Raw genomic sequence first — 226173 nt, forward strand, 5'->3', positions numbered from 1 at the left:
GCTGATTGCGCGTCTGGAGCAATTCACCTTGCCTGACCCGGAGGCCGATCTGGCGCGGATCTCGCGCCCGGTTCTGCTGATTTGGGGGGAGCGGGATGTCATGGTGCCGGTCGATCACGGCGAACGCATGCTGGCCGTTATCCCCGACGCTGAATTGATCCGGTTTACTGATCTAGGGCATGTCCCACATGAAGAGGCTCCGGCCGACACGGTGGATGATCTCCTCGTCTTCATGGACGAGTGATCACAGCGGATACCCGCGGCAGTCCCTCTCCTGCCGTGTGATGACCCTCTCTCGTCGACCGGGAGAGGGTTGTTTTTGAGAGGGTTATGAGCGTGTTTTGGGGGTCGCCCGGGTGTTGGGGCCCGACTGGGCTTTGGCGGAGGACTGGGCCCTGGCGGTCGACTCGGCTTGGCGACGGGCTTTTTCCGCGCGTTCGGCCTTGAGATCGGCGAGGTCTTGCGGATCTAGGTCGATATCACGGATGACAAAACTGCCCAGCAGGCCGCTTTCCTCGCCCGCCTTGGACAGGAGCTGTCCCAGCGCATGATGGCGCGCCGTGCGGGCATTCAGGCGCGCGGTGTAGACCGCACCACGACTGCGCTGTTCACGATCAACCCAACCTTTGCGGTCCATATGACGCAGGCAGGCCAGGATATCGGCATGTGACCAGGCGCGCTCACGCATATCGGCAGCGAGGTCGCTCCGCAGATCGGCGACAGAGGCCTGTCCTCTGGCCCATAACCGCGAGAGGATCATGTCTTCGAGTTCCTTGGCCGCATCCGTCATCAATTTGACCCGTTCTGTTACGCTTTCTTTTACTCTGTGAAACGGTCTGCAAGAGACGCGCCGATCAGGAGATAGGCGAGCTGAGCATAGTTTGGCCCGTTCAGATGAAGTAATCAAATATGAGCAGCCTCGTTTTGTCTCGATTGATCTTACGAGGTGTTAGTGTTTTCGCGATAAGGTGATCCGGTTATTGGGGATAGCCAAGGGTCATGTTCGCTACGCTTTCGCGATTGCAATATCTGTTCGCTGCCGCCGCAATTATTGCGTTTTCGGCCGCCTTGTCCGTGTTTGCGGGCTGGCGGATCGGGGATGAGCTTGAGGCGTTCTATATCGAGCAGCTGGACGCCCATATCGAGACCCGAGCGGATCACGAACGGCATTTGTTCGACGAAGCCCAGCGTTATGTGACCCGTTCAGAAACCCTTTTTCTACAGCGGTTGAGCGCGATGGATGACGACAAGGTCGAGGCCGAGTTTGATCGTTTCTTCCCGCTCCGGGAGGACGGGACCCGCCGCAGCGTGGATGCTCTGTTTGACGGTTTAAGTCTGGGCAGCGGCGATGCGGTCCGCGGTCTGGCGGCCTTTATGGGCAATGGCGCCGACATGGATGTGGATCGCAAGCGCCAGTTCCTGACGGCCTTCCACGTCGTACGATCGGTGGGCGAGGCCTATCAGGGTCGGTTCGACAGTCTCTACTTCTTCAATCGTGATCGTCAGGTGGTGATTTTCGATCCGAACCGCGATGATGAGCTGATGTTCTATCGCCACGACGCGCCGGCCGATTTCGATCTTCGTGGGGATGATGATGCGCGTCTGTTTTCGTCCGAAACCAATCCGGACGGGCGGATGCTGTGTTCGCCCCTGTCGCGCTACCTGTCCGATGATGTGGAGGGCGCCGGGGATCGGGCCATGACATCCTGCCGGGTGCCCGTTCACGTCGATGGCGAGCTGGTGGGCGGATTTGGCACATCGATCCGGATGGACGGCCATTTCCGGCACTCTATGGCGGATACGCTGCCGCATGGCGTCAATCTGGTGATGGACCTGCACGGCGATGTGCTTGTTCGTGGAAGAAGCCGCACCTCAACAGACACAAACCTGCCTGGAGATACGCTGTCCACGCTTCTGGCCAGCCGTAGGGGTAATGAGGGTGTGATCGCCGTGCCGGGTCATGATCTGTTGATGGGCTATGTCTTTATCACGGGGCCGGACTGGTATTTTGTATCCCTCGTGGACACGCGTCACGTGTCGGGCCATGCCACCAGCATTGCCTGTCTGATCTTCCTAATGTCGACGCTTGTCGGCCTGATTTTCCTTCTGACCCCGCCGGTCGTGCGCTGGATTCGCGAACACGGCGAACACCTTGCCGAGCTCGACGGTCCCGACCGCCCGCACGCGCCGTCCGCATCCCGTCCGGTGGAACGCCCGACACGGTAATCTGCGCTGGCTTTCCGGTCCGTTTGGCCGTAACAGGGCCGCGCTGACCTTTGCCAGGATTATTGAAATGAGCGCTTCCACTGCCCGCCTTCGCAATATTGCTATTGTCGCCCACGTCGACCATGGCAAGACAACCCTTGTGGATCAGCTGCTTAAGCAGTCCGGCACGCTGGGAGACCGGTTCGAGGCGCCCGAGCGGGTGATGGACTCCAACGACATCGAAAAAGAGCGCGGCATTACAATTCTCGCCAAAAACACGGCCGTGCGCTGGAATGACTGGCGGATCAATATTGTCGATACCCCGGGCCACGCCGATTTCGGGGGCGAGGTGGAGCGCGTCCTGTCGATGGTCGACGGTGTATTGCTGCTCGTCGATGCGGTCGATGGCCCGATGCCCCAAACGTCATTCGTGACCCGTAAAGCGCTCGAACGGGGCCTGAAACCGATTGTGGTGATCAATAAGGCGGATCGTCCCAGCGCCCGCCCGGACTGGGTGGTCGACCAGACGTTCGACCTGTTCGACCGTCTCGGCGCAAACGAAGAACAGCTCGACTTTCCAGTGGTTTATGCCTCCGCCTTGCAGGGTTGGGCGTCGAATGAAGCCGGTGAGGTGGGTGAGGATCTCGAACCCCTGTTCGAGGCGATCACGAAATACACGCCCGAGCCGGATGTCGATGTGGATGGACCGCTCCAGATCCAGGTCTCGGCTCTGGATTATTCCAGCTATACCGGTGTTATCGGCATTGGCCGTGTCGCCCGCGGCCAGATCACGCCCAACCAGGCCGTCACTGTGGCCAAGGCGGATGGCACGACCAAGAATGGCCGTGTTCTGCAGATTTTCGGCTTCCACGGTCTTGAGCGTGTCGAGGTTAATGAGGCCCAGGCTGGCGATATCATCACCTTCACCGGTATTGAGGATCTCAAAATCTCCGACACCGTGTGTGATCCCGCCACGGTCGAGGGCCTGCCGCTCTTGAGCGTGGATGAGCCCACCCTCTCCATGACATTCCAGGTGAATGACAGCCCGTTTGCCGGCCGCGAGGGCAAGTTTGTCACCAGCCGCAATATCAAGGACCGCCTCGATCGCGAGCTGATCCACAATGTGGCGCTCAAGGTCGAGCAGCAGGATGATCCCGACAAGTTCACCGTGTCCGGACGCGGCGAACTTCACCTCTCCATCCTGATCGAGAACATGCGCCGCGAAGGCTATGAGCTTGCCGTGGGCCGTCCGCGCGTGGTGCTCAAGGAGATCGATGGCGTGCTCAGCGAGCCCTATGAGAGCCTCACCATTGATCTGGAAGAGCAACACCAGGGCGGCGTGATGGAAAAGCTCGGCCAGCGCAAGGCCGAGATGAAAAACATGGTGCCCGATGGTCATGGCCGTGTGCGCCTCGACTTCATCATCCCCACCCGTGGTCTGATCGGTTTCCGGTCGGAATTCCTGACCCTCACCTCGGGTACGGGCCTGATGTTCCACACCTTTGACCACTATGCGCCCAAGAGCGACGGCATTATCGGCCAGCGTCACAATGGCGCCATGGTGTCGATGGTGGATGGAAAGGTGCTCGGTTTTGCCCTGTTCAACCTGCAGGAGCGCGGCAAGCTCTTCCTGGGTCACGCCGTGGATGTCTATGAGGGCATGATCATCGGCGTCAACGCCCGCGAGGAAGACATGATCGTCAACCCGACCAAGGGCAAGAAGCTGACCAATATGCGCGCTTCGGGCACGGATGAGAACATCGTCCTGACCCCGCCGATCAAGGTGACGCTGGAATACGCCCTGGAATTCATCGATGATGACGAGCTGGTCGAGGTGACACCGGAATCGATCCGCATCCGCAAAATCTTCCTCAAGGAACACGAGCGCAAGAAAGAAAAGCGCTCTGCCGGCGCTTAAGACCGGGCGAGCCGTGCCCGGTTTGCGAGGCGGGTTATCCCGCCTCTATCCCTCACCCGATCGGTGGGGATAAGGCGTTCGCCCGACGTCCGGCGCCGGGCAGGCGTCGTAACGCGGACGGGAGCAACGTGTGTTGAGCGTTCGAAGCCCGTCTGAAACCGCTCTGAAATCTGTCTGGAATCGACTCAAATCGCACCGGATTCGCACCGGTTTCGCATCAAAACACACAGTGCGAGGGCCGATACACGCTGCGCGGTCTCGGTGCGGGCTTTCGCGACAGCAGATATCCCGCGTACCAGCGGCCCGTATCCCCGGGGACACGTTTTCGAGCGCTCATCTTGTCCGCATCGGGGTGGGCGCATGTGATGGACGGCGGTTTCAAGTCCTACCGTCCACTCATCGTCGGCCATACGCCTCTCCGCTCCACACCCCTCCCCTCGACACGTCGCGTTGCGGGCTTTACCCCTTGAGGGTCAAGCGGGCCGGTTACGAGTCCGCGCATCACGGTCTGACATGCGAGGCGAGATGACCATCGCGGCGGACCATCAATGAGGGGAGGTCGATCTCATGGATAATCTGTTTTCAATCAAAGGGCGCACGGCGCTGATCACCGGCGGGTCGCGCGGCATTGGCGAGATGATCGCCGAGGGTTTTGTGAAGGCCGGCGCGAAAGTCTATATCACCGCGCGCAAGGCGCCCGATTGCCTGGCCACGGCCGAGCGCCTGTCGGAATATGGCACCTGTATCGCGCTGCCCGGCGATGCGTCGGGGGCGGATGGTGCCAAGACGCTCGCGGCGGAGTATCTCAAACACGAGGACGGGCTGGACATTCTGGTCAATAATGCCGGTGCGGCCTGGGAAGCGCCGTTTGCGGAATTTCCCGAGGCGGGCTGGGACAAGGTCATGGACCTGAACGTCAAAACGCCCTTCTTTTTGACACAGGCCCTGTTCGAGGCGTTGAAATCGCGCGGCACGGCCGAAAAACCGTCCAAGGTGATCAATATCGGGTCGATTGACGGGCTCTCGATCAACATGATCCAGGCCTATTCCTATTCGGCGTCCAAGGCGGGCATTCTTCATCTGACCAAGCGCATGGCGCTGGAACTGGCCCAGCACAATATCATCGTCTCGGCGATCGCGCCGGGGGCTTTCCCATCGAAGATGAACCGTGTCGCGGCCGATCACGCCGATCTGGTCGCCCAGCATGTGCCCTCGGGCCGTGTGGGCGAGGCGTCGGACATGGCCGGTGCCGCGATCTTCCTGGCCTCCAAGGCCGGGGATTATGTGGTCGGCTCGACCCTGGCGGTCGATGGCGGTGTCACCCATGCGCGCGGCGGGGGTGGCGGTATCAGCTGACCTGTCATGTGATCTGGAAAAAAACCGCCCGGCCGAAAACCCGATGGACTGGGCGGGTCCAGAGGATCGGATCAGCGCAGGCGCTTGCCCAGCAGGTCGAAGGCGGTCTGGCTCTCCTCCATGACCTGGCTGAGGCCCATGAAACCGTGGACGACACCTTCAAAACAATACAGCCGGGCCTCATTGCCGTGCGCCTGAAGGCGTCGTACCAGATCGGCGCCTTCATCGCGCAGCGGATCATATCCCGCCGTGATCACGGTCGTGGGCGGCAGATCCGCCAGGCGCGGAGAGAGCAGGGGCGAGACATCCTCCAGATCTGCCTGGGCTGGGTCGGAGAGGTAATTGCCCGCCGCCCAGGCGATATCGGCGCGTGAGAGGAAATAGGTCCCGTCTCCCAAAAGGGCCCGGGAGGTGTGTTCGCTCTGATCCTCGATGACCAGGACGGGATAGAACAGGGCGAGATGGGACAGGCGCACGGTGCGGGCCATGCGCAGGGCCAGTGCGGTGGCCAGCGTGCCGCCCGCACTGTCACCGGCCAGGGCAATCGCGCCACACTCGGGATCCAGGCTGCGTGCCCGGTCTATGGCCCAGTGCAAGGCGGACAGGCCGGCATTGAGGGCAATCGGATAGCGGTGTTCCGGCGAGAGCGGATAATCGACACTGGCGATGATATGTCCGGTCGCGGCGCACAGGCGGCGGGCAAAGCCGTCATAGGCGGTCACATTGCCCAGCGTCCAGCCGCCGCCATGGAAGAAGATCATCACTCCATGTGCCGGGGTTAGCGGTGTGTAACAGCGCAGGCGAGCTGCGATCCCGTCCACGTCCGGTCCGGCATGGTCGCTGATTTCGGCCACCTCAGGGCCCGGCTGATCAACCGCGAGCATCAGCGTGTCCAGGGCCTGTCGTGCCGCATCAAGCGGTAGATCCCGGATGGGCGGTGCATTGGGATCTGCACTGTCGAGAAAGGCCTTGGCGCCCCGTGACAGGGATCGCCGGCGTGCGTCTTGCACGCCGACCGGCCGGGTGGTGTAGGGTCTGAACCACATGGGACGAGCCTAGCGACGCAGGACCAGGCGGATATCCGCCGTGCGCGGCGCGCCGTAATAGGCCAGCTGATAGCCTGGGAAATCAGACAGGTCGAAGCCCTGGGTGACATAGGCCTCGTCGAACAGATTACGCACGCCGGCGCGCACCTCCCAGGATCCGTCCTCGGCCCCCAATGCGGCGAAGGCATTGACCAGCGCATAACCGTCCTGGGCCAGGACCTCCGAGCTCGACACGGTGGGATAGGTTTTCGAGCGCCAGGCGGCATCGGCATGCAGGGTGGCGAACCAGTCCTCGCCCACCGCCCACTCATATGTGCCGGCCAGTCCGCCGCTCCATTCAGGCGCATTGACCAGCTCGCGGTCGTCGGAAATGTCGACCCCGCCCGGGCCGATATAGTCCTCGTAAAACGCGTCCATATAGCCGACATGGCCATTGATCCGGAGCCCGGGCGCGGCCTGCCAGACAAATTCGGCTTCCAGACCCTGGATCACTGCCTCACCGGCATTGGTGAACTGGGCCTCGAACGCGCCGGTCGTTGGATTGGCTGTGAAGCTGGAGAGTTGCAGATCGGTATAGTCATTGCGGAACAGGGCGGCATTGAACGTCAGCCGACCGTCCGCGAGGGTTGATTTCAGACCGGCCTCATAGGACCAGACAAATTCGGGATCATAAGGCTCGGCATCAAATGGTGTGTTGGAGCGTCCATCAAATCCGCCACTCTTGAAGCCGCGCGAGGCCAGGGCATAGACCATCATCGTGTCGGAGACGGTGTAGTCGATCCCGATGCGCGGGGTCCAGGCGCTGAAATCGTCCGATGTCTCAATATCGGTGGCGACAATCCCCGCTCCGGCCTGGAACGGAGGGGGGTTGGGCGTGCCCGGAGCGTAGAGTTCCTGGAGACGCACAAAGGACTTGTCTTCATAGGTGTAGCGCAGTCCGCCATTGAGCCGCAGACGGTCGCTCAGTGCATAACTGGCGTCGAAATAGGCCGCCCAGGCCTCGGTCTCCTGATCATTGGTAGAGGCGCTTTGAAGCGGGAAGGGCAGGAAGGCGCCACCGCCCAAAGGCAGGGCGATGGACTGGCCGGCCAGTCCGTTGAAGGTTTCGTCCGTGTCCTGGAAATAATAAACACCGCCGGTCGCCTGGAGTGCGCCTCCGTCATCATATTCTGCCCGGATTTCCTGGCTGAATTGTTCGGCGTCCTGACGGACAAAGATCTCGAAAATCTCCATCTCGGTTCCGTCGAGGTCGAGATTGGAATCATAGCTCATCCGGCGCAGGGCGGTGATGGTGGTCAGGCTGATGGCCTCATTGAGTTGCCAGCGCATGCGGCCCGTCACCCCCCAGCTGGTCAGATCATCGCGATCATTGAAGCTGGCCCGGATCTGGTAGGGATCAGATTGGGGGGCGAACTGGACAAGATCGCCGCTGACCGGATCGAACCCGGCAACTTGTGTGGCGCGGGCCGGGGTGCGCGAGCGATCGGGTTGATCGGTCGCCGCATCCACAGTCAGTTCGAATTCCAGCTCGTCGGACGGGGTCAGAAGGAAGCCGACACGTCCTGCGATCCTGTCGACATCGCCATCCGTGCTGCCGTCGACCTCATTGGTCGCATACCCGTCCCGGCTGGAATAGAAGAGCGCGGCCTTGCCGGCCAGGACATCTTCGGTCAGATCACCGGAAATCCGTGCGCGGGCAAAGACATGGTCATAGTCTCCAAACCCGGCTTCCAGCTGCACGCCGGGATTATCCCCAGGCCGGGTGGAGATGAAACGCACCGCACCGCCGATGGTATTGCGTCCATACAGCGTACCCTGCGGTCCGCGCAGCACCTCGACCCGCTCAACATCAAACACATCGAGAACCGCGCCCTGGGTCCGGGCCAGATAGACGTCATCGAGATAGACACCCACGCCCGGTTCCGCGAAGGCCAGGGAATCGACCTGCCCGATCCCTCGGATATAGATCACGGCATTTTCGGCATCCCCCGTGTGCAGCGTCAGATTGGGGACCGCATTTTGCAGACTGGTGATGTCACTGGCCTGCAGGGCTTCGAGCTCGCTTTCGCCAAAGGCCGAGACGGACAGGGGGACATCCTGGAGGCTTTCCTCGCGGCGGCGGGCCGTGACGGTGATGACATCATTGATCCGGTCTGGCTGGGCCTGGCTGCCCAAGTCCTGGTTGCCCGAGTCCTGGCTGTCTGTGCGCGGGCTGTCTGTTGTCTGGGCCTGGGCGGTGGCGGTCAGGCTGCCCAGCAATAATGCGGTGCCCAGAGCGCGTACGGAAATGGTCTGGCTCAATCGTGTGAGCGACATGGTAACTCTCCCCTGAATGGACCGGTCTTTGCCGGGTCCTTGTCTTGTTGGGCGAGTGTTGTGGCGCAGGCCGGATCAACTCAATCGGAGAAATAGCGGAAAGAATGCCCGCAATATTTGCGCTTGTTTAGGACGGGTCCTGCGAGTTCGGGCCAAAATGCGCCCGGGCTATCACCAATGTTCGCTCGAAATGCCCTCGCAGCAGGGTTTCGAGTTTGTTGGAGGGCACAAGAACGGTGGACCGCTTGTCGTCTTCTGACTTCGATTTGACCAGAAACCCATCGCCGACCGCCCGGTTGATCCGTTCTTCGCGTGTGCGATTGGACCCGGTTTTCATAACCTGGCAAGCGCTGGAGATGGTCATCGGGCTGCCCCGCCAATGCGCACGCAGGCAAGCCACGAACAGATACCAGAATTCCTGGGTGAAATAATGGGGCTGCCCGGCAAACGTCTCGTCCCAGTCGCGGGCATAGACTTCGAGAAATTCTGTCCAGTCGGCCAGAACTGTGTCGTGCGTGTGGGCTTCTGGCGAGGCAGAAGCATGGCTCCCCGATTCATCAGTCATGCGACCGAGATAACCAGCCGTGCCGCCGCCTGACAAGCGTTCGGCTGATACGCAGAGCCGGATGCACGCGCGATGGACCATCGCCATACCCCCCTATCCCCCGTTTGTGAAACCCGCTTACACTCAGCCCCGGAAGAGACTGAACACAAAGAGGGGAGCGCCATGGCGCAATCATATTGGGGTCGCTTGATCCTGGCCGCGGGCATGGGCGTCGTCATGACGGCCTGTGCACCACACACACCGGACACGACAGACGACAGCATCAACCCGGACACAGCCGGGCCGACTGACACAGCGGTTGCCGGACCGGATGTGAGTGCATTCCTGCAAGGTCGCTCGCTCGACGAGGAAGCGAGCCGTTTCACGGTCATGGTCGGTGGAACCGAGATCGGCGCGCTTGAGGTCGAGCGGAGTGAGACCGGGTATGTCGTCGATTTCGAGTTTCGCAATAATGGCCGCGGCCCGACCCTGGACGAGACCATCGAGCTGGGAGAGGCCGGCCGTCCGGTCGCCTGGCGCATTACAGGCAACACCACGTTTGGCAATCCGGTCGATGAGCGTTTTGAATACATCGATGATGAGGCCCGCTGGACCGACACGACCGGTTCGCATGAGGCCGCGATTACCGATCCAGCCTTCTACGTGCCCCAGGAAGGCAGCCCTTACATGATGGCGGTGTTGGCGCGTGCGTTGATGCAGACCGATGATCTGATGCTGCCAGCCATTCCCAACGGCGAGGTGCGCATCGAAGCCCTTGAACGTGTCAGCGTGGGCGAAGGGGAGACCGCCCGCGAGGTAACCGCCTGGGCTCTGTCGGGGCTGTCACTCAACCCGTCCTATTTTCTCATGGATGGCCAGGCCTTTTTTGGCGTGATTTCTCCCGGGTTTGCCATCCTTGAAGCCGGGTATGAAGCCGATGATGAACGCCTTCGGGGCCTCGCTGCGGATTATGCGGCCAATCGCTATAACGAGATTTTCGGCCGGGTGAGTCATGATTACGGCAGGCCGGTCCGGATCTCGAATGTGCATGTGTTCGATCCGTCCATCGAAGCCCGTACTGACCGGGTCTCCGTACGGGTCGAGGGCAATCGGATTGCGGCCATCGAGGCGGCTGATGCGCGCCGGTCGGGCGAGGTGGTCATCGACGGGGCCGGTGGCACGCTGGTTCCGGGGCTTTACGATATGCACGGGCATATGGGCGAGCAGGCCGCCTTCCTGAATATCGCTGCGGGCATTACCGGCGTGCGCGATATGGGCAATAATAATGAGGTGCTGGGTGCCCTGGTCGCGCGTATCGAGGCGGGTGAAATGGCCGGTCCGCGGGTGTATCGCTCGGGCTTTATCGAAGGGCGCAGCCCCTATTCCTCCAATAACGGCATTCTGGTCGAGACTGAGGAGGAGGCTGTCGCTGCGGTTCACACCTATGCGGATGCCGGCGAGTTCCACCAGATCAAAATCTACAACTCGATGAATGGCGAGTGGGTGCCGGCCATGGTCGATGCCGCCCGGGAGCGCGGATTGCGGGTCACAGGTCACGTTCCGGCCTTTTCAAACGCCAATCAGATGATTGCAGCCGGGTATGACGAGATGACCCACATCAACCAGGTCATGCTGGGCTGGGTTCTCGAACCGGAGGAAGATACGCGCACGCTTCTGCGCCTGACCGCTTTGCGCCGACTGCCGCCGCTGGATCTGGACAGCGCGCCGGTCCAGGACACGCTGTCTGCGATGGTCGAACGAGGCGTGGCTATTGACCCGACTCTGGCGATCCACGAGGCGCTTTTGCTCTCGCGCAATGGACAACTGGCACCGGGTGCGGCGGACTTCATCGAGCACATGCCCGTCAGTTCACAGCGTCAGGCCATGTCGGCCTGGGCCAATATCGAAACACCAGAGGATGATGCCAATTATCGCGGAGCCTTCGACCAGGTGGTCGAGACTGTCCAGCGCATGCATGAGGCGGGGATTTTCATCGTCCCGGGGACCGATTTGGGCGGCAGTTTCTATCATCATCGCGAGCTGGAATTGTATCAGCAGATCGGGATGAGCCCGTCCGAAATTCTCGCCTGGGGCAGCCAGGGCATGGCGGATTATCTGGGTGTCGGGGATGAACTCGGTTCGATCGAGGCGGGCAAGCTGGCCGATTTCTTCCTGGTGCCCGGTGATCCAACGGCGGACTTCAAGGACGTCAAGACGATTGCCATGGTGATGGCGGATGGCCGGGTCTATTACCCCGCCGAAATCTATCCCGAGTTCGGCATTCGTCCGTTCACCGACGCTCCCGCTGTGAGCCTGCCACAGAACTGATCGCAGCCTGCACTGTGATAACTTTTGGCCGATTGGCAAATCGGCCAGACGGCAGCGGGGAAACGCGCTTGGATACCGGTCTTGCCCTGACGGAAAGACCGGTTTCATCCCGACCTTCTTGGCCTCGGTCCACGGAGGGAAATCGATCAGGTCAGGCAGGACTCTCAATCCCTCGCGTCCCGCCCTCAAGCGGGGCGCGAGACCTCGGGATGAGGAGCGGGGGCGTCCGAGTTGTTCCGGGCGTGTGCGCCTGTGACCGCCAGGGTGGTCGCGATGAGGGTTGCGATGAGCTCGTCGAGATCCTCTTCATTTACCGCGACATACTTCAGTTGGGTTCCGGCCACCACAATGTAGTGCGCCAGTTGATCCACACGCTGACCGTGATCGGCCAGGGCGCTTTGGTAGGGTTCGAGTATCTCGATCAGCGCATTGCGCTTTTCAATCTGCACCTGCAGGAGCGCGGCGCGGCCCGCCTCGTTATGCCCGCTGATCAGATCCCTGGCATCGGTCGCGGTCTGCAGCAGGGCAAAGGCTTTTCGAACCCCGGTGTCGAAATAGGCGTCCAACATGTCATCAAGGCGAGTTTGGTGTGCCCAGGCCTTGCGGGTGTCTTCGAGTGAACGGGCACCCATGTGCAGCAGTGTCGCGGTGAGGATTTCGTCCTTTGATCGGTAGTGCGCGTATAGCGTCGGGCGGGAGACGCCCGCTTCCTGGGCAATGTCCGACATCGTGGTTTTGCGCAATCCATAACGCACAAAACAGGTGGTGGCCGCCTCGACCAGCCGGGTTTGTGACGGTGACAATGATATCAACTTGACACTCCGAATAAATTTGTAAACATTACGTTTGTCCAATTTATGTAAAACAGTAAGCCTCTTTGCGGAGTCGGTCAAACCCCCTCGCGACAGGCTCAGAAGACAGAACAGGCCCAGGAGGCAGATATGAACGCAGCAGCAGAAGACGCCCTGATCCAGCAACTCGCTGAAGGCGTGAGTCATTCCTTCCGAACACCGGTCCTGCGCCGCCCCAGTGACTATGGCATGGATTATGAAGACATTTTTTTTCCGGCTATGGACGGCGTCATGTTGGATGGTTGGTTCATCCCGGCGCCAGGAAGCCGGAAACTGGTGATTTGCAATCACTTCATTGGAGCCAATCGCTATGGCTATCCCGGTCACCTGGAACCCTGGGATCAGGCGGGTGGGTTTGAGGTCAACTTCGTCGAGATCTACAAACACCTTCATGAGGCTGGCTATAATGTGCTGGCCTATGATCTGCGAGGACATGGATTGAGTGCCAATGGCGCGGGAACGATCTGCGGTGTTGGCTCGATTGAATGGCGCGACGTGATTGGCTCGGTCCGATATGCCCGCCAGCGAGCGGACTGGGCCGGGATGGAGATCGCTTTGCACAGCCTCTGCATGGGGTGTAATGCCACGTTTAAAGCCATGGCGCTCCACCCTGAAGAGTTTGGCGAAATCGCCTGTATGATTGCGGTGCAACCCCTGTCAGCTCCGCCCTTCCTTCAGGCGGCCTTGACCGATCACGGTGTGGAGAATGCTGAAGCCCGGTTTGATGCGGCCTATTCCCGGATTACCGGCTTTCGCGCGTCCGATCAGAGCGCCGTTCGGGATGCACCGCACGTGCCGTGTCCGGTCATGCTGGTACAGGTGAAAGATGACGTGACGACCAAGGCCTATGACGCTGAGAACATCGTGGCTGCGTTTCCAAACCCGGCTAAAAAACTGCTCTGGATCGAAGGGACATCCGTCCGCTATGAAGGATATCGCTATTTTGCGCGCCAACCGGAAAAGATGATCGATTGGTATCATCGTCATCTCGGTCAGTGAGGACATAATCATGATGACAAGCCTGCTTGGTGTATTGCCGCTGTTCGCCGGTGCCGGAATGATGCCAGCCGATGCGGATCATGCCGAGGTGATCACGGCGTGCACCCAGACAGTCTATGACTACGCCTGGTATCTGGATCATCCCGGTGACGACCTCGCGGTTACGGCCGCAGCGTTTGCGGACCTGTTCACAGAAGATGGTGTGGCCGTTCTCGCCAATGCCCGGCTCGTGGAAGAGACCCATGAGGGGCATGCAGCTATCGAGGCGCGCTATCTCCAGGGCCGGGATCGCCTGCGCTTCTTTCATGTCATGAGCAATGTCCGCATCCAGCCGCTCAGCGCCACCCAGGCAAGCGGGACAAGCTATGTCACGGTCTATATCCATCCCATCGGCGGATCGATGGAGGAGGACGGCGCTGTTCGCGTGCTCGCGGAGTATCGCGATCATTATGTCATGGAGGAGGGGCAGTGCCTGCTCACACACCGCCGCTCCGTCGTGCGCATGATCGACCGCGACGGGGTTATCTCCCCGCCGCAGGACGAATAATCCTCACTGGGTGGCCATCTGGTCGAACCAGTCGCGATACATGGGGGCGATGGCGTCGGAGTAATAGAGAAACTCCGGCACATCGCGCCTCAGCGCCGTGTTGTGATCTGCAAAGGCGACAAACAGTGCTGTGTCGTGGGTCGGAGCCCCATAGCTGGCGCGCATGGCGGCCAGATGCGTGGCCTCCTCTTCGGCCTCTGTCAGCACCCAGACAAAGGCGAGGGCTCCGTCCGCGAAGACAAATTCAGCCTCCCGCAGGCGTCCGGCATGATGAAAACCGGTGCAATTCACCTGTTCATGGCGCGACTGGGCGATAGGGAGTTCGGCCGGGTCCAGAACCACCAGATCATGGCGTTCACACAGCGTTTCTAACACGGGGTTCAGCTCGGTCTCGCTCTGACCAAAAACAAGACGCGGGTCCAGTGCGAGCGGATCCTGTGCAAGCGGGTTCGGGGTCACGAGAGCGGCGGCGGCAAACAGGGCGAGGTTCAGCATGGCAATCTCCTGGCATGAGTGGGAAGGAGCCTGACATGTGCGCGGCATCGGGCCGTCCTGTCGTCCCGGATCTGGTGTGAATGAGTCTCTAAACAGGATCCGGGACGGATTGACCGGATTTGAAACACGCAAAACCCTCACTGGGCGTCAGGCCTGTCAGCTCGCGATAGATGCGATTGAAGGCCGACTTGGAATTGAAGCCGCAGCTATAGGCCAGATCGATGACCGTGCGGGAGTGGTGGGCCGGATCTGCCATCAGGGCGTGCAGCGCCCGGATCCGGTAAAGATGGATGAAGCGCGAAAAGCTCATCGATCCTGACAGATTAATGGCGCGCGAGACATCGCGGACACTGATCCCGGTCGCCTCGGCGATATCGGCGAGGGAGAGACGGGGTTCGCGCCAGGCCTGTGTGCTTTCGATGTGGGTGCGGATGCGCTCAAACATCGGATCAGGGCGTTGCTGTGTTGTCGTGGCAGGAGGTGGTGCCGGCCGCAGGACGAGATCCGGCAGGGCACCGGACTGGCGAGTATGGGCGCGTGCGGCCAGGGTCATGCCGGTTAACAGGGCGATGACGCCGATAATCACGGCGGAGAGCGCGAGATCATCGGGCAGGGCGGATTGGCTGAGCCCGCTCAACTCCCGCAGAATGTCTAGCATGGCCAGTCCGGCAAACCCCGCCAGCGCGGTATGCACCCAGTTCAGATTGATGCTATCGCTGTCCGCCCGCCAGTCCTGGCGGTGACTGCGATGGCGCATCAGATCGCGCAGGGCGAGCCCGGTATAGATCACCAGGCTGGGCAGTCCGAAGATATAGGGAATGGGCGGCTCGGGTTGCCAGAGCGCAATGATCAGGGCCGGTATCGCATGCACGCTGTCGATCCAGCGGATCCGGCGATCACTGTACACCAGCCCGCGCACGAACAGGTAAAGGGCCGGGCCGTAAACCAGTCCGAAGGCGCTGGAGATATCCCAGGCCGGACCAATCCATCCCTGGCTCACGCCCAGATTGACCAGCATGTGGGCACTGAAGGTGGCGCAGAAGACCGTCAGGCCGGCGAGCACGGATTGGCGACACAGGATGAGCGCCAGCGCGCCGGCATGGTAGGCGGCCAGCAATTGGGTGAGATCGAGCGCGGAGACCATCATGATGATGTCTTTATGGGCCAAGTTCCCGTGCGGCGGAAGAATCAGAGCGGGAGTTCGCCGCCGCGAATGACATTGATCACCATCAGCACGATGCCGATCTGTACACCCAGTCCGAAGGTTGTCGCGGCGGCGGCAAAACCGGCAACAAACGCCAGTAGGACCGCCCGAATTGGCAGCATCAGCAGGGCTCGTGCTCTTTCCGCACCGGACCAGCGCGGGCGCGTGAGCTGTTCGATCAAATCATTGAAACCGCCCCGCCAGAGCGACACCGTGACCAGCAACCACAACGCACCCCAGAAAAAGGGCGCAAACTGCAGCACCACGTCCATTCCGGGCACGGCAAGCAAATCCAGACCATCCATTGGGAAAACCCCGTCACAACACACCGCAACCTAACTCTTTTTTGCGACGACTGCATCATTCGCGATGGAAATTGGCGAGATCTCCGTTAGATCACTCCGTACAGGAGTTTTTGGGGTTTTCGAGTATGCTGCAATCTATCCGTTTGTGGATCATTCTTGCTGTTCTGGCAGGCGGATCCGTTGGGGCCTGGTGGCTATGGGGTCGGTCCGCCGACGGGGCGGTCGGAATTCAGATCGAGAGCACGCAGGCCGCGTCGGGCGATGTGCGCCGCATCGTGGCAGCCTCCGGCGCCGTGCGGGCCCTGGTGACGGTGGAGGTCGGATCCCAGGTGTCCGGGCAGATTGCCGAGCTCAGTGTCGACTTCAACGATGCCGTCGAGGTGGGCCAATTGATCGCGCGCATCAATCCCGAGACGTTCGAGACCCGGGTGACCGAAGCGCGCGCGAGCCGCGATGTGGCCGCCGCGAACCTGGCTTTGCAGCAGGCCAGTGCCGATCGTGTGCGGGCCAATCTTCGTGCCGCCCAACTCGACCTGGATCGGGTGCGCACCCTGCATGAACGCGGGAATGCGTCACAGGCCGCTCTGGACAATGCCGAGGCCAGTTTTGATGCGCAAAGCGCGGATCTTGCCGTGGCCCAGGCCCAGATCGCCAATGCCCGTGCCTCACTGACCCAGCGTGTGGCGACGCTTGATGGTGCGCTGATTGATCTGGAGCGAACGGAAATCCGCTCTCCCATCAATGGCGTTGTGGTCGATCGGGCTGTGGATGCCGGTCAGACCGTCGCCGCCAGCCTGTCTGCGCCGACCCTGTTCACCATCGCCCAGGACCTCAGCGAGATCCAGATTGATGCCCAGATTGATGAGGCGGATATCGGCCAGATCAGCCGCGGACAGAGCGTGACCTTCACAGTTGATGCTTATCCGGGACTGGAGATGGAGGGCGTTGTCGAGCAGATCCGTCTGGCGCCGACCACGCTGCAGAATATCGTCACCTATACGGTGGTCGTCTCGGCCAGCAATCCGGGCCAGCGGCTGCTGCCGGGCATGACGGCCAATATGGACATTATCACGGGCGAACGCACCGACGTCCTGACTGTTCCCAATTCCGCGCTTCGTTTCCGTCCGTCTCCGGCCTTGGCTTCCCGCACGGTCGCACTGGACAATGAGGCTGGCCAGGGTCGCGCTGGCGGCGGTCGTCCGGGGGGCGGGTCCGGCATGCTCGATCGTATGCTGGCCGGTCTCGATGTGACAGCGGAACAGCGCGAGGAGATCGGGACAGGCATGCGCCGGATCTTCGGGCGTTTGCAGGGGGCAGGCGGGCCTCCGGACCGCGAGGCCATTGGCCGTGAGATTGAAAGCCTGATGCAGGGTATCCTGACCCCTGAACAGATGCAGGCCTATCGCGAACAACGTCGTCTGGCGCGGGAAACCCGCATGGTGACCGTCTGGGTCGAACGCGAGGACGGCCAGCTGGAGGAGCGTCGCGTCCGTGTCGGAATTGGCGACAGCTCCATCACCGAAGTGGTGGGCGGTCAGCTGGAGGCGGGCGAGCGTGTGGTCACGCGGGCCCGGGAAGTGCGCTCATGAGTGCGCTGATCCAGGCTCGCGATCTGGTCAAGACCTATCATATGGGGGACAGCACGGTGCATGCCCTGGATGGTGTCTCGCTGGACATTGAGCGCGGGGATTATGTCGCCGTGATGGGCACGTCCGGTTCGGGCAAGTCCACCTTCATGAACCTTCTCGGCGCACTGGATCGCCCGACATCGGGTACCTTGCAGGTGGGGGAGGCCGACCTCCTGCAGCTTAAGGGCGATGCGGTCGCCAAATTCCGCAATGAGATGATCGGATTTGTGTTCCAGCAGTTCAATCTACTGCCGCGGACCAGTGCCGTAGACAATGCCGCCCTGCCGCTTGTCTATGCCGGTGTCGCCGGTCCCGAACGCCGCCGACGGGCGAAGGCCCGGCTGGATCAGGTGGGGCTGGGGGATCGCTCCGGTCACCATCCGACACAATTATCGGGCGGGCAGCAACAGCGTGTGGCGATCGCGCGTGCCCTGGTCAATGACCCGGTTATCCTGCTGGCTGACGAACCGACGGGCGCGCTCGACAGCCGGACAACCGAGGAAATTCTCGCCATTTTTGATGATCTGAACGCTGCCGGGATCACCATCATCCTGGTCACACACGAGGATGATGTGGCCGCACGGGCGCGCCGTCAGCTGGTGTTTCGCGATGGCAAGGTGGTGGAGGACCGATCATGACTCTGTGGGCATCCATTCAACTGGCTCTGACCGCGCTGCGGGTCAATGCCATGCGCTCCAGCCTGGCCATTCTTGGCGTGATCATCGGCGTGGCCTCCGTCATCGTTCTGGTCTCGATCTCGGAAGGCACAAAACGCGCTGTGGAACAGCAGATCGCCAGCCTGGGTTCCAATCTCCTGATCATTCGTCCGGGCTCGTCCATGTTTGGCGGTCGTCGTGGCGGCGCAGGCACAGCGACCCCGATGACGGAGGCCGATGCAGCCGCGATACGTGACGAGATTGCGGGCATTGCTGGTGTCTCGGGCGAGGTCAGCCTGACCGCGACCCTGGTTTTTGGGGGCACCAATTGGTCGACCCGCGTGCACGGGGTGGAAGGCGCCTATTTTGGTGTGAGGGACTGGGTGATCGATGAAGGCCAGGCCTTCGCCCAGGCTGACAGCACGTCCGGCGCGCGTTATGCGGTGGTCGGTCAGACCATTGTCAACGAGATGTTTGATGGTGCCAGCCCGGTGGGCCAAGTGCTGCGTATCAACGGGACCTCGTTTGAGGTGATCGGAACGGTCGAGCCGAAGGGACAAAGTTCCTGGGGGTCGGACCAGGATGACATTGTGTTTGTTCCGCTGCGCACGGCCCGTTCACGTCTGGGTGCGTTTGGCCAGGTCCCGGTCCGCGACCCGGTCGCAACCATTTATGCGGAAGTGTCGGCAGGTGAGGATACCGGCCGGGTGATCGCCGACATCCAGGATTTGCTGCGGGTCCGTCGGGACATCCAACCCGGTGCCCAGGATGATTTCAATGTGGGTGACCTTGCCGAATTTATCCGGGCGCGAAACCAGACGGAAAGCCAGCTGGGGCTTTTGCTGGCGGTGGGTGCCGGGATTGTGCTCCTGGTGGGCGGTATCGGCATTATGAACATCATGCTGGTCTCGGTGACCGAGCGCACACGGGAGATCGGCCTGCGGCTCGCGGTCGGGGCTCGAAAACGCGATATCCGCAATCAGTTCCTCGTGGAGTCGATCGTGCTGTGTACGTCGGGCGGTCTGATCGGACTGGGGCTGGGGTATGCGGGCACATTGATCTATGCCCGGCTCGGTGAGCTGGACATTGCTGTGAGCCCGGTGATTGTCGGGATTGCGATCGGAGCCTCGGTGTTTGTCGGGGTGTTTTTCGGCTTTTACCCGGCTCACAAGGCCAGTCAGCTCGATCCGATCGAAGCCTTGCGCTTTGAGTAACTAGTCTGACCGAGCGGCGGTTGGCAGGGTGAAGGAGAAGACCGAGCCTTCACCCGGCTGGCTCTCGACCCAGACCCGGCCGCCATGTCGCTCGACCGCCTGCTGTACAATGGCCAGGCCAATGCCCGTGCCCTGGTACACATCGCGCGTGTGCAGGCGCTGGAAAGGGGCGAAGATCTTCTCGGCAAACCGCGGATCTATGCCGATGCCATTGTCCTGGATGTGGATCACCCAATGCAGGTCTTCGCGCTCCGCGGATACAAGGATTTCAGGGGCTGCTTCGCTGCGATACTTCACGGCATTGCCGATAAGGTTTTGCAGGATCTGCCCGATGAGGACCCGATCTCCCTGAAGGGCGGGAAGCGTGCTGCGTCTGACACGGGCACCGGCTTCATGGATCGCGGCGTCCAGCCGACTAGTACACTCCTTGACCAGCTCGTCCAGATCGACCTCTTCCAGCCGCAAGGGCTGGCTGGCCATGCGTGAATAGGTCAGCAGGTCATCAATCAGCTTTTGCATGCGCTGCGCGGCATCGACCAGAAAGTCCAGACTGCGCAGACCTTCCGGGTCCAGCACGTCCTCATACCGGCGACGGACCAGGCTGGAGAAGGCGGATATCTTGCGCAGGGGTTCCTGCAAGTCATGCGAGGCGACGGTTGCGAACCGGTCCAGTTCACGATTGGTCCGTTCCAGCTGATCATAGGCCATGCGCAGGGCACTCACATCGGTCATCACGATGAAACACTGGCGGGTCTGGCCGGACTCATCCTGTTCGGTCAGGGCCGACTGGATCACATCGATGCGCTCGCCTGTCTTGCGGACATATCGCAGGGGGGTGTTGATTTGGGTCTCACCCTTGATCATGCGCGGAAAGACCAGCTGCTCAGCCCGTTCGCGGGAATCGGGGCACAGGAAGTCTATGGCAGGGCGCCCGATGACGGCTTCCCGGTCGTACTCCATGTGCCGCAGCCAGAAGTCTGAGACCTCGGTGATCTCACCCGCCGGATTGATGGTGTAGAGCATGGCCGGCGTCGCGCGATAGATAATCTCGAACCGTCGTTTTTCGTCGTCCAGGGCGGAGGATAACTGTTTCCAGTCGGAAATGTCCTGGATGAGACCGGCCGATTGTATCGCCTGGCCCTGGGCATCGCGTTCGGTGATGCGTCCGATCAATCGATACCAGGTCCAGCCGCCGGATGCGGATCTGAGGCGACAGGTCAATTCATGACTGGCATCGCTCTGGGACATGTCCGCCGTGAACGGACGACTATCACGAAGAGCCTCGCTGCGGTCATCAGGATGGAGCTGGTCAGGCCAGTGGCTTAGCGAGGTCACGAACTCCCCGTCCTGGCCTGACAGGCTGCGAGCCGCATCGCCGTAGACACAGACCTTGCCCGTGGCCAGATCTATGCGCCAGTTGGACATGGAGGACGCCTTCAAGGCCTCCTTGAGTTCGCGTTCGCGATCAATCAGCGCCCGGCGTGTGGTTTCGGTCTCGGTGACATCGGCGACCACACCGGACAGGCGAATGGCCGAGCCCTGCCGATCAAAATCGGATATGCGGCCGCGAAATTGCAGCCAGCGCCAGGTTTCATCCACCCGCTGAGCCCGACAGGTGATGTCCAGGTCCTGGTCGGAATCCGCCTTGAGCGCATCAATCGTCGCCATGAAGCCGGGCTGATATTCCGGTGCCAGACATTCCATCAGGCGGGTCAGGCTCATCGTGGCATCGGGCGCCTCAATGCCGAGAAATTCATTGATAAATCCTCGGACCGAGCCCAGGCCCGAGCGCAGATCAAAGCTGAATGCGCCTTCCCCCGCCGAGCTGAGGGCAGAACGCAGCTGCACCTCACTGGCTTCCAGTCGCGATTTCATCTGCAGGCGTTGTGTGACATCGCGGATGATGCACAGGAAGTGTGTGACCTCGCCCGTATCATCGGTCACCGGGACACCGACGGTCTCGCCGTTGAAGACGCGTCCACCCTTGGTGCGATAGTGGACAATATAGGGTTCAGGCTGGGCGGGCGCATCGGGGTTGAAGCGGCGTTTGCCCTGCATTTCGAAGTCGCGGGGGTCGGCGTAGAGAATCTGACCGCGCTTGTCCTGGAGATCGCCCAGAGACCAGCCAAACAGGCTCTCGGCGGCCGGATTGACCTGAACAATCCGTCGCTCCAGATCAACCACAATGATCGAGTCCGGCGATGCGGAAAACAGCGACCGGAAGTTATTCTCCAGATTCACGTGAGCCCCCTGCAAGCGCACCACTCGTCATGATTCTGGGGGTTGAGGCAATATCACCGCCCCGATCGGTACCGGTGAGACCGGTGCTGGTCAAAAACCGGGCAATAGCTATTCTCTTCTCTCGGACATCGGGTAAGGGAGTGGCGCGTGGAGCGTACAGAACACGACGGGGCGGCTGAGACCCCCATTCTGCAGGTCGAAAACCTGAATGTGCGCTTCGATACGCCTGACGGTGAGGTTCACGCCGTTAAAGGTGTGTCGCTGGACATTAAGGCTGGCGAATGCCTGGCGGTTGTGGGTGAATCAGGCTCTGGCAAAAGCCAGACCTTCCTGTCGGCGATGGGGCTGCTCGCATCAAATGGCAAGGCGGAAGGGTCGATCAAGTATCGCGGGGAAGAGATCCTCGGACTGCCCATCCGCAAGCTCAATACCGTGCGCGGCAAGCAGATGACGATGATCTTCCAGGATCCGCTCACCTCGCTGACACCGCATATGAAGGTCGGTGCGCAGCTGGGCGAGGTCCTGTCAAAACATCTCGGACTGAAGGGCGAGGCAGCTCAGCAACACATGCTGGAATGGCTCGAGCGCGTGAGAATTCCCGAGGCGCGGCGTCGGCTGGATCAGTTTCCCCATGAGTTGTCCGGGGGCATGCGCCAACGTGTGATGATTGCCATGGCGATGCAGTGCCAGCCGGATTTGCTGATCTGTGATGAGCCGACCACGGCGCTGGATGTCACCGTCCAGGCCCAGGTTCTCGATATCATGGACGAGCTGAAGCACGAGACCGGTGCGGCTCTGGCGCTGATTACCCACGATATGGGTGTCGTTGCTCGGATGGCGGATCGTGTGCAGGTGATGCGGTACGGCGTGTATGTCGAAGAAGGGGATGTGGAACAGATCTTCGCCGACCCGCAGGACGATTATACGCGCATGCTGCTCGATGCCATGCCACGTCTGGATCAGCCGGACCGCCCCGGCCGTACCGGCCTGGTGCCGGTTCAAAAGCCGGACGCAGAGCCGCTCCTGGCCGTGGATGACCTGAAAGTTCATTTCCCGATCAAGGTGTCGGGCGGTTTCTTCCCGGACTTCAAAATCTTGCGCGCGGTCGACGGGGTTAGTTTCGACCTCAAACCCGGCGAGACTGTCGGTGTGGTGGGCGAATCGGGCTGTGGCAAGTCCACGCTCGCGCGGGCCGTGCTCAAACTGGTTCCGGCCCATCACGGTACGATCAGCTGGATCGGGCGTGACCTCCTGGGGTTGAAGGATAAAGCGATGCGCGATCTGCGTCAGGATCTCCAGATTGTCTTCCAGGACCCACTGGCCTCGCTGAACCCGCGCATGACCATTGGTGCCTCGATTGCTGAACCCCTGAACACGCATGCACCCCGCCTCAATTCGGCGGAGCGCCAGGAGAAGGTTCGCGAGATCATGGCCAAGGTGGGGCTCGACCCGGCCATGATCAATCGTTACCCGCATGAATTGTCCGGTGGTCAGAACCAGCGTGTCGGGATTGCGCGCGCCATGATCCTTGGCCCCAAGCTGGTGATCTGCGACGAGGCGGTCTCCGCACTGGATGTGTCGATCCAGGCCCAGATCGTGGATCTCCTGCTCGAGCTCCAGGGCGAGCTGGATCTGTCGATGATCTTCATCTCCCACGACCTCTCAGTCGTGCGCGAGATCTCCCACCGGGTGATGGTGCTCTATCTGGGGCGTGTGGTGGAGATGGCCGATCGCGAACAAATTTATACGGACGCGCGTCATCCCTACACGCAGGCGCTGATCTCGGCCGTGCCGGTCCCCGATCCAAAAGTGGAAAAGACCCGCGAACGGATCAAGCTCGAAGGCGATCTGCCGTCTCCGATGGATACACGGGCGCAATTGCGCTTCTTGAAATCCAGGTTGATCGACGATCCGGATGCAGAACAGTATCGTCCGAAATTAATCGAAGTGAGCCCGGGGCACTGGGTTGCAGAGCATGATCCGGTGGCCGAACCCGCCTCTTGATCGACTTCTGACAGGGCGATTGCCGCATTTTCATTCGACAGGCCTCGATCAGGCGTTAGGTTGCGATCGGGGAAGCTGTCTGTAATCCAAGAGGATTGATGTGTCTCACGCCGTCATGAACGCGTTTCGTATGGCCGTCGTTACGGCTGGTCTGGCCTGTCTGGCGGCCTGCGGTTCCCAGCCGGAACCCACGCCGGTCCAGACTGATCCCGTCGTGACCGTCGACCCGGTCTGGCCGCACGATGTGAGCGATCTCGAACCTGATCCAGCTGTACATTATGGCCAGCTGGAGAACGGTATGCGTTATGCCATCCTGGCCAATGATACCCCGCCTAACGTCGCATCCGTCCGTCTGGTCTTCAATATCGGTTCGCTGGCAGAAAGCGAGGAACAGCGCGGCCTGGCCCATTTCATCGAGCATATGGCGTTCAACGGATCGCAGAATGTGCCCGAAGGCGAGATGGTTGCCTTGCTGGAACGCTATGGCCTGCAATTCGGTCCCGACACGAATGCGTTCACGGGGTACGACACGGTGGGGTATCAGCTCGATCTGCCCGAAGCCGATGATGATACGCTGGACACCGCCCTGTTCCTGATGCGCGAGACCGCTGATGGTCTGCTTCTGGATGCGGATGCCATAGATCGCGAACGCAATGTGATCCTGTCCGAAGAGCGTGTCCGCAACACGCCGATCCGGCGCTGGAATAATGCGCTGACGCGTTTTCGCATGCCCGGAACCCTCATCCCTGATCGCGACCCGATTGGCCTGGTCGAAGTGGTTGAAACCGCGCAGCGCGACGCGTTTCTCGACTATTACGAAAACTATTACGTGCCGCAGCGTGCCATGCTGGTGGTGACAGGGTCGATCGACCCCGAGGCAGTCGAGGCGCGTATCGAGGAGAAGTTCGCTGACTGGAACGGCCCTGAAACGCTGCGTCCCGATCCGGATCTGGGCACGTTGACCCTGGGACGTCCCTTCTCGTCGGGTTTCTTCTATGACCCCGAAATCTTCACGATCTTGACGGTTGATGCCGTGCGCCCCTATGAGGCCCGCCCCGATAACGCCGCGACCCGGCTTGAAACAGCCTATTCAGAACTGGGAGATGTCATTCTCTCTCGCCGGTTCGATACGATCATGAGTTCGGGCACGTCACCGCTTCTGCAGGCGCAGGTCTCCACGACGGATGATTACGAGCTGGCCGAACGCTCAACGGTCTTGCTGGTCTCCACACCCGACCGGTGGCAAGAAGCGCTGGAACTGGCCGAGCAGGAAGTTCGCCGAGCCCTGATCCATGGTTTCACCCAGGCTGAACTTGATGAGCAATTGGCCAATCTGAGAACCGGGATGCGCAATGCCGCCGAACGGTCTGGCACGCGTACGACAGACGGTCTGGCCGATGCGATCTGGTCCGCCTGGCGCGGGGATCGGGTGTTTACCCATCCCGAGGCGATGCTGGAGCGTTTTCTGATCAATGAAGATCGCATCACCGTGGACGCGGTCAATGCCTCTTTCCGCGCGCGCTGGGATAATGTGGAACCGCTGATCTTTCTGTCCAATTCGCAGGAGGTTGAGGATGCGCAAAGCCAGATCCGGGATGTCTGGGTGCAGTCCTATTCCCAGTCTGTGGAGCCGCCGGAAGACTTCTCCAGCGTGGAATTTGCCTATCAGGAGTTCGGAGAGCCCGCTGAGGTCGTGACCCGTACCGAGATCGAGGATCTCGACTATGTCCAGTTCGAGCTCGATAATGGTGTGCGCGTGAACTTTAAACAGACCGATTTCCGGGATGAACAGGTTCGCGTTCGTGTCGATTTTGGACGCGGCAAGCTCGAACCGTCTGTGCGTCCGTATGTGGATGAGCTGGCCGGCGCAATCTTCACGGCGTCAGGCCTGGAAGCTCACAGCGCTGATGAATTGTCCAGCGTGCTGGCGGGCCAGCAGGTGGGTGTCGATTTCTCGGTCGGGGCCGATAACTTCTCCCTGTCCGGGATCACCACACCGACGGATCTGGATTCACAGCTCAACCTGATCACCGCCTATTTCACCCATCCGGGCTGGCGGCCGGAAGGCTTTAGCCAGTTTGCGTCCATCGCTCCGGAGATTCGCCGGAACCTCTATGGGTCTCCGGGCGGGGTGATCCAGGCTGAGGTGTCGCGTCTGCTGCGTTCTGGTGATATGCGTTATGGCTTCCCGAGCGCCGAACAGATCGAGGCCATCTCACTGGACGAGATCATCGCTTATCTCACTCCCGTCCTGGCTGAAGCGCCTATCGAAGTGACCATTTTGGGCGATGTCGATGAGGCGACGGCCCTGGCGGCCGTCCAGCGGACCCTGGGGGCTTTGCCCAAGCGCTCTACTGCGTGGCCGATGTATGAGTCGCGCCGACAGGTGAGTTTCCCCGCCCCGGCTGCAGAGCCGGTCGAGCTCTACCACAATGGTGTCGATTATCAGGGCATGGCCAATATTTACTGGCCGACACGCGATGCGTTCGACACGCGGGAGGCGCGTGAGATCGCGCTCTTGCGGGCCGTGTTTGACCTTAAACTCACGCAGCGACTGCGAGAACAGGAAGGGTTCACCTATTCCGCCGCCGTTGATGACACGCTGTCCTATGTCTTCCCGGATTATGGATATCTGTGGGTCGGCGTGGATGTGCAGATCAATAATCTGGATGCCGCCTATCAGGCCGTTGAAGACGTGGCAGCCGAGATCGTGGCCGGTCAGATCAGCGAAGATGAATTCTTGCGGGCCCGTCGCCCCATCCTGGAAGGCATTGAAGAGCGGTTTGAGAGCAATGGCTGGTGGCTAGCCTGGCTGGCACGGTCCCAGGCACAGCCGCAGCGGCTCGATATTGTGCGTACGCTGGTCGAGGATTACCAGGCGATCGAGATCGCTGATCTGGTTGAGGCCGCCGAAACCTATCTCGATCCTGACAGGGCCTGGCGTGTGAGCATTGTGCCGCGCCCCGAGGATGGGTAGATGGTGTTTCACCAAGGAGTCTTTTGATGTCACCCCGTTATTTTGCCCTGACGGCCGTTCTGGCCAGCGTGGCGGCCTGTGCGCCGGCCAGCGAGACAGAGACCGAAACACCGGCCCTTGACGCCGAACAGCCGGAGACGGAAACCATGTCTGATGATCAGGCCCGGCTTGAAGCCGAAAACACCCAGATGCGCCAGTATATCCAGGCGGCTGAACAGCACATCGTCCAGCAGGCGCAGGCGCTTGAGCGGGCCAATGGCCTGATTGCGGATATCGCGCGTCGCTGTGATGTCGCGGATGATCTCACGGTTCCCGCTGGCGAGTTTCCGGACGAGCATTCTCTCGATACTTTCCGGGCTGCGTCCGAGGTCTATCTCGACGTCATGCGGACGCAAGCCTGCGTCTTTGAATTGCCGTCCGGCCTGTTGTTCCGCATTCGCCAGTCCAGCGACGGCGAGAGCCCGGTGTCTGGCGAGAATGTCACCGTGCATTATCGTGGCACCCTGCCTCAGGGCGGTGAGTTCGACAGTTCCTACAGCCGGGGTGCACCTGCCACCTTCCCGTCTGATCGCCTGATCGCCGGTTGGGTCGAAGCCCTGCCGCTGATGCGGGTCGGTGAGCGTTGGGAACTCTTCATTGCCTCCGATCTGGCTTATGGTGATCGCGGTGCGGGTGCCGATATCCGGGGCGGCCAGGCTCTTAATTTCGAGCTGGAACTGATCGCTCTGCCGGATCGTCCGGCGGCTGACACCTCCGAAGACAGCGAGAGCGCTGAATAAAGCGGACGGACCTTGCCGGGCGGCCTAGCGCGACAGACGCAGATTTGTCAGGTCGCCCGCAATCATCTCGAACGCATCCCGCAAGGCCTGATTGGACGGGCTGTCGAAATACAGCGAGGGATGGCTCGCACAGCTTTCCATCAGGCGCCGTGTCGATGATGAATTCACCTGGAAGGTGATCGCATAGACACGAATGCCCAATTCCTTGGCCTCGTCACAGGCCGCTTCCAGACGGTCATTCAAACGATTGCGCAGGGTCGAAGAGCTGGATGTGGTGGTGCCCAACCGCCCGAAGCGCGAGAAACCGTAAGCGCCATAATCTGAACGCAGGCTGGTCGAGCGTCCGGACATGACATTATCGCCATCGGTTAGGATGACCATCGCCTTGATGAAATCATCATCGGCCCAGGAGACGCCTTCAGTGAAGGGCTGTCCGGGTGAGATCACACGAATGCCCCAGCCGACACCTTGCGGGATATTGGTGGTGCCACTCGCTCCCATACGATTGATGGCGTTTAACACTGTGCGCTCATTATTGGTCAGCGCCGTGATCGGTGTGGTCGTGCAGCGCATATTGGGACCGTAATCAGCGCGGACCCGGGCGTTGCGATACTTGCTCAGCCGCCGCAGGCGCGTGGACCAACTGCCACTCGTCCCGTCACGCAGATAGTCATTGCGGTAATCGCGGTCATTATCCGGCTCGTCCGGTGCAAAATACGGCACAAACAAAGAGGACGGATTGCCGTTACTGGGGGGTGTATCATTGATGTCCATGGGAATGGACCGGGACTCGACGCAGCCTTCCCATTCCTCATTGCGCATGTCGTCGAACAGATCCCAGTGATTGGCACCTGTATTGCCCGACCAGTCGGCGTGTTGCGGGCTGCGCGCATCAGGGTCCATCCACCACACACGCTCGAATTGGGTGCCGACATTCACGGTGGCGGCGAAGGGTACGAGGCCGATCTTGACGGCGTCAGGATCCTCGGCCGCATCGAACAGGATTTCCGTCAGCAGTGTGGCCGCGCCACGCAGGGCGGAAATGCGTGATCCGCCCATGGAGCCGGTATTATCGAGCACCATGACCAGTTCCAGGTTCTGGCGCGCACGCACGACTTCGCTCTCCCAGTCGACCGTAATGTATTCAATGCCGATCAGGCCGAGGATCGATGTGCCGACCTTGGCTTCCGCGGTGACGGTGATCGTGTCCGTCTCGTCGTCCACATCCACATTGAGGTTCTGGATGACGCCGATTTCGCGCGAGGGATAATTGGCTTCGATGAAGTCGTTGGCGATCGTCAGAGCTTCGCTGTTGGAAACATCGGCGCGTGTGCCGACAGCCAGGGCGGCGGCGTCGAGCGCCTGGGCGAGGCGTGTGCGGGCATTCATCGCCTGGTTGAAGTCTATGGCTCCGCCGCCCAGCACCGTGATCGGCACCAGGGCGAGCGAGAAAATCATCGCAACATTACCGCGTGTATTGCGGGCGAACTGTCCCAGGCGGGCCAGCCAGGTCGAAATAGCCATATCGTGTCCTCTTGGACACCGACATTTACGCGCACAGGTTTAAAACCCCGTTAGGGAAGGCAGTTAATGAAAGTTTGTCGCGCTTTTTATCTATCGCGACAGGCGCAGATTGGTCAGATCGCCCGCGATCATCTGAAAGGCATCGCGCAAGGCGCTGTTGGAAGGACTGTCGAAATACAAGGAGGGATGGCTGGCACAATCCTGCATCAGGGCCCGGGTCGAGGAGGACGAGACCTGGAAGGTGATGGCATAGACCCGGATGTCCATCTCGTGTGCCAGTGCGCAGGCGGCTTCGAGGCGGTCATTCAGCTCATTGCGCAGGGTCCACGAGCTGGAAGAGGTTGTTCCCAGTCGTCCGTCCCGGGAAAACCCGTAAGCGCTATAGTCTGACCGGAGCTCGGTGGAACGACCGGACATGACATTATCGCCATCGGTCAGGATCACCATCGCCTTGAGGATCTCCTCATCATCCCAGGCCGTGCCTTGTGTGAACGGTTCCTCCGGTGAGATCACGCGGATCCCCCAGCCCACGCCTTGCGGAATATTGGTCGTGCCACTTGCACCCATGCGGTTGATCGCATTGACGATCGTCGCCTCGGAATTGGTCAGTGGCGTAATGGGTGTGGTGGTGCAGCGCATATTGGGGCCGTAATCATCCCACACCTGCCCGTCCTCATACTTGTCGAGGTTTTGCAGCCGGGTATTCGTGCTGCCGGACGTACCGTCATTGATATAGTTATTGCGATAATCCCAGTCATTATCGGGTTCATCGGGCGCGAAATACGGGATGAAGAGCGTTGAGGGGGCGCCATTGCTGGGCGGTGTGTCATCGATATCCATGGGTATCGCGCGGGCTTCCACACATCCTTCCCAAGTCTCGTACCGCATCGCGTCGAACAGGTCCCAGTGATTGGCGTTTGCGGCTCCTGACCACTCGGCGTGCAGCGGATTGGCTCCGTTCGGATCCAGCCACCAGGCGCGCTCATATCCCGGACCGACATTCACCGTGGCCGCGAAGGGGACCAGGCCGATATGTATCGCGTCGGGATCCTCAGCCGCGTCGAACAGGATTTCGGTGAGCAGATTGGCGGCGTCACGCAGAGCGGAGATCTTGGAGCCGCCCATGGAGCCGGTATTGTCGAGCACCATCACCAGTTCCAGATTCTGGCGTGCGCGAACAACTTCGCTTTCCCAGTCCACCGTCAGAGAATCGATCCCGACAAGTCCCAGAATGGCGGTATCGACCTTTGCGGTCGCATTAACCGTGACGGTGTCATTGATCGTGTCGAGGTCCACGCTCAGGCTCTGAAGCTGTCCGATTTCCCATTCGGGATAGTTTGCCGCCAAAAAGTCCTGCGCAATGGTTGTGGCGTCACCCCGTCCGATATCGGGATAGGTGCCGATGGCCAGGGCGGCCGCATCAATCGCCTGGGCGAGGCGCGTGCGCGCATTCATGGCCTGGTTGAAATCGATGGCGCCTCCCGCCAGAACGGTGAGAGGCAGAAGGGCGAGAGCAAAGATCATCGCCACATTGCCGCGCGTGTGGCGGGCAAAACGTAGGGGCAGACCCAGACATGTGGAGCTCAGGCTTTTCATAACAAAAACAGAGCTATCAGCCAGACGCCTCGACGATAAGCCGGCATCGAGAGACAGCGTTAGCCCTGAATTAAGCGTGTCGTTCAATTCAGACAGAGCATTGACGCCAACGGGATGAACAGGTCACATCGCGCCCATGTCCAGAACCGATACCGCTCTTGAAATCCTGCGTGACCTCGTTGCCTTTGATACGACCTCGCGCCTGTCCAATCTCGAACTGATTGACTGGGTTGAGGCCCGCCTCCTTGCGGCCGGTGCGCGATGTGTGCGTGTGCCCAGTGACGATGGTCAAAAAGCCAACCTGCATGGCGTTATCGGACCGGATGTGGATGGGGGTGTCGTCCTGTCCGGACATACCGATGTGGTACCGGTTGACGGTCAACCCTGGACCAGTAATCCCTTCATTCTCACCGATAAGGGCGATGGTCGGCTTTATGGGCGCGGCACTTGCGACATGAAGGGGTTCATCGCCTGCGCGCTCGCCTATGCCGACCAGTTTGCAGCGGGCGATCTCAAGCGTCCGGTCCACTTCGCCTTCTCCTTTGATGAAGAGGTCGGATGCCTGGGCGCGCCGGCGCTGATCGAAGAGATCATGCAGCAATCGCCCAAGCCTTCAATCGTCGTGGTGGGGGAGCCCACCGAGATGAAAGTGGTCTCGGCGCACAAGGGCCTGTTCTCGGTGCGGGTCGCCCTGACAGGGCATGAGGCGCATTCCAGCCTGGTCTATGATGGTGCCTGTGCCGTTACCCATGCCGTGCCCTTGATGCAATATCTCTATGAGAGTGCCCAGGCGATGGTGGAGGCTGCCCCGGAGGACAGCCCGTTCGACCCGCCTCATGGCACATTGACCATTGGTAAAATGCAAGGCGGGACAGCCCTGAATATTCTCGCGCTCAAGGGCGAGTTTCAAAGTCTGATGCGGCCGTGTCCGTGGGATGATGTCCAGGCGATCTATGACGGATTGCTCGAACGGGCGGCGGAGACACAGGCCCGGATGAGGCAATACGCTCCCGAGGCGCAGGTCACGGTGGAGGTCCTCTCCAACGTGCCGGCTTTTCGACCCGAGGATGATGGCGCTGCCGAACGTCTGGCGCGTCAGCTGACCGGAGATAATGCCTCGCGTGTTGTGGCCTACGGGACGGAGGCCGGGCAGTTCCAGCAGGCCGGCCTGTCTGTGGTGGTGTGCGGACCGGGATCCATCGCGCAGGCCCACCAGCCGGATGAGTTTATTGCCATTGATCAGATGCGACAGGGCTGTCTTTTCATGGAGAAACTGGTTCGCCATCTCGCGCAGTAAAAAGGCGCCCCGGGGGCGCCCTTTTGGATGTTGATCAGGTGCGGGAAGGATTGGTCAGCAGGCGGCTGCTGAGACCGACCGCGAACACACCGTTGACGATGACGAAGATGATGGCCAGCCATTGCGCGGCTTGATCGCCCCAGATTGCGTCGGTGACAAACATTGCCAAAACCCACAGGATGGCGTTCAGGATCGACAGGGTTGCCATGCGCGCGGGTGAAAGCCTGGTGGCGGTCTCATGTATGTCGAGGTCGCGCACGGCCGGGCTTGCAAAGATGCGCACCCAATTGATCACAACCAGTCCGAAACCGGCGAGGCCTACGAGGCTGGCCCTGAAAAGGGCGTCGTCGATCGGGGTGATGATCAGAACGATCGCGTAGACCAGGCCGGTAAGCACCAGAACCCATCCTGAAAACCGTTCTGCGGAGAGAAGGGCGGGCACGCGGTATGACCGGTCACTCAATGGCAGGACAAATTTGGGCAGGTAGTTGCCGGCCATGATCAACATCAGACCGATGGTCAGTCCCACGCCCCGCTTGGTGACGGGGTCGGGCAGGAACTCCAATTCCTTTCCAGCAACCAGTATACACAGGGTGACCATGACCAGGCCGGAAACAAGGCCAAAACTGATCTGACCGAACTGTTTCGGGCCGGGGGCGGTATCGTGCGTGCTCATGCGTCTGGTCCTTCCTGTGGGTCTGATGCGCTTTGGGCGGGCTGTAACTCCCAGCCAAAGATTTTGGCGAAGCCTAGAAGGGCGTCCTCCAGAACGGACAGCTGGAGCTGGTAGGTGATGGAGGTGCCGTGCTTTTCCGAGCAGACCAGACCCGCTTCACGCAGGACTGCGAAATGGGCCGACATGGTCGGTTTCGAGACGTCGAAGTGCGCGGAAATCTCGCCGGCCGTCAGGGGACCCTGGCGGAGCATTTCCAGCACGCGTCGTCGCGTCGGATCAGAAAGTGCTTTGAATGCCGTATTCATAAATCGATATTTAGCTAATCATCTAATTTATGGCAAGGCCCGGACCGAAATTTGTTTCGTTTTTCCTCTATGTATTTGAATTAATACAATAAAGGCGCCCCGCAGGGCGCCTCTTCAAGCCCGGTAGGGGGCAGCTTATTCGGCGGCCGTGGCGTCCGCATCGCTTTGTGACGCGGCATCTTCACGTCCTTTGCCCCAATAGGAGACGCAGGGGATTTTCGAGGTGTCGCAGCGATCCGAATAGGCGCGCGCAATCTCTGTTACCTCTTCCATCAGGCCTTCAGCGAGGGTGATCGGCTCCAGGCCCATTTCCAGGAAAGTGTCGTTTTCGACGTGCAGCTCGTTCTCGTCCGCCTCATTGCGCGGATTGGACACGTTCTGGACTTCCACATTGGTCATGTCGGCAATCATCCGGGCCAGATCGCGGACCCGGTGCGTCTCGGTCATCTGGTTGATGATGCGCACTTTCTCACCATCGGCCGGCGGTTTCTCAACGGCCAGCTGGATACAGCGCACCGTGTCCTGGATGTGGATGAAGGCGCGCGTCTGTCCTCCCGTGCCATGTACGGTCAGCGGGTAGCCAACAGCGGCTTGCATCAGGAACCGGTTCAGCACGGTGCCGTAATCGCCGTCATAGTCGAAACGATTGATCAGGCGTTCATCGCGCTTGGTTTCCGAGGTTTGGGTGCCCCAGACAATGCCCTGGTGGAGATCGGTGATCTTCACCTTGTCGTTCTTGTTGTAGAAGTGGAAGAAGAGCTGATCCTGGGTTTTCGTCATGTGATAGATCGAACCCGGATTGGCCGGATACAGGATTTCCTGGTCCTTGAGGCCTTCCGACGTCTCCACCTTGATCTTCAGATAGCCTTCCGGGATCTTCATACCGGCCGTGCCATACCCGTAGACACCCATGGTGCCCAGGTGGACGAGGTGGATATCCTTGCCGGTTTCGACAATGGCCGCCAGCACATCATTGGTGGCGTTCAGATTATTGTCGACCGTGTAACGTTTGTGGCGCGCGGACTTCATGGAGTACGGCGCGGCGCGCTGTTCGGCGAAATGGATGATTGTATCCGGATTTTCCGCATCGATCAGGTCCACCAATTCCTGGTAGTCCTTGCCGATATTCATATCGATGAAACGGATGTCCCGGCCGGAAACCTCTTTCCAGGCCGCAATGCGCTCGCCCATCGGTCGGATAGGCGTGAGGCTCTCGACCTCGAGTTCGATATCGATTTTCCGGCGCGACAGGTTGTCAACAATGACCACGTCGTGACCAATATTGGACAGATGCAGAGCGCTAGGCCAGCCGCAGAAACCGTCGCCGCCGAGAATAATGACTTTCATGATACAACGCTGCCCATAACGTAAGTGTGATTGCCGATTTGGTTTCATTGCAGGCGGTGCCGGGCATTTCAAGTCCCGCCTCTGCGCAAGCGCAGGTGTGTCAATGTATAATGCGCGCTAAGCGATATAGAATTTGCAGTTCGGGTGTGGACCCGGACGGGGTGTGATATTTCGACACAGACTGAAAATCTGTGATCGTCTAGATACCGGTAACAGGTCTATTCCTTCGGGGGCTTGGCCTTGTGGGCTCGTGTTGCGGTGCAGCAGGGTGCGCGTGCGTGTGCTGGGTGCTGGGCGATAAAAGTCGGAGCGATAACCCTTTTTTCCGCTCGGCGTGTGTGGACGCGGGGGCCAAAGGCCGCTAAATCCGCGCCGTTTCATACGGTCAAGGACATGACGGATCATGTGGTCCTCCTGTCCACAGGAATGGAGAGGCTCAATGGCCCTGCGTATCGCAATCACCGGTTTTGGACGTATTGGCCGCCTGGCCCTGCGCGCGGTTCTCGAAAACCAGCGCTGGGGCGAAGTGGAAGTGGTTGCCATTAATGACAGCGGCACGCCCGAATCCAATGCACACCTTTTGACCTATGACAGTGTTCACGGCCGTTATCCGGGCGAGATCAAGGTCGGTGATGGCTGGATTGATGCCGGGTTTGGCAAGATCCAGAAAGTGTGCAACCGCAATCCCGCCGAACTGCCCTGGAAAGAGATGGGCATTGATGTCGTGCTGGAATGCACAGGCGCCTTCAATTCAAAAGAAGCCTCGATGGCGCACATCGAAGCTGGAGCAAAGCGTGTTCTGTGCTCCGCGCCGGCCAAGAATGCAGACAAGACCATCGTCTATGGTGTGAACCATGATCAGCTGAGTGCTGAGGACATTATTGTCTCTAATGCGTCGTGCACCACGAATGGTCTCGCGCCGGTGGCCAAAGTGCTCAATGATGCCGTGGGTATTGAACGCGGTCATATGACCACGATCCACGCCTATACCGGTGACCAGCCCACGCTTGACCGCAATCACAAGGACCTGCACCGCGCCCGTTCCGCCGGCATGTCGATGGTGCCGACTTCGACCGGCGCCGCGAAGGCAGTGGGCCTGGTTCTGCCAGAACTGGCGGGCAAGCTCGACGGGGCGGCCGTGCGTGTCCCGACGCCGAATGTTTCCCTGATCGATCTCGTCTTCACGCCGGGCAGGGCGACAACGGCCGAGGAATTGTCGGAAGCGATCAAGGCCGCTGCCGATGGGCCGATGAAAGGCGTGCTGGGCTATGACAGCATTCCGCTGGTGTCCATCGACTATAATCACGACAGCCGTTCATCCATCTGCGCCATCGACAAGATCAAGGTCGTGGATGAGCGCCTGGTGCGCGTGATGACCTGGTACGACAATGAGTGGGGCTTTGCCTGCCGCATGATCGATACCACGGTCGAAATGGGCAAATATCTCTAACACCGTATCGCCAGCCACAGGGGGCAGGAGATGACTGATTTTCGCCGTATCCAGGACGCGGAGGTCGCGGGCAAGCGCGTTCTCGTGCGTGTCGACTTCAATGTGCCCATGAAAGACGGCGAGGTGACAGACACCACGCGTCTTGAAGCGGCCCTGCCGACAATTGACCACCTGGTCGAGCGCGGTGCGAAAGTCATTCTCCTGGCCCATTTCGGTCGACCAAAGGGGCAGCGTGTCCCGGAGATGTCGCTGGAACCGGTCTGTCAGCCGCTTGCGGATTTGATGGGCGTCGAGCTCGGTTTTGTCGATGATATTGCCGGGGATGATGCCGCATCGGCGGTCGCGGGCATGCAAGACAGCGATGTCCTGCTGCTGCAGAACACCCGCTATGAGGCGGGGGAAGAACAGAATGACCCAGCCTTTGCCCGGGCTCTGGCGGATCTGGGCGATCTTTACGTCAATGACGCCTTTTCGGCTGCTCACCGGGCCCATGCCTCGACCGAAGGTGTTGCTCAGCTCCTGCCTGCCTATGCCGGTCTGGCGATGCAGCGCGAGATCGACCACCTGGTCGCGGCGCTGGAGGATCCCGAACGCCCGGTGATCGCGCTGGTCGGAGGTGCAAAGGTCTCGACCAAGATCGATCTTCTGGAAAACCTGGTGAAGAAGGTCGATATTCTCTTCGTCGGAGGCGGCATGGCCAATACCCTCCTCTTCGCACAGGGTGTCGATGTGGGCACCAGCCTGTGTGAGAAAGACCTGGTCGACACGGCGAAATTGATTCTGGTGGCAGCGGAAAAATCAGGGTGCAAGCTGGTGCTTCCGTCAGATGTTACGCTTGCGAAGGAATTTAAGCCGAATCCTGAAACTCGCGTCGCTCTGTCACATGATGTGGCAGATGACGAGATGATTCTCGATTGTGGGCCGCAAACTGTCGTTGACCTGACGCAGGCCATGGACGGCGCCAAAACCTTGATCTGGAATGGCCCGTTGGGCGCTTTCGAGATCGAACCCTTTGATAAATCAACGGTTAGTGCGGCACGGGCGGCCGCTGATCGCGTTGCTGACGGCAGCCTGATTGCCGTCGCTGGCGGAGGGGACACCGTGGCTGCCCTGAATCAGGCAGGATGTGCCCAGGAATTCAGCTTTATCTCCACCGCGGGCGGGGCTTTCCTCGAATGGATGGAAGGCAAGTCACTTCCGGGCGTGGAGGCCTTGCGCGAGACGGCGCAGACTGATAGCGAAACGCCGGTTGCGTGACGCATGGGCGTCACCGTTCGCAACGCCCGCTCGCGGGCATCCAGCTGGGGATGAAAGCAATGGATCTCGATCTTCTTTGTGAAACCGCCGAAGCCATGGTCGCACCGGGCAAGGGCATTCTGGCGGCCGATGAGTCAACGGGTACGATTACCAAGCGTTTCGACTCCATCTCTCTGGAATCCACGCCGGACAGCCGTCGCGACTGGCGTGAGATGCTGCTGCGCACCGCGCCGGCCATGACCGACCACATCTCCGGCGTCATCATGTATGACGAGACGCTGCGTCAGAACGCGGCCGACGGTACACCGCTGGTCAAGCTGATCACCGATGCCGGCGCTGTTCCGGGCATCAAGGTCGACACCGGTGCCAAGCCGCTGGCCGGTTCCGAGGGTGAGACGATCACTGAAGGTCTCGACGGTCTGCGTGACCGCCTGTCCGAGTATTTCGAGATCGGCGCCCGTTTCGCGAAATGGCGTGCCGTGATCAATATCGGCAAGGACGGCGATGACAGCATGCCGAGCCAGTATTGCATTGCTACCAATGTGCACGCGCTGGCCCGTTATGCCGCGCTGTGCCAGGAAGCCTCCATTGTTCCCATCGTCGAGCCGGAAGTCATCATGGATGGCGATCACTCGATCGAGCGCTGCTATGAAGTGACCGAGTTCACGCTGAAATCGCTCTATCGCGAATTGTTCGACCAGGGTGTTGTCCTGGAGGGCACGATCCTCAAGCCGAACATGATCATCTCCGGTACCAAGGCTGAAAGCCGCGCGGGCGTGGAAGAAGTTGCGGACATGACTGTTGAGTGCCTGGCCAATTGCGTGCCGGTTGCTGTTCCGGGCATCGCCTTCCTGTCCGGTGGACAGTCTGACGAAGAAGCCACGGCTCACTTGCAGGCCATGAATTCCGGTTATGACACCCCGTGGCCGCTGACCTTCTCCTATGGTCGCGCCCTGCAGGCTGCACCGCTCAAAACCTGGGCTGGCAAGAAAGACAATTATGAAGCAGCCCAGGCTGCGTTCAATCATCGTGCTCGCATGAACGGCCTGGCCGCTCTGGGTGAATATGAAGAGAATATGGAAAAAGAAATGGCCTAAGCGCCTTTCCTTTTCTGACTGGATCAGGCCCGTCGCGTGCGACGGGCCTTTTTCATGCGCGCTTGCTGTTCACGTGCGCGCTGACCGACTTTGGTCTTGACACAACCCGCTCTGCCGGACCAGGTCCCGGCCTTGCAAGACAGCGTGAAAAGCGTCTGGCGCTCTGCCCCCCAATCATGGCACAGAGCCCTCATGACCGCTGAACTCTATCTGATCACCCCGCCGCACATCGAGGCGGAGTTTGTCGACACACTGGCTGCAGCTCTCGATGCCGGGCCGGTCTCCGCCCTGCAGATCCGATTGAAGGATCACACGGTGGACGAAATCCGGACGCTGGCACCGGCCCTGATCGCGTGTGCCCAGGCGCGCGGCGTGGCGGTGATCCTCAATGACAGTGCGGAACTGGCTGATGAGCTAGGCTGCGATGGCGTTCACATTGGTCAGGATGATGGTTCGGTGAAAGCCGCTCGTGCGATCATGGGCGCGGGCCGAACTGTGGGTGTGACCTGCCATTACAGCCGCCATCTCGCCATGGTCGCCGGGGAGGCAGGCGCAGATTATGTCGCGTTTGGCGCGTTCTACCCGACGCAGACCAAAGAGGCCCCAAGCCGGGCCGAGCCTGACATCCTGCGCTGGTGGGTGGAGTTATTCGAACTGCCCTGTGTCGCGATTGGCGGAATCACGGCGGAGAATGCCCGCCCCCTCATTGACGCCGGGGCTGATTTCCTCGCCGTAAGTGGCGGTGTCTGGAACCATCCCGATGGAGCCGCCGCAGGCGTGAAGGCCTTTGCGGGTCTACTTGATGAGCAGGGCTGATAAGTGAGCTGAACGCTGGAATGGCCTGTGCAAGCCAGGCCACCGGGTTACATTTCGCTCAGACAAGGCGTTGAAAGCTTGACCATCCGGCGATTTGATCGCTCTTTGAGCGCATGATTATGTTTCGATCTGTTCTTGTCCTCACCTGTTTGACCGCCTTTGCAATAACGCCTGCCCATGCCCGGCAGGATGATGATGCGCTGCCCGCGGAAGAACCCCTGGTGTTTCCCGGTGAGCTGATCCTGCTTCCGGCTGACGTGCAGGATGCCGCCCAGACCGAGGCCCAGCAGGAAGGCGCCGCCGAGGGAGATGATGGCGACGTCCTGCCGAGCGATGCCAACCCGGTTGAGGATGCCTATACACGGGCCCAGCTGGCTCATGCGGCCGGCGACTGGGAAACCGCGCGCATTTATGCCGAAACAGCCGGGAGTGCCGGTCACGATGATGCAGCTGTAATGGCGGGTCTTTTGGCACTGGATGGCTGGACAGAAGCTGCCGAACCGGAAGCACAGGCGGTTCGCTGGTTCCAGCGGGCCGCGGAGGATCAACACCCGGTCGCCCTGTATCATCTAGGACTGATTGCACGTGACAGCGATACCGATCACGGCCTGGGGTCGGCCCGGTCCTGGTTTCGTCAGTCTGCAGAGGCCGGACATGTCGCTGGTATGATTGCCTATGCCGATGTGCTGGAAAAGTCGGGTGTCCCCCAGGATATCGCCCAGTCGCGGATCTGGACGGAGCGCGCGGCCCAGCTGGGATCGCAGGAAGCGATGTATCAGCTCGCCCGCCTGCATGATCTGGGGCGCGGCGGTGAGCAGGACCTGGTGTCGGCCCGCCACTGGTATGAACAGGCTGGAGGGCTTGGCCACCCGGAATCGGCTTTCGAGGCCGGTATGATGTGGGCGTTGGGGCAGGGCGGAGAGAGTGATGATGTCAATGCCCGCCGCTGGCTGCGCCTGTCCGCGGAAACGGGCTATGCCCCGGCACAGGGTCAGCTTGGCCTGATGCTGTATCAGGGACGAGGTGGTCCGGAGAATATAGACGAGGCGGTCCACTGGGTGCGTCTGGGGTCGCTGGCCGGTGATCCGGAAGCCCAGTTCATCTATGCCTACGCCCTGGCGCGCGGGGATACGGGTGAGCGCGATATTGAGGCCGCCTATGGCTGGGTCCTGCGCGCAGCGACAGATGCCGAAGGACTGCCGTTGGAAAATCCCGTGCGCGACCGGTTCCAGGCGGCGCTAGAAGGCGATCTGCCCCTGGCGACGCAAATCCAGATTCAGGAGGCCGTGGCTGCCGAGCGCTGAGGCGCCAACAGCCTGCTACACTTGCCGTTCCGGTGTCGCGCTGATAGGGAAGCGCGGCTCTGTGGCCTGTTGCGCGCCGCAAACAGATCGTCTGCATATTCGGCTTCTAAGGTGACGCCATGAAAATCAACGGCAATGAAATCAAGCCCGGCAATGTTCTCATGCACCAGGACACGCTCTGGGTTGCTGTGAAAACCGAGCACGTGAAACCGGGCAAGGGCGGCGCATTTGCGCAGGTCGAGCTGAAGAACCTGCTCGATGGTCGCAAGCTGAACGAACGTTTCCGCGCCGCCGACAAGGTCGAGCGCGTGCGTCTGGAGCAGAAGGATCACACCTTCCTGTTCGATAGCGGCGATACGCTCACCTTCATGGACGCTGAAAGCTATGAGCAGATCGAACTGGCCAAGGATTTTGTCGGCGAAGACCGCGCGGCCTATCTGCAGGACGGGATGAGTGTCTCGGTCGAGTTCCATGAGGAGCGTCCGATCAGCATTGCGCTGCCGCAGCACGTCACGCTGGAAATCACCGAAACCGAGCCGGTGCTCAAGGGTCAGACACAGGCCAATTCCTTCAAGCCGGCCACGCTGGAAAACGGCGTTCGGACATCCGTGCCGCCCTTCGTGGGCATGGGCGAGCGGATCGTCGTGGCGACGGAAGACGGCTCCTACGTGAAACGGGCGGATTGATCGAATGGGTACGCTCTCTCCGCTTTTGACCGTCATGACCGAAACCGCCGCACGCGCGGGGCGGTCTCTCAATCGTGATTTTCGCGATATCGAACACCTGCAGGTCTCCAAGAAGGGGCCGGCGGATTTCGTCTCGGTGGCGGATCACAAGGCGGAAGAGGTCATTTTCGAGCAATTGTCTAAGGCGCGTCCGGGTTATGGCTTCGTTATGGAGGAGCGCGGCATTGTGGAGGGCAGCGATAAGAGCCATCGCTGGATTGTCGATCCGCTCGACGGGACGCTGAACTTCCTGCACGGCATGCCGCATTTTGCCGTCTCGATCGCGCTTGAGCGCGACGAGGAACTGGTCGCCGGGGTCGTCTATAATCCGGCAACCGACGAGATGTTCCACGCAGAAAAAGGCCGGGGTGCCTGGTTGGCCGACCGTCGCCTGCGTGTGGCTGGTCGCAAACATTTCGATGAGGCCGTCTTCGCAACCGGCATGCCCTTCTTCGGCAAGAAGGGGCACGCCACCTTCCTCAAGGAGCTGCATCAGGTGATGCCGCACTGCGCGGGTATCCGCCGCATGGGTTCGGCGGCGCTTGATCTCGCCTGGGTCGCGGCCGGGCGTTATGACGGGTTCTGGGAGCGCAGCCTCCAGTCCTGGGACATCGCGGCCGGTATCGTTCTTGTGCGTGAAGCGGGCGGGTTTGTCTCCGAGCTGGACGGCAAGGACAATATGCTCGCCACCGGTTCCGTTGTGGCCGGCAATGAGACCATGCGGGAGCAATTGCAGGCCCGTATCCAGGGCGCCTGACGGCGGCACAGTCAGCGGAGCGACTGGGTCACCCCGACGACAAATGGGTGAAATCCGCAATCAACCTTTGACCTCGCCCCCAAATTGTCTCAATCCCTTGATCCAAGAGTGAGGGATCGGGACGAAAGGGAGTGCGTGTCCGTGTATGATGCAGATCAGTCGCAAGACACCCGCCATGCGGTTAAGTTTACCGGACCGTGGCGCTACATCATCTGGATGGCGATCTTCACGGCGATCGTCATTGCGCTCGCAGGCTTGCTGCATGAACCCCTGACCGAAGCCTTCATGGCGAATGCGGCCATTAACGGGCTGATCCTTTTCGTTCTGGTGGTCGGCGTGGTCTATACTTATGTCCAGGCACTCAGCATCGGCCCGGCCGCGCGCTGGTTGATGCGGTTTCGCTCGTCTGAAGACCCCGCAACCCTTCCTCGTCCGCCGGCCATTATCGCGCCGATGGCGACCATGATTTCCGAAACGGATGGCCGTATGCGCTTGTCCGCCGGATCCGTCCGAACCGTACTCGACTCAGTGGGCGCACGCATGTCTGAAGCTGGCGCTTTCACGCGCTATTTTGGTCGCCTCCTGATTTTCCTCGGTCTGTTGGGAACGTTCTGGGGCCTGCTTGAAGTGGTCGGTGCAGTAGGGGATGCGGTCCGCGCTGTGACAGAAACCTCCACGGGCGGTGAGGCCGATGTCCTGCGTCTCATGGCGGCGATTGAAGAGCCGATCGGTGGCATGGGCACGGCCTTTGCCTCATCCCTGATTGGCCTTGCCGGGTCCCTTGTTATCGGCTTTCTGGATCTGCAGGCCAGTCGGGCCCAGAACCGTTTCTATAACGAGATTGAGGAATGGTTGTCCTCCATCTCGCGTCTTGCCGCGGCCGGTCCAACCTCGGACGGGGATGAGGTCTCGACCTCGGCTTATGTTGGTGCGCTTCTGGAACAGACCGCAGATACGCTGGATCGTCTGACCCACACGCTGGAACGCCATACCCGCCAGCTGGATACAACGCTGCAACGTTTTGCCGAAGATAGCCGGCAGAGCCAGGAAGAGCTGGCCCGGTCGCTGCGGGATGAGATCCGGGTTCTCGTCCGCGCCCTGCAAAGCCGGGATCGTGGAGGCGAATAAGCATGGCCGCGCCGCGCTTTTCCCGTTTTGAGGACGCCGACCAGGGGGATCACTGGCCGGGTTTCGTGGATGCCTTGGCGACGCTCCTGCTTGTCATCGTTTTTCTGCTTTCCATCTTTGTGGCCGGACAGTTTGCGCTCTCGCGGGCGCTGACCGGGCGGGATGAGCAGTTGGCCGCCCTCAATGCGCAATTGGCCATCCTCGCCGATGAGCTGGACCTGGCACGCGATGAAAATGCGGAGCTGACCAATCGTATAACGGGCCTGGAAACCGAGATCGCCGGTCTTGAGAGCCAGAATGACTTACTCAACACAGCTCTGACGATGGCCGAGGGGCAACAGGCCGCTCTACAGGCAGAGTTGGACAGCGAACGTGAGCTGTCCTCTGAATCCATGCAGGCGCTGGCGCTTCTCAATCAACAGCTCCAGGTCTTGCGCGATCAGATTGCGACACTGAATGCGGCGCTTGAAGCCTCGGAACAACGCGCCGAGGAGGCCGAGGCCCAGGTCATTAATCTGGGAGAGCGGCTGAACGCGGCCCTGGCCGAGCGCGCGGCTGAACTGGCCGTCTATCGTTCGGACTTTTTTGGTCGCTTACGAGCCATTCTAGGCAATCGCACAGGTGTCCGCATCGTTGGCGACCGGTTTGTGTTTGAATCGGATGTCTTGTTTGCATCAGGGTCTGCGGATCTGTCGGCTGAGGGCCGCGAAAGCCTGCGCCCGATCGCCGATGCCATCATCCAGCTGACGCGCGAGATACCGGATGATCTAGAATGGGTGATCCGGATCGACGGCCATACGGATCCATTGCCCATTCGCACAACCTACGCCTCCAACTGGGAACTCTCAGCGGCCCGGGCGATATCCGTGGTCAATCTGATGGAAGATCTGGGTGTGCCGTCTGAACGTCTGGTCGCCGCGGGGTTCGGTGAGCATCACCCTATTGCCGAGGGCCGGACCGCGGAGGCCTATGCCCGCAATCGTCGCATCGAGCTGAAGCTAACCGCGCGCTGAGGCTAAGCCGGTGTCACCGCTAGGTCTATTGCGTCCGACTCACTCGCTGTCTTGCCCTTTCGCGACTCTTCAGGTAGAAGCCCCGCTTCCTGAGTTTAATGAGCGGCGTGCGCGGCTGTAGGATCGTGTGGCGCGGCGGAACAGAAAGCCGGATCGATGAAAAGCGATATCCATCCCGACTACCACATCATCAATGTTGTGATGACTGACGGTACGACCTTCCAAACCAAGTCCACCTGGGGCAAGGAAGGCGATACAATCAACCTCGACATCGACCCGACGTCGCACCCGGCCTGGACCGGCGGCGACCAGAAGCTGATGGACCGCGGCGGTCGCGTGTCTCGCTTCAAAGACAAGTTTGCCGGCTTCGTCTGATCCCATTCAGGTTCATGACCTGCGAAGGGCGTGCTTCTCGCAAAGCGCGCCCTTTTTGCATGGGGAACGGCCCACGAAAAACGCGCCCTGCAGGCAGGGCGCGCTCTTTGGACAGACTGAAAGGATGTGCGGTCAGCGGCCCCCGAAGGCGCCGTGCAGCATGGCCATATGGCCGGCAACCGGGTTGGCCGTCGTTTCACCGATCTCATCGGTGTAGAGACTGTCATCAATCCTCTTCAGTCGGGCATAGAGGGCGCGTGAGCGTTCCACCAGGTCGAGCAGGACTTGCGGGCGCGCTTCACCCTCGGGCCACAAATCATCGGTCGCCTTGTCGCGGCCCAGACGATATTTGCCATCCGTGGCTTCCTCGGCGGCCATTTCACCTTCGGCAACGGCGCGCTGTGCCAGCAACCAGGATGCGGCCTGCATCAGGCGCGTGGTGAGTTTCATGCTTTCCGTGGCATAGGCCAGGGCGCCTGCCCGATCGAGGGATTTGGCATCGTCGCGGCCCGGCCCGTCGAGATAGGTGGCGGTCTCTTCCACCAGCGCCATGCCTTCGGCAAAGAGCTTCTGGAACATTTCCGAGCTGGCGAAATCGGCGGCACGCAGAGAGGGCTCGTTGCCAGCCGGGAAGAGTGTGGGCGGGAAGCTGTCAGTCATGTCACGTCCAATCGTCGAGTCGTTACGGGCTTTGGTGTCGAATCAAAGCAAACTCCGGGCCAGACTCGCCGATAATCTTGATCAAATCTTAAACACGGCGTCCGCTGCGCTTCGACCCTGGCGCTTTTTTTCAGCCGCAGCATCAATCCGGGCGATCTCGTCCAGCATCATCTGGCGGCGCTCCTCCAATTCTTCAAGGGAGTAGGGTTCAAGGTCTTCGCCCGGGCGAATAACCACGTCACGGCTTGCCGGACTCTCATCATCATGGAACATGAACCCCTCCCTCGTGTGCATGATCAAGCGCGAGAGCATAGACTGAAGAGAGGCAAACGCCCATGTCTGAATTGTCTGACACCATTCGTATCGTGAAAGCAGACCCGCCAGGCGGGCCGGATGCCCTGTCTATACAGACCCGTCCGACACCCCGGGCTGCGGCCGGGGAAGTGGTCATCCAGACCTTGGCCTGCGGCATTAATCGCCCCGACCAGTTTGAACGCATGGGCTTTTATCCCGCCCCGCCAGGTGCGCCCGAAGGGCTGGGGCTGGAAGTGTCCGGCCGGGTCGCGGAGATCGGTGAGGGCGTCACGCGCTGGTCCGTGGGAGATCCGGTCTGTGCGCTGGTGTCCGGTGGTGGTTATGGTGATGCGGTCAATGTCTCCGCCGGGTCGGTGTTGCCCGTACCCGATGGACTGTCCATCGAGGACGCCGCCGGTCTGCCGGAAACGGTATTTACCGTGTTCGCCAATGTGTTTGATCAGGCCGGCCTGTCACAGGGTGAGACATTTCTGGTGCATGGCGGCACAAGCGGCATCGGTACGACCGCCATACAAATGGCCAAGGCCGCGGGAGCACGTGTTTTTGCGACGGCGGGTACGGATGAAAAATGTCGTCTCTGCGAGCGCCTGGGCGCCGACATCGTGGTAAATTATCGTGAGGCGGATTTTCAAACCGTCTTCTCCGAAGCTGGCGGGGTAGACGTCATTCTCGACATGGTGGGCGGTGATTATGTGGCGAAGAATATTGCGATCGCCAAGGCCGGGGCACGGATCGTCTCTATCGCCTTCCTCAAGGGCAGCCAGGTTCAGCTGGACCTGATGCGGGTGATGCTCAAACGGATCACCCTTACCGGGTCCACGCTGCGCGCACGGCCTAATTCTGAAAAAGCGCGGCTCGCGGGGCTGATCGAGGCAACGGTCTGGCCATGGATCGCAGACGGCCAGCTCCATCCCGTCATCGACAGCCGGTTTGCGCTGGACGATGTGCGCTTGGCGCATGAACGCCTCGATTCCGGTGCGCACAGTGGCAAGATACTGCTAATCCCGTGACGGGCATGGCTTTGCAGGTGCCGCTCTGTGGGTTATAAAGCGAACAAATCACAGGGTCAGGTGAGTCTCCACCGGCCCCTGTGTCGGAAGCCGAAGCCTGGCCGCCGCGCCGGGCTTTTTATTTGCGCGTTTGTCAAAAGCGCCCGAACTGCAGAGGACGTCCCATGACCGAGATCCTGATGCCCAAGGCCACGGCTGTGTGGCTCGTTGACAATACCTCCCTGACCTTTGATCAGATCGCTGATTTCTGTGGCCTTCATCCGCTGGAAGTCAAAGGCATCGCCGATGGTGATGTTGCGGCAGGTGTGCGGGGCGCCGATCCGATCTCCAATGGTCAGCTGACGCGTGAAGAGATCGAGACGGCTGAAGGCAATGATGCTTATCGCATGACGCCGGTGAAGCCGAAATATTCCGGTCTGCATCAACCGGCGAAACGCCGGGGTCCGCGGTATACACCGCTGTCGCGTCGTCAGAACCGCCCTGACGCGATCGCGTGGCTGGTGCGTAATCACCCGGAACTGGCCGATGCACAGATCTCCAAGCTGATCGGCACGACCAAGACCACGATCCAGGCGGTGCGTGAGCGTACACACTGGAATGCGTCCAATATCAAGCCGACCGACCCGGTGTCTCTGGGACTGTGTACCCAGATCGATCTGGATGCCCAGGTGCAAAAAGCCTCGGCCCGTCGTCGCCAGATGGAAGAGGAAAATCCGGAAATGCTGTCCGATACGCTCAAGCCGGTCGAGGATGTGCAGCCGCAGGACGAGGATGATCTGAACCCGAATACGGGCGATATCGATCTGGAAACCCTGTTCGGCGGTGGCTCCAAATCAGAAGACTGATCCGGTCCCGCACCTCTGAATGCAAGCGGCCGCCCTGTGGGCGGCCGTTTTTCGTATCGGATCCAAGGGTGGATCAGACGGTATAATTCATCGCCATTCGCCCCCCATCGGCGTACAGGGTGGTGCCCGTCATATAGCTGGAATCGCGAGACGCAAGGAAGCTGGCGATAGCGGCGATCTCGTCAGGATCCCCGATACGGCCCATGGGCGTGCGCGACATGATGCGCGCTAGAGCTTCGGGATTGTCATTGACGCTCTTGAGCACGTCCGTGTTGATACTGCCCGGGCCGATGGCGTTGACGCGGATGCCGTACTTGGCCAACGACAGGGCCATGGACTTGGTCATCTGGTTGATCGCGCCCTTGGTCGCGCAATACGCCAGCTGATCGGGTATCGCCATGACGGCATTGACCGATGACATATTGATAATGGCGTAGCGGCGGCGGGCATCATCCGTACGTTCGCCCGTTTCCTCGATCTGATCGACCATCTGGCGGGACACTTCACGGGCCACCAGGAAGAAGCCTTTCAGGTTCACACCCATAACGCGGTCGAAATCAGCCTCTTCCAGATCCAGAATATCGCCCTTGGCGACAATTCCGGCATTGTTGACCAGCACGTCGACCCGGTCGAAGGCCGAGCGGGTTTCTGCCATCAGATTGTTGACGGAGAGACGATCCGAGACGTCACACTGGACATAGCGGGCCCGGTCCTTGTCGCCGCCCAATTCCTCGGCAAGGGCTTCACCGGCCTGAGCATTGATATCCGCGATGATAACGCGAAAACCGTCCTCGCTGAGACGACGGGCGCAGGCGCGGCCGATGCCATTGGCTCCGCCTGTAATAATGGCGACGCGATCTCCCATGATCAGCACTCCTGGCCTGGTAACGCCCGGGCGGGCGAATGGAAAGGCGCCCGACTTGGCACAAAGCCCGGCCCGGTGCAAATGCTTCTTTGACGCGACTGCCGGGGGATCGCGGAGCTGTCGCGCGTCCCTGAAAAGGCTACGGGGCCGCCAATGGCGACCCCGGGCCTGTATGTCTGTCATTTTGTCGCGTTGAACGCGTGACCGCCAAAGCTAAGTGAAGCAGCTAGTTGACGGTCATGATATTTCGTCGTCGAAGGTTCTCCATCTCCTGCTTGATATGGAGTTTTTCCTTCTTGAGCTGGGAGAGTTCGAGCGAGTCCGCGGAGGGGTGACGGGTCACCGCCTCAATCTCTGCAGAAAGACGCGAATGTTTCGCTCCGAGCTCTCTGATGCGGGCTTCGATTGTCATGGACTATCTCCCTTTGCTGAATTGGGGATGGAATTGAAGCACGCTACGACATTATGTCTATTCACGAAACGTTTCCGGGGTAACTGAAATATGAAATCGGACCGAATTATCGTAGGTATTTCAGGCGCATCGGGAATTGTTTACGGAATTCGCGCGCTCCAACTTGCTTCACAACTCGGCGTAGAGACGCATTGTGTGGCATCACGTGCGGCAGAGATGACGCTGGGTTATGAGACCGATATCACGATCCCGGATTTCCGGGACATGCCCGATTTCATGTATAAAATGCCGGATGTGGGAGCGCCGATCGCCTCGGGAAGCTTCCAGACAGTGGGCATGCTGATCGCGCCCTGTTCAGTCCGTACCATGTCCGAAATCGCCACGGGTGTGACGTCAAGCCTGCTCACGCGCGCTGCGGATGTGGTGTTGAAGGAGCGTCGCCGTCTGGTCCTGATGGTGCGCGAAACCCCGTTTCATCTGGGGCATATCCGGACCATGGAGACGCTGACGGAGATGGGGGCGATTATATGTCCGCCCCTGCCGGCTTTTTATGCGCGTCCCAAAACCATTGAGGAGATGGTTGATCAGTCGGTCGGTCGGGCCCTGGACCTGTTCGGCCTCGACTGGTCGGGCACTCAGCGCTGGGGAGAGGATATTGAAGGCGGAAAAAGACCGTCGTCTTCGCGTAATTCGCGTAATTCGTGATTTCTGGTAAGATTTGATCAGTCTTTGTTTGCCTCACTGGAGGGTGTGGGGTATCACGCCTCCCTCGCTGCTTCGCCGAATTGGGGTCGGCCGGTAGCGACCTTTATAGGTTGCGACCTTTATCGGTTGCGACCTTCACCGGTTGCGAGTTGACCGGTTGCGTAGCAGTGCCAGTCCCCGCCAATGAAACAAAGGATACCACGCTCATGCTCGGAGAGTCGCTTGATCAGGAAGTCCTTCTGGCTCGGCTCGAGGAGTTGCGTGCGGAACACGCCTCACTGAACGCGGAAGTCGATGCTCTGGCTGAATGTGGTGTGGTGGACCAGCTCAAGATCGCGCGCCTCAAGAAAGAAAAGCTGCGCGTGAAGGACGAAATCTCCCGCGTGGAAGATCAGATGACGCCGGACATTATTGCCTGAACCTGCGCTTGTGCGCCGGTGAGTCAGGCCCGACCCGCAGATTTCATGGATTGTTTGCGCGCGTACATGGCGGCGTCGGCCTCAGCCATGGCGTCTTCTGCATTATGGCCCGACTGGAGTGCGTAGGCGCCCCAGGCCGCTCCGACTGTCAGCTCGGTTCCGTTGTGGGAGAAGGGTGTATTGGCGATCCGGTCGACCAGTTCCTCGGCCTTGCGTTCCGCACCCTCCAGACCGGTCAGGGTCAGAACCAGACCAAATTCATCGCCGCCGATCCGGCCAACCGCATCGGTTTCGCGTACATGGGCCGAGAGCAGGGCAGAGACATGTTCCAGGGCCGCATCGCCGGCGGCATGACCGTATCGGTCATTGATGTCCTTGAAGCCATTCAAGTCGATATAGACGATGGCGGACGGCGCATCATGACGTTCCGCAAGCGCCAGGGCCCGGCTGACTTCGCGCAGGAAGGCCCGGCGATTGAGCACCGGCAGCAGGACATCACGGTCGGCGAGGGCTTCCAGATCGCGCATGCGTGAACGCAGGCGTTCGGTTTCCTTGCGCAGCTGGTCAACCTCACCCATCAAACTCATCAGGGCGCGTTGGACATTCGGCGTGAGTTCCGCTTCCGGAACGCCCATGATCGAGGCAGCATCCTGGGCCGGCGCGCTGGATGACACATAGGCCTGTTGTGTCACGCTTCCGCTGGACGCCTTGTCCGTCCGGGAGGTTTTCGCTGTCGATCGCGTCTGGTTATAGGGTCCGATACGCATGCTGAAGTCCTTATGGCGCGAGTCGCCTGATCCACATCCACGTTCGCCAAGTGTGGTTAAAAAAGCCTCAAGCCTCCACTTTTCAGCCCGCTCAACCAGATCTGCTTGACGGGCGTGGGGGCAAGGCTATGTTGGCGTGCTTCCTCAGATCGTCATGGAAGCGAAATGACTCAACCCTCTTCCCAACCTGCTTCTCAACCTGGCTCGACGTCCGCGCCACGCGTGGCCATTATCATGGGGTCGCGCTCAGATTGGCCCACCATGAAGAAGGCTGCCGACATTCTTGATGCATTGAATGTCGATTTTGAGGCGAAGGTCGTGTCCGCGCACAGGACGCCGGACCGACTGGTCGAGTTTTCCAAGACCGCGCGTGATCGCGGGGTGCAGGTTGTCATCGCAGGGGCCGGGGGTGCAGCGCATTTGCCGGGCATGGTCGCCTCGATGACCTCAGTTCCGGTTCTGGGTGTTCCGGTGAAATCGAAGGCCTTGAGCGGTCAGGACAGCTTGTTGTCCATCGTGCAAATGCCCGGTGGTGTCCCGGTCGGGACGCTGGCCATTGGTGATGCCGGGGCGAAAAATGCGGGTCTGCTTGCCGCCTCGATACTCTCCTTGTCCGATCGCGAACTGGCTGATCGCCTCGACGCCTGGCGACAAGCCCAGACCGATAGTGTTGCTGAAACAGTAGAGGACTAGCCCTCCATGGATTATGCGCCGCTCGCACCCGGTTCCGTCATCGGCATTCTCGGAGGCGGACAGCTGGGACGCATGCTGGCTGTTGCCGGTGCGGAACTGGGTTTTGATGTCCATGTGTATGATCCCGAGCCGGATTGTCCGGCTTCGCGTGTCGCGACGCGGGCCTGGTCTGCGCCCTGGTCCGATACGGGCGCGATCCAGGGTTTTGCAGATCGTTGCGACGCCATCACCTATGAATTCGAGAATGTACCGGTCGAAGCGGTCGCGATAGCGGCCCGGGTCTCCACCTTGCGTCCCGGTGCCCGCTCGCTCGAACTGACCCAGGACCGCGTCGTCGAGAAGAATTTCATCAATGAAGCGGGTGTGGGTACGGTCGCCTTTGCGCCGGTGTCCAATCTGACGGAGCTACAGGAGGCCATCCGTCTGGTGGGGCTGCCGGCTGTCTTGAAGACCCGGCGCTTTGGGTATGACGGCAAGGGCCAGGCCTGGATCCGCACCGAAGCGGACGCAGACACGGCCTGGACAACCATTGGCGAGCAGTCCGCGATCCTGGAGGCCGCGGCCCCGTTTACGCGTGAGCTCTCGGTTGTCGCGGCCCGTAGCGTGGATGGTCGCGTCAAGGCCTATCCTCTGGGCGAAAATGTCCATCGTGACGGTATTCTCAAGACCACAACCGCCCCGGCCCCCAATCTGTCCAAACAACAGGAAACGCGGGCACTCGAGATCGCCAAGGCGATCGGCTCCGGTCTGGATCATGTGGGTGTGTTTGCCGTTGAATTGTTCGAGCTTGCTGACGGAACGCTTCTGGTCAATGAGATCGCGCCGCGCGTGCACAATACCGGCCACTGGACGCAGGATGCCTGTGCCTGTTCGCAGTTTGAGCAACATATGCGCGCCGTGGCGGGCTGGCCACTGGGTGATGTGACCCCCTCTGCCTCCGCTGTGATGGAGAATCTGATCGGTGACGAGGTGGGCGACTGGGCGGCTCTGGCGGCTGAACCTGCAGCCTGCCTTCATCTCTATGGCAAGCGCCAGACCAAGCCCGGCCGCAAGATGGGGCATATCAACCGGCTGGGGCACCTCTAGAGGGACGCGGGAGCGTGGCCGTGTAGCCCGGCGAACAGGCTCTGTGAACAGGCTTTGTATTGTGCCGAATAGGGCTAGAATGAGCGAATGAGCCCTGTCACGCCCACCCAGTTTCAGTCCGATACCGGCCCGTTCGATCTGATCGGGGATTTCCACGGGTGCGCGGATGAAGCCGAGATGCTCCTGGAGCGGCTGGGATACACTCTGGGCATGACCGGCCCGGTCGGAGCTCGGAACTATGCGTTGTCACACCCGCACGGCCGTAAACCCGTCTTTCTGGGTGATCTGGTCGATCGTGGACCGCGGTCTCCGGATATTCTCCGGCTTGTGATGCCGGCCACGAAATCGGGGCGCGCCTATACGGTCATGGGTAATCATGACGATAAATTCCGGCGCTGGCTCGACGGACACAACGTTAAGGTCACGCATGGTCTGGAAGAGACGCTTCATCAGTTCGAGCGTGAAAGCGTCGCCTTTCGCCATGAGGTGCGGGAATTTCTCTACGACCTGCCCACTCATCTTCTGTTGGACCGCGGGAGCCTCCTGGTGGCGCATGCGGGCCTGGCCGAGAAGTTTCATGGCGTCAATTCGGGCGCCGAGCGATCTTTCGCGCTGTTTGGTGATGTAGCCAAGCATCGAGACGAGCACGGGCTTCCGATCCGGCTCAACTGGGCGTGCGACTATTCCGGTACGCCTACTGTCGTGCACGGTCATGTCGCCGAACCCGAGGTGCGGGTGGAAAACAGGGTCTGGTGTATTGATACCGGCTGTTGTTTTGGCGGTCATCTGACCGCCCTGCGCTGGCCGGAGATGGAGCTGGTCCAGATCCCTGCGCTCAAGGCCTATTTCCAGTCTCCACGCTGGGACTAGGCCGTCACACAGTTTCCAGCTGAACCGTTCCGGTCTTGGGATCGATCTGGACACCGGAAATGCTGGTTCCTGCCGGCAAGGCGCGGATCTGGCGATGAACCTGGCTCAGGAAGCCGGCCTTGGTCACGATATCGGCGAGTTCGATATTGTCCGGATCAAGATGACCACCCAGAATGGGTGGGATCCGGAAGTCATAACACTGGCCAGAGGCCGGAATGAGACCTCTGTCCTGCGCCGTCATGACAAGGCCTTCCAGCAGGATTTCGTCACGGCCATCAGGCGTTGCGAGGCGGTCGCGACAGGCTTGCAGGCTGTCCGCGATCTCCGTCAGCTGGCCGTCGAGCGTATCGATCTGGACGATGTGGCCCGAGGCCGACTGGAGCAGTGGCTCGCCGAAGGGGGTGATGCAGACAGGGTGCATCCCGTCCAGACCAAGCCAGGACCAGGCCGCCAGAACCTGGTCAAGCTGGGCGTCGTTGATTGGCAGGCAGAGTGCATCGAGGGGCGGCTGGCAAAGTCCGTTCCCTGTTACTGCCTTGGCGTCAGACGTATTGGCAGTCAGAGAGCCCGGTTTTTGGCTGGCCTTGCGACCGGATTTACGAAACAACCCCAGCATGTGTCCTCGCCCGTGTTAGACCTGCTTGTCCGTCCTATCGGATGGACAAGCAGGTGCCAATCCCTTCAGGCGACTTGCGCCTTGTCACGAGGTTTACGGGTCAATTGGTCTGCATAGGCGTGATTTACATCACGATGGCCGGCCTCGTCTTCCCGAACGACCAGGATCACATCCCGAAGGCGGGCATTGTGGGGCAAATCCCAATAATCAATCGCGATCTGGGGAGCGGGGACGTTGTCATGTCGACCGGCATCGATTTCAGCGAGATACTGGGTGTAGCTGATGACCGCCTCTTCCTCGAAATACCCAACGACCCGGTGTGCGGTTCGGGGGGCAAACAGGTAGAGGAAGAAGTAGCAGTTGTAGAAAATGGCCTGGGTGACCATGATCACAATGCGTTCGAACAGGTTGGGCTGGGCAATCTGGATGAACGTCATCAGATGCATGCGCTCATTCTCGGCTTCGTCCAGCAGGGTCCGGATCCATCCCTGGTCATCGCGGATACGGCGCAGCGCCTTGAGGTGCTGGAGCAGACCGCCGACCATGCCGGGAACGGCTGCGACGGTTTCCAGAACCACCGCCCGGTGTCCATAGCGTTTCGCGAAGAAGCGATCGGCAAAGAAACGCAGCATTTTCACGAAGCCGAAGGCGATGCGGTCGCTCAATCCTTCCGGCTTGTGATGGACATCAATGTCAACGTTTAACCCTTCAACTGGCTTGGTCATGATGTGTCCCTCCTTCAGGACTAGATCTGACCCCTATATGGGCGACCAGGTCCTGAAACGTAAGGTGACACAATCGCGCGCGTCGGCAAAGCGCACACAAAACTTATGGTCTATAGGGAGGGGTTGAGTCAGGTATTCCGGCTAGATCTGCGGGCCCTTGCCATAGCGCAATGTGCCCAGCATCTGGGCCACATCGGGTAGATCTCCGGTCATCTTATGGAATTGCGCTTTTGACTTCTCAAACGTCATCACATCCGCGATGCGCCGATCCAGGAAACCCCGGGCCTTGACCTTTTCGGGATCATCCTCGCTCAGCCAGCTGGCCAGCGTTGCGGTATAGACCGCGGAGAGGATGGTGCGTTTGGAGTAGAAATTGCCGTCAGTAGATGTATCGCCAATCGCGCGCCAGATCATGTCGCTTGTGGCCCAGACCAGTTCGGCTCCGGTTTTGGCGGCATCGGGTAAGAGGAGGCGCGCGCGCGCCCGTCTGGCCGCTTCCTCGTGCGGGGCGAGGGCGGTCAGGCGCGACAGAACAGCCGAGGTCACCCGGTCGCGGATCTTCATCTGCCCCAGATCAAGCGCGGCGATCTCGCCAGCCGCCACGTCATCGAGTGTTTTCGACCAGTAGGCGAGCAGGTCGATTTCCCCGCGCGGACAAGTCAGGGCGACGTCTCCAGGGCTCAAACCGGCCTCCCGGGCCGCCAATCGCACGGTCTTGGCGCTCCAGCCATCAAAGGTCGCATGTGGCAGAATCGCATCAAGCAGAGCGCGAAGACGCAGTTCCTGCTGGCTCAAGGTTTGGGAGTTTGTGCCGTTCATGCTTATAATGTAGCGCAGGCGGGCGATGCCGTCACCTCATGCACCTGTGCAGGACATATAGACTCATCGCCGCACCTCTGGTAAACGCCGCCGCTCTGGTGAACTTGCGACGTGGGGATGGGCCTCGCGTCCATACCTTAATGGAGAGAAACCATCGTACAGATCGTTGTGCGCGACAATAATGTGGAGCAAGCGCTCCGCGCGCTGAAAAAGAAAATGCAGCGGGAAGGCACTTTCCGCGAAATGAAACGCCGCAATCATTTCGAAAAACCGTCCGAGAAAAAGGCACGTCAGAAGGCAGAAGCCATCCGCCGTGCGCGCAAGCTGGCTCGTAAACGTGCCCAGCGCGAAGGTCTGATCGGACGTCGCGGTCGTCGCTAAGGTTCGCCAGAATCTGCGATTTAAATGAAAGACGCCGTTCCCGAGGGCGGGAGCGGCGTTCTTTTGTTGTCCAGTGATCTTTGGGCAATGATCGGACAGAGACCAAGACGACATGTGACGGTCTTCTCTGGCGTGTCGCGGGTAAGTCTAGCGCGACAGCGCCTCTTCGACCTCCCAGAGTGTATCCTTGCCGAAATAATGTTCCTCGCCCACAAAATGCGAGGGCAGGCCAAACAGGCCCCGTTCGATCGCCGCCTCCGTTAGGGTGATCAGCTTCTTTTTGATCGACATGCCCGACGCACGCTCGGCGAGCTGTGCGCCGTCCAGACCGGATGCGGTCAATGCCGCAATGGCTGTGTCCCTGTCTCCCATATTCTTGGGGTCTTCCCACATGTGATGAAAGCCAGCCGACATGAAGGCGTCGAGTTGGTTGTCTTCCTGTGCCGCCACGGCCATGCGCATCATCAAGAGGGTGTTGACGGGAAAGTGCGGGTTGAAAGTGAATTCTGTAATCTTGTGCCGCTCCATGAAGCGGTGCATCTCGCGCTGGGTGTAGTCGAGTTTTGAACTGACATGACCAAAAGTCATCAAGGGGGGCTGATTGCCCGTGGCCTTGAAGATCCCGCCCAGCAGAACCGGGTGATAGCGGATTGTGGCCCCGGTGCGCTGCGCGATGCCCGGCAGGACCCGCCAGGCGAGATAGGCGTTCGGACTGCCAAAATCGAAGTAAGCGTCAATCGTTTTCATTACCAGGTCTCCCCATAGGGCCGTAGATCCATTTCAAAGGTCCAGGCGTCGCGTTTTTGCTGGTGCAGGGCCCAATAGGCCTCAGCGATCGAGGCAGGGTCCATGAGGACGTCGGGCGGCAGGGTCGCGACAGCGTCATCGCCATGGGTGGCGCGGATGCGATCCCGGACAAAGGCGGTATCAACGCCCGCATCCACAACCAGATGCGCGACGTGAATGTTTTTAGGACCTAGTTCGCGGGCCATGGACTGGGCTAGCAGGCGCAAACCGCCTTTTGCGCTGGCAAAGGCCGCGAAACCCGCCCCACCCCTCAGGCTGGCTGTGGCACCGGTGAAGAAGATCGACCCTCGACCCCGCTCCAGCATAATGCGGGCTGCCTCTCTTCCTGCCAGGAAGCCGGTCTTGCATGCCATTTCCCAGACCTTGAAAAACACACGCTCGGTGGTGTCGAGCAGCGGGAAGTGAACATTGGCACCGGTATTGGCGATGACCACGTCCAGCGGGGCCGCCGCGTGGGCCGCCCCCAGAAACTCGACCACCTGGTCTTCCTGTCGGGCATCCAGGGCGCGCGCGATACAGGTTCCACCCGCCGCTTCGATCTCTGCTTTGAGCGGTTCCAGCTTCTCGGCATTTCGGCGACCCAGCACGACGGTGAATCCCTCTGCCGCGAATTTGCGTGCGATGGCGGCCCCGATGAAGTCGCCCGCGCCGATAATCGCGCAACTGGCCTGGCCTTGGCCCATCATCTCTCTCCCCGTAAATCTTATAATAAAACTAACTAAGTCTTGAAAATGAACTGAGTCAATGAGAAAACCGGGCATGCGTTGGAATGAACTCAAAGATCAACCCTGTTCCCTCTCACGGACCTTGGCTGTCATCGGTGATCGCTGGACCTTGATGGTGCTGCGAGACGCCTTCATGCGTATCCGTCGGTTCGAGGACTTTCACGCCAGCCTGGGTATTGCCCGCCGGGTGCTGACAGAACGCCTGAGCTTGCTGGTCGAAGAGGGAGTGATGGAAAAGCGTGCCTACCAAGAACGCCCGGTGCGCTACGAGTATCGGCTCACACAAAAAGGGCTGGATCTCTATCCAGCCCTGCTTGCGCTCTTGCATTGGGGTGACGTGCACTATGGAGGCGAGAAGGGGCCGCCGGTCCTGCGAACCCATGCCGTGTGCGGCCACGACTTCCAGCCGGTGACAACCTGTTCGGAGTGCGGCGAAGCCATCGACCCCAAACAGGTCATCCCGCGCTGGAATGAGGCCTATTGAGCCTTGCGGCCAAAGCGGAACCAGTTCTTCACCGTGTCCTGATTGGCCTGGTTCAGGGCGCCCATGCGGAACATTACACCCGATCCCCAGATCATGAAGCCGGCGAAGGCGATCATGACCACAGTCGTGGCGATAAGTTCGACAAGCGGCGGATCCTGGGCGAGGCGAGCCAGCATGATGAAGGGCGTCCAGAGCGGGACCCAGCTGGCAAACTGCAGGATGGGCGAGTCCGGCGATTCCAGAGCCATCATGACGAGGAAGAGCGGTACCATCATCACTAGCATCATCGGGCTCATCAGGGTCTGGGCGTCCTGGAGAGTCTCGCACAGCGCGCCGATGGACAGGAACAACGCCCCGTACATCAAATACCCGATCACGAAATAGCCCAGGGCCGGTAGAAGAAGGCCCGGATTGAAGATCGCAGCCAGGACGTCGGCGGCAGGAAGATCAGCCGTCGCTGCGGCCTGTTGGACCGCGATACCGCCTCCCAGGGCCAGACAGACCCAGAACAGCAGCAAGGTTGCTGAGACCGCGGCAACACCCAGCAGCTTGCCCAGCAGGATCTCATGGTGACGACTGGAGGCCATCATCATCTCCAGCACCTTGTTGCCTTTCTCTTCGATCATCGCCGAGAGCAGCATGTTGACCACGGAGAAGATGATCACCCAGAGGATGAAGGCGACCGCGATGCCAACAAAGACCGGAATGCGCTCGGCATCTGTGACTTCGGCCTGTTCTGCAGCCCGTTCCGGATTGAGTTCACGCACCAGCGGACGCAATTCCTCAACAGCATCCAGAATGGCCGGAGACACCCCTTCTGCCAGCAGCCGGGTGTCCTGCATGTGGGCCTGGAGTGCACGCCGGATATCGGAGCGCAAATTGCTATCGGTCAGATTGGTGGACCAGTAATCGACTTCAATTCCGGCCTCGGCGGACCCGCGGATCAGGATGGCCGCGAAAAGGGGTTGTGGACCGTCTGAGGTCTCGACCAGACGCTCGCCCAGCAGATAGGGGCGAAGACTGTCGAGATCGCTGACACCGGGATCGACACGCCGATAGCGATTATCGCCCAGCTGCGGCAGCTGCGCGTCCATTGCGGCCTGGGCCTGGGGCGGTAGGTCGCCCATCAATTCCTCGGTCATTTCCCGAACGGCCTCGGCCTGTTCGGCACGGGCGGCTTCCAGGCCAGCAAAGACTGCGGCTTCCAGCTCGCCCCCGCTCTCATCGATGAGGGCATAATAACGGGTGGGCTGGGAGTTCTCGATTAGCATCGGGAGGCCAAAACCCAGCGCCATGAACATGGGAACGGATGCCAGGGACAGCCAGAACCCCCAAGTGGCGACATAGGACAGGAATTCGCGGCGGGCTATGAGATAGATGGCGCGCATCAGACAGTCTCCTCGGTCGCCTGGCCACTGGATTCAACAAGGTGGACAAACACATCATGCAGGTGAGCCCGCACCGGTTCGAACCGGGCGAGCTTGATATTGGCTTCCACACAGGCTTTGAGCACATCCTGGGCATCAACACCGGGTTTCAGATCGATGCGCCAGCGCCACACACCGCTGACGCCTTCATTGTCACCAATCTCCTCGCGGACGACCTCGCCGAGACCACCAAGCAGGTTGGACAGGTCTGTGTCATCAGCCACTTCGAGGATCACCCGGCGCGGAACCTGGGCGAGGGCTTCAGGCACCGTGCCGTCAAACACTTTGCGACCCTGATTGATCAGGATGATCTGGTCACACAGACGTTCGGCGTGTTCCATGACATGGGTGGAGAACAGGACGGTGCGACCGGCATTGAGCTGGGCGCGGACGACATTTTCCAATACCATCTGGTTGACCGGGTCGAGACCGGAGAAGGGTTCGTCCAGAATGATGAATTCCGGCTCGTGGATGAGCGTGGAGATGATCTGAACCTTCTGGGCCATGCCCTTGGAGAGGGTTTTGACCTTCTGGTCCGCGACACCGCCCAGCTCGAACTGTTCCAGCATGGCCAGACCCAGCTCGCGGGCACGACCGGGTGGGACACCTTTGAGGCGGGCGAAGAAGACGATCACATCGATTACCTTCATCTTACGGTAGATACCGCGCTCTTCCGGCAGGAAACCGACACGATCGAGAATGCGAGTATCGGGGCGTTTGCCAAACAGGCTCACGGAACCGGTGTCGGGGGACAGAATTCCCAATGACATCCGGAGTGAGGTGGATTTTCCGGCGCCGTTCGGGCCCAAAAACCCGGTGATCGTGCCACGTTTGACGTTGAAACTGACGTCCCGGACAGCCTGCTTGGCCTTGAAGGCCTTTGAGACATTGTCCAGGGACAGAATGGTCTCACCCATATTCACCCTCCCTGCGATATGAAGCGCAAACCTAGATCCCGCAATCGGGCGAGGCCAGCGGAATTGCACACCTGCCGCGTCCCGCCCTCTGCAAGCGGGTCGGGATCAGCGCGGGGTATACCCCGCCAGTCGCAGGATGGCGCGCAGGGCCTCGTCGCCGGGCGAAGCGAGCTTGAGGAGTTCGGCATAGGGTTCGCCGCCCAGTTTGAGGCAGGTCGCAAAGGCGGGTTCAGTCTTGAGACCTTGACGTTTGGCCCGTGTCACATCGAGACGCAGACGATCTTCAGCCAGCCGCAATAGCCGGTCTTCCGCCAGCCAGTGGATGTAGCTCTCATGGGATTCGACCGGTCGGGCCCGGCCATAGATCTCGACGGGCAGATCATCGAGATTGAAGCGGGCGATGATCGAGGCCTCGCCGGCATGCAGGTTGGGGCTCACTTCAAAACCGTCATGCTTGGAAAACGCGTCCGTAAGCCGCGCCTGAAAACTGTCGAGATCAGGGCTGGCACAACAACAGATATCGGCGTCCGCGCCCGGACCGTGAATGTCCAGTGGGATCGAGCCCACCCAGCGCGGATCAAACCCACTCAGTGCATCAAACACGTTCGCGCTCGCCAGCCGGGAGCGAGCGATGTCGATATCTATTCGGTCTGTCTGCATGGCGGGCGGTGTGAACCGTTTTGCTTGGACGGTCAAGCAGGGCTGGAGTAGGAAGAAACGGGGAGGATGTCACATGTTCACACTCTTGGTGGCGATGATGGTGCTTGGAGACAGTCACGCGCATGAGCTGCAGGACGAGACGTCACAGTTGGCGCGTGCGCCGGACCTGCCGCTCTGGCTCGTGGGCTGCTGGCAGGGCGAGGCTCTTGGTGGTGTCGTGACCGAATGCTGGCTGCCGCCGGCGGGCGGACAGATGACAGGTGTGTTCCAGCTGGAACAGGAAGGCGCTCTGGCCTTCACCGAACATCTGACCATCGGCCAGGTCGGCGATGTACACGGCTATTTCGTCAAGCATTTCAATCCCGACCTCTCCGGCTGGGAGGAGCGCGACGAGTATGTGGCCTTTGACGACAGTGTGCCGGGCGAGCGGGAATGGCGGTGGGACGGGCTGGTGTATCGCCTGACCGGGGACGGGCATCTTCATATTGAGCTGGATATGCACCGCGCAGACGGGTCCGTTATGACCCTGCCCTTCCAGCTGGATCGTCTGGAGCCCTGATGTCGGTCTATGATGATCATATCCTGCCGCACCTGATCGGCTGGTCGTGTTGTGCGCCACCGATCATGAAACAGCGCGCTCTCGTGGTACCGGCTGCGCAGGGCCGGGTGCTGGAGATCGGACTGGGAACGGGTCCCAATCTGCAATTCTATGATCCGTCGAAAGTTGATCGTGTATTCGGGCTGGAACCATCGCTGTGCATGCGTCGCAAGGCGGCCAAGGCGGTGGATGCCTGCGCCGTTCCCGTTGAGTTTATCGATCTGCCGGGTGAGGATGTTCCCCTGGAGGACCACTCGGTCGATACCGTGGTTTTGACCTTCACCCTGTGCACCATTCCCGGCGCGATCGAGGCCGTGCGAGAGATGAAGCGTGTGCTTAAACCCGGCGGGCGTTTGCTCTATCTCGAACATGGACGAGCGCCGGATGCGGGCGTCCTGCGCTGGCAGAGGCGGGTCGAACCGGTCTGGAAACCACTGGCCGGCGGATGCCATCTGACACGGGATATTCCCGCCCTCTTGCGCACGGGCGGTTTCGAGCTGGAGGAGGCGCATTGCGACTATATGCGCGGCGTACCGCGTTTTGCCGGCTACCAGTATTGGGGAACGGCGAAATAGGCCAGAGCGGGGTTGGGGCAGGAGCAAGCCGGGGGCAAGAGCAAGCCTGGGGCAAGAGCAGGGGCATCTAGTCCAGTCCCGGAAAACTCTCGACATAGCGGATCTTGATGTCCGGAAAACGGGTCACGAATTCGATGGTGAAATCGGGAAAACTGTCGACAAACTCCCATTCGCCGCAATCGTCGGGAAAGCTCTCGACCGTCTTGACCTTGAGATCGGCAAAACTCTCAACGACCTGTACGCGAATATCGGCAAAGGCATCCACGACCTTCACTTCGCCGTGCAGCGCGATGCCGTTATAGGTACAGTCCTGCGCAATCTCCGGCGCAAGAAGAAGGGCAAGCTCCGTCATCATGCGGGCAGTCTCTCATCCCGTCATGAACAGGAGCTGACACGATGCTCGCCCGGGTGTCGGCGTCTGGTCGTGCGCGGACTAGTCCCGCGGACTGAAGGTCAGCAGCGCAAAACACACCGCCAGGGCCAGGATCAGGGGTGAAAAATAGGTGATGTTGAGCGTTTTGAACGGCTCCGTTGCCTGGGCGAAAGGTCCGGGCAGGTAGGTGATTGCGCCGCGCAGGGTGAAGATCGCCGTAAGTATGTCGAGCGGGATACGGATCAGGAGCAGGGAGTCCCAGCGCAGAACACCTCGGGCGAAACCGAATGCTCCGGCGGCGAAGATCAAGACCGCGATCACAAGAGTGAGGACCAGGCCGGGCATCTGTTGGGCATCCACACCCACCACAGTGCGTGACAGCTCGGCTGGATCGGAGGCTGGCCAGAGACCGCCCAATCCCCAATAGACATGGATCAGGCTGGTGAGTGTCAGCACGATGGCGCAAAACCATCCGGATAGGGTGAAGATCATGGGATCCGCCTGTGTCTGTGACCGCGGTGATCCTGCCCCGTCCGGATGGAGATTGGCAATCGGTGTTTGTGTCGCACGGCTAGCCCATCGACTTGTTGATTTCCTCGGTCATCTTCTTGGCATCCCCGAGCAGCATCATGGTGTTGTCGCGGAAGAAGAGCGGGTTTTCGACACCGGCATAACCCGATCCCAAGGATCGTTTGACGAAAAAGACCGTACCCGCTTTCCAGACCTGCAGCACCGGCATGCCATAGATCGGGGAGGCCGGATCATCTTCAGCCGCCGGGTTGGTGACGTCATTGGCGCCGATCACGAAGACAACGTCCGCATTGGAGAAGTCGGAATTGATATCCTCCAGCTCGAACACCTCGTCGTAAGGCACATTGGCTTCGGCGAGCAGAACATTCATGTGTCCAGGCATGCGACCGGCCACAGGGTGGATGGCATAGGACACATCCACACCTTCTGCCTTGAGCAGGTCAGCCATTTCCTTCAGCGCGTGCTGGGCCTGGGCGACAGCCATGCCATAACCCGGCACGATGATGACCTTGCCCGCGTTTTTCATGACAAAGGCCGCGTCTTCGGCTGAGCCCAGCTTGGCATTGCCCTGAGGCCCGGCCGTTGCGGCTGCGCCTCCATCCTCACCAAATCCGCCCAGGATCACGGAGATGAAGGAGCGGTTCATGCCCTTGCACATGATGTAGGACAGGATGGCACCGGAGGAGCCGACCAAAGCGCCTGTGACCAAAAGGGCGGTGTTTTCCAGGGTAAAGCCCAGAGCAGCAGCGGCCCAACCGGAATAGGAGTTGAGCATCGACACCACGACCGGCATGTCGGCCCCGCCGATCGGGATGATCAGGGTGATCCCCAGAACCAGGGCTGCCAGGGTGATGATCCAGAAGGCGATCTTCAACTCGCCTCCGGAGGCCATCAGGAAGGCAATCAGCAGGGCAATGGCCGCGGCGATGGCGATATTGATGACATGGCGGCCAGGCAGAAGGATCGGCGCACCGGACATATTGCCATTGAGCTTGGCAAAGGCGATCACCGAACCGGAGAAGGTCATGGCGCCAATGGCGGTGCCCAGCGAGAGTTCAAACAGGCTGAGACCCTTGAGCTTGCCGAACTCACCGGCAATGCCAAAACTGTCCGGAGCGTAAAGCGCAGCGGCGGCGACCAAGACTGCGGCCAGGCCAACGAGCGAGTGGAAGGCGGCCACAAGTTGCGGCATGGCGGTCATGGGAATACGGCGGGCGATAATGCCCCCTCCGACACCCCCGATCGCCACACCCCCGGCAATCATGCCGATGGTGACGAGATCAAGATCAATGGCAAACAGCGTGGTTGCCACGGCGATCGCCATGCCGGCCATGCCGTAATAATTGCCTTGGCGGGCGGTCTCAGGGCTCGACAATCCGCGCAGGGCGAGAATGAAACAGATGCCGGAGACGAGATAGAGCAGCGCAGCAAGATTGGCGGACATGTCAGCGCTCCTTTTTCTTGTACATCGCCAGCATGCGCTGGGTGACGAGGAAGCCGCCGAATATATTCACGCTGGCCAGGATGATGGCGATAAATCCAAAGCCTCTGGCTGCGGTATCACCCCCGCCACTGCCGCCTGAGGCTGCAGCGGCCAGCAGGGCGCCGACAATGATGACAGACGAGATGGCGTTGGTGACGGCCATCAAAGGGGTGTGCAGGGCCGGCGTGACCGACCACACAACATAGTATCCAACAAACACGGCGAGGACGAAAATCGCCAGTCGGAAGATCACCGGATCAACGGCTTCCATGGGAGTTTCCTTTTTGGCTGTTCGCGCCCTTAGGCGTTTTCCGAGACAAGGGTGGGATGAATGACCTGGCCATCGCGGGTCAGGGCCATGCCCTGGATGACTTCATCATCCCAGTGCGGTGCCTTGTTGCCGGCTTCATCGATCAGAAGTGGCAGAAGGTTGGCGAGGTTTTTCGCGTAGAGCGCTGAGGCGTCGGCAGCCATTCGACCGGGCAGATTGGTGAAACCGGCAATCTTGACGCCCTTGTGCTCGACCACTTTGCCGGCCTGCGTGAGCTCGCAATTCCCGCCGGCAGGTGCTGCGATGTCGACAATCACCGAGCCGGGCTTCATCGTTTCCACCATGGCCTGTGTGATCAGTGTCGGAGCGTCCCGGCCCGGGATCAGGGCTGTGGTCACGACCACATCCTGTTTGGCGATGTGGCTGGCCACAAGTTCGGCCTGTTTGGCCTGGTATTCAGCCGACATCTGCTTGGCATAACCGCCCGCGGTTTCAGCCTGCTTGAATTCCTCATCCTCGACAGCGATGAATTTGCCACCCAGTGAGGCGACCTGTTCCTTGGCGGCCGGGCGGACATCCGTCGCCGAAACGATCGCGCCCAGGCGGCGTGCTGTGGCAATGGCCTGGAGGCCCGCCACTCCGGCGCCCATGACAAAGGCCTTGGCCGCAGCAACCGTACCAGCGGCGGTCATCATCATCGGAAAGGCCCGCCCATAGAGCTGGCTGGCCTCGATCACCGCACGATATCCCGCCAGGTTGGACTGGGAGGACAGGGCGTCCATCGACTGCGCCCGGGTAATGCGAGGCACAAATTCCATCGCCAGGCCGTCAATACCGGCGTCGGCCAGTTGTTGAGCCCGTTCGAGATTGCCGTGCGGGGCCATGTGGCTGACCAAAAGCGTTCCCGGCGCCATTTTTTTCAGCGTGGCCTCGGGCGGGCATTGTACGGCAAACACCGCATCCGTCCCCTTGAGCACCTGGGTCAGTGTCCCCGTTTCAGCACCCTCGGCTTCAAATACCGAATCGGCCATGTCGGCCGCATCACCTGCACCGCGCTCCAGTGCGATGGTGTGGCCAGCCTTGATGAATTTCTTGACGGTATCGGGGCTTGCGGCCACCCGGGTCTCCCCGTCCTGGCCGTCTTTCAGAATAGCTATTCTCATATCGTCCCGCGCTGTTTTTTATTCTCTGGGCGGTACGATGCAAAAAATCACGCGACAGGGGAAGTCCTGTCGCGCAATCAAATTTTTTGGGTAATTATTCAGAGACTTGGTGACGTAAGCGTCACCCGTGTCAGCCGAGGAAGGCCGCGTTGAACAGCGTGACCACTCCGCCGAACACCAAAGTCATCACAAACAGGGCGCCGACAGTGAAATACCAGGCGGCACGCATGTTCAGTGCCAGACCGCCGACAATGCCCACCACGGTGCAGACCAGCAGACCGGCCATCCAGCCCATGCCGACAGCAAAGACCAGCGTCAGGTACAGAACCGAAACGATGGTGAGCAGAGAACTCCACACCGTCACGGCCATGAAGCCGTCAAACGTGTCCTTCTGATCCGTGATGTCCATCTCGCCGCGGTTGTAATCCGATGCCATGTGATCCGAGCCCCTTGAAGTCGCGATTCAATTCCTGACAGGAATGTTGGAGCGTCGATATCATGCGATTTGCCCGACGCCAAGCCAGCAGAGCGGTGAAGCTCACGCGGGTCCTTCGATTTGTATTGCGTGTTGCAGGCTGGCCCAGTAAGGGCTGGGGCCAAGGGGAAACATCATGAATATCGGCTTTGCAATCTGGACCGGCCTTCTGGCCCTGCTTGTCTATGGCGGGTTCACGGCCTTTGAGTATGTGAATTTCGGGGACCTCGTCTTTCTGGAACGCCATGCCATGTGGATCGGTGGCGGCTGGCTGGCACTGGTAGTTGTGCATGCGGTCCTGCGCCCATTTATCGCAGGCGGACGCGCTGTCTCCCAGCAGGAGACACCGCGTGATGTTCAGCGGGCGATGGATCAGTCCGACGGGTCTGCGCACTGAGCAGGTGGCGCGAGTCCTAGCGGCTTTGCCAACCCGGTCCGGTCAGCACTTCAAGCGCTGATGCCACAGCGAGCGGCTGATCGAGGATCAGATGGTGTTGTGCGCCCTGGATCGAGACCATGGAGGTGGTCTCCCCGAAGGTCGTTCGCATGAAATCCCAGACTTCATCTGTGACTAGGCTGGATTCACTGCCACGAAACAGGGCGAGCGGGCATTTCAGCGTGGCCGCCACTTCTTCCGGTGGTTTGCGATTATACTCCAGCTTGGGCCAGAGATAGGGGTCGAACTTCCAGGTCCAGCCCTCGCCGCCTTTGGGGTGATCCACCTGTTTCAGGGACATTCGCGCGATGTGATCAAGCAGGAAGGCGTTATCGCAGCTCTGTTCCGGCAGCAGGCGGAACCGCATCAGCGCATCCTCGAAACGCGAATACACATTGCCGCCGCGGGACGGGGGGGCGGAGCTGCGCTGTTTCTCAAGCGGGCGTATGGGGCTGTCGAGCACGGCCACGCCCTTGAGCTGGTCCCCATAACTCATGCCCACAGTCAGAGTGACAAATCCCCCGAAGGAATGCCCGGCGATGAAGGGGCGTCCACCGTCGAACGCGCCTCCCTCTCGGGCCGCGGTCATCACTTCCTCGGCATAGATATCCATGTGATAGGCGTTGCGGTGATCACTATCGCCCATGCCTGACAGGTCCAGCGCGACAACCCGGCGCGTGTCCGCCAGGAACGGACCGATACTGTCCCACCAGTCCTTGTGCGCGACGCCGCCATGCACCAGGACCAGTCCCGGCTGCCCGCGCCTGCCCCAGGCCTTCCAGCGAACCTGCGCACCCTTGACCTCGACCGAACCGGAATCGGTCTTGTGTGCCAGGGCCTTGGTGAACCATTCCGGGGCTGGCGGACGTTCGCCCTTGAAAACAGTCAACGGAGCTGGCGGGCGGGGGGCGTGGGCTTTCTGTTCAGTCATGCTTTAAGCGCTAGACCCGATCTGCCGGAACGTCAATCCATGTGAACAATGTTCACTCTAGCACCGTAGTCGGTAATATGCCGATCAGCCCAGCCATTGAAGTACAAAAGGCGCGCCAAACAGGGCCCAGGCATTATTGAGCATGTGAGCGATCACGGGGGCCGCCAGACGGCCGGTCCACTGGCGCAAGACGCCCAGGGCTATGCCGAGAAAGAATGTGTAGGCCATGACCTGCAGCCCGTCGAACATGTGCACCAGGCCAAAGAACAGGGCTGAGATGAGAATGGCCAGAACCGTCGGTACGCCGCGGGCGATGATCATCGGCTGCATCCAGCCACGAAACAGGATTTCTTCGGCGAGCGGGGCAGCGATCACCGTCGCAAGGGCCAGAGCCCATGCGGATGCGCCGGCCTGGAGATAGGTCTCGACATTGCTGATCTCATTGGGATCAGCCCCGCCGGACACGGTGAGCGTCGGATCCAGCATGGCCAGATCATGAATGAGGACACTCAGTGGGCCACCGACAAGAATGGCGATCAGCAGAGCGAGCAAGGCCAGGCCGGGATCTGACCAGCGAACGGGCCAGAGCCGGAACACGGCCGCACCATAACCGCGCGACCCGGTCCAGATGTAGAACAGGCTCATCAGCAGGGCATAGGCGAGGGCAATGAACACCATCAGCACGGTGCCAAAGGCGATGGGTCCGGCTTCTGCACCGGAGAGAGTCCAGATCACGGTGGCGATAAAGGCACCGGCAAAGGCCAGCAGCCACAACAGAAGAGGCCAGAAAACGACGCCGGGCAGGGAATGGATCAAGGCTTCGCGGGCCCGCACATCAAGCCCGTGAAAGGCATCATCAATCCTGAAGGGCCAGCGTGCCGCTGAGCCCTCATTCCCGCTTTGGACAGACATGTCACCCCTCCCACCCGGTTCATCCGGCATGGTTTCTGATCGTTATGCTTAACCGGAAGTTGCCCGCGTTTAAACGCCATTTTTAGAAGAGTGTCCCATAACGGTTCGCGAGAAACGCAATGCCCTGCGGGGCACAGAGGCCGAAGGCCCTGCGATAACAAGGCGACCGAAAAGGCGTGGGTGATGGTGAAGACAGTTCTGATCGTGGATGACGATCCGACACAACGCCGCCTCTTGCAGGCGGTAATCGAGAAACAAGGCTATCGGGTAGAGAGCGCCGAAAGTGGCGAGGTGGCTGTGGAGCGAGTATCCACGGGCTCTATTGATGTCATGCTGCTCGATTTGATCATGCCGGGGATGGACGGCATGGAGACGATGGAAGTGGTGAAGGCCAAACAGCCTGACCTGCCCATCATCGTCCTGACGGCCAGTGGCGGTATTGAGACCGTCGTCTCCGCCATGCGGGCGGGTGCGGCGGACTTTTTCGTCAAGCCGGCCAGTCCGGAACGCATTACTGTCTCCATTCGCAATGCCTTCAAGGTTCAGAATTTGTCGGGTGAGGTCAAACGTTTGACAAAGAAGGCGGAAAATCGCCTCGGCTTCTCCGACATGATTGCCGGCGCACCGGCTATGCAACAGGTCGTCCGTCTGGGTGAGCGCGCGGCGCAATCGGACATTCCGATCCTGGTGACCGGGGAATCCGGCGTGGGTAAGGAATTGGTCGCTCAGTCGATCATGTCCGCTTCCAAGCGTGCGGGGGCGCCTTTTGTGACCGTGAACTGTGGTGCCATCCCGGAAAACCTGGTGGAATCGACCCTGTTCGGTCACGAGAAAGGGGCGTTCACCGGGGCGGTTGGCAAGCATATGGGCAAATTCCAGGAAGCCGATGGTGGCACGCTTTTCCTGGATGAGATCGGCGAACTCCCGCTCGACATGCAGGTTAAACTGCTGCGGGCCTTGCAAGAGGGTGAAGTCGATCCGGTCGGTGCAAAACGGCCTGTGAAAGTCAATGTTCGCATCGTCTCGGCAACCAATCGGGATCTCGCCGAACAGGTGGCAGCCGGAAACTTCCGTGAAGACCTGTTCTATCGCCTGAATGTGTTCCCGATCGAAGTGCCGTCCCTGCGCTCGCGGACGGATGACATTCCGGCACTGGTTCGCCATTTCATCAGTCGTTTCAACGCACAGGAAAACAAGAACATTCTTGACGCGGCGCCGGAAACCCATGCTCTGCTCAGCGCCTATGATTGGCCGGGCAATGTGCGTCAGCTGGAGAATGCCGTCTTCCGCGCGGTGATCCTCAGTGATGGTGAATATCTCAAGCCCGAGGACTTCCCGCAGATTTCCGGGATGTCACCGAGTGAGCTGGCGCCGACATCGTCTGTAGCCGGATCGCAGGCCTTCCCGACCGGTGCTGTGGCGCAGGCCGAGGATGAGGGCGCGGGCGGTGTTCTGCCGGTCGAGATCATTGATCATGGCGGACATCTGCGCACGCTTGAGGATATCGAACGGGATTTGATCGAGTTTGCCATCGAGACCTATGCGGGTCGCATGAGTGAAGTGGCGCGTCGCCTGGGCGTGGGCCGTTCGACACTCTACCGCAAGGTCCGGGAATACGAATTGGATGTCGACGGCGTTCGCGCCGCCGGTTGATACCTCTTCATGGGAGCCCTGTGGCACGCAGGGGGAGAGCGAAGTAAGGCCGAGGCTGTACGGGGCAGCTTCGGCCTTTTCTATAGGCGTACACCCGGCTGTTCAGGGTCGGCAAAAGAAAAGGCGCCTCCGTATGGGAGACGCCTTTTCAGATGTGCGGCAGAGCCCGATTAGTGCATGGCCGGGATGGGGGATGCCGCGGGAGAAACAGGGTGCAAAGGCAGGGACGCGTGCGTGTTCTGTCGCGCCAGCCAGGATGAGAATATGGGTTCGAGCGTCGCCTCGCGGCGAAACAGCACTCGAAGCCTTTGTCTGAGCAGGGCCAGAAAGTCTTCGGCCTCAGCGTCGACGGGAGTCTCCTGGTCGAGCGCGAGGGTTATGCGGGCCTTAAGGACATCGATGCGAGTTGTTAGACCTGAGACCTGCTGGTCCAGCCGACCAACATAGTCGCGAGTCAGAGGGTCCCGCAAAAGCGGTCCGTAAAGCGCCTGGGCGCGGATACGGGTCAGCTTGTCCAGCTTTTCCGCCCCCTCGCGGTAAGCTGACAGGCCGGCATCTTCGTCTAGTCCGTGTATGAGTGCGTGCTCGAACAGGTCCAGAACCTCGTTCTGAAGCGTTCGAGTTGTCGCAAGTGTCATGCGCATGGCGGCCGTTCCCCCGGCTTCTGTTGATCGCCACACTAGAGGCCTATCCTGCAGAATGCATGCGGTTCCGCGGAGCGGTGTTAATGGCCAGTAAACAGCATCGAAATGTCGGTTTTCCGGCGCGGACGACGCCTGTTTGCGTGATCAGCTCTCGTCGCTTGGTGTCTTCCCGCCCGGAATGACGGTGAAGCGGGCGCGCGCTCGCGGTGCCGGGGGCGCAGATGCAGATGAGGCCGGAGTATCTGAATTTGTTTTGACGGGAGTGGGACGGCGGGTGGCCGACGTGTCCGGGACGGTTTTGTCCTCAGCGGGTACGTTTGAGGCTTCCCTCTCGTCGAGGTCTTCATAGATATCGCGTGAGCGAGCGCGTGATTGCGGGGTTGAGGGCTTGAGCCCCTTGTTTTTTGCTCTGCCGAATCCGGATCCGCGCGACATGGGCTTGCGGGCCTTGCCTTTGGCCTTCTTCTCAATCTCGCGGAGTTTCAGCGCCTGACGGGATGAGAGGGCCTGGTCCAGATTGCCCTTTTCGGGATCATTGAAGGCCGATCCGAAGGTTTCCAACCGGTCTTCCAGGGAGCCGAGGAAGTCATCCTCCCAGTCGGACAGCCGCTTGTCCTCGCCGTCCGCCTCGTCAGCGGCGCGTTTCGCGCGGGCAAGGCGCCGCAGCGCCTTGCGTGTCTGTTTGTCATCAATCTCGCGCGGCATGAGGGCCTTAGTGCCAGGTGAACGCCTTTGCGACGATCTTCCACTCACCATCCAGCTTGTAAAGCAGGAACATGTCATCCACCTCCCGGTCGCCCCACACGATCGTGATATGGGCAGAGGCAACCGCGCCCTCTGCGACCGTGATGTCGTGGAAGGTGATGGTGCGGTCCGGATTGGTCCGGGTGAAGCGGGCGGCAAAATCGCCGAGATTCATGCCCTCAACAGTGGACCCGGTCTCATCCTCGCGATGGATGAACATGACGCCGGTATCCGTCTCAAAGGCGCGCCGGGCGAGGTCCGGATCGCCTTGATTACCCGCCAGAAAATACGCCATGACGGCGTCGCGCACACCGGCTTCGTCTGCGCTTTCGCCCTGAGCCAAGACCGAGGCGGACAGGGCGAACCAAAGGGCCAGTACGGCCCAGATCTTTTTCATCAGAAGTCTCCTGTGCCTGCCTCCCGACAGGTGGAGGATACCGGCTGGCACAGAAGATGCCGACTGAAGAAATGGTAAGGTAGATCAGCCTTCCACCGCACCCAGATAGAGTTCGAGCAAAGCTTCGGTTTCTTGCCGTTCGCGGCGATCCACCTTGCGCAGGGCCACGACCTTGCGGAGGATTTTGGTGTCGAAGCCCATGGATTTCGCTTCGGCATAGACTTCTTTCATGTCCGCCATGACCGCCGCCTTATCCTCTTCGAGGCGTTCGATACGCGCCACAAAGGCCTTGATCTGCTCGCGCGCCGCACCACCAACGGCATCGGACTGGTCACCTTGCGGCAGGTCGGGGGACATCGGATCGGTAAAGGCCATGGGAGCGTCTCGCGTGTGAAGGGCAAATGTCATCAAAATCGGGGGCGGACACTAAGGTCCTCCCACGCCGGTCTCAAGCGGTTTCAGCGCTAGAGTGCGTCTCGCGTGACAGTGCCCGGGTGCGGGCCTGAGCAAGTCCGGCAAGGATATCATCAGCATAGCTGTGATGTGGATTATGCCCCGCCTGCGCAGGCAGATGCACTATGGCGTCCGGCAGGCGGCGTGCCGTGAGCGTGGTATGACGGTGGGTCCACACCACGCTGTCGCGCGGTCCCGCCAGGATGAAAACGGGCAGGTCGAGCTCGTGATAGCGGCGTTCCTGCAATTCGAGATGCGGGTTGGCATGGACCATGTCCGAGGCGTTCGCCATCCAGGCGCGCGGGCGCAGGATCAGGGGCAGGGCTGTGCGGGTGGAGTAATCGCCGGGCGCGGTTTCCGGCGCGAAGGCGCGTGATGCGCCATCGTCCAGGGCTTTCTCGCCGGCCAGGGGCAGGATCAGGTGTACAAACAGCGGTCCGAACACGGGCCATCGACTGACGGAATTGAACCAGCCGGGATCTCCGATATAGGCGGCCAGGGCCGGGGCCAGGAGGACCAGGCAGCGCACGCGCTCACTGTGGTCCAGGGCAAAGCGCGCCGCGATGGCCGCGCCCCAGGAATGCCCCATCAGATCAATGGTGTGAATATCGAGGGCATCCAGAAAGCGGGCAATCAGCGCGGCTTCATCGGCTGGAGACCACGGTTCTTTCGCGGGGCGTTCACTCCAGCCCAGGCCGGGGCGGTCGAGCCAGATCACGTCCTGATCGGCCAGAGCCTCACCGAGCGCTTCATGACTGTCGAGATGGTTGGAACTGGCACCGTGCAGGACCAATAGGGGCACCGATGATCGCGGGCCGGTGCGGCGATAGTGCAGACGGGTGCCGTCCACGTCGATAAACGTCCCGGTCGGTGCAAATCGGGTCTCGATCATGCGTATTTTGTGCCGTGCCAGTACCGTCAGCCCGATTAAGAGGACAAGAGCCAGCCCGGCGATCATCAGCTCAGCCATCGGCTAGTCACCGGTCAGCGTGCGTGCGGGCAGGTAGATGATCCCGGCCGCGAAATCGAACAGGCGGTCAAGTCCGCCATCGGCTGTCGGGCTGACATCGCGCAGCGCTTCTGTATCCAGCGCGCCGCTCTCAACCAGGCTCAGCAAGGTCGGTGATGAGGCAAACACGGTATGGTTCACCGGGTCACGGTCATCGCGTACATTGGTGAGATCCAGAACAACCATGCCCTCGGCATTGAGGGCCTCGATATCGCCGCCATTACCGACACGGGCATGTCCGCCCCGGATCATGTCCGACAGCAAGAGGGCCCGGTCTTCGCGGGACAGGGCCACAACCATCGGATCCGGACGGTGTTCCAGATCGCGCAATTGCTGCTGGAAGACATTCACATCGATATCCGGTGCTGCAAGGATCAAGGGCGCAATATGGGCAATCACATCCTGCCGACCGCTCTGGTCCAGCTGGCGAATGGCTTCCATGGTCAACAGCGTGCCCATGGAATGAGCCAGAACTGTGATGTCGTCCGCGCCCTGATTGTGAAGTTCGATCAATGTGTCAGCCAGCGCCGAGCGGGAGTATTGCACGCTGTCGCGATCATAAAGATAGCCGGGGATGGTTCCGGCGCTGGGCCAGGCAAACTGTACGGCGACGGAGTGGCGATGGTCACTGAACGTGGCATTGCCGAAATCGGCCATCATCTGGGCCTGCAGGAAAATCCCGTTGGAAAAGCTTGTGTTATAGCCGTGCACAAACAGCCAGATATTGCGCTGACCCTCCGGCAGTGTCGCCAGTTCACGCGCGAGCGCCGTGTTGAAGCGCTCTGAAGACTGTAGATCCTCATAGGCAGACAGACCGAAATGCCGGTCGGGATCAGCGCGGCGCCCGGCAACGCGGATCTGCCCGAATGCTCGATCATGCGGCACCCAGACGTCCAGCTGGGCATAATGGGGTTCGGCGGCCCGGGCCTCGTTGAACAGGAGCAGCGGGTCAGCATCCTGTTCTCGCGTCGTGACAACCAGGATACGCTCGACTTGGCCATCGCCACTACCGGGCGGAATGACGGCGAGAGGCGGTGTGCCCGCGCAGGCTGTGACACTCAGGCCCATCAGGACCAGCAGGCTGAACACACGCAACGACATCACGACCCCGCTCCATAAAATCTCGCAGCTTGATGTACCGCGCTTTGCGGCGCTGATCCAGCGGGTGACGTGTGCCTAGAGCGAGCGACCTTCCAGCTCTCTCTGCACCCGCAGATAGGCGGAGCGGGCTGTGTCATAATTGGGATAGAGTTCCAGCGCCTCGCGATACGCTTCCTGGGCGGCCTGTAACTCTCGGGTCTGTTCCAGAAAATTGCCCAGCATCACATAGGCGTCGAACCGACGCGGTTCCAGGGTGATGACCCGGTCGAGGGATTCCAGCGCATAGCCCCAGTCCTGCTGGGCGGCAGCGACTCGCGCGGTGCGCAACCACGCCTCGGCAAATTCCGGTTCATAGCGATTGACGTGGTCATACATGCGCGCGGCGATATCGAGACGACCGGCCGTTTCTGCAAGCAGTCCTTGGTCCATCAGATGGATCGAGGTGTCACTGGCATCGGATTCCCACAGGGCGCGGATTTCGGCGACCAGGGGTGCCGCGTCTTCGGAGCTGGCGAAGGAGAGTTGATCCAATCGGTCCTGCAGCCGCTGGTCCACCGGGTCAGCGGGTTGGGCCTGACCAAGGGTCGCGGCCAGAAGGGCGGTCAGAACAAGGCTCATGGATGCAGCTTAGCGTCTGAACGGTCGGCGTCCAGACGGTCAGGGCAGAAGCTTGCGCGATTGTAACGCCGCGCGCAGGGCGGTCTCGCCGGTGAACTGCACCGCATCAAACCCGAAGGCGCGGGCCGCTTCGACATTGTCGAGCCGGTCATCGAAGAACACCACGTGCGCCGGATCGTGCGGCAGACGCTCAGCGGTCACGGCATAGATGCGTGGGTCCGGTTTGATGAGTTTTTCGTGGGCAGAGACGATCACATCCTGCATGTGGTTCATCACCGGAAACATCTCGAAAACCGGATCGACCCATTCTGCGGGCAGGTTGGTCAGCGCGTACTGAGGCACGCCGGCCTGGGCCAGAAACGTGATGATCTCGGCTGTTCCAGGGACCGTGCCCTTGCACATGTCCGGCAGACCGGTCTCCCAGGCGCGGATGGCGTCTTCGTGGTGCGGGTACTGCTCGATGAGGGCCAGGCGGTTTTGCGCCATCGGCACGCCGCGATCATGCTCGGCATGCCAAGCCATTGTGCAGACATTCGCGAGGAATGCCTGCACATCGGATTCATCAGTAAAATGCTTGCGGTAAAGGTGTGCCGGATCCCAATCGATCAGCACATTACCCAAGTCCCAGAGAACGGCCTGCGTGGCCATCTCAGGCAGGACTAGCCAGCGCGGGCTTTGAAGCGCGGATCGGTCTTGTTGATCACATAGACACGGCCGCGACGCTTCACGACCTGGCAATCGCGGTGGCGGTTTTTCAGCGATTTGATCGAGCTGCGGACTTTCATCGGACGGCCTTCAAACTAGGATCTGAAACAAAAGGAGCGTGGTGGTTACAGGAGGCCTACGTGTGAGTCAACTCGTGCGCTGTCCTATTGTGTGCCCTGATATGCTCCTCGTTGTGCTCCATATGTGACGCGCGTGCGTCGCTGCTCGGTCGCTGTGCCTCCCGGTCTTGCCCTTTGCGGGCCCAAGAAATGCGCGTGAGCCTGGTAGATCCGATGTGAGACGTCTCGTTTACCCTCCACCTGTGCAGTCTTACCACATGGTCAGTTGCCCGCCCGGCCCGCCATGATAATTTGGCTGGATGAGGGGTTCGTTCATTACAATCATAACCGTGTTTCTGGTGTGCCTGACAGCGGGTCACGGGCCTGTGCTGGCCCAGACGCTGACCCCCTTCGCGCGCCCGGATGTCGCGCCGCGCCCGGTAGAGGATCGCAGCCAGGTAGACCTGGAGCTCGTGCTCGCTGTGGATATCTCCTATTCCGTCGACGAGGAGGAAGCGCGACGCCAGCGGGCGGGTTATGTGGCGGCCCTGGCATCGGAGCAGGTGTTACGCTCTATCCAATCGGGTCTGCATGGACGGATTGCGGTTACCTATGTCGAATGGGCCGATTCAGGCATGCAACGCACTGCCGCCGACTGGAGTGTGATCGAGACAGAGGCGGATGCGCTGGCTTTTGCCGACCAGGTGGCGAACGCGCCTTATGTTCGCGGCAATTACACCGCGATCGGTGCGGCGATCGTCGATTCTGTTGCGCGGCTCGATAACAATACCTATTCCGCCCCGCGTCAGGTGATCGATATCTCCGGAGATGGTCCCCAGAATCAGGGTGTGAGTCTGGTGGAGGCCCGGGCGCGGGCCGATGCGGCAGGCGTGGTCGTGAATGGCCTGCCGGTTATCCAGCCGGACGGCGCCAGCCGATACGCTGCGGAAATGGATCTGGAAGGCTATTTTGAGCGTGAAGTCATGACCGGTTCCGATGCCTTTGTTCTTCCCGCGCGATCGGAGGACGAGTTCCGCCAGGCAATCCTGCGCAAGCTGGTGCTTGAAATTGCGGGGGCCTCCCCTTCGCCACAGGAATTGCGTCCCAGCCCCGACAGCGGGTTTGCCCCATGAAGCCGACAATGATCTTGCTGGCCGGTGCGGCAATGACGGTTCTTAGCGCGTCCCTATTGGCAGAGACCAACGGTGAAGCGAGCGAGCCCGTCGAACAGGATGTCATCCGTTTTGACGACGCGGGAGAGCGGGCAGATCCTCCGTCCAGGCCGGTGGAATACACCGCTGATGGTCGGGAATGGGTCGACCTCGAACTCGTTCTCGCCGTCGATGTGTCATCATCGATTGATGAGTTCGAGGCGCGTCGTCAGCGTGACGGTCATGTCGCTGCCCTGGCCGACCCGGACGTGATCTCCGCAATCCAGGGCGGGGGATATGGCCGGATTGCCGTCCTGTATCTGGAATGGGCGGATGGAGATTTTCAGCGGGTCGTTGCGCCCTGGACGGTGATTGAGACCCAGGATGACGCACACGGTTTTGCCGCCACGCTCGCGACGGCAAGCTTCATCTCGGGCCGACGGACTGCAATTGGCGGTGCGATCAATTCATCGGCCGAGCTGATTGCCACCAATACCTATGAAGGCACCCGCAAGGTTATCGACCTGTCCGGGGACGGGCCGCAAAATGCCGGGCCCAGCTTGCCGGCCGCTCGCGAGCAGGCCCTGGCCCAGGACATCACCATCAATGGCCTGCCGATCGTGAACCAGCGCCAGGATCCGTTCCGGCCTAGTGTCAGCATCGATGTGGAAGCCTATTTTGAAGATTATGTGATTGCGGGCGAGGGGGCCTTTATTTCGCCATCTCGAGAGCATGATGATTTTGTTTCGGCGCTGAAGCGCAAATTGATCATGGAGATCGCCGGCCTGGTTTTTGATGAACCGGTGGCAAGAGGATAGGACGCAACGACATGTCACAGCTTTCTGTTTGGCGCCGCTGGACCCGGCGTTTCGGGCCCTTGGGGTCTCGATCCCTGGGCGCGGGCATCCTCGGCGCGGCCGCGATCTTGGTGGCAGGCGCGGCCCAGGCTCAGCCGGACGGTGAGAGTTTTGAAAACTGGCGAGAGGATTTCCGGCCTCGTCTGGCGGCCTCGGGGGCGAGTGCAGCAACCGTATCGGGCATGCTCGACGGGCTGGAGCCCAATATGACGATTATCGAGCGCGACCGGTCTCAGCCCGAATTCGTGCGCCCCTTATGGTCCTATCTTGATCTGGCCGTGTCTGAACGGCGCATTCTTGATGGCCAGTCCGCGCGTAATCGTGTGCCTGAACTCGACGCGATCGCGGCCCGTTATGAGGTCCCTGCAAATATCCTGTTGGCGATCTGGGGATTGGAAAGCGCCTATGGTCAAGTCACTGGCGATCTGGACGCCATCCAGTCCCTGGCCACGCTGGCCTGGGAAGGGCGTCGGCGGGACTGGGCGGAGAGCCAGCTGATCGCGATCGGACAGATGATCGATAATGGCTATGCCTCGCGTGAGGAATTGAAAGGCTCCTGGGCCGGTGCGATGGGCCAGACCCAGTTTATTCCGACCACCTATATGGAACGCGCCCAGGACTGGGATGGCGATGGTCGGCGCAATATCTGGACAGATGAGCCGGATGCCCTGGCGTCGTCTGCCCATCTTCTGGGCCGGGCCGGCTGGCAGGCGGGAGCGCCGATTGTGGTCGAAGTTCGCCTGCCAGACGGGTTTGACCTCATGGACTGGGATCCCAGCGAGGCTCGTCCGGTCAGTGCCTGGGCCATGGCCGGACTTCGTCCGTCGGCGGAGCGGAATTGGCGCGCCGATGAGCTGATGCATTCTGCGCGTCTGGAATTGCCGGTCGGACGTCAAGGGCCGGGATTTCTGACCTTCCGGAATTTCCGCGTGATCAAGCGTTACAACAACTCCACGGCTTATGCGCTCGCGGTGGCGCATCTGGCAGACCGGTTTGCCGGGGCAGATCCTTTTGTCGGCCCGTGGCCGGAAGAGAATGTGCCGCTGACACGAAGCCAGGCGATGGAGCTTCAGGCCGGGTTGAACGCGCTGGGGTATGATGCCGGTCGTCCAGATGGTCTGGTTGGACCCAATACACGCCGGGCCCTTCGAGCCTTCCAGCGGGCGCATGGTCATGACCCTGACGGATATGCTGGTCTGACCATGCATGCGGCCGTGCGTGAGGCTCAGTCGGACTAGCCGACACTGCCAGGACCCTTGGTCTCTTGCAGACTGGGCACTGGGCTATTCGGTAGTACTAGACTCAGTGATATTGGTCTCGGTGACGTGGGACACGGCCATGACAAAGGATGTGTGCGCGCGTGCCCGGTTCATGGCGCTGAAGAGCCTGTCGCGCGAGACGGGCTTGGACAGGCAGCCACTCATGCCGATGTTTTCATAACGCGCGATTTGTTCCGGGCGAGTATTGGCGGTCACGGCAATCACGGGTGTATGGGGGCGCGAGAGATGTTTCTCCTCCGCCCGTATCGCCTGTGTGGTCTCGATTCCGCTCATCCCGGGCATGTCGATGTCCATCAGGATGATATCGACGGGCTTGGCTTGCCAATATCGAATGGCTTCAGGGCCGTTCTCCGCCATAGAGACGGCGCAGTTCTGGGTTTCCAGCAGGGTCCTCAGGACCAGGCGGTTGGTCAGATTGTCATCCACGACCAGCACGCGAAGCGGCCGGTTCGCATCTTCCTCGGCCCCGACCAGTTGTACAGGCGGGAATGAGGCTGTGCGCGCGGCTTCGGCGTCACCTGTCCCGGACTTTTGCACCAGAGTTTGCGTAACTCTGTCCAGTTCTCGTCCAGCCTCTTGCCCCGAGGTCAGGACTTTTCTCTGATGTTCGTTGAGATCAGACAATCTCAGCGCTTCCAAAGTGCCCATCAAGGCGTGAAGTGGAGAGCGTATCGCCCGGCCCGTGTCGTCGAGAAAGCGGCTCAGCACATCATGGGCATCAATCGCCCTGTCGCGCGCATACTCCAGCTCGCCCATCGCCCGGCGCAGAGCCTGGATGGCGGGATGAAAGATCAAAGCTGCCTCAAGGGCCAGGATCATGAGAGTCGCAAAAAAGGCCGCCCATTCGATGCGCTTGATACGGTAGCTTTGCTGGCGAGCCGCCGCTTCATAGGCTCCGGTTGCCCGATCAAGAACGACAAGAATAGCCTCACCCTGCAGCAATAACCTGTCGAGCGCGCGCTCGGGATTGTCTTGTTCTTCGGCGAGGGCTTCAGCGCCTTGTGTGAATTGCGCGACCTGTTCGTCCAGACCGGTCGCAGGCGCATAAACATCCCGAACAGTCGGAATAGTCAGACTGGCCTCGCGCAGGCGTTGATGGGCCGTGTTGAATTCGTCAATTGAGTCGAGGAGGGTTTCACGGGCGCGCGCCGTCACCAGAGTCTGAGAGACCGGGCGCTGCACGAGGGTAGCGTTGAGCACGATGCGCTGGGACAGCATGCGCTGCTTGCCGGCGGTATTGATCAATTCGGAATAGGTCTCAGCGGAGCGACCGGACCAAAGTGATAAGGCGAGTATGCTGGCCGACAATAGCGCGATCAGCGACAACGCAAGAATGTAACGCTTGCTGATATCTGTCGCTCGCACACGGCCTCCTTACGACATGATAACGCGTTCACCTCTATTGATACGCAAGCGGGCCTCGAGTGCACGTCCTAAATGGGCACAATCGTATGACAGCCTCCGATTTAGCGATTGTGTGACAATCTGGTGACGCTTTGGACTGGAGGTGGTGGGCCTCAAAGCGGACGTCTGGGGTCCAGCTGTCCCTTGACCGCATCTCCGGCGCGGCGGATCGCCGGGTGCATCCAGGCAAGAACCAGGCTGAGCGCGGCCAGTCCGGCAGCCATGATATAGGGAATGTCATGGCCCAGGCTGTGGTAGATCCACAAACCGCCCACTGGTCCGATGAGAAAGCCCAGCCCGGCCGTCGCCGTGGTCAGCCCTGCGGCGCGTCCCTGTTCTTCCGGCGAGACGGCGATCGAGGCGCCGCCGGTAAACCCGGATCGCGCCAGGCCGAAGGCGAAACTGGTGATGAGATAGCCTGACACAATCCCACTATAGTTGGGCGCCACGATCATGGTGATGGAGCCAACGGCCGTGAGCAGGCTGCCCAAGCTCATTAGCGTGCGCGGCGTGGCCTTAAGGGCAGGTATGACGACCAGCTGTGCGATGATCAGGGCGCCGGCACCTGCGGCCAGGGCAATGGATGACATTTGCAGGCCGGCATCTGCGTCCAGTCCCAGCTCATCCATGATGAAAAAGGCGAGCGTGGACAGCCCCAGGCTCTGGGTGATCCACAACAGACAGCCATAGATCATGAAAGGAAAGATCCGCGGGTCTGCGCCAAACGCAAATTGTTCGAGCGGGTTGATGGGGCGCTGTTGTACTCGGGGCGGTGTCTTCTCGGGCAGCAGGCGCCAGACCGCGAAGGCCCCGGCCAGGACAATCGCAGCAATCATCACCATGAAGACCGCGACGCCGAAGACTTCCACCAGGGTCGCGGCCAGGGCGGGGCCGATGACCGCGCCCAGACCAAAGGCCGCCGTGAGCCCGGCCAGGGCTTCGGTGCGTTCCTCCGGCGACGTGCGATCAGCGACATAGGCCTGTGCCGATGGATTGGTCGCTGAACCCAGCCCGCCAAACAGGCTGCGGGCGAGGGCCATGGCAAAGATAGCAGCGAGTGGTGGGACCCACCCCTGTTCCCCGGCCCAGGTTCCAAGGGCGAAAACGAGGGTCGAGGTGGCGAAGGCCGTCAGCCCGAAAATGATGAAGGGTTTGCGCCCGCGCCGGTCTGACAGGGCCCCCCAGATCGGTGTCATGGTCATGAACAGGGTTGCGGACACCGTATAGATCGCTCCCACCCAGTATTCCGCCACGCCCAGATCCCGCGCCAATGGGGGCAGGATGGCGAACAACATGTTGTTGCCGACCCCGGTGGCCATCAGACAGATGAACAAGAGGCGAAAGGCGCGCCGTCTTTCCTCCGGGCTGGAGGGTCGGGCGGGATCATAGGGCGGTGTCATGGGAGGGATGTAGGCGTCTTCGGGTGTCAGCGCAATTTTTACCCTTCCCGGTTAATCTCCATGAAGAAACCGGTGGCGGAATTTAACCAATGCGTCGTGCCTGTTCACCAGCTGATAACCCTTATTCAACCGGGCATTAAGCTTACCCGTCCATAATGCAGTCTAATCGAGCGGGTCACACGTTCGAAAAACGCACAGGTGGACGGGTTATGTTCCAGATTATTGGCATTATTGTCGTTTTCGTGATGGTCTTCGGCGGGTTCTCTCTCGCCGGCGGCAAGTTTGATGTGATCTTGAAGGCGCTGCCGTTCGAGATGATGATGATCGGTGGTGCGGCGGCCGGCGCCTTCTTGATCGGCAACAAGCCGAAAACGGTCATGAAAACGCTGGGAGATCTGTCCAAGGTCTTCACGGGACCCAAATGGAAGGGTCAGGACTATAAGGACCTGTTGTCCCTTCTTTTCCTTCTGACGAAGACGATGAAGACCAAGGGTGTGATCGCTCTTGAGGCCCACATCGAAAATCCCAAGGAGAGCGCGATTTTTTCCCGCTATCCCCGGATCATGAAGGATCACTTCGCCATCGATTTCATCTGCGACACGCTGCGTATGATGACGATGAACCTGGAAGACCCGCACCAGGTTGAAGACAACATGGAAAAACAGCTGGAAAAACACCATCACGAGGCCGCGGATCCGGCACACGCTATGCAGACCCTGGCCGATGGTCTTCCGGCTCTGGGTATCGTTGCGGCCGTGCTGGGCGTGATCAAGACCATGGGCGCGATCGAGAGCCCGCCGGCCATTCTGGGGAGTTATATCGGTGGTGCCCTGGTGGGAACCTTCCTCGGCGTGTTCCTGGCCTATGGTTTTGTCGGTCCGTTCGCGTCCTATATGAACTCGATCTATGACGAGGAACACCAGTTCTACAAGATCATCCAGGATGTGCTGGTTGCGCACCTGCACGGCAATGCCGCGCAGATCTCGGTCGAGATTGGCCGTGGAGGTGTACCGACCAAGATGCAGCCGAGCTTTGCCGAAATGGAAACGGCCCTGGACGAGATCCCGAACGAGCTTTGAGAACACACAGTTAGAAAGAGCCTTGATTGCAAGGCTCCTCTACCTCGCGGGCGTGGTCGTGTTGATGACCGCGCCCGTTTTTCATGCGCATGACTGGTAATGCGCGCCCAAGCGGTTAAAAAACGCGGCCATGAAGATCAAAGACGCAGATATTCTCATCATCCCCGGTCTGAAAAACGCCTCGCCGCTGGCATGGCAAAGCCGTTGGCAGGAAAAAATGTCCACGGCACGCCGGGTGGAGCAGGACAACTGGGCCCGGCCGCAGAAGGATGCCTGGGTGCAGCGCGTGGTCGAGGCAGTGCACGAGGCGGAAAAGCCGGTTCTGTTTGTCGCGCATTCGGTGGGCGTTTTGACGGTGGTCCATGCGGCCCCGCTCTTGCCCCGGGAGAAGATCGCGGGCGCCTTTTTGGTCGGTGTGTCCGATTGGGAGCGTCCCGAGATGGAGGCGAAGTTTCCCGGACACGGTTTTGCGCCAGTGCCGCGGGATCCGCTGGGCTTTCCCGCGCTCCTTCTGGCCTCAACCAATGACCGGACCTGCAAGATTGAAACGGCTGAAGGCTGGGCGCGGGACTGGGGTATCCGGTTCGGTGATGCGGGTGAGGCCGGGCATTTCGAGCCGGCGTCAGGCCATGGCCCCTGGCCGGAAGGGCTGATGGCCTTTGCCGGTTTTACGCGCGAATTGTGATGTCCGACCCGGGCAGCCGACTTGTTTGTGATCCACCGCAGCTGGACTGGCGCGACGAGGCCTGTGTGCGGGCCAGCGATTATGGTGATGTCTATTTTTCCGTCGAGGACGGGCTGGAAGAAAGCCGGACGGTTTTCCTGAAAGCGTGCAATCTGCCAGAGGACTGGCAGGGTCGATCCTCCTTTGTGGTGGGTGAGCTGGGTTTCGGAACAGGTCTCAACATGCTCGCTCTGTGGCAACTCTGGCGAACGGCCGGAGAGCGGTCGGGCTGGCTACATGCGGTGACCGTGGAGAAACACCCCTTGTCGCGTGATGAGGCCCGACGGGCCCTGGCGGCCTGGCCGGAACTGGCACCTCTCGTCGACCAGCTCCTGGCGCAATGGCCTCCCGCTTACAAGGGCGCACACCGCTGTGTGTTCGCACAAGACCGATTTACCCTCACCATCCTGCAGGACGAGGCCGCAAGCGCCCTGTCGCAGGTGGAGGCCGAGGTCGATGCTTGGTTTCTTGACGGTTTTGCCCCGGCCCGCAATGAGGCCATGTGGTCCCAGGACGTGTTCGACCAGATCGGTCGATTGTCAAAACCCGGTGCACGGATCGGAACCTTCACAGTGGCCGGTGCGGTCCGGCGTGGCTTGTCTGCCGCGGGATTTGAGGTCTCGAAAGCCCCCGGTTTTGGCCGCAAGCGCGAGCGGCTGGTTGCCTCCAAGCGAGCGTGTGACACGTCTCCGCGCGTATCGCCCTTTGATCGTGGCGCCGCGCTTCACGGGCCCGTGGGCATTATCGGGGGCGGGATAGCCGGCGCATCTCTCGTTCATGCTCTCACGCAACGCGGGCGGGAGGTCCTGTGGTTTGACCGTGAGGGACTGGGCTCTGGCGCTTCAGGCGCTCCGGCAGGATTGCTGACCCCGCGCCTTGAACGGGCAGACCGGCCACATCAAAGACTCAGCCTCGCCGCCTTCCATTTCGCCCGACGTCTCTATGAGGATCGACCGGGTTTTTTACCGACCGGTGTTCTGCGTCTGGCGAAAGATGATGACGAGGCCGACCGGTTTGCCGGAATAGCCGAACTCATGGGGGAAGATGTGCGCTGGACCGGGGATGCGCTGGAGATGAGCGCTGCAGGTCAGTTCGAGCCTGCTCGCCTGGTTGCCAGCCTGGCCGGAGATCTGCGTCCGCAGGTCAAGGTGATCTCCAAGTGGGCCGAAACCGCTGACGGATGCGTTCTGTTGGGTGAAGACGGACAGGAGGTGGCGCAGGTCGCCTGTCTCATACATGCAGGTGGCCCACACGCGATGCTGTCCAGTGTGAGCGCCAGCGCGGGACAGGTCGTTGTTCTGCCGGGCGGTGCGCTTGATCAGCCGAGGACGTGGGGAGGTTATGTCTGTGCGGCCCCGGGGGGCGGGACTTTGCTGGGCTCCACCCATGTCAAAGGCTGGGAGGGATTGCCGACACAGACGGCCCTGGCGAACATGCGGGCCGGTTTGCGGGCCCACCTGCCCGAACTGGACGATAGTCTGGGAGACGCACCGATCGATGAATGGCAGGGAGTGCGGGCTTCGACACCCGACCGCCATCCCGTCATCGGACCGTATCCCGCAGATGATTTTGGCGCGGTCTGGGCCGCGTCGGCCCGTTCCGGTCGCCAGTGGCGCGAGGGCCGTGAGACCGGTTTGATGTCGCGGGTACGGGTCCTCTCGGGACTGGGCTCACGCGGGTTTTCCCATGCGCCGCTCCTCGCCGAGAGTCTGGTGGCGGATCTGTGCGGGGAGCCCTCTCCGCTCGAGCGTGCGGGTCGTGAAAGCTTGCATGCGGCGCGCTTCGCCTGGCGGGATTTGAAACGAAAATTTTGATGTCACAGTTTGTGATATCAAAGGAAGCATTCCAAATCAGGGCTTTATCTGTTGAGGTCTTGATCCAGAGCATCGATCATGTCGACGCGCTGTATGTCTGCCCGGATTGTGATGGAGGGCGGCGGCGCCTGTCTAGAAAGCGAGCCGCAGGCCGGGCGTGTCGGGATCGCCCAGGCGCCATTCAAACATGGGGCATTCGCGCCGGACGCAGGTGGCAGCCAGGTCCAGATCGAACCGGCGAAATTCATCATATCCCGCTTCAACGGGGCCGATACGGACTGTTACCGGAATACCCAGGGCCATCGGGACCATGACCGGTCCTAAACCGCTTGCCGCCACGATCAAGGCCAAAGCTAGCGTTTTCATCGTCGTCCTCTTGCCTCACCCACTCTCCCGGGTGAGATGCCACTACGGGCCCATTTGGATGCAGATTGCAAAACAGGTGTGCCGCATTTCGCGAAGACCGATCTTTGCATTTTGCATCAAACAGACCCGAAAGTTCTGCCACTTCGCGTCCCCCAACGCGGGATGAGGGATAAAACCTCACTGTCATTGCGGGAAGGGGGACAGTGTGAAGGCCTGTCCCGCCCCTGTCTTTTCGGCTGAGACTGGCATGTGTCTTGCTGTTTTCCCCTCATATGGGATGAACAACAGACACGGGATCAGGTCATGGTTGACGCGATCAGCGCACCAGAATTCGTCGAACGCCGCTCAGGGGCCCGTCATGTGTGGTTCTTGAACTCGGCCTTTGACCGTATCGGATTGGATCAGGCCCGCGAACGAGTGGCTCGTCGTGACCCAAAATCGCCGTTCGCGTTTGTTGTGACACCGAATGTGGACCACCTGGTGAGGTTGGAGACGGATACTGTTCTCGCGACCCTCTATGCCCAAGCCTGGCTGACCGTCTGTGACAGCCGAATTCTCGAGCTGATCGGCAAGATCTCCGGAGAGCATATCCAGATCGCACCCGGTTCCGACCTGACAGAATCACTGTTCCGCGACGAGATCGATCCGCATGAGACAGTGACAGTGATTGGAGGATCCAGATCCGTGATTGACGCTGTTCGCGCACGGTATGGTCTCAGCGATCTGCGCTGGCATGAGCCGCCCATGGGGCTGCGCCACAAGCCGGACGCCATCGCAGAGTGTGCTGAGTTCGTGGCCCGCAATCCTGCGCGGTTTGTATTTATCTGCGTGGGATCACCGCAGCAGGAGCTGATTGCCGAGGCCTGCCTGGATCGCGGGGATTGTACGGGTGTGGGCCTGTGTGTCGGCGCGTCTCTGGATTTCCTGGGCGGCAAGGCTGAACGGGCTCCACAATGGATGCAGGCCTCCCGGCTTGAATGGCTGCATCGCCTGGTGCAGGAGCCACAGCGCATGTGGAAGCGCTATCTGGTGGATGGCCCGAAAGTTGTGCTGTTGTGGTGGCGCTGGCGCCGGTCCCAGAGAGCGCTCAAACGCCTTGAGGCTCACCTCAATGACAAGACCCGCATGAAGGAACGCGCCCTGTATATGCGTATTCGCGCTCTGGAGGAGCGTTTGTCCAGCCTCACAGATTGACTTTGGGTCGAGAACTCATAGCTTGCGCGCTCGTGATGGTTCCCTCACGGGAGTAATCGGGAAGTCGGAACAATCGGATGTGTCTGCGGATATGTCCTGTTGAGGCCGACGCTGTCCCCGCAGCCGTAAGCGGTGAGTTCGGGCACATGGCCACTGGATCCCTGGATCTGGGAAGGCGTGCCCAGGAATGTCGACCCGCCAGCCGGAAGACCGGCCATCACCGTCGTCTGTCCGTTCGAGCGGGAGTTCTCGAAACCGGCGCGGTGTCCACCGTTTTTTGACGACTCCTTGCCACCGCCGTCCGCCCATCGGGTTGGCGGCCAAATCGCTATGGAGACGCAGGTGCGTAACTCGATTTCCCATACCGCCCTCATTCTGGGTGGATGTTTTTGTCTGACCTCACAGAGCTTTGCCCAAGGGGCGAGCGAGGATGAGGTCATTCTGGTCACGGCCGCCCGGACGCCGCTCCCGGCCGATGACGCAACAGTTTCGGTCAGTGTTCTGGATGAAGCCGCGCTGGAAGACCGGAACCTGGTGTTCGCGGCGGATACCCTGCGTGCTGTACCCGGGCTTGCGGTGTCGCGCTCGGGTGGCCCGGGTGGGCTGACCCAGATTCGCGCCCGGGGCGCGGAAGCCAATCATGTCCTGGTGTTGATTGATGGCATCGAAGCGGCCAGCCCCTTCACCGGCGAGGCGGACTTCGCGCCGTTCGCCCTGGATGATCTGACCCGGATTGAGGTGGCCCGCGGTGAACAATCGGCCCTGTGGGGTGCAGATGCGATTGGCGGTGTGATCAGCTTGACCACTCGTCGGGCCGGTGAAGAGCCCGCATACGGGCTGCGGGTCGAAGGCGGATCGTATGACAGCCGGCGCCTGACGGGCTATGTGGCCAGCGGTGAAGGTCGCGTGTCCGGCTCTTTCTCGGCCGGATTCCTGGAGAGCGATGGTTTTGATGTCTCGGGCACAACAGGTGAAGCCGATGGCTATCGCAATCAGACACTCGCCGGATCGGGACGGGTGGATGTAACCGAGGCGATCGGCCTGGAGACCGCAGTTCGGTGGATCACCAGCGAGAACCAGTTTGATTCCGACACTGATTTCGACGGCCGTCTGGATGATGTCGACCGTGAGGGGGAGGCGGACAATCTGTTTGCGCGTGTCGCCGTAATCGCAGAACAGTCATTGGGCCGTGTTTCTCTCAATCACGAATGGGCGGCCCAGCTGACCGATACGGATAGTGAAACGCGCGCGGATGGCGCATTCACCGGTCGCAATGACGGCCAGCGTGGCCAATTGCATTATCTGGTGACCGGGCAATGGGACCAGGGCGAAACCCGCCATAGATTGACCGGCCTCATCGAGACCGCGACCGATGAGACTGAAGCCTTTGCCGGTGAGGACGCGGGGCAGAACCAGTCCAATTCGGTCGACACCTGGGCTGTGGCACTGGATTACGGTATGGCACACGGACCGTGGGATCTGACCCTGTCAGCGCGTCATGAGGACAATGAACTGTTCGAGGATGCCGTGACGTGGCGTGCCGGCGCCGCCCTGGCCGTTGATGCGGTCAACGGGCGTGTCCGGGTCAGCGCCGGTGAGGGTGTGAAAAACCCCGGCGTGTTCGAATTGTTCGGCTTTTTTCCGGACTTCTTTGTCGGCAATCCCGATCTCAAGCCGGAAAGCTCGACCGGTTGGGAGATTGGTTGGGAACAAACCCTCCTGGACGGCGCGGCATCCTGGTCGGCTACCTGGTTCGAGTCTGAGCTGGAAGACGAGATCTTCACGGATTTTGGTGTGTTCCCGGCCACGGCGCGTAATGCTGACGGGACAAGCGAGCGTCAGGGGCTGGAGCTGGAAGGCGCCTATGCGATCAACACCCAGGTGTCGATCAGCGGTCAGCTGACCTGGCTCGACTCGGAAGAAAATGGAGTGGCCGAAATCCGTCGACCGGAGTTTCTGGGCAGCGCCACCCTGGCTTGGCGTCCCGATGATCTGCCGGTGCGCGCGGCCCTGACGATCGACCATACTGGCGATCAGATCGACACGGATTTTGGCACGTTCCAGCCCGTGACCCTGGACGCCTATACCCTTGTGGGCGGAACGCTGGCCTATGCCGTTCGGCCGGGTGCAGAGCTCTATGTTCGCGGTGAGAACCTGCTTGATGAGGACTATCAGGATGTCTTTGGCTATGAGAGCGCAGGTCGCGGCCTTTATGTGGGCCTGCGTCTGCGTCGCTCCTGATCACGCAGAGGCACAAGCCGGTGCGGCACCACAGCGCGTGGTGTCGGCCGGACTGTGTGCCGATGCCTATCTGGCGGCCTTTGGCGAAAGCGACACGGTGATTGCCGCGTCCTGGCAGGTGCACCAGCCGGTTTCGGCGGCACCTGACTGGATGCGCGAGCGCCCGCTTGCCTGGGTCGATGCGGAGCGGCTTTTGCGCCTGAATCCGGACCTTGTGGTATTTGCGGCGGGGGAGGGCGGTCGTACGGCCGATCTCCTCTCTCGACATGGCATCGGCGTGTTCGAGCTTGGGTGGGCCAGTGACTTTGTCGGGATCGAGGAGAATTTGCGTGAACTGGGCCAGGTTCTCGGGCGTGAGGCTGAGGCGAGCCGCGAGATAGCTGAGCTCTCTGCCCGACTGGATGATCTGGCTCGTCGTGCGGATGTCAGAGGGCGTCAACCAGAGATCCTCTATCTCAGCGCCTCGGGCGGATCGGCCGGTACCGGCACCTTTGTCGATGCGGCGCTGAGAGCGACTGGGGCGATCAATGCCGTCGATGCAACCGGCTGGACTCGGTCCGATCCGGAACACGCACTCGGCCTGTCAGCGGATATCGTGGTGACGAGTTTTTTCCGGGATGGTTTTGGCGGTCGCATGAACCGGGCGCGACATCATTCCGCCTATGCGCATTTGCTGGCGGCTGAGCCGCGGATTGATATCCCGAGTGGTGACTGGCCGTGTGCCAGCCCGAATCTGATACACGCGGCAGAACGCATAGCAGATGCCGCCGACCGATGGGCTCGTGACGCCCGGGAGGAGAATTGATGTCCAGACTCAAACTCTGGTCGTTACTTGCGGGCCTTTTCACAGTCAGTGCCCTGGTATCGCTTCTGGCCGGACCGCAGGGCGTTTCGATCTCAGGCCTGCTAGATGTTCTGGCCGGACGCGACAGCCTGGACGCTGACATTCTTGTCCAGCTTCGGCTGCCACGCCTGATGCTCGGGGCGCTGGTCGGCGCCGGGCTGGGGATGAGCGGTGCCATGTTGCAGGGGTATTTCCGCAACCCTCTGGCCGATCCGGGTGTGATTGGCGTGTCGGCGTGCGGCGGGCTGGGCGCGGTGCTGGCCCTCTATTTCGGTGTGTCGGGCGTTGTCGCCATGGCCCTGCCTGTCGCAGCGATCCTAGGTTCGGCCATCGGAGTGGCTCTGGTGCTCTTGCTGGCCGGTCGCTCGGCGCGCGCGACCACCCTGGTTCTGGCCGGTGTGGCGGTGAGTGCCACGGCGTCCGCGCTCACAGCTCTTGTGATGAATCTGGCACCCAATCCCTGGGCTCTGGCGGAGATTGCCTACTGGTTGATGGGATCCCTGATCGATGCCAGCTGGCATGAGGTGTTGTTTGCCTCGCCCTTCATCCTGGCCGGACTCGTCCTGGCCGCTTCAACCGGGCGGACGCTGGATGCCCTTAGCCTAGGCGAAGAAGAGGCTCGTTCGCTGGGGCAGAATGGGGCCTACGCGCGATATGTAACTGTCGGCGCCACCGCCTTGATGGTGGGGGCAGGCGTGGCGGTTGCGGGATCCATCGGATTTGTGGGGCTTGTAATCCCGCATGTCCTGCGCCCGCTGGTGGGGCATCAGCCCTCGCGCCTGCTCTGGCCCTGTGCGCTGGGAGGTGCGATTTTGGTGATGTCGGCAGATCTGGCCGTCCGTTTCCTGTCGGGGCCGGGCATGCCACTTTATCTGGGTGTGTTGACGGCCTTGCTGGGCGCGCCGTTTTTCCTCTGGCTTGTCCGCAAGACGCGGGAGGATTTGGCATGAGTCGTCTGATCTTCGATCGCGTATCGGTGACCTCGCGGCGTGGGCCGCGCCTGGACGGTGTGTCGCTTGCCATGGGAGAGCCGGGTATCACCGCTCTTGCAGGCCCCAATGGTGCCGGGAAATCCACACTTCTGCGTGTCGCCGCTGGATTGCTGACACCGGGCGAGGGCCAGGTCTGGCTGGAGGATGAGGCCCTGTCCGCGGTGTCGGATGCGGATCGTGCCCGACGCATCGCCTTTCTGCCGGCGGACGGACGAGCCGCCTGGCCGCTTTCAGCTTGGGCGATTGTCGAGCTCGGACGTTTGCCTCACCGGACCGCGCGCGCAACACGGGCCGAGGACGCGGCGATTGTGTCCAACGCGTTGCATCGCTGTGGTGTGGCCCATCTGGCCGACCGTCCGGTGACATCACTGTCGTCCGGAGAGCAGGCGCGGGTCTTTCTCGCCCGTACACTGGCCACTCAGGCGCCGCTTCTGATTCTGGATGAACCAACCGCGGCCCTCGATCCCCATCACCAGCTCGCCATCATGGATGTGCTCGCTGAGGAGGCGGCGAACGGTGTGACAGTTGTGATGGCGGCTCATGCGCTGGACCTGGTGGCAGCACGGGCGGATCAGGTCGTGCTGATGAGTGAGGGGCAGGTTGTGGCTGCGGGCACACCGCAGCACTGTTTGACCGAAGATCGCATCCGACAGGTCTTTGGTGTGGTCGCGCCGGGCGGGATACAGCCCACGCCCTGGTCGCTTCCGCCTGCTTGAGGGTCTAGTCCTCGGAAAAGGCAATGATCGGCGCGGGCTTGCGGGCCTGTTCAGCCTCCGTCAGCGCCGCCCTTGCCGCCTCGGCAAAGGCACGCCCCACCGGATCATCCATCAGGGCTGCGGGCTCCCCCGCATCCGAGCGTTTGCGCAGATCGGGGTGAAGCGGGATTTCGCCCAGGAAGGGCAGTCCCAGGGCTTCGGCTTCCGCGCGGGTTCCCCCATGTCCGAAGATATAGGTGCCCTCGCCGCAATTGGGGCAGATGAACATCGCCATATTCTCCACCAGTCCCAGAATGGGCACATGGGTCTGGTTGAACAGCGCCATCGCCTTGCGGGCATCATCAAGGGCCAGGTCCTGGGGTGTTGAGACGATGACGGCGCCATCCACAGGCAGGTCCTGGGCCAGTGCAAGCTGGGCATCACCCGTACCCGGTGGCATGTCGATGAGGATCACATCGGGCTGGCCCCAATCCGTATCCATCATGAACTGGCGAATGGCGCCTTGAACCATCGGACCGCGCCAAACGATCGGTGCGCCTGGTTTTACGACAAAGCCCATGGAGACCAGTTTCACGCCATGCGCCGTCACGGGTTGAACACCGGCATCGGTCTTGCGCAGGCCTTCAACATCTGTTGCACCAAACAGGCGCGGGACCGAAGGGCCATAGACATCCGCATCCATCAGGCCGACTTTCAGGCCCTGACGGGCCAGGGCGACGGCGAGATTGGCGGTGACGGTGGATTTGCCCACGCCGCCCTTGCCCGACGCCACGGCGATGATCAGCCGCGCCGGTTTCGGAGCGGTGTCACGGGGCGTGGGGGCTGGTTTTTGACGGGCCTGTCCGCCGGAATCCTTGTGGGCCGTCATGATGACACGCACGCGTTCGATCCCGTCGATTGACCCCACTGCGGTTTCGATCTCAGGCTGGAGGCGATCAAGGTCCGGTTTGCCAGCGACTGGCGGTGTCAGAACGATCGTCGCCGCATCTCCGGTGATCTGGGCACCATCCACGCGGCCTGCCGAGAGAATGTCACGTCCCGATTGTTGCTCCGTGACCTGGGTCAGGGCGGATTTCAGACGTTGATCCATGCGGGCCTCCATACGTGCCATTCCGTGCGGATCAAAGCGTGATCCAACGGTTTAAACCTTGTCTGACGACATAGTCTGGACGAGCGCGATGCGAAAGGGAGCGGCTGCATCGAGCTGTATGTTAAGGGCGTGGGGTTACAAGGTCCGGAACGAACAGGCGTGAGCGCCCTGGCGGCTGAGTGTAACGCGGATCAAGAAAATTGGATGGTGGGCGATACTGGGATTGAACCAGTGACCCCTTCGATGTCAACGAAGTGCTCTCCCGCTGAGCTAATCGCCCATCCGTGCTGGGAGCGGGGTTCTTAGCCTCCCTTTTTTATCGAGGCAAGCACCCGCTGCGGCGATTTCATGTCGGATCGCAGTTTGTCGAGGTTTTGTGCAGTGCAAGATGGAGGGACTGTAATGTTGTGGTAAGTCGGCAAAATGGTTGCATATCGGGTCTGTGTGCGTTGCGCTAAATTCATATTAAATTACAAGGCATTGTAAGTGAGTTCATGAAACTTCTCGCGATTGCGATGTCACGCCATATGACTATTTTGCAACAGCAAGGTTCAAAAACCTGTTTTTAAGGTGGAGGACGCTTGTCGATACGGTAAGCCAATCTTCATAGTAGGCATGGCAGGGAGCATTCCTGCCTAGTGCACTTTCGTTCGGGGTCGGGATTCGGGCGTGAGTGCATACCAGACAAAAACGGGGTACATCGTGAAAGCACTTATCGAGAAAGAGCGCCTGCTGCGCTCGACCATGCTCGCTGGCTTCGCTGTCGTCGGCCTTGGCATTGCGCCGGCCTACGCGCAGGACGTCCAGCAGGTTCCTCAGCAAGAAGAGCAAGCTGAAACCGAAGATCGCATTGTGATCACCGGTTCGCGGATCGCTCGTTCGGCTACCAATGCACCGACGCCGCTGATCCAGCTCTCCGCCGACGACATTGTCATGTCCGGTGAGCCGAACGTGGTTGACTTCCTCGCTGACGTTCCGGCGCTGCAAGGCTCGGTCGTTCCGGAAGACACCACCGGTTCCAACCTGAACGACGGTGGCCTGTCACTCCTCAACCTGCGTCAACTCGGTTCCAACCGTACGCTGACACTGGTCGACGGTCGTCGCCACGTCGGTTCCAGCCCGGGCTCCCTGGCTGTTGACGTCGACACCATTCCGTCGCTGCTGATCGAAAGCGTTGAAGTCATCACCGGTGGTCAGTCCGCTGTTTATGGTGCTGATGCTGTCTCCGGTGTGGTCAACTTCATCCTACGTGATGATTTTGAAGGCATCGAAGTCGACGCCACACTGTCGCAGATCAACCAGGACGGTCAGACCAACACACGTCTGTCGGCCATCTGGGGTGAGAACCTCATGGATGATCGCCTGAACGTCTACGTGTTCGGTGAGTATCAGGACACGGAAGAAGTTCTCGATTTCGATATTGACTGGCGTCGCGCGTCTCCGGGCCTGATCGGCAATGACAGCGACACGGCCGCAAATCCGTCCGATGGCGATTTTGACAGCATCCTGACCTATGGTCGTCGTGATGCCTTCTTCGCTCGCGGTGGTCTGCTGGTTCTTGCAGGTGGTGCTCCGGGTAGCGCCACGAATGATCCGGATTCTCCGTTCTCCAACTGTACGGTTCCGTTTGGTTTCATTCCGTCCGCATGTCGTCCGGTTCGTGCCGACACGGGCAATGTCTATGCGTTCAACGCTGACGGCACGCCGCGGCCCTACGACTTTGGCACACTGCAGGACGGCAATGGCCTGTCCCGTCGTATCAGCGTGGGTGGTGACGGCCTGAACTCCGGTACGGAATTCGGTCAGGGTTCGCGTATTCCGCGTTCCGAGGCAACCCGCTTCCAGGCCGGCCTGAACTTTGAGCTGAACTCCTACATCAACGTCTTTGCCGAAGCGAAACACGTTGAAGAAGAAACCTTCGACACCGGCCAGCCGACCTTCTGGCAGCTGACCCTGTGGGATGTCGGTTCCTTCTACACGGGTAACTCCTTCTACCTGGACTACACCGATAACGCCTATGCCCTGCAAAGCGGCCTGGCCGATCTGATCAATAACCACGAGCGTACCATCTACGGCGCACCGACGGCCACGTCGCCAAGTCAGCCGATCGGTACTGTTGCTGATCGTCGTGCCTATCTGGGCATGTTCGGTCCGTCTCGCTCGCAGCTCAATAATCGTGACCTGAACCGGTTCGTGATTGGCGCTGACGGTGTGGCACCGGACTTCGGCTTCCTGCACGACATCTCGTGGGAAGTCAGCTACACCTATGGTGAGATGAGCAACTCCAACCTGGAAACGGGTGTGGACATCACGCGCTTCCAGTATGCAGCGGACGCTGTTCTGGACGGCAGTGGCAATGTCGTTTGTCGCATCACGCGTGACACGGCTCCGGGTGATCTGCCGGACGACGCGTTTGCCCGTGCTGCGATCGAAGATTGTACGCCTATCAATATCTTCGGTACCGACTTCCGCGCTGATGCGAACCATCCGGAAGCAACAGGCGGTGGCGGCCGCACAGGTCTGACCGCAGAACAGGAAGAATACCTCCTGGCTTCGATCGAAGTGACCGACGAAAATCACCAGCGGAATTTCCTGGCCTTCGGTTCTGCCGAAACCTGGGATTTCTGGGGCGCAGGCGCCATCGGTGTGGCTCTGGGTTATGAATATCGTCGTGAAGAAACTCAGGGCACGGGTCGTGACCGCGATACTGCGGGTCGTAACCTCTTCCTGAACACGGGTCCGGACTTCCCGCAGGCATCGTACGAAACCAACGAAGTCTTCACCGAAGTTCGCGTGCCGCTGCTGGACAACCAGCTGTGGATGGATAGCGCTGAGATCTCCGGTGCCTACCGTTGGTCTGACTACACCACTGTGGGTGAAGTCGACACGCTCAGCCTGCAGGCCTCTCTGCGTCCGACGGAAGATATCTTCTTCCGCGCGACCTATGGTGAAGCGACTCGGATCCCGAACCTGGGCGAAAACTTCCGTCCGGCGGTCCAAACCTTTGGTAACGGTCTGAACGATCCGTGTGATGCTGCGTTCATCCGCGGCCTGTCCGACGCCGCTGATCGTGCCGCTCTGCGTGCCAACTGTGTCGCAACGCTGCCGACGGGTTATGACCCGGGTACCGATACCGTCGGTACGGGTACGGAAATCGACTACACCTCCGGTATCCCGGGCTTTAACCAGGGTAACCCGAACCTGGAACCGGAAGAGTCGACCTCCTATACCTTCGGTGTGGCTGTGACGCCGCGCTGGCTGCCGGCCTTCACCTTCACGGCTGACTATTTCGACATCGAAATCGACAACGTCATCGCGTCGGTGTCGATCCAGCAGGCTCTGAACCAGTGTGTGGGTCTGGCAAGCGGTAATGTTGGTTCTGTGAACCCGGGCGCATGTTCGACCTTCGAGCGTACGGCTGTGCCGGTGATCTCGCAGCAGCCGGCTTATGGTATCCACACCTTCATTCAGGGTTCCCTGAACTATGCTGGTCTGGAAACCCGCGGTATCGATTTCACCTCCACCTACGGATTTGAAACCGATCGTCTCGGCGATTTCGACTGGACACTGCGTGGCACCTATCTCATCGAGAACAACTCCTTCACCAACATCGCTGTGCCGGGTGAAGAGACTGCGAACGATAGTTCCACGGGTGAAGCTCACGTGCGCTTCCTGTCCACCGTTTCGTGGCAGCCGCGTGAAGACCTGATCCTCGCGTGGGATTGGGACTGGCAGTCCTCGCAAGAGATCATCGACGAAGACGACTGGCGTCAAAACCCGGATGGCCGTGAATTCAAATACACGACCACCGGCGACTTCAGCCAGCACGACTTCACGGTTCGCTATCTGCCGACCGATGATCTCACCCTGCGTGCGGGTGTTGTGAACGCCTTTGATGCCGAGCCGGCTCCGTGGCTGGGTACGACGACCGCTGACAACTTCGACTTCTGGGGTCGTCGCTTCTTCGTTGGCGTGAATATCCGCCACTAAGATATCGGTCTTCCGATTTAGGGATGGGCCCGCTCGTTGAGCGGGCCCATTTCTTTTGGGCCGAGGGATGGAACAAGGGTCACCCCGACGCGGTGACATCGTATGGCGTGCACCGACCGAAGACGGGTGGTGTCAAACTTTCCAGGACAAGGTGGAGCATGCTCCATGAAAAACGCGCCCGCTGAGCCAGCGAGCGCGTACCTGAGAGTACCGAATGTCTTGCAGACTAGGCCGCCATGACCTTGGCGACTTCATCCACCAGTTCGCGCAGATGGAAGGGTTTGGACAACACCTTCGCATTGGTGGGTGCGCCGGACCCGGGGTTCAGGGCGACCGCGGCAAAGCCTGTAATGAACATGATCTTGAGGGCCGGATCGACTTCAGCGGCGCGTCGCGCTAGCTCGATACCATCCACACCCGGCATGACAATATCGGTCAGCAACAGGTCATAACGCGCGGGTTCCTCTCCGACAGCGTCCAGACCCTCTTCACCATCCGAGCAGACTGTGACGTCATGTCCAGCACGTTTCAGCGCCTTGGCGAGGAAATCGCGCATCGAATCATCGTCTTCGGCCAGGAGAATTTTTGCCATGTTTTCGTTCCACCTCAATCGAACTCATTTGGCACCGGTATAACAGGCCAAGGTAAAAGCGGACTGAACAGGCCTGTTGCCTTGACCGGGTGAGTGCAGCTGATCACTGTCAAAACATGACCTCTTCTCAGAATAAGCCAATCTCAGCCGGGTCCCAAGACAATTCGGCCACTGCTCCGTGTGAGGCGGGGGGGCGGCATGGCTCGGCCTATCGGATCGCCGATGTGGTCGAAGTGCATCCGGCGCGCTGTGATGAGGTGCCGGTGCTGCTGAGTTCACCACATTCCGGCAGACACTACGAGCCGGAGCTGTGTGACCAGACCATGCAGCCGCACTTGCTCCTTCGGCGTTCAGAAGACGCCTATGTGGATCAGCTTATCGAAACGGCTCCCGACTGGGGCGCGATGACCGTGTCCGCGCTGTTCCCGCGGGTGTTTGTGGATGTAAACCGGGCGCGGTGGGAGCTTGATCCGGACATGTTCCGGGAACGTCTGCCCGATTATGTAGATACACAAAGTCCACGCGCCCTGTCCGGTCTGGGTGTGGTGCCGCGTATCGCCGCTGATGGTCGGCCGCTTTACCGTTCCCGTCTTCGCTTTTCGGAGGTCGAACGGCGGATCGCCCAATACTATACGCCCTATCACGACACGCTGACGCAAGAATTGGAGCGTCTCAAGAACCGGTTCGGTTTCGTGATCCTGCTCGATGTACACTCCATGCCGTCGCGGTCGGCCAGGGGGCTGGATTTCGTGCTCGGGGATCGACACGGGCAATCCTGTTCGCCAGAGCTTGTTTCGGCCTGTGAAACCCTGCTGCGAGCGCGCGAGTTCGTTACAGTTCGGAACACTCCCTATGCCGGTGGACACACCACCGAGGCCTATGGTCGTCCCGACCAGGGCGTCCATGTCTTGCAGCTGGAGATAAACCGGGGGCTGTATCTGGACGAAAACCAGGTCGTAATGCGTTCGGTCGCAACTCGATTCTGCGATGAATTCCCTAATTTCATCAAAGACTTTTGCCAATTTGATTGGACTCAACACCTGTCGTCATATTAATGCCCTTATCCAGCGAAGACTGGATGATGCCTTCGCCCGGCACGCGCTTTGCTCCCTTCAAGGGTGTGCGTCTCAAAGCGGCGCACTTTGAAACGCGAAAATTGGCGGCGAGTAGTTATGACGAATGAAATTGATCTTCATGTGGGCAAGCGGCTCCGCCGTCGGCGGCGTTTGCTGGGCCTGACCCAACAGCAACTGGCGGAATCGGTCGGTATCCGTTTCCAGCAGATCCAGAAATATGAGTGTGGCGCCAATCGTGTCAGCGCCAGCCGGCTCTTTGAGCTGGCCGAGTCGCTCGACGTGCCGGTTCAGTATTTTTACGAAGGCCTGTCGCGACGCGATACGGACAATGTGGATGAGGAAGGCGCGCTGGCGGCGGATATTCTGTCCCAGAAGGAAACCGTCGATCTGATCCGGGCCTATTACCGATTGGGTGAGCGCCCGCGTAAACGCCTGCTCGAACTGGCCAAATCCCTTCAGCCGGAAGAACCGGCCAATGATGCGGCCTGATAGTTTCGGTCGGGGGACCGCTGAGACCTGACAGCCTCCCGGCTGCAGGTCTTGATAAACGCGTCTGGCACGACCGCCGTGGTCATGCTAGGCGCGTTGTCATGTCTGGCTATGCTCTCAACGACGATCTCATCCTGGCGCACCGATTGGCCGATGCGGCCCGGACCGCCATCCAACCTTTCTTTCGCAATGGTCTCGATGTCACCAATAAGCTGAGTGACGGTTTCGATCCGGTCACCCAGGCCGACAGGGCCAGCGAAACGGTGATGCGACAGATCCTGGAAGAGGAACGGCCCGATGATGGGGTGATCGGCGAAGAGTTTGCGTCGCGCCCCTCCCGGAATGGGCGCAACTGGGTCCTTGATCCCATTGACGGCACGCGGGCCTTTATCACCGGCCTGCCCAGCTGGATGGTTCTGATTGCCCTGTCTGTCGATCACGAGCCCGTTTTGGGTGTGGCCGACCAGCCCTTCACGCGAGAGCGCTTCAGTGGGTCCAGCCTGGGCGGGCTGTGGCGGCGCGATGCCGATCAAAGCGTGTTGCGCAGCCGCAAGACGACCCAGCTGGACATGGCCTATATCTCTACAACTGATCCCGGGCTTTTCGAGGGTGCAGAGATTTCGGCGTTCGAACGGGTTCGGGCACACTGTCGTCTGTGCCGCTACGGTCTGGACGCCTACGCCTATTCCATGCTCGCTCTGGGCGGTCTGGATGCTGTGATTGAAAGCGGGTTGAAACCGTTTGATATCCAGGCCCTGATCCCCATTGTTCGCGCGTCGGGCGGGGTGATCACGGACTGGCGCGGTGGCTCCGCCGCAGACGGTGGCCAGGTGGTTGCGGCTGCGAGCGCGGCCTTGCACGCTGAGATCCTGGAACATCTCGCCGATGCGGCCGTCTGACGAGGTACGACAGTCAATGAGACACAAAAAAGCCGACCGAAGGGAACGGTCGGCTTTCATGCGGTGACTACGCGAGTTTATTCGGCGTCAGCCTCAGCCTCAGGGGTCTCGACGGGCTTGCGGAACAACAGCGTCATGCGGTCGCTTTCGCCGATGGCATCATAGGCCTCACGATCAAAATCCTCAGCCGGCTCTTCGCCGCGATTGGCGGAGACACGGACCGGCGGAAGGGTCCAGACGCCAAACGGGTGGTCGGCCGTGTCAGCGGGATTGGCATTGATCTCGGACGCGCTGACCAGCTCAAACCCGGCATCTTCGGCCATTGAGATGACATAGGCCTGGTGGACATAACCGGATCCGGCGCGCGGATCCTGTTCACGGGTTTCCGGCAGACGGTGTTCGACAACACCCAGAACGCCGCCCGGCTTCAGTGCGGTGTAGAAATCCGCGAAGGCCTTGTCGGCCCAGCCGCCCATCATCCAGTTATGCACATTGCGGAAAGAGAGGACGGCATCGGCAGTGCCCGCCTCGACCAGTTCACCGGTGGTCTCACCGAATTCAGCCATCACGATCTCGCCATACAGCGCCGTGTCCGCCCGGTTCTCGATGAAGCGCGTGCGCGAATTGCGACGATATTCGCTTTCGGTATCAGCCTCGAAGTGGGCTGCGATATAAGTGCCGCCATTGGCTGCCGTCCACGGTGCGAGGACATCGGCATACCAGCCGCCGCCCGGCCAGATCTCGATCACGGTGGAGGCCGGGTCGACCTCAAAGAAGGCCAGGGTTTCAGCCGGATTGCGCCAATTGTCCCGGGTCGCGGCTTCGGTGCGCCAGTCTCCTGCCAGAACGGTCGCGATCTCAGCATTGGAGGCAGTCGTCTCGGTTTCGGCCGGAGCCTCCATCGTGTCCGTGGACGTATCGACGGATGTTTCCGCGGCAGGCTCGTCTGAGGCCGGAGCCTCGGTTTCAGTAGCCGGTGAGCAGGCAACAGCCAGCCCCGTAGCGGCCAGGATGGCCAAGCGTGACGTCAGCATTTCGAACTCTCCCCATGAGGTTTGGTCAACAGTCCTAGCCAAGGTTGAGGCGGGTTTCAATCATTCCCCTTGCACCGGAGGCAATCGCTCCCCATCTGATCGGTACGGGTCGCCGAACGGGGCCCGAGGGTCTGGCCGGGACGATATGTACGGGCAGAGCCGAACCGTCGCGCGACCCACTCGGGTCGGCACCATTCAAAACGCTATCGCTTCGAAAGGATAGACAGAATGAGAACCGTAGATTTCACCCCCCTGTATCGCTCGATTGTGGGATTCGACCGTCTCGCCGACATGATGGACAGCGCCTCTAAGGCCGAGTCCCAAGGTTATCCCCCCTACAATATTCAACATGTCGATGAAGACGCTTACCTGATCGAGCTGGCCGTGGCCGGTTTTGGCGAGGATGATCTGACTGTCGAGGTCCAGCAGAACGTGCTGACGATCTCCGGACGGATCGCGCCACGTGATGAGGCTGAGGCCCGCCGCTATCTCCATCGCGGAATTGCCGAGCGTGCGTTCGAGCGGCGCTTCCATTTGGCAGATCATGTGGAAGTCACCGCAGCCGATCTTCGCAATGGTCTCCTGCGTGTGTCCCTGGTCCGTGAACTGCCCGAGGCTGTGAAGCCCAAACGCATTCACATCGGAACCGATGGCGAAACGCCGACCGCAAAGCTCATCAAGGGCGGAAAAACCGAAGCAGCCTGACCCGACCCGGGCTGTTTAGACTGACCCCCGATTTGTCTCCTCTGGGAAGGGTGGTGCCATTGGCGCCACCCTTTTCATTTGGAACGACTTTAGTGAATGGTTTGGAGGATCCGGACGACGCCATCAGGCCGCGTCGAAATCCACAACGCCGTCCGTGGCCGCGGCCTCGTCCCGGAAATCGGAATCCGTGGACGTTCCCGAGAAACAGGATCCGGAGAACAGGGCCTTGCGCACCTTGGCTCCTTCCAGACGGGCGTAAGACAGGTCCGCGCCTGTGACCTTGGCCTGTCGCAGATCAGCACCGCGCAGGTCCGCATAGCGGGCCTTGCAGCCTGCCAGCGAGGCCGGCAGAACCCGGTTCTGGTCCAGAAGCAGGGGGCCGAACTGGCAATCGCGCAGGTCGGCATTGTTCAGATTGGCACCGGTCAGGTCTGCACCCCGTAGATCAGCGCCTCGCAGACACACCATGCGCAGATCGGCGCGTTCCAGACGCGCGCCTTGCAATTGCGCGCCTTCCATGTCGAGGCCGTACAGCGTGGCACCGCGCGCGTGGAAGGCCGTCAGGGTTTTACCTGCCAGGGAATTCAAGGAGCGCAGGTCCGTGCCGTCAAAAATCGATGGCTTACCCTCGCGTCCATCGGTTTCGCACCACAAGACATGCTTGCGGATCTGGTCCTGGACAGGTGTTTCAAGTTCGTCCGGTGTCTTGCCCACGGGATCGCTGGTCAGCGCGCCTTCTGTGTTCAGCCCCTGGGTCTTGGCTTGCAGGAGTTTTGTCCCGACCAGCACAGCATCGCTCATATCCGCATCGGTGAGGTCCGACCCTGACAAATCGGCCCCTTCCAGATTGGCGCCCTGAAAGCTCGCTGCACGAAGATTGGCGCGGATCATACGGGCGCCGAGCAGCATGGCATCGGTGAAATCCGCGGACTGGGCCGCGGCGCCGGCCATTTTGGACCGAGAGAGATTGGCCCCGGTGAAATTGGCCTGTCCGGCATCATGGGCCTGGGTGGCGTGTTTGAGAACGGTGAGACCCTTCTCCTTGTCGACCTGGGCAATGGCGCCTTCACGCATATCCGCTTCGGTGAGGTCGCAGCCGGTGAGATTGGCGCCTCGCATAATGCTTCCACGCAGATCAGCCCGGCGCAGCGAGGCGCCCTCCAGATTGGCGCGGCGCAGATCGGCAGCAAATAAGATTGAGCTGTTGAGCGTGGCTCCGGAGAGATTGGCACCGCGCAGGACAGCGCCGGAAAAATCCGCGTCCGACAAGTCCCGCCCCGCCAGGCTCAGACCTTCGAGGATGGTATAGGCAAAACAGGCGCGCGCACCGCCGCTGCGACCCGACCACAGGCGCTCATGGCGTTCACACATGGTGTCCACCTGAGACTGGGTCAGTGTCACATATTCGATTTTGCGCATTGTCATCGCGAGTGAGTATCCGGTCGAGCCTAGATCAGCCGAGCAAATATAGCGCGCGACGGTTAACGCGATCTGTACGCAAGTGCCTGATTTTCTATGGGCGCTGTAGTTTCAACAGTGCGTCAAGGCGCGAATGGTCATGAGGCACTGCCAGACGGTTGATCCCGAGTTCTCCGAAATGTTCCAAGATCACTTCAGCCGGGCGTTGGTCATCAAGCGGCAGAACCGCCTCGGGCGCGCGCATCCGACCGGCCTGTCCGACCAGCGGGTGGCCGGTTTGCAGGCGATGGAAAAAGCCGGCATTGGACGCGATGGCATCGGCTGTTCTGACCTGTTCGACGATCTCGACACCTCCGGCCTGCAGACGCGCTATGCCTGCGCCATTGGTGCCAGCGTGAGGATCCCGGCAGCCGATCACAACACGGACAATGCCTGCCTCCAGCAGGGCTTCGCTGCACGGAGAAGTCACCCCATGATGATTACATGGCTCAAGCGTGACATAGGCGGTCGCTCCGCGGGCGGCCTCACCGGCCCGGGCCAGGGCGACACGTTCGGCATGGGGGCGCCCGCCAGGCCGGGTCGCGCCGCATGCGAGGACCTTGCCGGCCTTTACCAGAACACATCCGACAGATGGGTTGGGAGCCGTATGGCCAAGCTGCGACCGGGCCCAGGCCAGTGCCAGGTCCATGTAGAGGAGATCGGTCTTGTGGGTCGCGTCCGTCAAGCGGCTGCCTGTTTCACCGCAGGCAGAGGTTGGGCCCGGTCCGCATCGAGATAACGTGCGCTGACCGGAACCAGCGTATCGTCGGTCAGCTCCACAAGAAGCGGATTGCCGGTTGGAATCTCGACACCGATAATATCGGTGTCATTGACCTCGAAGAGGAGTTTGACGAGCGCGCGGAGCGAATTGCCGTGGGCGGCGATCAATACGTTCTGGCCGTCTGCCAAAGCCGGGCGGATCTCAGCTTCCCAATAGGGCTGGACCCGGTCCAGAGTCGATTTGAGGCTTTCCGCGCCGGGCAGGTCCTGTGCCGGAATATCAGCATAGCGGCTGTCCTGGCTGGGATGATATTCGTGATCAGCATCGAGCAGCGGCGGCGGGATGTCGAACGAGCGCCGCCAGATCTTCACCTGGTCAGCCCCGTGTTTCTCGGTGGTTTCAGCCTTGTTCAAACCGGTCAGGCCGCCATAGTGGCGCTCGTTCAGGCGCCAGCTCTTGGTGACGGGTACCCAGAGGCGATCGAGACCTTCCAGCGTGAAATTTAGGGTGCGGATGGCCCGTTTAAGCACGGAGACAAAGGCCAGGTCCGGTTTGAAATCGGTGTCGCTGAGCAGCTCGCCGGCCCGCCGGGCTTCGGCAACCCCGTCCTCCGTCAGGTCCACATCGACCCAGCCGGTGAAACGGTTCTGGCGGTTCCATTCACTCTGACCGTGGCGAATGAGGACGAGTTGCGGCATGTCAGGCTCCCGATTTCTGCGGTGTCATCCTGTGAGATGAGGGCCGACCGATAGCCCGGCCTCCGGGTTGCGGCAAGCCGGGAAGTGATCGAATATGCGTGTCACACCAATAAAAATGGCAGGTTAGCGCTCTCATTCAAGGGGTGGCTGAGGCTTTTCATTTGGTGCGGAGTGGCTCTCTGCTAAACCGGCGAGCTTTCCCGGATGAACAGGTTTGACAGGACCCAGAATGACAGACTTTGACCCCATCGCATCGGCTCGGCGTGTGATCGAGATTGAACAACAGGGTTTGGGGCTGTTGCTCGAGTCCATCGGGGCGGATTTTACCGCATCGGTCAATGCCGTGCGGGAGATGACGGGGCGTCTGATCTGCACCGGCGTTGGCAAGTCCGGGCATGTGGCGCGCAAGATCGCCGCGACGCTCGCCTCGACGGGCACGCCTGCCTATTACGTCCACCCCACCGAGGCCAGTCATGGTGATCTGGGCATGATCACAGGCAATGATGTGGTGTTGGCTCTGTCAAAATCCGGCGAGACCAAGGAATTGGGCGATGTGATTGCCTATTGTCGTCGTTTCGCGACCCCGCTGATTGCCATGACAGCGCGGGGCGACAGTGTGCTGGGTCGGGCCGGTGATTTCCGGCTCCTGGTTCCCGATGCGCCGGAAGCGTGCGGGGAAACCCGTGCACCGACGACCTCGACCACGTTGATGATGGCGATGGGGGATGCGCTGGCCGTAGCCTTGCTGGAGGAGCGCGGATTTACAGCCGGCGATTTCAAGGTCTTCCATCCCGGGGGAGCTCTGGGCGCGGCGCTGGCCTCGGTTCAGGATGTCATGCATTCCGGTGACGCCCTGCCGCTGACGGGTGAGGCAACACCCATGGCGGATGTGCTTTTGGTCATGAGCGCGAAGAGTTTTGGTTGCGTTGGCGTGCTCGATGATCGTGGTGTCCTGGTGGGCATGATCACGGATGGCGATCTTCGTCGTCATATGGGGCAGGAACTGATGACCCGCGCGGCGCGCGATGTAATGACGGCTGCACCGAAAACCATATCTGCTGATGCCCTGGCCGCTGATGCATTGAGACTGATGACAGCGGGTAGCATCAAGATAATGCAACTTTTCGCTGTTAATGATGGGGGGGAACCCGTAGGCATTTTGCACATGCATGATTTGCTTCGGGTCGGATTGAAATAAATCCGAAAGGTGATTTGGCTTTCGGTGGTTGAGCGGGCAAACTCATCTGGGCATCAAGGCATTGATCGATCGCCGGGTATCAGGAATTTGATCCGGTCTTTGACCGCGTCAGAGAGTGGGCAGGAGTACGAGCAATGAGTGGCGTGAGTGCCAAGCCGGAGCGTCCCGAGGACAAGGTTGCACAAGACGGCCCGCTGCGCGTGGCGCTGTCGCGTCCGCTGCGTCCCTACCTTCTGGCGATGCTCGGATTTTCGCTTGTCTCCAATCTCCTGTTGCTGGTCTCTCCGCTCTACATGTTGCAAGTCTATGATCGTGTGATGACGGCTGGGTCCTATGACACGCTCATCTGGCTTACGCTCATCGCGGTCTTTCTGCTGTCTATCTATGGCGCCGCGGAAGCCGGCCGTCGCCGGGTGGCTGCGCTGGCGGGCACACTGTTTGAACAACATGTGGTGCCGCGTGTTTTTGCGCGATTTGAGAGCCATACGACGACGGGCACGACACTGGCGCATGATCTGGCACAGGTCGGCCGAGTTCAGGCCTGGTTCCAGAATGGCGGGGTGATTCCATTTTTCGACCTGCCCTTCGCGCCGTTTTTTGTCGGTGTCCTGTTTCTGGTGCACCCGCTCCTCGGCTTGCTGGGCGTGGGCGGCGCGGTGCTGGTCTTTATTGTTGCCCTGATGGCTGAGATGAGCACGCGTCAGACCGGGCAGTTATCCAGTTCGGCGCTGTCCCAGGCGCAAACCTTGGCGATGGGGCTGGAGCGGCAACGCTCGGCCATGGTGGCCATGGGGCTGGTTCCCGGCGCGTTTGTGAACTGGCGGTCTGTGAAACAGGCCGGCCAGGGGCTGGCGCTGGATGCGGCCAAGGAAGACGGGAAATTCACCGCGATTTCCCGTTCTTCTCGCCAGATTTTGCAGATCCTGATTTTGGGCGGGGGTGCGGCCCTGGCACTGTCTCAGCAGATCTCTCCGGGTGCGATTGTTGCCTCGTCCATCATTCTGGCGCGGGCCCTGGGACCGGTCGATCAGATCGTGGGGAGCTGGCGGTCGACAATTCAGACTTGGCGAGCCTGGAAGGATTTGCGGGCCAATCTCGACACAGTGTTGCCCGTCACAGGATACACGCCTCTACCGCGCCCCTCATCGCGTATCGAGATCGATCGTATGGGCGTCGGTGTTCCGGGAAGCGAAGCGCCTTTGCTGCGCCCCTTCAGTCATACCTTCGAGGGTGGCCAGATCATCGCCCTGACCGGAGGAAATGGCGCGGGTAAAACCACATTGCTGCAAACGCTGTCCGGCGCTTGGCCGGTGGCGGAAGGACAGGTTCGGCTCGGCGGACGGGCCTTGCATGACTGGGCGAGTGCAGATCGCGGTCGCTATATCGGATATGTCCCGCAGGAGATCGAACTTTTGCCGGGCACCGTGGCCTCAAACATTGCGCGAATGCGTCAACGCGATATGGATGATGTATTCAACGCCGCGCACCTTGCAGGGGCGCACGAGACCATCCTTTCATTGCCGGAGGGCTATGACACCCGAATCGGACCGGACGGCGTACATCTGTCGGCTGGACAGAGACAGTTGATCGCGCTGGCACGGGCGGTCTACGGCCATCCGGTATTTCTTCTGCTCGATGAACCAACGGCCAATCTGGATTCAGCGGCGGCCCAGACCGTGTTGCAGGCCCTGACTCGGCTGGCCGATGCGGGGACCATTATCATGGCGTCTTCGCACGACCGGCGGCTGATCGAAAAGTCCCGACAAGTGCTTCTGGTGCGCAATGGCAGCGTGATGCTGGCGGAGGCCGAACAGTATCTCAAACTGGCTCTGGGCCCCGGTGCGGCGGGGAGCGGTGCATGAACCCGTCTGATCACGAACAGGTTCCAGCCGAACGCGCGATCACAGAAGTGACGGAGCGGACTCGCACGGCTGTGTCCGAGGCCTCTGTGCCGGACAAACCGATCGCTGATCGCTTCATCCGTTTCAATGCCCTGATCTGCGCAGTCGGGCTGGGCGGTTTTCTCGCCTGGGCAGGACTGGCACCTCTGGCCGAAGGTGTTCCGGCGGGCGGACAGATCGTGGTCGAAAACGACCGTCAAGTGATCCAGCATCTCGAAGGCGGCATTATCCGCGAACTGCGCGTGCGCGATGGGGATTTTGTCCAGGCCGGTCAAACCCTCCTAGTACTGGAAGAAACGGCCTCACTGGCGGCGCGTGATCAGGTCCTGCAGGAAATAGCGGGGCTGGAAGCCTCCTTGCAACGTCTTGATGCCTTGCGTGCCGGACTGGACGAGCCGGACTTCTCGGTGCTCGACGCGATGGCTCTCAATGCGGATAGCCGCGCGGAGATCGAGATCCGGCAGCGCGATCTGTTCGAACAGCAGAAGCAATCTTTCGAAGCGGATCTGGCGGTTTTGACAGCCCGTCGGGACGGGGCCCAATCCGCACAGGTCCACCGCCGGCAGCAAATCCAGGTCACTCGTCGCGGACTGGAGACAGCGCGCGAACAGCTGGAGCTGATCGCGGCGCGGCAACAGCGTCAGATGGCGCGACTGGATGAGTTGCGTGCCATGGAGCGGGACGTGGCGGCGATGGAGGCCGATATCAGCCGATTGGAGCGCGAAGCCCAGGAGGCGGCGACCTTGGAACTGGATCTCGGCGGTCAGATCGAGCAGACCCATGCGGCGTTTCGAACCGAAATTTCTGCTGAAAGCCTTGAAGTTCGTACTCAGCTTGAACAGGCAGAGGAACGTCTCACGGCAGCCCAGGACGTGCTGACTCGCTCTGAAATTCTTGCGCCGCAAGGAGGCGAAATCCTCAATCTTCAATTCTCGACGCGTGGTGGTGTGGTCCGTCCAGGAGAGACGATCCTGGAGATCGTTCCCGACCTGGGAGAAACCACCGCTGTTGTCCGAATTCGACCGTCAGACCGTGCCGCCGTGTTTGAAGGACAGAGCGTTCGAACCCGTCTGAGTGCCTATAAGAGCTGGATGACCCCCCGTCTTGACGGAGTCGTGTCACAGGTCAGTGCCGACCTGAAAACCGACCAGCTGACTGGCGAGAGCTATTACGAGGTGCGTGTGACGATACCGCTCGAGGAAATGACGAAGGTCGAACACCTTGATGTAATTCCCGGCATGCCACTGGAAGTTTTTATCTTTTCCGGGCGAAGTCGGACATTGATGGACTATGTGATCGAGCCGATCGGGGAATCTCTCTTTCGAGGAACCCGGACGCGTTAGGAGAGAGTGTACGTCGTCGTGGTGCACATCACCGCACAATCTGTACAGCCGGGGAGGGCGTGCGGGTTGGTGGGCGATAGTCAGAGGTTGAGATGACGCCGAAATTGATTTTGGCAGGAATGGGGAGTGTGCTGATGTCATGTACCGCAGGGCCGGGTGGTTCCGTGCAGGGTGACGTCATCCTGTGGGTCCAATGCATCTCGAGCAATCAGTCCGTGCCAGCCGACTGGGTCGATGCCGCATGCAACACCCTTGTGGACACGTTGCAGACCCGATCCCCTCGACCTTCGGTTCGGATTGCCGAGACTTGGCCCCCCACAACTGATGATGCCGCGACATGGCTTCAGATGGATATGTGGGATGCCGGCAAAGTCGACGGTATCGAGGGGCAGCTCAGCGGAGGCCGGATTTTGGCTGGCGCACTCGAAACTGAATTTCAGACATCGATCCTGAGTGCTGAGACGAGCGACAGGGAGACAGGCGTGCCGACGGCGGAAGGTTTGGCGCGCGGACTGGTTCAGATCATGGACCGGTGAGACGCCCGGCCCTTTTGGGCTGGGACAGTAAGTAGCTGGGTAGCGGGAGGCCAAAATGGCTCAGACACAGAACGACAAGACACACGGCACGCGAGCCGCACAGAAACTGTTTGCGGGTGCAGCTCTGGCCGGAGCGGCCGCGGCTTACATGACCGCCGGCGCACAGGCACAATCCTCACAAGCGCCCCAAGGCTATTCCAGTGCCTCGGGGCTGGACGGGGTTCGCGATGTGATTGTGCACCGGGATGGCCGAGTCGAGCTCGTGATGGATGATGGTCGTCGGTTGATGATCGAAGCCGTCGATGTGCAGCTTGTCGACGGTGTCGTTTATGTCGCGGACAATGCTGTCCATGCCGCGCTCTATCCGGCCAGCGAGACCGGATCGAGCGGTGGTGGTGCTGGTATTCTGCTGGGTGTTCTGGGCGGCGCCGGTCTGCTGGGTGCGGCGGCCGGTGGCGGCGGTGGCGGTGGCGGCGGAAGTTCCACGCCGACACCTCCGGCCAATCGGGCACCGAGCTTCACGTCAGAAACGACCGCGAATTACACCGAAAACGGAACAGGCATCGCCTATGATGCAGATGCGACGGATGCAGATGGAGACGCGCTGACCTACTCCATCTCCGGAGGTGCAGATGCGGCCTTGTTCACGATCGACGCCGCGACCGGTGAGGTGAGTTTTGCCTCTGCGCCAGACTTTGAAAATCCGGGCGATGCCGATGGGGATAATGTCTATGAAATCACTGTCCAGGTTTCAGACGGCACCCTGACCGCAACGCGAACCGTCCGGATCACGGTCACCGACGAGAACGAGTTTGACCCTGTCATTACCTCGGCGAGCGCCGCGACGACCCCGGAAAACGCGGCGGGCGTGGTTTATACGGCAACGGCGACCGATGATGACGGCGCTTCGAGCCTCACCTTTTCCATTGCAGGCGGTGCCGATGCGGCGCTGTTCACCATTAATGCGGCCACAGGTGAGGTGCGCTTTATCACGGCGCCGGACTTTGAGGTGCCGGGGGATTCGGACGGCGATAATGTTTACGACATCATTATTGAAGCCAGTGATGGCAGCCGGACGGATACACAAACAGTGTCCATCACCATCACGGATGTGGATGAAGCTCCGACCTTCACATCAAGTGACACGGCCTCGGTCAGCGAGAATACGGCGGGTATCGTCTATACGGCTGAAGCGAGTGATCCGGAAAATGGGGCACTGACCTATGGGCTCACAGGAACGGATGCGGCCCTGTTCACCATTGATGCGGCCACTGGCGAGGTGCGCTTCCGCAGCGCTCCCGATTTCGAAAACCCGGGCGATGCTGATGGAGACAATGTCTATGATGTGACCGTGACCGCCAGTGATGGTACGACCACGGTGCAGCAGGCGGTCGCGATTAGCGTAACGGATGTCAATGAGTTCTCGCCCACCTTTACGTCCGGAACCGCTGCGGATGCGGAAGAGAACCAGACGATTGCCTATGTGGCGCAAGCGACAGACCTGGATGGTTCGGCGAGCCTGACCTATAGCCTGGACGGATCCGGGGATGCGGCCCTGTTCAAGATCGATGCCCAGACCGGTGTCGTGACGTTTGTGGACGCGCCGGATTACGAGGCGCCGGGTGTCGCGCCCTACACGATTACAGTGATTGCCTCGGACGGGACTAATAGCGTCCAGCAAACGGTCACGGTGACGGTCACGAACGTCAATGAGCGCCCGGTAATCACGTCGGCAGCGAGCACGTCCGTCAATGAGGGATCGACTGATGCGTACCGCGTCCAGGCCGATGACCCGGACCAGACCGCTCCGACCTATGCGATTTCTGGTGGCGCGGATGCGGGCCTGTTCACGATCGACCCGGCCACCGGGCAGATCACCTTCATCGCTGCGCCTGATTTCGAGAATCCGGCGGATGCCGATGGCGACAATGCCTATGAAATCACGGTCACAGCGACGGATGGCGAATACACTGATGAGCAGACGGTGACGATCCGTGTCGCCAATATCAATGACAACGCCCCTGGCTTCACATCTGCGACATCCACCAGTGTGGTCGAGGGGACGCTGGATGCCTATGACGCCGATGCGAGCGATGCGGACGGTGATGCGCTGACCTACAGCCTGTCAGGCGGGGCAGATTCAGCGCTGTTCACGATCGACAGCACGACGGGTCTGGTCAGCTTCATCAATGCGCCGGATTTCGAAAATCCCGCGGATGCCAATGGCGATAATGATTACGAGATCACCATTGAGGTGAGTGACGGCACGAATGTTACGCAGCAAAGCGTGACGATCTCCGTCACGGATGGCAATGACAACGCGCCGGCCTTCGTGTCGGGCAGTGCCGTGTCGGTTAGTGAAAACGAGACCCTGGCCTACACCGCCAATGCTACAGACCCTGACGGTGACACCGTCACCTATTCCATCGCGGGCGGGGCGGATGCCGCTTTGTTCACGATCGATGAGACGACAGGCCAGATCAGCTTTATCGCCGCGCCCGACTTTGAAAACCCCGGCGATGCGGGTGGCAATAATGTCTATGACATCATCGTGCGGGCGTCTGATGGTAGCAATTCAACCGATCAGGCCGTGGCGATCACCGTGAATGATCTCAATGACAATGCACCGGTATTCTCCAGTGCTGCGACGGCCTCGGTCGAAGAGAACCAGACGGCGGCCTATACTGCGGTCGCGACTGACGCCGATGCGGGTGCGAACATCACCTACAGCCTCTCCGGAACGGATGCCGCGCTGTTCACGATTGATGAAACGACGGGTGTCGTCCGCTTCCGCAATTCTCCGGATTTCGAAAACCCGGCCGATACGGGCGGTGATAATGTCTATGATGTGACGGTTACGGCCAGCGATGGCACCAATACAACCGACCAGAATGTGGCGATCACCGTGACAGATGTGAACGAGGCCGGCGGTGACGTACCCGCGGACCAGAGCACATCCGTCAATCTGGGCCTGGGCTCGACTTATGACGGGGAGCTGGAAACCGTGGGCGACCGGGACTGGATCCGTGTCGAACTCACGGCGGGTCAGCGCTATGCGATCTCACTGACGGGGTCAGGCGGCTCTCCGCTGAGCGACCCATTGGTTCGTCTGTATGATGCGGATGGGAATCTGGTCGCCGAGAATGATGATGGCGGCGCCGGGCTCAACTCGCTCCTGACCTACACAATCGAAAACTCGGGCACGTATTATATCGAGGCTGCTGCCTGGGACGACACGGTCGCCGGCTCCTACACGGTGGGGCTGGAAGAGGCGGATCCGCTGCCGGAGTTTACGAACGACCAGATCGCGGACTTTCTGCGCTCGGGCTATTGGGAAGGTGCGACCCGTCGGTTTGATGCCAGCACAGGTGACACACTGACGGTCGACGTGTCGGGGCTGACGGCCGGGGGGCAGTTCTTTGCGCGTGCCGCTTTGAGTGTATGGACGGAGATCACGGGTCTGAATTTCCAGGAAGTGATCGGCGGTGCACAGATCACATTCGATGATGAGGATGACGGGGCGTATGCGACCTCGGTCCGTCAGGGACAGTTTATCATCTCCTCGGAGATCAATGTCTCGACCGACTGGATCGCGGATGATCTGGGCGAACTCGATAGTTATTCCTTCCAGACCTATATCCACGAGATTGGACACGCGATCGGCCTGGGACATGCCGGCCCCTATAATGGTTCAGCCAGCTATGGTGTGGATGCGATCTATCTAAACGATAGCTGGCAAGCCACTGTGATGTCCTATTTCAATCAGCAGGAAAACACCTTCATCCAAGCTGATGGCGCCTATGTGGTGACACCCCAGGTGGCCGATATCCTGGCCGTTCAGGCCATGTACGGCATCACCACCACAACGCGGGTCGGGGACACGACCTATGGCTTCAATTCCAATGCCGGCAATGTGGTGTATGACGCGACGAACGGCTTCACCTCTGCGACCTCTTACACCATCATCGACAGCGGTGGCATCGATACGCTGGACTATTCCGGCTATCGCTCCAACCAGTTCATTTCCCTGGAAACCGAAGTGCATATGAGCATTGGTGGTATTGCCGGGAATGTCGCGATTGCACGGGGCACCGTGATCGAGAATGCGATCGGGGGGTCAGGCGATGATGTCATCTATGGCAATGCGGTCAACAACACGCTCAGCGGCAATGCGGGCAATGACACCTTCTACTCCAGCGGTGGGACGGACACCATCAATGGTGGATCGGGAACGGACACGGTCATCTTCTCCGGTCTGGCCAGCGACTACACCGTCACCACCAATGGCGGCACCACGACGGTGGTGGATAATCGCGCCGGTTCGCCGGATGGTACGACCACGCTGACCGATATTGAATCCATTCAATATGGTGGAGGTGAAAGCGGAACAGTCTATCTGCCGGGTCAGTTCTCTGATCCCGATGCTGGTTATCAGCCCATCGACTGGGAAAACCTCCAGACCTTCGGCAGCTGTTCATCCTGTGGTGAAAAGCATGACCATGAAAACCACAATGCTGACGGGCATGCCTTCGAGCCGGATCCTGATGAGCTGGCACAATTCCTGTCCGACTATATCTTCGTTCGGGACGATGATCTGAACATCGACAATGCCCAGCTGATCACGTCCTATTCGGACCGAATGGGAGAGGCCTTGGTCCCGACATCTGAGGCGGTGGATCTCTTGCCGGGTCTCGCGATGGCCCGCTTGGGGTCAGATGATCTGTTTGGCCTGTTTGATACCCATATACCGGCCGGCTGGCTGGACACGCGTGATCCGAACGACCTCCCCTTCCTGTCCCTGAGTGAACCCGCCGAGTTGGAGCTGTGGGATTATGTGGGTACGGACGTGATTGATGTGCGACCACCGGAAAAACTGGGTTCGGATGTCTTCCGTCCGCTTGATGTTGAGGGCGTGGGCGAAGTGGACCCTGCCCTGTCTGTTGAATGGCCTGCGATCGAGGCTGTGCAACAGGTGGACCCGTCAAGCCTGTTGGAGGAACCGGCGCCTGTGTCTCTGGTTGAGACCGACGGCTGGATGTAAGCGATCCAGACCCATGTGTCAGGGAAGGCCGGGCTTTGCCCGGCCTTTTAATCGGATGCCCGGATAATGGAGACCACCTCGTCCAGGCTGTGTGTGAGGGGCGGAAACACAAAGCCGGTCGACCGGGTGAGCTTGCCGGTGTCGAGAACGGAATTTGCCGGTCGCCGGGCAGGTGTGGGATAGCTCGATGTGGGAATTGGCGTAATCTGCGGGCGCTGGGCCTCGGGCAGGACGCGGTTGAAAATTGTCCGAGCAAACTCGGCCCAACTCATCGGGTCGGGACCGCAGGCATGATATAGGCCGGGCGGGATGTCGGCGATCAGCATGTGCAGACAGGCCCGCGCCAGATCCAGAGCGCTCGTGGGGCATCCCGATTGGTCCTCCACGATGGACAGCTGATCGCGGTCACGCGCGAGACGCAACATGGTCGTCAGGAAATTCTTCCCCCAGGGGGAGTAGACCCAGGCTGTTCTCAGCACGATGGCGTCGCTGTGTGATGCGAGGACGGCGTGCTCTCCTGCAAGCTTGCTGCGGCCATAGGCATTGATCGGCGCGGGCGTGTCGTCTTCGCGCCAGGGGCGCTCTGATGCCCCGTTGAACACATAGTCTGTCGAGATGTGGACAAGCTTCAGCGCGTGGCGTGCGCAGACCTCTGCCAGTTTTGCGGGGGCGTCGGCATTGATGGTGTGGGCCAGGGCTTCATCGGTTTCAGCCTGGTCGACGGCCGTATAGGCCGCAGCATTGATGATCGCATCAAAACGGGAGAGGTCGTAGTGCGCTGACAGGCGCTCAACCAGCGTGTCGGGCCTGGCCAGGTCAATCTCATCGCGAGACGTGTGATGAAGCGCTACGGCGTCGGCAATATGGGTTAACGCCCGGGCCAGTTGCCCATTCTGACCGATCACCAGGACCCGCATCACACCAGGCCCAGCCGTTCCAGGCTTGCGCTGGCCGAGACACGCTCAAGTGAGGCGCGACACCACGCCCGGTTTGCAAGATACCAGTCAACCGTCGTTTCAAGCCCGTCGGTGAAGGCGTGAGCGGCTGTCCAGTCCAGCTCCTGCGCCATGCGAGCGGGGTTGATGGCATAACGCCGATCATGCCCGGGACGGTCCGTGACGAAGGTGATCTGGTCGGCATAGGGCTGTGGACCCGGCGATTTTTTATCCAGCAGGGCGCAGATCTGGCGCACGATCTCGATATTGCTGCATTCGGTTCCGCCACCGACAGGGTAAATCTGCCCCGGCGTCCCGCGATCGAGAATGCGAAGAAGCGCATCGGCATGATCATCCACAAACAACCAGTCGCGGATATTCAGGCCATCGCCATAGATCGGGATGGGCTGGCCGGCGAGCGCGGAGAGGATCACCACGGGAATGAGTTTTTCCGGAAACTGATACGGGCCGTAATTGTTCGAGCAGTTGGAGATGACAGCGGGAAATCCGTAGGTTTCGTGCCAGGCCCTGACCATCATGTCCGCGCCGGCCTTGCTGGCGGCATAGGGCGAATTGGGCTGGTAGGGGCTGTGCTCATCGAACGTGCCGCTGGGGCCGAGACTGCCGAATACCTCATCGGTGGACACATGTACGAAGCGGAACGCATCGCGCATCATGTCGTCCAGAGCGGTCCAGTAGAGGCGCGCCGCGTGAAGCAAGCTCGCCGTGCCAGTCACATTCGTATCGGAAAACACAAGCGGTCCCTCGATGGAGCGATCCACATGGCTCTCTGCGGCCAGATGGATCACGGCATCGGGGCGATGGGTGTCGAAGACCTCGATCAGCGCGTCCGTCTCGCGAATGTCCTGCCTGAGGAAACGATATCGCGGTGAGTCTGCGACCTGCGCCAGATTGGCGGGATTGGCCGCATAGGTCAGGCTGTCTAGATTCACAACGCAATGGTCGGTCTGGGCGAGGATCCGGCGGATGAGCGCCGATCCGATAAAGCCGCAGCCACCGGTGATCAAAATGTTCACGACGCGTCTCCCTTCATGCGGAAGGGTGAGTCGAAGTCACGCCAGGCGAGGGCGTTTTGGTCCTTGTTAGAGAGAATGACGGCGCCCGTGGAGACCGGCCATTCAATCGCCAGATCCGGATCATCCCAGGCAATACTCCGGTCAGAGGCTTGATCATAATGGGCGTCGACCTTGTAGCTTACGCGCGTGTCGGGCTCGAGGGTGAGGAAGCCATGCAGGCATCCTGACGGCACAAAGACCTGCGTCCCTGTAGCGGCATTCAGCTCCACCGTGACGTGCTCACCGTATCGAGGGCTGTCCCTGCGAGCATCGACAATGACGTCCAGAATGCGACCATCGAGAACACGAACCAGCTTGGCCTGGGCGAAGGGGGGGAGTTGCGCATGCAGGCCCCGCAATGTGCCCGGTTCGGCTGAATAGGATTCATTGTCCTGGACAAAATGATCCGGCAGGCCCAGCCCGGCCAGGGTGGAATGATTATAGGTTTCCGTAAAATAGCCCCGGTCATCGCCAAACCGCTTGGGCTTGAGGCTCAGGGCTCCGGGAATATCCAAGATATCAACCTGCATCGCCTCTCTTCCTGTCCAGCGGGATCGCTGCGCCTTGCCTAGCAAGTCATCGGAAGAAGGGAAACGGGGCTGAGCAGATTTAAAAACCGGATCAGGCCGGTTCCAGAGCGTGCTCGAGGAAGTTTTGGAACGCGCGAAGCGCAACCTGGCTCTCGCTTTTCACAATTCGGAGCTGGCGCTCGCCCTGATCGATCGAAGACAGGAACAGGCAGTCATGCCCGCCATCAGGGCATTCGCTCTGTCGATTGATAAAATGCATGAACCGAGAGTCGAAACTCCGGGCGTCAACACGATTGGCAAACTCTAAAGTCAGATCAAACATGGCCCACCCCTGCCAGTAACGCGATGCCGGGCGTCCCCGTGCGACGACATCGTATATTTCAGCGCGTCATCCAAACTTGCCCCAGTGCTTGGAAAACAGTCGCAATACGGAACCTTATCCTAACGTGAACGGGACGTCTTTCAAAAGATTATGACAATTTATCGGATAGTCTCGTGATGCCTGTCACGAGCTGTAGATCATTCGAGTCATCAGGCCTCGACACACCGACCGGTCAAAGGAGAGGTACGCGAAGGGCGGCGCACCGTCCGGGAATACAAACATGCAGGCTGGTCTGTGCTTTCACAGACCAGCCTGCTAAGTCAAAAGCGTACGGACTGGAGGGTGTTGTGAAGGGTATTATTCTGGCTGGAGGGAGTGGCACACGCCTCGCACCTCTCACGCTCGCGACATCGAAACAATTACTGCCGGTCTATGACAAGCCGATGATTTATTATCCGCTGTCCGTCCTGATGCTGGCCGGCATCAAGGATATCCTCATCATCACCACACCGGATGATATTGGCCGGTTTCAGAGCCTTCTGGGTGACGGCACACAATTTGGCATCCGTTTGAGTTATGTCGAGCAGCCGCGACCGGAAGGTCTGGCGCAGGCCTTTATCCTCGGTGAGGACTTTATCGGGTCTGACCCCGTGACTTTGATCCTGGGCGACAACCTGTTTTATGGCCACGGTCTGCCGGACACGGTGCGGGCTGTCGTGGAGGCCCGCGAACCCGGCGCCACGATTTTCTCTTATCATGTCAACAATCCGCGTCGGTATGGCGTGGTCTCTCTGGACGATCAGGGGCGGCCGGTGGATATCGAGGAGAAACCCGAGCAGCCGAAATCGAACTATGCGGTGACCGGTCTGTATGTGTACGACAATGCTGTGATTGAGATCGCGAAATCCATCCGGCCATCCTCGCGGGGGGAGCTAGAGATTACCGATGTCAATCGAACCTATCTCGAACAGGGTGATTTACGGGTTGCCCAGTTGGGACGCGGAACCGCCTGGCTTGACACGGGAACAGCGCAAGCCCTTCTCGAGGCGTCGGAATTTGTGCGTTCACTGCAAAGGCGCCAGGGTCTGCAGATCGCCTGCCTTGAAGAAATCGCCTATCGCAATGACTGGATCGATCTGGCTGTCTTGAGCACGGCGGAAGCCCGCTACCGAAATTCGGAATACGGGGAGTACCTCAGCCGCTTGCTCAAATCCGATCAAATCGGGTAAGCCGCAAAGCCTCAGCACAGCCGTAAAGGGGCAAGGCATGACCATTCTGGTCACCGGGGCAGCAGGCTTCATCGGATTTCACGCATCGAAGCTTCTCCTGGAACGCGGAGAGCCGGTTGTCGGCATAGACAATCTGAACGCCTATTATGACCCGGCCCTCAAGGAGGCCCGGCTGGCAGAACTGGCACGGTATGAGGGTTTCCGCTTCGAGAAGCTCGACCTGGCGGATACGGCCGGGATCAAGTCCCTGATCGAACGTGAGCGACCAGACCGCATCCTCCATCTCGGCGCTCAGGCCGGTGTGAGATACTCGCTGGAAGAGCCCTTTGCCTATGCCAACTCCAACCTCATGGGGCATTTGGCGATTCTGGAAGGCGCACGTGCGCTGGGCGACGAGCTCAAACATCTTGTCTACGCCTCGTCGAGCTCTGTCTATGGCGAACGCGCCCAGGTGCCGTTCAAGGAGGAAGATGCGGGTAATACGCCCGCGTCTCTGTATGCCGCAACCAAACGAGCAGATGAGTTCATGTCTGCCTCCTATTGCAGCCTCTATGGCATCCCGGCCACGGGGCTGCGCTTCTTCACGGTGTATGGACCATGGGGACGGCCGGACATGGCCTACTGGCTGTTCGCCGATGCCATGTTTGCCGGGCGCCCGATCAAGGTCTTCAATGAAGGCCGTATGGAACGCGACTTCACCTATATCGATGATGTGGTCGAGCCGCTCAGCCGCATCCTGACCGACGCGCCTGCGCGTGGTCGCCATGAAGTCTACAATATCGGCGGGTCCTCGCCCGTGAAGCTGATGGACATGATTGCGACCCTGGAAAGGGCGCTCGGTCTTACAGCCGAGAAGGTCATGTTGCCGATGCAGCCGGGTGACGTCACACAGACCTATGCGGACGTCTCCAAACTGGAGCGCGATTACGGCTATTCACCGAGCATTCGAATTGAGGATGGTCTGGCCCGCTTTGCCGAGTGGTATCGAGGCTGGCGCCAACGCTAGATTTTGTCGGGGCATTGGCCCCCGTATCAGGTCTCGAAACTGTCCAAGGTCTTGCGCACAAGGCCTTTAGCACTTTCTCCCAGGTGCGGGTCGTTGAAGGCGTAGGCCAGGATAGCCTGCAGATAGCCCAGCTTGTCGCCGCAATCATAAGAGCGCCCGGAATACTCCACGGCATGGAAGGGGGCGTCCTGCATGAGGCGCGCCATGGCGTCGGTCAGCTGGATTTCGCCTCCGGCTCCGGCGGCCTGGTCTTCCAGATACTTGAAGATACGTCCCTGTAGGATGTAGCGACCGGTAATCGCCAGATTGGAGGGCGCAACATCGCGACCGGGCTTTTCGACCATGCCCTGCATCTCAATGCGCTTGCCGTCGCGTGATTTCGGGTCAATGACACCGTATTTGGAGACGTCTTCCTCCGGAACCTGTTCCACCGCAATGACATTGCCACCCGTGTCGGCATACACCTCGGTCATCTGGGCCAGACAGCTCGGCTCACCCTGGACCAGTACATCCGGGAGAAGAATGGCGAAGGGCTCGTCGCCAATAATGTCCCGGGCACACCAGATGGCGTGACCCAGGCCCAGCGGGGCCTGCTGGCGCACAAAACTCATTGAACCGGGAATCGGACGTGTAGCCCGCAATTCGTCGAGGATCTCAGTTTTGCCTTTGCCCTGCAGGGTCGCTTCCAGTTCATAGGCCCGGTCGAAATAGTCCTCGATGGCGCCCTTATTGCGGCCTGTGACAAACACAAAGTGTTCGATTCCCGCTGCCAGCGCCTCATCAACCACATACTGGATCGCCGGCCGGTCAAACACCGGCAGCATTTCCTTGGGAATGGATTTGGTGGCAGGCAGGACGCGTGTGCCGAGGCCGGCGACTGGGAGAACAGCTTTGCGGATCTGCGTCATGAGGCTCTCGTCTTCGTTTTGCTGATCTTTAGCGTTACAACGCGCCGGGCGGCGACGTCCAGATACTAGCTTCACTTGGTGTAAGGGCTTGTCGCGTATATAGCGATCCGGTGTCAGCAGAGGGTGCGGGACAAATGGGCAAGAAATACTTTGGCACGGATGGCGTGCGCGGTCTCACCAATAGTTTTCCGATGACAGCAGAGACGGCGTTGCGGCTGGGCATGGCTGCGGGCAAACATTTTGCGCGTCATGCCGGGCGTCATTCCGTGGTTATCGGCAAGGATACCCGACTGTCCGGCTATATGATTGAATCCGCCCTGGTGGCCGGATTTACCTCAGTGGGCATGGATGTGTTCCAGTTCGGCCCTCTGCCCACACCGGGCGTCGCGCTGATGACCCGTTCCCTGCGCGCGGATCTGGGCGTGATGATTACGGCGTCCCACAATCCGTTCCACGATAACGGCATCAAACTCTTCGGTCCGGATGGCAAGAAGCTGGGCGATGATGAGGAAATGCAGATTGAGGCGCTCATGGATGGCAGCCTCTCGGACGAACTGGCCGCACCCACGGATCTGGGGCGGGCCAAGCGGATTGATGATGCCCAGGCGCGCTATGTGGAGATTGTAAAAGCGAGCCTGCCGCGTCGTGAGAGCTTTTCCGGCATGCGGCTGGTCGTCGATTGCGCCAATGGTGCGGGCTACAAGGTCGCTCCGACCGCGCTCTGGGAGCTGGGTGCAGACGTGATCCCACTCGGGGTCGAGCCCAACGGTTTCAATGTCAATGATGGCTGCGGATCAACAGCCCCCGACAAGCTCGCGCAGGAAGTGCGCAAGTATCGCGCTGATCTGGGCATTGCGCTGGATGGCGATGGTGACCGCCTCATCCTGTGCGACGAGCGGGGCAAGGTGATCGACGGGGACCAGATCATCGCCATGCTGGCAACACACTGGAACAAGCTGGGCAAGCTCGCCATTCCCGCGGTGGTGACAACTGTAATGTCCAATCTGGGCCTGGAGCGTCACCTCTCCAGCCAGGGCCTGACTCTGGAGCGCACGAAGGTCGGGGATCGCTATGTGTCCGAACGCATGCAGTCGACCGGAGCTAATCTGGGCGGCGAAGCCTCGGGTCATATCGTGATGCCGGACTTCTCGCCAACGGGTGATGGACTGATTGCTGCACTCCAGGTTTTGCGGGCGATCCGTGAAGCCGACAAGCCTGCCAGTGAATGCTTGAACCAGTTCGAACCTGCGCCTCAAATCCTCGAAAATGTTCGCATCAAGCCGGGCCAGGCCCCGCTTGAGGCCGATGGCGTGAAGGCGGCTATCAAGGCAGCTGAAACGGATATGGGCAAGGATGGTCGCCTTGTTGTGCGGGCCTCCGGCACTGAACCGGTCATCCGCGTGATGGCGGAAGGCGACGAAGGTCTGATCCGCAAGGCTGTGGATGACGTGAAGTCAGCCATCGCCGCGGCCGCCGCCTGACAGCGATCATCCGTTCGGCTTTTTCTTGCGTGCGGACAATGACATCCCCATCTTCGTGGGAGGTGGGGTCTACGGAATCTCTCCTTGCGTCCGGAAGCCGCCTCGGCGATACCGGCTCAACATCTGACTGAGGAGGCACGGACCATGCGTGTTGCAATGATCGGGACCGGTTATGTGGGGCTTGTTTCGGGCGCCTGTTTCGCAGACTTCGGACACGAGGTTATCTGCGTCGACAAGGATGCCTCCAAGGTAGAAACCCTGAATTCCGGCGGTATTCCGATCTATGAACCGGGTCTGGATCTTCTTGTTCAGCGCAATGTTCGTGAAGGGCGTCTGAGTTTTACCCAGGAATTGACGGATGCCGTGCGTACCGCCGATGCCGTGTTTATCGCCGTGGGCACGCCGTCGCGGCGGGGTGATGGCTTTGCTGACCTGTCCTACGTCTACGCTGCGGCCAAGGAAATCGCGGAAGTGATGGATGGGTATACAGTCGTCGTCACCAAGTCGACGGTTCCGGTGGGCACGGGTGACGAAGTTGAGCGCATCATCCGCGAAACCCGCCCGGATGCGGATTTTGCGGTTGTGTCCAACCCTGAATTCTTGCGCGAAGGCGCAGCCATCGATGATTTTAAACGACCGGACCGCGTTGTCGTCGGTACCGATGATGATCGGGCGCGCACAGTGATGCACGAGCTCTATCGTCCGCTCTTCCTCAATGAAACGCCGATGGTGTTCACCTCGCGCCGGACATCGGAACTGATCAAGTATGCGGCTAATGCCTTCTTGGCGATGAAGATCACCTTCATCAACGAAATGGCGGACCTGTGCGAAGAGGTCGGGGCCAATGTGCAAGAAGTGGCCAAGGGTGTGGGCCTGGACAATCGGATCGGCGGCAAATTCCTACATGCCGGACCGGGATATGGCGGGTCCTGCTTCCCCAAGGATACACTTGCCCTGGTGCGGACCGCCCAGGATGCCGGATCACCGCTGCGCCTGGTGGAAACCACGGTTGAGGTCAACGATACGCGCAAGCGTGCCATGGCCGACAAGGTGATCGAGGCCTGCGGCGGGGCCGTTGATGGCAAGACGATTGCCGTGCTCGGGCTGACCTTCAAGCCCAATACCGACGACATGCGCGAGGCACCGAGCCTGGAAATCATTCCGGCTCTGCAATCGGCAGGCGCTCGGATCCGGGCCTTTGATCCGGCCGGTACGGTGGAAGCCGAGAAATTACTGAGCAATGTGGATTTTGTTTCGGGACCCTATATTTGTGCTGAAGGTGCCGATGCCCTAGTCATCATCACGGAATGGAATGAATTTCGCGCTCTTGATCTGGGCCGTCTGAAGGAGACGATGGCCGCACCGATCCTCGTGGATCTGCGCAATATCTACACTAAGGATGACGCCGCCTCGGCCGGCTTTGCCTATGAGAGCGTGGGGCGTCCCTGAGTTTGCGCGTCGCCGCTGATCTTCGTGACGAATCATTGAAAAAGCGTCGGCTTTCTGACTTCGGGGTTGCATGACTGTACGGTTCTAATATGACCGTAACGAACGGTCATGGGACCGATAAAGGGGGATACCGATGAGCAAGACGCCGCACGCCGCGCTTCAGGCTAACACCTGGGAATTCGAAAACGATGCCCTGGTCAAGCCGACAGGTTTTCGTGAGTACGACGCACGCTGGTACATCGGTCACCCGGGTTCGGACAAAGCTTCGGAACTGAACCTTTATGGAGTCCAGGCGCTCGGGCAGGGGCTCGGTACGCTCATTCACGAGCTGGGCGTCGATCCCAAGATTGTCGTAGGACATGATTTTCGTGGCTATTCGCTGAGTGTCAAACAGGCGCTGGAAGTCGGTTTGATGTCGGCCGGGGTCGAAGTCCATGATATCGGTCTGGCCCTCTCTCCCGTCGCCTACTACGCGCAATTCGATCTGGATATTCCCTGTGTCGCCATGGTGACAGCTAGCCACAACTCCAACGGCTGGACGGGTGTCAAAATGGGGGCTGAGAAGCCGCTGACCTTCGGTCCGGTCGAAATGGCCCGCCTTAAAGAGATCGTGCTCAACGGTGAAGCCCAGACCCGTTCGGGTGGGGGTTATGTGCGTGTCGAAGGTCTTGCGGAACGCTACACTGCTGACGTGGCACAGGATGTGAGCATCTCGCGCCCGCTTAAGGTTGTCGCGGCCTGTGGTAATGGCACCGCCGGCGCTTTTGCGCCGCAAGCGCTGCGTGCCATGGGGGTCGAAGTGATCGAGATGGATTGCGAGCTGGATCATACCTTCCCGCGCTATAATCCAAACCCGGAAGACATGAACATGCTGCACGCGATGCGCGATGCCGTTCTGGAGCATGGTGCCGATGTCGGTTTGGGCTTTGACGGGGATGGCGACCGGTGTGGCGTCATCGATAATGAGGGCGAGGAGATCTTCGCCGACAAGATCGGACTTATGCTGGCACGTGATCTCGCACCGCTCTACCCGAATTCAACCTTTGTCGTGGACGTGAAGTCGACCGGCCTGTTTGCCATTGACCCGGTGCTGGCTGAGCACGGTGCGAAGACGGATTACTACAAAACCGGACACTCCTATATCAAGCGTCGCTCGAAAGAGCTGGGCGCCCTGGCAGGGTTTGAAAAATCAGGTCACTTCTTCCTCCAACCGCCGATTGGTCGGGGATATGATGATGGGCTGGTGGCTGCACGGGCTGTGCTTCAAATGCTCGACCGCAATCGGGACAAGACGATGGCTGATCTGCGTCGGGACCTGCCGGTGAGCTATGGTTCTCCGACCATGTCGCCCTATTGTGCGGACGAGGAAAAATACGGTGTGATTGATCGCATCGTGTCTCAGTACGAAAAGCGCATGGCCGATGGTGAGGCCATTGCCGGGCGCAAGATCACGTCGGTCAATACTGTAAATGGTGTGCGCTTCAGCTTGGACGACGGCGCCTGGGGGCTGGTGCGCGCCTCGTCGAACACACCTAACCTTGTTGTGGTCGTCGAGAGCCCGAATTCTAGCGATGACGTGGTCGCGATTTTTCGCACCATCGAAGCGACATTGGCGGAATACCCGGAAATTGGAGAGTTCGACCAGAAGCTCTAACCTCGGCTCTACCGGGACCTCCTGAGCGATCGAACGAGGTCGGGGTCCCGGGCTGAGGAGACGCATGTCGAACCAGCTCATCTTTCCGACATGGCCATAGACTGCAGCCGATCAGCAAATTACACGTTCAACAATCTCAAGTGTACTCGAAATTCCCGAATCCGCCGAATGACGGCAGATCGCCAAATTAGATACGTGTTCCGGTTAATGAGGTTGACCGCAAACGCAGTATCCCAATAAAAGCGACGCGTTTTGTGAGAGGAAACGATGCTTATTCTCGACGAGAAGCACCTATTCATACATATGCATAAATGCGCCGGCACTTCAGTCTGTCGCGCTATTATCGACCAGGTTGAACCCGAGCGAGTCGAGTTTTTTGGCTATACTGTGGAGGGAGAGCAGCGGAGCGCGACTTCAAAACGCAATGGCTCGGTATGGAAGCACTCTACAGCGCAAAGGGTACGTAAATGGATGGGGGAGGAACGATGGGCAAATCTAGAAAACGTTGTTTTCGCGTCCGTTCGGTCCCCGTTCGATCGCGCCGCTTCCTTTTTCTTTTACGCTAAGCGCCACAACCTTCGAGACAAAAAAAAGTACCCAATGATTGCTGATAGTTCGTTTACTGACTTCATCTTCGAACATCAGTATCCGAAAGACACAATACATTCATTTGTCGAAAGTGGAGATGGTACTTGTCTGGTAAATCACTTTCTGAAATTTGATGATATCGAAAATTCGTTTAATCAATTATGTGAAGAAATAGGAATTGGTCAATTTGATCTTCCAACTTTGAACGCCAACCCCAGTGTAGTTAACTATGACTTTATGTATGGGCGGCGTGAGCGCATGTTGATCGCCAAGATGTTTCGACGTGAAATCAAGGATTATTTCCCGGAACTGGTCTGATTGAATTTGCGAATTCGCCAGTCAACACCATGTTCGTTTCTGTCGCTCTCATTTGCGCGTTTATAGAACATATCGGACCTGGTCTTAGTTGGATCTGAGGTAAAGACTGTTTACCTGGTCCCCTGAACTCCGGACGCGGGCAAGTCGTGTTCATGGAGTAGAGCCTGGGTGATGCGCAAGTGCCGCGCTTCAGACGCGACGTTCTACATATAACGTGCTCAAGTTTGCCAACGGTGGAAGTCTAACGGCTTCGCGCGTTGGAAGTGGAGCTTATCAAGCAGAAGAAGTGTCTGGCCTCACGGGGCGTTGGACGGCCTGGTCCTGACCATCTTTTGTTAGCAAACCCGTAGCCACCGGCAAGGTTCGCCTGAGCGTCGCACGGGTTCTGCTCGCCGTGCCTTACTCCTAGAACCCAATCAGAAAAGAGAGGCGAAGATACTATGATCAAACGGCCCGGATTGCAGGGGCTGGGCCTTTGGCAGTGATGTGTTGGATATCTAACAGTTCCGTCAAAATCGGTTTTCGATTTGAGGGATCCGGAGAAGTTAGGTGCCAAGGATCAGGTTCGAGGTGGATAAGAATTCACCGCTGAGATTCAGTAAGCGTGGAAAGATGCTAAATCAGTTAAGGGACGCGAAGTTGTGGAGATAATTTCTTTTGCTCTGAGAGGAGCTGTGTGACTGATAGATCAGTCTTCACCATTATTTTCGATTTTTCTTTTCGCTGCTTTGACTTTTTCGTCCAGCTCCGATTCGATTTTATCCAATTCCTCTTGTTTGGATTGTATTCTCCTAGTGGATTGTAGGGCGATATTTTCGCCTCTTTTTCGAATTTTTTTAATTCTCTCGCGCTGGTTTGTTATCACTTGCCGGAGGCGAAGAGATACTTCTCTGAGAGTTGAGGTTTGTCCACTAAGTGCTTCGCCGGACGCTTCTAACTGGCGTAGTGCTTCTTCTTTTTGGCGAGCATACCTAGTTTCTCGTTTACTACGTTCGAGTTCCAGCTTGTCATTGAGGTCTCGAGAATGAAGAAGAGCCTGTTTGCGCGCTTCACTGAGAAGCTCTGGATGGTCTTCCAAAGACTCAACACGATCAAAGTGAATAACTTTGCCTTTGTCTATCGCTAGTACGTGAGTGCACATCTCCCGAATGAGACTATCTTTGTGGGTGGCGAGAACCAAAATGTCACTTCGCCCGATGGCGTCGATAAGCCGGGCGCGTCCCCGTTCCAGAAAACGTGCATCGCCGGCACCGATCCACTCGTCCATGAGGACGATATTGGCATGCATGGATGTAGTGATGGCAAAGCCCAACCGCGCCCGCATGCCGTCCGAATAGGTCGACATCGGCATGTCGGTAAACGCACCTAGGTCGGCGAAGTCGAGAATATCAGCCTTTTGGGCTTCAATCTCGGAACGGCTCATACCCATCATCATCCCGCGCCTGGTGATGTTTTCGCGCCCGGTGCTGCGCATATCAAACCCCAACGTGGTGCTCATCATCGAGGCTATGCGTCCTGTGACCTGAAGCGTACCACGCGTGGGTTCGAGCACACCAGAAATAACGCGGAGCAGGGTGGACTTGCCTGATCCGTTATGTCCGATGACGCCCACACGCATACCGGACTGGATCTTCAGATCGATGCCGTCCAGGGCGGTAGCGTGATAGCGGTTGCCCACTTTTTTGAACGCAGCGCCTGAGCTTGTGTCGTCTTTGTTGTCTTTCTGGGACCGGACGGATTCCTGGGCTGCTCTGACGGCACCCCGGTGGACCAGAAAATCAACACGGATCTTGGAAAGCAGGATTTCAGCGGTCTTGGACATCACAACCAGTAAGGAATTTTGGCGCGCGCGCGAATGAACACAATCAGGGCGACCAGTATGAGGCCGCAGGAGCAGCCTGCCGAGACATACCAGTTCAAGGTCTCCGGGACTTGGTTCAACAGCGGCGCACGGACGATTTCCAGATAATGGAAGAAGGGATTGTACTGAACGAAGGCGGCGCGGCGGCTTCCGGCTCTATCTTCAAGCAACCACAAAATGGGTGTGACTAGAAAAAACACGCGAAATGCATAACTCACCGGCGTTTCAAGATCCCGAAAGCGGATGGATAGGACCGAGATGAGCAGGACCACAAAAACGGCTGTGACGATGTAGAGAAGGATGCCGGGTACGGCAAGAAACATGGTCGGTGTAAACGGCAGGCCAAAATAGATCGCGACCGCAAGAAAGACGAAAAACACCATCACCAATTCGACGGTCTGTCGAAACACCAGTTTGAAGCTGAAATAGGAATAGGGCAGGTTCACATTCAGGATGTGCGCGGAGCTTCGGGTGAAGAGGCTCATGCCGTTCATGGTGGTGATGTGCATGAATTGCCAAGCGAGCATGCCCGACGCCAGATAGGGTACGTAATCGCCATACTCATACTGGCGGATGTAGGCGTAGACATAGCCCAGGGCCAAAACGAAAATCGCCATTCCCAAGGGGATCCAGAATACGCCAAAGAAGAACCGGCGGAATTCGCCCAGCATTTCCTGGAAGGTCAGGTGGATCCACATCGGCGCGAGTGCAAGTCCGCCGCCGAGGTCCGCAAATGCCTTGTGGATGCCCGAGCGCGCATTGGTATAGACAGGCAGGTTCGGCCTAGTGTCAGAAGATGTGTTAGACGTTTCTGTCATCTAGAACAGATCCTCATAGGGGACCATCTCATACACATCGAGATGGCTGCCCGGTGTTGCGTTTCTAATCTCAACACCATTCATGCCGCACCACTGGCGCGAACAGGCATAGGATACCTCGGCATTGATGGGGCGGGGTTTCACGAACTTCTTATTCTGTGTTGTGTAGCGCGTATCGAAGTGGGTGGCGACACCAGCGTCGGCGGCCGACCAGGTGGAATCATTTCCACCCGCCCGCGACATCGAGAGTTTCTTCGCGCCGAGGCCATAGTTGTGATCCACTCCGATCAGATAGATCTCGCTACACCCCATCAGAGCCGCAATCTCAATGAGGCTGTAGGTGATGGTAAAGCCGTGATAGAGCATGCCTGGACTGTTCGAGAAGGCCGGGAAGGAAATTCCATCGGGGAAAACGCGCCCATTGCCGTACATGAGCGGAAAATAGCAGGCATTGGGGAGTTTGGCGTAGTCCACATAGTCGAAGGGCACGAATTTAGGGATCGAATCCGACAGGCCCTCCTCATATTCGCCGAAATACTCCTCGACCTGGAGGCGGTCTTCCATACCCCAATACGTGAACTCGAAACCCCATTTCTCGAAGCCGAGGAACACACGGTTGGACCCGAATGTGATCTCGTTTTTCAGGAGGCTCATATCGATCTTGTTGAGACTGGGGCCATTGCCCACCACGAAACAGCGCTCACCCTTATGGCGATCCACAAACTGTTCGAGCATGGGAAAGGGCTCAATCTCCACGCTCCATCTCGGCCCGCGATAGCAGATGGTCTCAAAGCCGAAATGTCGCAACTGCCGATAGAGCGGATAGGTGTGCGGCAGGTCGGGGGTCTTGACCTTCGCCATGAAACGCAGCGGTTTTAGGTCGGAGTGTAGCCAGATTTCTGCATCCCGGATCCGGCCGGACTGGATCATCTCCCGTATGAGGCGTGTGCCTTCACTCGCGGGCAGATCTGGGCTTTCTGCCTCGATGATCTGAACAATCCGTGGATCATTGCCATACTGTTTGACAATCTTGTTGATGTCGCGCGTATGAACGAGCAGCAGGATAGGACCGCGATCAGAAAATTCGGCCTGGTCAAGTGCAGGCAGGTCGCGCTCGGACAGACCGACGAGCGTCATCTGACCCTGCGCCAACTCCTCGGTCATGCCATTTCAGCCTTTTTCTTGCCGGCAGCGGTGTGGCGGATCACACCCATTCCGCGACCCATCAATTCGGCGCGCAATTCTGACCACAAACGGTTGGACATGTCATGGCCCCGGACTTCCGCCTGGGAACATCCCATCCATTCAGCCAGCAGCAGACCATCACGCAGTGAAAGGTCGGTCGCACCCGGGGTCTCGAGGGCCCAGTCCTTCACGTTGTCTACTGGACGCCAAGTCGGGGATTCTGGATCAATACGAACCAACCGATCCACGCCTTCATTCACCCCGCCGGCGGCAGGAACACAGGCGATGAAGCGGGCCTTGGGGGCGGCGTCCATCAGTTCGGCGACGGATGTCGCGGACAGGCGCGGTGAGCTGATGACCACATAATCCAGCTTGCCGGGTACGGTTTTCGAGCTTGTCGCCTTGAGGAAAGCTTCCGTCGCGATCCAGACATCACCTTTTTTAGCGCGCGGAAGGGTTGGGCCCGTATCACCTTGCTGGGTCAACAGCACTGCCTTCTGATCCGGGTGACCATGCTGGAGTTTGATCAGGGCGTCCTGGTCATCCGCGCGAACGACGGGCACCAGGCTGGAAGTCGTATAGCCCAAGCGGCGAAGGCTGTAATCGGCGGCGAGGGTGGCGTGCGTATCGAGCATCGCCAGAAGGAAGCGTGTGCCGGGAGGGCCAGATGGGCGCTGGATGGTCCAGCTGTCCAAGGTCTGTCCCTCAAAACCGGGAGTATGGCTGTACACGCCATCGACCGTCATTCCCGACGCTGTTAACGCATTCAGGAAGGCGCGGGCGACGGAAAGATCCGCATCGATGAGCAGATTGATCGGCTCGTCGGATGATGGATCCATCTTCAGGGCCATAAGGGCCTTGACGCTTTCCTGAACCGCCGGGTCAGAATCGCTGGCAGCGAGACGGTCAAATGGCCAGGCGGACACAGACAGTACATGATGCAGTTCGGCCGAGGCGCGCGCAGCGGTCATCGGCAGAAGCGCATTGTGCAGGGGTTTTTCCAAGTGAGACCGTTCGGCGGGGCTGGCGAGCAGTTCACCCACACGTTCCACAAGGGCATCCAGATCCGGAAAACGCAGAATTCCGGCGCGGCTCTGCGGGGCAGAGGCAGGGTCGGTCGAGAGCACGAGGCGGCCGTGCGCATTGGCAACGAGTATGGCACGTTCGAGGGTGCGAGTGAGGTCGGTCGTCTGGGACGTAAACGGCAAGATCGTGACCGCGGCCACGGCGTAGAATGTCGCGGGGTCCGGAACCGTCCCGGTGGGTTTCACATTCTCCGGCAAACTGATTTCACCATCTGCGAAACCTTTTGAGAGGCGATCTCCCACGGGGCCCAGTACGCGGATCGTTGATGACAGTTTGGCAGCCTGGCATGCTTCGGCCAGAGCAATGATGGCCATATCAGCTCCATCGAACCATTCTGTCGACGGAATAACCAGGTCGGTGGCACCGGGCGGGGCTGGCGTGATATGTCCGAGGGCATCGGCGACAAGTGGTAGATGAATTCCGGTATGATGCGGCGCCCAAACCGGAAGCGTAGCCAGGTCGGCGGCGTCCGCGTTGATCACATACTCTGCATCAGAAATCCGGGCATCGTCCTCGACGGGTTCGAAGACATAAGCGATGCGTTTGGCACCGCTTTGAGCGTCGGCGAGGATCGCGCTGAGGCCTTCGCCAAAGGCGATTATGGCGGATTGGGGCCGTTGTGTCTGAACGGTCTTTAGGGCGGACCGAACAGTTTTCGACACCAACTGTCCCTTGGGCAGGCGTTCTCCGCCACGCACAGGTTTGGTGTAATCGGCCATCACCACCTCATCCACGAGACGGACTAATCCAGCCTCGTGTGGTGCAGATTCGACGGCATTTGCACGCAAGACCAAAGCAATGTGGGACCCTTGCGCCTTCAGCGCGGCAACCAGGCTCAGGAAGTTTGGCCGGGTGAGGGCGCCCACCTTGATATCATCTAGGTCAGCGACAATGGTCGAGATCCGACCCTTGGCATCTCGAGCCCGTGCTCGCCGTTCCTTGATCCAGTTGACGGACGTATCTTCAGCGGGCTTGAGGAAAGTATTAATACGGTCGACGGCCTTGCCGCGGGCGGTGAAAATGAGTTCGACCGGCAAATCGACAAGGTCCTCATCCACAAAACGGCCAGAGACTTCAAACCCGGCATTGCTTTGCTGATACTCCGGATACTTCTTGTGGACGTCCGGGCGGGCCAGGTTCAGCTGACCGGGAACCAGAAGGGTTTCGCCGATCTTGGCTTCCAGCCCGTCGGCCCTCTCACCGCCGATGCGCCAACCGTGGATTGAGACGACGCCCAACTCATCAACCGAGCATTCGCCGACACCAAAGCGGCGTTCATGCGCCTTGGGTGCGAACGTGTGACTGATACGGCTGAGGGCTTTTTTTCGACCCTCTGCTGAGCCCAGCCTCAGGACGCGGTTCTTCTGGCGCGCAGCAAAATTACGGGCCCGTGTCAGGGTCGAGGAAACGACGGAGGGTAGGACCTGGGCCGTGGCGCTGGAGCTCACAATGCTGCTAATGCGTTGGCTTTCTCCCGTTGTCCGGTTGTCCGGCAGGGTTTCTTCGCGCATGACGTTTTCGATGCGAACGGCTGCAGAGTCCATGCGGGCGAGTTCTTCAACATGGGCGCGCAAGTTCCGTTCGCCGCAATTCGGGTCCATGATGGCTTTTGCCAATTGGTCGCGCAGGGCGTCACGATCCCCATGGGGCGCGTAATAGGGGTGGTCTCCGCACGTTTCACGCACTACTGGCAGATCATATGCGACGACTTCGGTGTTGCAGTAGAGTGCTTCGATTGGCGGGTAGCCATATCCCTCGAACATGGACGGGAAGATCAGAATCCGCGCACGCAGCAATTCCTCGAATTTCTGACGATCATCCGGTTGGAAGACAAAGTCGAGGGTCAGGCCGCGGTCGGCGGCCATGGTGCGCAGATCAACGAGAAAGCTCTCCTCGATATCACCGGAGCCGGAGATAATGGTAAGGGCCCAGCCCGCCATTTCATCTGGAATGATTTCAAGGATCGATTTCATGCCCTTGTGCGGGTCGGACAGTCGCGAGATGATGACAGCGCGCTTTTCCTTCGGTCCGGCGACATCCCGGGCTTCATCAGCGGCGCCGGAATTGATCGGCGGGCTCCACACGGCAAAACGGGTGGTTTCCGGGGTCTCGACGTAGAATTCTCTCGCCCAGCGATCGCTCTCATGGGCACTGGAGAGCACGGTGCCGCCCACCTCGATAAGGCGCTTCCAGTGGTCCCAGTCGCTGATATCGCGTGTCTGAGGCGCCAGGGAGTTGAACCAGTTGCCAGATTCGAAATTGATGAGGAATAGTTGGGCGCCGGTCATCAGGGCGGTCATCCGGGCCGCATTATAATAGATCGGCGCATCCGACCGACCCGGAGTGGCGATCACGGCGTCGAATTTCTGACCGGTCAGATCTAGCAGGAAGTTAGGTGTGATGTGGGTCTGGATCTGAGGATGACCCGCATAGCGCTGCATTTCGTCGAAGAAGACGGGCAGGGCATTGGTCACATAGTGAACAGAGTGGCCACGAAGTGCGAGCGCTTCGGCGAGAAGCAGGGCATGATATCGGCCGCCAGAGAAAACCTTGGGGTTGTTCTGGCAAAAAATACAAACCCGGAGTGGCCGGTCTTCCATTTCAGATCCATCAGTTAGACAGGCGCCCAGATGTTGAGTGAGACAGCGCAGCAATATCCTGCGGCGCTTTGGGCGCCGCAGGACCTATCGGATGATCACGCGATCAGGTGACCGCGTATTCGGCTTGGCCGACAAGCATGTCGACAACGGCCATCAGCCACATCATGTGGACGCATTCCACGATGTTGTAGGCCTTGCTTTCAAACCAGAAATCGATGTCGGCTTCGGCGCGCAGCGGGTTGTCGGCGGCGGAACCCGTGAAGGAGACAACTTTGATACCGCGGCTCTTGGCGTATTTTGCAGCTGCAACAGCGTTCGGCGAACGACCGGACACAGAAATCAACACCAGAACGTCTTTATCGTCAGCATAGAACTCAACGGCTTTGGCCATCCAGTTTTCATAGCCAAAATCGTTGGAGAAACAGGTGATCAGATTGGCTTCGTTGAAGTCGACAGCGCGCACACGGCCCTGCTTGGTGAAGTCAACGGCACCATGGGACGAGATAGACGCAGATGCGCCATTGCCCGCAAACATGAGCTTGCCGCCGCGCTCGCGTACGTCCAGGCACAGCTGGTGGAAATCTTGCAGCTTCTCATAGATGGCTTCGTCAAAAGCAGTCGCTTTGTAACGTGCGAAGTAATCGTCAAGCCAGGCTTTATCGATGTTGGACATTTGAACCCCCTTTTATCGCCATAATGGCGTATATTCCTTCTCATAAATCGGCTTTGTCATGCAATACAAGGTATGATGTTGCGCCGATTTTCGGCGAATAACCCCGAACGATGACCGGGGTGTGACTTTTCGAAACTTTCTACAGGAAGCTACTCGTTATTCTAGCGTGTTGACTGCGTCTGCGCACGCGGTGTCCATGATGATGAGAGAGCGCTCATGTGTGCTGCACGCGCGTGCGAAAGGCGACGCGGCGCTGTCATTGTTTGCTCTCAGGGCTTCGGCGACCGGCCCCGCCTTACTCGCTCCACAGGCGACAATGAGTTGCCGGGAGCACCCCCACAAGACAGGAAAGGTGACGCTCAGGCGTTTTTGTCCGGCGGGATTCGTACCGGTGGTGGCCAGTGCGCTCGCGTCCAGTGCGGGGTCGCCGGGAAAAAGCGAGGCCACATGTCCGTCCGGACCCACACCGATCAAAGCGAGGTCGAAGGCCGCCGTCCCGCCATGTTCAGACAGGCAGGTGTCATAGTCCTTCGCCGCCACCTCCGGGTCGATTTCGCCTCGCATGCGAAAGACTTGTGCTCTGGCGCAGACATCCGGCATGTTGCGCAGGGCCGATCCGGCATTGCTGTCAGCGTCGTCGACATTGACGCAGCGTTCGTCAATCCAGAACAAGTCGAGGCGATCAGCTTGAGCCAAAAACTCTGGATTGGTGTTGAGACGCTGGAAGATTGCGGGCGGGGTGGATCCGCCGGACAGGGCGAGCTTGAAACGCCCCGGCGCTTGGTCTAGGGCGGTCGCAATAATTTCGGCGGCGGCATCCGCGACGCGGGCCGCGTCCGGACACTGGCGAGTCTCAGGCATGCGTCTACATCTCCAAGCGAGTTTGGATATGGCGCAAGATCCTCTCGGCGCTTGCGGTCGATGTCCGTCCTGCCTGAACACGCGCGCTCAATCCAGCGGGAATGGTCCATCTCCTGTCGAAAAATTGTGCAATGCCCGTGGCGAGGGCTTCCGCTGTGAGGGCGGAGAGGCTGTGACCGGCTTGATAATCCCGGATGAACTCCGAGCCGCCGCCCACGCCGTCAAAACCCAGAGAGGGTGTGCCAACCAGACCCGCCTCGATCTGGACGCGGGGATAGGCGTCTTCCCGCGAAGGGCAAGCGAGGAGGCTCGAACGCCGGAAGAGGGTCAGCGTATCGTGTCGTTCACCAGCATAGATCAGTCGACCCTGACACTCGCCCGAAGCGGTGTGCAGCCTATCCCGCCATTCCCCCGTCCCGAACCAGACGAAGTAGATGTCGGCGGGAAAGTCGTCTCGTGACAAGAGCTGGCGCGCAGCGTGATCAAACACGTCGACGCCTTTGCGAGGGCCCACTGTGCCCGCTCCACAAACAATACGCGCAGTGGGCGGCAGGCCGAGCGTGCCCAGAAGGAGCGGGGCCTGTGCGTCGAGTGTGTCCAAGTCTGGCATTTCGATGGCCGGAGGTTCAACTGCGACACGTTCTGGCTCAAGGGCGTGGCCCAGGGTGCTGGCAACATCCAAAAGGTCGGAGCGAGCGTGTTCGGACACGGCCAGAAAAGCGTCGCTGGCCGAAAGGAAGACGGTTTGACGTTCCCGGTCCAGGGCGCGGAGTGTCGGCGCCAGTTCGCGGACATGGGTCAGAACAGGGACGTTGAGGTCGAGTGCCGCAAGGACGTCACCGCAATGCGAGGTGTTTGCGTAAATTGCGTCCGGCTTCCACGCGGTCAGGTCGCCGGCGAGCGCCGAAACATGAGCGGCCTCATCGTCGGCGAGGCAGAAGGGGCGATCGGGATTACGCAGGCATTTGGCCGCGAGCAGAAGTGAGCTACGTCCGCTCTGGCCGGACAGGTCTTGGATCGAGAAATGAGGCTCTGACCGGAAAATCTCAGTCGGCGCGATGGCGGCATAGCGTTCGGCCAGGGGGCCGTCGCGTCGCAGGACGATACGCAAATCGATCCCCATCGCTGACCAGGCACGGCACAGCTGCAAGGCGCTGATCGGGGCTCCGGTTCGGTCTGCGGCATGGGAGATGACAAGCAGGCGCATCCATCAATCTCGCGACGCAAACAGCGATTTAAAATCGACGCGGTCGAAAACCTCCAGGGCGCCGCCGACACCGGCATTATAGACCTCGACGCCGCGATGGGAGAGGAAGTCATGAGCAACGGTCATGGCCTGCATCTGGAGCTGGGAATTGGGGACGCCGATCACATCGCCAATCTTGTAATAGTCCGGATTGAAATGCGCGCGCTGGACGACCGGATAGTTGTCCTCGGTGATTTCCAGTTTGCCGGGCGGGAAGTGTTCACTCAATTGTCCATAATCCAGATCTACGCCCAGGAGATAGATCGGGTTGGCGCCAAGATGGAAGGCGAGCTGCAGTGCAATATAAACGACGGACGAACCCAGATAGACTGTTTGCGCGAAATCCGGTGAGAATTGTATGCCGATCTCATTCCAGTAGGCCTCGTCCGCGAGGCGGCAGTTCATAAATGTCAGATCGGACCAGGGACGGGCGATGGCGTGCGCGTTGTAGAGAGCGGCGATTTTCTGTGGTCCCTGGATGTCGCGGATGTGAGGTCCGTGGATCTCTGTCTGCTCAATGTCTTCGAACAACAGATAATCGGTCGAGAAACCCCAGTCACCGAAGGATTTGTACAGTCCGTTCGTGCCGATGGTCAGTTCATCGCGCAGCGGCGAGAGGTCCATACGGCCCAAGCTGGGGCCATTGCCGATAATGAATGCTCGTTTTCCGGCAGCGCTGCCACGAAGGGAGGCAAGGCGAGCCTGGTCACCCAGGACTTTTCGCGGGCGAGGCCAAGGGAAGGCGGGGCTCAGGCCAATGCGATCGAAAAATCGTTTGCGCGCAGACAATAGTCGTGCATAGCCCAGCGCATACTTCCAGCGCGGAAAGCGTTTAGACCAAGCGATCATGACTGTCCAACCCAACCAACGGCGCCAGCATAGGTGTTGCCAGCACACAGGCAAGGCGTTATCGCTGCACGCGCTTTTTTACGCACAAGGGGGAACAGATGCGTATTGCCATGATACCGGCCCGGATGGGTAGCCAGCGCCTGAAGAAGAAGAATTTGCTGCCGTTGAATGGTATCCCCCTGATCCGCCGTGCCGTGCGTCGGTGCCACGCTGCCGGATGCTTCGATGCGATCTATGTGAACTCGGAAAATGAAGAGTTTGCTGCACATGCTGAAGCGGAGGGTGCAGTTTTCCACAAGCGTCCTGAGGCGCTGGGCAGCAATGATGCCACCAGCGAGGATTTTGTCGCCGAATTCCTTCGTGCGCATGACTGTGAACGCGTGTTTCAGGTCCACTCGATTGCTCCGCTTGCCAATGCCTCGGGTATTCGTGACTTCGTCGAATACGCTTCGTCCGGGTCTTTCGACACCGTGTTGAGCTGTGTGGAGGAGCAGATTGAGTGTGCGCTGGAGGGGAAGCCCGTGAATTTCACGTTTGATCAAAAAACCAATTCGCAGGAATTGCAGCCGGTCCAGCGCATCACCTGGAGCCTGTCGGCCTGGCAACGCGACGTTTATCTTGATGCTTATGAGAAGGGCACCTGCGCGACCTACGCTGGCAGGACCGGCTTCTATGCCTTGGACCGTTCTTCAGGTATTGTCATAAAACGGCAGGAAGATTTGGATATGGCTGAAGCGTTGCTGGGTTATCTCGGCGACGGGCCTGAATATGGTGGTCTGGCCGACTAGGCTGACTTCTCCGGTCTCGATAGGTGTCCGGAACTGATGTAAAGGGGGGGCGACAGGCAAAACCCGTCGCCAAGAGAGCATGGCAGACAAGCTTCGTATTGGTATTATCGGTTTTGGTAAAATGGGCCGGATCCGCAAGCGCACCATCGACGCCCGCGATGATGCCGTCGCTGTGGCGGCCTGTGATCCGTTTGCCGATATGTCTGATGTCACCGACATGGCAACCTATCGGGACTGGCGTGAACTTCTCGAGCACGATCTTGATGCGGTGGTGATCAGCTGTACGAATGACCTGATCCCGGACATCGCTGTTGCGGCCCTCAACAAGGGCTATCACGTGTTTGCCGAAAAGCCCCCGGGGCGCAATGTGGCAGACGTGAACCGTATTCGTGAGGCCGCGCTGAACCAGCCGGGCAAGAAGCTGAAATTTGGCTTCAATCACCGGTATCACGACTCTGTCGTTGACGCGAAAAACCTGGTGCAAAGCGGCCGCCTTGGCCGTGTACTCTGGATGCGCGGAGTGTATGGCAAGGCTGGTGGCCCGGGTTACGACAAGAACTGGCGCAATGACCCGACCAAGTCCGGCGGCGGTATTCTGCTCGACCAGGGCATTCACATGCTGGACCTGTTCCACAATTTCTGCGGCACGTTTGATGAGGTCAGCGGCTTTGTCGGTCGTCAGTTCTGGCAGGTTCCGGTGGAAGACAACGCCTTTGCCATGATGCGCAATCGCGATGGTCAGGTGGCTATGATCCACTCCTCGGCCACGCAATGGCGTCACACCTTCCGCCTCGAGATCTATCTCGAAAAAGGCTTCCTGCGTCTGGAGGGCATTCTCTCCTCGACCATGACCTACGGCAAGGAAAGCCTGGTCATTGCGCGCTGTCAGTATGATGCCGATGGGTATGCGATGCCGAACCCGGAAGAGACCATCACCTATTACGACACCGACCTGTCCTGGGAACGGGAAATGGATGAGTTCGTCACCTGTGTGAACGAGCGTCAGCCGGTCCGCATCGGTACGATTGATGATGCCATGGCCGCCATGGGCGCCGTCTACGCCATCTATGAATCGGATCCGAGCTGGGTTTCGCGCATGGCTCCGGTGGAGCTGCCGGCTCAATGAAAACGACCGTCATTCTGGACGAGCTGAGCCTCTCGGAAGTTCGTCCAGACCCGATCGCGCTGCAGTATTCACAATTGCGCCGGGACGAAGCGCTCAGCCTGCTGTCCGATACGTCAGTCCGCTGGCAGGGGCGCCCCATGCCGGTTCAGAATTGTGATCCTGTCTCGGTCTTCGAGCGGGACGGGCTGAGCTATCACCGGTGTGAGGCGACGGGGTCGCTGTTTGCCTCGCCCGTGCCCTGTCAGGACGCGCTGGACGAGTTGGCCCGGTCCGGTGCAGCCACCCGCCTGCGCCGTGACTATTTTGCTCAGCGCTTCTCCGAAAACCAGCGCGAAGCGATCCATGCGCCGCTCGTGCGCTGGATGGGGGATGCGCTCGACGAGCACGGGGTGAACGGTCCGATCGCTGTCGCCATGGTCGGCAGTGACAATACCGGCACGGCCCTGGCCCTACAGGACAAGCTGGCGCCGTCGCGGTTTGCGACCGTCGCTCGGATTTCCGGACAACCCGTGCCCAATGCGGATGTCTATACAGCCGAGGATGCGCCCAAGGAAGCCTTTGACTTGATTGTCGATTGTGGGTCCCTGGATCGGGTTGCTGACCCGCTTGCACGTGTCCAGCTGTGGTGGGACCTTCTCGCACCCGGCGGCTTCCTGGCATTCACGACCAACACGGCCAACGGTCTAGAGTATCAGCTCCTGGGTGGGGATGCGCCCAGTTTCGTGGCACTCGATCGGTTGACGCTGTTCACCATCCCGGCCATGCAGAGCATTCTGACGGATCAGGGTTTTGATGTTGAGGAAATGTCGACGCCGGGCCGTCTGGATGTGGAATTGATGGAAAATGTCCTCGCCGATTACAAAGGTGATGACCTGCATTTCTGGCAATTCCTGTTCAAGCATGGTTCGGAAGCCATGAAGGCCGACCTGCAAACCTTCCTTCAACGTCACAAACTCTCTTCCTTTGCCCGGGTTTTCGCTCGAAAACCCCGTTAAACCTGTTATCCAACAGCCTCGACATCACGGATAAGGCAATGACCAGTAAACCGAAAATTCTCATCGGCCCCTCCAGTTTCGGAGACGCCGATCCGGCTCCGCTCGACCTGCTTCGGGAGGCTGGCTACGAGATTGTGGACAATGATCTCAAGCGTCGCTTCACGCGCGAAGAATTGCTGGAGCGCCTGCCCGGCATTTCCGGTCTGATCGCCGGCTTGGAGCCGCTTGATCGTCCGGTTCTGGAGGCGTGCGAGCTCAAAGCCCTGTCCCGTGTGGGCTCCGGCATGGTGAATGTGGATCAGGATGCCGCCAAAGAGCTGGGTATCGCCGTGTCCAATACGCCGGACGGTCCGACCCTTGCTGTGGCCGAACTGACCGTAGGCAGCCTGATGAACCTGCTGCGCCAGACTTCGGCCATGGACCGCGCCATGCGGGCCGGCAAATGGGACAAGCGCATGGGTCGCCAGCTGCGTGACCTGACGATCACGATTGTCGGTTTTGGCCGTATCGGACGTCGCACGGGTGATCTGTTGATGGCGCTGGGCGCCAAGATCATCGCCGTGGATCCGATGTATCAAGGTGATGTCGAGGGTGTCGAGGGCATGAGCCTGCACGATGCCCTGAGCCAGTCCGATGCCGTCTCTCTGCACGCATCGGGTGAAACCGCCATCCTGGATGCGGACGCGTTCGCGGCCATGAAAGAGGGCATCTACATCCTCAACCCGGGTCGTGGTGGTCTGATCGACTATGATGCGCTGTATGCCGGTCTCGATGCGGGCAAGATTGCCGGCGTCTGGGCCGATGCGCATCCGCAAGAGCCGTATTCCGGTGACCTGCTCAAATACGACCAGGCTCTGCTGACACCTCATATCGGATCCTACGCCCTGGAAGGCCGGATCAAGATGGAGATGGATGCAGCTGAAAACCTGATCGCTGACATGAAGGCCGCAGGACTGTGACTCAAGCTCCGGCCAACGGAATGGAATTGGCTATGCAATTGCGTGCGGCGAGAGCCGCACGCACTGCACTGGTCGACGCCTTGCCGGGGCCGGATGATCTGGGCGAAGCCTATCGGCTGGCTTTCGACAGCCTGGACGATGCCCAGCCGGCGGCGTTCAAACTGGGTGGCACCAATGCGCGCACGCGTGCGGTATTTGGGGTGGAACGCCCCTATTTTGGTCCACTCAATGCGGATGAAGTGCATGAGAGCGGTGCCATCCTGCATCCCGAAGCCTTCATCAATCCGGTTGTGGAACCGGAAATCGTGATCTGTTTCAGCGGTGGCTGGGACGCCCGGACCGATCGGCGCGATCCTGCTGTTCTGGCTGCGGGTCTGGACTGGGTGGCGCTGGGGCTGGAAGTTCCGGACACGCCGTTGCCCAATCCCGCCGAAGCGGGCGTGGCCGCCTTGCTGACGGATCGATGCGCCGTGGGCAGCCTGGTCATCGGGGATCGCCTCTCGCCGGAACAGCTGCTTGACCTTGAACGGGGTCAGGTGCGCATGCGGCTGAGTGACGGCCGAGTCAGCGAGGCACAGGATGATTGCTCGCCAATCGGCGGTGTCCTGGCCAGTGTTGCGGATTGTCTCCAGGTCCTGGGTGAGTGTGGCCAGGTCCTGCCGGCGGGATGTCCGGTCGCGACGGGGGGGCTGGCGCCCGCCCTTCCGATCGACAAGGCCGACCGCGTCGTGGCCGAACTGGCCGGGCAGCGCGTGGATTTTTGTTTTCAGCCTGGCTAGTTCAGGCACTTGGGGGACGACATGATTGATATTCAGACGGAAATGCAGGCAGCCATCGATGCTGCCAAAGCTGCGGGCGAAGCCCTGTCCGGTCGTGGCGATGCGTTTACCGGTATTGCCGTCGAGGAAGGCCGCGATATCAAGCTGAAGGCCGACAAGGCGGCTGAGGCGATCATTATCGAGAAGTTGAACGCTCTGGCGCCGCGTCCGGTCCTCTCTGAAGAGACGGGGTGGACCGCGCAAGAGGAGGATCGGGTCTGGGTGGTCGATCCGCTGGACGGGTCTGCCAATTACAACAAGACCATCCCTTTGTGCTGTGTGTCGATCGCCCTGGTTCAGTCCGGCGAGCCGATCCTGGGTGTGATCTATGATTTCAACCATGATGACCTCTATACCGGTGCTGAAGGTCTCGGGGCCTTCCTCAATGGCGAGCCGATCAGTGTCTCGAAAACGCCGCAGACCACCAGTGCCATCCTGATGACGGGACTGGCCATCAATCGTGATTTCTCGCCGGAAGCGCTGGCGCGGTCCGCCGCGGATTTCGCGCGCTGGAAAAAGGTCCGCATGATCGGGTCTGCGGCGACTTCGATCTCCTATGTCGCTGCGGGCAAGGCGGATTGTTACTACGAAGAGAATATCATGTTTTGGGATGTCGCAGCCGGTGTCGCGATCACGCGCGCGGCCGGAGGTCGGGCCACCCTGTCGGACGGCCCGCTCGACGCCCCGAAAGTCGTGCGTGTTGATAACGGACTGCTGGATTGACCTGTCGGTCGGGTAATTTCAGTTTGATCGAAGTGAAGTGAGATCTCCGATGAGCCACACCATCATTCCCGTGATCATGTCCGGCGGTTCCGGGACCCGCCTCTGGCCGATTTCCCGCAAACAGAGCCCGAAGCAATTGCTGCCTCTGGTGACCGGTCGAACCATGCTTCAGGAAACAGCCAAACGCTGCGTGGGCGACACCTTCTTGCCTCCCATTCTGGTGGCCAATATGGCCCATCTGGACATGTTGGCTGCGCAGATGGCGGAGCTGGACGTGGATCCGATGGCCATCGTGCTTGAACCCATGGGGCGTAATACCGCTCCCGTCGCGGCCGTCGCGGCTGAAATCGCCCGGGAAGCGGGTCATGAGGATGCCAAACTCCTCCTTCTCCCGGCGGACCACCACATTCTCGACCTTGCGGCTTTCCAGGACGCCATTGTGCGGGCTTCCAGCCTTGCTGAGGACGGCAATATCGTCACGTTCGGCATCCAGCCAACCGCGCCGGAAACCGGTTATGGCTATATCCGTCGGGGTGCGGAAATGGGGGCCGGCTTCCATGTTGACGCCTTTGTCGAAAAACCGGACCTGGATACCGCCCAATCCTATCTCGATGCGGGCACCTATTACTGGAATGCCGGGATTTTCATGTTCCGGGCTGACACCATCCTTTCGGAAATGGATGCGCATTGTCCCGAGATCCTCAAGGGTTCGCTTGCGGCGGTGAAAGCAGCGGTACGTGCCGGAAATACGGTCTCTCTGGACGCGGCCGCGTTCGAGGCCTGCCCGTCTGACAGTTTCGACTATGCGGTCATGGAACACACGCAGAAGGCCGCGGTGGTTCCTGCGGATATCGGCTGGTCCGATGTGGGCTCCTGGGCTGCACTCTGGGAACTGGCCGAGAAGGATGATAACGGCAATGCGACGCTGGGTCTGACGACCACGATCGATTGCACTCGGGTCTATGCCCGGTCAGAAGGCCCCAAAGTCGCTGTTATCGGCGCTGAAGACCTGGTGGTTGTTGCGACCGGAGACTCTGTTCTCGTCTCTCATCGCGATGCCGTGCAGAAAGTCAAAGCTGTTGTTACGCATCTGAAGGATAGTGGCCGCACGGAATTTCTTTGATCGGCAGGTTTTGCGTAACCCCGTGAAACATGCCGTTAATTGAAACTTTGCACCGGCCCGCCTAACCAAGCCTTCAAGAGGTTAGCTCGGGAGATGGAGCATGTGCGGTATTGTCGGAGTCACTGGACGTGATGCAGCGGAGACGATCCTGGTCGAGGGTCTGAAACGTCTTGAGTATCGCGGATACGACTCGGCGGGGATCGCCCTGCTCACCGAAGGTCGTGTCGCACGTGTGCGGGCGGCGGGAAAGGTGGCAGCGCTGGAAGCGGCGATGCCGACCGGTGTAACCGGACGTCTGGGTATTGCTCATACCCGCTGGGCGACACATGGCAGTCCGACCGAGGCGAATGCCCATCCGCACCAGGCCGGCCGGGTCAGCCTTGTGCACAACGGCATTATCGAGAATTACAAGGATCTTCGCGCAGAGCTGGCGGCCAAGGGCCGTGTATTTACGAGCGAAACCGATACCGAAACCGTCGCGCACCTGCTGGATGATGCGCTGGAGGGCGGTGCTGATCCCGTCGCGGCCTTTCTCTCCGTTCTGGGCCGGTTGGAGGGGGCATTTGCGCTCGCGGCCATGATCAAGGGTGAAGCGGATCTGGTCCTGGGCGCCCGTCGTGGCGCGCCGCTCATTGCAGCCATGGGCGAGGGCGGGGGCTATCTGGCATCCGATATTATGGCCATTACGGGCGAGGCCCAGTCGGTAATCTATCTTGAAGAGGGCGATGCAGCGATTGTTCGTTCAACAGGGATTGACGTGTTCGATAGTTCGGGTGCCGCTGTCAAACGTCCGTTTGTCCCTGCGGCGCGCTCGGCCGTCCTGGCTGAGAAGGGCAATTACCGCCATTTCATGCAGAAGGAAATCTTCGAACAACCTGAAGTTGTCGGCCGAACGCTGACCGCCTATCTCGACGCGGTCACCGGGGCGGTGCGCCCGATGGACGGGATCGATTTTTCCGCCGCGACCCGCCTGTTGATCGTCGGGTGTGGAACGGCGTCCTACGCCGGGCAGGTCGCGGAATATTGGTTTGAAGGTCTGGCCGGACTTCCCGCGCAGGTCGATATCGCCTCGGAGTTTCGCTATCGCGACCCGGCTTTCATGCCGGGCGATATGGCCATCTTCATCTCACAATCGGGCGAAACCGCCGATACGCTGGAGGCCATGCGCCTGTGCAAGTCAGCCGGGGTGACGACGATTGCACTGGTGAATACACCGCACTCCACCATGGCGCGGGAGGCCGACCTTGTGGCACCGACATTGGCGGGTCCGGAAATCGGTGTGGCCTCGACCAAGGCCTTCACCTGTCAGCTGACCGCCTTGGCATCCCTGGCCGTGATGGCGGCAAGCCAGCGCGGGCGCGTGGATGAGGCCCGGCAGTCCCGTCTCGTAGAGGAATTGCTGCACCTGCCAGGACAAATGGCCCAGGCCCTGAAGATTGAAGGCCAGATCGATAGCATGGCCGCGGATCTCGCCCATGCTTCCATTGTTTTGTATCTGGGACGTCATGCCTTTTTCCCACTGGCCCTGGAGGGGGCTCTGAAGTTGAAGGAAATCAGCTATATCCACGCTGAAGGTTATGCTGCAGGCGAGCTGAAACACGGCCCAATCGCCCTGATTGAAGAGGGGGTGTCGGTGATCGTGATTGCCCCACATGACGAGCTTTTCGTGAAGACGCGCTCCTCCATCCAGGAAGTGAAGGCCCGAGGGGCCCAGGTAATTGCCATCACCGATGAGGCCGGGGCGGAGGCCTTGCATGACGAAGTGGAGGACATGTTACTCCAGCCGTCGGCTGGCCAGTTGGCCGCGCCCATTCTGTCGGCGGTCGCTGTGCAGCTGTTGGCCTATTATGTCGCCGTGCACAAGGGCACGGATGTCGACCAGCCCCGCAATCTCGCCAAATCGGTTACCGTGGAATAGCGAAATGTTTCGTGACTTTCCCCAATCCCGGGGCAGGTCTATTGGCGTCCGTAATCATTGAACTTTTGCCCGTTCGGGCCGTTAGATGGAAATCCGACCATGTCTCAGATGATCCCCTTTATCGACCTCAAGGCCCAACGGGCCCGTTTGAAGGACAAGCTGGATTCGGCTGTCATGAAAGTCCTGGACGAAGGGCGATACATTCTGGGGCCGGAGGTCGCCGAGCTTGAGGCCAAGCTGGCGGAATTCAATGGTGTGGGGCGCACTTTGAGCTGCGCCAATGGCACCGACGCCATCCTGATCCCGCTGATGGCCTGGGGCATTGGTCCCGGTGATGCGGTATTCGTGCCCAGCTTCACCTTCGCGTCGACCGCAGAAGTGGTGGTGCTCGCAGGCGCATCGCCCGTCTTTGTCGATATTGATGAAGCGACTTACAATATGGACCCGGAAAGTCTGTCAGCGGCCATCGAAGCGGTGAAGGCTGACGGAGACCTCTCGCCGAAAGCGATTATTGCGGTCGACCTCTTCGGTCAGCCGGCAGATTACCCGGCGCTGCGCACGATTGCCGATACGCATGGTTTGAAACTGGTATCTGACAGCGCCCAGGGTTTTGGCTGTACGCTGAATGGTCAGTCGCCGCTGCACTGGGCGGATGTCCAGACTGTCAGCTTCTATCCGGCCAAGCCGCTGGGCGCTTATGGGGATGGCGGGGCGCTCTTGTGCAAGGATGATGATTTCTACGATGTGATGAAATCCGTGCGTGTTCATGGCGAAGGCAAGGAGCGCTACGAGTACGCCCGTATCGGCCTCAATTCACGTCTCGACACGATCCAGGCGGCTATTTTGCTGGTCAAGCTAGAGGTGTTTGCCGAAGAAATCCGCCTGCGCCAGGGTGTTGCAGATGCCTATGCGGAACAATTGCCACCCCAGATCAAGACTCCGATGGTCATCAAGGGCGGACAGTCGACCTGGGCCCAGTACACTATCGAAGTGGAAGATCGTGATGCATTCCGGTCAGGCATGATGGAAAACAGCGTTCCGACAGCCGTTTATTACCCCATCCCCTTGCACCAGCACGTTCCTTACGCCAAATATCCGCTTGCCCCGCAGGGGTTGCGTGTGACGGAGGACGTGTGTCACCGCGTGGTGTCCTTACCCATGCATCCTGATCTAGATGCAGTGATGATCTCCAAAGTCTGCGAGAGTGTCACACGGGTTTTATCATCTTAGTGCAGACGTCCTTTAGCCTGCAGCATCTTACTGCAAAAAGGACATAAACTTCGCGAGTAAATGGTGACAATCCCCTTGTGCTTCGACATGTTCCGCCCGGGACGAACGGTGGTCACATACAACTGGGGTTTTGACCGTTCACAGTTCGGCAGGGGAAGACATGAGTAATATCCAGGAAACGGTTCGGGACTACGCCGAACGCTTCAAGTCTGGCTGGACGCGTGAGCGTCCGCTCTCGGCGCACCTGAAGGCGCTGGAAGCCGAAAGCATTCACATTATCCGCGAAGTGGCGGCCGAGTTTGAAAACCCTGTCATGCTGTACTCGATCGGCAAGGACAGTGCGGTCATGCTGCACTTGGCGCTGAAGGCGTTTTATCCGTCTCGCCCGCCTTTCCCGCTGCAGCATGTTGATACGACATTTAAATTCCGCGACATGATCACGTTCCGCGATGCCATTCGTGATGAGCTGGGCCTGGAAATGCGGGTAGAGATCAATGAGGATGGTGTCGCGCGAGGCATCAATCCGTTCGACAGCGGATCGCAATTGCACACCCAGGTCATGAAGACCGAAGCGCTGCGTAATGCGATGAACAAGCACAAATACGACGCCGCCTTCGGCGGTGCGCGTCGCGATGAAGAAAAATCCCGCGCGAAAGAGCGGATCTTCTCCTTCCGCGACACCAATCATGGCTGGGATCCGAAAAACCAGCGTCCCGAGCTCTGGGCGAACTACAACACGAAGATCAAGACGGGTGAATCCATCCGCGTCTTCCCGCTCTCCAACTGGACCGAGCTGGATATCTGGCAATACATCCTGGAAGAGCAGATTCCGATTGTTCCGCTCTATTATGCGGGTCACCGTCCGGTGGTCGAGCGAGATGGCCAGACCATCATGGTTGATGACGAACGTCTGCCGCTCAAAGAGGGCGAGACACCTGAGCTGAAAATGGTGCGTTTCCGGACGCTGGGTTGCTATCCGTTGACCGGTGCGATCGAGTCTAACGCCACCACACTGGAAGATATTGTTTTGGAAATGCTGACCGCCCGCACGTCCGAGCGGTCCGGCCGCCTGATCGACCATGATGAGGCGGGTTCCATGGAGAAGAAGAAGCGCGAGGGCTATTTCTAATGGATACCCAAGAAACACGCGATGATGTTCTTGACCGTTTGACCCATGCGGGTGGACGCGGTGTTCTGCGCTTTTTGACTTGTGGCTCTGTCGATGACGGCAAATCCACGCTGATCGGTCGTCTGCTGTACGATTCCAAACTGCTGTTTGAAGACCAGATTCATGTTCTGGAAAAAGACAGCCGCAAGCACGGCACCGCCGGCGACGAGATGGATTTCGCACTTCTGCTTGATGGCCTCGAGGCCGAACGCGAGCAGGGCATCACGATCGATGTGGCTTACCGTTTCTTCTCCACCGAGAAGCGTAAATTCGTCGTGGCCGATACACCGGGTCACGAGCAATACACACGCAATATGGCGACGGGTGCGTCCACTGCAGACGTGGCTGTGATGATGATCGATGCGCGCAAGGGCGTGCTCGTCCAGACTTTGCGCCATACCTACATTGCGCGCATGATGGGCATCCGCCACATCGTCCTGGCTGTTAACAAGATGGACTTGGTCGAACATTCGCGCGGCCGCTTCCACGAGATCGTGGCGGAATACCTCAAGTCCGCCGAAAGCCTGGGCTTTGAGACGATCACTCCGATTCCGATGTCGGCTCGTTTTGGCGATAATGTCACGAAGCGCTCCGAGGCGATGGAATGGCACGATGGCCCGACCCTGCTGGAGCATCTGGAAGATCTTGATATCGACAGTGATGTCGAGACTCAGCCATTCCGCATGCCTGTCCAGTGGGTGAACCGCCCGAACCTCAATTTCCGGGGGTATTCCGGCACGGTCGTGTCCGGCATGATCCGTCCGGGCGATCCGATCGTCGTGGCGACGTCGGGTGTGGCTGCCAATATCGAGCGCATTGTCACCGTGGATGGCGATCTGGATGTGGCCAAGGCCGGCGATGCCGTGACCCTCGTGCTCAATCACGAGATCGATATCTCCCGCGGGGATGTGATTTCTGCAGCCGATGCACGTCCGGAAGTGACCGACCAGTTTGCGGCCGAGGTGTTGTGGATGGTGGAAGAGGACCTGCTCCCGGGCCGCTCCTATCTGCTGAAAATCGGTACCGCTTCGACGCCAGCAACCGTGACCGCACTGAAGCACCGCGTTGACGTCAATACCTATGAGAAACAGCCGAGTCGGACACTGGAGATGAACGGTATCGGTTTCTGTAATCTGTCCACAGCGCGTCCGATCGCCTTTGATCCCTATCACGAAGTCCGAGACATGGGGTCGTTCATCCTGGTTGATCGCTTTACCAACCAGACGGTGGGTGCGGGCATGATCGAGTTTGGTCTGCGCCGAGCCTCCAACATTCATACGCATGCGATGGATGTGGCCAAAGCAGACCGGGCCAAGATCAAGGGCCAGAAGCCGGCTGTCCTGTGGTTCACGGGTCTGTCGGGTGCAGGCAAGTCGACCGTGGCCAATATCGTCGAACGCAAGCTGGCTGCTGCCGGTCACCACACCTATTCGCTGGATGGCGATAATGTGCGTCATGGCCTGAACCGCGACCTTGGTTTCACCGATGAAGACCGGGTTGAGAATATTCGCCGTATCGGTGAAGTCGGCAAGCTCTTCGTGGAGGCCGGCTTGCTTGTCACCTGTTCCTTCATCTCTCCTTTCCGCTCAGAGCGTCGCATGGTGCGCGAACTGGTGGATGAGGGCGAGTTCATCGAGGTTTTTGTCGACACGCCGCTGGAGGTTTGCATGCAGCGTGATCCGAAAGGCCTCTACAAGAAGGCCCAGGCGGGTGAGATCAAGAACTTCACCGGTTTTGACAGCCCTTATGAGGCACCTGAAAATCCGGAGATTCGTATCGACACCACGTCCATCTCTGCCGAGGAAGCCGCTGACCAGGTCATCGCGCATCTGCAACAGCAAGGCCTGCTGGGCTAGGACCTGATTGCTTCTCGAACACAAAAGGGCGCGACTGGATCTCCAGTCGCGCCCGTTTTGTTTGGTGATGCCCCTGTACAAGACCGGCGGGCGGCCGAGCCATCGACCTATAGGTTTGCCAGCAGAGGTGTTTTCATACGAAAGGGCCTGTGTCATTCCATCGAGCGAGTGATGGGGGCACGCACAAAGCTCTAGGCGATGACGTTATGGCCGTTTGCCCCAGGCCACAAAAGCGCCATTGAGGTAATCGGTGTCTTCCTTGGCATAGAGAAAGGCGTCGCCCTCCGGGGTCAGTACGGCACCGCCGGCCGCGTTGAGCACGGCATGGCCAGCGCCTGTATCCCATTCTTTGGTCGGGCCAAAGCGCGGATAGACATCCGCCGAACCGTCCGCCACCAGACAGAATTTGAGAGAGGATCCAGCGGAGACCTTCTCTGACACGCCAGCAGTATCGGCAAAGGCCATCGTCTTTTCGTCCGCATGAGAACGGCTCATCACGCCGGTGAGGGCACCGGGTTTGGGGTCACGGGTTGTAATCGGTTCCAGTTTGTCCTGTTCGACTGTGTCACCGGCCTTGAGCGGGCCCGCCCAAGCCTGGGTGCCCCCAACAAATATGCGATCCATGGCGGGGGCAAAGACACAGCCTGCTGTTGGCACGCGATCCTCGATCAGAGCGATGTTGACAGTGAATTCGCCATTCTTGTTGATGAATTCCTTGGTGCCGTCCACCGGGTCCACGAGGATGAAGGCGCTGCCAATCTCGGGACGGAAACCTGCGGCGAAGCTTTCCTCAGCCAGAACCGGAACGCCCGGCAGTAGAGCTTCCAACCGTTCCAGGATGATTTTCTCGGCAACTTCATCCGCATCAGTAACCGGGGACTTGTCATCCTTGCCCCGCGTTTCGAAGTCGGTCTGATAAATATCCATGATGGCCACACCAGCTTCACTGCAGATTTGCGCGAAAGCAAAGGCCAGCTTGTTTTTATCGTCGAACGTATACATGAGGTCCCCTAGTGGTCAGAGATGGATCAGCGTCAGGGCGATAAGGGCCCCGACCGCATAGGCGGTAAAAACCACCGCGCCAAGGCGCAGATAGTCGGTCAGGCGATATCGTCCGGGGGTCATGATCATGAGATGGGTCTGATACCCGAACGGAAGAAGAAAACTGGCGCTGGCGCCAAAGGCCGTGGCCAGAATAAAGGCCTCGGGGGCCTGGTCGAGCCGTATCGCGGTATCCATGGCGACCGGAAAGGCGGTGAGCGCCGCACTGGCATTTGAAAATAGCTCGGTCATCACCCAGGCAAAAAAGAAAATGGCGGCCAGGGCCACAAAGGGCGGGAAGCCAACCGTCAGATCGGCAATGGCGCCGGCTGCCAAACCGGCCAGACCGGATTGCTGAACCAGCAGGCTGAGCAGGATGGCGCCCCAGAGGATAATGACGAGGTCGAAGGGGAAGATACGCCGAGCTTCACGCGGAGACACCCAGTTCATGCCGATCACCAGGGTCGCAAGCCCCAAGGCTGTTGCAGCAAAGGGAATGACTTGGGACAGGGCCAGCGCGAGGAAGATGCTGAACGCACTTAGCAATAACCAGCTATCACGTGTGGGAAGCGTCACGGGATTGGGATTGTTGACATCGAGGATGTGTAGGTTCGCCCGCAGATTTTCCCGGTTGCGAAAGTCAGGGCCCGCCGCCAGGATCAATACATCTCCGCTGCGTAGACGAATATCGCCTAGCTTGCCCGACAAGCGCTCGTCCCCGCGACGCACAGCCAAAACAGATGCATCAAAGCGCGCGCGGAAATCGATCTCTCTGAGTGTCTTGCCATCCATTACAGAGTTGATCGCAATCACGGCGTGATAGATCTCGCCAGGTGCGTCAGACCGCGGTGACCCCTCGATGGTCAGGCCCTTGATGCCGCGCAATTCATCAATGTGATTGATATTGCCCACAAAAATCAGGCGGTCGTCTTGCTGAATATGTTGAACTGGCGAAACAGGCGTGATCACCCGGTCGCCGCGGATCAGCTCGGCCAGGAAGAAGCTGTCGAGATGGCGCAACTGGTTTTTGGCGACCGAACGTCCGATCAGCGGTGAGCCCTCGTCGATGCGCGCCTCAACGTAGAAAATCTCGTCCTCGGCCTCATCCTTCTTCTCGCGTGGCGTGAGCAGGAGAGGCGATACCAGGACCAATGTGAGATAGACGAGCACAACGACACACAGGCCCGGAAGCAGAAAGTCCAGCACGTTGAGGTTCACGCCGCGCGCTGCTGCTTCGCCCGTCACCATCAGGCTGGCCGAGGTGCCAAACGGTGTCAGCATGCCGCCTGCCAGTGACATGTAAGAGAGGGGCAGGAGCAGGCGGTGGGCCGACATGTTCGGGCGCCGGGAGGCCGGGCCCATGAGGGCTCCCACCACGGCTGTGTTGGGCGTGACTGCAGAGGCCAGGGCGGTCGATCCCAAAAAACGGATCAGGGTCAGTTTCGGACCGCGTTTCTTGCGTCCGAACAATACGGTTGAAATGCCGGGGAGTTTGGAGAGCGCCGCCGAGATGATCACCAACGCTGTCACCGCGATAATGGCTGGTGAGGTGATACGCGAAATCGCCGTGCCGAACTCAATCAGACCGGTCAGCAGAACAAAGGCGGTAAAGCTTGCGAAAATGCGTGCTGTAGGCCAGCGGCCTGATCCCAGGGCGGCCGCCAGAGCCAGGATCGAGACAAGGCTCAATCCCGTCGTCAGCCAGCCTGTATCCAGCCCGTCTGCTAGCATTTTGGCCGTCCCCCTCTGGCCCCGCGTCAGTGGTATCGCAAAACAGATGGATTCCAAGGCAAATCTGTTTAATTATGCAGCCTTATACATGTTTTCCGCCAACGGAACGCGCTAACTTGCCGCGCCCTGGGCAGTTATGCCTCCTTGCATACTCAAGCGGATGAAGCACATGGACCCACAGGACCGATTTTCAGTGTTGATCGTGGCGTTTCGCAGCCGCGACACCGTGCCGGAATGCCTAGCGGCTCTGGCGCGCCAAACGCGTCCGGCGGATGAGGTCTGGGTGCTGGAGAACGGATCACCCCAGGGTGAGCGACTCGTGTCGTCTGATATGCCGGACGACCTGCCGGGGCTGCGCTTTGTGGAGAGTGACACCAATCTGGGTTTTGCGGGCGGCAATAATCATCTCGCACGCGACGCGCAGGGCGACTGGCTCGTTCTGCTGAACCCGGACGCCTTTGCGTCAGTTGACTGGCTGGAACGGCTTGAAGCGGCGACACGGACCTATCGTGATGTCGGACTGTTTGGCTGTACTCAGACCGCTGCAGGCCATGCAGGAGTGCTGGATGGTACGGGTGATGTCTATCATCTGGCCGGGCTGGCCTATCGTTCCGGTTATGGCCGCAGCGAAGAACACCGTCCGCCAACGGGTGAGGTGTTTGGCCCTTGCGGTGCGATGACCTTGATCCGGCGGGAGTTGTTCGAGCGTCTGGGCGGATTTGACGAGAGTTTTTTCTGCTACAATGAGGATGTCGATTTGGCCTTTAGGGCCCGGGCGATTGGAGAGCGTGCTATCCAGCTATCAGAGCCGGACGTGGCCCATCTGGGATATGCGTCTTCAGGGCGCCGGTCTGAGTTTGCCACCTATCATGGCGTGAGAAACCGGGCCTGGGTGTTCATGAAAAACATGCCCGGTTGGGCGCTGTGGGTGTTGGCGCCCCTTCACATTGGTCTGACCGTGCTGATGTGGTTGTCGGCCTACCGGTTTGGTTTAGGGAGTGTGTTTGCCCGGGCCATTCGCGATGCCTGGGCCGATCGTGAACGTGTATGGAAACAGCGCCGGGAAATTCAGGCGAAACGAGTCGTGGCAGTCTGGCCCTTCTTGCGCATGATGGCCTGGAACCCGATTCGCCTTTTAACCCGGGCCTCACATATTCGACCGCTGAAACCACGCGAGTAGGCGCGCTGTGAACTTCGCGTGCCGTTGCGTCTAAAGGTCAGCAATTGAGCGGTTCGAGCAATTCCAGCGTGACGCTCTGGACGTCGATCTGGGTGGCATCGCCGTCCCAGTCCGGCCACATCCCCATCAGCGCATGGGTCCAGTCACAGGAATTTGCGGTGACCTCGATGCTTTGTGGTGCGTAATCTGCGCCGACTTCGAAGCGTTGCCAGGCGCTTTGGCCAATGCCGGGCACAAAGAAGGCCAGGCGAACCCCTTCAGCGCCGTTTTCATCGGCCTGCCGCAGCGTATAGGTGATGCGCACCGAATGGCCTTGTACGGCTTCGGTCTGGGAGGGTGATAGTCGGAAAAACGCACCGGCTGAGCGAATGCCATCAAACGGACCGCGAGCGGCACCGATGCGCAGGAAACTCTCTTCACCGTCCCGCAGTAATTCAGCTGACAAGCCATTGCCCAGCACGATTCCGGCCAGTTCATCGCCGGATACGGAAATGCCCTCCGCCCGGATTTCTTCGGGGGAGCGATAGGTAGATTGCCGTCCGCTTAGCGCAGCGGTGACCATGCCGATGGTCACGAGCGCGGCGAACGGGTAATAGGCCCAGTCCGGTAAACTAAACATTCTTGGCGTTGTCCGGCCTTCTTGCAGATCTGCGAAGCTCTTGTTTGGCGTGTTCCTGAGGTTAGGTCAATCGGTGTGGGATGACACTTTATCCACTCCCCCCCGGTCGCTCGGAATCAAGGCGATTTTGAGGAAAACTTCATGGATGGCTTGAACTTTTGCCCGACACAGCTGATTCTAGTGCAATGAACATGCATGCCGGTGGAGCCGAAGACCCGTTGGAGGCGGCTGCTCAGCGGCTGGACCAGGCCCTTGCTCGTGTCGAGGGGCTGACCCACAAACTGAGAGCCCGCGCCGATAGCGCCCAGACCGCAGAAGAAGCGGCTGAGATTGCGCGCGAGGTCACCCATTCCACCGCGGATGATCGGGCGCGTCTGGCTGCTGCCCTGGATGCGTCCCGTGCGCGGGAAATGGAATTGCAGTCGGCGGCCCAGGACGCATCAGATGCGCTGGATCGTGCCATTGAAGAATTGAGACAGGTGTTCGAGGCGGAATAGACGCGTATGTCCAAGGTCGCAGTCAGTTTGAACGGTCGGGCGTTTACGATCGGGTGTGAGCCCGGTCAGGAAGCCTATCTGCGTGAGCTGGCCGCCTATCTCGACGACAAGGTTTCCGGCATGGCCGGACAGGTCGGCCAGATCGGTGATTTGCGTCTCCTGCTGATGGCCTCCCTCGTGGTGGTGGACGAGCTGCGCGAGAGCGAGAAGCGTGTCGAGGGGCTTGAAGCCCATGTGGATCGCCTGCGCCATGAGGGACAAGGCCTCGAGGACCAGCTGATCAGTGATCGTGCGACCGCTGCCGAACGTCTCATAAAGGTGGCCGAGCGGCTGGAAACCTTGGTTGATTCTGTCGAGCAAGCTGATCTTCCCCCGCTCTTTGCAGATGCTCGAACTTGAGCTTGGCTCCACAAACCGCCACATAGGTGATGGCGGTTATCTGCAGCGTGCGAGAGCTCGTTTATCCTACCGACCTTACATCTCCATGAGGGAGCTGCCTCTGTCTGGGACCGTGGTCCCGTTTACGCGGCGCCCACCTGCATCGTCAGGTCTGTGGGGATACACACGGGTTTACGGCGCAGGTGGAGCCGCCACCTCAACCCCCTGCGATGATATCAGGGGGCAGGCATGAGCGATCCGGCCACTCTCAAGCATTCGATCAGACGCCAGGTCCTGGCGCAGCGGCAGGCGGCCTCGCAAGACGCCGAGGTTGATCTGGTGAGGGCTTGGTCGGATCGGCCGACGCTGGGGACTGTCCGGTGTGTCGGAGGATACTGGCCGCTGGGCTCAGAACTCGATCCGCGCCCGCTGATGCAGCACCTGCATGAAAATGGCCATGAACTCGCTCTTCCGTGCATGCAATCCGACCCGCATGGGCTTGTTTTTCGACGCTATCAGCCGGGAGATCGGCTGGAACAGAGGCGGTTTGGCGTACATGAGCCTTGCAAGAGTGCGCCTGTCCGGCATCCTGATCTGGTGCTCGTGCCCCTGGTCGCAGTGTCGCCGGCGGGCCATCGTCTGGGGTATGGCAAGGGCTATTATGATGCGACTTTGTCACAGGCACGCATGAAAAATGATATCGCTACCATTGGCGTGGCGTGGGAGATGCAGATAAGAGAAGACATTCCGGTGGAACGGCATGATGTTCCACTTGATTTCGTCGTGACGTCCCAAGGTAAGTGGCTGGACTGCCGGGCCGTACGACAGGGTGATGCGTAGGGGGCATGCATGAGCTTTGAGATTGAGTATGTCGGCGATGATTGCGCCATTGTGCTCACTCACACGGGCTCGGTCGACCTTGCAGAGGTCCGTGCGTCGAGGGACCGGCTGCTCGAACTCGCACTGGGCCGTAAGGTGCGCGGGGTGGTGATTGATGTTCGCAATGCAGAAATCAATGTGGATCCGGTGACATTGATCGATCCTGTGACTGTTCTGAGCCATGACCTGCCACAAGGCAGCAAGCTCGGATTTGTGGCACGGGAGAATGACCAAGCTGCCATTTCTGTCATTGTTACCAGTGTTGCGACCAGCACGGGCACGCCAACCGAACCCTTCCTGAACCGCGAGGAGGCTATCCAGTGGGTCGGGTTGAAGTGTTGCGATTGAGGGCTTTGATTACACGACGGTGACCGGTTTTTGGGGTCAGGCGGTTGCATGATGAGCACATAAGGTGCATATGCACTTTATGGAGGCCGTTATGCTCAATCCCCAAGACTGTATGTGTGAGGATATTCGTCGCACCGCGCGTGCCCTGACCTCGGCTTACGAGGCAGCTCTGAAACCTGTGGGTCTCACAGTGGGGCAATTCACCCTTTTATCCTTGTTGAAGGGGATGGGGCCGATGCCCCTGAGCGCGCTCGCAGAACACGCCGATCTGGACCGCACCACGCTGAGCCGGAACCTGACACCCCTGACGCGGCGTGGCCTGGTCGAAACGCAGGCCACTGAGGACCGTCGAGTCAAATCGATGATCTTGACCGCGTCGGGTCGGGATCTCCATTCAGAGGCCTTGCCTTTGTGGCGTGAAGCTCAGTCCCGATACCTGGCCAGGCTCGGTGAACCGGTGGCCCGAAATCTCCAGACTTTGACAGCGCAATTGCGCGACTGAACCCATTGAGAGGACAAGACATGTCTCTTCGACTTATAGTGTGTATATGCACGTTAATATTTGCGTCTGTTCCCCCGCTTCATGCCCAGACGGGGGAGGCGCTGGTGAGCTCTCATCAGATGGGGGCCGTGTTTCCCGAGCGTGCCGGTCGACCGGTCCATCACACGGTCGCTTTCTACGAAACCGTGCTGCAGCACAGAACCATGGAGGATCCGCGCCTGATATTCCTGCTGGCCAATGGCTATATTGCCCAGGGGCAGGAGGATATCGGGATCGTACTCTTCGAGCGGGTGCTGGAGCGTGACGGTGACACGCTCAGTCCCTTGACCCGTTCGACCTATCTCGCGGCCTACGGCTTGATGCGCGGCAGTCGCGCCAATCGTGTGCCGCTTCTTCAGCGTCCGTTCTGGGTGAATGAAACCATTGATGTGCTGGACGAGGCGAACGCCATCGTGGACGGCCAAAACCCGCTGGCGCATTGGTCCGCCGGGGTAGTGTTTGCACAATTGCCAACTCTGTTCGGGCGGCGTGAAGCGGCGGTTGAACACCTTCGCTGGCTTGTGGACCGTCCTGAAACAGAACCACTGCCCGGTTTTTACCGCGAGGCCTACCGGTATCTGGGCGAGATCTATGGTCGAACCGGGCAGACACAGGCGGCCGCGGAGATGACACGTCTGGCGGGTTATGAAAACGGGGTGCCACAGACCTTGTCGACTGGATGGTTTGCAACCAGCCGGGATGCTGGACTGCAGTTTGCGCCGACACCCTGGGTCGAGACGGTGCGCGAAGATCAGGTCTGGGCGTTTCAGGGGTACGGTTTTTCAACCCTCTATGCCGTTCGGGGAACGGATGGGCTCATACTGATCGATGCCGGCACCCAGCCTTTTGCAGTCGAATCGGCGCTTGCGGATCTCTATGATGCACATCCTGATTTGCCGGAAGTGAGTGATGTTCTGATCACTCATGCGCACTGGGATCATATTGGTGGTCACACCGTGTTGCGTCGGCGTTTTCCGGAGGCCCGCTTCTGGGGACATGCCGGTCATGCACAGGCACAGGGCCGGTCGATGCGCGGTCATGTGTATGAACAATTCCGCAGCACCTTCTACAGCCATGACTGGATTGCCACCTACGCCCCGGACGTCGCGATTGATCGTGCCACGACAGCCCAAATCGCCGGTATACAGATTGAGTTTTTGCCGACACCTGGCGGCGAAACCGAGGATGCGATCCTGATTATGATCCGCGATCTGGATCTGGTGTTTTCAGGCGATGTGTTGATGCCCTTCTTCGGAGAGCCCTGGGTTGAAGAGGGCAGCGTTCTGGGCGCGCTCGAGACTTTGCAGACCCTGGAAAGTCTGCCGGTCAATGACATTTATCATGGCCATTACGGGATCACGGTCATGTATCCGCACACGACTGACCTTGTCGCCATTCGCCAGGCCCTGTCCTGGCTGGAGACTCAAAGCCGCGCCCGCCTACTGGAGGGTCAGAGTGCGGAAGATATTATCCGGGCCAATCTCATTCCCGCAGACATGCTGGGGCATGAGGCGGCGTATCTGCCGTATGTCGCCAGTCGTGATGCGTTTATTCGGCGCCTGGCCGACAGCCTGACCGGTATATGGCAGGAAGAAAGCACCGGCCTTGCACCTAAAGGGCTCGACGTGATTGGTCTGGTTGAGCGGGAACGCGCACTGGCTGAATACTTCGAGCTGGACGCCGGAGAGACACGTCGGGCCGTACGGCGCATGATCGAGGCCGGAGATCTGGAACTGGCGCTTGAAACGGCCCTGGCTGCCGAACGGGCCTGGCCACGCGATGCCAGCTTTACCCGGCTGCGCCAGGAAGCGGCCGATCGTCTGGCCAGCCTCAACCAGTTTTTCGACCCGTTCGCCTTCACGGTCTTTGTCGAGATCGCGGGGCGTGAACACCCCGCTATGCCCGCGCAGTAATCCTTCAGCGGAGTGCGGCCCTGCAGTGCAGGGCCGTTTCCGCGTTGGACGTCAGTCCGGATTATGAATCCGTTCCGGGTCGAAAACGATCCCCGCGCCCTCATATTCACACAGGAGGGCCGCGCCGATATGTGTTGTGTGGGATTCCCCCTCACACGCTCCGCTCAAAATCGCTTCGGCTGTACCGATCAGACTGTCGAGAAACTCGACCGGCAAAGGTTCGCCATGCCCGGGCAGGAAGCGCGTAATGCGGTCTTTGCGGGCCTCAATGCGTTCCAGGCCCATGAGGAAGTCCTCAACCGAGGTTGCCAGCGGGGGGTGGAGCCAGGCGCGGCCGATCACTGTGTCGCCTGTCAACATGGCGCCCGAGCCGAGGTCGTGTAGGACGATACTGCCGGGGGTATGCCCGGGAGTGTGCAGGACCTCGATATTGCGCTGGCCCAGCTCGAAGACGAACCCCTCCTGGATCAAGGTAAGTTCGGGGTAATCGTCTGCTTCCAGCCGGGCCAGCCTCTCGGGGAGAGGGCGGTCAAGAAACGCATTATAGGTGTGTCTCATATTCGTTTTCGACGTGAAGTGCGCCAGGGTTTCCGGTTCATCGGCATGCAGGTGAACGTGGTGGAAATCGGTGTTTCCGCCCGCGTGATCCGGATGGGCGTGAGAGTTCACCACGAGAAGCGGCAGGTCGGTCAGGCTACGGGCATAGGCGTTGATGTCGGCAAACCCGACGCCGGTGTCGACCAGCAGCGCATGTGTTTGTCCTTCGACCAGATACATGCGGTCCACACCATTATCGCTGATGGTCCAGATCCCGTCTCCCAGCGCGGCATGGGTGAACCAGACGGGTGTCTGTGCGCGCGGAGTTTGGTGGCGACGGTGGGCATCCGCTGTTGTGGGAAGCGTGACGGTGAGCAGCGCAGCAACAAGCCCATGCAAGCAAATCGTCAGGCGGTTGGGAGACAGACGGTCAAGAAAAAGATGGGCGGTGCGGGCAGATGTCATGGGGCAAATCTCCGGATCGTGATGAGATCCGAAGATTGGCGAGCAGAATGACGGAATGAAATCGGGCCGGGACGAATGTCCGAAATGTGGGTCGATTGTCCGGGTGGATCAGATCTGTCCGGCGCGTCGCAAGCTCTGATAGGCTGATTTGCTAACAGGGATCTCGATCCCGCTCTTGAGTATGGCGAGGGCATTGCCATTGCGGTGCGGGCGTACGTGCTGGAGCTGGCTGCGCCGGATCAGGTGGGAGCGATGAACCCGTAAAAACTCCTGATCGGGCAGGCGGGCTTCCAGGTCTCCCAGCGAGCTTCGAAGCAGATGGCAGGCCTGATGCGTTCGCACTTCAACATAATTGCCGGCCGCATGCAGGGCGTGAACCTCATCGACGCGGATCGAGATTTTGCGCGATCCCTGCTCACACAGAATGGTGTGCGTAGGGGGCGTTTGAGGTGGTTCGGCTGACAGCGACTTGTCCGATCGGGGCTGCAGGACCAGTTTCCAGCCGCACAGGACCAGCAGGGCCGCGGTCATGTATTTGGGTAGTATGTAGATCAGGCCCTCTATCCAGCCGACGCCGTCCTGGAGGACGCCCAGACCCGAACGCAACAAGGCCAGTGTCATGATCAAACTGGCCAGGGCCAAAAGCCGGGTGGTCAGAGGTATGGTGTTCGTCTCGGCCCATTCGAGCGCCATGAAGATCAGGGGGGTGATCAACGCGAGCGGTCCCCATTCGCGCAGGACCCAGCACACTCCGGCAAACGGATCATAGGCATGCCCTTGAATGGCGGAATGAAACAGGCCGCAATGAATAAAGGAACCCAGGAACGTCACGCCCCAGCCCAGGGCGCTCAGGCGAAAAACAGGGTTCTGGAAAACAGAAAGCTTTGGCATCGGGTGTACGTCAAACAACTTGTTCGGCGAAAGATAGCGTTACCAGAAGCAGGAGCGGGCATCACAGTGATCACACATGGTTGTGAGCTTGAGCCGGTTCTCCTCAGGTCTTGCTGTCGACACTCCGCCACCAGGCATGCATGGCCTTGAACATCGGGATCAGACCGCGTGCCGTTTCGGTCGCGCAGTATTCCACGCGGGGAGGCACTTCCGCATAGACGGTTCGTGTTACCAGCCCGTCCGCCTCCAGTGCGCGCAATTGCGAGGTAAGCATGGTCTGAGTGATGTCGCCGACCCGTCGTCGTAACTCATTGAACCTGTGGGTGCCCTGGAAGATCAGGATCTGGAGAACAATGAGCTTCCACTTGCCTCCGATCAGTTGGGCGATCTGGGGCATCGGACAGGGTGTGGCCTCCAGCGCGTCCTCCGCGGCGGATGTGTCAGAAAGTGTCGCTGTCATTCATCTGTCCTCGCTCCAATAGTATCGAAATCGATACTACATATCAAAAATCTGCTTACTTGTAATACCGTACTTATCTCGTCATGTCTCTCCCTCCCGATCAAGGAGGATCCGATGACACGACCAGAGATGCCCGTTGGCCGGGACTGACATGACACTCATTGTTTTCAGCCAACGGATCATGACGATGACAGCCCGCCACTACACGCGCACTCTCACCACGTCGGCCACCCCGGACCAGGCCTATGACGCCTTGACCACAGGGTTTGCCGCCTGGTGGACCCAGCCCGATCATGCGATCACACGGCCGGGTGACCGGGCGCGCTTTTCCTTCCCGCCTCAGCACTCCTATTGGACGTTCGAGGCGCAACACCTCATTCCCGGCGAACGCGTGGAGTTGTTATGTGTGGAGGCTTTTCATGTCCACGACGGACAGCCCGACGCGATCAAGCGGGAATGGCTGGGCTCGCGTCTGATCTGGACCGTCCGGCCCGTTGAGGCAGGGTGCGAGATCCATTTCATCCATGAAGGGCTCCAGCCCGACCTTCACTGCTGGGATGTGTGTGAGGCGGGATGGGACCGGTTTTTTGTGGCCAGCCTGAAAGCCTATCTCGATACCGGGAAAGGCATGCCACACCGCGCCAGCGCCTAGGGCCGACAAAAAAGCCCCCGTCCGGGGACGGGGGCTCTTCATGACCAGGGAGCCATCGCCTAGTAGCGATAATGCTCGGCCTTGAACGGAGCGGCCTGCGATTAGCCTCTAAGGTTTGGTTTTTGCCATTTCTTGTGAGTGGCCGCTTCATCCAGCGGTGTCTGTGCAATCGCGTTGGTGTAATTGCTCATCACTTTGATCGCCAGGCCCAGAACAACTTCGAGCGCGTGTTGCTCATTGTATCCTTGAGCAAAAAAGGCCTGCAAGTCTGCGGGAGAAACATTGCCATTGTTCCTGACCATGTCCCGTGTGAAGACCCGCAGAGCGTCTTGTTTGCCATCGGAGAGGTTGGCGCCGTTTCTCAGAGCCTCCACATCGCTGTCGGAGAGGCCAGCCTTTTCGGACAGAATGGTGTGCCAGGGCACGCAATAGCCGCAATTGTTTTCGAAATTTGCCGTTTGATAGACGATCTGCCGTTCTGCCGCGCTCAAACTGGTTTCATCAAACCGATCCCACCCCGTCATATAGGTTGCCAATAGCCCCGGAGCCTGTGCCATCACAGCTTCAACATTCGGAACTAGGCCAAAGGCGGCCTTTGCACTCTCCAGATAGGTCTTGGAGGCGTCCGGTGCGGTTTCGATTGTGTAGAGGTTGAAGGGTGTAATTGTCTGTTTTGTCACTCGAAATCTCCATCGTTGAGCGCTGTCTTGTTCGACAGTTTTGTAGCTAGTGACAAAAGAACCAGTTATACAGTACGCACCTTTTGGTAACTATGGAATTTGTGGATATGTACCGCCTCCCGAAGGACCCGGACCGGGTCAAAGCCAATGTCTTTCACAACGATTGTCCAGCGAGATTCCTGCTTTCAAAGATTGCGGGCAAGTGGAGCATGCTGGTCATCGATGCACTTGATGGTGCTCCCAAACGCAACGGTGAGTTAATGCGGAAAATTGAGGGTATCTCTCAGAAAATGCTCACACAAACGCTGAAAGAACTTGAAGAAATGCAGATCGTGGTGCGTCAGGACATGCAGACTGTCCCGCCTCATGTTGAGTATCAATTGACGCCGTTGGGCAATGATCTGCGCGAGCGAATCTGCGCGTTGGACCGTTGGGTCGAAACCAATATGATTCATTTGATCGCGGGACATAGATCAATCCCTCTGGTCACATTGGATTGAAAAACCGGTCTTGGGCGAGAGTGAAACGCCTCCTTGGATGACAATCGGGGGCCAAACCCAAAATGCTTGGACCCATGGCAATCGCAAGCGCGGATCGCGTTTAACAGGCTCCGGTGAGGCTGATTGTCCACTGGACGATATGCCCTCTCAAAAACGCTTGGATTCGCTCACCTGCTGCAGGCGTTACGGACAATAAAAAACCCCGCCAGACGCTCTGGCGGGGTTTTTGTTGGATGCTCGATCATCGCCTAGTAGCGATAGTGCTCGGCCTTAAACGGGCCGGCCTGCGACACGCCGATATAGTCGGCCTGTTCACTGGACAGCTCGGTCAGCTTGGCGCCCAGCTTGGGCAGGTGCAGGGCCGCGACTTTTTCGTCGAGATGTTTCGGCAGGATGTAGACATCCTTTCCGTACTCATCGCCCTTGGTCCACAGCTCGATCTGGGCCAGCGTCTGGTTGGTGAAGCTCGCGGACATCACGAAGGACGGGTGACCCGTGGCATTGCCGAGATTCACCAGGCGGCCTTCGGACAGGAGGATGATCCGGTGGCCTTCCGGGAAGTTCACCAGGTCGACCTGCGGTTTCACATTGGTCCACTGATAATTCTTCAGGCTCTCGACCTGAATTTCGTTATCGAAATGGCCGATATTGCAGACGATCGCCATGTCTTTCATCGACCGCATGTGGTCGACGGTGATGATGTCCTTATTGCCGGTCGCGGTGACAAAGATATCCATCTCGCCGGCGACATCCTCGATCGTCACGACCTCAAACCCGTCCATACAGGCTTGCAGCGCACAGATCGGATCGATCTCGGCCACATAGACCCGCGCACCGGCGCCGCTGAGCGACTCGGCCGAGCCCTTGCCCACATCGCCATATCCCAGAACAAGGGCCTTCTTGCCGGCCATCATGACATCGGTGCCCCGACGGATCGCGTCGACCAGGCTTTCGCGGCAGCCATATCGGTTGTCGAATTTCGACTTCGTCACGCTGTCGTTCACATTGATCGCCGGGAAGGGCAGCTCGCCGCGCTTCTGCATCTGGTACAGACGCATCACGCCTGTTGTGGTTTCCTCGGACACGCCTTGAATTGCGGCCTTGGCCTTTGCAAACCAGCCCGGTGTCGCGGCGATACGCTTCTTGATCTGGGCGTAGAGCGCCGTTTCTTCTTCAGACTTGGGATGGTCGAGAATGGACGGGTCCAGTTCGGCCTTCTCGCCCAGGATGAGGTAGAGCGTCGCATCGCCGCCATCATCCAGGATCATGTTGGCGGTTTCGCCATCGGCCCAGTGGAAGATCGCATCGGCATAGTCCCAGTATTCTTCCAGGGTTTCACCCTTTACGGCGAAGACCGGAATGTCCTGGTCGGCAATGGCCGCCGCTGCATGGTCCTGGGTCGAGAAAATATTGCATGAAGCCCAGCGCACTTCGGCGCCCAGGGCGACCAGCGTCTCGATCAGCACAGCCGTCTGGATCGTCATGTGCAGGGAACCGGCAATGCGAGCGCCTTTGAGCGGTTGGGAATCCTTGTATTCCTCGCGCAGAGCCATCAGACCCGGCATTTCGATTTCGGCCATTTCGATCTCGGTCCGACCCCATTGGGCCAGGCTCAGATCTTTCACCAGGTTGGGCTTGTCTGCCGCGAATTGCGTCATGCCTCAAAGTCCTCTTGTGGATATGGAGTGTATGCAAAAGGGCGGAAACTCCGCCCCTTCTGACTGTTTGATCCGGCTTATGCCAGCGTTCGCAGTTGATCGACAAGCCCGGTGGTTTCCCAGGAGAAACCGCCGTCTGCGTCGGGTGTCCGTCCGAAATGACCATAGGCGGCCGTCCGGGCATAGATGGGCTTGTTCAGCTGAAGCGCTTCGCGAATGCCGCGCGGCGACAGATCAGCGATCTGCATGAGCGCATCTTCAAGCCGGGCTTCGTCGATCTGACCCGTACCGTGCAGGTCGACATAGAGCGAAAGCGGTTTTGACACGCCGATCGCATAGGAGACCTGGATGGTGCAGCGCTTGGCCAGTTCGGCGGCGACAACATTCTTGGCCAGCCAGCGGCAGGCATAGGCCGCTGAGCGGTCCACCTTGGTTGGATCCTTGCCGGAGAAGGCGCCTCCGCCGTGGGGTGCAGCCCCGCCATAGGTGTCGACAATGATTTTGCGTCCGGTGAGTCCGGCATCGCCATCGGGCCCACCAATAACAAATGTCCCGGTCGGATTGACGTAAAACTCGTCCTCGGGCGGGAACCAGCCGTCCGGCAGGACGTCGCTGACAACAGGTCGAACCAGTTCGCGGATATCCGCCTGGCTGAGGCCGTCCGTGTGTTGGGTGGAGACAACGACAGACGTCACACCCACCGGCACGCCATTTTCATACTTCAGGGTGACCTGGGATTTGGCGTCCGGCTCGAATTCCGGGCGCGCACCCGATTTGCGCAGCTCGGCCATCCGTTTGAGGATCTGGTGTGAATAGAGGATCGGGGCCGGCATCAATTCCGGTGTTTCATCCGTGGCGTATCCGAACATGATGCCCTGATCGCCGGCGCCTTCGTCCTTTTCGTCCGCGGCATCAACGCCCTGGGCGATGTGCGCGGACTGCTCATGGAGGAAGTTCTGGAAATTGGATTTTTCCCAGTGGAAGCCGTCCTGTTCATAGCCGATATCACGCACGGCGGCCCGGGCGGTGGCTTCAATTTCCTCTGGCGTGACATCCTCGGCACAGCGAACCTCACCCGCCAGAACAATCTGGTTGGTCGTGGTCAGCGTTTCACAGGCGACGCGGGCGTGAGAGTCCTTGGACAGGTAGAGGTCCAGAACGCTGTCGGAAATCCGGTCACAAACCTTGTCCGGATGGCCCTCGGAGACACTTTCCGAGGTAAAAATGTAAGACGTGCGGCTCAATTCGGCATCCTCATATAAAGATGGCTTTATATCTTGTGTGCGTACCAAGCAGATCAAGCCCGCACATGCAAGACGGAAATCTGTCACGTCCCTGTCCATCCGGGGCAGGATATAGCGCGAGTGGCGCTGGGTGGGCCTTGTCCGTGCAGGAGGAGGCGCGAGCCCTATTGGCATGGTGTATGCGTTTTTCCATGACAGGTATGAATGAAATATGGGGCTAGAATAATATAAAGATATCTTTATAACCTTGTGTGATCCTCTCGTGGAGAGGTCATGCCGGATAGGATGGCTGGATGTAGCGCGTGGGCGCAGGATCAGGATTGATCATGCTCCAGGTTGAACGTTCACACTGTCACAACCGGCGAGGCTTGCGGAATACACGAACAGAAATCGCCCAAGTGAGTGAGATAAACGCGTCATGAGTGTCGCCCCCATCCCCCCCTCTCGTCCGGCTGGTCGCGACCTGTCGGTCTCCTTCGAATTCTTCCCGCCGAAGACCGAAGCCATGGAAGACACACTCTGGACCTCCATTCGGCGCCTGGAAGCGCTGAGTCCGGATTTCGTATCCGTGACCTATGGTGCGGGCGGTTCGACCCGCGACAGAACCCATCGCACGGTGCGCCGGATCGTGCAGGAAACCGGTCTGAATGCCGCTGCTCACCTGACCTGTGTCGATGCGTCTCGTGCGGATGTCGACGCCGTGGTGCGAGACTATTTTGCGGCGGGTGTCCGCCATATTGTGGCATTGCGCGGGGACCCGCCCGCTGGTCCCGGTCACGACTATCTGGCTCGCAATGATGGTTATCAATCGACACCGGACCTGGTTCGCGGCATTCGCGGTATCGGTCAGATCGAGGTCTCGGTCGGCTGTTATCCGGAAAAGCATCCGGAAAGTCCCAGCTTTGCCCATGATCTTGATCTGCTCAAAGCCAAGGTCGATGCCGGTGCGACACGGGCGATCACTCAGTTCTTTTTTGAAGCGGACACATTTTTCCGCTTCCGCGATGCGGCCGTAAAAGCCGGTATCGACGTGCCGATCATTCCGGGCGTTATGCTGCAACCCAATTTCAAAGGGCTCAAACGCATGGCCGGACTGTGTCAAACCGAGCTACCCGATTGGCTGCATGCCCATTATGAAGGTCTGGATGATGATCCGCAGACCCGCCAGCTGATCACCGCGCATGTGGCCGCCAAGCTGTGCGACGGGTTGAGTGCAGGCGGTGTCGAGCATTTCCATTTCTACACGCTCAACAAGGCCGATCTCGCTTTGTCGACCTGTCAATTGCTGGGCGTTCGCCCGGTGCAATCTGTGACCCATGAGGCGGCGTAATGAGTGACATAGATCGGATGAATGTGCTGGCTGACGCGGCTCAGTCACGGGTCCTCATTCTGGACGGGGCCATGGGGACCCAGATCCAGGACCTCAAACTGGATGAGGCGGGCTATCGCGGTGTGCGGTTCTCCGACTGGGATGTGCCGGTGAAGGGCAATAATGATCTTTTGAACCTCACCGCCCCCGATGCTGTGAAGGCGATCCACGCCCGCTATTTCGAGGCGGGGTCAGACATGGTGGAAACGAATACCTTCTCCGCCACGACGATTGCCCAGGCCGATTACCGCATGGAAAGCTTGGCTGCTGAGATCGCGTCCGAGGGCGCCCGTCTGGCGCGGGAGGCCGCCGATGAAGCCGAAGCGAAAACCGGTACTGTGAAGGCGGTGGCCGGGGCGATTGGTCCGACCAACAAGACGCTCTCCATTTCGCCGGACGTCAATGACCCGGGTTTCCGCGACGTGGACTTCGACGCCATTCGCACGGCGTATTATGAACAGGCGGCCGCCATGCAGCCGCATGTGGATAGTTTTCTGGTCGAAACCATTTTCGACACGCTCAATGCAAAGGCGGCCATCAAGGCCTTGCTGGACCTGAAAGCGGACACCGGAATTCATACGCCGATCCTGATTTCAGGAACCATTACGGATCGCTCCGGTCGCACCTTGTCGGGTCAGACCGGTGAGGCCTTCTGGTATTCTGTGCGCCATGCGCGGCCCTGGGCGGTCGGTCTTAACTGTGCTCTGGGCGCGGCTGAAATGCGCGCGCATATCGCAGATCTGTCGCGACTGGTTGATACGCGCGTATTGGCCTATCCCAATGCCGGCCTGCCCAATGATATGGGCGAGTATGACGAGACGCCGGATGAAACCGCGGCGCATCTGGGTGAATGGGCGCGGTCCGGCCTAGTCAACGTGGTTGGTGGTTGCTGCGGCACGACACCGGATCATATTCGGGCGATTGCCGAGGCGGCGGAGGGTGTCACCCCGCGTGAGACGGCTCAACCGAAACCGGCCATGCGCCTGTCGGGTCTTGAACCCTTTGAACTGACGGCCTGACCCTGGACACTGATACACATCATGACCCAATCCACAGCCCTGTTCGTCAATGTGGGCGAGCGTACAAATGTGACCGGTTCGGCCCGGTTTCGAAAACTCATCACCGAGGGTGATTATGCCGAGGCGATCTCGGTGGCGCGCCAGCAGGTGGAGAATGGCGCCCAGATCATCGATGTGAACATGGATGAGGGTCTGCTGGACAGTGTCGCGGCCATGACCACATTCCTGCGTCTGATCGCGGGAGAACCGGATGTGGCCCGCGTTCCGATCATGATCGACAGCTCCAAATGGGAGGTGATCGAGGCCGGGCTGAAAAACGTCCAGGGCAAAGCCATCGTCAATTCAATCTCGCTGAAAGAGGGCGAAGCGCCCTTCCTTGAGCAGGCGCAGGCTTGCCTGTCCTATGGGGCCGCGGTTGTGGTGATGGCCTTTGACGAAACGGGCCAGGCGGAAACAGCGGATCGAAAGGTCGAGATCTGCACACGGGCCTATGATATTCTGGTCAACCGGGTCGGTTTTCCGCCGGAAGACATCATCTTTGATCCCAACATCTTTGCGGTGGCCACCGGGATTGAGGAACATGACGATTATGCCGTGGCCTTCATCGAGGCCACGCGACGCATCCGTGAGACCTTGCCGGGCTGTCACGTCTCCGGCGGACTGTCCAACATCTCGTTCTCCTTCCGTGGCAATGAGCCGGTGCGCCGGGCCATGCACTCGGTGTTTCTCTACCATGCCATCAAGGCCGGCATGGATATGGGCATCGTCAATGCGGGGCAGCTGGACATTTACGACGAGATCGAGCCTGGGCTGCGCGAGCTGGTTGAGGATGTCATCCTCAATCGTCGGGCAGACGCGACAGAGCGCCTGCTCGAGGCAGCTGAAAGCTATCGCGACAAGGGCCAGGCCGCAAAAGCGGCGCCGGATCTCAGCTGGCGGGACGAGCCGGTCAATAAACGCCTGACCCATGCCCTCGTCCACGGCATCAATACCTGGATTGTCGAGGATACAGAGGAAGCCCGCCAGCAGGTCGACCGGCCCCTGCATGTCATTGAAGGTCCGTTGATGGATGGGATGAATGTCGTGGGTGACCTGTTTGGCGAGGGCAAGATGTTCCTGCCCCAGGTGGTGAAGTCCGCCCGGGTGATGAAACAGGCCGTCGCCCATCTGATCCCGTTTATGGAAGAGGAAAAGGCCTCTGCCGGCGAGACCCGGACCTCGGCTGGTAAGGTTGTGCTCGCCACCGTGAAGGGCGACGTCCATGATATCGGCAAGAACATCGTTGGCGTCGTCATGCAGTGCAATGGCTATGATGTTGTTGATCTGGGTGTGATGGTGCCCAGTGAGACGATCTTGAAAACCGCGCTCGACGAACAGGCCGACATTATCGGTCTGTCCGGGCTGATCACGCCATCGCTGGATGAAATGGTGTTTGTGGCGTCGGAAATGCAACGCCAGGCGATTGATATACCGCTGCTGATCGGCGGTGCGACGACCAGCCCGGCCCATACGGCGGTCAAGATCGACCCGGTGATCGATATTGCTCCGGTCGTGCATGTGCTCGATGCCAGCCGGGCTGTGGGTGTGGCGAGCAAGCTTCTGGGCGAACAACGGGCCACCTATGCCGCGGAGGTGAAGGACGACCTCCGGCGGATTCGCGAGCGCCGTCTGGCCGCGCGTCAGTCCAAGGCGCGTCTCTCGCTGGACAAGGCCCGTGAGAAGGCCTGGGATGATGACTGGTCGGACTATGTTCCGCCCGTGCCCAAACAATTGGGGCGTCAGGTGTTCACGCCCTCGGTGGCCGAGTTGATCCCGTTTATTGACTGGACGCCCTTCTTTTTCACTTGGGAGTTGAAAGGCACTTATCCCGCCATTCTCGATGATCCCAAGCGGGGTGAGGTGGCTCGCAGCCTGTTTGCCGACGCCAAGGCCATGCTTCAGCAGATGGCCGACGAAAACTGGCTGTCACCCAAGGCCGTGTGTGAACTCTGGCCCGCCAATCGGGTGGGAGATGATGCGGTGGTCTGGCAGGATGAGCACCGCAGCCGCGAACGCGCGCGCTTTTTCGGTCTGCGCCAGCAGATGGCCAAGGATAATGACCGGGCCCATCTTTCACAGTTTGATTTCCTGGCTCCGGAAGGCACGCCGGACTGGCTGGGTGGATTTGCCGTGACGGCGGGGGATAATCCAGAGGTGATCGCCCGTTTCGAAGCCGAAACGGATGACTATAACGGCATTCTATTCAAGGCTCTGTCAGATCGCCTCGCCGAGGCTGCAGCCGAATGGCTGCACCAGACCGTTCGCCGGGATGTATGGGGGTATGCCCCCGAAGAGGCCTTCACCAATCTCGAACTGATCGCCGAAGCCTATGATGGCATTCGTCCGGCGGCGGGATATCCGTCCCAGCCGGATCATTCGGAAAAACGCACGCTGTTTGCCCTTCTCGATGCGCCGCATACGGCGGGCATCAGCTTGACCAATAGTTTTGCCATGACGCCGGCCTCGTCGGTGTCCGGGCTTTACCTGTCACACCCGGACAGCAGCTATTTTGCCGTGGGCCGGATCCTGCGTGACCAGGTGGCCGACTACGCCGCGCGCAAGGGCTGGACCGTGGAGGAGGCCGAGCGCGCTCTGGGGCCGATCTTGGATTATGTTCCCAGCCTGGCCCAAAGCGCCTGAGGACATCCGGAGCGATCATAAAACAGTCCAGGCTTTGCGTTTGCAGGCTGTTTGGGTCATATCCGAACGGGTCCAGACCCATGGAGACTGTAGACTCATGCGCTTTGCCTTTTTCGGAGATATTGTCGGGAAATCGGGTCGAACAGCCCTGATCTCCCATCTGCCTGATCTTCGCGAGCGCTTGGGTCTCGATTTTGTCGTGGTCAATGGCGAGAATGCTGCGGCTGGATTTGGCATTACCGAGCGCATTGCTGACAGCCTCTATGAGGCGGGTGTGGATGTGATCACCCTGGGCAATCACGCCTGGGACCAGCGGGAAGCGCTCACCTATATCGAACGCGAACCCCGCCTTATCCGGCCGGCAAACTATCCCCAGGGCGCCGCTCCGGGCAAGGGCGCCAATCTGTTCGATGCCCCCAATGGCGAGCGCATCCTGGTGATCAATGTGATGGGCAATCTGTTCATGGAACAGCTTGATGACGCCTTTGCTGCGGTTGAGCGCGAACTGAGCGCGGCGCCGATGGGTGAGGTGGCTGACGCCGTTCTGGTCGATGTCCATGCAGAGGCGACAAGCGAGAAAAACGGCATGGGCGTCTTCTGTGATGGACGCGCCAGCCTCGTGGTGGGAACGCATACGCACGTGCCCACCGCCGATACGCGCATCCTGCCCGGCGGGACCGGCTATCAAACAGATGCGGGCATGTGCGGGTCCTATGACAGTGTGATCGGCATGGACAAGGAGGAGCCGCTGCGCCGGTTCACCACGCGCATGCGTTCGGCGCGGTTTGAGCCGGCCACGGGTCCGGCCACGGTGTGTGGCGTATTTGTCGAGACCAATCCGGCAACCGGTCTGGCACGTCGCTGTGAACCGATCCGAGTGGGCGGGGAGCTGGCGGACAGCATCCCCTCCGACACCGGCGTCTCTGTCTGAACTTCAGTCCTAGCGTGTTGCGGCCTCCAGTGCCGCCTCCAGTGCCGGGTCCAGGCCGGCATTCCAGCTTTCAAATGTGTCCGGTGCGTGGATGTCCGGCTGGAAACCGCGCCGCGGATCGGCATCCGTGATATCCGGAATGGCCCACTGCCAGGGCACCCGGACCACGATTTCGCTATCGGGCAGGGTCAGGAAGAATATCACACCCGCGGTCGGACCAGTTTGCGCACCCCCCGTGGCTTCACCCACCAGCGTCACGTTCGCAGCTTCGCGCAAGGCGCCGATAATCTGGGTCGCGCCTGACGCATTGGTCGGCCCGGTAAGAATGATGATCTCTCCTTGGAAGGCATGTTCCGCAGGCATCAGGGGTTGAGCACCGTCGACCAGGGCGGGATTCATGCGATAGGTCCCATCCGCTGCCTGGGTAAACGCCCGTGCAGGCGGGTTCAGGGCAATCTGGTCCCACGTGCTCAAGTGTTCGCGAACCTCGCCAAATTCGATTGCATCCACACGCAATTCGGCGATCGGGGTCACCGGTTCGCGAATGAGGTGCCGCATCAGCCCCTGTTGTGCATCGGTGGAACCGCCGCCATTGCGCCGTAGATCCACAATCAGCGTGTCGATCCCATCGGCGGACAATTGTTCGAACACCGGGCCGTAGACCGCATCCGGATCAACAGGCGTGCGATAATTCACAAAGGTCTCGACATTCAGCCGTGCGACACCCTCGGCGAGGTTTTCGGTTGTGACCATGCCTGGCTCGGAGAAATTGCGATAGCGGCGGCCATCAGAGCCCAGCTGCAGGAATTGCGGGAATGTCAGGCGTCCGGCCGTGATCTCGCCCGTCTCGCCGTCGGGCGTTCGATAAGTCAGCGTCACGCTATCATCATCGGGATTGATCAGCGGGTCGAAATGATCAAAGCCTGAACCCATGAATTCACCGGTGCGTGCCATTTCAATCCGGCGGACGTGTTCGGTATAGCCGTCCACGGGCAGGTAGGGTTCCACAGCCGCCAGTCGGTCGTAGGCGGACACACCATCTAGCGTCAGGATCTCCGTCCCGCGCACCAGCCCGGTTTCTCCGGGGTGATCCACATACATGCGGCGATCAAAAGTGACGAAGCGGAACGGTAGATAGACCGGTTGTGTGTCTCGCAAGGCTTCCAGCGCGTCGGGCAATTCCGCCTTGGTGTGTTCGCACCGGATATCCGCCAGGATCAGCGATAGGCCCAGATAGAAATCCTCGCGGCTCATGCCGGTTTCGGCCTGACGGGCCAGCGCATCCCATTGTCCGGCTCTTTGCTGCCAGCCTTCATACCGGTCATAGCCGGGATGGATCATCTCCAGAGCCTGGCGGGCCAGGGCGATGTCATTACTCCAGTCGGTCTGGGCGTGGGTGGGTGTGCTCAGCGCGGTGAGGGCTGTTGTGGCAAGAGCGGCAAGGGCAGGCAGGCGGCGAAACATGGGGCATCTCCTCAAGGGCCATCGGGCCCGGCAAAACAGAAGGCCTGGATGCCGTATCGCATCGGGTCTGGCGTCCCAAACCCCTTGGTTCTCACACAAATACGGAATTTGAGACGTCTGGACGGGTTTGCAGCTGGCCTCAGGCGGCGCGTCGCAGGCGTGCGCGACAGGCCGCTGGGGTCTCTCCGGTGATGTCACGGAAGACACGATTGAAGGTCGCCTTGGAATTGAAACCATTGTCGAGCGCCAGGGCGAGAATGTCTGCATCGCTGTGAACCAGGTCAGCCTGCACACGTTCGACCCGGAGCGTATTGATGAAGCGGTTGAAATTCATGCCCGCCCCCTGATTGATTGTGCGCGAGAGATAGGTTTCGTTCGTGCCCAGTCGACGGGCCAGGTCCGGGGCGGATAATCGCGGTTCCAGATGCCAGCCCTCGGTCTCGATGCGCAGGCGCAGGGCCGCCGCAGCCGTGCCCCAGTCCTTGCCCGTGCCCACTTCTGTATCCGTGTCGCCTTCTGCATCTGTGATTTCGTCCGCATCAGGCTGTTGTGATGCGGAGGCGGTCGGTGCTGTTCCGAGTGAGGGTTTGGGGAAGGCCTCGCGATGCAGGATCAGCGCGGCCAGGGCGAGGGCATAGAACACCAGTCCGACCAGGACATGGAAGGGGTAGAGTTGGAAATAGGTCAGATCCGGAGTGAAAACGAGCGCCAGTTCGCGGATCAGGGCCAGACCCAGCAGTCCGGCGCATGCGATCAGAAACACCCGCAGCCAGCGCGGATCGAATTCGGCCGCGGCTGACGAATGCGTGCCCAGCCACACAGTGTAATGCTGATACAATCGATAAGCACCGGCCACGCCGCCGATGAGCAGAGCCAGGCCTCCCACCGTTTCGACCGGCACGATATAGGGATGGTGAACAGCTGAAACCCACCACGCCTTGGTCTCCAGGGACTGCACCATCATCACGAGTCCATAGACCAGTTCGAGGGTGCCGGGGGCCCATAACCACAGTCCGGGCCAGGGCCGGTCCGACCGTGTCAGTGACCAGGCATAGGCCCAGATCAGCGGACCCACAAACAGGTCGAGCGCAAACGGCGTGAAGCTCAATTGTGGCCAGCGATCATAAAACGCGGCAAAGCCGATGATCTGCGGCACGAAGTATAGGGCGATCACGGCCATGAGGGCGGCGAGATAGCGGTGTGCAGACCGTTCGAACCGGCGCTGCACTAGCAGGATGCCCGCTATCAGCAGATGCGCGGACAGGACCAGCAGCAACAGGGATCGCCATCCCAGAACCAGACCATCCATCAGTCGCTATCCCGCGCAGGGGGTGTAAATCGCCCGGCCCAGGGACGATCGAGCGAGCCGATCCACAAATCCCCGTTCTCGGCCGGAACGACATTGGCGATGAAACCAAATCGTCCATCCGGATCGTGATAGCTGTCGAGATATTCGCCATCCTCCGTCATCACCAGGATGAAGCCCTTGGGCGTTCCGGCCCGCAGCCAGACCCATTCAGGCAATTTGGTCAACATGCGCGTGACAAACGGGTTTCGGTGCAAAAACGCCATCAAGGGAACACGCTGGGTATCCATGGCGATATAGAGCCGACCCTCACCATCTCCCATCACCCCGTCCGGAATACCGGGCAGATTATCATCCACAATCTCCAGCTCTCCGGCGCGCGGCCCTTCCAGCCAATAGCGTGAGAGCCGGTAGCGATAGGTTTCCAGCACAAACACAGAGCGGCCATCCGCCGCCATGGCAACGCCATTGGCAAAATAAAGTGAGTCAGCCAGCACCTCGGTTTCGCCCGTCTGCGGATCAAACGCAGCCAGCAGGCCGTAGGGCCGGTTTTCAGCCATGTCATAGGGATAAGAGAGGCGGTCTATCGTATTGACCCATTTCCAGCTGGCCTCGGAGAAATAGATGCGACCATCGGGCCCGATATCCAGATCATCGGCAAAGCCCAGCGGGCGACCGGCGATCTGAGTAACCAGGGTCTCCACGGTCCGCGTCTCGATATCGACGGCGTACAGCCCGTTGGAGGCGGCGACAATCAGGCGGCCATGAGCATCCCATTGCAGGCCCAGCGCCGGGGCATCCGTGACATGAACAAAATTTTCGCCCTGCCAGATCCCGTCCTCCTCCCAGAGTCGAACCAGACCGCCATGATGTTCGGAGACGAAGATAGACCCATCCGGGGCCAGAGCGACGTCTTCCGACCGATCCATCAGACCCGCACCCACGATATCCGCCGAAATGAGGCGCCCCCTCGGTTCCAGCACGCCCGTCAGCGCGGGCGGTTCGGGATCATCCCAGTAGGCCGGATCCACGGTCGACGGCCAGATCCACCAGAGCAGCAAGAGCGCGCTGAGCCCGCCTGCAATGATCCAGACTGTCCTGTGCATCGTGATATCTCCCGCCCGCGTCCGGCCACCACCTTAAGGCGGGGTCGGCCAGAACGGCAAACCCTTGTCGGCGGAAAATACCTTCTGCAGGTCAAGCTATGGAAAATATCCGCCAGCTTGGGTAAACAACCCGCCTTGGCTTGAAATTTTATAGATACGGATGATCTGGATATGGCTGGACACTCCAAATGGGCGAATATCCAGCACCGCAAGGGCCGTCAGGACGCGGTGCGCTCGAAACTCTTCTCCAAACTGTCGAAAGAGATTTCGATTGCGGCAAAGCTGGGCGGGCCTGACGTCGATGCCAATCCGCGTCTTCGCCTCGCGGTGGCCAACGCCAAGGGTCAGTCCATGCCCAAGGACAATATCCAGCGGGCAATCGACAAGGCGGCCGGTGGTGATGATTCCCAGTATGAAGACATTCGCTACGAGGGTTTTGGTCCGGCAGGCATTGGTGTGATCGTCGAAGTCTCCACCGATAATCGCAACCGCGCAGCGTCGGAGGTCCGCACGGCCTTCTCGAAAAACGGCGGCAATCTGGGTGAGACCGGCTCTGTGGCCTTCATGTTCGACAATGTGGGTGAGATCCGCTTCCCGCTCTCTGTCGCGGATGAAGACGCCATGATGGAAGCCGCCATCGAGGGCGGGGCCGATGATGTCACCTCCGAGGAGGGGGATGAGGAGAATGAGGGCCAGCACGTTGTCTATACGGCCCGTGAAGACCTCATGGATGTCGTGGCTGCGCTGTCGTCCCAGTATGGTGATCCGACCGGCGCCAAGCTGATCTGGAAACCGCAAAACCTCATCGATGTGCCGGGCGACAAGGCCGGAACTGTCATGAAATTGATGGAAGTGCTCGACGATCTGGACGATGTCCAGAATGTCTACGCGAATTTTGATATTTCTGATGAGGACATGGCCAATCTAGGCTGATATGCATCGCATCCGAACCATCACCGGGGGGAGAAGATGGGGTATGCGACGAAGCTGGTAGCCTGGGGCCGTGACACGGCCCTGCCGTTCTGGCTGGAACGGGGCTGGGATCAGCAATCCGGCGGATTTCTGGAAGTTGTGGACCTGGACGGGGCGCCGCTTGTCGACACGCCGCGCCGGGTGCGCGTTCAGGCCCGCCAGATCTACGTCTACGCACGCGCCGAACATGAGGGCTGGTGCAAGGGCCTTGACCGGGCGGCGGAAGCCATGGCGCTGCTGGAAAAGCGCGCTTTCTCCCCTGACGGGGCTCCGGGCTGGGTGCATCGGCTGGACGCCACGGGTGATGTGCTCAGTCCTGTACGCGACCTCTATGACCACGCTTTCATCCTCCTGGCGCTGAGCTGGATGTACCGGGTGACCGGCGAGGCTCACTATATGAGCCTGATCGAACAGACACTCGCTTTTCTAGATACGCATATGTCCGCGCCGGATCGCGGGTTTGTCGAATCCATCGGGGCCGCCCAATTGCCGCGACGCCAGAACCCGCACATGCATCTGTTCGAGGCCATGATGGCCTTGTACGAGGCGACCGGTGATGCGGGGGTTCTGGACCGTATCCGCACGCTCCGCGGCTTGTTTGATGATATCTTTTTCGATCCCGATGCCGGTGTCCTGCGCGAGTTTTTCGCGGAGGGCTGGCAGCGGGACACACGCCCGATCGGGGATCATGTCGAGCCGGGCCATCTTGCCGAATGGGTCTGGCTGCTGGCCGAACAGGCTCGGGTGACCGGGGACGCGGCCGACATGGCGGCGATCCGCGCCCTTTATGACACCGTCTGCACTAAGGGCATTTCCGATGTGACCGGCGGGTTGTTCACAACCTGCACCGCCGAGGGTGACGTGGTGGATTCGGGAACGCGGGCCTGGATGCAGACGGAGTGGATCCGTGCCGCGGCGGTTTTCACCAAACGGGGCGCAGATGAGGCGGAGAGCCGTCTGGAACAGGCGTGCAAGGCGATGTTCGATATTCATCTTGATCCGGCCCTGGCCGGCGGGTGGATTGACCAGACAGATGCAAAAGGCAACCCGACTGTCACGAACATGCCGTCAAGCACGCTTTATCATGCGCTGGGCGCGGTTCTGGAGGCCCGGGCCGTCGTCACGTCAACAGGTCAACCGACTGAAACACAAGTTTGAATGAGGACATCAGGAGCTTTGACTTGCACTTCGCGCCATGATGATGAAGCTGCCCGGTCCAAGCTCTTCATGAAAGACGTAACCCATGTCCAATGCTGATCTCCTGGCACACGCCGACCGTCTGAAAGCCACAAATCTCCGCCAGCTGGTGGATGGTGATGCATCCCGCCGCGATGCTCTTGTGATGTCTGCAGCGGGGCTTTGGCTGGATGCTTCCAAACAACGTCTTGATTCTCAAAGTGTTAGCGCTCTCCTCGCCGCTGCGAAAGCGCGGGGATTGAGTGCGGCGAAGGCGGATCTGCTGTCCGGAGGGATTGTCAATCCGACCGAAGGTCGACCCGCCCTACATATGGCCTATCGAGACGGAGCCGATATTGCAGGTTCGGAGGAGGCGGCTCTTGTCACTCGGACACAGGCCGAAACCCGTGCCTTTGCCGAGGCCGTACGCTCGGGGGCCTATGCGCCCGGCGGCAAGCCGATCTCCCGCGTTGTTAACATCGGTATCGGCGGATCCGATCTGGGACCGCGCCTGGTCGCTGATGCGCTGGCCATGCACCAGGCCTCCGGTCCGGACATGCGGTTTGTCGCAAGTCTGGATCCGACAGATCTGGAACTGGCGGTAAAAGGGGCCGATCCCGAAGCCACGCTGTTCATCGTGGCATCAAAATCCTTCTCCACGCAGGAAACCCTGATGACGGCCCTGGCCGCGCGTGCCTGGCTGACCGGTCATGTTGGGGCGGATCGCGCCGGCGACTTCTTTGCCGCAGCGTCTGCTGCGCCGGACAAGGCGAAGGCCTTTGGTCTGGATCCCGAGCGTGTGTTTGATTTCCCGGACTGGGTGGGCGGACGTTACTCCGTCTGGAGCGCTGTCGGGCTGAGCCTGGAAATCGGACTGGGTCCCGAAGTCTTCGCTGAATTCCGCGCCGGTGCCCGAGCCATGGATCAGCATTTCGCAGACGCGCCGCCGGCGGAGAACCTGCCGGTGATGAAAGGTCTGATTGATGTCTGGAACCGGATGTATCTGGGCTATCCCAGCCGGTGTGTGGCGGGTTATTCCGCCCGTCTCGCCAAGCTTTCGGACTATTTCCAGCAGTTGGAAATGGAATCGCTCGGCAAGTCCGCGGATCTGAACGGAAAACCGATCACCCATCCCTCCGGCGCGCTGGTGTGGGGTGGAGCGGGTACCGAAATCCAGCACTCCTTCTTCCAGTGGCTGCATCAGGGCACGGATATCGTGCCGGTCGATTTCATCGGTATTCGCCGTCACTTCTCCAGCGATAACGACCGGGAACGGGCTCTCGCGGCCAATATGGCTGCCCAGGGTGCCGCCCTGCTGGAGGGACGCGAGATTGACCCGGCTGACACGGCGGCCTTGCCCGGGCATCGTGATATGCCGGGCGGGCGTCCGTCCTCGACACTGCTGCTGGATGATCTGACGCCGGCGAACTTTGGTGCCCTGATTTCGCTTTTCGAGCACAAGGTTTTTGTCGAAAGCCTCTTCTATGAGGTCAACCCGTATGATCAATGGGGTGTCGAGCTCGGAAAAGTTCTCACGACAGGGATATTGTCCGGAGAGATTTCAGGGTATGACGCCTCGACTCGCGCGCTTCTGGGCGAGACTGGTTTCCAAGCTGAGTAAAGACTTTCAATCGGGCGCGGCTCTCCCCGTGCCCGGCATACCAAGAGGGACGCATGACCGTACAGACCGAGACATCCTTGCGCGAGATGGCCAACGCCATTCGTGCGCTTTCCATGGATGCCGTCCAGAAAGCCAAATCCGGACACCCGGGCATGCCAATGGGCATGGCGGATGTGGCCACCGTACTGTGGGCGCGTCACCTCAAATTTGATGCCAGTGCACCCAGCTGGGCGGACCGCGACCGTTTCATCCTGTCCGCCGGTCACGGCTCGATGCTGATCTATTCGCTCTTGCACCTGTCCGGTTTCGAGGACATGACGCTGGACCAGATCAAGAATTTCCGCCAGATGGGTTCGCTGACCGCGGGTCACCCCGAATTCGAACACACTCCGGGTATCGAGACGACGACGGGCCCGCTGGGGCAGGGCATTTCGACGGCCGTGGGTTTCGCGCTTGCCGAGCGTATTCTCAATGCCCGTTACGGGGATGATCTGGTGGATCACCGCACCTGGGTAATCGCATCGGATGGGGATCTCCAGGAAGGTATCAGCCATGAAGCCATCTCACTGGCCGGCCATCTCAAGCTCAATCGTCTGATCGTCCTGTGGGACGACAACGAGATTTCCATCGACGGTCCGACCGATCTCTCGGAAAGCACCGATGTGCTCAAGCGTTTCGAAGCCGCGAACTGGGATGTGAAACGCGTTGACGGTCACAACACCGATGAGATCGATGCGGCTATGGAATGGGCCAAGACCTGCGACAAGCCGGTCTTGATCTCCTGCCGCACGACAATTGGCTATGGCGCGCCAAACAAGGCCGGCACATCGGGATCCCACGGGGCTCCGCTGGGTGATGAGGAGATCGCGGGCACGCGCGAAGCGCTTGGCTGGTCTCACGCGCCGTTCGAAATCCCGCAGGACATCTATGATGCCTGGCGCGCCACCTCCTCCACCGAGGCTCATGCCGCCTGGCGCGAGCGTCTGGGTGAGAGCGACAAGACGGACGAGTTTGTGGCCCAGCTCAATGGTGAACCGGGTGAGCGCGAACTGGAGGCTCTGAAAGCGTGGCGTCTGAAAGTGGCCGAGGATCGTCCGAAACTGGCCTCACGGGCCTCGTCCGGTCAGGCCCTGGCGGCGATCATCAATGACTGGCCGAGCGTGGTGGGTGGATCTGCCGACCTTACCGGGTCCAACCTCACCAAGACCCCGGGCGTCAGCGTCATCAATTCCGACGATTATTCCGGTCAGTACATCCATTTTGGTGTGCGCGAACACGGCATGGCGGCTTGCGCCAACGGGCTGTGCCTGCATGGCGGTTTCCGCCCGCACGTTGCCACCTTCCTGGTGTTTGCTGATTATTGTCGTCCGGCCATCCGCCTGTCCGCTCTCATGAACCAGGGCGTGATCTATGTCATGACCCACGACTCCATTGGTCTGGGTGAAGACGGTCCGACCCACCAGCCGGTGGAAACCCTGGCCTCCCTGCGGGCCATGCCGAACACCCATGTGGTCCGCCCGGCGGATGCCCAGGAAGCAGCCGAAGCCTGGGAACTGGCCCTGCTTCGCGATAACGGTCCGAGCATTCTGGCTCTGTCGCGTCAGGGGCTTCCGCCGCTGCGCAGCGATGATGGTTCCGTGAACCTGTCGGCGCGCGGGGCTTATGTGCTGCGTGATACGGATGGCGAGCCGGATGTTGTTCTCATTGGTACCGGTTCGGAAGTCTCCCTGGCTGTCGAGGCTGCAGAAAGCCTCGCGAGCGAAGGCATCAAGGCTCGCGTCGTCTCCATGCCGTGCCAGGATCTTTTCCTGGAACAGGACGCAGATGTGCGCTCCGAGATCCTTGCGGGCGATACACCAAAAGTGGCGGTCGAAGCTGCGCTGCGCTTTGGCTGGGATGCGATTATTGGAACCGATGGCGGTTTTGTCGGCATGAATAGTTTTGGTGCATCGGCACCGGCCGGTGAACTCTACGCGCATTTTGGCATCACTGCCGAAGCTGTGGCTTCCGCTGCCCGGGATCGTGTCAAACGCTAGTCAGCGACCCCAGGTCTGAATACGGGAAGAGCCGGGACCCAGATGGATCCCGGCTCTTTTTGCGCCGAAGCGCAGGGGGGCTCGTTACGGGCGCGCGGCCGAGATGGCGGCGGGCTGGCCCGAAAACCGGATGTTGGGTGAAAAATACGCCTCGACGTCGCGCGCCTGGAGTTCGATCAGTTCGCGCCGTTTGCGATCCATCGTCCACAGGCGGCCGGATGTATCGGCATGGATATCCGTCAGCGCGCGATTATCGGCGATATCCGGACGAATCTCACCGACATACAGGTCCTGGCGGGTGTCGTAGAGCAGGATGGCGCTTTGGGCTGTGTTGCCTTCTGGACGCAGGCCTGACGGCAGTTTCGACATCATGCGTGCCAGCCAAGGATGACGGTTGGCGCGAACAACCCATGCATTCCGCCCCGCTTCCAGCGTCACCACGAGCTGGTCATCGCCGACGATATGCAGGGCTGCCGGTGTGCCCGGGAGGGTATCGGTGACCACGCGGGATTGGCCGCGACGCGCTTCGTCGAGATAGACTTCACGCACGGTGAAGCGGTTGGGTTCGGACACATAGATCGAACGCCCATCCTGGCTGAGCGCCAGACCGCTGGGACTGTGAAGGCGATCATGGATCAGCTCTGTACGACCCGTTTGCGGTGACCAGGCATAGAGGGCACCCCAGGGACGGTTTTCCAGGGCATCAAGGGCCGGGGTGTAAACCGTTTGATCCTGTCCGATCCGTCGGTTGGAATCGATGAAATACAGCGTACCGTCAGGTGAGGCCTCGACATTGGAAATGACGCCATGCGGCAGGGATGTGACGCCCATGCTCACGCGCTGATACGCCCGCTCGTTCTTGTCATAGACGTAAACCGCATCGCGGGTTGCGAAGGCAAGATGGGTCGGGCCCATGCAGACAACGTCAAGAATGGGTTCGCCGAAATCAACGATCAGGCTTTCATAAAGGGGGGTGCTGCGATCCGTATTCGGGTCGAAGCGTACGATATCGCCTGAATGAGTGCCCAGATAGATCAGTCCGTCAGACCCATTGGAAAAGCTGTCGGCGTCGCGATTCAGCGCGACGGTCCGCACCATTGCGGTGTCCAGGTCGGCGCGAAATCCGGCTTCGGATTCCGGGCGCATCTGGGGTGCGGTCCAGCTCGGAGGATTGATCGGGGCTGGCCAGGCCATCCAGGCCAAAACAAACAGGGCCAGACCTGCCAGGGGCAGTATCATGTATCGCATCGGAGTCGCTTGTTGAGTTGCTTCAATTAACCACGCGGCGCGGGCTTGTATGCCTGTGCGCCAGCTCCGACAAGCGGTTCGGGTGTTTTGTTTTATGCAAATTGTTGCAACGCATTAACACGCCTAGGTGGCGAAAGGATGCAAGCGAAATCCTACAATTCTGTTTTCTAAAGCGAATTCTTGATTCAAGACAGTTTTGTAAAATAGAATAGTTTTCGCATAATGGCTGCAATGTGGTCATGCAAAACTGCATGGCTCAAAAATTGGCGCTTATTCGGATGAATGGGCCGGCCTCTGTGACAGGGGGAGGCGGAGCAGCTCAGCCGGATAGCCGCGATTGATCCAGATATCTCCGGTCTCGTCGACGATGAAGCTTGACAGATAAACCGGAGCGTCCGTGTCCAGGGCGTGCCACTCGTCGAAAGCCCCTGTCTCCGGATCCAACACGAGGAGAGAGGATCGATCACTGTGAAAATAGAGTCGATAGACTGATCGAAGCTTGGCGAGGGTGTGCGCCAGAAGTGGGGACGCGTAGATCTGTTCCTGCACAGGATTGCGACCTTCGTAAAGAAGGACAACAAGACGTCCATCCGGCAAAAAGCCGATCCCTACGGGTTGCCCAGGTATGGCATCGGTCACAATTTCACTTCGCCCGGCATGGGGACCCGTCAGTAGAACACGTTTGACCGTCGCCCGGTTGGGTTCCGTAACATAGGCATAACGCTCATCGGCAGACAGGGCGATGTCAGACGGCAGGACGAGGTCGGCATTCAGGATCCGTGTTCTGCGATTGGGTCTGTTCTGGACGTAGAGCGTGCCCCAAGGCCGGTTTTCCAGCTGATCGAGATAGCCGTTGTCCCGATTGCGTGTCTGTCGCCACCGGTTCCGGCTGACATCGATAAAGGCTGTTCGCCCTGAGCGTCCCTGATCGACACCTGTGACAAACCCATTCTGCACATGATCCGCACCCCGACTGAGCAGTGTCGGGGTTTCGCCGCCGATCGTCCACACATAGGTCCCGTTCCCGGTTGCCAGTAAAAGCGTGCCCTCGGCGGTGCAGACCATGTCGAACACCATCACACCGGGCAGATGAAGGACAGTGTTTGCCGATGCGTCCTCCCCCGGCCGATACTCGATGATCTTCCCGCTCGACTCATCCCGGTCGTTGTCTCCGAAAAAGAAACGGCCGTCGGAACACTGTGTAAATTTTGATACGGGCGCCGGGGTGGGATAACGCTCCAGCGTGTCGGGATCGTAACGCACAATCTCTGTTGCCGTCTCGAGCGGGATCGCTTCGCCCATCCTCCAAACATGAGGGTCGATCGGGGATGGCCAAGCGAGCCAAAAGCCGACAAAGACCGATAGGCCCCCGCCTGTGATCGCGGATATTTTGAGTAGTAGAGACATGACTGGTCCTTATTCGTGCGAAGCAAAGGGGATTTCCGGATCAGGACAAGTCATCGGATATAATGATACCGCTAACTCGCATTCGAGGTGTTCTGTTTTGCAGTACGCGTTTAATGAGCCGGGGAGCGGATCTTCGGGCAATGAAATGTCAGGCGGATTTGCCGTTTACGTCAAAGCATGGCATGCAATGTTCTTGACCTGTTCCGTTCTGGGCGGGGGATGGGAGGGCAAATGCGAGACAAGACGATCCGGATCCTGGGGATCGACCCGGGCATTCGTCGCATGGGGTGGGGATTGATTGCCGTCAACGGTACGCGCCTGACCTATCTTCAGCACGGTACCGTGTGTCCGCCGACCGATCGGGCGCTGGCTGAGCGGCTCAACTATCTGTTCGATGAAGTGACAGGGCTTGTCGCCGAACTCCAGCCGGATGAAGCGGCCATCGAGGAGGCATTCATGTCCAACAATGCCAACTCGGCACTGAAATTGGGGCATGCGCGCGCCGCGGCCCTTCTTCCGCCTGCCCAGGCTGGTTTGCCTGTGGCTGAATATGCCGCACGCCTGGTCAAGAAGTCCGTGGTTGGCACTGGCGCTGCAGACAAATCCCAGGTCGAGGCCATGATCAAGATCTTGTTGCCCGGAGCGAACGCCCAAGCCGATGCGGCGGATGCCCTGGCTGTGGCTGTGTGTCATGCGCATCACCGCAAGGCCGTCCAACTGGGGAGTGTGGCATGATTGGCTGGCTGAGAGGCCGTGTTGAAACGGTGGGTTCCGAAGAGATCATCCTCAATGTCCAGGGCGTGGGATATCTCCTGAGCGCGTCTGGGCAAACGCTGGGACGGCTGGAGCCGGGCCAGGAGGTGTCCCTGCATGTGGAGACCCATGTGCGCGAAGACGCGTTGAAGCTGTTTGGATTTCTCGACGATCTGGAGCGAGCCTGGTTTGTCCGCTTACAGGAAGTCCAGGGTGTTGGAGCCAAGGCGGCACTGGCCATTCTCGATACCATGCCCGTTTCCGAGCTCGCGAATGCGGCCGCACTGGGTGACAAGACGGCGTTCTCGCGCGCCAAAGGGGTCGGGCCCAAGATCGCTACCCGCATTGCGACAGAGCTCAAGGACAAGGCTCCTCCCCAGCCGCGCGGTCTGAGTATCGGGCTGCCACCCCATTCAGACGGCACACCGGCGACGCCTTCGGTGGCGTCTTCTGTCGGGGGAGATGCGCCTGCCCGGGAAGACGCCGTGTCGGCTCTGTTGAATCTGGGATATGGTGAGAGCCAAGCTCGCCAGGCGGTCGCTGAAGTGCTCAAACAGGCGGGCAAGGATGCAGATATTGGTGAGGTCATTCGTCTGGCCTTGCGCGAACTGGCACCCTAGGGCGGAGGCGCGAGTATGAGTGATCCACACGACCGCGTGGTCGATCTGGACATGCAGGCCGGTGATCAGCGCGACAAGGCACTTCGCCCCCTGTCGTTTTCTGACTTTGTTGGTCAGAAAACCGCGATCGCCAATCTCCAGGTGTTTGTCGAAGCCGCCCGTCGCCGCGAGGAGGCGCTCGATCATGTCTTGCTGTCCGGTCCGCCGGGGCTTGGCAAGACGACCCTGGCACAGATTGTGGCCAAGGAATTGGGGGTCGGGTTTCGCGCTACATCTGGTCCGGTGATCGCCAAGGCCGGGGATCTCGCAGCGATCCTCACAAATCTCGAGCCGCGCGATGTCTTGTTCATTGACGAAATTCATCGCCTGTCTCCGGCAGTGGAGGAAATCCTCTATCCGGCGATGGAAGATTTCTGTCTCGATCTTGTGATCGGGGAGGGCCCCGCCGCCCGGACGGTTCGGATCGAGCTCCCACCCTTCACTCTTGTGGGGGCGACGACACGTGCCGGTTTGCTGGCAACCCCCTTGCGCGACCGGTTTGGTGTTCCGGTACGGCTGGAATTCTATGATGTCGAGGAATTGTCGTCGATCGTCGCTCGCGCTGCGGCCAAGCTGGGTATTCCGGCTAGCCCGGATGGTGCGCGTGAGATTGCGCGTCGGGCGCGGGGCACGCCTCGTATTGCCGGTCGTCTATTGCGACGGGTGCGCGATTTTGTCGAGGCGGACGGGGCGAGTCGGATTGAACCGGAGAATGCGGATCGGGCGCTTCAGCGTCTGGATGTCGATACAACGGGACTGGACAGTCTGGACCGCCGTTATCTCAAGGCCCTGACCGAGAGTTTCTCCGGCGGGCCGGTGGGTGTGGAAACGCTGGCGGCGGCGCTGGCCGAGGCTCGGGATGCCCTGGAAGATGTGGTCGAGCCCTTCTTGATCCAGCAAGGCTTTATCCAGCGCACGCCACGCGGACGTATGGCAACCGCTCGTGCGTATGAGCACATCGGCCTGGTGCCGCCCCAGCCTACGCAGACGGGATCAAGCGATCTGTTTAAGGGGCCCGTTGATCAATAAGGTTGATCAATAAGACTGGGTCTTGGGGACAGGGGCTGAGCGGCCGTCCTTGTCCGACACGCTCCGCAACAGGTCATCCAGACGGTCCGGACTGATGGGTTTGGCCAAAACGCCATCCATGCCGATATCGCGATACCCGCGGATCTGATCCTTCATCACATTGGCTGTCAGGGCGATGATCGGGGTCGCAGGTTTGTGGTGACGTTTCTCCAGGGCTCGGATTTCACGGGTCGCGGCAAGGCCGTCCATGACCGGCATCCGGACATCCATCAGGATCAGGTCGAAATGTCCCGACTGCCAGGCGGCGACGGCCGACTTGCCGTCTTCTACCAGGCTGAGTTCAACCGGGTGGCGCTGCAGAAGCGCGGACAGAACCAGGCGGTTTGTTTCATTGTCGTCGGCCGCCAGAATGTGAAGGGGTCTGATGGTGCCGGATTCGGTGTTTTCTGATTCGATGGTGTCCGGCGCGCTGGCGGCAGAGTGCGCCGGATCAACCGTTTCGTCTCGAACGACGCGCAAGGGGAGGCGGACAATAAAGGTCGAACCCGCTCCGGGGCTGGATTCAAGCTCGATCTCGCCGTTCATCAGGGTACACAGATTGCGGCAAATCGCGAGACCAAGCCCCGTTCCGCCATGCGTGTGGGAGGTTTCGGCACTGGCCTGGCTGAAGGGGGTGAAAATGCGTGCGGCGAGATCCGCATCAATGCCATCACCGGAATCACGGACCCGGAACTCGACCATGTCAGCACCCGTGCATCCGACGTCGACAGTGATCTCGCCCTTATGGGTGAACTTGACGGCATTGGAGATCAGATTGTTGAGGATCTGGGCAATGCGATGGGGGTCGCCCAGAACCCGCTGGGCAGGAAGATCTCCGAACACCGGTTTCAGGGTAAGCCCCTTGCGCCGGGCTGCTGTGTCATGGAGCTGACAGGCATTGTCCACGAGCGCGCGAAGATCAAATTCGCGTTCACTCAGTTCCAGTGCACCGGCTTCCACCTTGGACAGGTCAAGGACATCATTGATGATCGCCATCAACATGTCGCCGGAACTGGTGATCAGATCGACCTGACGTTTCTGGTCGACGCTTAGCGGTGTGTCCTTCAGGCTCTGGGCCATGCCGAGAATACCATTCATCGGCGTGCGGATCTCGTGGCTGACATGTGCCAGTAGGTCCGATTTGGCCATATTGGCCTTGTCGGCCTCGCACCGCGCATCGTCCAGTCGGCGATTGGCCCGCTCCATTTCGCGCTGGAACAGGGCAGCCCAAGCCGTCAGACTCAGTCCCAGCAAGACCAGCACGATCGTGTTCCACGTCGCAATAATATTCCGGGTCAAGGGAATGCTTGATACCGGGATGAGATCATTGAACGCATAGATGCTTCCATACGTCAGAACGACGAGTGCACCCGTGACTATTCCGCTGCGATATCCGATCAGGAAGGTCGCCAGGACAGGAAGCCCGATCAGATAGATCAGAACTGGATTGGCTGCGCCACCAATGGACAGCGCCTGGAACAGGATCATGCCATAAATCGACCCGATCAGGATCGCAGACAGGGTTTTGATCGCGCCGGTTCGGTCGAGAATCACGGGACCGGAGAAGAAGAGTGCCGGGCCTATGATCGCGAGAATGGACTGAACCGGATACTCGTCGAGTGTGACGGGCAGGGACAGAAGCGCCGAAACCAGGCCGACCAGACCCGTGGACAGGGAGAGGATGCTCAACAGGCGTTTGCGAGCGCTGAGGAGAATATCCCCCTTGCGCACGGGCGGCCAAATCATGTCTTTCATCAAGCGCATGTTCGGAGACTGGGTCTGCATGGGTCCGGTTCCAGGTGGTCAGCGGTCGGCGGCGCTGCGCCTCGCATTCTTCCATCCTGCCGCCTGTGGTGCTGCGATATGGTAAACACACGCCCAGATTTTGACAGCCTCCCCGTGGGAGGCAGGCTCACGGACACCGGAACTCACTGGCTACCGGTTCGTGTCTATTATGAGGACACGGATTTTTCCGGAGTGGTCTATCACGCGCGATATCTACACTTCTTCGAACGCGGTCGCACGGAAACCCTGCGCGCGATGGGGATCCATCACTCTGAGCTCGCGTCGAGGGAGCCTGGTGTCGCTTTTGCCGTGCGCCGGATGGACATCGAGTTTGTTCGGGCGGCCCGCGTAGATGACTGTTTGATAACAGAAACTCGCTTTCAGTCTTCAAAGGGTGCGCGCCTTTTAGCAAATCAAGTCTTGTGGCGATCCGATACCGTTGTCGCAAGTGCAGTTGTCGAAGCCGTGTGTATGAGCACGGCCGGGCGGGCGATTCGACCGCCAAAAGACCTCGTCGAGCGATGGCAGCGATACATCTAGACTGGCAGGAAGCGATAGTTTGCTCTAGTTTCCAGAAAAGGAGGAGAGCAAAGGCTCTTCGGGGGAAGTCTCAGAGCTGTAGTCGAGGTGTGCGTGGCTCGTGCAGGAAGCGGAAACATACTCTCATTTTCGGTGGATAGCGAAAATGCGGAGCCTATGCCGAATTTCAGTTTCGAGATCGTCCGGGCCTTTCAGGACGGCCGTGACATGTTTATTCATGCCACGCAGACACTGGCTATGTGCCAATCGCAATGGGTGTCGATGAGTCTGATCCGGACAGGGGCTGACGGGGTCAGCTCGGTGCGTCACCAGATCACGTCGCGCGTGGAACCGGGCATTAATCCGGATCCGACCATGATCGAGGGGCGGCGTGATGTGTGTTCGGAAGAACTGACCGAAAGTAATCGGGCACGAATCCTGGACTTCTATGAACGGGCCCTGGTCCGTAGAGACAGCGACGCCATGCGTGAGTTTCTGCATCCAGACGGCGCCATCTCGCACAATCCGCGAATTTGCGGATCGTCTGATGGCTTTGCCAGCTATCTTGATAAGCGGTTCACGGAAGAGCGGCCGATGACGTATTGCGGCCTTCTTGATCTGGCCGCGTGCGGGCATTTTGTCGCCTTGTTCGCCCGCATCTCCTACGGCGGTGGTGTTTACAAGGCCTGTGACTTGATACGTCTGGAAGATGGATTTATCGCGGAGCACTGGGATGTCTGTGAATTCGAACCGCCTGTCATGGGGCGTGGTGAAGACATGCTGGACCCCCTCAAACGCGCCACGCGATGAGAGAGCTTGCGGCAGCATGGCTCCCGTCTGACCGGAATTTAAGCGGTACCACCTCGCCTCCTGCGCTAGAGATCTGCAAGCCTTAGCATTTATTGTGCTAGAATTGTCCTGAAACGGTCGTAATTCTCGGTAAGAACGTGTTGAAGCTTGCATGCGAGGGTTGGGTTTGGGATGAGCATCTCGTCTTGGACACGATCAGTGCGGTTTATGTTTGCAGTCGCCACCAAGGCAGGATGATCTGCGGGCAGGGTTTTGAGCTGGTCCGGCCAGCCGTGTAGAAGGGTGAACGGTATGGAAGAAAGCATGATGACAGTGGCGCATGCCTCGGAAGGGTTCTCTTTCCTGGCGCTGTTCATGCGAGCCGACTGGATTGTCAAAATTGTGATGGCCATCCTGGCTTTCATGTCAGTCTGGTCCTGGGCGATCGCCGTTGAGAAATGGCTGGCGATGCGCAGTCTCCATGCCAAAGGTCGTGCGTTTGAACGTGAATTCTGGTCGGGTCAGTCGCTGGACGCGCTAGCTGAGAAGTTTGCCCGCAATCCTCGTGATCCGTTTGCCAAAGTGTTTGCAGCCGGACTGCGTGAGTGGAAGGGCGCCAATCCCGGTGGTCGCGTCGCCAAGGCTGCGGGTGCCGAGGCCGGTCGCGAATTGTCTGCCGCCGAAAGCGGGCTGGGCATTCTCGCAACCATCGCCTCCGCCGCCCCCTTCGTGGGTCTGTTCGGTACCGTCTGGGGCATTTTGAACTCGTTCCGCGCTATTGCGGCACAGGGCGATGCCAATCTCGCGGTGGTGGCTCCGGGTATTGCTGAAGCACTGTTCGCCACGGCTCTGGGCCTGCTGGCCGCGATTCCGGCCGTGATCTTCTTCAACGCCCTCTCGTCAAACATCGGTCAGTACGCCGCAAAGCTGGAAGGTTTTGTCGATGAGCTCTCGGCGCTGGCCGAGCGCGGGAGCGAATAGCCATGGCGGTCACCCTGGATAGCGGGCGCTCCCGCCGGGGCGGAACGCGCTGGAAGCCGAAAGCCGAGATCAATGTCACGCCATTTGTGGACGTGATGCTGGTCTTGCTGATCGTCTTCATGATCTCGGCACCCCTGCTGGCGCCTGGCATTCTGGTGGATCTGCCTGAAACCGTCGCACGCGACCTGCCGGCTGAGAATGAACCGCTGACCATTACAGTTCTGCCCGATGGCAGTGTCTATCTTCAGGAGACCGAGGTACCCGTTGCGGACCTGATCACGCGTCTCGAAGCGGTGGCGGGCACGGGCTATGACAGCCGTATCTTCATTCGCGCGGACGGTGATGTCGACTGGTCGAGCCTGGCGGACATCATGGCCCGTATCAATGCGGCGGGCTTTAACAATCTGGGTCTGATGACGGATCCTGTCCAGCAATAGGGCACCTCTCGTGCGCGGTCTTGTTCTCTCCTTGTTGTTCCACGCCGGTCTGGTGGTGGCGGGTATTGTTTACCTGCCCAAAGCCGCGCGGATCGTGGAGGGCGCGCGCATCGTCCCAATCGAGCTGGTGACGGTTTCATCCACCACGAATATCCGGGCCGCAGCGCCTGATCCGGAACCTGAGCCGGAGCCCGAACCAGAGCCTGAGCCGGAACCGCCCGTCGAAGCTCCGATTGAACAACCGCCTGGACCCGTGGACGATCCCACACCGGCGCCGGAGACGGTAGCGCCCGAGCCAGAACCGGTTCAGCCGGACCCGGAGCCTGAAATCGAGCCGGACCCCCAACCTGTTGCACCCGAATCTGATCCAGAGCCCGAACCGCAAGAGACTCCCGAAGTGCCGGCCGACGATAGTTTTGGTGATTTCCTCAATAATCTGGATCGAGATTTATCGAACGATTCCGGCACAGCGACACCGGATGAAGGCGCCCGCCGGACGGCCTCGGGTGATGGCGAGCGGATGACCGCGACCCTGCGGGACCTGTTTCATTCCCAGGCCTATCGGTGCTGGCGCTCCGTGCTTGACATGCCCTATCCGGAAAACCTGGGTGTGGTCGTCGAAGTGCGTCTTGAGCGCGATGGCACGCTGGCCTCACCGCCGCGTGTTCTCGATGAAGCCCGCATTCGTGCGTCCGGCAATCCGTTCTGGCTCACAGCAGCGGAACGCGGTCGTGCTGCGGTTATTGAGTGCGGACCCTATTCCATGCCGCCGGAAAACTATTCAGAATGGCGCCTCATTGAGGTCAATTTCAGCGTAGACCGTGACGCCACCCGTTAGCCCACTGATTTCATCGATTGAGGAAGCCTGAGCATGCGTGCCCTGATCCGATTTTTCGCCCTCTTCCTTGTCCTGACCGCCGGGGCGACTGCCCAGGAACCCCTGCGAGTCGATATCTCCGAGGGCCATCTAGACCCGCTTCCCATAGCGATTCCGGATTTTCTTGGCGACAGCGAGATGACGTCTGACCGCGGGGCGGACATCACCGAAGTGGTGATGAATGACCTGGCCAGTTCCGGGCTGTTCCAGCCGGTCGATTCCGGCGCGTTCATCGAGGATATCGATGACATCAATCTGCGTCCGCGTTTTGCCGACTGGCGGGTGATCAATGCGTCCGCGCTTCTGGTCGGTCAGGTAACTGAGGAGAGCGATGGTCGCATCCTCATCGCCTTCCGTCTGTGGGATACGCGCCTGGAGGACCAGTTGCTCGGGCTACGGTTCCGGACTGCACCGGAAAACTGGCGCCGGGTGGCCCACCGTGTGGCTGATGAAGTCTATCAACGCCTGACCGGCGAGGCCGGCTATTTCAATACGCGCATTGTCTACGTGGCCGAAGGGCGCGGTGTGAATGATGAGCCGCTGCGTCAGCTGGCCATCATGGACCAGGATGGCGCAAATCCGTCTTTCCTAACTGATCGTTCCTACATGGCTTTGTTGCCCAACTATTCCCCGACCACCCAGGAAATCACCTATGTTTCCTTCCTGGACGGTCAGGCCACGACCTATATCTATGATCTGGCAAGTGGACAGCAGGAGGCTCTGTTCGCGGTGGGCGGACGCGGTCTGGCGGCAGATATTGATCCGGATGGCCAATCCCTGTCCGCGCGTTTCTCGCCGAACGGGGAACAGCTGGCCGTCTCGGTGGAGACCCGAACCGGTCATGATATCCACTTGTTTGATCTGCAATCGCGTGCGCTGACGCCGTTGACGCGTCACCCGGCCGATGATGTGGAGCCGTCTTTCTCGCCCGATGGTGAACGACTGGTGTTCTCTTCAAACCGTTCGGGTGGGTCCCAGCTCTATATCATGAATACTGACGGGTCGGATCCGCGTCGGGTCACCTTCGGTGATGGTGTCTATACCACTCCGGTCTGGTCTCCTCGCGGAGACTTGATCGCCTTCACGAAACAAGTGGGAAGCCAGTTTTCTCTCGGTGTGGTGCGGGCCGATGGGTCTGGTATCGAACGTATTCTTTTTGAAGGCTATTTCGTTGACACCCCCGCCTGGTCGCCCAATGGCCGGGTGATCTTGTTTACCCGTGGTGAGCGTCGCACAAACGGGACGCGTTATGAAATCTGGAGTGTCGATCTGGCCGGATTCAATCTTCGTCGACTGGCAACGGGCGGAATGGCGTCAGATCCGGCGTGGTCGCCCTTGATCGAATAACCTTTTTGGCTATAGGTTTCTCGTGGAACGCGGTGTCCGGTGGGGGGCTTTGTCTCGTCCGCGTCGCGTCGGGCGATTTGAGGAGTGCACCGGGCGCATGAAGTGTCTTGGGTGAATGAGGGTGTTATACCATGATTAAAAAGTTTATCGCAGTGGCCGCCATCGCGGCTTTCGCAACGGCCTGTGCCGCGACGCCGGAACCGGAAGCCGAGCCGATGCCGGAGCCGCAAGCTCCGGTCCAGCAACCGGCGCAACCGGCTCAGCCGGCTCAGCCGGCCGGCCCGACGCCGGGAACCGTGGCTCACTTCCAGGCCACCGCTGGTGATCGTGTCTTCTTCGGTCTCGACCGTCATGACCTGACGCCGGAAGCCCGCGCAATCCTGCGTTCGCAGGCTGCATGGCTGTCCCAGTATCCGACCGCTCGCATCCGCCTGGCCGGTAATTGTGACGAACGCGGTACGCGCGAGTACAACCTCGCTCTGGGTGCCCGCCGCGCCAACGCTGCTCGCGATTATCTCGTGTCCCAGGGTGTTGACCCGTCGCGCATCTCAACCGTGTCTTACGGTAAGGAGCAGCCGACTTGCCGCGAATCCAACGAGGCATGCTGGGCCGTGAACCGTAACACGACCACGATGATCACTGACGGCTACGCAGGCTAAGTCAGTCGATTGACACTGAACAAGACGCCCGCGACCTGCTGGTTGCGGGCGTTTTCCTGTCCGGCGGATCCGGACGGTCACAGTCATCCGGAATTCTCCGGTCAGGCTGTTCCGGTGCCGTATTTTGGCCCGTTTTCCAGATCAGGTTCTGAGCATGATGACCCGTTTCCTCGCCCTCATCGCCGCCCTCATTGTTCTAGCCCCGGCCGCCCAGGCGCAGTCCCGCCGGGAACTGGCCGAACGGATTGATGCCACGGAAGTGCGCATTGGTGCACTGGAAGACAGTTTTCTGGCTGGAGACCCGGTTGCCGAACGTTTGATGCAGCAGATGGAAGCGCTGCAGTATCAACTCCAGAGCCTAAACGGCGAGGTCGAACGCCTCGCCTTCGAGAACCGTCAGCTCCGTGAGCGTCTCGACGAGATGGAAGCCCAGCAATCCGCTCAGATGCCAGCCAGCCTGATCGATCCGGATGCCGCCGCTTTCATGTCTGAAGGTCTCAGCGAAGAGGACCTCGCCGAGAGTGGTTTGCCGCTTGAAGCGCGCGGCGATGCGATCGTGGATCCCGCCGATCCGTATGCGGCGCAGCGGGCTGCGGCCACCGGTACTCTGGGGACGGTAGACACTGTCCTGGCAGAGCCGGACCTGCCTGACGCGGACGCGCTGTTCTCTGCCGCCCAGACCCGTCTTATTGATGGTGATTTTGAAGGCGCTCAACAGGATTTCCGCGTCTTCCTGGACAATTACGCCGAGGATGCCCGGGCCGGTCAGGCCTGGTTCTGGCTGGGCGAGACCTATCTGGTTCGCAACGGCTATGGTGACGCTGCCGACGCCTTTATTGCTTCCCTGCGCACGGATCCGAGCGGCGAGAAGGCACCCGATGCGATGGTTAAACTGGCGACATCCCTGCGCGGCCTCGACCGTCTGGACGATGCTTGTCAGGCTCTTGCCCGACTGGATCGCCAATTCCCCGATGCGTCCCAGGCTGTACGCGATAATGCAGACCGTGAAGCGCTGCGCTCCGGTTGTCGCTAGGCGGACACGCGCTGGCGTCCAAGGTCGCGCGGACGCTGGATCGATTGCATGGAGAGGCCGGGCCTGTGGGGCTGGCCTTGTCCGGCGGAGGAGATTCGCGCGCCCTGGCTTGCCTGATCGATGACTGGCTTTGCCAGTCCGGCCGGGCGAACGAGACCCGACATGCCTTCATTGTGGATCATGCCTTGCGAGAGGGAAGTGGCCGTGAAGCACGCGACACGGCGGACTGGATCCGCGCACGCGGCTGGACTCCCCATGTTTTGACCTGGACGGAGTCGAGCGGCGGCCCTGGCCTGCAGGAACGCGCTCGCAAGGCCCGACACATCCTGTTGGCCCGGGCGTGTTCGAGCATCGGTGTGCGGCGGCTGGCGCTGGCTCATACGCGTGATGACCAGGTTGAAACCCAGATCATGCGCCTGACTGCCGGCGGGAGCTGGCGCAGTCTGGCTGGGATGGATACGCTGGATGTGTCCCCGGCCTGGCCCGAAGGACGCGACCTCTTGCTGACAAGACCGGTTCTGGATCAGGACCGTCAGGCGCTGCGGGCCTATCTGCGGGCCCGGGGGGAGAGCTGGATTGATGATCCATCCAATGCCGACACGGCGTTTACCCGCATCCGCATTCGCGACAGCCTGGCGCGTCATCAGGCGGCGCCGCGCTGGCGGCAAGGCTTCGACAGGCTTGGCTGCGATATCAGCGTTCTGAAACGGTTCGAGCACAATCGGATTGCCCGTGTCCTGATGCGCGTTATGACACTCCACGCCTGGGGCGGAGCACAGCTGGATCGCCAAGCCTGGCGGGATGTGCCGCATGTTGTGAAAACACAAGCCCTCTCATTGTTGGTGGAAGGCCTGGCTGGTCGGTCCGATCCTGTGCGCCAGCCTGTCCTCAACCGGCTTGTTGATGCCGTCGAGGCCGGTGAAACCCTTACGGGAGGGGGAGTGCAGGTATTCTGCGCAGACGGGAAAACGGTCTGGCTGATCCGCGATCCCGGCATGGTACTGGGACGCGTGGATCACCCTGGCGGTCTCAGTGTGGTCCTGGATACTCAATCGCCGCAGGTCGTGGATGGTCGATACGAAATCTCGACGCTAAGAGCGGGGCTGATCGTCGCACCGCTGAGGAATGACCGTGATCTGCCCCCGAATGTGGACCTGGCCCAGATTCCGGCCCGGGCGCGGTCCGGATTGTTGGCGGTGCGCGAGGGCGAGACCTGTCTGGCTGTGCTCGGTCTTCCAGGTGAGGGGACAGATCAACTGCAAATCTCTCCCCTGATCGGCCAACGGCTTGCATGGCGCCTCTTCCCCGGACAGGGCAAGGCGTGGTTTTATGGCAGTTAGCCGGTCTGTCTGTGCTGAGACGGGACCTGGAGACTCGAAACGGCGCGTCCGTGTCCCCATATGGGAGATACAGGGATGTACCGAGACGAATAAGAGAGTGAACGGACAACCACATGCAAATGCGAAACTTGCTGATCTGGGCTCTGATTATCCTGCTGCTTCTGGCGCTGGTCCAGCTCTTCCAGGGGCCGGCCACGACGACGGGTGCGGCGCAGGAAATCACCTATTCCGATTTCATGGATCGGGTTGGGGACAACAGCGTCAACCGGGTGGAAATCGCCGGTAACGAGGTGATCGCCTATGATAATTCAGGCGTGTCCTACCGATCCCGTCTGCCCGATCAGGATGACAGCACGATCTCGATCCTGCGTGAGAATGGCGTGGACATCGAGGTCCAGGAGGAAACCCGGGAAGGTAGCTTCCTGTTGTCCCTGCTGATCAATTCCTTCCCGGTTCTGTTGCTGATCGGTGTGTGGATCTTCTTCATGCGCCAGATGCAGGGCGGCGGTCGCGGTGGCGCCATGGGTTTTGGCAAGTCCAAGGCCCGCCTACTCACGGAACACCAGGGTCGCAAGACGTTTGATGACGTGGCGGGTGTGGACGAAGCCAAGGAAGAATTGCAGGAAGTTGTCGAGTTTCTGAAAGACCCGTCGAAATTCCAGCGCCTGGGTGGCAAGATTCCAAAAGGTGCCCTGCTGGTGGGTCCTCCGGGAACGGGTAAAACCCTGCTGGCGCGGGCCGTGGCGGGTGAAGCCAATGTCCCCTTCTTCTCGATTTCAGGTTCTGACTTTGTCGAGATGTTTGTGGGCGTCGGTGCATCCCGCGTTCGCGACATGTTCGAACAGGCCAAGAAAAACGCGCCGTGTATCATCTTCATCGACGAAATCGATGCCGTGGGCCGGTCCCGGGGCGCTGGTCATGGCGGTGGCAATGATGAACGCGAACAGACCCTCAACCAGCTTTTGGTCGAGATGGACGGGTTTGAGGCCAATGAGGGCATCATCATTCTGGCGGCGACCAACCGTCCCGATGTGCTGGACTCGGCCCTGCGCCGTCCGGGTCGTTTTGACCGCGAAGTCGTGGTCGATAATCCCGATGTCACGGGACGCGAAAAGATCCTGAAAGTCCATATGCGCGATGTACCGATCGCCAAGGACGTCAAGCCGCGTGTGATCGCGCGCGCGACTCCGGGTTTCTCCGGTGCCGATCTCGCCAATCTGGTCAACGAAGCCGCCTTGCTGGCGGCACGCCGCAACAAGCGGGTTGTGGCCATGGCGGAGTTCAATGACGCTAAGGACAAGGTGATGATGGGTCCGGAACGTCGCTCGCGCGTCATGTCGGATCATGAAAAGGAAATGACGGCCTATCACGAGGCCGGGCACGCCATCGTGTCGCTCAACGTGCCAGGGACAGACCCGATCCACAAAGCCACGATCATCCCGCGCGGACGTGCCCTGGGCATGGTCCAGAGCCTGCCGGAGAATGATCGCTACTCGCAGACCCGCGAACAGATGACGTCCTTCATCGCCATGGCCATGGGCGGGCGTGTGGCTGAAGAGCTCAAATACGGCAAAGAACAGGTTACTTCGGGTGCGTCCCAGGACATCCGTATGGCGACCAACATCGCGCGCCACATGGTGATGCATTACGGTCTCTCGGATGAACTGGGTCCGATCTCCTACTCGGATGTCGGGGATCCCAATGCCAATCCGTTCAGCGGCGTGGCCGGGCCTTCACCGGAAACGGCCAAGAAGATCGAGGATGAGATCAAATCCATCGTTGTGGATGGCGAGGAGACCGCCCGGCAGATCCTGACCGATAAAAACAAGGATTGGGTCGCGCTGGCTGAAGGCCTTCTGGAGTATGAAACACTCTCCGGCGAGGAGATTGATGATCTGCTCAACGGCAAACCGCCCAACCGCGATGATGCCGATGAAGAGCCACCGGCTCAGCCACCCACGAGCGCTGTCCCGACGACGGATGACCCGGACGAAGCCGGTCCCGAGACCGGTCCGGAGCCCCAGGGCGCCTGATCCCGACCATACGACTGTGAAACCCCCGGCCCGGTGCCGGGGGTTTTGCTTTGCGTCGGCGTGTGCACCGATTATATCTTCGCGCTCCTGTCAGATATGAGTTGCCATGCCCAGCTTCCAACCGCGCCGCAAATCCTCGCTTCCGCTCATCATGGGCGTTCTGAACGTCACGCCTGACAGTTTCTCCGACGGCGGATCCTTTGTGGATCTGGGCGCTGCGGTGGATCGCGGTCTGCAAATGCTGGCCAGTGGCGCGGATGTGATTGATGTGGGCGGCGAAAGCACCCGGCCGGGCGCTGAACCTGTACCGGCGGATGAGGAATTGCGCCGTGTCATTCCGGTGATCAAGGCCCTGCGCGAACAGACGGCGGCTCGTATATCAGTGGATACGTTCAAGCCGGATGTGGCCCGTGCGGCAGTGGAGGCCGGCGCTGATATCTGGAATGATGTTACCGCTCTGGGCGCGGACGGAGCGGTTGCCACAGCGGCCGAGCTGGGCGTGCCGGTGATGTTGATGCACATGCAGGGCAAGCCCAAGACCATGCAGGACCAGCCCGAGTATGAGGATGTGGTCAATGAGGTGTGTGATTATCTGACCGAACGGGCGGACATCGCAATGGCCGGCGGGGTCAAGGCGGATTGTATCTGGCTGGACCCGGGTATCGGTTTTGGCAAGACCCTCGATCATAATCTCGCGCTCATGCGTGATTTGGACAAGGTTATCGGCCTGGGATATCCGGTGCTCTTCGGTGCCTCGCGCAAGCGGTTTATCGCGGCGCTGGATGAGGGGGCCGAGGAAACAGAACGCCTGGGCGGATCACTTGCGGCGGCCCTTCGAGCAGCCCAGGCCGGAGCGGCGATGGTGCGTGTGCATGATGTCCGCATGACGGTTCAGGCCCTCAAGGTTCAGGCGGCCATCCGTCGCGGCAAGGAATAAGCCTCATGCAGCTGGGTCCATGGATGCTGCTTGTGCTGGGCGGACTGCTCGAAACCGTCTGGGCGCTGGGCTTTAAATATGTCGGCAAGGATGCCCCGCTCTGGCAGTATGCAGGCATCGTGCTGGCGCTTCTGGGTTCGATGCTTCTGCTGATCGAAGCCATGAAACACCTGCCAGCTGGCACCGCCTATGCCGTTTGGACGGGCATCGGAACAATCGGTGTTGCGATTATCGGCATGATCTGGTTTCGCGAACCGGCGACCCTGATGCGCATCCTGTTTTTGGGTTTCATCGTGTTCGGCATTGCCGGCCTGCGCCTGACGTCAACGGCGGGAACCGCGACGCCAGGCACATAAGGCCAAACGATTAGCTTGAGGCCAGGGCGGCAAGGCGGGCATACAACCCGTCATCGCGGCTGGACAATTCCTCGTGTGTGCCCTGTTCGACAACCCGGCCGCGCTCGAACACGAGAATACGGTCGGCATCGCGAATAGTAGACAGGCGGTGGGCAATGAGGATCGTCGTGCGGCCCTTCATCACTTCTTCCATCGCCAGCTGGACATCCCGCTCGGTCTGATTGTCCAGGCTCGATGTGGCTTCATCCATCACCAGCAGCGGTGCATCAGCCAGAATGGCCCGGGCAATCGCCACACGCTGACGCTCACCCCCGGAGAGTTTCACCCCGCGCTCGCCGACCAGGGTGCGATACCCGTCCGGCAGGCGCATGATAAACTCGTGAGCATGGGCGGCCTTGGCTGCGCGGATGACATCCTCCGGCGTGGCTCCCGAGCGTCCATAGGCGATATTCTCCGCGATCGAACGGTGGAACAGCGCCGGATCCTGGGGCACGAGCGCAATATTGCGGCGCAGGCTGGCCTGACCCACATCTCGTACATCTTGCCCGTCGAGCCGGACCGATCCCTCCGTTACATCATAAAGCCGCTGGACCAGTTTCACGAAAGTGGACTTGCCCGACCCGGTTGGGCCGACCAGGGCGACTTTCTCGCCAGACGTGATCGTCAGGGAGAAATCGGTATAGAGCGGCTCATCCTGGCCCTCATAGCGAAAAGCGACCCGGTCGAAGACAATCTCGCCCGCGCCCGGCTCGAAATCAGCCACGCCCGGCTTGTCGGTCACTTCGCTCGACTTGCTGTCGAAAATGGCCAGATCCTGCAACTCATCCAGTCCGCGTTGGACGTTTTGAACCTGTTCGCCGAACTGGCGTAGATAGCCGGACATGATCAAGACGGCGGTGATCGCATACACGACATCACCGGCCGTGGCCTGACCCTGGGACCACAGCCAGATCAGGGCGCCGATCAGACCGGCTTCAAGCACCCAGACGAACATCGACTGGAACAGCCACATATTGACGAAACGATGCCAGGTTTTCTTGGCCTCTCGCCGCCAACGCCACGCCAGGGCAGTAAAGCGCTGGTCTTCCGCGTCTTCGGCCCCGAAACTCTTGACCGTGGCAATGCCCGACATGGCATCGGCCAGCGACCCGCCCAAACGGGAATCAACAGCATTGGACCGCATATTCTGCGGGTGGATGTAATAGCGCGACAGCAAGATGGCACCGCCCAGTGTCAGGGTCGTCATGACCAGCACAAAGGCACCGACCCAGGGCCAGATCGCAAGCATGACAAAGGACTGACCGTAGAGCACCACCACGGTCGGGATCAGGCCGAACCAGGAAATGGCGGTCACGGTGTCGTAGGCCCACATTCCTCGGGTGATCTTCCGCACGACTGAGCCGGCAAAGGTATTGGCATGCCAGTCCAGCGACAGACGTTGCACGCGGCCGAAAATCTCCGACACCATGTCCGCCATATTGGCCGAGGAGAAGGGGATCTCGCAGCGCGCGGCCGCCTGCCGGAAAATGAAGACGAAACCGGCAAAGGCCAAGAAGAAGGCCAGTCCCTGCCACGTCTCACCAGACGGGTTTTGCGGATTGAGGGAGTCCATCAACCGTCCGGCTGCGATGGGCGTCAGCACATCGAACACGGTCGAGAAGGCGGTGAAGATCACCACGCCTGAGAACAGCCCCGGACGACGGCGCCATTGCCGGGCGAGAAATTTGAGCACGGCCCAGGTTGTCAGGCGTTCCGTGCGCGGTTCTTCGTCTTCATCGACATAGATGTCCGGTGCTTCCGCTGGATTGGACACCAGGTCTTCCGGGCGAAGCACATCCTCCACAGCGGGCTCGGACGCCGCATCGGGATGGGGTTCGGTTTGGGTGGTCTCGGTTTCAGGAGCGTCTTCGGGACGCGTCGAAGTCACAAAATCAGTCATCGCAGCAGCGGATGCGCGGTCTCGCATCCGTCCTCATCATATCGCAATCTAACAGGCTTGGGCTCGATATCGGACGAGGGGGGCGCACGGGGATGCACAGCGGGGCTGTGTCTCGGTCCATACGCGAAGGCGGGTCGTCCGGCCGCCCTCGATTGTTAGATGTGCACTGACATGGAACTGCTCTCTTGTGCCGATTGATCCGGGAGACGGGAAATACGCCTCTAGGGCGACGGGATCAAGCCCGTCGCGCAAAAAGCGTATTGAAGCTGCAACGTGTGTGGTTAACGCGCCACACTCAGTCGTGATCGCGATGAACGGCGATATCGATCACGGTGTAGAAATAGGCCGACATGCTGGGCAGGCTGTCGATAGCAATACGCTCATCATCGCCGTGAATGCGCGACACATCGCTCATCGCCGCCTGCATGGGGGCATAGCGATACAGATTGTCCGCCGTGTCAGCGAACGCGCGAACGTCAGTCGCGCCGGTCACCATGAAAGGGGCGATGGGGGTGCCCTCAGGGGCGTGTCCAGCGGCGGCTCCGGCGATCAACTGCCAGGCGTCACCGGTGAAATCGGCAACGGGCGGTGCATTGCTCGGACTTTGCCAGGGGTCAATGCTCACCCCGTCGAGATGCGCCACCGAATTCCGTAAATGGGCCAGGGCGCTCTCCACAGTGTCGCGAGGGTGCAGTCGCAGATTGATGAAGGCCCGGGCCTCCTGGGGCAGGACATTATCCTTCACACCGCCTTCGACAATCGTGGGGGCAATGGATGTCCCAATCAGGGCTCGCCCGGCATCTTCCTTCATTAGCTCGCCTTCGATGAGACCGCCGAACAGGCCCAGATTGGATGCCGCAAACCCGGCCATCCCCTCCATATCGGGGGCGAGGGCGGCAATCATCGCTTCTGTCGGACCGTCCTGGAGGCTGTGTTCGAACGGATTGGCCTCAATGGCGATAATCGCCTGGGACAGCAGGCTGACAGCGGTGTCGCGGGGCGGGACCGAGGAGTGACCGCCGCGTGCGCGTGCTGTGAGCTGGACTGTCATGTATCCTTTCTCGGCCACGCCGATCATGACGGCAGGGCGACCGGTCATCGGACTGTCGAGAATGGTGACACCGCCCTCATCCAGCGCGAACCAGGCCTGCTCCCCGCGTGCATCGAGATAGGCTGCAGCCCGACGTGCGCCGGCGCCACCGACTTCTTCATCCGGACCGAGTGAAAGATAGAGGGTGCGCTGGGGCTGGGTTCCGTTTTCCAGATGGCGTTCGATGGCATGCATCAGCGTGATCAGATGGCCCTTCATGTCCATCGTGCCGCGCCCCCAGACATACCCCTCGGCAATAGTGCCGTCGAAGGGCGGATAGGACCACTGGTCTTCGGTTCCCGGTTCAATCGGGACAACGTCCTGGTGAGCCAGGAAGACGACAGGCTGGAGGTCAGCTTGGGCGCCGGTCCATGTGAACAGCATCTGGCCATCCCCCAGGTCCTGCGGCTCCAGCTGGGCGTGAATGCGCGGGAAGCGCTCGGCCAGAAAGGCGCGAAAGGCCTGGAATTCATCCCAGCTGGCACGTGTGTCCAGCGGGTGGGAGATCGTGCGGAAACGAAGTGCCTGTGACAGGTCGGCGGCCAGAATATCCGCCTCAAACATCACATCGGGACGGGTATGGGCCTGGTCGACCTGGGCGGCGGGCTCGCCGGAACAGGCCGCGAGGCCCAGGGCGCCCAGCCCCAGCAAAAAGCGCTTGATCATCTTTCTCTCCCCTGACACTCACGCGTGTGTTCTTCCAAACCCAGAATGACCGCAGCAAACAGATTAGGCCAACCCCAATGACTGAGATGACCCACACAGGACGTGTTCTTTCTATCGCCGGCAGTGACAGCAGTGGCGGTGCGGGCATCCAGGCGGATATCAAGGCCATTTCTGCCATGGGCGGTTATGCCATGACGGCGGTTACGGCTGTCACGGTGCAAAATACGCAGGGAGTGAGCGAAATTCTGTCGGTTCCGGCCGACATGGTTGCGGCACAGATGAAGGCCGTGATCGAGGATATCGGCGTGGATGCCATCAAGACCGGCATGCTCGGATCCGTCGAATTGATCGAGACCGTGGCGAACACACTGTCCGAGCTTGCGCCGGACGTGCCGCTGATCGTTGACCCGGTGATGGTTGCCACGTCCGGGGATGCCCTGATTGATGAGGCCGCTGAAACGGCGCTGCGCGAGGTGCTGTTGCCCCGTGCCACCCTGGTCACTCCCAATATCGCCGAGGCAGAGCGCCTGGCCGACGGCAAAATCACGGATCTGGGATCCCAGATCGGGGCCGGGGAGACCCTGGTCGAGATGGGCGCCATGGCAGCGCTGGTGAAAGGCGGTCATCTCAAGGGCGGTGTCGCGCGCGATGTGCTGATTTCCGGCCGCGGCATGGAATTGATGGAGCGTGAGAAACTGGATGCCCGCAACACCCACGGCACGGGCTGCACACTGGCTTCTGCGATCGCCACGCTTGTGGGTCAGGGGCATGCACTGTCTGATGCGGCTCGTGAGGCGGGAGACTATGTGCACGAAGCGATCCGCCGCGCCCCGGATCTGGGTCAGGGCCATGGCCCGGTCGACCATTTCTGGATGGTCCGCCAGGACGGTTAGCCCCGTCAGCGCTTGGCGATCCACACTCCTGCCAGAATGACCGTCAGGGCCAGCAAGGCATCCCAGCCTATTGTTTCGCCGATGATCACACCGGTAATCACAGCCGCGATGGGCGTGAGATAGTTCACAACGGCCAGAAATCCGGGTCCGGCTGTGCGGGCGATCTGCATCAGCAGGACGGAGGTGATGGCGGTTGGACCGATGGCCAGCCAGACGATCGAGCTCCAGGCACTGAGCGGTACGTCGGAGGTCTGGACCAGATCCCACACACCCAACGGAGCCGCCAGAACGGAGGCGGTGATCAGCATGCCCGCGCCGGACACCGAGGCCGGCGTATCGGGGATGAGGCGCGCCAGCACGGCATTGATCCCGTAACACACCGCCGCGCCGACCACGGCCAGCTGGGCCAGCGTGTCAGCTCCGCCCATGGCTGTCAGCGCCGATGGCCCCATCAAAAGCACAACGCCGGCGAAGCCGATCAGGAACCCGATCAGCATGCGCGCGGTCATACGCTCGCCCGGGACAAAGACATGGGCCAGGGCCAGAGTTGCCAGCGGCATGGTTGCGACCAGAATGCCGGCCAGATTGCTGTCGATCGTCTGTTGGCCAAAGCCGATCAAGATAAAGGGCAATGTGTTTCCGAAGAAGCCCAGGCCGGCAAACCAGATCCAGCGTTTATCGCGCATTCCGGGCAAGCGGCGTCCGCGATACATGGCCCAGCCTGTCAGCATCAGCGCGGCCAGCGACAAGCGGACAAAGACCATGGCGGCCGAGGGCAGGAAATCAACGATGTGACCGATAAAGGCGAAGGCCGAACCCCACAGCACAGTCAGGATCAGAAGGCTGATCCAGTCCTGAAGTCCGGGTGTATGGGGCGTGGGGGTGGAGGTCACACGATCATCCTGTCAGCGTCTGGAGGGTGAGGTGTAGGACGTCCGGTAAATCCGGTCACCCGTTGCGCGCACACACAATCGGCAAATAGCCCGCCCAATCATTTGCATGGCAAAGCCCCTTGCTCCGCGCGAAGGCCGGTTGCACGGTGCCGTTTCCATTCGATCCGACCGATGACACGCCACCGGGAGAGGGCCATGTCCAATAATCCGAAACCCGTTCTCAAACCCGCCGATCCCCATTTTTCCTGCGGGCCGGTGAAGAAATACCCCGGCTGGACGTTTGATGCTCTGGCCCAGGCCGCCCTGTCGCGGACTCACCGCTCGGCCACGGCCGTGGCGCGGATCCGCGAGGCGATGGACCGGACCCACGCGCTCCTCGGTCTGCCCGATGATTACCGGGTCGGAATTGTGGGTGGGTCGGATACTGGCGCCATGGAGGCGGCGATGTGGTCGCTTTTAGGACCCCGGGGTGTGGATGCCTTCGGTTGGGACGTTTTCGGCAATAAGTGGGTGGAGGATACCCGCCATCAGCTCAAGTTGAACGATCTGCGCACATTCCAGGCGTCGGCCGGTCAACTGCCCGACGTGTCCCAATACACCGGGGACCGCGATGTGGTGTTCACATATAACGGGACCGGCGCGGGTGTCTGTGTGCCCGATTTGGACTGGATCCCTGCAGATCGTGCAGGACTGAGCCTGTGTGACGCCACCTCGGCCGCCTTTGCGGTGGATATCGATTGGTCAAAAATCGATGTCCTGACCTTTTCCTGGCAGAAATGCATGGGCGGCGAGGCACAGCATGGCATCCTCATCATGAGCCCGCGCGCCATTGAACGCCTCAACACACACACACCCAGCTGGCCTGTGCCGTCGGTTCTGTCGCTTCACAAGAAGGGCAAGGCCAATATGGGGCTATATGAAGGCTCCACCATCAATACGATTTCGCTGATGTGTGTCGAGGACTATATCGCGGCGCTGAAATGGGCGAGCAAGGCCGGTGGCCTGCCAGCCATGATCGATCGCACCGAGGCCAATTTCGCCGAACTGGACCGATGGGTGCAGACGTGTGACTGGCTGGACTATCTTTGCGAGATACCGAGGCACCGGTCCCACACATCTGTCACGCTGAAATTTACCGAGGCGCGTGTCGCCGCGATGGATGTTGATACCCAGTGGGCCCTGTCGAAAAAAATGCTCGAATTGCTCGAGCGCGAAAACGCTGCTCTGGATCCCAATATGCACCGTGACGCCGTGCCGGGCATCCGCATCTGGTGTGGTCCCACCATGGAACGTGATGATTTGGCCGCACTTGGTCCCTGGTTGGACTGGGCCTATCGCGAAGCGCTGGACGCGCTCGCCTGATCAGGCTATCGCTGCAGGCCTTAACCATGTTTTCGGGTGCACTCTAAAGGGGCGCCCAAGGGGGATTGAGATGAAATATCTGATCGGCGGACTGGCAGCCGCAGCTTCTCTGGCGGCTCCGGCACTGGCGGATGATGATCGCGGCCTGGAATTTCGCTTTGGCGTGACCGGTCATGACCTGGTCGAGAATGTCGAAGAGGGTCCGAACGTGACGGCTGAGGTTCTGTTTGCATCTCCGTCTTTCCTGGAGGCCATCTGGTCGCCGCGCCCCTTCATCTATGGGTCGTTCAATACAGAGGAATTGACCAATTTTGGTGCCGCCGGTCTGGCCTGGAATGTCGACCTGGCAGAGCGCTGGAATCTCGAGCTGCGCACCGGTCTGTCCTATAATGATGGCGTCGATGATTTCGACCAGAATGCGCCTCCCGGCGATCCGACGCGGATCCGCCTGGCCAATACCCGCGCTTTGCTGGGCAATTCCATCCTCTTCTACAACGGTCTCGGCCTCGATTATGACCTGAACGAAAACTGGTCCGTAGGTGCGTATTACGAGCACATCTCTCATGGTCAGATTCTGGCGTCCGGCCGGAACCAGGCCCTGGACAATGCCGGTCTGCGTGTGGGCTATCGCTTCGGTCGCTAAGCCGCTCCAGAACTCCAAATGCCTGACACCCCTGTCCGCATTGCCGGGCGGGGGTGTTGTCTGTGAGGGGGAGGGTTGAGCCGAGCCTGGGCCCGGACAGAAAAGCTTCACGTGCTGTCCCCGTTTGAGGCGTCTAGGAGTCTTCCTCTTAGACAGGGGAGAGAGATCATGGGGTTTCAATCGGGTGTGATGATGATCGGGCTGGGTCTGGCAGGGCTGGGCCTGGCGGCGTGTCAGGTCATCGAGGGTGACAACAACGCCATCCTCTGTCCGGCCGAGCTGGATGTGCCCTGCGCGGCGCGCGACCGGGCCTTGAGCCTGGTCGATATCCAGACCATCGGTACACACAACAGCTATAAGGACCACATGCCCGCGCCCGAACTGGCGCTTCTGGCCGCACAATCGCCGCGTCAGGCCGAGGCTCTCGATTACGGTCACGACACACTGACGGCGCAGCTGGATGCGGGGATGCGTCAGCTGGAGATCGATATTCTCCATGATCCAGTCGGCGGCCGGTTTACCGATCCGATGGCTCCGCGCCTGACGCAGGGACAACCGGGTGCGCGCGCCTTTGATCCAGCGCCTCTCCAGGCCCCCGGCTTCAAGACGCTCCATGTCCAGGATTTTGATGTCTGGTCCCGGTGTGCGGTGTTTGTGACCTGTCTGGCGGAGGTGCGCAGCTGGTCCGTGGCCCATCCTGACCATGCACCGATCCTGATCATGATGAACGCCAAACAGAGCCCGACCGGTGTGCCGGGGTCTGTAGATCCGTTGCCCTTTGATGCCGAGGCCTTCCGGGCCCTGGAAGCCGAAATCCTATCAGTCTTTGCAGCCGAGCACGTTTTGATGCCGGATACGGTGCGTGGATCCGCACAGACCCTGCGCGCAGGTGTCCTGTCTCAGGGCTGGCCGAGCCTGGACGAGATGCGAGGGCGGGTGATCTTCCTGCTTGATGAAAATGAGGCCCCGCTGCAGCCCTATCTGGCGGGAAATCCCTCATTGGAGGGTCGGGTGATGTTCGTGAAATCTGTCGCGGAAACGGCCCCCCATGCGGCCGTGTTTGTTCTGAATAATCCTGAGCGCCAGTTTGACGAGATCCAGGCCCGGGTGGAGGCAGGCTATCTGGTGCGCACGCGCGCAGACGCGGGAACCCGTGAAGCGCGGACAGGTGACACCGCCCGGCTCGAGGCGGCTCTGGCCTCAGGCGCGCACTATATCTCGACAGATTATTATGAACCGCGCGAGGAATGGAGCGATTATGCCGCGAGCCTTCCTGATGGCGGGGTCGTGCGTTGCAATCCGGTGCGTCAGCCTGCGGCGTGCGCGGGTGGCGAGATGGACCGGTAGGCGCTATTCGCCCCGGATCGCGGCGGCTTCAGCGGCGCGCGGATCCTCGTCAACGCGAACATAAATGCCCGTGAACCAGGCTTGCCACTCCCCGTTCGCCGTCTGCTGGTCGAAATGCTGGCGAACCCGGCCATCCTCCAGTGGTGTCCAGATGCCGCGAAAGGGCGCTGTTACACCATTGGCCGGGTAGTGGATCTGGCCGTTGAGCACCATTGCGCCTGTTTCGTCCAGCCCGCCCGTATAGTCGATGATCGCCCCGGAGGAGACCCAGACCTGACGCCAGGCATTCTCGAACGGGTCGTGGAAATTCATGCTGTGGCCTGTTGATCCGCCCGCGCCCTGCCAGTCTTCGCGGATCAGGCAGTGTCCCGGGTCCACGGTAATGCGGTTGAGGCCCTGATAGGCACCGTCATCGGGGGCGTAGACATTCCAGGTGCCGATCCAGAAATCGAAATCATCATGGTGCTCGGCCGTGCAGCCCGGCGGGGCTTGCTGGGCGATAGCCGGCGCGGCGGATTGGACGATCAGGCCAAGGCCGATCATGGCCACAAGAGACTGCACACCATATCCATGTCTCATCGCCATTCCCCCTGAATCGTGCTGAATGAGGCAATATTCACGCATGACGCTATCAATCGCGAGGCGCGCGTGCAAATTCCTGTGGCGAGTGTCACAGCTTCGTGACACATAGGCGTTTCTCTCGACAGGCAAGGGGAATTCAATGGCTAACGTGACCGTCGTCGGTGCCCAGTGGGGCGATGAAGGCAAGGGCAAGCTCGTGGACTGGCTGTCCCATCGCGCGGACGTGGTGGCCCGGTTCCAGGGCGGGCATAATGCCGGCCATACCCTGGTCGTCGGTGATGCGGTCTACAAACTCTCTTTGCTGCCCTCCGGTGTGGTGCGTGGCAAGCTCTCGGTGATCGGCAATGGTGTTGTCGTGGACCCCTGGGCCTTTATCGCCGAGGTCGATCGCATTCGCGAACAAGGGGTCGATATCACGCCGGACGTGGTGAAAATCTCCGAGACGGCGGCGCTGATCCTGCCCATTCACCGCGAGCTGGATGCCATGCGTGAAAACCGTGATGACGGCGAAGCCATTGGCACAACCCGCCGCGGTATTGGTCCGGCCTATGAGGACAAGGTCGGACGCCGAGCCGTGCGGGTGGTGGATCTGGCGGATGCCGAGGCCCTGCGCGCCCGCGTCGCTGATATTCTCTTCCACCATAACTCCCTGCGTCGGGGCATGGGTCAGCCGGAATATGATGCCGATCAGCTGGTCAATGAACTGCTCGAGATTGCGCCGAAAATCCTGCCTTACTCGGCTCCGGTCTGGCGCGATCTTCAGGACGCGATCAAATCGGATAAGAAAATCCTGTTCGAGGGCGCGCAGGGGGCACTTCTGGACGTCGATCACGGCACCTATCCCTTCGTGACCTCGTCCAACACCCATTCGGGCCAGGCCGCTGCGGGCACGGGTCTGGGGCCCAAGGATGTCGGTTATGTTCTGGGCATTGCCAAGGCCTATATGACCCGGGTCGGCGAAGGGCCGTTTCCCACCGAACTGCACGATGAGACCGGTGAGCGTATCGGCCAGGCGGGACGCGAGTTCGGCGTGGTGACGGGCCGCAAGCGGCGCTGTGGCTGGTTTGATGCGGTGATCACCCGTCAGACCCTGGCCCAGGGCGGTGTGACCGGCGTTGCGCTGACCAAGCTGGACGTGCTGGATGGATTTGACGAGATCAAGGTGTGTGTCGCCTATGAGCTCAATGGCGAACGTCTGGACTATCTGCCCGCCGGCAAGGAAGCCCAGGCTGGGGTGACACCGGTTTATGAAACCCTCGAAGGCTGGTCCGGTTCGACCGCCGGCGCGCGGTCCTGGGCTCAGCTTCCCGCCGAGGCCGTGAAATATGTGCGCCGTCTGGAAGAGCTGATCGAATGCCCGATCGCCCTCGTCTCCACCTCGCCCGAGCGCGAGGACGTGATCCTGATGCAGGATCCGTTCAGGGGGTAGGTGAGGCTTTTAATCGGGCGATTTACTTGCCGAGAATTCCCGTTACTCTTCAACCAGAAGGTGAGAGTCTGGCAGGAGATGGGAGTTCGGTTTGAGTGATGATCGCATGCCGTTGGAGGCGAATGTCGAGGATGTCGCACGACGTCTGGTCTTCGCTCGTCGTGACCCCAAATCCGGTCTTCGCAAGAATATCCTGCTGATCGGTGCGGGGGCCTCGGTCTCTGCCGGAATTCCCACAGTGCGTGGATTGACCCAGGATCTCGTGCTGTTTGTTGCCAAACGCTATGAAGACACGCTTGGGCAACGCAGCTTGCCGAAGGATAAATCCGGACAGATCGATTTTTCACGCGTTTCGGAACAGGATCTGCGTCAGCATCTGGTGAATGAAGGCCTGCTCACGACTGAATTTGCGAGCAGTGAAGATACAGTCAATTACCCTGCCATGTATGACTATATCTTCGATAAACACATGACGAACCCAGACGACAGTCGTGAGTTTTTCAACGGCATCATCGCGAATGCAAAAGGAGCGATCAACTGGTCACACCTGGCGATCGGGGCTTTGGTGAAGCGTGGCTATTTCTCGACAGTCATATCCACCAATTTTGACCAACTCGCATTGAGGGGCATGATCGCATCGGATGTTATGCCCATTATCTGTGATGGTCCCGATACCCTGAACCGTATCTCGCCTGCGCCGGTTGCACCGCAATTGATCGAGATCCATGGGTCTCGCCATTCCTACATGTTGCGAAACACGCCTGCCAGTGTCGGGCAACTGGCGAACGACCAGAATGTGATCGGCGTCCTGTCTCGGCTCTTCCAGAATGTACACTCCCTTCTGGTGGTGGGATATGGCGGGCGCGAGGATGGTTTCATGAACGCCCTGATTTCCGTCGCTGACCATTTTTCAACAAAAGACATTTTCTGGACGGAATACACCGACAATTGGGAAAATCTGAGCGCCAATGCCCGCCGCCTTCTGGATGCGTCCGACCAGGGCCGCGTCCTGCTGGGATGTGATTCAGATCAGTTTTTTCTTGATCTCATGCAGGCATTGCGCTGTGAAATGCCCGATATTTTCGGGAACCCTCTTATTTTTGCCCAATCTTTCCTTAATGATATCAAAGCGTCCCGGATTGACGTTGACGATATTCGAAAGACTATTGACTCATTCGAGAATCGGATCGGCCTTTTGGAAAATGAAAACAGGTCATTAACCAAATCAGTCGTTGATGAAGTGCGGCAGGAACGACTGCAGGGACTTGACAAGCAATCCTTTGAGACGGCGTTTGCCGCGCTTGGAGATGTTGATCTGAACTCGAGGCAGAACCCCGATGAAACCGCTGAATGAACTGGATATTCATCTGGTCGAGGAGGCCGCAGAATCTGCGCTCGCCTATGGTCGATCATCGTCAGATGCCAAGGCACTGGGCATTGCGAAAGACCTGTTTCGACACCTCTTTCTGAATGAAGTGGATGTCGGCAAACGGGTGGGTGTGGCCAAGGTCTATTCCGAGGTTCTCCAGCTGATCGGCCGTACCGGAGCGGATCGGGGCGATGTGGCGAACGCGGCGGGCCTGATTGGCAGCTTTCTCCAGACCGTGGACGACGCGGTGCGATCTTCCAATTGGGGAGATGCGGCCAATGGCGTCGGCATCGCGCTGGCCCAGAGATTTGACGCATTGTGCGAGAGTGACGATGGTGATCAGGCGATCGTGTGGTTCCAACGCGCCCTGGAGTATCGCCCGCGCAAGGCCGCACCCAAGGAATGGGCGCAGACCCAGTCCAATATTGCCAATGTGATTTTGAAAAAGGCCAAGATCGCGGGTGATGCAAATCTGACCGAGGCGGCTCAGGATCATTTCCTGCACGCTGAAGACCTGCTCAGACAGAGCGAAGAAGTCCTGAAGAACAGCCCCTTCAAAGCCAGTTATGCAGATCTGAGCTTCAATCGCTCCATCATGTATCGTGACTGGTCTGAGCTGGAGGGGGATGTCGACAAGGCCGAACGCGCCATCGAGGAAGCCCGTCGGGCGGCTCACCTCTATAGCCATGCGACGACGCCGTTCGATTGGGCAACTGCGCGTGTCAAGGAAGCCCAGGCGATTGTAAACTATGTGCTGTTGAACGCCTCAGCGAATGACCGTGATATTATCGCTCGTCTGCGTGAGGCATGTGATGCGCTCTTCTCTGTCATCGATGTTTTAAACGCCGATCATGGTGTTGACTGGCTGACGGCCTGTGTCGAACTGGCGCGGGTGGTGATTGAGCTCCAGAAATTCGACGCGTTTGACAGCGCGCGTTTGCCGGCCGCCCGGCGTACGCTCACAGCATTCGAGGACTGGCTGCAACAGGCCAAGCCGGACGAACGAGACTGGTTGGATGCGGGAGATGCAGAAACTGTGCGCGCCGCCTTGCTGAGTCTGAATTAGGTCCTCTCGCGCAAACCGTCCAGAAATCGGGGCCAATCCCGTTCGCCCGCGCGGGTGACCCGCAACACTCTTGAACCGGAGAGTCGAACCATCCAGCCCTTGTCGATGAATGTCTGCAGGAGAAGCGCCCCCAGGGCGCCGGCCAGGTGGTGTCGGCGGACCGACCAATCGAGGCAGGTGCGGCAGATCGCTCGCTTGGACGCCTCGAGCGAAGCCAGCTCGACCCCCAGACGGGTCAGGCACTCAAAACCCCATGGTGAGAGCTCAATAAGACCGTCCGTCAGCGTCAGCGCGTCTGTCCGCGCCAGGCGATCATAAAGCTCGACACCCATCTCTCCGGCCAGGTGATCGTAACAGACACGCGCTCGACGCAGTTCAGGATCCCGGGGGCCGGGCTGGAACCGCGTGTGCCCGGTGTGTTCGGCCAGCTGGATCAGGTTTTCGATCGCCTCCGCCACGCAATGGTCTTTGAGGCGGAAATACCGGTGACGTCCCTGTCGGTCTGTCTCCAGCAGGCCAGCGTCAAGCATTTGGCTCAGATGGCTGGAGGCTGTGGCGGGTTGAACACCGGCGATGCGGGCCAGTTCTCCCGCGGAGAGGGCCTGACCGCTCATCAACGCGCCCAACATGTTCGCACGCGCAGGTTCGCCGATCAGTCGGGCTATGCGAGTGATATCCGGTCCGCTTGTCATGGGGCCACCCTAGCACGGATCGATATGACACATGCTTAGATCCGCATCGAAACATGCGGGCGGTGATGTGCGCTCTAACGTCCGCGTTATCCCTCCAGCGACGAGACAAAAAATGAGTTTGCTTGCCTGTATCCGCTATCAGATCGATCCCTTTAAACGGGACGCCTTTGAAACCTATGCCCGCAACTGGCTCCACATCATTCCGGCATGCGGTGGACGCCTTCTAGGCTATTTCATGCCGCATGAAGGTACGAATGATATCGCGCTGGGACTGATCGAGTTCGAGACCCTGGCGGATTACGAAGTTTATCGTGAGTGCTTGACGTCTGACCCGGCGGGCCGGGCAAATTTCGAGATGGCACAGGCGAAGCGTTTCATCTTGCGGGAAGAGCGCACCTTTCTGCGCCGTGTCACGTCATGATCCTGGTCGTGTTTGAACTGGAGCCCCGGGACGGTCAGAGCGAAGCCTATTTCGACCTCGCCGCAGATATCGGTTCCGAGCTTGAGCATGTCGACGGATTCATTTCGGTGGAGCGGTTTCAGTCACTCGCCTGTGAGGGGAAATACTTGTCCCTCTCGTTATGGCGTGATGAGGCGGCAGTGAAGGCCTGGCGGACCCATACCCGACACCGTGCAGCACAAGCCCTGGGGCGGTCTCGCATCCTTTCAAATTATACGCTGCGCGTGGCCCAGGTGCTGCGTAATTACGGGCAGGAACAAAGAGATGAGGTGCCAGCGGACAGTGCGGCTTGTCATGGTGGCTGAGGCATGCAGCACAAGCGTGACCTCTGACACACGGTGTGCGGGAAAGGTGGGCAATTCTCGTGTGAATAGCGAAATTCGCTTGACTTACCAAGGGTGACTTACGAGGTTCAATTCAATTACTGCGTGTGCAACAGGGGATCCAGATGCGTCACACAGCCCTCGGCGAACTCACTCCGGAATCCGCAGCCCGGATCCGCCATATCCGCGACCAGATCGAGAAGGCCAATATTCCAGCCTCCAAGCTGGACGAAAACCTCATTGTCGGGACCTGGAATGTGCGGAATTTCGGTAAGTCACCGCGGTCAACGGATGCCAAGCGTATTATTGCCGAAATCATTGGCCAGTTTGATCTGATTGCCCTGACCGAGGTGCGCGACGATCTCAATGATCTGGCGGATGTCCTCGATGTGCTCGGTCCTTACTGGCGCGTTGTCTATTCTGACTATCGCAGCGATAGCGCGGGCAATGCGGAGCGCATCGCCTATGTCTATGACAAGCGCATGGTGGTGTTCACCGGTCTGGCTGCGGAAGCGAATCCGCCCCGCTACAAGGAAGATCAGGACTATAAGCTGATGCATCCGGATTGGTGGCGCTCGCCCTATATGGCGTCGTTCCGGGCGGGGAATTTCGATTTTGTGATGCTGACAGCCCATATTCGCTATTCCGGCGGAGTGCGGCGCCGTTCCAAGGAGATCGGAGCGCTGGCGGACTGGGTGGAAACCCGTCGGACAGCCCGGGCACAGGCGGACAAGGATTTTGTGGTGGTCGGAGATTTCAACATCCCCTCTCGCCGCTCCTCCGCTTATCGTGCGCTGACCAAGCATTCGCTCCAGGTTCCCTCGGGGCTGTTGCATGTCGGCGGCACGAATTTGAAAGAAGATAAGGCCTACGACCAGATTGTGCACAGTCCGACCCGCGAGGGTCGCTTTACCAACAGAGGCGGGTTGATCCGCTTTTACGATCAGACACACGAAGAATTATTCCCCGGTCTTTCCCTGCACGAATTTAAGGAAGAGATCTCGGACCATTATCCCTTGTGGATCGAAGTCGATAGCTGGATCGAGGACGAGCAGCTCGACGCCGTTCTGCAGGCCGCCGAGGAATAATCCCGTCCGATCTTTCTGAACTCAATGTTGATTCAGTGACAGAAGAACCGTCAGCCGTGAAGACGCTGGCGGTTCTCCTGCATTTGAGACAATATGACGTCAGGAGATTGGGGGAGGCTTAAAACTCCCTTGTCAGTGTAGATTTGAGGCTGTCGGGCGCTGGGTTCGTGCCGAGATTCAGATGAGGGAGGTCCCCGTGGGCCGTTTCACTTTGCGTACCATGTGTCTTGCAGCACTGACGTCCATGATGGGTCTTGCGGCTGCAGCCGAGGCGGATAATTGCCAGATCTTTGCCCAGCACCGCGATGCCTACCTGTCGGCCGCATCGGCCGGGATGGACCAGGCGATTACCAATATGGCGCAACAGCGCAATGTATCCCGTGAAGCGGCCGCGTTTTACTGGGGCAGTCAGCTGATGCAGCAGGGTGATCCGACGAGCCTGCGCCAGCTCGCCCAACTCGCCTTGACCACCTATTACTGGGACGGCGCCGATGACCGGTCTGAAACCAGCATGGTGCGGATCTTCGAGGAGCGCGGCGGAGATTATGCCGGCTTCCTGGCGGGGCTCATGCTTTCAGATGATCGCGGTCCGCAGGATCTCGAGCGCGCCCGCAGCCTGCTCGAACGGGCGCAGGCCGCCGGAAATACCGAGGCAGGTCCCTATATCGGTCTGTTCGATGCCTGCCACAATGCCAGCCCGCGTCGCGGTCGCCGGTGGGCCATGAACTAGGCCGGCGCGCCTGACCAAAACGTAATGACAGCATGTCTGCATCCAATCAGCAGGTTCGGGCTATCGTGTGCGGGAAAGCCTCACAGGATGCCCGATGCCGTCATACGCCCAGCATACTCTACATGAACAGGACGAGGTCCGTGTTCGCCTGAGCTATTACCGGCCCGGACTGGCCATGACAGCTCATGCCCATGACTTCCACCAACTCTCCTTCATTCTCGCGGGCGGTATGTCGGAACAGTCCTTGCGCCGCGATCGCGCGATTTCAGCCGGAGAGATCGGGGTCAAGCCGGCGGGTCTGGATCATGCCAATCTCTATGGCCGGAGCGAGCAGGAAGGGTGTTTGATCCTGTCACTGAATGTCTCGGACAGGTCGGCTGTTGATCTGGGTCTCGATGTTGCGGACTGGACCTGGCGGGTGGGCGAAAGCATGAGCCGCCAAAGGTCGATGGGCGCCTATATTCAGGCCCTCTCCGGGCCGGATGCTGCTGCAGCCCTGCACGATCTTGTCGCCATGCAGACGGAAGCGCGCCCGGCTTCCAACACGATGCCCGGCTGGGTCAGGACGGTTCGCGATGCGCTGGACGACACAGACGAGGACCGCGAGCTCGATGCGATCGCCCGGTCGGCCGGGGTTCACCGGGTGCATGTGTCCCGTGAGTTCTCCCGATATATGGGTCTGCCACCCAGCCTGTATCGATTGCGTCGCCGGGTGAGCCGAGCCATTGGAGCGTTGATGTCTGGGGAAGCAGCAGCGGAGGCGGCGTTTTCGGCAGGGTTTTCAGATCAGGCCCATATGAGCCGGTCTATCAAGCAGATGACTGGATTTCCTCCGCGTCAGCTGCTCTCGCGCCTGGCAGCCTGACCGCAGTGAACTCGCCTGATTTGGGTTACAGGGGTTCAAGACCGGGTTCGACTTCCTATCTAGTGTCTCGGGCATCGTCAAATTCGGAGTTGAACCATGATCCGTACCCTGCTTGCTGGCCTGGCCAGTGCAAGCTTGATGAGCCCTGCGCTGCTTGCGGAGACGCCTGCGGGAGCTGCCCGGCAGCTTGCTGATTTTCTCGATCAGGTCCCGGCGGGACCGGGCTATGCCGTCACGGTCGTTACGGCGGACGAAGTCTTGCTGAGTCGGGCCACTGGCGTGCGCCATTTTGAAAACCAGGCCCCCCTGACGACCCGGACACCGATCTATATCGCCTCTCAGACCAAGGCTTATCTGGGGCTTCTGGCTGCCGCGCTTGATGAACGCGGGATCCTGTCGCTGGACACGACGCTGGATGCCTATTGGGGCGAGGTGGACTTTCCCGACGGGTTTGATCCGTCCGACTATACCCTGCGTGATCTGCTGCATCACAATGTTCCGCTTGAGATCGATATGATCGTCCAGGTGGAGGCCTATTCTGCGCGCCTGGCACCTGAGCACTATCCGCTGTTTATCGAGACCTTCGCTGAGACCCGAAAACCGGGCTATAGTTACGATAATCTCGGATACAATCTCTACGCCGCTATTTTGGAGACCGAGACGGGCAAAACCTGGCAAGACTGGCTCGACGAGGTCATTTTCGATCCAATGGGCTGGGACAATACAAGTGCCCGGACTTCTGATTTCCCGCTTGAGGATCTGGCCTGGTCCCACATCTGGCAAGGCGAGGATGAGGGCTGGGCGATGATCCGCCCCAAGACGGATGGCATGATGCAATCGGCGGGTGGACTGGTGACCTCCGTTGAGGACATGGCCGCTTGGCTCCAGCTCAATCTGCGTGGTGAAGGGCCGGCGGGGACTGGTTTGACGTCCAGCATGCTGGAAACGGCTCAGGCCCCTGGGGTTGAAACCCATATGGAAGATCGCCGGAATGCGGCCGAACTACCCTGTTCCCACTATTCTCTTGGATGGAATATCTGCGATTTTGAGGGTTACACCCTCTATGTTCATGGCGGTGGCTATACGGGGAACCGGACGATGATGGCCTTTTCTCCGGACCTGGGTGTGGGGGTTGCTGCATTTTCCAACTCCGACAATCAGACCGGTTGGTTCACTTCGCGCACGATCAACATGTATCTGCAATTCCTGACCGAGCATGAGCAGGCCGACCGATATCGGGAGCTGCGGATCGAACAATATCCTGTGCGTTCTGCTCGCAGCCTGACTTACCGGACCGAGCAGCGGGACAACCGCCGCGTCGAAGAGCTCTGGGACGGGTGGAACTGGCAACCGACCGAGGCCGAGCTTGCTGAGTATGTCGGGGTCTATGACAGCGGTCTGCCCTATTTGAATCTGCGCATCGAGCCCGGGGAAAATGGTCTGGTGCTACGCTGGAATGAGGCCGTCATGCCGTTGGAGCCCGCCCGGACCGATCTCTTCGGGGCCGAGGGCGCGATGTTCTACGGAATCGACAGTGTCGAGTTTCACCGGGACGAAAGCGGACAGATCACGCATGTGAACTGGCGCGATTACGATTTGCCGCGTCGTTAAGCGGCACTCGGTCGCATTGTATCTCCCGATGGGGCGGATCACAGTCCGGTCCATCGGGAGATCTGCACCATGTTTGACACCCTCTCCACCACGGACCTGTTCCTGCGTATTTTCGGCTTGTACTGCCTGGCGACCGGTCTGGGGGCTGTGGTTCAACCGGACTATTTCGAGCGCTTGATGCGTGAACTCCAGGCCAGTCAAATGCATCGATTGACGGCGGGCTTCATGGCTTTTCTGGTGGGTGTAACCATCTTGTCGGTCCACCGTTATGATGTGGGCTGGACTGGCGTGCTGGTCGCGGTGATCGGCTGGATGGCTTTGATCAAGGGTCTGGTTTTTCTGTCCTTTCCAAAAGGACTTGTCTGGGCCGCGAGCCGGATAGAGACCCGTTCCTCGCTCTTGCGCTTTGCAGGCCTGGCGGTCATGGTGATCGGCGCTGGCCTTTTCTGGCTGGGCTATAATGGCTGATCCGCGCTGACCGGATGGCCCATCCGGAGCTTGCATCATGTTTTCGCAGGACCTCTTCAGTCGGGCTGACCTGATCTCCCTTATCGTGCGCTTGCTGGGGCTCTATTTCACCGCAAGTGGTGTGGGGACGCTGATCAATCCCGCCAATGCCACAAAGATGGCGGTGGAATTGCGCGATGCCGCATTCCTGAGATTTCTCTTTGGTGTGCTGGCGTTTCTGGTGGGGGGCATCATCCTGGCGATCCAGATCGATCACTCCTCCGTCAGAGGCATTGCCGTGACGGTGTTTGGCTGGCTTGCCCTGATTCAGGGGCTCACGCTGATTGCCCTGCCCGGGCCATTGGTCAATCTGCTCACCAGCCTAACGACGCATCCTCTTATGCTGCGCGGGGTCGCTTTGGTGCTCACCGTGTTGGGCGTGTGGCTCATCTGGCTGGGTTTCGCCTGACCCGACACGTATCAACGACACACAGGACGAAGGCGTCAGTCAGACCTATCAGGTGCAGCCGGTCCGGCTGATAACAGCCTGGACCGACTCCCCCCTGCATCCCCCCAGCGGGATTGGACGTACGGGCCCCTCGTGGGTAGACGGGCCAAATCGTGCCCATGACACGTCGTGTCATGGATCGGGTGGGCTCCGTACTTTGCACCGAGCCTCGCTCTTGTTCCGCATGTTCGGCAGCAAACATCGCGCCAAACCGCCGATTTGCATCGCGAAACCCGAAATTCACGACGACACTAACCAGCATCTCACGACAGGGCCGTGACGAGGCTCACATGTCATGGAATTGTTGCCATAGGGAACCGGATTAGGGCGTGTTGCGTGAATCCGAGGCAGCAGTTGAGGGAGTGGTGCCGGGCTGAGCTGTGGGTCCGTTCTGGACGGGTGGTGCGGGTGCGGGCCCTGCTGGAGCAGGTGTCGGGGATGCCGGAGCCTCCCGGGGTGCGTCTTCGTCCTCGTTTCGCCGGAGTGAGCGTGCGGGTTCTGCGAACAGGCTTTCCGCCACCTGTGACAGCTTGCGCCAGGCATGATCCGTGAACAGGCCGACCATGGCCCCGATGGCGATAAATCCTTCTGGCAGAAGACTGTCGGAACTATTGGCCTGTACCAGTCCGGCCCGCAGGATGAAGAAAAACAGAACAGCCAGCGCTCCGCCGACAAACGGGCGGGCGAGATTCCAGGGAGCCCATCGGATATCATGGGTGCCTACAGCGACGTGATAGACATGGGCGCGCAGCGAATTGGTCGCCCCGCCGATCATGCCCACTGCCAGAACAGCGATGAAAATAGCCACGCCGCGCCGGACGGTCTGATGGTCTTCCGCATCCACACTGCCGTTGAACCCCGTCGAACCCGTAGTTTTGCCGGGTTTGGCAGGCTCGGGTTCCGGCTGTGGGTTGGGTTGGGTGAGGTCGCCTTCAGGCCCGGATTGAGGTGTGGTGTTCGTGGTCTGCGCGGACGTGTCGAGCGTGACGCCATCGGCCGGGGTCAATTGACATTCCGGCACCAGAAGAAGGCCGTAAAGCCAGGGTTCGTAGGGCATGTGAGAGCGCTGATCATGGGGCCGGCTCTGTGAGTACCCCTTGAAACACAGCCCTTCGCCCTCATCCCCCGCCAGGGGCCAGGCGATGAGCAGGATATGGGTCGCCCACAGGATCTGGCCGATGAGAAGCAAAGGAATTACGAAAGCAAACACGCGACGCCATCGCGGGTGTTTCAGCGGAGCGGGGTCTGAAGGATTGCGCGCATCAGATCCGTCCGTCTGTCCAGGCCTGTCCGCCCGCACAGACCTGTCTGGACCGGGTTCGGCTTGTGTGTGTTCGCTCATGATACCCTCCCTGAACCTGCACTGTGGCAGATCGAGCGGGATCAAAGGGTGATGCAGATCACGCGTTTGGCGTGTTTGGATAGAGCGCTAGCGTTTGGGCCACGCCCACCGGGGTGTCTCGACGCCCTCAATCACGGTCTCGCCCAGGGTTTTGCTGAGCCTGTGGTGCAGGCAGTCCGGCTCGCCGCTCAAGGCATCAACCAGGCTATCGGCATGAGATACAACGATTATCTGGGTTCGTTTCGAGGCCCGAACGATCAGGCGGGCCAGCGGGGCCAACAGATCCGGGTGCAGGCTGGTTTCCGGTTCGTTGAGCACGATCAAGGGCGCCGGACGGGGCGAAAGCAGGGCGGCTGTTAGAAGCAGGAACCTGAGCGTCCCGTCTGACAATTCGCGGGCCGACAGTGCGCGCAACAGTCCGGACTGTTTCATCAGGACTTCGAAATAACCATTCTGGAGCGCGATCTCGATATCCGAACCGGGGAAACCGTCCTCGATCGTATCCAGCAATGCGTCGTGATCGCCGATCTCGAAAATGGTCTGCAGTGCGGCGGCCAGATCAGACCCGTCCGAGGCCAGCACCGGGGTGCGCGTTCCGATCTGGGGTTGGCGGGCCGGGGCGTCTCGATCCGTGCGCAGATGATCATAGAACCGCCAGGACCGCATGCGTTCGCGCAGGGCAAAGAGTTCGAATCCGTCCTGTGGATCCGCCGCATGGGTCATCATGCTGTCGAACGGAGCGAGGGTCTCGACAACACGATCGCGTTTCCCCTCGCGATTGAGGCGTGTCACGGCGGGACCGGAGCGGGAGGCTATCTCCGTGCGGCGTGACAGGATCTCCCCCGTCCAGACCGCCTCAGCCTTGATTTCCGGGTCCTTGCCAAACACCGATCGGCTGGACGGCACGGGCAGGCCCAGATCGATGGCGTATCCATAGTCTTCGTCGGCAATGCCCAGCTTCAGACTGATCACCTGTTTGCGTCGAGTGCCCTGAACGGGAACTTCGCCCCGTTTCATGGCGCGGGAAATCGTTTCGGGCCCGGCCCAAAGGGTTGAGTCCAGCCCGCCCTCTGCGGCCAGGGAGCCGATCGCTCGTCCCTGGGCGACGTCGCAGAGCAAGCGTATAGATCGATAAAGACTGGATTTGCCCGATCCATTGGCGCCGGTGACCAGGGTGATCTGGTCGAGGGGCAGGACCAGTTCCCGCAGCGAGCGATATCCGGAAACAGCCAGGGTGAGGATCATGGGGAACAGCCGGGAGAGACACACAGACGCCGCAATGCTTTCAGGATTGGGCCCCGGGTCAAGCCCTTGCCGTCATCCACACACAGGCCTGGGCGGATGAGCTTGCCAAATCACCTCGGCGCGTCCATTTTCATACGCGAAGTTTCGAGGGGTGTCCGGCAGGTGGTCGGGCTGAGAGAGTCCCTTACAACCGGATCCGGGTCATGCCGGCGTCGGGACGGAGCGAAAGATGAGCACAGACGTTACAGCGCCGGAATTTGCGCCCACACGCGCGCGCCTGCAAGACGCCCTCAGCGCGTTTGACGGCAAGGCTGTCAGCGTATTGTGCGAGGCCAAGGTTCAGCTGTGCGAGGCGCCCAGTTTCTGGGACGCGCTCTTCGATCTCATCACTGATGACGCCCCCATGGTGCAGGCGGGCGCGACCTGGCTGGTCCGACAAAGCCTGGAGTGCGGTGATCTGGCGCTGGACACGGCGATGGCCGCGCTGGCCCAGCGTCTGGACGGGCTGACCCACTGGGCGGCCCTCCTGCATGGTCTCCAGATGATTGACGCCGTTGATCGGCCGCTGCCGGAAGGACCGGCGTTGGCCCGTTTTGCTCAGGCCCACATCAGCCACACGCGGCCGTTTGTGCGCGCCTGGGCCGTCAACGCGCTGTGCATGCTGGCCATCCACCATCCCGAATTCCGCGCGGCGGCCGACACCGCCCGCACCCACGCCCTCAACGACACCGCCGCCTCGGTGCGGGCCCGCGCGCGCAAGGCGCCGAGCCCCGTCCCGGTCACGGCCTGATACAGGAGTCTTCCCATGAACAAGCCCACCGACCAGGCCTCCTTCGAGACGCCCGACGTCACCACCGGACCGCTGCCCGGCTCGCGCCGTGTCTATACCTCGCCACTGGCCGCGCCGGGCCTGAAAGTGCCCCATCGCGAGATCGATCTTCATCCGACCGCGAATGAACCGCCGGTGCGGGTTTATGACACCTCCGGACCCTATTCTGATCCGGCGCAGAGCATTGATGTGGAAGCCGGCCTGCCGCGCCATCGTCTGGACTGGTACACGGATCGCCAGGTCGAGGCCTATGAGGGCCGTCCGCTCTCGCCGCTCGATAATGGCGGCGCTACGGGCAAATATCTCGCACGCGAATTCCCGACCCAGCATCAACCCCTCAAGGGTGTCGAGGGTCAGCCGCTGACACAGTATGAGTTTGCTCGCGCAGGCATTATCACGCCGGAAATGGTCTATGTGGCCGAGCGCGAAAATCTCGGTCGCAAGGCGGCGCTTGAGGGCGCGAAAGAGCGCATGGCCGATGGCGAAAGCTGGGGCGCGTCGATCCCCGAATTCGTGACCCCGGAATTTGTGCGCGATGAGATCGCCCGCGGCCGCGCCATCATCCCGGCCAATATCAATCACCCCGAACTCGAGCCGATGATTATCGGCCGCAATTTCCTGACCAAGATCAATGCCAATATCGGCAATTCCGCCGTGGCCTCCTCGGTTGAGGAGGAGGTCGAGAAAATGGTCTGGGCCATTCGCTGGGGCGGCGATACGGTGATGGATCTCTCCACCGGCAAAAACATTCACAACACGCGCGAATGGATCCTGCGCAATTCGCCGGTTCCCATCGGCACGGTGCCGATCTACCAGGCGCTGGAAAAGGTCAATGGCATTGCCGAGGACCTCACCTGGGAGGTCTATCGCGACACGCTGATCGAACAGGCCGAACAGGGCGTGGACTATTTCACCATCCATGCCGGTGTGCGCCTGGCCTATGTGCCGCTGACCGCCGACCGGGTGACGGGCATTGTCTCGCGCGGAGGCTCCATCATGGCGAAATGGTGCCTGGCGCACCATAAGGAGAGCTTCCTCTACACGCATTTCGAGGAGATCTGCGACATCATGCGCGCCTATGATGTCTCCTTCTCGCTGGGCGATGGCCTGCGTCCGGGTTCAATTGCCGATGCCAATGACCGCGCCCAGTTTGCCGAGCTGGAAACCCTGGGCGAGCTCACCAAGATTGCCTGGGACAAGGGCTGCCAGGTGATGATCGAAGGGCCGGGCCATGTGGCCATGCACAAGATCAAGGAAAACATGGATAAACAGCTGGAATGCTGTCACGAGGCGCCGTTTTACACACTCGGCCCGCTCACCACGGATATCGCGCCGGGTTATGACCACATCACCTCGGGCATTGGCGCCGCGATGATCGGCTGGTTTGGCTGTGCCATGCTGTGTTACGTCACCCCGAAGGAACATCTGGGTCTGCCCGACCGCGATGATGTGAAAGTGGGTGTGGTGACGTACAAGATCGCCGCCCACGCCGGCGACCTCGCCAAGGGCCATCCCGCCGCGAAAATCCGTGATGATGCCCTGTCACGCGCGCGCTTCGAATTCCGCTGGGAAGACCAGTTCAACCTGGCGCTGGACCCGGAAACCGCAAGAGACTTCCACGACCAGACCTTGCCGAAAGAGGCCCACAAGGTGGCGCATTTCTGCAGTATGTGCGGGCCCAAATTCTGCTCGATGGAGATCACCCGCGAGATCCGCGACACGTTTGGGAGTGCAAGGGCACCGAATGAGATGACCGAAGCGGAGCGGGGCCTGGCCGAGAAGGCGGCCGAGTTCCGTGAGAAGGGGGCTGAGATTTATCTCAGCGAGAGCGGGGAAAAGCGGGAGCCTATTGATTAGGGGTTGTTTTCGACGAGTGCAATACTTGTAGTGGATTGCCTTTCGGGGCATTCTATCAAGATAGCCTGACGGAGAACCCAATGCACGATCTGAAGAAGACGTTTATCGATGATAGCGTTCAGGAATTCGCCGCACAGAACACGCTAACTTTCGATGACGCTTTCATGCACTGGTTCTACGGTCTTCGTTTCGATTTGGACGAAGGCGAGCTCGCTCCAGATGACGAGGTAGTAGATGGTGCGGGTGAAAGACAACTCGATATTATACGGATCGATATTGATGATGCTGAGCAGCGTGCTCATATACACCTTATACAGTGCAAGTCGTCACCTAATTTTTCTTCCAATATTGTTTCGTTAATGAAGACTGGATTGGACTTGGTTTTTAAATCGCCACGATCGACATATGAGATGATTGGTAATGTGGCGCTAAAATTAAAAATTTCGGAAGCTCGGGAGGTGATGCGAAAATATGGCGGGTCGAATATATCAGTAACTGTGTACTATGTAACTCTTGGCGATGACTTGAATATCGCGCCAGAGGCTATTCAAAACAGAAAAATAATCGAAGATGAATACGGCGCCGGGTTTTTCGATAGTTTCGAGTTTTTGTTTCTCGGCGTTCACGAGATCAATCGGATCAGCAATCTGCGACGAAGTGCAAATCGCAGAATTTCATACAACCTTCCTATAATTTACGATGCGAACAGAGCCTCAATTGTCGAGTTTGAGACAGCTGGTGTGGCGAGCGTATTATGTACCGTAAGCGGTAAAGAGCTGGCGAAGCTGGCCCAAGAGGAACCGCGTGACGCGGTCTTCGATGCAAATGTCCGAGGAAACTTGGGACTCGGCGGTCGAGTTAATAAAAACATCTATGCATCTGCGACTAGTGATCAGACCGCCAGCCGCTTTTGGTTCATGAACAACGGCATAACGATGGTTTGTG

General features: G+C 59.9%; 213 protein-coding genes, 1 tRNA gene, 1 other RNA gene and 2 riboswitches (2 of these 217 cut by a window edge). Of the genes, 126 read left to right on the forward strand and 89 right to left on the reverse strand.

What is annotated here, in order from left to right; all coding sequences use genetic code 11:
• Nucleotides 1-244 carry the final stretch of an alpha/beta fold hydrolase gene (locus tag RMQ97_RS02690; protein ID WP_413659288.1) on the forward strand. The gene continues 692 nt to the left of window position 1, outside the view, so only the last 244 of its 936 coding nucleotides appear in the window; its start codon lies beyond the left edge, outside the window; it ends in the stop codon at nt 242-244.
• 84 nt (nt 245-328) lie between these two features.
• Here RMQ97_RS02690 and RMQ97_RS02695 read toward each other — a convergent pair whose 3' ends face one another.
• Nucleotides 329-790 carry a BlaI/MecI/CopY family transcriptional regulator gene (locus RMQ97_RS02695; protein WP_413659289.1) on the reverse strand — a complete coding sequence of 154 codons (462 nt, stop codon included), beginning with the start codon at nt 788-790 and terminating at the stop codon, nt 329-331.
• Nucleotides 791-999: 209 nt separating this feature from the next.
• On the opposite strand from RMQ97_RS02695, the gene RMQ97_RS02700 reads away from it, so the two are divergent.
• The 3 genes from RMQ97_RS02700 (at nt 1000) to RMQ97_RS02710 (ending at nt 5479) form a co-directional block, all read left to right on the forward strand.
• Complete coding sequence (locus tag RMQ97_RS02700) at nt 1000-2226, forward strand: cache domain-containing protein (RefSeq protein ID WP_413659290.1); 1227 nt, start codon at nt 1000-1002, stop codon at nt 2224-2226.
• Between the two features lie 67 nt (nt 2227-2293).
• Nucleotides 2294-4123 (forward strand): translational GTPase TypA, encoded by a 1830-nt coding sequence (typA, locus tag RMQ97_RS02705; protein WP_413659291.1) that lies wholly within the window; start codon nt 2294-2296, stop codon nt 4121-4123.
• 567 nt (nt 4124-4690) lie between these two features.
• Nucleotides 4691-5479, forward strand: coding sequence for an SDR family oxidoreductase (locus tag RMQ97_RS02710; protein ID WP_413659292.1), 789 nt, complete (start codon nt 4691-4693; stop codon nt 5477-5479).
• Nucleotides 5480-5550: 71 nt separating this feature from the next.
• Here RMQ97_RS02710 and RMQ97_RS02715 read toward each other — a convergent pair whose 3' ends face one another.
• From RMQ97_RS02715 to RMQ97_RS02725, 3 genes are all read right to left on the reverse strand, one after another.
• Nucleotides 5551-6489 carry an alpha/beta hydrolase gene (locus RMQ97_RS02715; protein ID WP_413659293.1) on the reverse strand — a complete coding sequence of 313 codons (939 nt, stop codon included), beginning with the start codon at nt 6487-6489 and terminating at the stop codon, nt 5551-5553.
• A gap of 45 nt (nt 6490-6534) precedes the next feature.
• Nucleotides 6535-8841 (reverse strand): TonB-dependent receptor, encoded by a 2307-nt coding sequence (locus RMQ97_RS02720; protein WP_413659294.1) that lies wholly within the window; start codon nt 8839-8841, stop codon nt 6535-6537.
• Between the two features lie 127 nt (nt 8842-8968).
• Nucleotides 8969-9493: a hypothetical protein gene (locus RMQ97_RS02725; RefSeq protein WP_413659295.1), complete on the reverse strand. Its 525-nt coding sequence runs from the start codon at nt 9491-9493 to the stop codon at nt 8969-8971.
• A gap of 75 nt (nt 9494-9568) precedes the next feature.
• Between RMQ97_RS02725 and RMQ97_RS02730 the strand changes: the two genes are divergently transcribed.
• A complete protein-coding gene (locus RMQ97_RS02730; protein WP_413659296.1) occupies nt 9569-11713 on the forward strand; it encodes an amidohydrolase family protein in 2145 nt (714 codons plus the stop codon).
• A 185-nt stretch (nt 11714-11898) separates the two neighbouring features.
• On the opposite strand, the gene RMQ97_RS02735 is transcribed toward RMQ97_RS02730, so the two are convergent.
• Nucleotides 11899-12516: a TetR/AcrR family transcriptional regulator gene (locus RMQ97_RS02735; protein WP_413659297.1), complete on the reverse strand. Its 618-nt coding sequence runs from the start codon at nt 12514-12516 to the stop codon at nt 11899-11901.
• A 138-nt stretch (nt 12517-12654) separates the two neighbouring features.
• Here RMQ97_RS02735 and RMQ97_RS02740 point away from each other — a divergent pair, with 138 nt between their 5' ends.
• Together RMQ97_RS02740 and RMQ97_RS02745 are read left to right on the forward strand one after the other, a co-directional pair.
• Nucleotides 12655-13563, forward strand: coding sequence for an alpha/beta hydrolase (locus RMQ97_RS02740; protein ID WP_413659298.1), 909 nt, complete (start codon nt 12655-12657; stop codon nt 13561-13563).
• A 10-nt stretch (nt 13564-13573) separates the two neighbouring features.
• Nucleotides 13574-14110: a nuclear transport factor 2 family protein gene (locus RMQ97_RS02745; RefSeq protein ID WP_413659299.1), complete on the forward strand. Its 537-nt coding sequence runs from the start codon at nt 13574-13576 to the stop codon at nt 14108-14110.
• 3 nt (nt 14111-14113) lie between these two features.
• On the opposite strand, the gene RMQ97_RS02750 is transcribed toward RMQ97_RS02745, so the two are convergent.
• From RMQ97_RS02750 to RMQ97_RS02760, 3 genes are all read right to left on the reverse strand, one after another.
• Nucleotides 14114-14605, reverse strand: a complete 492-nt coding sequence (locus RMQ97_RS02750; protein ID WP_413659300.1) for a hypothetical protein — start codon at nt 14603-14605, stop codon at nt 14114-14116.
• An 88-nt stretch (nt 14606-14693) separates the two neighbouring features.
• Nucleotides 14694-15752 (reverse strand): helix-turn-helix transcriptional regulator, encoded by a 1059-nt coding sequence (locus RMQ97_RS02755; protein WP_413659301.1) that lies wholly within the window; start codon nt 15750-15752, stop codon nt 14694-14696.
• Nucleotides 15753-15793: 41 nt separating this feature from the next.
• Complete coding sequence (locus tag RMQ97_RS02760; protein ID WP_413659302.1) at nt 15794-16114, reverse strand: hypothetical protein; 321 nt, start codon at nt 16112-16114, stop codon at nt 15794-15796.
• 125 nt (nt 16115-16239) lie between these two features.
• Here RMQ97_RS02760 and RMQ97_RS02765 point away from each other — a divergent pair, with 125 nt between their 5' ends.
• Genes RMQ97_RS02765 through RMQ97_RS02775 form a run of 3 tightly spaced genes read left to right on the forward strand, consistent with a single transcriptional unit; the run spans nt 16240 to nt 19612 of the window.
• A complete protein-coding gene (locus RMQ97_RS02765; RefSeq protein WP_413659303.1) occupies nt 16240-17703 on the forward strand; it encodes an efflux RND transporter periplasmic adaptor subunit in 1464 nt (487 codons plus the stop codon).
• Nucleotides 17700-18380, forward strand: a complete 681-nt coding sequence (locus tag RMQ97_RS02770; RefSeq protein ID WP_413659304.1) for an ABC transporter ATP-binding protein — start codon at nt 17700-17702, stop codon at nt 18378-18380. The genes RMQ97_RS02765 and RMQ97_RS02770 overlap by 4 nt, the downstream gene beginning before the upstream one ends.
• Complete coding sequence (locus tag RMQ97_RS02775) at nt 18377-19612, forward strand: ABC transporter permease (protein WP_413659305.1); 1236 nt, start codon at nt 18377-18379, stop codon at nt 19610-19612. Before RMQ97_RS02770 ends, RMQ97_RS02775 begins: the two co-directional genes overlap by 4 nt.
• Here the strand turns inward: RMQ97_RS02775 and RMQ97_RS02780 are convergent, their stop codons facing one another.
• Complete coding sequence (locus RMQ97_RS02780; RefSeq protein WP_413659306.1) at nt 19613-21853, reverse strand: PAS domain S-box protein; 2241 nt, start codon at nt 21851-21853, stop codon at nt 19613-19615.
• A 147-nt stretch (nt 21854-22000) separates the two neighbouring features.
• On the opposite strand from RMQ97_RS02780, the gene RMQ97_RS02785 reads away from it, so the two are divergent.
• The 3 genes from RMQ97_RS02785 (at nt 22001) to RMQ97_RS02795 (ending at nt 27613) form a co-directional block, all read left to right on the forward strand.
• Nucleotides 22001-23857, forward strand: coding sequence for a dipeptide ABC transporter ATP-binding protein (locus tag RMQ97_RS02785; protein ID WP_413659307.1), 1857 nt, complete (start codon nt 22001-22003; stop codon nt 23855-23857).
• A gap of 115 nt (nt 23858-23972) precedes the next feature.
• Nucleotides 23973-26834, forward strand: coding sequence for a M16 family metallopeptidase (locus tag RMQ97_RS02790; protein ID WP_413659308.1), 2862 nt, complete (start codon nt 23973-23975; stop codon nt 26832-26834).
• 26 nt (nt 26835-26860) lie between these two features.
• A complete protein-coding gene (locus tag RMQ97_RS02795) occupies nt 26861-27613 on the forward strand; it encodes an FKBP-type peptidyl-prolyl cis-trans isomerase (RefSeq protein WP_413659309.1) in 753 nt (250 codons plus the stop codon).
• Nucleotides 27614-27637: 24 nt separating this feature from the next.
• Here RMQ97_RS02795 and RMQ97_RS02800 read toward each other — a convergent pair whose 3' ends face one another.
• Nucleotides 27638-29137, reverse strand: a complete 1500-nt coding sequence (locus RMQ97_RS02800) for a pilus assembly protein TadG-related protein (RefSeq protein ID WP_413659310.1) — start codon at nt 29135-29137, stop codon at nt 27638-27640.
• Between the two features lie 90 nt (nt 29138-29227).
• Complete coding sequence (locus RMQ97_RS02805; RefSeq protein ID WP_413659311.1) at nt 29228-30733, reverse strand: pilus assembly protein TadG-related protein; 1506 nt, start codon at nt 30731-30733, stop codon at nt 29228-29230.
• Between the two features lie 136 nt (nt 30734-30869).
• Here RMQ97_RS02805 and argE point away from each other — a divergent pair, with 136 nt between their 5' ends.
• Nucleotides 30870-32030 (forward strand): acetylornithine deacetylase, encoded by a 1161-nt coding sequence (argE, locus tag RMQ97_RS02810; protein WP_413659312.1) that lies wholly within the window; start codon nt 30870-30872, stop codon nt 32028-32030.
• Nucleotides 32031-32064: 34 nt separating this feature from the next.
• Here argE and RMQ97_RS02815 read toward each other — a convergent pair whose 3' ends face one another.
• From RMQ97_RS02815 to RMQ97_RS02825, 3 genes are all read right to left on the reverse strand, one after another.
• Nucleotides 32065-32706, reverse strand: coding sequence for a hypothetical protein (locus RMQ97_RS02815; RefSeq protein ID WP_413659313.1), 642 nt, complete (start codon nt 32704-32706; stop codon nt 32065-32067).
• On the reverse strand, nt 32703-33011 hold the full coding sequence (locus RMQ97_RS02820) for an autorepressor SdpR family transcription factor (RefSeq protein ID WP_413659314.1): 309 nt from the start codon (nt 33009-33011) through the stop codon (nt 32703-32705). Before RMQ97_RS02820 ends, RMQ97_RS02815 begins: the two co-directional genes overlap by 4 nt.
• Nucleotides 33012-33146: 135 nt before the next feature.
• Nucleotides 33147-34358 carry an NAD-dependent epimerase/dehydratase family protein gene (locus tag RMQ97_RS02825; protein WP_413659315.1) on the reverse strand — a complete coding sequence of 404 codons (1212 nt, stop codon included), beginning with the start codon at nt 34356-34358 and terminating at the stop codon, nt 33147-33149.
• A 439-nt stretch (nt 34359-34797) separates the two neighbouring features.
• Here RMQ97_RS02825 and gap point away from each other — a divergent pair, with 439 nt between their 5' ends.
• The 10 genes from gap (at nt 34798) to rpmE (ending at nt 44280) form a co-directional block, all read left to right on the forward strand.
• On the forward strand, nt 34798-35808 hold the full coding sequence (gene gap / locus RMQ97_RS02830; RefSeq protein WP_413659316.1) for a type I glyceraldehyde-3-phosphate dehydrogenase: 1011 nt from the start codon (nt 34798-34800) through the stop codon (nt 35806-35808).
• Between the two features lie 30 nt (nt 35809-35838).
• Nucleotides 35839-37065, forward strand: coding sequence for a phosphoglycerate kinase (locus RMQ97_RS02835; RefSeq protein WP_413659317.1), 1227 nt, complete (start codon nt 35839-35841; stop codon nt 37063-37065).
• Nucleotides 37066-37124: 59 nt separating this feature from the next.
• Nucleotides 37125-38162, forward strand: a complete 1038-nt coding sequence (locus tag RMQ97_RS02840; protein ID WP_413659318.1) for a class I fructose-bisphosphate aldolase — start codon at nt 37125-37127, stop codon at nt 38160-38162.
• Nucleotides 38163-38354: 192 nt separating this feature from the next.
• A complete protein-coding gene (gene thiE / locus RMQ97_RS02845; RefSeq protein ID WP_413659319.1) occupies nt 38355-38978 on the forward strand; it encodes a thiamine phosphate synthase in 624 nt (207 codons plus the stop codon).
• A 113-nt stretch (nt 38979-39091) separates the two neighbouring features.
• Nucleotides 39092-40282 (forward strand): tetratricopeptide repeat protein, encoded by a 1191-nt coding sequence (locus RMQ97_RS02850; RefSeq protein ID WP_413659320.1) that lies wholly within the window; start codon nt 39092-39094, stop codon nt 40280-40282.
• A gap of 119 nt (nt 40283-40401) precedes the next feature.
• Nucleotides 40402-40968, forward strand: a complete 567-nt coding sequence (efp, locus tag RMQ97_RS02855; RefSeq protein ID WP_413659321.1) for an elongation factor P — start codon at nt 40402-40404, stop codon at nt 40966-40968.
• A gap of 4 nt (nt 40969-40972) precedes the next feature.
• Nucleotides 40973-41764: an inositol monophosphatase family protein gene (locus tag RMQ97_RS02860; RefSeq protein ID WP_413659322.1), complete on the forward strand. Its 792-nt coding sequence runs from the start codon at nt 40973-40975 to the stop codon at nt 41762-41764.
• 141 nt (nt 41765-41905) lie between these two features.
• On the forward strand, nt 41906-42892 hold the full coding sequence (locus tag RMQ97_RS02865; RefSeq protein ID WP_413659323.1) for a hypothetical protein: 987 nt from the start codon (nt 41906-41908) through the stop codon (nt 42890-42892).
• Between the two features lie 2 nt (nt 42893-42894).
• Nucleotides 42895-43905 carry a peptidoglycan -binding protein gene (locus RMQ97_RS02870; protein ID WP_413659324.1) on the forward strand — a complete coding sequence of 337 codons (1011 nt, stop codon included), beginning with the start codon at nt 42895-42897 and terminating at the stop codon, nt 43903-43905.
• Between the two features lie 156 nt (nt 43906-44061).
• Entirely contained in the window at nt 44062-44280 is a 219-nt protein-coding gene (gene rpmE, locus RMQ97_RS02875) for a 50S ribosomal protein L31 (protein ID WP_413659325.1), read from the forward strand.
• A gap of 132 nt (nt 44281-44412) precedes the next feature.
• Here the strand turns inward: rpmE and RMQ97_RS02880 are convergent, their stop codons facing one another.
• Nucleotides 44413-44940 (reverse strand): DUF1465 family protein, encoded by a 528-nt coding sequence (locus tag RMQ97_RS02880; protein ID WP_413659326.1) that lies wholly within the window; start codon nt 44938-44940, stop codon nt 44413-44415.
• 81 nt (nt 44941-45021) lie between these two features.
• Complete coding sequence (locus RMQ97_RS02885; RefSeq protein ID WP_413659327.1) at nt 45022-45213, reverse strand: DUF1192 family protein; 192 nt, start codon at nt 45211-45213, stop codon at nt 45022-45024.
• 62 nt (nt 45214-45275) lie between these two features.
• Between RMQ97_RS02885 and RMQ97_RS02890 the strand changes: the two genes are divergently transcribed.
• A complete protein-coding gene (locus tag RMQ97_RS02890; protein WP_413659328.1) occupies nt 45276-46265 on the forward strand; it encodes an NAD(P)H-quinone oxidoreductase in 990 nt (329 codons plus the stop codon).
• Nucleotides 46266-46429: 164 nt separating this feature from the next.
• Complete coding sequence (locus RMQ97_RS02895) at nt 46430-47110, forward strand: DUF1013 domain-containing protein (protein ID WP_413659329.1); 681 nt, start codon at nt 46430-46432, stop codon at nt 47108-47110.
• 73 nt (nt 47111-47183) lie between these two features.
• On the opposite strand, the gene RMQ97_RS02900 is transcribed toward RMQ97_RS02895, so the two are convergent.
• Together RMQ97_RS02900 and RMQ97_RS02905 are read right to left on the reverse strand one after the other, a co-directional pair.
• Nucleotides 47184-47975 carry an SDR family NAD(P)-dependent oxidoreductase gene (locus RMQ97_RS02900; protein ID WP_413659330.1) on the reverse strand — a complete coding sequence of 264 codons (792 nt, stop codon included), beginning with the start codon at nt 47973-47975 and terminating at the stop codon, nt 47184-47186.
• A 226-nt stretch (nt 47976-48201) separates the two neighbouring features.
• Nucleotides 48202-48387 (reverse strand): YdcH family protein, encoded by a 186-nt coding sequence (locus RMQ97_RS02905; RefSeq protein WP_413659331.1) that lies wholly within the window; start codon nt 48385-48387, stop codon nt 48202-48204.
• 90 nt (nt 48388-48477) lie between these two features.
• Here RMQ97_RS02905 and RMQ97_RS02910 point away from each other — a divergent pair, with 90 nt between their 5' ends.
• Both RMQ97_RS02910 and RMQ97_RS02915 read left to right on the forward strand, forming a co-directional pair.
• Nucleotides 48478-49092, forward strand: a complete 615-nt coding sequence (locus RMQ97_RS02910) for a UbiX family flavin prenyltransferase (protein ID WP_413659332.1) — start codon at nt 48478-48480, stop codon at nt 49090-49092.
• 206 nt (nt 49093-49298) lie between these two features.
• A complete protein-coding gene (locus RMQ97_RS02915; RefSeq protein ID WP_413659333.1) occupies nt 49299-49511 on the forward strand; it encodes a YdcH family protein in 213 nt (70 codons plus the stop codon).
• Nucleotides 49512-49534: 23 nt separating this feature from the next.
• Here the strand turns inward: RMQ97_RS02915 and RMQ97_RS02920 are convergent, their stop codons facing one another.
• Nucleotides 49535-50278: a GGDEF domain-containing protein gene (locus RMQ97_RS02920; RefSeq protein ID WP_413659334.1), complete on the reverse strand. Its 744-nt coding sequence runs from the start codon at nt 50276-50278 to the stop codon at nt 49535-49537.
• Between the two features lie 165 nt (nt 50279-50443).
• Here RMQ97_RS02920 and purE point away from each other — a divergent pair, with 165 nt between their 5' ends.
• The 3 genes from purE (at nt 50444) to RMQ97_RS02935 (ending at nt 52927) form a co-directional block, all read left to right on the forward strand.
• The gene (purE, locus tag RMQ97_RS02925) at nt 50444-50971 is read left to right on the forward strand and encodes a 5-(carboxyamino)imidazole ribonucleotide mutase (RefSeq protein ID WP_413659335.1); all 528 of its coding nucleotides are present in this window, start codon (nt 50444-50446) and stop codon (nt 50969-50971) included.
• A gap of 6 nt (nt 50972-50977) precedes the next feature.
• The gene (locus RMQ97_RS02930) at nt 50978-52057 is read left to right on the forward strand and encodes a 5-(carboxyamino)imidazole ribonucleotide synthase (protein ID WP_413659336.1); all 1080 of its coding nucleotides are present in this window, start codon (nt 50978-50980) and stop codon (nt 52055-52057) included.
• Between the two features lie 87 nt (nt 52058-52144).
• Entirely contained in the window at nt 52145-52927 is a 783-nt protein-coding gene (locus RMQ97_RS02935; protein ID WP_413659337.1) for a metallophosphoesterase, read from the forward strand.
• Between the two features lie 4 nt (nt 52928-52931).
• On the opposite strand, the gene RMQ97_RS02940 is transcribed toward RMQ97_RS02935, so the two are convergent.
• From RMQ97_RS02940 to RMQ97_RS02950, 3 genes are all read right to left on the reverse strand, one after another.
• Entirely contained in the window at nt 52932-53543 is a 612-nt protein-coding gene (locus RMQ97_RS02940) for a T6SS immunity protein Tdi1 domain-containing protein (protein WP_413659338.1), read from the reverse strand.
• 65 nt (nt 53544-53608) lie between these two features.
• A complete protein-coding gene (locus RMQ97_RS02945; protein WP_413659339.1) occupies nt 53609-54268 on the reverse strand; it encodes an alternative oxidase in 660 nt (219 codons plus the stop codon).
• Nucleotides 54269-54409: 141 nt separating this feature from the next.
• Nucleotides 54410-55063 carry a COQ9 family protein gene (locus tag RMQ97_RS02950; protein WP_413659340.1) on the reverse strand — a complete coding sequence of 218 codons (654 nt, stop codon included), beginning with the start codon at nt 55061-55063 and terminating at the stop codon, nt 54410-54412.
• A 177-nt stretch (nt 55064-55240) separates the two neighbouring features.
• Here RMQ97_RS02950 and rpsU point away from each other — a divergent pair, with 177 nt between their 5' ends.
• Complete coding sequence (gene rpsU / locus RMQ97_RS02955) at nt 55241-55468, forward strand: 30S ribosomal protein S21 (RefSeq protein WP_413659575.1); 228 nt, start codon at nt 55241-55243, stop codon at nt 55466-55468.
• Nucleotides 55469-55615: 147 nt separating this feature from the next.
• Here rpsU and RMQ97_RS02960 read toward each other — a convergent pair whose 3' ends face one another.
• A complete protein-coding gene (locus tag RMQ97_RS02960) occupies nt 55616-56215 on the reverse strand; it encodes a 2-hydroxychromene-2-carboxylate isomerase (RefSeq protein ID WP_413659341.1) in 600 nt (199 codons plus the stop codon).
• Entirely contained in the window at nt 56215-56958 is a 744-nt protein-coding gene (locus tag RMQ97_RS02965; protein ID WP_413659342.1) for an SDR family NAD(P)-dependent oxidoreductase, read from the reverse strand. Before RMQ97_RS02965 ends, RMQ97_RS02960 begins: the two co-directional genes overlap by 1 nt.
• Nucleotides 56959-57034: 76 nt before the next feature.
• Here RMQ97_RS02965 and RMQ97_RS02970 point away from each other — a divergent pair, with 76 nt between their 5' ends.
• Nucleotides 57035-57484, forward strand: coding sequence for a winged helix-turn-helix transcriptional regulator (locus RMQ97_RS02970; RefSeq protein ID WP_413659343.1), 450 nt, complete (start codon nt 57035-57037; stop codon nt 57482-57484).
• Here RMQ97_RS02970 and RMQ97_RS02975 read toward each other — a convergent pair.
• The 3 genes from RMQ97_RS02975 to RMQ97_RS02985 form a co-directional block, all read right to left on the reverse strand.
• Nucleotides 57478-58872: an ABC transporter permease gene (locus tag RMQ97_RS02975; protein WP_413659344.1), complete on the reverse strand. Its 1395-nt coding sequence runs from the start codon at nt 58870-58872 to the stop codon at nt 57478-57480. The two genes, RMQ97_RS02970 and RMQ97_RS02975, sit on opposite strands and share 7 nt — an antisense overlap.
• Entirely contained in the window at nt 58872-59828 is a 957-nt protein-coding gene (locus tag RMQ97_RS02980; protein WP_413659345.1) for an ABC transporter ATP-binding protein, read from the reverse strand. The genes RMQ97_RS02975 and RMQ97_RS02980 overlap by 1 nt, the downstream gene beginning before the upstream one ends.
• Before the next feature lie 105 nt (nt 59829-59933).
• Nucleotides 59934-60488 (reverse strand): DUF4269 domain-containing protein, encoded by a 555-nt coding sequence (locus RMQ97_RS02985; protein WP_413659346.1) that lies wholly within the window; start codon nt 60486-60488, stop codon nt 59934-59936.
• 73 nt (nt 60489-60561) lie between these two features.
• On the opposite strand from RMQ97_RS02985, the gene RMQ97_RS02990 reads away from it, so the two are divergent.
• Together RMQ97_RS02990 and RMQ97_RS02995 are read left to right on the forward strand one after the other, a co-directional pair.
• Nucleotides 60562-61047 carry a DUF6265 family protein gene (locus RMQ97_RS02990; RefSeq protein ID WP_413659347.1) on the forward strand — a complete coding sequence of 162 codons (486 nt, stop codon included), beginning with the start codon at nt 60562-60564 and terminating at the stop codon, nt 61045-61047.
• Entirely contained in the window at nt 61047-61661 is a 615-nt protein-coding gene (locus RMQ97_RS02995) for a class I SAM-dependent methyltransferase (protein WP_413659348.1), read from the forward strand. The genes RMQ97_RS02990 and RMQ97_RS02995 overlap by 1 nt, the downstream gene beginning before the upstream one ends.
• A gap of 67 nt (nt 61662-61728) precedes the next feature.
• Here RMQ97_RS02995 and RMQ97_RS03000 read toward each other — a convergent pair whose 3' ends face one another.
• The 6 genes from RMQ97_RS03000 to RMQ97_RS03025 all read right to left on the reverse strand — a co-directional run bounded on the left by RMQ97_RS03000 (nt 61729) and on the right by RMQ97_RS03025 (nt 65918).
• Entirely contained in the window at nt 61729-62016 is a 288-nt protein-coding gene (locus tag RMQ97_RS03000; protein WP_413659349.1) for a hypothetical protein, read from the reverse strand.
• Between the two features lie 78 nt (nt 62017-62094).
• On the reverse strand, nt 62095-62526 hold the full coding sequence (locus tag RMQ97_RS03005; protein ID WP_413659350.1) for a DUF3995 domain-containing protein: 432 nt from the start codon (nt 62524-62526) through the stop codon (nt 62095-62097).
• 79 nt (nt 62527-62605) lie between these two features.
• A complete protein-coding gene (locus tag RMQ97_RS03010) occupies nt 62606-64009 on the reverse strand; it encodes an NAD(P)(+) transhydrogenase (Re/Si-specific) subunit beta (protein ID WP_413659351.1) in 1404 nt (467 codons plus the stop codon).
• A 1-nt stretch (nt 64010) separates the two neighbouring features.
• Nucleotides 64011-64319 carry a proton-translocating transhydrogenase family protein gene (locus RMQ97_RS03015; protein ID WP_413659352.1) on the reverse strand — a complete coding sequence of 103 codons (309 nt, stop codon included), beginning with the start codon at nt 64317-64319 and terminating at the stop codon, nt 64011-64013.
• Nucleotides 64320-64348: 29 nt separating this feature from the next.
• Nucleotides 64349-65482, reverse strand: coding sequence for a Re/Si-specific NAD(P)(+) transhydrogenase subunit alpha (locus RMQ97_RS03020; protein ID WP_413659353.1), 1134 nt, complete (start codon nt 65480-65482; stop codon nt 64349-64351).
• A 130-nt stretch (nt 65483-65612) separates the two neighbouring features.
• Nucleotides 65613-65918, reverse strand: coding sequence for an aa3-type cytochrome c oxidase subunit IV (locus tag RMQ97_RS03025; protein ID WP_413659354.1), 306 nt, complete (start codon nt 65916-65918; stop codon nt 65613-65615).
• Between the two features lie 175 nt (nt 65919-66093).
• Between RMQ97_RS03025 and RMQ97_RS03030 the strand changes: the two genes are divergently transcribed.
• Complete coding sequence (locus tag RMQ97_RS03030) at nt 66094-66354, forward strand: hypothetical protein (RefSeq protein WP_413659355.1); 261 nt, start codon at nt 66094-66096, stop codon at nt 66352-66354.
• A 16-nt stretch (nt 66355-66370) separates the two neighbouring features.
• Here the strand turns inward: RMQ97_RS03030 and RMQ97_RS03035 are convergent, their stop codons facing one another.
• Together RMQ97_RS03035 and RMQ97_RS03040 are read right to left on the reverse strand one after the other, a co-directional pair.
• Complete coding sequence (locus RMQ97_RS03035) at nt 66371-67324, reverse strand: alpha/beta fold hydrolase (RefSeq protein ID WP_413659356.1); 954 nt, start codon at nt 67322-67324, stop codon at nt 66371-66373.
• Between the two features lie 84 nt (nt 67325-67408).
• Nucleotides 67409-68236, reverse strand: a complete 828-nt coding sequence (locus RMQ97_RS03040; protein WP_413659357.1) for a CPBP family intramembrane glutamic endopeptidase — start codon at nt 68234-68236, stop codon at nt 67409-67411.
• Nucleotides 68237-68419: 183 nt separating this feature from the next.
• Here RMQ97_RS03040 and RMQ97_RS03045 point away from each other — a divergent pair, with 183 nt between their 5' ends.
• Nucleotides 68420-69889, forward strand: coding sequence for a sigma-54-dependent transcriptional regulator (locus RMQ97_RS03045; protein ID WP_413659358.1), 1470 nt, complete (start codon nt 68420-68422; stop codon nt 69887-69889).
• Between the two features lie 170 nt (nt 69890-70059).
• On the opposite strand, the gene RMQ97_RS03050 is transcribed toward RMQ97_RS03045, so the two are convergent.
• From RMQ97_RS03050 to ykgO, 9 genes are all read right to left on the reverse strand, one after another.
• Entirely contained in the window at nt 70060-70533 is a 474-nt protein-coding gene (locus tag RMQ97_RS03050; protein ID WP_413659359.1) for a hypothetical protein, read from the reverse strand.
• A gap of 144 nt (nt 70534-70677) precedes the next feature.
• Complete coding sequence (locus RMQ97_RS03055; protein ID WP_413659360.1) at nt 70678-71238, reverse strand: hypothetical protein; 561 nt, start codon at nt 71236-71238, stop codon at nt 70678-70680.
• Between the two features lie 7 nt (nt 71239-71245).
• Nucleotides 71246-71674 (reverse strand): nuclear transport factor 2 family protein, encoded by a 429-nt coding sequence (locus tag RMQ97_RS03060; protein ID WP_413659361.1) that lies wholly within the window; start codon nt 71672-71674, stop codon nt 71246-71248.
• An 84-nt stretch (nt 71675-71758) separates the two neighbouring features.
• Complete coding sequence (locus tag RMQ97_RS03065) at nt 71759-72049, reverse strand: DUF2312 domain-containing protein (protein ID WP_413659362.1); 291 nt, start codon at nt 72047-72049, stop codon at nt 71759-71761.
• Nucleotides 72050-72122: 73 nt separating this feature from the next.
• Nucleotides 72123-73097 (reverse strand): alpha/beta fold hydrolase, encoded by a 975-nt coding sequence (locus RMQ97_RS03070; RefSeq protein WP_413659363.1) that lies wholly within the window; start codon nt 73095-73097, stop codon nt 72123-72125.
• Between the two features lie 3 nt (nt 73098-73100).
• Nucleotides 73101-74237: an alpha/beta hydrolase gene (locus tag RMQ97_RS03075; protein WP_413659576.1), complete on the reverse strand. Its 1137-nt coding sequence runs from the start codon at nt 74235-74237 to the stop codon at nt 73101-73103.
• 75 nt (nt 74238-74312) lie between these two features.
• Entirely contained in the window at nt 74313-74855 is a 543-nt protein-coding gene (locus tag RMQ97_RS03080; RefSeq protein WP_413659364.1) for a tetratricopeptide repeat protein, read from the reverse strand.
• A gap of 39 nt (nt 74856-74894) precedes the next feature.
• Nucleotides 74895-75503: an HAD family hydrolase gene (locus RMQ97_RS03085; RefSeq protein ID WP_413659365.1), complete on the reverse strand. Its 609-nt coding sequence runs from the start codon at nt 75501-75503 to the stop codon at nt 74895-74897.
• Between the two features lie 11 nt (nt 75504-75514).
• Nucleotides 75515-75640, reverse strand: a complete 126-nt coding sequence (gene ykgO / locus RMQ97_RS03090; RefSeq protein ID WP_011644457.1) for a type B 50S ribosomal protein L36 — start codon at nt 75638-75640, stop codon at nt 75515-75517.
• A 299-nt stretch (nt 75641-75939) separates the two neighbouring features.
• Here ykgO and RMQ97_RS03095 point away from each other — a divergent pair, with 299 nt between their 5' ends.
• Genes RMQ97_RS03095 through RMQ97_RS03105 form a run of 3 tightly spaced genes read left to right on the forward strand, consistent with a single transcriptional unit; the run spans nt 75940 to nt 78865 of the window.
• Nucleotides 75940-76752: a DUF1194 domain-containing protein gene (locus RMQ97_RS03095; RefSeq protein ID WP_413659366.1), complete on the forward strand. Its 813-nt coding sequence runs from the start codon at nt 75940-75942 to the stop codon at nt 76750-76752.
• On the forward strand, nt 76749-77588 hold the full coding sequence (locus RMQ97_RS03100) for a DUF1194 domain-containing protein (protein WP_413659367.1): 840 nt from the start codon (nt 76749-76751) through the stop codon (nt 77586-77588). The genes RMQ97_RS03095 and RMQ97_RS03100 overlap by 4 nt, the downstream gene beginning before the upstream one ends.
• A gap of 11 nt (nt 77589-77599) precedes the next feature.
• Nucleotides 77600-78865 (forward strand): lytic murein transglycosylase, encoded by a 1266-nt coding sequence (locus tag RMQ97_RS03105; protein ID WP_413659368.1) that lies wholly within the window; start codon nt 77600-77602, stop codon nt 78863-78865.
• Nucleotides 78866-78910: 45 nt separating this feature from the next.
• Here the strand turns inward: RMQ97_RS03105 and RMQ97_RS03110 are convergent, their stop codons facing one another.
• Together RMQ97_RS03110 and RMQ97_RS03115 are read right to left on the reverse strand one after the other, a co-directional pair.
• On the reverse strand, nt 78911-80272 hold the full coding sequence (locus RMQ97_RS03110; protein WP_413659369.1) for a response regulator: 1362 nt from the start codon (nt 80270-80272) through the stop codon (nt 78911-78913).
• Nucleotides 80273-80424: 152 nt separating this feature from the next.
• Nucleotides 80425-81711 (reverse strand): MFS transporter, encoded by a 1287-nt coding sequence (locus RMQ97_RS03115; RefSeq protein ID WP_413659370.1) that lies wholly within the window; start codon nt 81709-81711, stop codon nt 80425-80427.
• Nucleotides 81712-81920: 209 nt separating this feature from the next.
• Here RMQ97_RS03115 and motA point away from each other — a divergent pair, with 209 nt between their 5' ends.
• The 3 genes from motA to mnmD all read left to right on the forward strand — a co-directional run bounded on the left by motA (nt 81921) and on the right by mnmD (nt 85328).
• On the forward strand, nt 81921-82790 hold the full coding sequence (gene motA / locus RMQ97_RS03120) for a flagellar motor stator protein MotA (protein ID WP_413659371.1): 870 nt from the start codon (nt 81921-81923) through the stop codon (nt 82788-82790).
• 130 nt (nt 82791-82920) lie between these two features.
• A complete protein-coding gene (locus tag RMQ97_RS03125; protein ID WP_413659372.1) occupies nt 82921-83475 on the forward strand; it encodes an RBBP9/YdeN family alpha/beta hydrolase in 555 nt (184 codons plus the stop codon).
• Nucleotides 83475-85328: a tRNA (5-methylaminomethyl-2-thiouridine)(34)-methyltransferase MnmD gene (mnmD, locus tag RMQ97_RS03130; RefSeq protein WP_413659373.1), complete on the forward strand. Its 1854-nt coding sequence runs from the start codon at nt 83475-83477 to the stop codon at nt 85326-85328. The genes RMQ97_RS03125 and mnmD overlap by 1 nt, the downstream gene beginning before the upstream one ends.
• A 132-nt stretch (nt 85329-85460) precedes the next feature.
• On the opposite strand, the gene RMQ97_RS03135 is transcribed toward mnmD, so the two are convergent.
• A complete protein-coding gene (locus tag RMQ97_RS03135) occupies nt 85461-85694 on the reverse strand; it encodes a hypothetical protein (RefSeq protein ID WP_413659374.1) in 234 nt (77 codons plus the stop codon).
• A 303-nt stretch (nt 85695-85997) separates the two neighbouring features.
• On the opposite strand from RMQ97_RS03135, the gene RMQ97_RS03140 reads away from it, so the two are divergent.
• The 5 genes from RMQ97_RS03140 to RMQ97_RS03160 all read left to right on the forward strand — a co-directional run bounded on the left by RMQ97_RS03140 (nt 85998) and on the right by RMQ97_RS03160 (nt 91681).
• Nucleotides 85998-86888, forward strand: a complete 891-nt coding sequence (locus RMQ97_RS03140; RefSeq protein ID WP_413659375.1) for a WecB/TagA/CpsF family glycosyltransferase — start codon at nt 85998-86000, stop codon at nt 86886-86888.
• A gap of 19 nt (nt 86889-86907) precedes the next feature.
• A riboswitch (cobalamin riboswitch) is annotated at nt 86908-87122 on the forward strand.
• Between the two features lie 108 nt (nt 87123-87230).
• Nucleotides 87231-89129, forward strand: a complete 1899-nt coding sequence (locus RMQ97_RS03145) for a TonB-dependent receptor plug domain-containing protein (RefSeq protein WP_413659376.1) — start codon at nt 87231-87233, stop codon at nt 89127-89129.
• Nucleotides 89077-89934: an ABC transporter substrate-binding protein gene (locus tag RMQ97_RS03150; RefSeq protein ID WP_413659377.1), complete on the forward strand. Its 858-nt coding sequence runs from the start codon at nt 89077-89079 to the stop codon at nt 89932-89934. Before RMQ97_RS03145 ends, RMQ97_RS03150 begins: the two co-directional genes overlap by 53 nt.
• A complete protein-coding gene (locus tag RMQ97_RS03155; protein WP_413659378.1) occupies nt 89931-90923 on the forward strand; it encodes a FecCD family ABC transporter permease in 993 nt (330 codons plus the stop codon). Before RMQ97_RS03150 ends, RMQ97_RS03155 begins: the two co-directional genes overlap by 4 nt.
• Nucleotides 90920-91681, forward strand: coding sequence for an ABC transporter ATP-binding protein (locus RMQ97_RS03160; RefSeq protein WP_413659379.1), 762 nt, complete (start codon nt 90920-90922; stop codon nt 91679-91681). Before RMQ97_RS03155 ends, RMQ97_RS03160 begins: the two co-directional genes overlap by 4 nt.
• A 4-nt stretch (nt 91682-91685) precedes the next feature.
• On the opposite strand, the gene RMQ97_RS03165 is transcribed toward RMQ97_RS03160, so the two are convergent.
• Entirely contained in the window at nt 91686-92771 is a 1086-nt protein-coding gene (locus RMQ97_RS03165; protein WP_413659380.1) for a P-loop NTPase, read from the reverse strand.
• 205 nt (nt 92772-92976) lie between these two features.
• Nucleotides 92977-93051, reverse strand: a tRNA-Val gene (locus RMQ97_RS03170).
• Between the two features lie 422 nt (nt 93052-93473).
• Between RMQ97_RS03170 and RMQ97_RS03175 the strand changes: the two genes are divergently transcribed.
• A complete protein-coding gene (locus tag RMQ97_RS03175; protein ID WP_413659381.1) occupies nt 93474-96761 on the forward strand; it encodes a TonB-dependent receptor domain-containing protein in 3288 nt (1095 codons plus the stop codon).
• 226 nt (nt 96762-96987) lie between these two features.
• Here the strand turns inward: RMQ97_RS03175 and cpdR are convergent, their stop codons facing one another.
• Nucleotides 96988-97353, reverse strand: coding sequence for a cell cycle two-component system response regulator CpdR (gene cpdR / locus RMQ97_RS03180; RefSeq protein WP_413659382.1), 366 nt, complete (start codon nt 97351-97353; stop codon nt 96988-96990).
• A 116-nt stretch (nt 97354-97469) separates the two neighbouring features.
• On the opposite strand from cpdR, the gene RMQ97_RS03185 reads away from it, so the two are divergent.
• The 3 genes from RMQ97_RS03185 to hisN all read left to right on the forward strand — a co-directional run bounded on the left by RMQ97_RS03185 (nt 97470) and on the right by hisN (nt 99817).
• Nucleotides 97470-98408 (forward strand): N-formylglutamate amidohydrolase, encoded by a 939-nt coding sequence (locus RMQ97_RS03185; protein WP_413659383.1) that lies wholly within the window; start codon nt 97470-97472, stop codon nt 98406-98408.
• 117 nt (nt 98409-98525) lie between these two features.
• Nucleotides 98526-98918, forward strand: coding sequence for a helix-turn-helix domain-containing protein (locus RMQ97_RS03190; protein ID WP_413659384.1), 393 nt, complete (start codon nt 98526-98528; stop codon nt 98916-98918).
• A gap of 101 nt (nt 98919-99019) precedes the next feature.
• Nucleotides 99020-99817, forward strand: coding sequence for a histidinol-phosphatase (gene hisN / locus RMQ97_RS03195; RefSeq protein ID WP_413659385.1), 798 nt, complete (start codon nt 99020-99022; stop codon nt 99815-99817).
• A 77-nt stretch (nt 99818-99894) separates the two neighbouring features.
• On the opposite strand, the gene RMQ97_RS03200 is transcribed toward hisN, so the two are convergent.
• The gene (locus RMQ97_RS03200) at nt 99895-100851 is read right to left on the reverse strand and encodes a class I SAM-dependent methyltransferase (RefSeq protein WP_413659386.1); all 957 of its coding nucleotides are present in this window, start codon (nt 100849-100851) and stop codon (nt 99895-99897) included.
• 228 nt (nt 100852-101079) lie between these two features.
• Here RMQ97_RS03200 and RMQ97_RS03205 point away from each other — a divergent pair, with 228 nt between their 5' ends.
• Entirely contained in the window at nt 101080-101556 is a 477-nt protein-coding gene (locus RMQ97_RS03205; RefSeq protein WP_413659387.1) for an Hsp20 family protein, read from the forward strand.
• A 123-nt stretch (nt 101557-101679) separates the two neighbouring features.
• Here RMQ97_RS03205 and RMQ97_RS03210 read toward each other — a convergent pair whose 3' ends face one another.
• The 3 genes from RMQ97_RS03210 to gpmA all read right to left on the reverse strand — a co-directional run bounded on the left by RMQ97_RS03210 (nt 101680) and on the right by gpmA (nt 104433).
• Nucleotides 101680-102981, reverse strand: coding sequence for a pentapeptide repeat-containing protein (locus RMQ97_RS03210; protein WP_413659388.1), 1302 nt, complete (start codon nt 102979-102981; stop codon nt 101680-101682).
• Between the two features lie 88 nt (nt 102982-103069).
• Complete coding sequence (ribD, locus tag RMQ97_RS03215; RefSeq protein ID WP_413659389.1) at nt 103070-103699, reverse strand: bifunctional diaminohydroxyphosphoribosylaminopyrimidine deaminase/5-amino-6-(5-phosphoribosylamino)uracil reductase RibD; 630 nt, start codon at nt 103697-103699, stop codon at nt 103070-103072.
• Entirely contained in the window at nt 103696-104433 is a 738-nt protein-coding gene (gpmA, locus tag RMQ97_RS03220; RefSeq protein ID WP_413659390.1) for a 2,3-diphosphoglycerate-dependent phosphoglycerate mutase, read from the reverse strand. Before gpmA ends, ribD begins: the two co-directional genes overlap by 4 nt.
• Before the next feature lie 229 nt (nt 104434-104662).
• Between gpmA and RMQ97_RS03225 the strand changes: the two genes are divergently transcribed.
• The 5 genes from RMQ97_RS03225 to RMQ97_RS03245 all read left to right on the forward strand — a co-directional run bounded on the left by RMQ97_RS03225 (nt 104663) and on the right by RMQ97_RS03245 (nt 114452).
• Complete coding sequence (locus tag RMQ97_RS03225; protein ID WP_413659391.1) at nt 104663-105631, forward strand: KpsF/GutQ family sugar-phosphate isomerase; 969 nt, start codon at nt 104663-104665, stop codon at nt 105629-105631.
• Between the two features lie 134 nt (nt 105632-105765).
• Nucleotides 105766-107493 carry a type I secretion system permease/ATPase gene (locus tag RMQ97_RS03230; RefSeq protein ID WP_413659392.1) on the forward strand — a complete coding sequence of 576 codons (1728 nt, stop codon included), beginning with the start codon at nt 105766-105768 and terminating at the stop codon, nt 107491-107493.
• Nucleotides 107490-108875 (forward strand): HlyD family type I secretion periplasmic adaptor subunit, encoded by a 1386-nt coding sequence (locus RMQ97_RS03235; RefSeq protein WP_413659393.1) that lies wholly within the window; start codon nt 107490-107492, stop codon nt 108873-108875. Before RMQ97_RS03230 ends, RMQ97_RS03235 begins: the two co-directional genes overlap by 4 nt.
• Before the next feature lie 134 nt (nt 108876-109009).
• Nucleotides 109010-109411 (forward strand): hypothetical protein, encoded by a 402-nt coding sequence (locus tag RMQ97_RS03240; protein WP_413659394.1) that lies wholly within the window; start codon nt 109010-109012, stop codon nt 109409-109411.
• Between the two features lie 55 nt (nt 109412-109466).
• A complete protein-coding gene (locus tag RMQ97_RS03245) occupies nt 109467-114452 on the forward strand; it encodes a cadherin domain-containing protein (protein ID WP_413659395.1) in 4986 nt (1661 codons plus the stop codon).
• A gap of 47 nt (nt 114453-114499) precedes the next feature.
• On the opposite strand, the gene rfbD is transcribed toward RMQ97_RS03245, so the two are convergent.
• From rfbD to RMQ97_RS03265, 4 genes are all read right to left on the reverse strand, one after another.
• Nucleotides 114500-115369, reverse strand: a complete 870-nt coding sequence (gene rfbD / locus RMQ97_RS03250; protein ID WP_413659577.1) for a dTDP-4-dehydrorhamnose reductase — start codon at nt 115367-115369, stop codon at nt 114500-114502.
• On the reverse strand, nt 115369-116424 hold the full coding sequence (gene rfbB, locus RMQ97_RS03255) for a dTDP-glucose 4,6-dehydratase (protein ID WP_413659396.1): 1056 nt from the start codon (nt 116422-116424) through the stop codon (nt 115369-115371). Before rfbB ends, rfbD begins: the two co-directional genes overlap by 1 nt.
• A complete protein-coding gene (rfbC, locus tag RMQ97_RS03260; protein WP_413659397.1) occupies nt 116421-116993 on the reverse strand; it encodes a dTDP-4-dehydrorhamnose 3,5-epimerase in 573 nt (190 codons plus the stop codon). Before rfbC ends, rfbB begins: the two co-directional genes overlap by 4 nt.
• A gap of 91 nt (nt 116994-117084) precedes the next feature.
• A complete protein-coding gene (locus RMQ97_RS03265; RefSeq protein WP_413659398.1) occupies nt 117085-117315 on the reverse strand; it encodes a hypothetical protein in 231 nt (76 codons plus the stop codon).
• 347 nt (nt 117316-117662) lie between these two features.
• Between RMQ97_RS03265 and rfbA the strand changes: the two genes are divergently transcribed.
• Nucleotides 117663-118544 (forward strand): glucose-1-phosphate thymidylyltransferase RfbA, encoded by an 882-nt coding sequence (gene rfbA, locus RMQ97_RS03270; protein WP_413659399.1) that lies wholly within the window; start codon nt 117663-117665, stop codon nt 118542-118544.
• 37 nt (nt 118545-118581) lie between these two features.
• The gene (locus RMQ97_RS03275; protein WP_413659400.1) at nt 118582-119550 is read left to right on the forward strand and encodes an NAD-dependent epimerase/dehydratase family protein; all 969 of its coding nucleotides are present in this window, start codon (nt 118582-118584) and stop codon (nt 119548-119550) included.
• Between the two features lie 26 nt (nt 119551-119576).
• Here RMQ97_RS03275 and galU read toward each other — a convergent pair whose 3' ends face one another.
• Complete coding sequence (gene galU / locus RMQ97_RS03280) at nt 119577-120458, reverse strand: UTP--glucose-1-phosphate uridylyltransferase GalU (RefSeq protein WP_413659401.1); 882 nt, start codon at nt 120456-120458, stop codon at nt 119577-119579.
• Nucleotides 120459-120592: 134 nt separating this feature from the next.
• Here galU and glmM point away from each other — a divergent pair, with 134 nt between their 5' ends.
• The 4 genes from glmM to RMQ97_RS03300 all read left to right on the forward strand — a co-directional run bounded on the left by glmM (nt 120593) and on the right by RMQ97_RS03300 (nt 125948).
• Nucleotides 120593-121939, forward strand: a complete 1347-nt coding sequence (gene glmM, locus RMQ97_RS03285) for a phosphoglucosamine mutase (protein WP_413659402.1) — start codon at nt 120593-120595, stop codon at nt 121937-121939.
• A gap of 144 nt (nt 121940-122083) precedes the next feature.
• The gene (locus RMQ97_RS03290) at nt 122084-123388 is read left to right on the forward strand and encodes a UDP-glucose dehydrogenase family protein (protein WP_413659403.1); all 1305 of its coding nucleotides are present in this window, start codon (nt 122084-122086) and stop codon (nt 123386-123388) included.
• Between the two features lie 133 nt (nt 123389-123521).
• Nucleotides 123522-125042 carry a phosphomannomutase/phosphoglucomutase gene (locus tag RMQ97_RS03295; protein WP_413659404.1) on the forward strand — a complete coding sequence of 507 codons (1521 nt, stop codon included), beginning with the start codon at nt 123522-123524 and terminating at the stop codon, nt 125040-125042.
• A gap of 267 nt (nt 125043-125309) precedes the next feature.
• Nucleotides 125310-125948, forward strand: a complete 639-nt coding sequence (locus tag RMQ97_RS03300) for a sulfotransferase family 2 domain-containing protein (protein ID WP_413659405.1) — start codon at nt 125310-125312, stop codon at nt 125946-125948.
• Nucleotides 125949-126636: 688 nt separating this feature from the next.
• Here RMQ97_RS03300 and RMQ97_RS03305 read toward each other — a convergent pair.
• The 8 genes from RMQ97_RS03305 to RMQ97_RS03340 form a co-directional block, all read right to left on the reverse strand.
• On the reverse strand, nt 126637-127770 hold the full coding sequence (locus RMQ97_RS03305; RefSeq protein WP_413659406.1) for an ATP-binding cassette domain-containing protein: 1134 nt from the start codon (nt 127768-127770) through the stop codon (nt 126637-126639).
• Nucleotides 127770-128627, reverse strand: coding sequence for an ABC transporter permease (locus RMQ97_RS03310; protein ID WP_413659407.1), 858 nt, complete (start codon nt 128625-128627; stop codon nt 127770-127772). The genes RMQ97_RS03305 and RMQ97_RS03310 overlap by 1 nt, the downstream gene beginning before the upstream one ends.
• The gene (locus tag RMQ97_RS03315; protein ID WP_413659408.1) at nt 128628-129791 is read right to left on the reverse strand and encodes a 6-hydroxymethylpterin diphosphokinase MptE-like protein; all 1164 of its coding nucleotides are present in this window, start codon (nt 129789-129791) and stop codon (nt 128628-128630) included.
• Nucleotides 129788-133498 carry a glycosyltransferase gene (locus tag RMQ97_RS03320; protein WP_413659409.1) on the reverse strand — a complete coding sequence of 1237 codons (3711 nt, stop codon included), beginning with the start codon at nt 133496-133498 and terminating at the stop codon, nt 129788-129790. The genes RMQ97_RS03315 and RMQ97_RS03320 overlap by 4 nt, the downstream gene beginning before the upstream one ends.
• A gap of 103 nt (nt 133499-133601) precedes the next feature.
• Entirely contained in the window at nt 133602-134171 is a 570-nt protein-coding gene (locus RMQ97_RS03325; RefSeq protein WP_413659410.1) for an SIS domain-containing protein, read from the reverse strand.
• Nucleotides 134172-134327: 156 nt separating this feature from the next.
• Entirely contained in the window at nt 134328-135032 is a 705-nt protein-coding gene (pgl, locus tag RMQ97_RS03330) for a 6-phosphogluconolactonase (protein WP_413659411.1), read from the reverse strand.
• A gap of 4 nt (nt 135033-135036) precedes the next feature.
• Nucleotides 135037-136239 (reverse strand): glycosyltransferase family 4 protein, encoded by a 1203-nt coding sequence (locus RMQ97_RS03335; RefSeq protein WP_413659412.1) that lies wholly within the window; start codon nt 136237-136239, stop codon nt 135037-135039.
• A gap of 3 nt (nt 136240-136242) precedes the next feature.
• On the reverse strand, nt 136243-137127 hold the full coding sequence (locus RMQ97_RS03340; RefSeq protein ID WP_413659413.1) for a 6-hydroxymethylpterin diphosphokinase MptE-like protein: 885 nt from the start codon (nt 137125-137127) through the stop codon (nt 136243-136245).
• 98 nt (nt 137128-137225) lie between these two features.
• Here RMQ97_RS03340 and RMQ97_RS03345 point away from each other — a divergent pair, with 98 nt between their 5' ends.
• The 11 genes from RMQ97_RS03345 (at nt 137226) to cysN (ending at nt 149831) form a co-directional block, all read left to right on the forward strand.
• On the forward strand, nt 137226-137915 hold the full coding sequence (locus RMQ97_RS03345; protein WP_413659414.1) for a cytidylyltransferase domain-containing protein: 690 nt from the start codon (nt 137226-137228) through the stop codon (nt 137913-137915).
• Nucleotides 137916-137994: 79 nt separating this feature from the next.
• Nucleotides 137995-139041 (forward strand): Gfo/Idh/MocA family protein, encoded by a 1047-nt coding sequence (locus RMQ97_RS03350; protein WP_413659415.1) that lies wholly within the window; start codon nt 137995-137997, stop codon nt 139039-139041.
• On the forward strand, nt 139038-140036 hold the full coding sequence (locus tag RMQ97_RS03355; RefSeq protein ID WP_413659416.1) for a hypothetical protein: 999 nt from the start codon (nt 139038-139040) through the stop codon (nt 140034-140036). Before RMQ97_RS03350 ends, RMQ97_RS03355 begins: the two co-directional genes overlap by 4 nt.
• Before the next feature lie 38 nt (nt 140037-140074).
• The gene (locus RMQ97_RS03360; protein ID WP_413659417.1) at nt 140075-140995 is read left to right on the forward strand and encodes an NAD(P)-dependent oxidoreductase; all 921 of its coding nucleotides are present in this window, start codon (nt 140075-140077) and stop codon (nt 140993-140995) included.
• Between the two features lie 20 nt (nt 140996-141015).
• Nucleotides 141016-141774 carry a hypothetical protein gene (locus tag RMQ97_RS03365; protein WP_413659418.1) on the forward strand — a complete coding sequence of 253 codons (759 nt, stop codon included), beginning with the start codon at nt 141016-141018 and terminating at the stop codon, nt 141772-141774.
• A gap of 21 nt (nt 141775-141795) precedes the next feature.
• Nucleotides 141796-142536, forward strand: a complete 741-nt coding sequence (locus tag RMQ97_RS03370) for an inositol monophosphatase family protein (protein WP_413659419.1) — start codon at nt 141796-141798, stop codon at nt 142534-142536.
• Nucleotides 142537-142585: 49 nt separating this feature from the next.
• Entirely contained in the window at nt 142586-143659 is a 1074-nt protein-coding gene (locus RMQ97_RS03375) for a mannose-1-phosphate guanylyltransferase/mannose-6-phosphate isomerase (RefSeq protein WP_413659420.1), read from the forward strand.
• Nucleotides 143660-143759: 100 nt separating this feature from the next.
• Nucleotides 143760-145577: a glutamine--fructose-6-phosphate transaminase (isomerizing) gene (gene glmS, locus RMQ97_RS03380; RefSeq protein ID WP_413659421.1), complete on the forward strand. Its 1818-nt coding sequence runs from the start codon at nt 143760-143762 to the stop codon at nt 145575-145577.
• Nucleotides 145578-145676: 99 nt separating this feature from the next.
• The gene (locus RMQ97_RS03385) at nt 145677-146807 is read left to right on the forward strand and encodes a DegT/DnrJ/EryC1/StrS family aminotransferase (protein WP_413659422.1); all 1131 of its coding nucleotides are present in this window, start codon (nt 145677-145679) and stop codon (nt 146805-146807) included.
• Between the two features lie 160 nt (nt 146808-146967).
• On the forward strand, nt 146968-147936 hold the full coding sequence (gene cysD, locus RMQ97_RS03390; RefSeq protein ID WP_413659423.1) for a sulfate adenylyltransferase subunit CysD: 969 nt from the start codon (nt 146968-146970) through the stop codon (nt 147934-147936).
• Nucleotides 147936-149831: a sulfate adenylyltransferase subunit CysN gene (gene cysN, locus RMQ97_RS03395; protein WP_413659424.1), complete on the forward strand. Its 1896-nt coding sequence runs from the start codon at nt 147936-147938 to the stop codon at nt 149829-149831. The genes cysD and cysN overlap by 1 nt, the downstream gene beginning before the upstream one ends.
• A 204-nt stretch (nt 149832-150035) precedes the next feature.
• Here the strand turns inward: cysN and cysQ are convergent, their stop codons facing one another.
• Nucleotides 150036-150833, reverse strand: a complete 798-nt coding sequence (gene cysQ, locus RMQ97_RS03400; protein WP_413659425.1) for a 3'(2'),5'-bisphosphate nucleotidase CysQ — start codon at nt 150831-150833, stop codon at nt 150036-150038.
• A gap of 15 nt (nt 150834-150848) precedes the next feature.
• Entirely contained in the window at nt 150849-152603 is a 1755-nt protein-coding gene (locus tag RMQ97_RS03405) for an SLC13 family permease (RefSeq protein ID WP_413659426.1), read from the reverse strand.
• Nucleotides 152604-152772: 169 nt separating this feature from the next.
• On the opposite strand from RMQ97_RS03405, the gene RMQ97_RS03410 reads away from it, so the two are divergent.
• Complete coding sequence (locus tag RMQ97_RS03410) at nt 152773-153783, forward strand: glycosyltransferase family 2 protein (RefSeq protein WP_413659427.1); 1011 nt, start codon at nt 152773-152775, stop codon at nt 153781-153783.
• Between the two features lie 37 nt (nt 153784-153820).
• Here the strand turns inward: RMQ97_RS03410 and RMQ97_RS03415 are convergent, their stop codons facing one another.
• Nucleotides 153821-154402, reverse strand: a complete 582-nt coding sequence (locus RMQ97_RS03415) for a hypothetical protein (protein WP_413659428.1) — start codon at nt 154400-154402, stop codon at nt 153821-153823.
• A gap of 185 nt (nt 154403-154587) precedes the next feature.
• Here RMQ97_RS03415 and RMQ97_RS03420 point away from each other — a divergent pair, with 185 nt between their 5' ends.
• The 7 genes from RMQ97_RS03420 (at nt 154588) to RMQ97_RS03450 (ending at nt 158958) form a co-directional block, all read left to right on the forward strand.
• Nucleotides 154588-154899 (forward strand): DUF4164 family protein, encoded by a 312-nt coding sequence (locus tag RMQ97_RS03420; protein WP_413659429.1) that lies wholly within the window; start codon nt 154588-154590, stop codon nt 154897-154899.
• Between the two features lie 6 nt (nt 154900-154905).
• On the forward strand, nt 154906-155298 hold the full coding sequence (locus tag RMQ97_RS03425; protein WP_413659430.1) for a cell division protein ZapA: 393 nt from the start codon (nt 154906-154908) through the stop codon (nt 155296-155298).
• A gap of 34 nt (nt 155299-155332) precedes the next feature.
• Nucleotides 155333-155491, forward strand: a non-coding RNA gene (gene ssrS / locus RMQ97_RS03430) — 6S RNA.
• Between the two features lie 35 nt (nt 155492-155526).
• Complete coding sequence (locus tag RMQ97_RS03435) at nt 155527-156117, forward strand: 5-formyltetrahydrofolate cyclo-ligase (RefSeq protein ID WP_413659431.1); 591 nt, start codon at nt 155527-155529, stop codon at nt 156115-156117.
• A 9-nt stretch (nt 156118-156126) separates the two neighbouring features.
• Nucleotides 156127-156504 carry a hypothetical protein gene (locus RMQ97_RS03440; RefSeq protein WP_413659432.1) on the forward strand — a complete coding sequence of 126 codons (378 nt, stop codon included), beginning with the start codon at nt 156127-156129 and terminating at the stop codon, nt 156502-156504.
• Between the two features lie 91 nt (nt 156505-156595).
• Complete coding sequence (locus tag RMQ97_RS03445; RefSeq protein WP_413659433.1) at nt 156596-157006, forward strand: MarR family winged helix-turn-helix transcriptional regulator; 411 nt, start codon at nt 156596-156598, stop codon at nt 157004-157006.
• A gap of 104 nt (nt 157007-157110) precedes the next feature.
• The gene (locus tag RMQ97_RS03450; protein WP_413659434.1) at nt 157111-158958 is read left to right on the forward strand and encodes an MBL fold metallo-hydrolase; all 1848 of its coding nucleotides are present in this window, start codon (nt 157111-157113) and stop codon (nt 158956-158958) included.
• A gap of 51 nt (nt 158959-159009) precedes the next feature.
• On the opposite strand, the gene RMQ97_RS03455 is transcribed toward RMQ97_RS03450, so the two are convergent.
• The 3 genes from RMQ97_RS03455 to RMQ97_RS03465 form a co-directional block, all read right to left on the reverse strand.
• On the reverse strand, nt 159010-159960 hold the full coding sequence (locus RMQ97_RS03455) for an MBL fold metallo-hydrolase (protein ID WP_413659435.1): 951 nt from the start codon (nt 159958-159960) through the stop codon (nt 159010-159012).
• 108 nt (nt 159961-160068) lie between these two features.
• On the reverse strand, nt 160069-160851 hold the full coding sequence (locus RMQ97_RS03460) for a LytR/AlgR family response regulator transcription factor (RefSeq protein WP_413659436.1): 783 nt from the start codon (nt 160849-160851) through the stop codon (nt 160069-160071).
• A 103-nt stretch (nt 160852-160954) separates the two neighbouring features.
• On the reverse strand, nt 160955-161311 hold the full coding sequence (locus RMQ97_RS03465; protein WP_413659437.1) for a winged helix-turn-helix transcriptional regulator: 357 nt from the start codon (nt 161309-161311) through the stop codon (nt 160955-160957).
• Between the two features lie 181 nt (nt 161312-161492).
• Here RMQ97_RS03465 and RMQ97_RS03470 point away from each other — a divergent pair, with 181 nt between their 5' ends.
• Complete coding sequence (locus RMQ97_RS03470) at nt 161493-161963, forward strand: SRPBCC family protein (protein WP_413659438.1); 471 nt, start codon at nt 161493-161495, stop codon at nt 161961-161963.
• Nucleotides 161964-162064: 101 nt separating this feature from the next.
• On the opposite strand, the gene RMQ97_RS03475 is transcribed toward RMQ97_RS03470, so the two are convergent.
• Nucleotides 162065-162643 carry a carboxymuconolactone decarboxylase family protein gene (locus RMQ97_RS03475; RefSeq protein ID WP_413659439.1) on the reverse strand — a complete coding sequence of 193 codons (579 nt, stop codon included), beginning with the start codon at nt 162641-162643 and terminating at the stop codon, nt 162065-162067.
• 92 nt (nt 162644-162735) lie between these two features.
• Here RMQ97_RS03475 and RMQ97_RS03480 point away from each other — a divergent pair, with 92 nt between their 5' ends.
• Nucleotides 162736-163143 (forward strand): winged helix-turn-helix transcriptional regulator, encoded by a 408-nt coding sequence (locus RMQ97_RS03480; protein ID WP_413659440.1) that lies wholly within the window; start codon nt 162736-162738, stop codon nt 163141-163143.
• Nucleotides 163144-163391: 248 nt separating this feature from the next.
• Here the strand turns inward: RMQ97_RS03480 and ahcY are convergent, their stop codons facing one another.
• Nucleotides 163392-164801: an adenosylhomocysteinase gene (gene ahcY, locus RMQ97_RS03485; RefSeq protein WP_413659441.1), complete on the reverse strand. Its 1410-nt coding sequence runs from the start codon at nt 164799-164801 to the stop codon at nt 163392-163394.
• 77 nt (nt 164802-164878) lie between these two features.
• On the reverse strand, nt 164879-166045 hold the full coding sequence (gene metK, locus RMQ97_RS03490) for a methionine adenosyltransferase (RefSeq protein WP_413659442.1): 1167 nt from the start codon (nt 166043-166045) through the stop codon (nt 164879-164881).
• 418 nt (nt 166046-166463) lie between these two features.
• On the opposite strand from metK, the gene metF reads away from it, so the two are divergent.
• The 4 genes from metF to RMQ97_RS03510 all read left to right on the forward strand — a co-directional run bounded on the left by metF (nt 166464) and on the right by RMQ97_RS03510 (nt 172043).
• On the forward strand, nt 166464-167375 hold the full coding sequence (metF, locus tag RMQ97_RS03495) for a methylenetetrahydrofolate reductase [NAD(P)H] (protein WP_413659443.1): 912 nt from the start codon (nt 166464-166466) through the stop codon (nt 167373-167375).
• Nucleotides 167375-168433 (forward strand): homocysteine S-methyltransferase family protein, encoded by a 1059-nt coding sequence (locus tag RMQ97_RS03500; RefSeq protein ID WP_413659444.1) that lies wholly within the window; start codon nt 167375-167377, stop codon nt 168431-168433. Before metF ends, RMQ97_RS03500 begins: the two co-directional genes overlap by 1 nt.
• 21 nt (nt 168434-168454) lie before the next feature.
• On the forward strand, nt 168455-171112 hold the full coding sequence (gene metH / locus RMQ97_RS03505) for a methionine synthase (protein WP_413659445.1): 2658 nt from the start codon (nt 168455-168457) through the stop codon (nt 171110-171112).
• Between the two features lie 97 nt (nt 171113-171209).
• On the forward strand, nt 171210-172043 hold the full coding sequence (locus RMQ97_RS03510; protein WP_413659446.1) for a TIGR00282 family metallophosphoesterase: 834 nt from the start codon (nt 171210-171212) through the stop codon (nt 172041-172043).
• Between the two features lie 9 nt (nt 172044-172052).
• Here the strand turns inward: RMQ97_RS03510 and RMQ97_RS03515 are convergent, their stop codons facing one another.
• The 3 genes from RMQ97_RS03515 to RMQ97_RS03525 form a co-directional block, all read right to left on the reverse strand.
• Complete coding sequence (locus tag RMQ97_RS03515; RefSeq protein ID WP_413659447.1) at nt 172053-173507, reverse strand: S41 family peptidase; 1455 nt, start codon at nt 173505-173507, stop codon at nt 172053-172055.
• 139 nt (nt 173508-173646) lie between these two features.
• Nucleotides 173647-174816: a helix-turn-helix domain-containing protein gene (locus RMQ97_RS03520; RefSeq protein ID WP_413659448.1), complete on the reverse strand. Its 1170-nt coding sequence runs from the start codon at nt 174814-174816 to the stop codon at nt 173647-173649.
• Nucleotides 174816-175919: an SMP-30/gluconolactonase/LRE family protein gene (locus tag RMQ97_RS03525; protein WP_413659449.1), complete on the reverse strand. Its 1104-nt coding sequence runs from the start codon at nt 175917-175919 to the stop codon at nt 174816-174818. Before RMQ97_RS03525 ends, RMQ97_RS03520 begins: the two co-directional genes overlap by 1 nt.
• Nucleotides 175920-176090: 171 nt before the next feature.
• Between RMQ97_RS03525 and RMQ97_RS03530 the strand changes: the two genes are divergently transcribed.
• The 4 genes from RMQ97_RS03530 to tkt all read left to right on the forward strand — a co-directional run bounded on the left by RMQ97_RS03530 (nt 176091) and on the right by tkt (nt 181724).
• Nucleotides 176091-176852 carry a YebC/PmpR family DNA-binding transcriptional regulator gene (locus RMQ97_RS03530; RefSeq protein WP_413659450.1) on the forward strand — a complete coding sequence of 254 codons (762 nt, stop codon included), beginning with the start codon at nt 176091-176093 and terminating at the stop codon, nt 176850-176852.
• Nucleotides 176853-176888: 36 nt separating this feature from the next.
• Nucleotides 176889-178049 carry an AGE family epimerase/isomerase gene (locus RMQ97_RS03535; protein WP_413659451.1) on the forward strand — a complete coding sequence of 387 codons (1161 nt, stop codon included), beginning with the start codon at nt 176889-176891 and terminating at the stop codon, nt 178047-178049.
• Nucleotides 178050-178134: 85 nt separating this feature from the next.
• Nucleotides 178135-179688 carry a glucose-6-phosphate isomerase gene (gene pgi, locus RMQ97_RS03540; protein ID WP_413659452.1) on the forward strand — a complete coding sequence of 518 codons (1554 nt, stop codon included), beginning with the start codon at nt 178135-178137 and terminating at the stop codon, nt 179686-179688.
• A 53-nt stretch (nt 179689-179741) separates the two neighbouring features.
• A complete protein-coding gene (gene tkt / locus RMQ97_RS03545; protein ID WP_413659453.1) occupies nt 179742-181724 on the forward strand; it encodes a transketolase in 1983 nt (660 codons plus the stop codon).
• An 84-nt stretch (nt 181725-181808) separates the two neighbouring features.
• On the opposite strand, the gene RMQ97_RS03550 is transcribed toward tkt, so the two are convergent.
• A complete protein-coding gene (locus RMQ97_RS03550) occupies nt 181809-182963 on the reverse strand; it encodes an SMP-30/gluconolactonase/LRE family protein (protein ID WP_413659454.1) in 1155 nt (384 codons plus the stop codon).
• Nucleotides 182964-183242: 279 nt separating this feature from the next.
• A complete protein-coding gene (locus tag RMQ97_RS03555) occupies nt 183243-184274 on the reverse strand; it encodes a hypothetical protein (protein ID WP_413659455.1) in 1032 nt (343 codons plus the stop codon).
• Between the two features lie 336 nt (nt 184275-184610).
• On the opposite strand from RMQ97_RS03555, the gene ruvC reads away from it, so the two are divergent.
• Genes ruvC through ruvB form a run of 3 tightly spaced genes read left to right on the forward strand, consistent with a single transcriptional unit; the run spans nt 184611 to nt 186820 of the window.
• The gene (gene ruvC / locus RMQ97_RS03560; RefSeq protein ID WP_413659456.1) at nt 184611-185114 is read left to right on the forward strand and encodes a crossover junction endodeoxyribonuclease RuvC; all 504 of its coding nucleotides are present in this window, start codon (nt 184611-184613) and stop codon (nt 185112-185114) included.
• The gene (ruvA, locus tag RMQ97_RS03565) at nt 185111-185752 is read left to right on the forward strand and encodes a Holliday junction branch migration protein RuvA (RefSeq protein ID WP_413659457.1); all 642 of its coding nucleotides are present in this window, start codon (nt 185111-185113) and stop codon (nt 185750-185752) included. Before ruvC ends, ruvA begins: the two co-directional genes overlap by 4 nt.
• A 15-nt stretch (nt 185753-185767) precedes the next feature.
• Nucleotides 185768-186820 (forward strand): Holliday junction branch migration DNA helicase RuvB, encoded by a 1053-nt coding sequence (gene ruvB, locus RMQ97_RS03570; RefSeq protein WP_413659458.1) that lies wholly within the window; start codon nt 185768-185770, stop codon nt 186818-186820.
• Nucleotides 186821-186826: 6 nt separating this feature from the next.
• Here the strand turns inward: ruvB and RMQ97_RS03575 are convergent, their stop codons facing one another.
• A complete protein-coding gene (locus RMQ97_RS03575; RefSeq protein WP_413659459.1) occupies nt 186827-188614 on the reverse strand; it encodes an ATP-binding protein in 1788 nt (595 codons plus the stop codon).
• A gap of 108 nt (nt 188615-188722) precedes the next feature.
• Between RMQ97_RS03575 and ybgC the strand changes: the two genes are divergently transcribed.
• The 12 genes from ybgC (at nt 188723) to RMQ97_RS03635 (ending at nt 199952) form a co-directional block, all read left to right on the forward strand.
• Nucleotides 188723-189184 carry a tol-pal system-associated acyl-CoA thioesterase gene (gene ybgC / locus RMQ97_RS03580; RefSeq protein ID WP_413659460.1) on the forward strand — a complete coding sequence of 154 codons (462 nt, stop codon included), beginning with the start codon at nt 188723-188725 and terminating at the stop codon, nt 189182-189184.
• A 156-nt stretch (nt 189185-189340) separates the two neighbouring features.
• On the forward strand, nt 189341-189973 hold the full coding sequence (locus RMQ97_RS03585; protein ID WP_413659461.1) for a nuclear transport factor 2 family protein: 633 nt from the start codon (nt 189341-189343) through the stop codon (nt 189971-189973).
• Nucleotides 189974-190264: 291 nt separating this feature from the next.
• On the forward strand, nt 190265-190933 hold the full coding sequence (gene tolQ, locus RMQ97_RS03590; protein ID WP_413659462.1) for a protein TolQ: 669 nt from the start codon (nt 190265-190267) through the stop codon (nt 190931-190933).
• A gap of 2 nt (nt 190934-190935) precedes the next feature.
• Nucleotides 190936-191370: an ExbD/TolR family protein gene (locus tag RMQ97_RS03595; RefSeq protein WP_413659463.1), complete on the forward strand. Its 435-nt coding sequence runs from the start codon at nt 190936-190938 to the stop codon at nt 191368-191370.
• 10 nt (nt 191371-191380) lie between these two features.
• Nucleotides 191381-192208, forward strand: a complete 828-nt coding sequence (locus RMQ97_RS03600) for a hypothetical protein (RefSeq protein ID WP_413659464.1) — start codon at nt 191381-191383, stop codon at nt 192206-192208.
• A 33-nt stretch (nt 192209-192241) separates the two neighbouring features.
• Nucleotides 192242-193594, forward strand: a complete 1353-nt coding sequence (gene tolB / locus RMQ97_RS03605) for a Tol-Pal system beta propeller repeat protein TolB (RefSeq protein WP_413659465.1) — start codon at nt 192242-192244, stop codon at nt 193592-193594.
• A gap of 131 nt (nt 193595-193725) precedes the next feature.
• Complete coding sequence (pal, locus tag RMQ97_RS03610) at nt 193726-194253, forward strand: peptidoglycan-associated lipoprotein Pal (RefSeq protein ID WP_413659466.1); 528 nt, start codon at nt 193726-193728, stop codon at nt 194251-194253.
• Nucleotides 194254-194407: 154 nt separating this feature from the next.
• Nucleotides 194408-195286, forward strand: a complete 879-nt coding sequence (gene ybgF / locus RMQ97_RS03615) for a tol-pal system protein YbgF (protein ID WP_413659467.1) — start codon at nt 194408-194410, stop codon at nt 195284-195286.
• A complete protein-coding gene (tilS, locus tag RMQ97_RS03620; RefSeq protein ID WP_413659468.1) occupies nt 195277-196626 on the forward strand; it encodes a tRNA lysidine(34) synthetase TilS in 1350 nt (449 codons plus the stop codon). The genes ybgF and tilS overlap by 10 nt, the downstream gene beginning before the upstream one ends.
• A 113-nt stretch (nt 196627-196739) precedes the next feature.
• Nucleotides 196740-198659 (forward strand): ATP-dependent zinc metalloprotease FtsH, encoded by a 1920-nt coding sequence (gene ftsH / locus RMQ97_RS03625; RefSeq protein ID WP_413659469.1) that lies wholly within the window; start codon nt 196740-196742, stop codon nt 198657-198659.
• Nucleotides 198660-198765: 106 nt separating this feature from the next.
• Nucleotides 198766-199596, forward strand: coding sequence for a dihydropteroate synthase (gene folP / locus RMQ97_RS03630; RefSeq protein WP_413659470.1), 831 nt, complete (start codon nt 198766-198768; stop codon nt 199594-199596).
• Nucleotides 199597-199601: 5 nt separating this feature from the next.
• On the forward strand, nt 199602-199952 hold the full coding sequence (locus RMQ97_RS03635; RefSeq protein WP_413659471.1) for a DMT family transporter: 351 nt from the start codon (nt 199602-199604) through the stop codon (nt 199950-199952).
• A gap of 10 nt (nt 199953-199962) precedes the next feature.
• On the opposite strand, the gene RMQ97_RS03640 is transcribed toward RMQ97_RS03635, so the two are convergent.
• Together RMQ97_RS03640 and RMQ97_RS03645 are read right to left on the reverse strand one after the other, a co-directional pair.
• Nucleotides 199963-201918: an ABC transporter ATP-binding protein gene (locus RMQ97_RS03640; protein ID WP_413659472.1), complete on the reverse strand. Its 1956-nt coding sequence runs from the start codon at nt 201916-201918 to the stop codon at nt 199963-199965.
• A gap of 268 nt (nt 201919-202186) precedes the next feature.
• The gene (locus RMQ97_RS03645) at nt 202187-203647 is read right to left on the reverse strand and encodes a M20/M25/M40 family metallo-hydrolase (RefSeq protein WP_413659473.1); all 1461 of its coding nucleotides are present in this window, start codon (nt 203645-203647) and stop codon (nt 202187-202189) included.
• A 77-nt stretch (nt 203648-203724) separates the two neighbouring features.
• Between RMQ97_RS03645 and thiD the strand changes: the two genes are divergently transcribed.
• On the forward strand, nt 203725-204540 hold the full coding sequence (thiD, locus tag RMQ97_RS03650; RefSeq protein ID WP_413659474.1) for a bifunctional hydroxymethylpyrimidine kinase/phosphomethylpyrimidine kinase: 816 nt from the start codon (nt 203725-203727) through the stop codon (nt 204538-204540).
• A gap of 5 nt (nt 204541-204545) precedes the next feature.
• On the opposite strand, the gene RMQ97_RS03655 is transcribed toward thiD, so the two are convergent.
• Nucleotides 204546-205433, reverse strand: a complete 888-nt coding sequence (locus RMQ97_RS03655) for a DMT family transporter (RefSeq protein WP_413659475.1) — start codon at nt 205431-205433, stop codon at nt 204546-204548.
• 195 nt (nt 205434-205628) lie between these two features.
• Here RMQ97_RS03655 and RMQ97_RS03660 point away from each other — a divergent pair, with 195 nt between their 5' ends.
• The 3 genes from RMQ97_RS03660 to RMQ97_RS03670 all read left to right on the forward strand — a co-directional run bounded on the left by RMQ97_RS03660 (nt 205629) and on the right by RMQ97_RS03670 (nt 208785).
• A complete protein-coding gene (locus tag RMQ97_RS03660; protein ID WP_413659476.1) occupies nt 205629-206795 on the forward strand; it encodes a phosphoserine transaminase in 1167 nt (388 codons plus the stop codon).
• 70 nt (nt 206796-206865) lie between these two features.
• Nucleotides 206866-207438, forward strand: a complete 573-nt coding sequence (locus tag RMQ97_RS03665) for an acyloxyacyl hydrolase (protein ID WP_413659477.1) — start codon at nt 206866-206868, stop codon at nt 207436-207438.
• A 168-nt stretch (nt 207439-207606) separates the two neighbouring features.
• Nucleotides 207607-208785: a phosphatidylinositol-specific phospholipase C1-like protein gene (locus RMQ97_RS03670; RefSeq protein WP_413659478.1), complete on the forward strand. Its 1179-nt coding sequence runs from the start codon at nt 207607-207609 to the stop codon at nt 208783-208785.
• A gap of 3 nt (nt 208786-208788) precedes the next feature.
• Here RMQ97_RS03670 and RMQ97_RS03675 read toward each other — a convergent pair whose 3' ends face one another.
• Entirely contained in the window at nt 208789-209364 is a 576-nt protein-coding gene (locus RMQ97_RS03675) for a hypothetical protein (protein ID WP_413659479.1), read from the reverse strand.
• A gap of 142 nt (nt 209365-209506) precedes the next feature.
• Between RMQ97_RS03675 and RMQ97_RS03680 the strand changes: the two genes are divergently transcribed.
• The 3 genes from RMQ97_RS03680 (at nt 209507) to RMQ97_RS03690 (ending at nt 213231) form a co-directional block, all read left to right on the forward strand.
• Nucleotides 209507-210796: an adenylosuccinate synthase gene (locus tag RMQ97_RS03680; protein ID WP_413659480.1), complete on the forward strand. Its 1290-nt coding sequence runs from the start codon at nt 209507-209509 to the stop codon at nt 210794-210796.
• 238 nt (nt 210797-211034) lie between these two features.
• Nucleotides 211035-212150: an SIR2 family protein gene (locus RMQ97_RS03685; protein WP_413659481.1), complete on the forward strand. Its 1116-nt coding sequence runs from the start codon at nt 211035-211037 to the stop codon at nt 212148-212150.
• Nucleotides 212134-213231, forward strand: coding sequence for a hypothetical protein (locus tag RMQ97_RS03690; RefSeq protein ID WP_413659482.1), 1098 nt, complete (start codon nt 212134-212136; stop codon nt 213229-213231). The genes RMQ97_RS03685 and RMQ97_RS03690 overlap by 17 nt, the downstream gene beginning before the upstream one ends.
• Here the strand turns inward: RMQ97_RS03690 and RMQ97_RS03695 are convergent.
• Nucleotides 213228-213923, reverse strand: coding sequence for an ArsR/SmtB family transcription factor (locus RMQ97_RS03695; RefSeq protein WP_413659483.1), 696 nt, complete (start codon nt 213921-213923; stop codon nt 213228-213230). The two genes, RMQ97_RS03690 and RMQ97_RS03695, sit on opposite strands and share 4 nt — an antisense overlap.
• A gap of 112 nt (nt 213924-214035) precedes the next feature.
• Here RMQ97_RS03695 and RMQ97_RS03700 point away from each other — a divergent pair, with 112 nt between their 5' ends.
• From RMQ97_RS03700 to RMQ97_RS03735, 8 genes are all read left to right on the forward strand, one after another.
• Complete coding sequence (locus RMQ97_RS03700) at nt 214036-214344, forward strand: NIPSNAP family protein (protein WP_413659484.1); 309 nt, start codon at nt 214036-214038, stop codon at nt 214342-214344.
• Nucleotides 214341-214688 (forward strand): antibiotic biosynthesis monooxygenase family protein, encoded by a 348-nt coding sequence (locus RMQ97_RS03705; RefSeq protein ID WP_413659485.1) that lies wholly within the window; start codon nt 214341-214343, stop codon nt 214686-214688. The genes RMQ97_RS03700 and RMQ97_RS03705 overlap by 4 nt, the downstream gene beginning before the upstream one ends.
• A gap of 143 nt (nt 214689-214831) precedes the next feature.
• A complete protein-coding gene (locus RMQ97_RS03710) occupies nt 214832-215794 on the forward strand; it encodes an endonuclease/exonuclease/phosphatase family protein (RefSeq protein ID WP_413659486.1) in 963 nt (320 codons plus the stop codon).
• Between the two features lie 196 nt (nt 215795-215990).
• Nucleotides 215991-216524: a hypothetical protein gene (locus RMQ97_RS03715; RefSeq protein WP_413659487.1), complete on the forward strand. Its 534-nt coding sequence runs from the start codon at nt 215991-215993 to the stop codon at nt 216522-216524.
• Nucleotides 216525-216618: 94 nt separating this feature from the next.
• Nucleotides 216619-217389: a helix-turn-helix domain-containing protein gene (locus tag RMQ97_RS03720; protein ID WP_413659488.1), complete on the forward strand. Its 771-nt coding sequence runs from the start codon at nt 216619-216621 to the stop codon at nt 217387-217389.
• Between the two features lie 96 nt (nt 217390-217485).
• Nucleotides 217486-219000, forward strand: coding sequence for a serine hydrolase domain-containing protein (locus tag RMQ97_RS03725; protein WP_413659489.1), 1515 nt, complete (start codon nt 217486-217488; stop codon nt 218998-219000).
• Nucleotides 219001-219069: 69 nt separating this feature from the next.
• Entirely contained in the window at nt 219070-219468 is a 399-nt protein-coding gene (locus RMQ97_RS03730) for a DUF2065 family protein (RefSeq protein WP_413659490.1), read from the forward strand.
• A 37-nt stretch (nt 219469-219505) separates the two neighbouring features.
• Nucleotides 219506-219916, forward strand: coding sequence for a hypothetical protein (locus RMQ97_RS03735; RefSeq protein WP_413659491.1), 411 nt, complete (start codon nt 219506-219508; stop codon nt 219914-219916).
• A 361-nt stretch (nt 219917-220277) separates the two neighbouring features.
• Here the strand turns inward: RMQ97_RS03735 and RMQ97_RS03740 are convergent, their stop codons facing one another.
• Together RMQ97_RS03740 and RMQ97_RS03745 are read right to left on the reverse strand one after the other, a co-directional pair.
• Nucleotides 220278-221297 carry a hypothetical protein gene (locus tag RMQ97_RS03740; RefSeq protein WP_413659492.1) on the reverse strand — a complete coding sequence of 340 codons (1020 nt, stop codon included), beginning with the start codon at nt 221295-221297 and terminating at the stop codon, nt 220278-220280.
• 87 nt (nt 221298-221384) lie between these two features.
• A complete protein-coding gene (locus RMQ97_RS03745; RefSeq protein WP_413659493.1) occupies nt 221385-222542 on the reverse strand; it encodes an AAA family ATPase in 1158 nt (385 codons plus the stop codon).
• Nucleotides 222543-222679: 137 nt separating this feature from the next.
• Nucleotides 222680-222777: riboswitch (TPP riboswitch) on the forward strand.
• Between RMQ97_RS03745 and RMQ97_RS03750 the strand changes: the two genes are divergently transcribed.
• From RMQ97_RS03750 to RMQ97_RS03760, 3 genes are all read left to right on the forward strand, one after another.
• A complete protein-coding gene (locus RMQ97_RS03750) occupies nt 222772-223332 on the forward strand; it encodes a hypothetical protein (RefSeq protein WP_413659494.1) in 561 nt (186 codons plus the stop codon). Its footprint overlaps the riboswitch before it by 6 nt.
• A gap of 15 nt (nt 223333-223347) precedes the next feature.
• Entirely contained in the window at nt 223348-225228 is a 1881-nt protein-coding gene (thiC, locus tag RMQ97_RS03755; RefSeq protein ID WP_413659495.1) for a phosphomethylpyrimidine synthase ThiC, read from the forward strand.
• 80 nt (nt 225229-225308) lie between these two features.
• A protein-coding gene (locus tag RMQ97_RS03760) for an AIPR family protein (protein WP_413659496.1) crosses the window boundary here: on the forward strand, nt 225309-226173 show its start. 866 nt of this gene lie beyond the right edge of the window; only the first 865 of its 1731 coding nucleotides appear in the window; its start codon is at nt 225309-225311; its stop codon lies beyond the right edge, outside the window.

It is taken from the genome of Maricaulis sp. D1M11 (assembly GCF_047308265.1).
Lineage (GTDB): Bacteria > Pseudomonadota > Alphaproteobacteria > Caulobacterales > Maricaulaceae > Maricaulis.

Bases quoted from the DNA above. Each gene is read 5' to 3' on its own strand.
- RMQ97_RS03135 (WP_413659374.1), bottom strand. From the start codon at position 85,694: ATGAAAACGCTAGCTTTGGCCTTGATCGTGGCGGCAAGCGGTTTAGGA.
- thiE (WP_413659319.1), top strand. From the start codon at position 38,355: ATGACCGCTGAACTCTATCTGATCACCCCGCCGCACATCGAGGCGGAG.
- cysQ (WP_413659425.1), bottom strand. From the start codon at position 150,833: ATGTATACGTTCGACGATAAAAACAAGCTGGCCTTTGCTTTCGCGCAA.
- rpmE (WP_413659325.1), top strand. From the start codon at position 44,062: ATGAAAAGCGATATCCATCCCGACTACCACATCATCAATGTTGTGATG.
- RMQ97_RS02730 (WP_413659296.1), top strand. From the start codon at position 9,569: ATGGCGCAATCATATTGGGGTCGCTTGATCCTGGCCGCGGGCATGGGC.
- ykgO (WP_011644457.1), bottom strand. From the start codon at position 75,640: ATGAAAGTCCGCAGCTCGATCAAATCGCTGAAAAACCGCCACCGCGAT.
- RMQ97_RS02910 (WP_413659332.1), top strand. From the start codon at position 48,478: ATGAAATCGGACCGAATTATCGTAGGTATTTCAGGCGCATCGGGAATT.
- RMQ97_RS02975 (WP_413659344.1), bottom strand. From the start codon at position 58,872: ATGCGCGCCATCTATCTCATAGCCCGCCGCGAATTCCTGTCCTATGTC.
- RMQ97_RS03000 (WP_413659349.1), bottom strand. From the start codon at position 62,016: ATGATGACGGAGCTTGCCCTTCTTCTTGCGCCGGAGATTGCGCAGGAC.
- RMQ97_RS03035 (WP_413659356.1), bottom strand. From the start codon at position 67,324: ATGACTGAACAGAAAGCCCACGCCCCCCGCCCGCCAGCTCCGTTGACT.
- cpdR (WP_413659382.1), bottom strand. From the start codon at position 97,353: ATGGCAAAAATTCTCCTGGCCGAAGACGATGATTCGATGCGCGATTTC.
- gpmA (WP_413659390.1), bottom strand. From the start codon at position 104,433: ATGCCGCAACTCGTCCTCATTCGCCACGGTCAGAGTGAATGGAACCGC.
- ybgC (WP_413659460.1), top strand. From the start codon at position 188,723: ATGGTAAACACACGCCCAGATTTTGACAGCCTCCCCGTGGGAGGCAGG.
- RMQ97_RS03125 (WP_413659372.1), top strand. From the start codon at position 82,921: ATGAAGATCAAAGACGCAGATATTCTCATCATCCCCGGTCTGAAAAAC.
- RMQ97_RS03410 (WP_413659427.1), top strand. From the start codon at position 152,773: ATGGACCCACAGGACCGATTTTCAGTGTTGATCGTGGCGTTTCGCAGC.
- RMQ97_RS03105 (WP_413659368.1), top strand. From the start codon at position 77,600: ATGTCACAGCTTTCTGTTTGGCGCCGCTGGACCCGGCGTTTCGGGCCC.
- RMQ97_RS03740 (WP_413659492.1), bottom strand. From the start codon at position 221,297: ATGAGCGAACACACACAAGCCGAACCCGGTCCAGACAGGTCTGTGCGG.
- RMQ97_RS03670 (WP_413659478.1), top strand. From the start codon at position 207,607: ATGGGGTTTCAATCGGGTGTGATGATGATCGGGCTGGGTCTGGCAGGG.
- ybgF (WP_413659467.1), top strand. From the start codon at position 194,408: ATGATGACCCGTTTCCTCGCCCTCATCGCCGCCCTCATTGTTCTAGCC.
- RMQ97_RS02695 (WP_413659289.1), bottom strand. From the start codon at position 790: ATGACGGATGCGGCCAAGGAACTCGAAGACATGATCCTCTCGCGGTTA.
- RMQ97_RS02795 (WP_413659309.1), top strand. From the start codon at position 26,861: ATGTCACCCCGTTATTTTGCCCTGACGGCCGTTCTGGCCAGCGTGGCG.
- galU (WP_413659401.1), bottom strand. From the start codon at position 120,458: ATGACGCAGATCCGCAAAGCTGTTCTCCCAGTCGCCGGCCTCGGCACA.
- RMQ97_RS03415 (WP_413659428.1), bottom strand. From the start codon at position 154,402: ATGTTTAGTTTACCGGACTGGGCCTATTACCCGTTCGCCGCGCTCGTG.
- RMQ97_RS02995 (WP_413659348.1), top strand. From the start codon at position 61,047: ATGTCGGTCTATGATGATCATATCCTGCCGCACCTGATCGGCTGGTCG.
- RMQ97_RS02710 (WP_413659292.1), top strand. From the start codon at position 4,691: ATGGATAATCTGTTTTCAATCAAAGGGCGCACGGCGCTGATCACCGGC.
- RMQ97_RS03720 (WP_413659488.1), top strand. From the start codon at position 216,619: ATGCCGTCATACGCCCAGCATACTCTACATGAACAGGACGAGGTCCGT.
- RMQ97_RS02835 (WP_413659317.1), top strand. From the start codon at position 35,839: ATGACTGATTTTCGCCGTATCCAGGACGCGGAGGTCGCGGGCAAGCGC.
- metF (WP_413659443.1), top strand. From the start codon at position 166,464: ATGAGTGTCGCCCCCATCCCCCCCTCTCGTCCGGCTGGTCGCGACCTG.
- tolQ (WP_413659462.1), top strand. From the start codon at position 190,265: ATGGAAGAAAGCATGATGACAGTGGCGCATGCCTCGGAAGGGTTCTCT.
- RMQ97_RS03060 (WP_413659361.1), bottom strand. From the start codon at position 71,674: ATGAAAAAGATCTGGGCCGTACTGGCCCTTTGGTTCGCCCTGTCCGCC.
- RMQ97_RS02905 (WP_413659331.1), bottom strand. From the start codon at position 48,387: ATGACAATCGAAGCCCGCATCAGAGAGCTCGGAGCGAAACATTCGCGT.
- RMQ97_RS03305 (WP_413659406.1), bottom strand. From the start codon at position 127,770: ATGTCCAAGACCGCTGAAATCCTGCTTTCCAAGATCCGTGTTGATTTT.
- RMQ97_RS03020 (WP_413659353.1), bottom strand. From the start codon at position 65,482: ATGAGAATAGCTATTCTGAAAGACGGCCAGGACGGGGAGACCCGGGTG.
- RMQ97_RS03730 (WP_413659490.1), top strand. From the start codon at position 219,070: ATGTTTGACACCCTCTCCACCACGGACCTGTTCCTGCGTATTTTCGGC.
- gap (WP_413659316.1), top strand. From the start codon at position 34,798: ATGGCCCTGCGTATCGCAATCACCGGTTTTGGACGTATTGGCCGCCTG.
- RMQ97_RS03235 (WP_413659393.1), top strand. From the start codon at position 107,490: ATGAACCCGTCTGATCACGAACAGGTTCCAGCCGAACGCGCGATCACA.
- ruvB (WP_413659458.1), top strand. From the start codon at position 185,768: ATGAGTGATCCACACGACCGCGTGGTCGATCTGGACATGCAGGCCGGT.
- RMQ97_RS03335 (WP_413659412.1), bottom strand. From the start codon at position 136,239: ATGCGCCTGCTTGTCATCTCCCATGCCGCAGACCGAACCGGAGCCCCG.
- RMQ97_RS02820 (WP_413659314.1), bottom strand. From the start codon at position 33,011: ATGAATACGGCATTCAAAGCACTTTCTGATCCGACGCGACGACGCGTG.
- RMQ97_RS03015 (WP_413659352.1), bottom strand. From the start codon at position 64,319: ATGGAAGCCGTTGATCCGGTGATCTTCCGACTGGCGATTTTCGTCCTC.
- thiD (WP_413659474.1), top strand. From the start codon at position 203,725: ATGACTGAGATGACCCACACAGGACGTGTTCTTTCTATCGCCGGCAGT.
- RMQ97_RS02755 (WP_413659301.1), bottom strand. From the start codon at position 15,752: ATGATGGTCTCCGCGCTCGATCTCACCCAATTGCTGGCCGCCTACCAT.
- RMQ97_RS03705 (WP_413659485.1), top strand. From the start codon at position 214,341: ATGATCCTGGTCGTGTTTGAACTGGAGCCCCGGGACGGTCAGAGCGAA.
- RMQ97_RS02700 (WP_413659290.1), top strand. From the start codon at position 1,000: ATGTTCGCTACGCTTTCGCGATTGCAATATCTGTTCGCTGCCGCCGCA.
- RMQ97_RS03065 (WP_413659362.1), bottom strand. From the start codon at position 72,049: ATGGCCTTTACCGATCCGATGTCCCCCGACCTGCCGCAAGGTGACCAG.
- RMQ97_RS03385 (WP_413659422.1), top strand. From the start codon at position 145,677: ATGTCTCAGATGATCCCCTTTATCGACCTCAAGGCCCAACGGGCCCGT.
- RMQ97_RS03340 (WP_413659413.1), bottom strand. From the start codon at position 137,127: ATGATCGCTTGGTCTAAACGCTTTCCGCGCTGGAAGTATGCGCTGGGC.
- RMQ97_RS03140 (WP_413659375.1), top strand. From the start codon at position 85,998: ATGGTTGACGCGATCAGCGCACCAGAATTCGTCGAACGCCGCTCAGGG.
- RMQ97_RS03750 (WP_413659494.1), top strand. From the start codon at position 222,772: ATGAGCACAGACGTTACAGCGCCGGAATTTGCGCCCACACGCGCGCGC.
- RMQ97_RS03210 (WP_413659388.1), bottom strand. From the start codon at position 102,981: ATGACAATGCGCAAAATCGAATATGTGACACTGACCCAGTCTCAGGTG.
- metH (WP_413659445.1), top strand. From the start codon at position 168,455: ATGACCCAATCCACAGCCCTGTTCGTCAATGTGGGCGAGCGTACAAAT.
- RMQ97_RS03555 (WP_413659455.1), bottom strand. From the start codon at position 184,274: ATGGGCGAAGCGATCCCGCTCGAGACGGCAACAGAGATTGTGCGTTAC.
- RMQ97_RS02840 (WP_413659318.1), top strand. From the start codon at position 37,125: ATGGATCTCGATCTTCTTTGTGAAACCGCCGAAGCCATGGTCGCACCG.
- rfbD (WP_413659577.1), bottom strand. From the start codon at position 115,369: ATGCGGGTCCTGGTGATCGGTCAGAATGGGCAACTGGCCCGGGCGTTA.
- tolB (WP_413659465.1), top strand. From the start codon at position 192,242: ATGCGTGCCCTGATCCGATTTTTCGCCCTCTTCCTTGTCCTGACCGCC.
- RMQ97_RS03315 (WP_413659408.1), bottom strand. From the start codon at position 129,791: ATGACCGAGGAGTTGGCGCAGGGTCAGATGACGCTCGTCGGTCTGTCC.
- RMQ97_RS02775 (WP_413659305.1), top strand. From the start codon at position 18,377: ATGACTCTGTGGGCATCCATTCAACTGGCTCTGACCGCGCTGCGGGTC.
- RMQ97_RS02745 (WP_413659299.1), top strand. From the start codon at position 13,574: ATGATGACAAGCCTGCTTGGTGTATTGCCGCTGTTCGCCGGTGCCGGA.
- RMQ97_RS02760 (WP_413659302.1), bottom strand. From the start codon at position 16,114: ATGGATGGTCTGGATTTGCTTGCCGTGCCCGGAATGGACGTGGTGCTG.
- tkt (WP_413659453.1), top strand. From the start codon at position 179,742: ATGACCGTACAGACCGAGACATCCTTGCGCGAGATGGCCAACGCCATT.
- RMQ97_RS03055 (WP_413659360.1), bottom strand. From the start codon at position 71,238: ATGCCGCGCGAGATTGATGACAAACAGACACGCAAGGCGCTGCGGCGC.
- RMQ97_RS02825 (WP_413659315.1), bottom strand. From the start codon at position 34,358: ATGAAAGTCATTATTCTCGGCGGCGACGGTTTCTGCGGCTGGCCTAGC.
- RMQ97_RS03265 (WP_413659398.1), bottom strand. From the start codon at position 117,315: ATGTTTGATCTGACTTTAGAGTTTGCCAATCGTGTTGACGCCCGGAGT.
- RMQ97_RS03550 (WP_413659454.1), bottom strand. From the start codon at position 182,963: ATGATACTGCCCCTGGCAGGTCTGGCCCTGTTTGTTTTGGCCTGGATG.
- RMQ97_RS02930 (WP_413659336.1), top strand. From the start codon at position 50,978: ATGGATTATGCGCCGCTCGCACCCGGTTCCGTCATCGGCATTCTCGGA.
- RMQ97_RS03360 (WP_413659417.1), top strand. From the start codon at position 140,075: ATGACCAGTAAACCGAAAATTCTCATCGGCCCCTCCAGTTTCGGAGAC.
- RMQ97_RS03365 (WP_413659418.1), top strand. From the start codon at position 141,016: ATGGAATTGGCTATGCAATTGCGTGCGGCGAGAGCCGCACGCACTGCA.
- RMQ97_RS02980 (WP_413659345.1), bottom strand. From the start codon at position 59,828: ATGGGTGAGACCATTCTGTCCCTGGACAATGTCTCAAAGGCCTTCAAG.
- folP (WP_413659470.1), top strand. From the start codon at position 198,766: ATGCCCAGCTTCCAACCGCGCCGCAAATCCTCGCTTCCGCTCATCATG.
- RMQ97_RS02895 (WP_413659329.1), top strand. From the start codon at position 46,430: ATGACCGAGATCCTGATGCCCAAGGCCACGGCTGTGTGGCTCGTTGAC.
- RMQ97_RS03525 (WP_413659449.1), bottom strand. From the start codon at position 175,919: ATGCACAGGACAGTCTGGATCATTGCAGGCGGGCTCAGCGCGCTCTTG.
- RMQ97_RS03435 (WP_413659431.1), top strand. From the start codon at position 155,527: ATGAGCGATCCGGCCACTCTCAAGCATTCGATCAGACGCCAGGTCCTG.
- hisN (WP_413659385.1), top strand. From the start codon at position 99,020: ATGTCTGGCTATGCTCTCAACGACGATCTCATCCTGGCGCACCGATTG.
- RMQ97_RS03325 (WP_413659410.1), bottom strand. From the start codon at position 134,171: ATGTCCAACATCGATAAAGCCTGGCTTGACGATTACTTCGCACGTTAC.
- RMQ97_RS02790 (WP_413659308.1), top strand. From the start codon at position 23,973: ATGAACGCGTTTCGTATGGCCGTCGTTACGGCTGGTCTGGCCTGTCTG.
- RMQ97_RS03300 (WP_413659405.1), top strand. From the start codon at position 125,310: ATGCTTATTCTCGACGAGAAGCACCTATTCATACATATGCATAAATGC.
- RMQ97_RS03345 (WP_413659414.1), top strand. From the start codon at position 137,226: ATGCGTATTGCCATGATACCGGCCCGGATGGGTAGCCAGCGCCTGAAG.
- RMQ97_RS03745 (WP_413659493.1), bottom strand. From the start codon at position 222,542: ATGATCCTCACCCTGGCTGTTTCCGGATATCGCTCGCTGCGGGAACTG.
- RMQ97_RS02945 (WP_413659339.1), bottom strand. From the start codon at position 54,268: ATGACCAAGCCAGTTGAAGGGTTAAACGTTGACATTGATGTCCATCAC.
- RMQ97_RS03535 (WP_413659451.1), top strand. From the start codon at position 176,889: ATGGGGTATGCGACGAAGCTGGTAGCCTGGGGCCGTGACACGGCCCTG.
- RMQ97_RS03585 (WP_413659461.1), top strand. From the start codon at position 189,341: ATGCCGAATTTCAGTTTCGAGATCGTCCGGGCCTTTCAGGACGGCCGT.
- RMQ97_RS03480 (WP_413659440.1), top strand. From the start codon at position 162,736: ATGGAATTTGTGGATATGTACCGCCTCCCGAAGGACCCGGACCGGGTC.
- glmM (WP_413659402.1), top strand. From the start codon at position 120,593: ATGGGCAAGAAATACTTTGGCACGGATGGCGTGCGCGGTCTCACCAAT.
- RMQ97_RS03240 (WP_413659394.1), top strand. From the start codon at position 109,010: ATGTCATGTACCGCAGGGCCGGGTGGTTCCGTGCAGGGTGACGTCATC.
- RMQ97_RS03310 (WP_413659407.1), bottom strand. From the start codon at position 128,627: ATGACAGAAACGTCTAACACATCTTCTGACACTAGGCCGAACCTGCCT.
- RMQ97_RS03010 (WP_413659351.1), bottom strand. From the start codon at position 64,009: ATGTCCGCCAATCTTGCTGCGCTGCTCTATCTCGTCTCCGGCATCTGT.
- RMQ97_RS02800 (WP_413659310.1), bottom strand. From the start codon at position 29,137: ATGGCTATTTCGACCTGGCTGGCCCGCCTGGGACAGTTCGCCCGCAAT.
- RMQ97_RS03275 (WP_413659400.1), top strand. From the start codon at position 118,582: ATGACCATTCTGGTCACCGGGGCAGCAGGCTTCATCGGATTTCACGCA.
- RMQ97_RS03680 (WP_413659480.1), top strand. From the start codon at position 209,507: ATGGCTAACGTGACCGTCGTCGGTGCCCAGTGGGGCGATGAAGGCAAG.
- cysN (WP_413659424.1), top strand. From the start codon at position 147,936: ATGGATACCCAAGAAACACGCGATGATGTTCTTGACCGTTTGACCCAT.
- RMQ97_RS03530 (WP_413659450.1), top strand. From the start codon at position 176,091: ATGGCTGGACACTCCAAATGGGCGAATATCCAGCACCGCAAGGGCCGT.
- RMQ97_RS02805 (WP_413659311.1), bottom strand. From the start codon at position 30,733: ATGAAAAGCCTGAGCTCCACATGTCTGGGTCTGCCCCTACGTTTTGCC.
- RMQ97_RS02770 (WP_413659304.1), top strand. From the start codon at position 17,700: ATGAGTGCGCTGATCCAGGCTCGCGATCTGGTCAAGACCTATCATATG.
- purE (WP_413659335.1), top strand. From the start codon at position 50,444: ATGACTCAACCCTCTTCCCAACCTGCTTCTCAACCTGGCTCGACGTCC.
- mnmD (WP_413659373.1), top strand. From the start codon at position 83,475: ATGTCCGACCCGGGCAGCCGACTTGTTTGTGATCCACCGCAGCTGGAC.
- RMQ97_RS02965 (WP_413659342.1), bottom strand. From the start codon at position 56,958: ATGGGCCAAGGCCAGGCCAGTTGCGCGATTATCGGCGCGGGCGACTTC.
- RMQ97_RS03515 (WP_413659447.1), bottom strand. From the start codon at position 173,507: ATGTTTCGCCGCCTGCCTGCCCTTGCCGCTCTTGCCACAACAGCCCTC.
- RMQ97_RS03690 (WP_413659482.1), top strand. From the start codon at position 212,134: ATGAAACCGCTGAATGAACTGGATATTCATCTGGTCGAGGAGGCCGCA.
- pal (WP_413659466.1), top strand. From the start codon at position 193,726: ATGATTAAAAAGTTTATCGCAGTGGCCGCCATCGCGGCTTTCGCAACG.
- RMQ97_RS03225 (WP_413659391.1), top strand. From the start codon at position 104,663: ATGACAGACTTTGACCCCATCGCATCGGCTCGGCGTGTGATCGAGATT.
- RMQ97_RS02765 (WP_413659303.1), top strand. From the start codon at position 16,240: ATGCTGCAATCTATCCGTTTGTGGATCATTCTTGCTGTTCTGGCAGGC.
- RMQ97_RS03445 (WP_413659433.1), top strand. From the start codon at position 156,596: ATGCTCAATCCCCAAGACTGTATGTGTGAGGATATTCGTCGCACCGCG.
- RMQ97_RS03595 (WP_413659463.1), top strand. From the start codon at position 190,936: ATGGCGGTCACCCTGGATAGCGGGCGCTCCCGCCGGGGCGGAACGCGC.
- RMQ97_RS03660 (WP_413659476.1), top strand. From the start codon at position 205,629: ATGTCCAATAATCCGAAACCCGTTCTCAAACCCGCCGATCCCCATTTT.
- RMQ97_RS03370 (WP_413659419.1), top strand. From the start codon at position 141,796: ATGATTGATATTCAGACGGAAATGCAGGCAGCCATCGATGCTGCCAAA.
- RMQ97_RS02960 (WP_413659341.1), bottom strand. From the start codon at position 56,215: ATGAAAACGATTGACGCTTACTTCGATTTTGGCAGTCCGAACGCCTAT.
- RMQ97_RS02935 (WP_413659337.1), top strand. From the start codon at position 52,145: ATGAGCCCTGTCACGCCCACCCAGTTTCAGTCCGATACCGGCCCGTTC.
- RMQ97_RS03470 (WP_413659438.1), top strand. From the start codon at position 161,493: ATGACGATGACAGCCCGCCACTACACGCGCACTCTCACCACGTCGGCC.
- RMQ97_RS03150 (WP_413659377.1), top strand. From the start codon at position 89,077: ATGAGAGCGCAGGTCGCGGCCTTTATGTGGGCCTGCGTCTGCGTCGCT.
- RMQ97_RS03460 (WP_413659436.1), bottom strand. From the start codon at position 160,851: ATGCCAAAGCTTTCTGTTTTCCAGAACCCTGTTTTTCGCCTGAGCGCC.
- RMQ97_RS03295 (WP_413659404.1), top strand. From the start codon at position 123,522: ATGAGCAAGACGCCGCACGCCGCGCTTCAGGCTAACACCTGGGAATTC.
- RMQ97_RS03375 (WP_413659420.1), top strand. From the start codon at position 142,586: ATGAGCCACACCATCATTCCCGTGATCATGTCCGGCGGTTCCGGGACC.
- RMQ97_RS03425 (WP_413659430.1), top strand. From the start codon at position 154,906: ATGTCCAAGGTCGCAGTCAGTTTGAACGGTCGGGCGTTTACGATCGGG.
- RMQ97_RS03165 (WP_413659380.1), bottom strand. From the start codon at position 92,771: ATGGATCAACGTCTGAAATCCGCCCTGACCCAGGTCACGGAGCAACAA.
- RMQ97_RS02750 (WP_413659300.1), bottom strand. From the start codon at position 14,605: ATGCTGAACCTCGCCCTGTTTGCCGCCGCCGCTCTCGTGACCCCGAAC.
- RMQ97_RS03520 (WP_413659448.1), bottom strand. From the start codon at position 174,816: ATGGATGGTCTGGTTCTGGGATGGCGATCCCTGTTGCTGCTGGTCCTG.
- RMQ97_RS03160 (WP_413659379.1), top strand. From the start codon at position 90,920: ATGAGTCGTCTGATCTTCGATCGCGTATCGGTGACCTCGCGGCGTGGG.
- RMQ97_RS02880 (WP_413659326.1), bottom strand. From the start codon at position 44,940: ATGACTGACAGCTTCCCGCCCACACTCTTCCCGGCTGGCAACGAGCCC.
- RMQ97_RS03320 (WP_413659409.1), bottom strand. From the start codon at position 133,498: ATGGAAGACCGGCCACTCCGGGTTTGTATTTTTTGCCAGAACAACCCC.
- RMQ97_RS02885 (WP_413659327.1), bottom strand. From the start codon at position 45,213: ATGTTCCATGATGATGAGAGTCCGGCAAGCCGTGACGTGGTTATTCGC.
- RMQ97_RS03700 (WP_413659484.1), top strand. From the start codon at position 214,036: ATGAGTTTGCTTGCCTGTATCCGCTATCAGATCGATCCCTTTAAACGG.
- RMQ97_RS03510 (WP_413659446.1), top strand. From the start codon at position 171,210: ATGCGCTTTGCCTTTTTCGGAGATATTGTCGGGAAATCGGGTCGAACA.
- RMQ97_RS02985 (WP_413659346.1), bottom strand. From the start codon at position 60,488: ATGCAGACAGACCGAATAGATATCGACATCGCTCGCTCCCGGCTGGCG.
- ruvC (WP_413659456.1), top strand. From the start codon at position 184,611: ATGCGAGACAAGACGATCCGGATCCTGGGGATCGACCCGGGCATTCGT.
- RMQ97_RS03050 (WP_413659359.1), bottom strand. From the start codon at position 70,533: ATGCGCATGACACTTGCGACAACTCGAACGCTTCAGAACGAGGTTCTG.
- RMQ97_RS02860 (WP_413659322.1), top strand. From the start codon at position 40,973: ATGGGTACGCTCTCTCCGCTTTTGACCGTCATGACCGAAACCGCCGCA.
- typA (WP_413659291.1), top strand. From the start codon at position 2,294: ATGAGCGCTTCCACTGCCCGCCTTCGCAATATTGCTATTGTCGCCCAC.
- RMQ97_RS03735 (WP_413659491.1), top strand. From the start codon at position 219,506: ATGTTTTCGCAGGACCTCTTCAGTCGGGCTGACCTGATCTCCCTTATC.
- RMQ97_RS03200 (WP_413659386.1), bottom strand. From the start codon at position 100,851: ATGCTGACGTCACGCTTGGCCATCCTGGCCGCTACGGGGCTGGCTGTT.
- RMQ97_RS03085 (WP_413659365.1), bottom strand. From the start codon at position 75,503: ATGGCCACGCAGGCCGTTCTCTGGGACTTGGGTAATGTGCTGATCGAT.
- RMQ97_RS02890 (WP_413659328.1), top strand. From the start codon at position 45,276: ATGTCTGAATTGTCTGACACCATTCGTATCGTGAAAGCAGACCCGCCA.
- ftsH (WP_413659469.1), top strand. From the start codon at position 196,740: ATGCAAATGCGAAACTTGCTGATCTGGGCTCTGATTATCCTGCTGCTT.
- RMQ97_RS03040 (WP_413659357.1), bottom strand. From the start codon at position 68,236: ATGTCTGTCCAAAGCGGGAATGAGGGCTCAGCGGCACGCTGGCCCTTC.
- ruvA (WP_413659457.1), top strand. From the start codon at position 185,111: ATGATTGGCTGGCTGAGAGGCCGTGTTGAAACGGTGGGTTCCGAAGAG.
- RMQ97_RS03075 (WP_413659576.1), bottom strand. From the start codon at position 74,237: ATGTCGTTGCGTGTGTTCAGCCTGCTGGTCCTGATGGGCCTGAGTGTC.
- RMQ97_RS03635 (WP_413659471.1), top strand. From the start codon at position 199,602: ATGCAGCTGGGTCCATGGATGCTGCTTGTGCTGGGCGGACTGCTCGAA.
- RMQ97_RS03440 (WP_413659432.1), top strand. From the start codon at position 156,127: ATGAGCTTTGAGATTGAGTATGTCGGCGATGATTGCGCCATTGTGCTC.
- RMQ97_RS03115 (WP_413659370.1), bottom strand. From the start codon at position 81,711: ATGACACCGCCCTATGATCCCGCCCGACCCTCCAGCCCGGAGGAAAGA.
- RMQ97_RS03710 (WP_413659486.1), top strand. From the start codon at position 214,832: ATGCGTCACACAGCCCTCGGCGAACTCACTCCGGAATCCGCAGCCCGG.
- RMQ97_RS02870 (WP_413659324.1), top strand. From the start codon at position 42,895: ATGGCCGCGCCGCGCTTTTCCCGTTTTGAGGACGCCGACCAGGGGGAT.
- RMQ97_RS02725 (WP_413659295.1), bottom strand. From the start codon at position 9,493: ATGGCGATGGTCCATCGCGCGTGCATCCGGCTCTGCGTATCAGCCGAA.
- RMQ97_RS03045 (WP_413659358.1), top strand. From the start codon at position 68,420: ATGGTGAAGACAGTTCTGATCGTGGATGACGATCCGACACAACGCCGC.
- argE (WP_413659312.1), top strand. From the start codon at position 30,870: ATGTCCAGAACCGATACCGCTCTTGAAATCCTGCGTGACCTCGTTGCC.
- rfbC (WP_413659397.1), bottom strand. From the start codon at position 116,993: ATGCAGGTTGATATCTTGGATATTCCCGGAGCCCTGAGCCTCAAGCCC.
- RMQ97_RS03675 (WP_413659479.1), bottom strand. From the start codon at position 209,364: ATGAGACATGGATATGGTGTGCAGTCTCTTGTGGCCATGATCGGCCTT.
- RMQ97_RS03355 (WP_413659416.1), top strand. From the start codon at position 139,038: ATGAAAACGACCGTCATTCTGGACGAGCTGAGCCTCTCGGAAGTTCGT.
- RMQ97_RS03420 (WP_413659429.1), top strand. From the start codon at position 154,588: ATGAACATGCATGCCGGTGGAGCCGAAGACCCGTTGGAGGCGGCTGCT.
- RMQ97_RS03100 (WP_413659367.1), top strand. From the start codon at position 76,749: ATGAAGCCGACAATGATCTTGCTGGCCGGTGCGGCAATGACGGTTCTT.
- motA (WP_413659371.1), top strand. From the start codon at position 81,921: ATGTTCCAGATTATTGGCATTATTGTCGTTTTCGTGATGGTCTTCGGC.
- RMQ97_RS03205 (WP_413659387.1), top strand. From the start codon at position 101,080: ATGAGAACCGTAGATTTCACCCCCCTGTATCGCTCGATTGTGGGATTC.
- RMQ97_RS03070 (WP_413659363.1), bottom strand. From the start codon at position 73,097: ATGGCTGAGCTGATGATCGCCGGGCTGGCTCTTGTCCTCTTAATCGGG.
- RMQ97_RS03185 (WP_413659383.1), top strand. From the start codon at position 97,470: ATGACCTCTTCTCAGAATAAGCCAATCTCAGCCGGGTCCCAAGACAAT.
- thiC (WP_413659495.1), top strand. From the start codon at position 223,348: ATGAACAAGCCCACCGACCAGGCCTCCTTCGAGACGCCCGACGTCACC.
- RMQ97_RS03695 (WP_413659483.1), bottom strand. From the start codon at position 213,923: ATGACAAGCGGACCGGATATCACTCGCATAGCCCGACTGATCGGCGAA.
- cysD (WP_413659423.1), top strand. From the start codon at position 146,968: ATGAGTAATATCCAGGAAACGGTTCGGGACTACGCCGAACGCTTCAAG.
- RMQ97_RS02900 (WP_413659330.1), bottom strand. From the start codon at position 47,975: ATGGGAGATCGCGTCGCCATTATTACAGGCGGAGCCAATGGCATCGGC.
- RMQ97_RS03005 (WP_413659350.1), bottom strand. From the start codon at position 62,526: ATGATCTTCACCCTATCCGGATGGTTTTGCGCCATCGTGCTGACACTC.
- RMQ97_RS02915 (WP_413659333.1), top strand. From the start codon at position 49,299: ATGCTCGGAGAGTCGCTTGATCAGGAAGTCCTTCTGGCTCGGCTCGAG.
- RMQ97_RS02970 (WP_413659343.1), top strand. From the start codon at position 57,035: ATGCGTTGGAATGAACTCAAAGATCAACCCTGTTCCCTCTCACGGACC.
- RMQ97_RS03290 (WP_413659403.1), top strand. From the start codon at position 122,084: ATGCGTGTTGCAATGATCGGGACCGGTTATGTGGGGCTTGTTTCGGGC.
- RMQ97_RS03405 (WP_413659426.1), bottom strand. From the start codon at position 152,603: ATGCTAGCAGACGGGCTGGATACAGGCTGGCTGACGACGGGATTGAGC.
- RMQ97_RS03030 (WP_413659355.1), top strand. From the start codon at position 66,094: ATGAATATCGGCTTTGCAATCTGGACCGGCCTTCTGGCCCTGCTTGTC.
- RMQ97_RS03575 (WP_413659459.1), bottom strand. From the start codon at position 188,614: ATGAAAGACATGATTTGGCCGCCCGTGCGCAAGGGGGATATTCTCCTC.
- RMQ97_RS03455 (WP_413659435.1), bottom strand. From the start codon at position 159,960: ATGACATCTGCCCGCACCGCCCATCTTTTTCTTGACCGTCTGTCTCCC.
- pgi (WP_413659452.1), top strand. From the start codon at position 178,135: ATGTCCAATGCTGATCTCCTGGCACACGCCGACCGTCTGAAAGCCACA.
- ahcY (WP_413659441.1), bottom strand. From the start codon at position 164,801: ATGACGCAATTCGCGGCAGACAAGCCCAACCTGGTGAAAGATCTGAGC.
- RMQ97_RS02720 (WP_413659294.1), bottom strand. From the start codon at position 8,841: ATGTCGCTCACACGATTGAGCCAGACCATTTCCGTACGCGCTCTGGGC.
- pgl (WP_413659411.1), bottom strand. From the start codon at position 135,032: ATGCCTGAGACTCGCCAGTGTCCGGACGCGGCCCGCGTCGCGGATGCC.
- RMQ97_RS03645 (WP_413659473.1), bottom strand. From the start codon at position 203,647: ATGATCAAGCGCTTTTTGCTGGGGCTGGGCGCCCTGGGCCTCGCGGCC.
- RMQ97_RS02940 (WP_413659338.1), bottom strand. From the start codon at position 53,543: ATGCTGGGGTTGTTTCGTAAATCCGGTCGCAAGGCCAGCCAAAAACCG.
- RMQ97_RS03025 (WP_413659354.1), bottom strand. From the start codon at position 65,918: ATGGCATCGGATTACAACCGCGGCGAGATGGACATCACGGATCAGAAG.
- RMQ97_RS02990 (WP_413659347.1), top strand. From the start codon at position 60,562: ATGTTCACACTCTTGGTGGCGATGATGGTGCTTGGAGACAGTCACGCG.
- RMQ97_RS03640 (WP_413659472.1), bottom strand. From the start codon at position 201,918: ATGCGAGACCGCGCATCCGCTGCTGCGATGACTGATTTTGTGACTTCG.
- RMQ97_RS02740 (WP_413659298.1), top strand. From the start codon at position 12,655: ATGAACGCAGCAGCAGAAGACGCCCTGATCCAGCAACTCGCTGAAGGC.
- RMQ97_RS03245 (WP_413659395.1), top strand. From the start codon at position 109,467: ATGGCTCAGACACAGAACGACAAGACACACGGCACGCGAGCCGCACAG.
- RMQ97_RS03095 (WP_413659366.1), top strand. From the start codon at position 75,940: ATGAGGGGTTCGTTCATTACAATCATAACCGTGTTTCTGGTGTGCCTG.
- glmS (WP_413659421.1), top strand. From the start codon at position 143,760: ATGTGCGGTATTGTCGGAGTCACTGGACGTGATGCAGCGGAGACGATC.
- RMQ97_RS02920 (WP_413659334.1), bottom strand. From the start codon at position 50,278: ATGCGTATCGGACCCTATAACCAGACGCGATCGACAGCGAAAACCTCC.
- RMQ97_RS03350 (WP_413659415.1), top strand. From the start codon at position 137,995: ATGGCAGACAAGCTTCGTATTGGTATTATCGGTTTTGGTAAAATGGGC.
- RMQ97_RS03230 (WP_413659392.1), top strand. From the start codon at position 105,766: ATGAGTGGCGTGAGTGCCAAGCCGGAGCGTCCCGAGGACAAGGTTGCA.
- RMQ97_RS02815 (WP_413659313.1), bottom strand. From the start codon at position 32,706: ATGAGCACGCACGATACCGCCCCCGGCCCGAAACAGTTCGGTCAGATC.
- RMQ97_RS03725 (WP_413659489.1), top strand. From the start codon at position 217,486: ATGATCCGTACCCTGCTTGCTGGCCTGGCCAGTGCAAGCTTGATGAGC.
- efp (WP_413659321.1), top strand. From the start codon at position 40,402: ATGAAAATCAACGGCAATGAAATCAAGCCCGGCAATGTTCTCATGCAC.
- RMQ97_RS03500 (WP_413659444.1), top strand. From the start codon at position 167,375: ATGAGTGACATAGATCGGATGAATGTGCTGGCTGACGCGGCTCAGTCA.
- RMQ97_RS03465 (WP_413659437.1), bottom strand. From the start codon at position 161,311: ATGACAGCGACACTTTCTGACACATCCGCCGCGGAGGACGCGCTGGAG.
- RMQ97_RS03190 (WP_413659384.1), top strand. From the start codon at position 98,526: ATGACGAATGAAATTGATCTTCATGTGGGCAAGCGGCTCCGCCGTCGG.
- RMQ97_RS03665 (WP_413659477.1), top strand. From the start codon at position 206,866: ATGAAATATCTGATCGGCGGACTGGCAGCCGCAGCTTCTCTGGCGGCT.
- RMQ97_RS03080 (WP_413659364.1), bottom strand. From the start codon at position 74,855: ATGAGCCTTGTTCTGACCGCCCTTCTGGCCGCGACCCTTGGTCAGGCC.
- RMQ97_RS02850 (WP_413659320.1), top strand. From the start codon at position 39,092: ATGATTATGTTTCGATCTGTTCTTGTCCTCACCTGTTTGACCGCCTTT.